This window comes from Mycobacterium sp. URHB0021, assembly GCF_054057895.1.
In genome coordinates this window covers 7371629-7597904 of sequence record NZ_JBSRZT010000002.1, presented here as the reverse complement: position 1 = coordinate 7597904, position 226276 = coordinate 7371629, and the positions used below count along the sequence as shown (strand labels likewise).

Sequence of the window (226276 nt, the reverse complement as noted above, 5' to 3'; positions counted from 1 at the left end):
CCGGGGGCGGCGTGTTCGGCGAAGGCGCTCGACGCGGCGATCCGCAGCAGGCGCCGGCCATGGGCGGCCTCGGTGACCTCGATCGCGGTCTGCTGCTGCAGGCCGAGGATCTCGATCGCGCGGCTTGCCAGCCGCAGCCCGCCCGGAGTGAACGCGAGCCCGGCCCCGGTTCGGGCGAACAGCGGGTCGTCGAGCTCCTTGCGCAGCTGCGCGACGTGCATGGACACCCCCGCATCGGAGACGCCCAGTTCCGCGGCCGCCGCCCGGACCGAACCCAGCCGCACCACTGCCGAGAAGGCCCGGAGCTGAGCTGGGGTCACGGATCGAGCGTACGTCCGACCTGGTTAAGCGATCACTGAACTCGATATTGACGGCCCTGCCGGCCGGGACGACACTGATGCTCCCGGCTACAGAGGTGAGGTCAGTCACATGCAGGTACCTGGCCCCTTCGAGTACGAGCGAGCCACCAGTGTGGACCATGCCGTCGGCCTGCTGGACCGCCTCGGTGACGGCGCATTACTGGTCGCAGGCGGGCACAGCCTGTTGCCGATGATGAAGCTGCGCATCGCCAACCCCGAATACCTCGTCGACATCAACGACCTGGCCGCCGAACTCGGCTACATCGCCATCGAGCCGACACTGGTCCGGATCGGGGCCATGGCGCGGCATCGCCAGGTGCTCGAGAGCGACGAGCTGGCCGCGGTGTGCCCGATTTTCCGCGACGCCGAACGGGTGATCGCCGACCCGGTGGTGCGCAATCGCGGCACCCTGGGCGGGTCGCTGTGCCAGGCGGATCCCGCAGAGGACCTGACAACGGTGAACACGGTGCTGAATGCGGTCTGTCTGGCGCGTGGTCCGTCGGGCGAGCGCGAGATCCCGATCGACGACTTCCTCGACGGACCCTACGAGACGTCGCTGGCCTACAACGAGATGCTCGTCGAGGTACGGATTCCGTTGCGGCTCAACAGCTCCAGTGCGTACGCCAAGGTCGAACGCAGGGTCGGGGACTGGGCAGTCGCCGCGGCGGCTGCGGCGGTGACGCTCGACGGCGGCACCATCGCCGCGGCACGCATCGGATTGACGGCGGTGAACACCGACGCGGACGAACTCGCCGGGGTGCCGGGTGTTCTGGTGGGCGAGGCGCCGACGGAGGAGTTGTTCGCCGAGGCGGGCAGGCGTGCCGCGGCGGCTTGCGCACCGGTGAGCGATATGCGGGGCAGCGCGGAGTACAAGCGCCACCTCGCCGGCGAATTGACCGTCCGGACCCTGCGCACCGCGGTCGCGCGAATACGCAATACCCCGGCCCTGGAAGGGAACTGACATGCAGGTGAACATGACCGTCAACGGCGAGGTCGTGACGGCCGAGGTGGAGCCGCGGATTCTGCTCGTGCACTTCCTGCGGGACCACCTGGGGCTGACGGGAACCCATTGGGGTTGTGACACCAGCAATTGCGGCACCTGTGTGGTCGAGGTCGACGGTGAACCCGTCAAGTCCTGCACGATGCTCACCGCGATGGCCTCCGGGCACAGCGTCCGCACCGTCGAGGGGCTGGAGACCGACGGCAGACTCGACCCCGTCCAGGAGGGCTTCATGCAGTGCCACGGCCTGCAGTGCGGGTTCTGCACGCCCGGCATGATGATCACCGCCCGCGCGCTTCTGGACCGCAATCCCGATCCGACCGAGGACGAGATCCGCGAGGCGATCTCCGGGCAGATCTGCCGGTGCACCGGATACACGACCATCGTCCGGTCCGTGCAGTGGGCGGCCCGCAACGCCAAGCAGGGGGCCGGACTAGAGGTCACCGCGTGACGACCATCGAGGAGCGGCCCCCGTCACCGGATGACCTGGCGGACAACGACCAGAAGCCGTGCGGGCACGGCCGGATGCTGCGCAAGGAGGATCCGCGGTTCATCCGGGGCCGCGGCAACTACGTCGACGACATCTCGCTCAAGGGCATGCTGCATCTGGCCATCCTGCGCTCGCCGTACGCCCACGCCCGCATTGCCGGTATCGATGTCTCTGCGGCGCAGGCACACCCCAAGGTGAAGGCCGTCGTCACCGGCGCGGACCTCGCCGAGAAGGGGCTGGCGTGGATGCCCACGCTGTCCAATGACGTGCAGGCTGTGTTGGCCACCGACAAGGTGCGGTTCCAGGGCCAGGAGGTCGCGTTCGTCGTCGCCGAGGACCGCTATTCGGCGCGGGACGCACTGGAACTCATCGATGTCGACTACGAACCCCTCGACCCCGTCGTCGACGCGAGGCGCGCGCTGGATCCCGACGCCGAGGTGATTCGCACCGACCTCGAGGGCAAGGCGGACAACCACTGCTTCGACTGGGAGACCGGTGATGCCGCGGCCACCGAAGCCGCGTTCGCCAAAGCCGATGTGATCGTCAAGCAGGAGATCGTCTATCCGCGTGTGCATCCCGCGCCGATGGAAACCTGCGGAGCGGTCGCCGACCTGGACCCGGTGACCGGGAAGCTCACGCTGTGGTCGACGTCGCAGGCACCGCATGCCCATCGCACGCTGTACGCGTTGGTCGCAGGCCTGCCCGAGCACAAGATCCGGGTCATCTCGCCCGATATCGGCGGCGGCTTCGGCAACAAGGTGCCGATCTACCCGGGCTACGTGTGCGCGATCGTCGGCTCGCTGTTGCTCGGCAGGCCGGTCAAGTGGATGGAAGACCGCAGCGAAAACCTCACCAGCACAGGGTTCGCCCGCGATTACATCATGGTCGGCGAGATCGCCGCCACGGCCGACGGCAGGATCCTGGCCATCCGGTCCAACGTGCTCGCCGACCACGGCGCCTTCAACGGGACGGCCGCACCGGTGAAGTATCCCGCGGGCTTCTTCGGTGTGTTCACGGGTAGCTACGACATCGAGGCGGCCTACTGCCACATGACGGCGGTCTACACCAACAAGGCTCCCGGCGGCGTGGCATACGCGTGTTCCTTCCGCATCACCGAGGCCGTGTATTTCGTCGAGCGCCTGGTGGACTGCCTGGCGTTCGAGCTGAAGACGGACCCGGCGCAGCTGCGGCTGCAAAACCTGTTGAGACCGGACCAGTTCCCGTACAAGTCCAAGACGGGCTGGGTGTACGACTCGGGCGACTACGAGACGACCATGCGACTGGCGATGGACATGATCGGCTACGACGCGCTGCGCGCCGAGCAGGCCGAGAAGCGCGAGCGCGGCGAGCTGATGGGCATCGGGATGGCGTTCTTCACCGAGGCCGTCGGGGCCGGGCCGCGCAAGGACATGGACATCTTGGGTCTCGGTATGGCGGACGGGTGCGAGCTGCGGGTTCATCCAACGGGCAAAGCCGTTGTCCGGCTGTCGGTCCAGACCCAGGGTCAGGGACACGAAACGACGTTCGCGCAGATCGTCGCGGAGGAGCTGGGCATCCCGCCCGACGACATCGACGTCGTGCACGGTGATACCGACCAGACACCGTTCGGCCTGGGGACCTACGGCAGCCGGTCGACCCCGGTGTCGGGCGCCGCGGCGGCGCTGGTCGCACGGAAGGTCAGGGAAAAGGCCAAGATCATCGCATCGGGCATGCTCGAGGCATCCGTTGCCGACCTGGAGTGGGAAAAGGGAACGTTCAGGGTCAAGGGCGATCCGTCAGCATCGGTGACCATCCAGGACATCGCGATGCGCGCGCACGGTGCGGGAGACCTGCCCGAGGGTCTGGAAGGCGGACTCGACGCCCAGATCTGTTACAACCCCGAGAATCTCACCTACCCGTACGGGGCGTACTTCTGCGTGGTCGACATCGATCCGGGGACGGCGGTGGTCAAGGTGCGGCGGTTCCTCGCCGTCGATGACTGCGGCACCCGCATCAATCCGATGATCATCGAAGGTCAGGTGCACGGCGGCCTGGTCGACGGGATCGGCATGGCGTTGATGGAGATGATCGCGTTCGACGAGGAGGGCAACTGCCTGGGCGGATCGCTGATGGATTACCTGATTCCCACCGCCATGGAAGTGCCGCACTTCGAGACCGGGTACACGGTCACCCCGTCGCCACACCATCCCATCGGCGCCAAGGGCATCGGCGAGTCCGCGACGGTCGGCTCGCCGCCGGCCGTCGTCAATGCGGTGGTGGATGCGTTGGCACCCTACGGGGTGCGCCACGCCGACATGCCGCTGACACCGTCGCGGGTGTGGGAGGCCATGCAGGGCAACGCGACGCCGCCGATCTAGAGGAACTGATGCGAACTGCGATACGGATGGACGAGCGTGCACGGCAGCTGGTGCGCGCGCGGACGCCGTTCGTCCACGCGACCGTGGTGCGTGCGGCGCCGCCCACCTCCGCGCATGCGGGCGACGAGGCGATCCTGCTGCCCGACGGGACGATCGAGGGCTTCGTCGGCGGTCACTGCGCGCAGAACTCGGTGCGCAAGGCGGCGATGGGCGCGCTCCAGACTCAGGAGAGCGTGCTGTTGCGGGTATTGCCCGACGGCGACGTGCATTTCCCGGAAGCATCCGGCGCGTGCGTGGTGGTCAACCCATGCCTGTCCGGCGGCGCCCTGGAGATCTTCCTGGTTCCGCAGGTGCCGTCCCCGCTCGTGCGGGTCTTTGGTGCGACCCCGATCGCCGACGCTCTCGTCGATCTGTGCGGTGCCATGGGTTACGACGCCCGCTGCGGTGACGCAGACGATCTGGCGGGCACCACCGCGGTGGTGATCGCCAGCCTCGGCGGTCCGGAAGCCGAGGCGATCCGGGCGGCGCTCGATGCGGGTGTCGGATACATCGGCCTGGTCGCCAGTCGCGTCCGGGGCGCCTCTGTCCTCGAGCGCCTTGACCTCTCCGAGGCAGAGCGAGGCCGGGTTCACACGCCCGTCGGACTGCCGATCGGGGCAAAGACGCCGTTCGAGATCGCCGTGTCGATCGTGGCCGAGGTGATCAAGTTCATCCGGGTCGACGGGCTGAAAGCCGACGCATGACCAACCCGTTCGACGACGTCGATGACGTCATCCGCAGGTTCGACGCGCAGGATTACCTCCTCGACATCGGCACCGCATCCGCGATCTATCTGGCGGTCACCCTCGGCCGGCCGCTGTTGCTGGAGGGCGAGGCGGGAGTCGGTAAGACAACCGCCGCGAAAACGCTTGCAGCCGTGCTGGGCACACCACTGCTCCGCCTCCAGTGCTACGAGGGGCTTGACAGCGGCCGAAGCGCTCTACGACTGGAACTATCAACGTCAGCTGCTGTCCATCCGGTTGGCCGAGGCACGCGGCGCCGGGATCGACGAGTCCGACCTGTACACCGAGGCATATCTGGTCGACCGCCCGATCCTGCAATGCGTGCGGTATCGGGGCGATAACGCCCCCGTGCTGCTGATCGACGAGATCGACCGTGCCGACGACGAGTTCGAGGCACTGCTGCTGGAGTTTCTCGGTGAGGCGTCGGTCACCGTCCCCGAGTTGGGGACCTTCGTCGCCGAGCGGCCGCCGATCGCGGTGCTCACCTCCAACCGCAGCCGCGATCTGCACGACGCGCTCCGGCGGCGGTGCCTCTACCACTGGATCGACTACCCGCCGCCGTCTCGCGCCGCCGCGATCGTTCGGCGCACGGTACCCGGTGCCGCCACCGCCCTCATCGAGCATGCAACTCAATTCGTCGGTGACACAAGGAGTCTCGATCTCGACAAGCCACCCGGAGTGGCGGAGATCATCGATTGGGTGGCCGCACTCGCCGCGCTCGGGGTGACCGACCTCATCTCCGCGGGCACCGAACAGGCAATGGCTGGGCTCGGTGCGCTGGCCAAGACGCCCGATGACCACGCCGCCATCAGTGACGCGTTCGCGTCCCTACAGCTCGAACTGAGAGGAAGCACCCGATGAAGATCGCCAACGAGTTCACCGTCAGTGTCCCGATCGACGATGCCTGGGACGTCCTCACCGACCTCGAACAGGTCATCCCCCTGATGCCCGGTGCCCAGATGACCGGTCGTGACGGCGACGACGTGCTGGGCAAGGTCAAGGTCAAGGTGGGGCCGGTGACAAGCGAGTTCAGCGGCAAGGTGCATTTCGTGGAACAGAACCGTGACGAGCACCGCGCCGTCATCGACGGCAAGGGCAAGGAATCCCGCGGTACCGGCAACGCGGCCGCCACCGTCACCGCGCAACTGCACGACGCCGGCGGGCACACCCGGGTGACCGTGCACACCGACGTGAAGGTCGTCGGCAAGCTGGCGCAGTTCGGAAGCGGTATGTTGCAACAGGTTTCGGAGAAGTTGCTGGGTCAGTTCGTCGACTCGCTGGAGGCGAAGCTGGCGGTGAACCAGAACCCCGCACCGCAGGCCGCGGCGCCGCCGACCCACAACGGCGCGGCGGCACCGCTGGCCCCGCCGGCGCAGGCCCCGCCGGAGACGGAGCCGATCGACCTGCTCCAGCTCGCCGGTGGCGGGGCGCTGAAGAAGTACGGCCCGCCGGTCCTGGGTGCTTTCCTCGCGGCCGCAGTGTTCTTCACCCTGGGGCGGCTGCGCATCGCGCGAAAGGCGCGGCGCCGGACTCGATGACAATGCCTCTGGTGTTTCGCGGCGTCGACCTGTCGGCGTTCGCCGTGGCGCTGGTCGCCAAGCTACGCGCGGGCACGGTGACGGTGTCGGCCGATGGGCCCGCGACGTTGGTGCAGGCGATGCGCCTGCTGGCGCCGCATACCCGGACCGAGCTGTACTGGACCGCCCGGTTGACCCTACTGAACCGGGCCGAGGACCTGGCCGCCTTCGATGCGGTCTTCGACGTCGTCTTCGCCGACTCGGTGGCCGCCCGGGGGATCCAACCGGAGGACCGCGGCCTCCAGGCACAGGCAGCCCCGGCGCCGGGTGGCGGCGGAACCGACAGCAGCAACGAGGGCGAGGGCCTGCCGTGGACGACGCTGCCGGCGTCGATGCGGGCGGCCGAGTTCACCGACGGTGGGGTCGCGGTGCCCGATGCCCTCGCCAGCAGACTTGTTGCCAGGCCCGACGATCCGTTCGAGCGCTTCGGCGAAGAGGATCTGCGCCTCATCGGCACGTGGTTGGAGCAGGCGTTCATGCGGTGGCCGCAGCGCCGCAGCATGCGGCGGGAGCTCCACCCGCATGGCAAGCGAATCGACTTGCGGGAGACGATGAAACGGTCACGTGCGACGGGCTGGGAGGCGATGCGGGTCGCGCACACCCGCAACCGCGAGCACCCGCGTCGCATCGTGTTGCTCTGTGACGTCAGCCGTTCGATGCAGCCCTACACCACCATGTACCTGCACCTGATGCGCGCCACGGCGCTGCGCCGGCGGGGGATCCGTCCGGAAGTCTTCGCGTTTTCGACGTCGCTGACCCGGCTCACCGCGGCGTTGTCGCACCGGTCCGCGGAGGTCGCGCTGGCCAGAGCCAATGCGAAGGTCGTCGACCGCTACGGCGGGACACGACTTGGTCGGAGCGTCGGGGATCTGCTGGCGGCGCCGCACGGGAACGCGCTGCGCGGCGCGGTGGTGATCATCGCCTCCGACGGATGGGACAGCGATCCGCCCGAAGTGCTCCAACGGGCGATGCCACGGGTGCGTCGCAGGGCTCACACGCTGGTCTGGCTCAACCCACGGGCGGCGCATCCGGATTTCCGTCCGCTCGCCGGGTCGATGGCCGCGGCGCTGCCGTACTGCGATCTTTTCCTGCCCGCGCATTCACTCGACGGCTTGAAGGTGCTCTTCGCCGCGCTGTCGCGGACTTAGCCCGTCGGGTCGGTGGCCTGCTCGGGAGTTCCGCCCGCCGCCCGTTTGGCCGCCTTGCGCCGCTTGTACCACTCGATCAACATCGGCGTGATCGACGCGACCACGATCAGGATGAAGATCGGCTCGAGCAGCTTCTGGATCACCTCGAACTGGCCCAGTCCGTAGCCGAGCAGGGTCAGTCCGATGCCCCACACGACGGCGCCGATGACGTTGAACAGCGTGAACGCGCCGTAGCCCATCCGGGCGGCGCCCGCGGTGATCGGCGCCAGCGTCCGCACGATGGGCACAAACCGGGCGATCACGATCGCGAACGGGCCCCGCTGCTCGAAAAACGCATGAGCCTCGTCCAGATAGCGCTGTTTGAGAAACCGGGCGTTCGGCTTGAACATCGCGGTGCCGACGTTGCGCCCGATCCAGTACCCGACCTGTCCGCCGAGGATGGCGGCAATGGGAATGAACACCAGCAGCTGCCACAGCTGGAAATCGGCGTGCGGGGCGCCGTCCGCGGCCGCGGCGGCGGTACCCGCGGCGAGCATGCCCGCCACGAACAACAGGGTGTCGCCCGGCAGCACCGGGAACAGCACGCCCGACTCGATGAAGATGACCACCAGCAGTCCGACCATCGCCCAGGTGCCGAAGTAGCCGATCAGCTTGATCGGATCCAGGAAATCCGGCATGAGTGCCAGATTGGTGGATGCGGCGGAGACGGCGGTGGCGATCACGGGTCTCAAGGCTACCGGCGACCCTCTGAGAACAGCCTGAAGCGGGCGGCCGACGGCGATATGGTCCCGTTATGCCCACCCACAGAGCCGCTCAGATAACGTCCGCAAACCAGCCACTCACCCTCGTCGACGTGGAGACTTCGCCGCCGGGCCCCGGCCATGTGCGCATCGCGGTTGCCGCCTGCGGCGTGTGCGGCACCGACCACGGCTTCGCCAGCGGGGGATTCCCCGGAATGACGTGGCCGCTGACGCTCGGCCACGAGATCGCGGGGACCATCGCCGAGATCGGCGACGGCGTCGAGCACTTCGCCGTCGGTGACCGGGTGGCGGTCGGCTGGTTCGGCGGCAACTGCAAGGGCTGCACACCCTGCCGCAAGGGACAGTTCATGCAGTGCGAGTACCTCGAGGTGCCGAGTTGGCACTATCCGGGCGGCTACGCCGAATCGGTGACGTCGCCGGCCTCCGCGCTGGCCCGCATCCCGGACGGGTTGTCGTTCGCCGAGGCCGCGCCGCTTGGCTGTGCCGGGGTGACGACGTACAACGCGTTGCGCCAGTCCAAAGCGGTGACGGGGGACCGGGTCGCGGTGCTGGGTATCGGTGGCCTCGGGCACCTCGGCGTGCAGTGGGCACGGACGATGGGCTTCGAGACGATCGCGATCGCGCGTGGGGCCGACAAGGAAGCCGACGCGTGAACTCGGCGCTCATCACTACATCGATTCCACCGCCGGCGACGTCGCCGCCGCACTGCAGAAACTGGGCGGTGCCCAGGTGGTGCTGGCCACCGCGGCCAACTCCGCGGCAATGGCTGCGACGGTCGGCGGACTGGCCGCCCAGGGCGAGCTCGTCACGGTCGGCGTGACCACCGAACCGCTGCCCATCTCACCTGCCGATCTGATCACTCCCAATCTGTCCGTAGTCGGTCATCCGTCCGGCACGTCGCGCGACGTGGAGGAGACGATGCACTTCGCCGTGCTCTCCGGTGTCCGGGCCCGCATCGAGGAGCGTCCGCTGGCCGAGGCGGCCGAGGCGTTCGCGGCGATGCAGGAAGGGCGGGCCCGCTACCGCATGGTGCTGGCGGTCTAGCTTCTTGAGATACTCGGGTCCTGACACGCAGATCGGCCGAGAGGAACTGCCATGCCCATCGCAACGCCCGAGGTCTATGCCGAGATGCTCGGCCGCGCCAAGGAGCATTCGTTCGCGTTCCCGGCCATCAACTGCGTCGGCTCGGAGTCGGTCAATGCCGCCATCAAGGGTTTCGCCGACGCGGGCAGCGACGGCATCATCCAGTTCTCCACCGGTGGGGCCGAGTTCGCCTCCGGCCTCGGCGTCAAGGAGATGGTGACCGGGGCCGCCGCGCTGGCGGAATTCGCCCACGTCATCGCGGCCAAATACCCGATCACCGTCGCCCTGCACACCGACCACTGTCCCAAGGACAAGCTCGACACCTACGTGCGTCCGCTGTTGGCCATCTCGGCGGAGCGCGTCGCCAAGGGCGGCGATCCGCTGTTCCAATCGCACATGTGGGACGGCTCGGCAGTGCCGATCGACGAGAACCTCGACATCGCCAAGGAACTGCTGAAGGCCGCGTCCGAGGCCAAGATCATCCTCGAGATCGAGATCGGTGTGGTCGGCGGTGAGGAGGACGGCGTCGAGGCCGAGATCAACGAGAAGCTCTACACCTCGGCCGACGATTTCGAGAAGACCATCGACGCCCTCGGCGCGGGCGAGCATGGCAGGTACCTGCTGGCCGCGACATTCGGCAACGTACACGGCGTATACAAGCCGGGCAACGTCAAGCTGCGCCCGGAGGTTCTCGAGCAGGGACAGAAGGTGGCGGCGAAGAAGCTCGGATTAAGCGACGACGCAAAGCCTTTCGACTTCGTGTTCCACGGCGGCTCCGGTTCGTTGAAGTCGGAGATCGAGGACTCGCTGAAGTTCGGCGTGGTCAAGATGAACGTCGACACCGACACCCAGTACGCGTTCACCCGACCGCTCGCCGCGCACATGTTCACCAACTACGACGGTGTGCTCAAGGTCGACGGCGAGGTCGGCAACAAGAAGGTCTACGACCCGCGCAGTTATCTGAAGAAGGCCGAGGCCGGCATGAGTGAGCGGGTCGTCGAGGCGTGCACCGACCTGCACAGCGCGGGCCGGTCGGTTACCGCCGGCTGAAGCGGCAATTGGACACCGCCGGCTGAGCCGGCAATTGGACACCGCCGGTTAACCGGTCGCGGCCTGGCAGATCTTCCACTGGTCGTCGCGGAACTGCAGGTCGAAGCTGCGCGTCGAACGGGTCTGTGGCGCGTAGGCCATGAACGTGGTGACGTTGGCCTCGGCGTGGTCGCCGTTGATCACCACCTGGTCAATGCTCGCGACGACGGGGTACTGCTTGGCCGCGGCCACCCGGGAGTGCGTCTCGGTCCAGGAGCTCTCGTCGTAGTTGACGTAGCTGTCACGCGTGGTGCCGCAGGTGATGCTGCGCAGCGTCGCGAGGTCGCCGTTCTGGATCGCGATGTCGAAGTTCTGGATCGTCGCGCGGACACTGTCCGCCTGCGACGCCTTCGGATCGGAGTCCCGGGTCAACAGCACCGCGCCGAGAATGGCGAGCGCGACCAACGCCGCGATGACCAGGATCACCGCCACCACCCAGCCCCAGCTGCGACGGGTGCGTGGCGGCTTGGGCGCCTCGCCGCGGGGTGGAATCACTTGCGGCGAAACATTTTTCTGCGACGCCGTCTTCTCGGTCGGTACCGAGAAGATCTCGGTGGCGGGTTCCGGGGGCGTGTCGATCTTCTGTGTTGATCCGTCGAATCCTGACGGCGCGGTGAAGCGGCGCTCCGGCGCCTGCGGCTCGGCCGGAGCGAAGATCTCCGTGGCCGGCTCGTGCCCCGCAGCGAGCGGGTACGGGGCGGTCTCGGACTGGTCCCCGGCCGCATCGGACGCGGTGCCGTGGGCCGGCGCGGCGTCGTCGGGTCCGGCGCCCTCGTCAGTGCGTTTGTCCGGTTGGTCCGGCCCTGATGGCTTAGACATCCCTGACATCCCTGACACCCCTGCTCTGGTCCTCCCGTACGACGCTACGCGGGAAGCTTAGTCATCCGGTCCGCCCGATGCTCGAAGCCATGCGTGGTTCAGTGCGATTGCCCGCCACGGCACAATGGGGCCATGACGAGCATGGGTGATCTCCTCGGACCGGAACCAGTACTGCTGCCCGGCGACCCCGCCGCAGAGGCCGAACTGGCCGCCGCGGAGAATCCGGCGATCGTGGCCGCCGCGCACCCGTCGGCATCGGTGGCATGGGCCGCGCTCGCCGAGGACGCGCTGGCCGACGACAAGGCCGTCACCGCGTATGCGTATGCGCGCACCGGCTATCACCGCGGCCTGGATCAGTTGCGCCGCAGTGGCTGGAAGGGTTTCGGACCCGTGCCGTATCGCCACGAGCCGAACCGCGGGTTCCTGCGCTGTGTCGCGGCGCTCGCGCGCGCCGCCGACTCGATCGGTGAGACCGACGAGAATCAGCGTTGCCTGGATCTGCTCGACGACTGCGATCCCGGGGCCCGCGCCGCACTCGGTCTGGGCTGATGCTCTTCGCGCAAGCGGCTCATCGGCGATAGCCGTTCATTCGGCGTCGCATTTGCAGTCGGCGGCGCCGGTTGGCGGCTCCACCTGGACCGTGGCGTGGTCGAGGCCCCGCGCGGTCAGGATCGCGCGGGCGGCGTCGAGCACCGTGGCCGAATCCCGTTCGCTGGTCAGGTGTGCGGTGACCATGTCCTTGCCCGGTACCAGGGTCCACACGTGCAGGTCGTGCACCTCTGTGACACCTTCGACGGCGCACAGCGCGGACCGAAGTTCGTTGACGTCGATGTGGTTGGGGGAGGATTCGGACAGGATCCGCAACGCGGCGCGCGCCAGCGCGATCGCCCGCGGCAGCACCCACAGCGCGACGAATACCGCGACCACCACATCCGCATAGGGCCAGCTGGTCGTCACGGTGACGATGCCTGCGAGCAGCACGCCGATGCTGCCGACGGTGTCGGCCACCACCTCCATGTAGGCGCCCTTGACGGCCAGGCTGTCCTCGGAATGCGATCGCAGCATCAGGACCACCACGGCGTTGGCGACCAGCCCGGCCAGCGCGACGACGATCATCGGCACACCGGGGACGTCCGGCGCCCGGCCGAGCCGCTCGAACGCCTCGAAGAGGATGAACGCCGCGACCCCGATCAGCAGCACGGCGTTGGCGACCGCGGTGAAGACCTCGGCCCGATGCCAGCCGTAGGTGCGGGCGGGCGAGGTGCTGCCGCGGCGGGCGAGCAGCACCGCGGTCAGTCCCATGAACATGGCCACCAGATCGGTGAGCATGTGGCCGGCGTCGGCGAGCAGCGCGATCGAGTTGATCAGCAGCGCGGTCGTCAGCTCGAGCACGAAGAACGCCGTCAGGATTCCCGCCGCGATGAGCATCCGGCTGACACGGGTGTCGGCGTTGCTGTGATCGTGCCCGGCGCCCATTCCTGCAATATATGCGCAAAGTCGCATATGTCGCAAGCGGCCGGCTCAGACCCAGGCGGACCAGAACCGGGTCAGCCGACCGCCCAGCTGCCAGAGGCCTTCGGGAATCCCGGACAGGCCGATGATCCAGTCGATCACCGCGAAGAACCACTGATTGAGGCCGGGCGCGAGCAGCAGGACCAGCAGGATCAGGAAGCCGAATTGCTTTGCCGGTGCCACTGCGCGCTGGGTTTCGGGGCTCAGGTGTGGTTCCAGGGCGCCGTAGCCGTCCAGACCGGGAATGGGCAGCAGGTTGAGCACGGCCGCGGTGATCTGCAGGAAAGCCAGGAACGCCATGGCTCCCCAGAACGCCAGGTGGTCGAAATCGCCGAACGCGCGGATGGCGATCAGGAGCACCACCCCCAGCACCACGTTGGCGACCGGGCCGGCCATGCTGACCAGGGACTTCTGCCGTGGGGTCATGAACGACGTCCGCAGGTACACCGCGCCGCCGGGGAATCCGATGCCGCCGAGCGCGATGAACAGCACGGGCAGCCCCAGCGACAGCATCGGATGGGAATATTTCAACGGGTTCAGCGTCAGGTATCCATAGGCCTCGACGCCGCGATCGCCGAAGCGCCAGGCCGTGTAGGCGTGGCCGAATTCGTGCAGGCACAGCGATACCAGCCAGCCGAACACCACGAAGACGAACACACCGACATAGGCCAGTGGCGCCCTGATGTCGTCCCCGACGAACCAGGCCAGTCCGCCTCCGGCGGCGGTGATGGCCACGACGGCCAGGAAGATCGGGCTCGGCCGCACCGATTGACGCAGCGGGCGGATGTTCACCTCACGAAGCTACCTGCAGCCAGCCCTCGGTATGGCGGTAGAAGGTGGAGCGGCGCACGGGCCGCGGTCCGTGCAGTCCGTCGCGGATCACCAGCGCGGAGTCGCTGCCGAGCTGCGCGGCGCGGCCGGTGATCCAGCGCTTGGGCCGCATGCGAGTCGTCAGGACGCTGGCGCGCAGGCCGGGCATGGCCGGGATCGGCTCGATCCGGACGCCGGTCACCTCGCCGTCGAACAACGGGGTGTCGTCGACGGTCGCCTCGCCGTGAATCGCCTGCCGACCCTCGGTGGCCAGCCAGAACGCGGCCCGGGTGATGACGGTGCCTGTCTCGTCGCGGATCAGCGGCATCCGGGTGGCCGGGGCAGTGAGAGCGCGGCGCCCACCCCACGGCCGGTGCACGTGCGCGACCTCGATGTCGAGCCGATCCGCCCGCATCAACCGGGTCAGCACCGTCGCGAGATCGGTATGGGATCCGACAACGATCACTCGTCGATGCGAGGTCAGGTTGTCCAGATCCGTGGTCGGCAGATTCCGAAGCGCGCGCGGGGTCCGTCGGCCCTCGAAGCGCAACACCACAACGTCGGTGGTGGTCAAAGCAGCTCCTCGCAAACGGCTGGGATAGGGTAGCTCACCGGCTGCACAGAGTATTGAGGCAGATAAAGCGGGAGACAAATGCCATGCCGGCAATAGTGCTCATCGGCGCACAGTGGGGCGACGAGGGCAAAGGGAAAGCCACCGATCTGCTCGGTGGCCGTGTCCAGTGGGTCGTGCGGTACCAGGGCGGCAACAACGCCGGGCACACGGTGGTGCTGCCGACGGGCGAGAACTTCGCGCTGCACCTGATCCCGTCGGGAATCCTGACCCCCGGCGTCACCAACGTCATCGGCAACGGCGTGGTGGTCGATCCCGGTGTGCTGCTCACCGAGCTCAGGGGGCTCGAGGATCGCGGCGTCGACACCGAACGGCTGTTGATCTCCGCCGACGCGCACCTGTTGATGCCGTATCACGTGGCGATGGACAAGGTCGTGGAGCGGTACGCGGGCAACAAGAAGATCGGCACCACCGGGCGCGGTATCGGTCCGTGCTACCAGGACAAGATCTCACGGATCGGGATCCGGGTCGCCGACGTGCTCGACCAGGCCCTGCTCGCCGACAAGATCGGTGCCGCACTGGAATTGAAGAACCAGGTGCTGGTCAAGGTCTACAACCGGAAGGCGCTCGAGCCCGCCGAGGTGCTGGAGAACTTGCTGACCCAGGCCGAGGGTTTCACGCACCGCATCGCCGATACCCGGTACCTGCTCAACGCCGCGCTCGAGAACGGCGAAGCGGTGCTCCTGGAAGGCTCGCAGGGGACACTGCTCGACGTCGATCACGGCACGTATCCCTTTGTCACATCGTCGAATCCGACCGCGGGTGGGGCGGCGGTCGGTTCCGGCATCGGTCCCACCCGGATCACCACAGTGCTGGGCATCCTGAAGGCGTACACCACCAGGGTCGGCTCGGGCCCGTTCCCCACCGAACTGTTCGACGAGAACGGCGAGTACCTGGCCAAGACCGGCGGCGAGGTCGGGGTGACGACGGGCAGGCGCCGCCGATGTGGCTGGTTCGACGCCGTCATCGCCCGCTACGCGACCCGGGTCAACGGCATCACCGATTACTTCCTGACCAAGCTCGACGTGCTTTCCAGCCTCGACACCGTGCCGGTCTGTGTCGGCTACCGTGTCAACGGCAAGCGCCTCGACGACATGCCGATGACCCAGAGTGACATCGCCAGAGCCGAACCGATCTACGAAGAACTGCCGGGCTGGTGGGAGAACATCTCCACCGCGCGGGAGTTCGACGATCTGCCCGCCAAGGCGCGCGACTATGTGCTGCGGCTGGAAGAGCTTGCCGGCGCCCATGTTTCGTGCATCGGCGTGGGCCCCGGGCGGGACCAGACGATCGTGCGCCGCGACGTCCTGGCAGCGCGACCGTGACGGAAGATCCCCGGCTGGTCGACCCCGACTATGACAGGCACGGCGGATTTCCGAATTTCCAAGCGGCAGAACCGGGCCCGGGTTTCGGCAGGTTCCTCACCGCGATGCGGCGCGCGCAGGATCTCGCCGTGTCGGCCGATCCCGACAGCGACACCTGGGAGCAGGCGGCCGACCGCGCCGAGGAGCTGGTGAAACTGCTCGACCCCTTCGAGGCGCCCGAAGGCGTGGGCCCGGCCAACCGCGTGCCGTCTCTGCCCGGCGCCGGGAGCCTGTTGATGGTGCCGTTCCGGGTGACCAAATTCGATTCCGAGGCCGTGGAGCTCGACGTGCAGTTCAGTCGCTTCCACGTGGGCGGCAATTACGCGGTGCACGGCGGGGTGCTGCCGCTCATGTTCGACTCGGTGTTCGGCATGGTCATCCACGCGACCGGCCGCCCGATCAGCCGGACGGGGTTCCTGCACGTCGACTACCGCAGGGTCACCCCGATCGACACACAGTTGACGGTGCGTGGCTGGGTGCGGGAAGCCGAGGGCCGCAAGGCATTCATCAACGCCGAACTGCGCGGGCCCGACGGCAACCTGCTCGCCGAGGCGAACGGGCTGATGATCAGATTGCTCCCCGGGCAGCCGTGACCGTGTCACCATGACGGCGTGACGCAGAAATCAGCAGCCACCCGTCATGTGCGTCGCCTGGCCACCCCGCGCGCGGCCGGACTGGCCGGTGTGCTGTTCGCCCTGCTGTTCGCGACGGCGCTGGTCCTCATCCGCACCGCGTTGCCCGAAGGCGACCAGCCAGGTTCGCAGTGGGTGATCGAGGGCAGCACCAACCTCAGGATCTCGGCGATGATCATGCCGTTCGCCGGGATCATGTTCCTGTGGTTCATCGGCGTCGTCCGGGACGGGTTCGCCGGTTTCGAAGACAAGTTCTTCTCGACGGTGTTCATCGGCAGCGGACTGCTGTTCCTGGCGATGATGTTCGTGGCGTCCGGCGTCGCCGCTGGGCTGGAGGCCAGTAGCGCGCAGATCGCGGGCACCGAGGTGGCCACCTTCGGTCAGATGGTGCTGCTCGCGATATCGAAGACCTACGCGCTGCGGATGGCGGCGGTGTTCATGATCTCGCTCGCCACCATCTGGCTGAAGACGGGACTGATGCCGCGCGGGCTGGTCGCGGTGACTTACCTTGTGGCCGTGGGACTTCTGCTCGCCAGCGATATCACGATGTGGCTGACGCTGGCGTTCCCGACCTGGGTCCTGGTGGTCAGCCTGTTGCTGTTGGCGCGGGCCGGCGTCATCGACCTCGACCGCCACGACGGCGATTAGTCGGTCAGCTGCAAAGCCTGTGAGGGGCACATCTTCACGGCCTCCCGGGCGTGGTCTTCTTCGCCTTCGGGCACTTCGTCGACCAGCACCACCACGATGCCGTCGTCGTCCTGATCGAACAGATCGTCGGAGATCATGACGCAGTTACCGGACTGGATACAGACATCGCGATCGGCCTGAACCTTCACCAACTCACCTCCAGTGCTTTCAGACCGTAGATGAAGTGGAACGACCGAAAGGCCACATCGGCGAAGTCTTCGGCGAGCGCCAGGTTCGGGAATCGGCGTAGCAGTGCCGGGAAGGCGATCCGCATCTCCATCCGGGCCAGCGGCGCGCCCAGGCAGTGATGGACCCCGTGGCCGAAGGCCAGGTGTCCGATCGCCCCGCGATGGATGTCCAAGACTTCCGCCGACTCGATGAAGCCCGGATCCCGGTTGCCCGACGGCAGCGACGCGAACACCAGCTGTCCGGCCGGGATCGGCACCCCGGCGATCTCGACGTCGGTGGTGGTGATGCGCGGAATCGCGGTCTGCACGATCGACAACCACCGCAGCAGCTCCTCGACGGCGGGCGCGACCGCGTAGGGATCGTCGCGGACCGCGGCGAGCTGGTCGGGATGCCGCAACAGGGCCAGCGTGCCCAGCCCGAGCATGTTCGACGTGGTCTCGTGACCCGCCAGCAGCAGCAGGCCGGCCACGCCGATCAGCTGGTCGTCGGTGAGTTCGGCGCCGTGGTCGCGCACCAGCATGCCGAGGATGTCATCACCGGGGTCGAGGCGCGATCGCGCGACGAGACCGGCCATGTATTCGCGGCCCTGCCGCTGCAACTCCATCCGCTCGGCGATCGGTAGCGACAGATCGAGCTGGCGGGCGCTGCGCCGCTGAAAGTCGTCACGGTCGTCGTACGGAACACCCAGCAGCTCACAGATCACCAGCGACGGGATGGGCAGCGCGAAGTGCTCGACCAGATCGGTGGGCGGGCCGGCCGTCTCCATCGCGTCGAGCTGTTGGTCGACGATCTCGGCGATGCGTGGCTCCAGACGCTTCATCCGTCGGATCGTGAACTCGGGTGTGAGCATGCGCCGCAGCTGCTGATGCTCGGGCGGGTCGAGCCCGAGGAGATTGCCTGACCGCGTGCTGGCCTGCTCCTCGGCCGAGACAGGAGGCGCGCCAGGAAGGACGAATCCCGGTGGTCGGCCGTTGGAGAACCGCTGGTGGTCCGACAGCACCTCCTTGATGTCGTCGTAGCGGGTGACGAGGTAGACCGTCATGCCGAACGAGTTGGTGACCGTCCGAACGCCGATGGACTCGCGGATCTCGCGAAGCTCCGGGACAGGATCGAAGGCGATGCGCCGCATGTGCAACGGTGGCAACTCCGGAGCTTGGGTCATGACTTCGAAGCTACCCGCGCAAGACGAACTCCTCGATCAGCTTGTTGACCCTTGGTGGGTCCTCGAGCCCCGCCAGGTGCGCGACGCCGTCCAGCACTCTGATGTCGGCACCGGGGATGGCTTGCGCCATCGCGGTCGTCTCGGCCACCGGGAACGTGGCGTCTTCCGCGCCGGCGATCACCAGCACCGGCGTCTTCACCGCCGACAACAGCTGCCGCTGATCGGGCCGGGCCGGCACCACGCTCTTGACCGCCCAGGAGCCGGACCGCGAATCGACGGCCTGCACCGTCTCGCGCACGAAGCTGACGACGTCGGGGCGCGTGGCAAAAGTCGTGGGCCCGAGGAATGCCTTCAGCACCGACCGGGTCAGCGGCTGCCGGATCCCGCCGAGCAGCTTGGCCGTCTGCAACAGCGAACCGTATTCGATCTTCTGCCGGGCTCCGGCCGCCGACGCGGTGCAGTTCATCAACACCGCGCTGCCGATTCGGTCGGGGCGGGTGGCCGCGAAGGTGCCGCCGATCATCCCGCCCCACGAGTTGCCGACGAAATGCGTCCGCTGCACGCCGAGGCCGTCGAGGATGTCGACGACGCATTGCACGCAATCGGCGAAACTGAAGGGGGCGGTGAGCTTCTCACTGCCGCCATGCCCTGGCGGGTCGACCAGGATCACGTGATGGTCGGTGCCGAAATGGTCGGCCTGTGCCGTCCACATGTCGCCCGTCATCAGGAGACTGGGCCAGAACATGATCGCCTCACCGCTACCGCGGGTACGTAGATGTATCCGTCCCAGCGCGGTGTCGACCCGGTGTTCCTCTACGGTCCGGACGGTACCCGTCCGAGCCGAGTGCAGGCCACCAGATCCGGGGGCCGATGAGCGTGAACAGAGTAGGGACGATCACCGTACGCACCACGAAAGTGTCCAGCAGAATGCCGAGGCCAACGATGATGCCCACCTGGGTGAGCACGATCAGCGGCAGCACCCCGAGCACGCAGAACACCGCCGCCAGCACGATGCCCGCGCTGGTGATGACCGCACCGGTCGCCGATACCGCGCGGACGATCCCGGTCCTGGTGCCGTGCCCGGGTGTCTCCTCACGCGCCCGGGTGACCAGGAAGATCGTGTAATCCACCCCGAGGGCCACCAGGAACAGGAAGGCGAACAGCGGGGCGGTGTTGTCCAGTGCCCGAAAACCGAGGAGGTGCACACTCACCCAGCCGCCGAGGCCGATTGCGGCCAATGCGCTCAGCACGGTCACCGCGACCAGGATCAGCGGTGCGAGGACGGCGCGCAGCAACGCATAAAGCACGATGAGCACCACGGCCAGGATGGCCGGAACCACCACCAGCCGGTCCCGCGCCGCCGCCGCACTGGCGTCGCGCGCCTGGGCATCGGATCCACCCACCAGTGCGTCCGGATCCACCGCATGCACCGAATTGCGTAGAGCGTCAATGATTTCGAATGCCTCATCGGATGCCGGCTCGGCATCGAGCACCACCGACCACTGCATCGGATCGGTCGGGGATGAACCGGCCGGGGAGGCAGACACGACGCCGGGGGTGCCGGTGATGGCCTGCTGTGTCGCGCCGGCGTGCTGAGTCGACCCGATGACACGCGTGGGGTCGGTCAGCCCGCTGGGGAAGTGGGCCGACAGCGTCCGGTAGCCGTTGACCGATTCGGCCTGAACCCGGAACTGCTCGGTCTGGGAGAGCCCGATCGGCGTCGTGAGGAGCCCGGTGCACAGCAGCGCAAGTCCGGCGATGGCGATTACCGCCACCCGGCCGGGCCGGTGCGCCACACCGTCGGCGATGCGATGCCAAATGCCGCTGTCGGTCAGCGGTTTCGTGCCGACGCGCGGGATGAACGGCCAGAACAGTCGACGGCCGAACACTCCCAGTGCAGGGGGCAGCACCAGCAGCACGAACACTGCCGCGACCACCAGGCCCGAAGCGGCCTGCACGCCGAGGCTGCGGGTGCTCGGTGACGAGGCCAACACCAGCGTCAGCAGGGCAAGCACCACGGTCGCGTTGCTCGCCACGATGGCCGGGCCGGCCCGGCGCACCGCGGTGGCCAGTGCTTCACCATGACTCTCGCTGCGGCCCAATTCTTCTCGATAGCGGGAGATCAGTAGCAGCGCATAGTTCGTGCCTGCCCCGAAGACGAGCACGCTGGTGATGCCCGATGTCGAGCCGTCCGGGTCCATGCCGACCGCGTCGGCGATCGCGGTGCCCATCACCGCGGCGACCCGGTCGGCGAACCCGATGACCGCCAGTGGCACCAGCCAGAGCACCGGTGATCGGTAGGTGACGATCAACAGCAGCGCCACCACCCCCGCGGTAACTGCCAGCAGCGTGATGTTGGCGCCCGAGAACGAGTTTGCGATATCGGCGCCAAATGCCGGCCCGCCGGTCACCTCGGCCCGCAGGCCGGTCGGCATTCCGTCGGTCGCGGCCTTGCGCAGGGCCTTGATGGCGTCGTTGAGTGCGAAACCGGACAAGTCGGCGTCGAGCGCGACGGTGGTCACCGCGGCCTGTCCGTCGGTGGAGACCTGAACCGGTGGTGGGTGCGGTTCCGTGTGCGCGGCCTCGAGCATGCGTTGTCGGGCGATTCCGGCCGCGTCGAGGTCGGCCGGCGTGAGCGGGTTTCCGTCGGTACGGGTGACCACGAGGATGACGGGCACGCGGTCACCGCCGGGCAGGTGGGCGCGGGCGGTGTCTGCGCGGGCCGACTCGGCGTTCGCCGGCACCGGTACCGGCGACCGTTGGGTGGAATCGTCGGCGCCGATCAGGGCCATCACTGCGCCGGCGGCCGCGATCACGACGAGTGCGAGCACCCAGGACAGCCGGCGGGACATGACACGAATATTTCAGATTCTTAACAGTTAATCAAATGAACATGATCGGACTATGCTGGTTTCGTGCCGAAGGCCGACAACCGTGCGCAGCTGGAATCGCGCATCGCCGCCGACGTGCGCGCGCTGACCGCCGAGTCCGATCAGATCGGTGGCCACTTTGCTCGACGACATGACCTGGCCGCCAACGACTTTCGCGCGTTGCTGCATGTCATGGTGGCGGAGACGGCCGGATCGCCGATGACGGCGGGCGAACTGCGCAAACGGATGGGCATGTCCGGTGCGGCGATCACCTATCTGGTGGAGCGGATGATCGCGTCCGGGCATCTGAACCGTGACTCCGACCCGACCGATCGTCGCAAGGTCATCCTGCGTGTCGCCGAAGACGGAACGGAGGTGGCGCGAGGGTTTTTCACACCGCTGGCCGAGCACAACACGCGGGCCCTCGCCGACTTGTCCGATGACGACCTGGCCGCCGCGCATCGGACGTTCGCCGCTCTCGTGGAGGCCATGCGCAGGTTCCGTTCGCAGCTCGACGGCTAGTTCCGGTTGAGCGTGGCCTCCTCGAGGTCCAGTCCCCGGAGCATCTCGCGCAGCACCTCGTCGTCGATCCGGCCCTGGTCGCGCTCGTCGATGAATGTCTGACGTTCGGCCGCCAGCATTCCCAGTCGCAGCCGGCGGAACGCCGCCGCCGGGCTCTCGCCGATATCGTCGTCGTCGCGGCCCAGCCGCTCCCATGCAGCGTTGCGGCGCCGGGTGTTCCAGCCCCTCAGCACCTCGGCCGCCCGCTCGTGCACATCGGTGGTACCGCCCTCGGTGAGTATCTGGTCGAGCCGGTCCGCCGCCGCGCGCGCCGCCTTGTCCTGTGCGGCGGCCGCCGCCACGGCGTCGCTCCGCGCATCGTCGCCCTCGACGCCGAGCCTGTGGATCAGCCAGGGCAGCGTGAGGCCGTGCAGGAGCAGGGTGCCGATCACGACGACGAACGTCAGGAACACGATGTGCGCCCGGCCGGGGAACGGGGCACCCGACAGCGTCGTCAGCGGCACACCGAACGCGGCGGCCAGCGACACCACGCCGCGCATACCGGCCCAGGCGAGGATGAATACCTGTGCGGCCGTGGGCTTGCGCTCACGGCCGCGGATCCGCGCGAACAGCGTCCGCGGTAGGTAGGCGAACGTGAACACCCACACGATCCGCACGCCGATCACCGTCGCCAGCACCGCCACCGACGAGATCGCGATCACCGGTCCGGAGATGCCCCGCATCTCCCCGATGACCATCGGCAGCTGCAGGCCGATCAGCAGGAACGCGAACGACTCCAGGATGAGCTGGAGGGCCTGCCACACCGCGCTGTCCTGCAACCGGGTGGCGTAGCTGGCCTGTGTGGAGCGCTGCCCGAGGATCAACGCCGCGACCACCACCGCGAGCACGCCGGAGCCGTGGATGCCCTCGGCGATCAAATAGATGACGAACGGCGCGATCAGGCCGACGGCGCTCTCCACCACCGGATCGTTCAGCCGCGACCGGATGAACGCGATCACCGATCCCAGCGCCACCCCCACCACCACGCCACCGACCGCGGCCAGCGCGAAGGTGCCCGCCGCGCTGCTCCAGGTCGCGGCCGCGCCAATCGCGGCGGCCAGCGACACCTTGTACGCGGTCAGTGCGGTGGCGTCGTTGAGCAGGCTCTCTCCACCGAGCAGCGTCATGAGGCGTCGCGGCAACCCGAGCCTGCGGCCGACCGCCGTCGCCGAGACCGCATCCGGGGGCGCGACGATGGCGCCGAGGGTGACGGCGGCGGCCAGGGTCAGTTCGGGCACCGTCAGGTACGCGACGAAGCCCGCGGCGAACGTCGTCGCCAACGGCAGCCCGACAGCGAGCAGGCCGATCGACCGGAAGTTGGTGCGAAGGGCCACGGCGCTGCTCTCCAGGCCGGCCGACCACAACAGCGGCGGCAGCACCACGTACAACACCAGCTCGGGGTCGAGGTCGACGTTGAAACCAGCGCCGCGCAGTCCGGGAATCAGCCCGAGCGCGAGTCCCGCCAGCACGAGGGCCAGCGGGACCGACACGTCGTAGCGCCGGGCCAGCGCGGCCAGCAGGATCGACACCACCAGAACACCCAGCAACGAGGCACCCACGTCGCAAAACCTCCTTGGTAGCCCGTCCGTATCCTTGATCAGCATGCTGAGGAGATCACGCCGGCGCGAGCCGGAGGCCGCCGCCGTCAGCGAAACATGTGAGCACCTCGCGCCAGGCGGGGTCGGCTCGGGACCGGATCCGGCAGCGCTGACGCCCGGGCACTGCGAGGAATGCGGTGAACTCGGCGAGAGTTCGTGGGCGCACCTGCGGATGTGCCTGACCTGCGGCCATGTCGGTTGCTGCGATTCGAGCCCGCTCCAGCACGCGTACGGGCACTTCCACGAGACCGGGCATCCGGTGATGCGCTCGGCCGAGCCGGGCGAGGACTGGCGGTGGTGCTACATCGACGTCCGAGTGGGTTGACGATCTGGCAGGCTGGACTCGCGATGAGTGAAACGACTGACGGCGACACCAAGACCGACCCGGCCCCGCAGACCGATCCCGAGCCCACCAGCCCGACCGCGGAGCCGCCGGCGGCGGTCACCGGATCCACGGTCATGCTGCTCGGCTCGGGCGAGTTGAGTCGCGAGCTGGTGCTCGCGTTCCAGCGGCTCGGCGCCGACGTCATCGCCGTCGACCGCTATGCCGACGCACCCGCCCACGGCGTGGCGGACCGGGCGGCCGTGGTGAAGATGAACGACGCCGAGGAGCTCACGGCTCTGATCGCCAAGGAAAGCCCGAGGTACGTCGTGGCCGAGGCGGGCATCATCGCCGCCGACGCGTTGATCGCCGTCGCCGAGGCCGGCAACGTCGAGGTGTTCCCGACGCCGCGCAGTACCCGCCTGTCGATCGACCGCGAAGGCCTGCGCCGGCTGGCCGCCGACGAACTCGGGCTGCCCACGGCGCCGTTCTGGTTCGCCGGCTCCGTCGAGGAACTCACGGCGGTGGCCGAGCACGCCGGGTTCCCGCTCGTGGTCAAGCCCGTCTCGGCCGCCCCCGGCGACGGACAGTCGGTGCTGCTGCGCGAAGACGACATCGAGCCGGCCTGGCAGCGCGCGGTCGCGGCCGGCCGTATCGCGCACAACAGGGTGATGGCGGAGACCGTCGTCGATGTCGATTTCGAGGTCACGCTGCTGACCATTCGCACGACCGGTCCGGCGGGCCCGGCCGTGCACTTCTGCGAACCGATCGGACACCACCTGTCCGGCGGAGACGTGCTGGAGTCCTGGCAGCCCCAGCAGATGGCACCCGCCGCGTTGGACGCCGCGAAGTCGATCGCGGCGCGGATCGTCGGCTCGCTCGGCGGGCGCGGCGTGTTCGGCGTCGAATTGCTGGTGCGCGGGGACGAGGTGTACTTCTCCGACGTGCGGCCGCGCCCGTACGACAGTGGGCTGGTGACGCTTCGCTCACAACGGCTTTCGGAGTTCGAGTTGCACGCCAGGGCGATCCTGGGCCTGCCCGTGGACACCATCATGATCTCGCCGGCGGCCGCCGAAGTCAGCTATGCCGGTGCCGAGTCGGGCGTCGTCAAAACCGACGGCGGTCAGTTGAGCGGGGTGCTTGCCGAAGCGCTCGCCGTCGCCGAGAGCGACGTGCGGTTGTTCGACCGGCCCGATGAGACCGACGGACGCAGGCGGCTCGGCGTCGCGCTGGCCACCGCTCCCGATCCGATCGTCGCCAGGGACAGGGCCAGGCGGGTGTCCACCGCACTGCGCAAACTCTGGTAGCCGGTGAACCAGCCGACAGGCCCCGAGGAGGATCGGCCGACGATGGCGCCGTTTCTCGGCGCGCTGGTGATCATCGTCCTCGTCATCATCGGCGTCGGCCTGTTCAGCGTCTTCCGCGGCGACGGGCTCTCCGAGGAGCAGCGGGTCGGCCGCGCCGCCGTCGGCCAGAATGACGCCCTCCAGCGCGAGAACTACGCCGACTTCCGCGCGTACACGTGCCGGGCGCAGCAGGCGAACGAGGGCGAGGTACTCGGCCGCCAACGGCGTTCGGTGGGGGAGCGGGGACACCGCTCCGTGGAGGATGTCACCAACGTGATGATCGACGGCGACAAGGCCACGGCGATCGTGATGTACCAGTTCGACAAGGTGCCGGACACCTCATCGGGCTCCGAGATAGCCTTCGCGCGAGAGGACGGGGCATGGAAGGTGTGTACGAAGAGCCCGTGATCACCAAGCAGGGCCGGACGCCGCGCGGATCATGCCCTTCGACATGTCCGGGGTGGCGCGCGGCGACGACGGTGTGCTGCGCTACACCAACCTTCACCCGTCGCTGCTGGACATGCTGCGGGCCTGGGCCGAGCAGTTTCCCGACCGCGAGAGCGTGGTCGTGTTGGGCGGCGAACGGGTCAGCTACCGCGACTTGTGGGACCGCGCCGAACGCGTCGCCGGTGGGCTGGCCGCGGCCGGGGTGCGCGCAGGCGACCGCGTCGCGAACCGCCACGGCAACGGCCTCGACTGGGTCCTGGGTTTCTGGGGAACACTCATGGCCGGCGGTGTGGTCGTGCCCGTCAACTCCCGGTTCTCCGCCCAGGAGATCGACTACGTGGTCTCCGACTCGGGCGCCGAGGTCATGCTCGAACCCGGCGGGGCGCTGCCAGACGGCGACCCGCTCGTGGTCGAGGGCTCACGCCCAGAGACGCAGGCCGGGATCTTTTACACCAGCGGCACCACCGGGTGTCCCAAGGGCGCGATGATGACGCACGAGAACTTCTGTCGAACAGCGAGACCTGCCGGCGGGCGATCGACTTTCCCGACGACCATCCCATCCGGAACCTGATCTCGGTGCCGCTGTTCCACGTGACGGGCTGCAACAGCCAGTTGATCGTGACCGCCGATGTGGGTGGGACGACGGTGATCATGCCGCAGTTCGAGCCGCAGGCGTTTCTTCACGCGATCGTCGAGGAACGGATCGACACCCTGGTTTCGGCGCCGGCGATCTACTGGCGCGCGATGAGCCAGAAGAACTTCGGCGAGTTCGACATGAGCGGTGTCCGGTAGCTCACCTACGGCGGCGACCCCACACCGCCGGAGATGATCGCTGCGCTTCGCGCATCGTTTCCGAACGCGAAGCTGGGCAACGGCTTCGGACTCACCGAGACCGCGTCGCATGTTCCTGCCGGATCAGTACACCGACTCGCGCCCTGAGACGGTGGGCTTCACCGTGCCCGTCGTAGAGGTGGACCTCGCCGACGTCGACCCGTCAGGCGTCGGAGAACTGCTGACCGCGGTCAGAACGTCGTGGCAGGCTACTGGGGCAAACCGGACAAGACCGCGGAAACGTTCGTCGACGGCTGGCTTCGCACCGGAGACCTGGCCCGCGTCGACGACGATGGGTTCGTCCAGATCGTGGACCGGTTGAAGGACATGATCAACCGGGGCGGCGAGAACGTGTACTGCGTCGAGGTCGAGAACGCCCTGGTGGAGCATCCCGCCGTGTTCGAGGCGGCGGTGGTCGGGGTGCCCGACCCGATGATGGGGGAAAAGGTCGCCGCGGTGATCGTCGTGCGGCCCGGCGCCGAACTCGACCCCGGCGATTTCCGGAGTTTCGCCGCCACGAGGATCGCCGACTTCAAGGTGCCGCAGTACATCGCGCTGCGCTCCGAGTCGCTGCGGCGCAACCCTGCGGGGAAGGTGGTCAAGTCGGTTCTACGCACCGAGACGACATGGGGTGACCAGCACAGGTGATCGGCCCCGGGCAGCTGTGGAAGACTCACGACCGTGAGTTATGCCGGAGACATGACGCCTGAGGAGGCCTGGAAGCTGCTGGTCGACAACCCCGAGGCAGTGCTGGTCGATTGTCGTACCGCCGCCGAGTGGCGGTTTGTCGGGGTGCCTGATCTGACGTCGCTCGAGCGCGACGTGGTGTACGTCGAGTGGAACACCGCCGACGGAAAACACAACGACAGCTTCATCGACGATTTGAGGGCGGCGGGCGTCACGTCCGGTGACCGCCCGGTGATCTTCCTCTGTCGCTCCGGCAATCGTTCGATCGGCGCCGCCGAGGCCGCCACCGAGGCGGGTATCGCCCCGTCCTACAACATCCTGGACGGATTCGAGGGGAACCTCGACGAGCAGCGGCATCGCGGCGGAAGTGGATGGAAAGCTGTCGGCCTGCCTTGGAAACAATCATGAGTGAAAAATCATCGACCCCGTCTGTCCGTAAGCCCGCTGCGCTGCCCGACGGCGTCAGCCAGGCCACCATCGGTGTCCGCGGCGGCCTGCTGAGATCGGGATTCGACGAGACTGCCGAAGCGATGTACCTCACGTCGGGCTATGTCTACGAGACGGCCGCCGATGCCGAGAAGGCGTTCACCGGTGAGATCGACCGGTACGTCTACTCCCGTTACGGCAACCCGACGATCTCGATGTTCGAGGAGCGGCTTCGGCTGATCGAAGGTGCGCCCGCCTGCTTCGCGACCGCGACCGGGATGGCGGCGGTGTTCACCTCGTTGGGTGCGCTGTTGGGCGCCGGAGACCGGCTGGTGGCCGCCCGCAGCCTGTTCGGGTCGTGCTTCATGGTGTGCAACGAGATCCTGCCGCGCTGGGGGGTCCAGACGGTGTTCGTCGACGGCGATGACCTCGCGCAGTGGGAGGAGGCGCTTTCGGTGCCCACCCAGGCGGTGTTCTTCGAGACCCCCTCCAACCCGATGCAGTCGTTGGTCGATATCGCGGCGGTATGCGAGATGGCGCACGGCGCGGGCGCAAAGGTGGTGCTCGACAACGTATTCGCCACACCCATCCTGCAGCAGGGTTTCCCCCTGGGGGTCGACGTCGTGGTGTACTCGGCCACCAAACACATCGACGGGCAGGGCCGGGTCCTCGGCGGGGCGATTCTCGGCGACGAACAGTACATCAATGAACCGGTGCAGAAACTGATGCGGCACACCGGGCCCGCGATGAGCCCCTTCAACGCGTGGACGCTGCTCAAGGGTCTGGAGACGCTGGCGGTCCGCGTGGAACATCAGAACACGTCGGCGCACCGGGTCGCCGAATTCCTGGAAGGCCATCGGGCGGTGGAGTGGGTCCGCTACCCGTTCCTGGAGTCGCACCCGCAGTACGACCTCGCGAAGCGCCAGATGACCGGTGGCGGAACGGTCATCACGTTCGAACTCGCGGACGGCGGCAAGGAGCGCGCCTTCGAGGTGCTCGACAAGCTCGAGCTGATCGACATATCCAACAACCTCGGCGACTCCAAGTCGCTGATCACCCACCCGGCCACCACGACCCATCGTGCGATGGGTCCGGAAGGCCGTGCCGCGATCGGTCTCGGTGACGGGCTGGTGCGGATCTCGGTGGGGCTGGAGGGAACCGACGATCTGATCAATGACCTCGACCGGGCACTGAGCTAGGGTGTCGCGTCGCGGACCCGCGCACGCGAGGAGCAAAAAGGTAACAGCGAAGCAGGCCCGCCGGAAGAAGCGGCGGGCGGCCCGGGACGCGCGATGGATACCCGGGACGGTGTTCGAGGGGCTCTCGGACGAGATCGAGTTCGCCGCGGTACTCGAACGCATCGACGAACGGATCACCGAGCGCGGCTGGGTCTTCGACGAAGAACTGTCCGACGACGACTCCGCGCTCTGGTTTTTCCCGCCGTCGCGGGCCGAAGTCACCGACGAGGAAGTCGTGCCGGCGACGACAATCGTCTTGGCGGCCGACGACGGCAGCGAGGTCGCGCACGTGGTGTTCGTCGGCACCGCCGATGACTACCAGTTCGGCCTCGATGAGTTGTTCGATCACCTCGACGTGATCGAGTCCCACCGACACGGCCAGCCGCGGCCGGATTTCAGCTAGCCGGCTCGAAATCTGCCGACAGCGCGGTCTCCCGCCACGCCTCCTGATCGCGGGCGGTGCGGGCCAGCTTCTCCTCGATTCGCTGGAAGGCGTTGGCGCCGAGTTGGATTCGCTGGGGAATGTCGTCACGGTCGGCGAGGTCGACGATGATCTTCGCGGCCTTGACGGGGTCGCCGTCCTGGCCGTAGTTGGTTTCGGTGGCCCACTGCCTGGTCTTGCCGACCGTCGCTGCGTAGTCGTCGATTTCGGTGGAGACGACGCCGAGGCTGCTGCCGTCGAGGAAGTTGGTGCGGAACGGGCCCGGCTCGATGGCCACCACGCGGATGCCAAGCGGGCCAAGCTCCTGAGCCATCGCCTCGGAAAGGGCCTCCACCGCGAATTTCGTCGACGCGTACACGCCCCAGCCGGCGCTCGCCACGAAACCGGCCACCGAGGACAGGTTGACGACGAGACCGGATCGCTGCCCGCGCAGGTGCGGCAGCACGGCGCGGGTCACGGCGAGTAGACCGAACACGTTGACGTCGAAGACCGCTCGCACGTCCTCGTCGGTGGCTTCCTCGACCGCGCCGAGCAGGCCGCGGCCCGCGTTGTTCACCAATGCGTCGATGCGTCCGAACTTCTCGATACCCGCGTCGACGGCGATGATGATCTGGTCGGGTTGATGGACGTCGAGGGGGACGGCCAGCAGGCGATCGGCGTCGGCGGGGAACACATCGAGCACCGCCTGCGGATTGCGCGCCGTGGCGATGACGCTGTCGCCGCGGGACAGCGCCTCCTTGGTGATCTCCAAGCCGAAACCGCGCGATGCCCCTGTGATGAACCAGACCGTCATGGACGAAGGCTATGACTCCGGTGGCCCTTCAACAACTCCCTGCGCGGCCCGCGCACGCCGTTCGTAGTCGCTGCGCGCGGTCTGGTCGAAGTCGAGGAACACGCGGTCCAGGCCGAGGCGCTTGTTCAGCCATCGACGTCCGCGGGGACCGAGCATCTGGGCGGCCTGCGCGGTGAACCGCAACGGCGCCGGAACGGCGACGTGGGTCTTGGGCTTCTCGAGCGTCTTGATGACGGCCGCCGCGACGTCCTCAGGCTCGACCGGCTTGATGGCGCCGCCGGTCTTGGTTCCGGAGATCAGCTCGGTGTTGGTGAACGGCGGCATGACGACCGAGACGTCGACGCCGTGCGGCGCGACCTCATCGGCCAGCGCGGCCGTCAACCCGACGACGCCGAACTTGGCGCCGACGTAGGCCACCTGCCCCGGCACGGGCATCAAACCGGACAGCGACGCGATGTTGATGATGTGGCCGCTGCGGCGGGCGATCATGCCCGGCAGCACCAGTTGGCATCCGGTGAGCACACCGTAGAGATTGACCTCGATCGACGACCGAATCGACTGTTCGGACTGCTCGAGGAACGGGCCGATCGGCATCACGCCGGCGTTGTTGATCAATACGTCGACGTGGCCGCCACCGTCGGTGCGGGCTTTGTCGAGGAAGGTCGCGAACGACTCCCGGTCGGTGACGTCGAGCGGATACCCCGAGACCGGGCCCAGCTTGGTGAGGTCCGCGACGGCCGACTCCTGGAGTGCGACGTCGCGGTCGCCGATCACCACCCGGGCGCCCTCGGCCAGCAGGGCCTTGGCGGTGGCGTAGCCGATGCCGCGGGCGGCGCCCGTGATCGCGATGGTTCTGCCCCTGATGCGGTCCATGCGGCCAGACTTTACACGTGTCAAGTTTTGGTCGAAGGCGGTCGATGCGTGATGGTCGGCGCGCCCTACCCTCTCAGGTGGCCGCCAGTACGGTTACCGCTACCGAGATCATGCGAGGAGATCACCATGAATACCGGCTCCGGAGCGCGGAACATCGTTCTCGTCCACGGCGCGTTCGTGGACGGATCCAGCTGGCGGGCAGTTTACGACCTTCTCACCAGCGACGGCTACCACGTCGCCGTGGTGCAAAATCCGACCATATCGCTGCCCGGCGACGCCGAAGCGACGCGGCTGACCATCGACGCGCAAGACGGGCCGGTCGTCCTGGTGGGGCACTCCTACGGCGGCGCGGTGATCACCGAGGCCGGCACCCACGACAAGGTGACGGCCCTGGTCTACATCGCGGCATTCGCGCCGGACAGGGGCGAATCGGTGAAAGTGCTGGGCGGCGACCCGGATACGCCGGGGTTGCCGATCGTCCGCGCGCCAGGCGGGGTCTTGTTCCAAGACCGGGCGAAGTTCCACGCGTCGTTCGGTGCCGACTTGTCCGCCGCCGACGCCGTATTCCTGGCCGACTCCCAGGTCCCGTGGGCGGTGAACGCGATGGCCGGGCCGGTCACCGAGCCAGCCTGGCGTGACAAGCCAAGCTGGTACTTGGTTGCCACCGAAGACCGGATGATCTCGCCGTCCGCCCAGCGGGCCATGGCGCAGCGGGCCGGCGCCACCACGGGCGAGGTGGCCGCCAGCCATGCTGTCTACATGTCACAGCCGCGCGCCGTCGCCGCCTTCATTCGACAGGCCTGCGACTAGGCGGTCGCGTGCCTCCCGCCGGCCGGCCGGACGCCTGACGCCGACCCGCCGGTTTGGCGAACTGTGCGTATTTGCGCTCACGTTGATCGAATCGGCGGCTCAGGAATGCGGTTTGGCGACTTGCGTTAGACAGTTAGGTGATGGGTGTGTCTGCGGTGAACGATCTGCGCTTCGTTACGGTCGGCCAGGAGGATCCGCTGGCCGAGCCGCTGCTGGCTGAGCTCACAGTCGAGTACGCCAGCCGATACGGCGCGACCGAGGACATGGTGTCGAAGTGGCTGCGCGAATATCCGGCGCAGGAGTTCGCGCCACCCCAGGGCGGACTGTTGATCGGGCTGTTGGACGCCCAACCCGTCACCGGTGGGGCGTTCTGCCGGTTCGACGACGACACCGCCGAGCTCAAACGCATCTGGACCGACAGCGGGCACCGTCGGCGGGGACACGCAAGGGCGCTGCTGATCGAACTGGAGACGGCTATCGCCGCACGCGGCTATCGGCGCGTGTACCTGACGACGGGCGACCGCCAACCCGAAGCGGAGGCGCTGTATCTCGCGACCGGCTACACGCGGCTGGACGAACCCCTGCCCGCGGAGGGTGACGTCTTTCCGGTCGCCTTCGTCAAGGAGCTGCCGTGACCGGGCAGGTGCACGTCGGCGTCGCGCTGGACGGCCACGGGTGGCATCCGGAGGCCTGGCGGCACGGTCCGGACAGTGGACCGGTGACCAGTGGCCGGTACTGGTCGGAGCTCGCCGCCACCGCCGAGCGCGGACTGCTGGACTTCGTGACGTTCGACGACGCCCTCACCCCGCAGCGCCGTCGCCGTCCGGAGATCGAACCGCGGTGGCTCGCGGGCAGGCCGGACGCCGTGCTGGTCGCCTCCCGAGTCGCGCCCGTGACCCGCCACATCGGGCTCATCCCGGTCGCCACCGTGACTCATACGGAACCCTTCCACGTCTCCAAAGCCATTGCCACACTAGACTTCATCTCTCACGGCCGGGCCGGCTGGCAGGTCAGGGTCAGCGGAACCCAGCACGAGGCCGAGCTGTTCGGCAGGCGCGACGTCCAGGGCGCCGACCTGTTCGACGAGGCGTCCGACGCGGTCGAGGTCGCCCGCCGACTGTGGGACAGCTGGGAGGACGATGCCGTCATCCGCGATTCCGCCACGGGACGCTTCGTGGACCGGGACAAGCTGCACTACATCGACTTCGCCGGAGAGTACTTCTCGGTCAAGGGTCCGTCCATCACCCCACGACCGCCGCAGGGGCAACCCGTGGTGACGGCCCTCGCCCACGCCCTTCGCGTCTACGAATTCGCAGCGCGCAGCGCGGATATCGTGTTCGTCACCCCGCAGGACGACGAGTCGGTACGGGCCATTCTGGCTCAGGTCGCGCGGGCCGGCGGCACCGACCTCAAGACCTACGCCGACATCTACGTGACCTTCGGTGACCTCGCCGACTCTCGCTCGGATGCGTATGTATTCGACCGGACCCCAAGCGAACTGGTGGACCTCGTGCTGCGCTGGCAACGCCTTGGCATCGACGGAGTCAGGCTCCGGCCTGCCGTACACGCCACCGACCTCTCCGTGATCGTCGAGAACGTGGTGCCGCTGCTGCAACAGGCCGGGGTGTTCCGCGTCGGGTACCGCGACGGCGAGACGCTACGCGAGCGCCTCGGGTTGGCCACGGCCGACAACCGCTACACCAAGGTGGAGTCATCATGAGCGTTCCCCTGTCGATCCTGGACCTGTCGCCGATCAGCGAGGGCAGCGACGCCGCCTCCGCGCTGCGCAACACCGTCGACCTCGCACAGCACGCCGAGCAGTGGGGATACCGCCGCTACTGGGTCGCCGAACATCACTTTGTCTCGGTCGCGAGCGCGGCGCCGGCCGTGCTGATCGGCCAGATCGCCGCCGCTACCTGCCGGATTCGCGTCGGCGCGGCTGCCGTGCAACTCGGCCAGACCACCGCGATCGCAACGGTGGAAAGCTTCGGCATGCTCGAGGCGTTCCACCCCGGCCGTATCGATCTCGGCGTCGGACGATCCGGGCAGAGGCGCCAGGAGGTCCTCAAGGAGGGCCAGTCCAAGCCGAAGCGCCAACCGCGTACGGAATGGCTGGACGTCCAGGGCGTCGTCGTCCCGCCGCCGTTCGACATGAGCGTGCTCATGCGCAACCCCCGCCTGCGCGCCAAGCAGTCGGTGTTGCAGCAGCCCGAGGCCGTCACTCCCGACTTCGCCGAGCAGGTGAGCGACATCCTGGCAATGGTCGACGGCAGCTACGAGATCGACGGCGTCGAGGCACACGCCACGCCTGGTGAGCGGTCCGGCCTGGTGCCGTGGGTTTTCGGCAGTAGCAAGGGCCAGAGCGCGCGAGTCGCCGGTGCCCGCGGCCTGCCGTTCGTCGCGAGCTACCACATCACCCCGGCCACCGCCCTGGACGCGATCGAGGTATACCGCAACGAGTTCCAGCCGTCGGCTGCGCTGCCCCAGCCCTACGTCGTGGTGTCGGCTGATGTCGTGGTGGCCGACGACACCGACACCGCCAAGCGCCTGGCGTCGACCTACGGCCACTGGGTGTATTCGATCCGCGCCGGCGACGGGGCCATTCCCTACCCGGACCCCGACACCGCCGATCCCTTGAGCGACGAGCAGCTCGCCGTGGTGAGAGACCGCACCGCAACGCAATTCGTGGGCAATGCCGACGAGGTCGCTGACCAGCTGGACACCCTGCAGCGGGCCACCGGGGCCGACGAACTGGTCATCACCTCCGTCACCCACCGGCATGCGGATCGGCTGCGTTCGCATGAATTGATCGCCAAGCGCTGGGGGCTGACGGGATGACCGCAGTTCGCGAGGGTGCGCAGCGCAAGCCCATTCACCTGGCCGCACACTTCCCCGGGGTCAACAACACCACGGTGTGGATGGATCAGGATTCGGGCAGCCAGATCGAATTCGACTCGTTCGTCCACCTCGCCCGCACCGCGGAGCGCGGCCTGTTCGACTTCTTCTTCCTCGCCGAGGGTCTGCGCCTGCGCGAGCACCGCGGCCGCATCCATGACCTCGATGTCGTGGGGCGTCCCGACACCTTCACGGTGCTCGCCGCGCTGGCCGGCGTCACCGAGCGGCTCGGACTGGCGGGCACCATCAACACCACGTTCAACGAACCGTTCGAGGTCGCAAGGCAATTCGCGACCCTGGACCACCTGTCCGACGGTCGTGCCGGCTGGAACATGGTCACGTCATCGGATGCCTTCACCGGCGGGAACTTCCGCCGGGGCGGCTTTCTCGATCACGCCGATCGTTATCACCGCGCCGAAGAATTCATCACCGTGGCGCGGGAGTTCTGGGACAGCTGGGCGGCCGACGCGGTGCGCGCCGACCGCGACGCCGGAATATATGTCGATCCCGACAAGATTCGCGGGGTCGAGCACCACGGACCCCAGTTCGATGTCCGCGGCGTCGCCACGTTGCCGGCATCGCCGCAGCGCCATCCCGTGCTGCTGCAAGCCGGTGACTCGGCCGACGGACGCGCCTTCGGCGCCGAGCACGCCGACGCCCTGTTCACCCTGCACTCCGCACTGGAAGCCGGTCAGCGCTACTACGCGGATGTCAAGGGCCGGGCGGAATCATACGGCCGAGACCCGGACGGGCTCAAGGTCTTTCCCGCCGCGACGTTCGTCCTCGGCGACACCGCGCAGGAGGCCGCCGAGCGGGCCCGGCATATCCGACACCAGCAGGTGAGCCCGCAAACCGCGATCGCCATGCTGGAGCAGGTCTGGCAGCGCGATCTGTCGGCGTATGACCCCGACGGTCCGCTTCCCGATGTCGAGCCGACCGAGGACCCGACAGTCACGCAGGGCCGCGTCCGCCATGGTGACCCGAAGGCCGTCGCCGCCGCGTGGCGCGAGCGCGCGCAGGCCGAGAAGCTCAGCATTCGCGAACTGGTCATCGCCGTCACCAGCCGCCAGCAGTTCGTCGGCACACCGGCCCAGGTCGCCGACGAGATCGACCTTCACGTCCAGTCCGACGCCTGCGACGGCTTCATCCTCGTGCCTCACCTGACACCGCGCGGCCTCGACGAGTTCGTCGACCGCGTGGTGCCGATGTTGCAGGAGCGCGGCGCCTTCCGGACCGGGTACACCGGCCATACCCTGCGGGATCACCTTGGCCTATAGGCTGGGCCGTGTCGATTTCCCAGACGACGGTCGGGTGGCTGCTTCTGCTATGCGCCACACTGACGTTCGTGGTCGGGTCGGCATCCCGGGTGCTCGTCGGCCGCAAGCGCCACACGAAGGCGGTGCGTGGCCTGATCCGCACCTTCCGTAAGACGGGCCGTGGCGCGCGTCCTGTTCGGCCGGTTCGAGGGCGAGATTCTCGACGACGACGAACTCGACAGCATGATCCTGATGCCCACCGTCGTCGTGGGCTGCGGACTGTGCCTGACCGCGGTGTTCCTGCTGGGTTACGAGACTCTCGCGTAGTCGTTCCCACTGCGGGGGGAAGCAACGCTGCAGCAGATCGAGCATGATCGGGACCGCAGTCGACGCGCCCGGGGACGCGCCGAGGAGGCCGGCGATGCTGCCGTCGGCGGCGACGACAAGCTCGGTTCCCGAACGGAGCGCACCCGTGTGCTCGGCGTCGGGGGTGACCAGTTGTGCCCGTTGCCCGGCGGAGATCAGCTCCCACTGGGCAGGGTCGGCGAAGGGGTAGTACCTCGTCAGCGCCGCGAACTTCTTGCGACGCGATGCCAACAGTTGGGCGATCAGGTACCGCACCAGGGGCAGGTTCTGCCGGCCCGCCGCCGCGAGCACCCGGACGTTGTGCCATCGCAGCGTGGTGAAGAAGTCGGTGAGCTTGCCGTGCTTGAGCAGTTTCGTGCTGAAGGTCGCGTACGGGCCGAACAGTAGATGCCCCGTGCCGTCGACGACTCGTTTGTCCAAGTGCGGCACCGACATCGGGGGTGCGCCCATGGGAGCCTGGCCGTAGACCTTGGCGTCGTGCCTGGCCACCACCTGCGGGTCCGAGCAGCGCAGGAAGGCCGCACCGACCGGCAGCACCCCGTACCCGCGCACCTCGGACAGTCCCGCGCGTTGCAGCAGCCGGAGTGCGAACCCGCCGGCGCCGACGAAGACGTACGAGGCCCGCAATCGAAAGCGGGCACCCGTATCGGTGCGCCGTCCGCCGACCACCCAACCGGTATCCGAGGCTCGGTTCAACGTGCGGACATCGTGGCGCAGCAGTAGTCGGCCGCCGTTGTTCGTCACGATCCGGAGGAGGCTGTTGGTCAGTGCGCCGAAGTCCACGTCAGTTCCTCCGCTGTGGCGTGTCGCCGCAACGGGTTCGCCCGGGTCGCGGCCCTCCATCACCAGCGGTGCCCACTGCCCGATGCGCGCCGTGTCGTCAGTGAACTCCAGGTCTGCGAACTGCGGATCGGCGGTCAGCGTCTGGAACCGGCGACGCAGGTACGCGGTGTCCCGGTCACCGAACACCAGATCCATGTGCGGGGTGGCGTGGACGAACATCGCCGGATCGAGCAGTCCCTGCTCGACCAGGCCGGCCCACCACTGCCGGGTGATCTGGAACTGCCGCGCTATCTCGGCCGCCTTCCCGCCATCGGAGGGGTCGGGCATGTAGTTGAGTTCGCAGTAGCCGGAGTGGCCGGTGCCAGCGTTGTTCCATGCCTGGCTGCTCTCCGTCCCCGCCTCGGTAGCCCGTTCGACCACCACGATCCGCCACTGGGGTTCGAGCTGGGTGAGCATCGCGCCCAACGTTGCCGACATGATGCCGCCGCCGATCAGCACGACGTCGACGGTGTCCTCGGCGGTGTCGATTGAGGTAAGAGCCATGACCTCAGGATCCCTCGGCACCTTCAATCCGTCCAATGAATGATTGGGCGATTACCATCCATTTATGGATCATTGGATGGTTCAGCTCTCCCCGCAGCTGAGGGCGCTGGAGGAGCTGGCCAATCACGACGGGCATATGACGCGCGCCGCCGACGCGCTCGCGATTCCCCAGTCGTCGATGAGCCGGCGCATTCACGCCCTCGAAAAGACTCTCCGCCTGCGCCTGATCATCCAGGAGGGCAGAACGGTGCGGCTGACCCCGGCCGCACTGCGGCTCGCCGAGCGCGCCCGCGAACCGTTGCGCGAACTCGAGGCGACCGTCGACGCGATCGCCGGTGAGGCCGACCCTGAACACGGCACCGTGCGCTTCGGATTTCCGTTGACCATGGGGTCGGGCCGGTTACCCACCCTGATCGCCGAATTCTTCCGTCACGCGCCCGGCATCCGGCTGCAGATCAAACAGGCGCACGGCTCCGAACTCGCCGCGGATCTCAAGGCAGGCGACCTCGACGTGGCCGTCGTCATCCCGCCGCCGACGGAGGTGCGTCACACACTCATCGGTGTGCAGACCGTTCGCGCCGTGCTTCCGGCACCTCACCGACTGGCGTCGCGGCGGCGGCTGCGACTCGAAGACCTGCGTGGCGAGACCTTCATCGCCAACCCGACCAGCTACAACCTGCGCCAGTTGACCGAGAGCTGGTGTCGGAACGCGGGATACAGTCCGCATATCGCCCTGGAGATCACCGAGTTCGTCACGATCCGCGAGCTGATCGGCCGCGGGCTCGGGATCGCGCTGCTACCCCACGACGACCGGGGCGCCACCGACACCGCCGAGGTCACGTTGACCCCCGACACCTACCGCCGCGACATCTCGCTGGCCTGGGGGCCCACCGCGGTCACCCCGGCCAGCCGGCGGCTGGTGACCTTCATTCGCGATCACTTCGCATAGCGGACCGCGCGGTACACCACCCGAACCCGGCCCGCCTGGAGCGGGACGGACTCGACGTGTGGTGCTCGTGGCCGACCGCACCGACCGTGCGGGCGCCGCCGACACGTAGATCACCCCGCCGTCGCCTGTTCGACGGCCTCGCGGATCGGCCCCCGCCACACCGGCCCGTGGCCCGGCAGCAGCACATCGGTGTTCAGCATTCCCAGCGCCGCCAGGCTGCGCAGGCAGCCCTCCTGATCGTGGTTGAACAACGACGGCAGCAGCTGCGGGCCCCTCCGCGGTGCGACGGGGTGCCCGGTCACCAGGGCGTCGCCGCTGACCAGGACGCCGTCGACGATGTATGAACAGTGCCCGCCGGTGTGTCCGGGCGTGGGGACGGAATGCGGGGCCCCCGGCAACGCCGCCGCCACGTCCTCGGTGAGCGCCTGCGTGGTCGGGATGCCGTCGCGGACCATGCCGCCCTTGCGGCTGATCGCCAGCGACCACTTCAGCCAGCGCGGCTGCCACGCATGGGTGACGATGTCGACCACCGACGCCTGCTCCAGATATTCGCGCTTGGAGTGGCCAACCTCCGAGGCATGGCAATACACTGGTGTGCCATGGGTTTTCGCGAACCAGATGGCCGAGCCGAAATGATCGATATGGGCATGGGTCAGCAGGATCGCGCGCAGGTCCTCGACGCCGTGACCGAGGTCGCGCAGCGACACGAGCACCTCGTCGCGGCTGCCGGGGTACCCGGCGTCGATGAGCGTCACGCCGCCGTCGGAGTCGGTGACGAGTGTCCAGTTGACCAGGTCGGTCTGGGCGAAGTGCACACGGTCGGTGATGGCCGTGAGAGCGGGTGCCATGCCCTGAGTTTATTGGTGGAGTAGAAACGAACATGTGGCTGAACTCAAACTCGGATACAAGGCGTCGGCGGAGCAATTCGCCCCCCGCGAACTCGTCGAACTCGGCGTGTCCGCCGAAGAGCACGGGATGGACAGCGCAACGGTCAGCGACCACTTCCAGCCGTGGCGCCACGAGGGCGGTCACGCACCTTTCTCGCTGGCCTGGATGACGGCCGTCGGCGAGCGGACCAAACGCCTCATCCTGGGCACGTCGGTGCTGACCCCGACGTTCCGCTACAACCCCGCGGTCATCGCGCAGGCGTTCGCGACCATGGGCTGCCTGTACCCGGACCGCATCTTCCTCGGCGTCGGCACCGGCGAGTCGCTCAACGAGATCGCCACCGGCTACGAGGGCGACTGGCCCGAGTTCAAGGAGCGCTATGCGCGGCTTCGCGAGTCGGTGCGGCTGATGCGCGAGCTGTGGCTCGGCGATCGCGTCGACTTCGACGGTGAGTACTACCACACCAAGGGCGCTTCCATCTACGACGTGCCCGAGGGCGGCATTCCCATCTACATCGCCGCAGGCGGACCGCAGGTGGCCAAGTACGCCGGCCGGGCCGGCGAAGGTTTCATCTGCACCTCTGGCAAGGGCGAGGAGCTGTACAAGGACAAGCTCATCCCCGCCATGAAGGAAGGCGCGGAGGCGGCGGGAAAGAACCCCGACGACGTCGACCGGATGATCGAGATCAAGATCTCCTACGACACCGATCCCGAGCTGGCGTTGGAGAACACCCGGTTCTGGGCGCCGCTGTCGCTGACGGCCGAGCAGAAGACCAGCATCCACGACCCCCTCGAGATGGAGAAGGCCGCCGACGAGCTGCCCATCGAGCAGGTCGCCAAGCGCTGGATCGTGGCCTCCGACCCGGATGAGGCCGTCGAGAAGGTGGGCCAGTACGTGAAGTGGGGCCTGAACCACTTGGTCTTCCACGCGCCAGGACACGACCAGCGCCGCTTCCTCGAACTGTTCGGCAAGGACTTGGAGCCGCGGCTGCGCCGGCTCGCCTGATACCTTTGCGGCGTGCCAACCGGCTCAGGGTCTTCGCGCGCGATTTACATCGCGTCGCCTGAAGGTGACACCGGAAAATCGACGATCGCGCTGGGCATCCTGCACCGCCTGGCGGCGACCGTGGCCCGGGTCGGCGTCTTCCGTCCGATCACCCGCCTCGGTGACGAGCGCGACTACATCCTCGAGCTCCTGCTCGCACACACCACCGCGGGCCTGCCCTACGAGGAGTGTGTCGGCGTCAGCTACCAGCGGTTGCACGAGGATCCCGACACCGCGTTGGCCGACATCGTCGATCGATACCACCTGGTCGCCGATCGGTGCGACGCGGTGCTGATCGTCGGAAGCGACTACACCGACGTCACCGCGCCCAGCGAGCTGTCGACGAATGCCCGTATCGCGGCCAATCTCGGTGCACCCGTGGTGCTCGCGGTGAAAGCCAGGGGCCGCATCCCCGATCAGGTGGTTCAGGTGGTCGAGGTCTGCCTTGCCGAGATCGCGGCCCAACACGCGCACACGGCTGCCGTGGTGGCCAACCGCTGCGACCCCGGTCACCTGGCCGAGGTGGCAGGCGCGTTGAAGCGGTTCGAGCCGCCACGCACCTACGTGCTGCCCGAGGAGCCCCTGCTGGTCGCGCCGTCGGTGGCCGAACTGCAGACCGCGGTCGAGGGCAGCCTGCTCCGTGGCGACCCCGCGCTGTTGACCCGAGAAGTGATGGATGTGCTGGTGGCCGGCATGACGGCTGAGCACGTGCTGGAGCGCCTGACCGACAGCGTCGCGGTGATCACCCCGGGAGACCGATCGGACGTTCTGCTGGCGGTGGTGAGCGCCCATGCGGCGGAGGGATTTCCGTCGCTGTCGTGCGTGATTCTCAACGGTGGACTCGAGCTGCATCAGGCGATCGCCTCGTTGGTGTCGGGTCTCGGACTCCGGTTGCCGATCATCGCGACCCGATTCGGCACCTTCGAGACCGCCAGCCGGGTGGCCGCCGCAAGGGGGAGGGTGACCGCGAGGTCGCAGCGAAAGATCGACACCGCGCTGGCGCTGATGGACAGCCACGTCGACGTCGCGGATCTGCTTGCGCAGTTGGCGATTCCCATCCCGTCGGTGGTGACCCCGCAGATGTTCACACACCAGTTGCAGGACCAGGCCTGCTCGGACCGCAAGCGCATCGTGCTGCCCGAGGGCGACGACGACCGCATTCTGCGGGCGGCGGGGCGGTTGTTGCAGCGCGGCGTGGCCGACCTGACGATCCTCGGCGAGGAGGGCCGGGTCCGATCCCGCGCCGCCGAGCTGGCCGTCGACCTGTCGGCCGCCGTGGTGCTCGACCCGCGCACCAGCGAGCTGTGTGACACGTTCGCCGAGCAGTATGCGCAGCTGCGCAGGCACAAGGGCGTCACCGTCGAGCAGGCCCGCGAAATCATCCACGATGTCTCGTATTTCGGCACGATGCTGGTGCACAACGACATGGTCGACGGGATGGTGTCCGGGGCGACGCACACCACCGCCCACACCGTCCGGCCCGCGTTCGAGATCATCAAGACGCTGCCGGACGTCTCCACGGTGTCGAGCATCTTCCTGATGTGCCTGGCCGACCGGGTGCTGGCATACGGCGACTGCGCGATCGTGCCGGACCCCACTGCCGAGCAACTGGCCGATATCGCGATCTCGTCGGCGCGCACCGCCGCGCAGTTCGGCATTGACCCGCGGGTGGCCATGCTGTCATATTCGACCGGCACGTCGGGTACCGGCGCCGACGTCGACAAGGTCAGGGCGGCAACCGAATTGGTGCGCTCCCGGGAACCGGGCCTGCTGGTCGAGGGGCCCATCCAGTACGACGCCGCCGTGGAGCCGACGGTGGCGGCCACGAAGATGCCCGATTCGAAGGTCGCCGGCCGGGCGACCGTGCTCATCTTCCCGGACCTCAACACCGGCAACAACACCTACAAGGCGGTGCAGCGCAGCGCAGGCGCGATCGCGATCGGTCCCGTGCTGCAGGGCCTGAACAAGCCGGTCAACGATCTGTCGCGTGGCGCGCTCGTCGAGGATATCGTGAACACCGTGGCGATCACGGCGATCCAGGCGCAGGGCCGGCCGTCGTGAGCCGCACTGTCCTGGTGCTCAACTCGGGCTCGTCGTCGGTGAAATTTCAACTGGTGGCTCCCGATTCGGGCGCCTCGCTGGCCGACGGGATCGTCGAGCGGGTCGGCGAGGACTCGTCGGCTGCGAGCCTGACCGTCGCCGACAGGGAAGTCGCCCGCGACGAGCGGGTCGCCGACCACGAGGCGGCGTTGCGGACCGCGTTCGAATTGTTCGACGAGGCGGGCGCGCACCTGGACACCGTCGGTCTGGTCGCGGTCGGACACCGGGTGGTGCACGGCGGCCCCGATCTGTACCGGCCGACGGTGGTCGACGATGCGTTGATCGCCACGCTGGAGGAGTTGGCTCCGCTTGCGCCGCTGCACAATCCGCCTGCGGTGCTCGGCATCCGGGTGGCGCGCAAGGTGTTGCCCGGGCTGCCGCACATCGCGGTGTTCGACACGGCGTTCTTCCACGACCTCCCTCCCGCGGCAGCGACATACGCGATCGATCGGGACCTCGCCGCGCAGTGGCACATCCGGCGGTACGGGTTTCACGGTACCTCTCACCAGTACGTCAGCGAGGAGGCGGCGGTGTTTCTCGACGTGCCGCTGTCATCACTGAACCAGATCGTGCTGCATCTGGGAAACGGCGCATCGGCCTCGGCGATCGTCGGTGGGCGGCCGGTGGACACGTCCATGGGCCTGACGCCGATGGAAGGCCTGGTGATGGGCACCCGGTCGGGTGACATCGATCCCGGCGTGATCACGTATCTGTGGCGCGCGGCGAAGATGAGCGTCGAGGACATCGAGGTGATGCTCAACCGGCGGGCGGGCATGCTGGGCCTCGGCGGCGAGATCGACTTCAGGGTGGTGCACCAGCGGATCGAGTCCGGCGCCGGGCCGGATCGGGAGGCCGCGCAACTGGCCTACGAGGTGTACCTCCACCGGCTGCGCAAGTACATCGGCGCCTACCTTGCCGTGCTCGGCTCCGCCGACGTCATCACCTTCACCGCCGGTGTCGGGGAGAACGACCCGGCAGTGCGCCGCGATGTGCTGTCCGGGATGGCGGCGTTGGGGATCGAGCTCGACGAGCACCTGAACGCCAGCCCGGCCCGCGCCGCGCGGCGGATCTCCGCCGATAGTTCGCCGACGACGGTACTAGTGATTCCCACCAACGAGGAACTCGCGATCGCCCGCGGATGCGTTCGGGTCCTCGACGAATGACCGCTCGCCGATCGGCAGGGTGCCGTCCGGATCGCAGATCCGAAGGACGCGACGTACCTGCGGGCCGACCAGCAGCTCCCATGAGGCGCCGTAGCGCGAGCAGATCACGTTGATGTTATGCAAAGAAGCGAAGCCGGCAGTCCCGAAGAACTCGACGTTGGCGAGGTCGAGGACGAGCCGCGTGGCACCGGCGGCCTGGCTCTCGACATAGCGGGCCAGCGCGCGGTGATTTGCGGCGTCGATCTCGCCTTCGACGGTGACCAGCACGGTCGACGACGGGAAATGGCACGAGGAGAACCGTCCCCGGTGGTGGGTTTCCCTCGCGTCGCGGGTTTCGGGGGCGGCTCGGAATACGCGGCAGGTGGCAGTGGTCACGTGTGGGGCTCCCTCAGTACAAGAGCAATTCAAAGCGATTCACACTGTGGCTTTACGTCAGGATCTGGCCCTTTTGTCTGAAAGCCGCCGTGCCCTGGAGTCGGGCGCTGGGCGTCGATGACGTCACCGTGGGCTGTGGTTTCAACCTGACCAGAATCTACTACTGATTTCGTCGTCTGACCATGGTCTTAGCATGGCAAAACTATGTGGGTCTACCAGGGTTTCTGGCCCTGCGACGACCGTGCGACGGGCTGTGCAGTGAACCCCCGGCGGGGTCAACAACGAGATCCGTAGTTTGCTAGAAGGTGCTCGTCGGCCGGACGCTGTTGGCCAGGTCGACCAGGGCGTAGCGGTGCGCCTGGGTCGGCGCCACCCGGGCCAGGCTCCGCAACGAGGCCTCGACGCCGAGTTGGAGGCCGTGCTCGGTGAACGGGAAGCCGAGGATGTGGTTGGTGCTCGCGGTGTTGTCGGCTAGCCAGTCCATCGCGGTGCCGAGTACCAGGGCGCGGATCTGCAACACTCTCGGCTCCGTGTCGGGCAGCGCCTCGACCCGTCGGGCCGCGTCGCGGATGTGTTGTTCGGTGACCTCGGTCATCGAGCGGCCCGACAGCAAGGTGACCGCGCTCGTCAACCGGGCGGTGGTGAAATGCCTTGATGTGGCCGGCACTTCGTCGAGCGTGCGCACCGCGGCGTCGCGCTCGCCCGCCGCGGACTGCGCCCGCGCCAACCCGAAACCGGCCGAGATCACGCCGTTGTCGGTGCTCCACACCGTGTTGTAGAACTTGCGCTCGCAGGCTTCTGCGATGCCCGAGCCGGCGAGTTCGGCCGTCGCGGCCAGCGCGAGTTTGGGCGCCAGTTCCCCCGGCAGCGTGTCGAGCACCTCGGTGAAATGCTTTGTCGCCGAGTCGTAGTCGGCGGTGAGCATCTCCGATACCGCCCGGAACCACACCAGCCGCCACCGCCAGCCGACGCGCTCGGCCAGGTCGTCGAGCTTGCGGGTGGCCTTGGCGACATCGCCGAGGTCGAGCAGCGCGCGGACCTCCATCAGCGGCAGTTCCACCGACTCGGAAAGGTCGATGCCTTCGGAGTCCAGCGTTCCGTGCCGCGCTGCCCGCAACGAATCCAAGGTCTGCACGGGCTGGCTGAGCAGGGTCGCCGACAACACCGTCGCGCCGACGTCGGTGGGATCGACCAGCGGCACCTGCAGCGCCTTGACGATGTCCTGCGCGGTGAGCTTCTCGGAGTGCACCTGCCCGTCGAGATAGACGTCGGTGTGGGCGACCAACAGATCGACGCCGAACGTCGAGCGCGACGGGCTGAACACCGTCGACAGACCGGGCCGGGCGGTGCCGGTGTCCTTGGCGACCACCTCACGCAGCACGCCCATCAGCTGGCTCGACATTTCCTCGGCGCTGACGAACCGCCGCCGCGGATCCGGGTCGATGGCGCGGCGCAGCAACCGCCCGAACGAGTCGTATTCGGTCAGGACCGGGTCGTCTTCCGGCAGCCCCTCGACGTAGCGGCCCTTGCGGGTGCGCAGATTCAGCGTCAGCGCGGCCAGCGTGCGTCCCACCGTGTAGATGTCGGTCGCCACCGTCGGACCGGTCTTGACGATCTCCGGGGCCTGGTAACCGGGTGTGCCGTACAGATACCCGAAGGAGTTGATGCGCGAAACGGCCCCGAGGTCGATCAGCTTGAGCTGCTCCTCGGTGATCATGATGTTCTCCGGCTTGAGATCGTTGTAGACCAGGCCGATGGAGTGCAGATACCCCAGCGCGGGCAGGATCTCGAGCATGAAACCGATGGCCTCGGCTACCGGAAGCCGGTCGCCCCTGGCCTGTTTGAGCGAGGTCCCGCCGACGTACTCCATGACGATGTAACCGACCGGGTTGCCGTGCTTGTCGTCGTGTTCGACGAAGTTGTAGATCTTGACGATCCCCGGATGGGTGACTTCGGCAAGGAACTGGCGTTCGGCCATCGCGATGGCCTGCGCCTCGGCGTCCCCGGAGTGCACCAGGCCCTTGAGCACCACCGGGCGGTCGTTGACGTTCTGGTCGAAGGCCAGGTACACCCAGCCCAGCCCGCCGTGGGCGATGCAGCCCTTGATCTGGTACTGCTCGTTGACCGTATCGCCCGGACTCAATTGTGGCAGAAACGAATACGCGCTGCCGCAATGCGGGCACCAGCCCTCTGACAGGGCACGGCCGTCGGGTGAGGAGCGGCCCACCGGGCGGCCGCAGTTCCAGCAGAACCGCTTCGACTCCGCCACTACGGGGTTGGTCATCAGCGCAGCGAGCGGGTCGGTGGCCGGCACCCGGGGAATCTCCACCAGCCCGCCACCGAGCCGTCGCGTCGGCGACAACGCGCGGGTCATGGTCGTCGAATGGTCCTCCGGTTCCGTCTCGGCGGTGCCGACCGACGGATGCTCGTCGTCGTCATCGAAGTGCGGCCGGAACACCGCCTGCGTCGCCATCGGGCGCAGCGTCGAGCCGGAGTCCATTCCAAGATCGTCGAAGCTGGCCGGTTGGGTCCCCGGGTCTTCGTCGAATTCTTCTTGACGTGCTTCGGCCATCAGTCGACATACCTCGCGACCGGGGGTGCGGGTGCCGGGCCCAGCACCGTCAACCACTTGCGGTACAACGTGTTCCACGTGCCGTCGCGCCGCACCCGCTCGAGCGTTCCGTTGACGAAGCGCACCAGCCCGGTGTTCTGCAGGTTGATCCCGATGCCGTAGGGCTCCTGGTTGAGGCTCGGCCCCACGATGTGCAGATACGGGTCCTGCGATACCAGCCCTGCCAGGATGGAGTCGTCGGTGCTGACGGCGTCGACCTGTCGCTGTTGCAGGGCCACCAGGCAGTCGGCCCATGTCACGACTTCGACGATGATCGGCGGCGGGGTGATCTGCTGGATCCGGTTGAGTGAGGTGGTGCCCTTCGCGACGCACACCCGCCTGCCGGACAGGTCGGACGGCTGCGTGATCGGCGAGTCGCGCGGCGCCAGGATGCGCTGGTTGGCCGAGAAGTAGACCGTGGAGAAGTTGACCAGCTTCTTGCGCTCGCACGTGATGGTCATGGTCTTGACGACGACGTCGACCTGATTGTTCTGCAGCGCCGCGATCCGATCGGCGGACGACAGGATGCGGTATTCCACCTGGGACGGCGTGCCGAAGATGTCGCGCGCGATCTCACCGGCGATGTCGACGTCGAAGCCGGTGATCTCGCCGGTGATCGGGTCGCGAAAGCTGAACAGGTTGCTGCCGATGTCCAGCCCCACGATGAGCCGGCCGCGGTTGCGGATGTTGGCGACCGCCGCGTCCGCATCGGCCTTGTTGGGAAACGGGCGCAGGCTCGCGGTCCGGTCGCAGTCGTCGTTGTCGGCCGGGGGTTTCGGCGGCGACGGGGGCAGCTCGTCCATGCCCGCCGGGGTCGGCGGCGTGAGCGTGACGCCCGGGTTGGGCACCACCGAGCCGGCCTGCCCGCAGCCGGCCGACAACGCCGCCACCGCAACCACGGTCCAGAGCTTCTTCATCACCAGCTGACTGTTCTTCGCGCGAGCGCTCATCACCAGCTGTCTGTTCTTCGCGCGAGCGCTCATCACCGATACTCGCTGAGTCGTGGCCACAGCCCGAGCGCCACCGCGACCGCGGCGACCACGGACAGCACGGCGGCGCCGACGGTCGCCCCCGACAACACCCGGCGCGCGTTGAGGATGTCGTTGCGCAACTGGTTGCGGCTCTCCTCGATGCCCTTGCTCAGTGCATCGTCGAGCTTGGTGAACGCCGGGGTGGAGTCGTCCTCGCCGGTGCCGAGCGCCACCTGAGTCGCGGCCTGATAGTTACCGACGCCGATGTAGGAATTGATCCGGTCGTCCGCGGCCCGCCACCGCTTCAACAGCGCCTCGGCATCCTCGAGATCGGCCTTGTCGATCGCGTCGGCGCGCGACAGGTAGTCCGACAGCTGTTGCTGCATCGAGTCGATGCGCTGGTAGTAGGACTGCTTGCGGACGTCCTCGTCGCCGCGCCGGATCAGCGACAGCGTCTCATCGGCGCGCGCCTGCTGCGCGGTGATCGCGAGATTCGTGACGGTCTTGAGGGATTCCGCCGCAGTGTCTTTCGCGCTGCGGCTGTCGACCGTCGAGATCACCAGCGCCGTCCCCACCCATATCAACATAATCAGCACCGCAACGCCGCCTGCGACGAAACCGATGTTCACCCGCCTGCGGGTTCGCCGGGCCAGCCATCGGTTGGCGAATGTGCCGAACAACAGCGTCCCGAGCACCACCAGGATGACGGGCCCGGGAATCCTTGTCGACGCGGTGGTCTCGGCGTCGACCCGCGCGGACGTCTCCTCGTAGAGCCGTTGCGCGTCAGGCAGGATCTGCGTCTGCATCAACGACGACGCCTCGGACAGATACGACGATCCGACCGGGTTGCCCGCTCGGTTGTTGGTGCGCGCCGTCTCCACCAGCCCGGTGTAGACGGCGAGTTCCGCGTTGACCCGGCCGAGCAGTCGGACCATCGGTTCGTCGGTCAGACCGCTCGACGCGCGGGTGACGGCTACCGACGCGTCGGTGATCGCCTGCTCGTAACGCTGCCGGACATCCTGCGGTTCGGCGCCCGCGATGAACGCGGTGGCGGCTGCGGCGTCGGCCACCGACAACGTCGTGTAAAGCTGGCCGGCGGCAAATGACAGCGGTTCGGTGTGGTTGAGAACGGTGGTCAGCGCTTCCTGACGGTCGTTGATCGTCGTCGAGGTGGCGAAGGCGCTGGCGATGACGAGCGCGGACAGCACGAACCCGATGGTCAGAATCCGCCCGGGGGTGGTCCAGAGGAACCACCAGCGCGGGTGCGCTGGGGTGGTCGGCGACCGTGACGCCAGTGGTTCGGTCGAAGGGTGCGCCAACTCCACAGTCACGTGTGCGCGGACCTCGTCTTTCCGGCTACTTTCTGGACTGTCCCCAACTGTATAAAAGAATTCTAAGAGTTTCAGCGGTGACGCGTGGGGATTCGACACGGCAGCCGTTCCCTAAGCTGAACGCGTGCGCGGCGACGGTGACGGTTGGGTGATCTCCGAGAGCGGCGCGCATTTCTGGGGCAGGCACGGTGCGGCCGGTCTGCTGCTCCGCGCGCCGGGCACCACCGGAACGGCGGCGGTATTGCTCCAACACCGCGCGCCGTGGAGCCATCAGGGCGGCACCTGGGGTCTTCCCGGCGGGGCCCGCGACAGCCACGAAACTCCGGAACAGGCCGCCGTTCGCGAAGCCAACGAGGAGGCCGGGCTGACCGCCGAACAGCTGACCGTGCGGACCACCGTCGTCACCGCCGAGATCTCCGGCTCGAGCGGGGGCCGCTGGACCTACACGACCGTGATCGCCGACGCCCCCGAACAATTGGAGACGGTTCCCAACCGGGAGAGTTCCGAGCTTCGCTGGGTTGCTGAGGAGGACGTGGCCGGACTGCCGCTGCATCCGGGCTTCGCCGCCAGCTGGGAGCGGCTGCGGGTGGTGACCGCGTCGATCCCGCTGTTGGTCAACCCGCCGCGCTGAGAGCAGCCTTCAGCCGCCGCGCGGCCGCACCCGGGTCGCCGGCCGCGGTGATGGCCCGCACCACGACGATCCGGCGGGCACCCGCGGCGAGCACCTCGGGCAGCCGCTGCTCGTCGATGCCGCCGATCGCGAACCATGGCTTGTCCGTTCCGATGTCGCCGGTGGCGCGGACGAGGTCCAGACCCGGCGCGTGACGTCCCGGCTTCGTCGGGGTGGGCCAGCACGGGCCGACACAGAAATAGTCGGTCGCCTCGGCCACCGCGGCGTCGACCTGTGCTCTGTCGTGGGTGGATCGGCCGATCACCGGTCCCGGGCCGATGATGTCCCGTGCGACCGGCAACGGCAGATCGTCCTGGCCGAGGTGCAGCACGTCGGCGCGCGCGGCACGCGCGATGTCGGCGCGGTCGTTGACGGCGAGCAGCGCGTTGTGCCGCCGTGCCGCGTCGGCCAGCACCTCCAGCGCAGCGAGTTCGTCGCGCGCCTCCAGCGGCCCGAACTTCTGCTCGCCCGGCGACCCCTTGTCCCGCAGCTGGATGAGATCAACACCGCCGGCCAGCGCGGCATCGGCGAATTCGGCGAGATCGCCGCGCTCGCGGCGGGCGTCGGTGCACAGGTACAGCGACGCGGTCGTGAGTCGGTCACGTGGATTACACACACGGCGACGCTAGCCGTCGTGTCCGAATTCGAGTAGTCACATACTCTAGGCGCCCACCCGATCCCGCGAAACCATGTCACTACCAGGGATAAGGGGAGTAGGTGGTGTCGTGGCGAAGGTCGGCGAGCACGCGATCGTGCTGGGGGCGAGCATGGGGGGCTTGGTAGCCGCGCGTGTGCTCGCCGACCACTTCGAGTCCGTCACGGTGGTGGAGCGCGACCTCTTGCCCCACGACGCCGCCAATCGGCGGGGCGTGCCGCAGGGTCGCCACGTGCACGCGCTCCTCGGCCGCGGGTGCCAGGTCCTCCGCGAACTCTTCCCGGGCTTCACCGAGGAACTCACCGCAGCCGGTGCGCCCAGCTTCGACTACACCGACCTGTCCGAGGTGTACTTCAACTTTGCCGGTCACGAATTTCCGCAGACCGGCGGGTTCACGGGACTGCCACCGGTAATCACCCCGAGCCGGCCGCTGCTGGAAAACCTGGTTCGGCGTCGGGTGCGCGCGATACCGAACGTCACCCTGTTCGAAGGTTATGACGTCGTCGGTCTGACGGCGAGCCCGGGCGGTGACAGGGTCACCGGAGCGCGGATCCGCCCGCACAACGGCGACGGCGAACAGGCGTTGAGTGCGGATCTGGTGGTCGATGCCACCGGCCGCGGCGCGCGCACGCCCGGATTTCTGGACTCCCTCGGTTACGGCCGGCCCCCCGAGGACCGGGTGAGGGTCCGACTGTCCTACTCGAGCCAGCTGCTGCGGATTCCGCCGGGCACGCTGCGCGAGGTGACGACCATCGTCAGCCCCACTGCGCAGCGGTCGACGGGCATGGTGTTGCTCGGCTACGAGAACGACACCTGGATGTTCACGGTGTTCGGCATGGCGGGCTGCGAACCGCCGAGCGGGCTGGCCGAGATGGTCGCCTTCGCCGAGGGCTTGGCGCCGCCGCACATACTCGCGGCCGTCGCCGCCGGGGAGGCCGTGGTCGACGGCTGCCGGTTCCATTACCCCGAAAGCCGGTGGCGCAGATACGACAAGATGCGCCGGTTCCCTGACGGCCTGCTGGTGCTCGGCGACGCGATGTGCAGTTTCAACCCGATCTACGGCCAGGGCATGTCGGTGGCCGCCCTGCAGGCACAGGCACTGGCGCAGTGCCTCGAGCGCGGTCGGGACGATCTGGCGCGGCGTTATTTCCGGGCCGCGGCCAAGCCGATCGGCGTGGCCTGGCGGTTCGCCGTGGGCGGTGATCTCAGCCTGCCCCAGGTCGAGGGACGCCGGCCGTTGTCGGTGCGCGTGTCCAACTCCTACGTCGAGCGGCTTCAGACCGCGGCCGAAACCGACTCCGTCGTCTCCGAACAGCTCACGCGGGTGATCGCCTTCCTCGACCCGCCGTCGCGCCTGCTGAGTCCCAGGATCGCGCTGCGCATGCTGCGCGGCGGCCGACGGGCCCCGTCCCGCCCGGTCGAGCCGGTGCCGACCGGGTAGTACGCTAGACCTGCAATACACGGGAGTCCCTGGACCGGGGGCTGAGAGTGGACGCGCCGTCCTTACCGTCACACCTGATCCGGGTCATGCCGGCGAAGGGAGGAAAAGATGCTGGACCGGTTGGCCGTCGTCGGCGGCGGTGTCATCGGCCTCTCCATCGCGCGACGCGCGGCACTCGACGGCTGGTCCGTCCGTGTGCACAGGAGCTCCGAACACGGCGCCTCCTGGGTGGCGGGTGGCATGCTCGCCCCGCACAGCGAGGGCTGGCCCGGTGAGGAACGGTTGCTGCGGCTCGGGCTGGCGTCCTTGGCGATGTGGCACGGCGGCTTCCTCGACGGCCTGCCCGCCGAGGTCGTCACCGCCCGCGGATCGCTTGTGGTGGCCGTCGACCGCGCCGACGCCGCCGACCTGAAGACGGTCGGTGAGTGGCTCGCGTCGCAGGGCCATCCGGTGTCTCCCACGACATCGGCGCGCGACATCGAGCCGTTGCTGGCGCAGGGCATCCGGCACGGGTTCACCGCGGAAACCGAGCTGGCAGTGGACAATCGGGCCGTCGTGGCGGCGCTGGCGGCACACTGCGACCGGCTTGGCGTGCGCTGGGCGCCGGCCGTGGCCGATCTGGCCGCCGTGCAGGCCGACGCGGTGGTGATCGCCAACGGCATCGACGCGCCCGGGCTGTGGCCCGGCCTGCCGATCAGACCGGTGAAGGGCGAGGTGCTCCGGTTGCGCTGGCGCCGCGGATGTATGCCGTTGCCGCAGCAGGTGATCCGCGCCCGGGTGCACGGTCGTCAGGTCTACCTGGTGCCGCGCGCGGACGGGGTGGTCGTCGGCGCCACGCAATACGAGCACGGCCGCGACACGTCGCCGGCCGTGACCGGTGTGCGGGAACTGCTCGACGACGCATGCGCGGTGATGCCGGCCCTCGGCGAGTACGAATTCGCCGAATGCGCGGCTGGTCTGCGTCCGATGACGGCCGACAATCTGCCCATCGTCGGCCGGCTGGACGAGCGCACGCTGGTCGCCGCCGGCCACGGGAGGTCGGGATTTCTGCTGGCACCGTGGACCGCCGAAGCGATCATCGCCGAATTGCGCGGTGCCCCGCTTCCCGAAGCTGGTTTAGTGGGGGCGCGATGAAGGTCACGGTGAACGACGAAGCGGTCGAGGTCGACGAGCGGACGACGGTGGCCGCCCTGCTGGTGCGCCTCGGATTTCCGGAGAAGGGGATTGCGGTGGCGGTCGACTGGTCGGTCGTGCCCAGATCGGAGTGGGAGACGATGCTGTCCGATGGCGCACGTGTGGAAGTGATGACGGCGGTGCAGGGTGGCTGACTCCAAGCTCACGATCGCGGGCCGGGAGTTCGGTTCCCGGCTCATCCTCGGCACCGGCGGTGCCGCCAATCTCGCGGTGCTGGAGGAGGCGCTGGTCGCGTCGGGCACCGAGCTGACCACGGTCGCGATGCGCCGGGTCGACGCCGAGGGCGGCACCGGGGTGCTCGACCTGCTGAACCGGCTCGGGATCACGCCGCTACCCAACACCGCCGGATGCCGCGGCGCCGCCGAGGCGGTGCTCACCGCACAGCTGGCCCGCGAGGCGTTGCAGACCGACTGGGTCAAGCTCGAGGTGATCGCCGACGAGCGGACCCTGCTGCCCGACGCCGTGGAATTGGTCCGCGCGGCAGAACAATTGGTCGACGCGGGGTTCGTCGTGCTGCCCTACGCCAACGACGACCCGGTGCTGGCCCGTCGGCTCGAGGACATCGGCTGCGCCGTGGTGATGCCGCTGGGCTCGCCGATCGGCACCGGCCTGGGCATCGCCAATCCGCACAACATCGAGATGATCGTCGAGGCGGCCGGGGTGCCGGTGGTGCTCGACGCGGGGATCGGCACCGCCAGCGACGCTGCGCTGGCGATGGAGCTGGGCTGTGATGCGGTGCTACTGGCCACCGCGGTCACGCGGGCGGCCGATCCGCCGACGATGGCCGCGGCGATGGCATCCGCCGTCACCGCCGGCCACCTGGCCCGCCAGGCCGGCCGCATCCCGAAGCGATTCTGGGCACAGGCCTCCAGTCCCGCCTTGTGAGCCGCCATGTGGCGCTGGGCAGCTCGATGGCGGCGGGCCCGGAATTCGGCTGGCCTACCGGGACGGCCCGCCCCGTTGCCCCCGAACCTCGAGAAAGTCGTCGAGAGATTCATGACACGTTGCCGACAGGTTGGCCTGACATCATGGGCCGATGATCGAGCTCGCGGGACTGACCAAGGTGTTCGACAGCACCCGCGCCGTCGACGACCTGACCTGCTCGATCGAACCCGGGATGGTGACCGGGTTTCTCGGCCCGAACGGTGCGGGCAAGACCACGACGATGCGGCTCATCCTCGGTCTGGACCGTCCGACCTCGGGCACGGCGACGATCGACGGCAAGACCTATAAGGAGATCCCCAACCCGCTGCGCAAGGTCGGCGCCCTGCTGGACGCCAGGCAGATGCACCCGAACCGGTCGGCGGTCAACCATCTGCGATGGATCGCGGCGAGCAACCGGATACGCACGAAACGGGTCGACGAGGTGCTGGAGATGGTCGGCCTCGCCGCGCTGGCAGGACAGAACGCGGGTTCGCTGTCGCTGGGGATGAGCCAACGCCTCGGCATCGCCGCCGCTTTGCTCGGCGATCCACCCGTGGTGCTGTTCGACGAGCCGGTCAACGGTCTGGATCCCGAGGGCATCCGCTGGGTCCGCACGCTGATGCGCACACTCGCGGCGCAGGGCCGCACCGTATTCGTCTCGAGCCACCTGCTGGCGGAGATGGCCAATACCGCGGACCGGCTGGTGGTCATCGGCAGGGGCCGGCTGATCGCGTCCACCACGGTGCACGAGTTCGTCAGCCGCTCCGGCGGCGACACCGTCCGGGTGCGCAGCCCCCAGCTGGACGCGTTGCGCCGGCTGCTGGGTGACGCGGGCCTGACGGTCGACGCGGAACCCGACGGCGCGGCGGTGGTGCGCGGCGCCGCCATCGAAGTGGTGGGTGACCTCGCCGCCCGCAACGCGATCACCCTGCACGAACTGAGCACCCAGCGGGCCTCGCTGGAGGAGGCGTACATGAAGCTCACCGACGAGGCCGTCGACTTCCGCGCGGTGAGCCGATGAGCGCTGTTGCGGTGCTCGACGCCGAACGGATCAAACTGTCGACGACGAAATCGCCGCTGTGGACGGGTGGGGTGGTTGCCGTCCTCAGCCTGGGGCTGGCGGCGCTGCAGGGCGCCACCGCCTACGACTACACCGCGCTGCCACCCGAGAAGGCGGCGATCGGGGTGGCGGTGTTCGGCGTGCCGGTGCTGATGATCCTGGCATCGATGTCGGTGACGAGCGAGTACCGCACCTCGACGATCCGCACCACGTTCATGGCCACTCCGAGTCGGGCGCTGGTGCTGGCCGCCAAAGCCGTTGTGGCGGCCATCAGTTCGGGTGTGTACACAGCGCTGATGGTGATCACCTCGATCATCGTCGCGCGGATGTTCGCCGAACCGTTCGTCGGCGGTGAGCTGTCGCTGTCACAGGCATCCAGCTGGCGCGCGGTCGGCGCCATCTCGCTGTATGCCGCGCTGGCCGCCGTGCTCGGGGTCGGGGTCGGCGCACTGGTGCGGCATGCGGCGGCGTCCGTGGCGGTGCTGTTGCTCTGGCCGCTGCTGGTGGAACCGGTGATCGGCAACCTGCCGAACGCCGGCACGGAGGTCGGGCCCTACCTGCCGTTCGTGAATGTCTTCCTGTTCCTCGGGGTGCCGTGGCTGTATCCGTCATACGTGATGCACTGGGGTGTGCTCGGCTCGCTGGTGTACTTCACCGTGATCGTCGCCCTCGCCTTCGTCGCGGCGATCGTCGTGGTGAACCGCCGCGATGCGTGACTCGGCTAACGTGGGCGCGATGGGGCGTAGATGGCTGGCGGCGTTCGCCATTCTGATGGCGACTGTCACGACCTGGGCGCTGGGCGGTTGCGGACGTGAGATGCGACCGCAGCCGCAGCCGTCGTCGACCTCGGGCGCGCCGGCCGGTCCGGCCAGCGACTTCGCCGCCGCGCTGCAGAAAAAGGTCACCGCGGACGCGATGATGGCGCATCTGCAGAAGCTGCAGGACATCGCCGATGCCAACAAGGGCACCCGCGCCCTCGGCACTCCCGGTTACGACGCCAGCGTGGACTACGTCGCGGACACGCTACGGGACAAGGGTTTCGACGTACAGACGCCCGAGTTCGAGGTGCGGCTGCCGTTCGCCGACGAGCCCGACCTGAGCGTGGCACGTGAGAAGATCACGGCACGGCCCCTGAACTTCACCATCGGTACTCCGCCCGCCGGCGCGTCGGGGCCCCTGGTGCCCGCAGAGGCCGAGGACACGCCCGGGTGTACCGCATCGGACTACGACGGTTTGCCCGTCGCCGGCGGGGTGGTGCTGGTGGACCGTGGCGCATGCCCGTTCGGGGCGAAGCAGGCGGTGGCCGCGGAGCGCGGCGCGGTGGCGCTGATCATCGCCAACAACGAGGACGGCGACGAAATGGGCGGGACCCTGGGGGAGACGACCGACGTGAAGGTCCCGGTCATCAGCGTTACCAAGGCCACCGGACAGCGACTGCGTGGCATGGGAGGCGAGCCCACCGCCATCAAGCTGCACGCGGGCGTGCGGGTCGAGCACACGCGCAACGTCATTGCGCAGACCAGGACCGGTTCGGGCGCCGACGTCGTGATGGTCGGCGCCCACCTCGACAGTGTGCCCGATGGGCCGGGGATCAACGACAACGGCTCCGGGGTGGCGGCGACCCTGGAAACCGCGCTGCAGCTGGGGAGTTCGCCAAAGATCAACAACGCAGTGAGGTTCGGCTTCTGGGGCGCCGAGGAAGAGGGACTTCTCGGTTCGACCAACTACGTCGAGTCGCTGGACATCGACAAGCTCAAGGACATCGCGCTCTATCTCAACTTCGATATGCTCGGCTCGCCCAACCCCGGATACTTCACCTACGACGGCGATCAGTCGGCTCCGCCCGACCCGAAGGGCGGTTTCCCGCGGGTCCCCGAGGGTTCGGCGGGCATCGAACGGCTGCTGGTGGCCTATCTCGACGGAGCGGGAAAAACAGCCCGGGACACGTCGTTCGACGGCCGGTCCGATTACGACGGCTTCACCCAATCGGGAGTTCCCGCAGGCGGCCTCTTCTCGGGCGCCGAGGAGAAGAAGTCCGACGAGCTGGCCAGGTTGTGGGGCGGTCAGGCGAATGAGCCGTTCGATCCGAACTACCACAAGGCGACCGACACGCTCGACCATATCGACCGCGGCGCGTTGGGAATCCACGGTGGCGGAGTCGCTTACGCGGTGGGACTCTATGCGCAGGACCAGAGCGGACGAAATGGCGTGCCGGTCCGCGACGACCGCACCCGGCATGCGCTGACGACATCGTGAGGCCGGTGGCCTGGGCGAGCCTGGTGGTCGTGGTCGCGATGGCCCTGACGTCGTGTTCGTCGAAGGAGACCTCGACGCCGCCCGACTTGGCGCGCGAGCTGGCGGGCAAGGTGAGCGTCGACGGGATGTACGCGCACCTGCGCAAGCTGCAGGAGGTCGCCGACGCCAACGGCTCCACCCGCGCCGACGGAACGCCCGGCTATGACGGCAGCCTGGACTACGTCGCGCAGACGCTGAAAGACAAGGGATTCGACGTCCAGACACCGGAGTTCGAGCGGCTGGCGCGGACACAGGGCGGCAAACCCAGGCTCACCGTCGCAGGCCGTGACCACCAGGTGGACCAGGCGTCGCTGATGGTCACCACTCCGCCGGGTGGGTTGACCGCGCTCACGGTGCGACCGCAGAAGTCGCCCGGTTGCGTCGGTGCCGACTACGGTTCGGTGTCGGTCGAGCGCGCGATCGCCGTGGTCGACGACGCCGGTTGTTCGGTCGTCGTCAAGCAGAAGACCGCCGTGTCGATGGGTGCGGTCGGCGTGCTCGTCGTGAGCGCACCCGGTTCGGCCGGCAGCCCGGCCGGGCTGTTCACGCCGGGTTACTACCAGGAACTCACCGTTCCGGTCGGGGTCATCGACACGGCCGCGGACGCGGCGCTGCGGCGCACGAACAACCCGGTGCGGCTGGTGCTGGACAGCAGGCCGGTGATGGTCAAGTCGCGAAACGTGGTGGCTCAGACCAAGTCCGGTGACATCAAGAACGTCGTCATGGTGGGCGCACATCTCGACAGCTCGGCCCGCAGCCCCGGTATCAACGACGACGGCTCGGGTGTCGCGGCGATTCTGGAGGCCGCCGCGGCGCTCGGCTCGGCGCCGCAGATCACCAACGCGGTCCGGTTCGCCTTCTGGGCATCCGAGGAGAACGGCCTCGGCGGGGCGGCGAACTATCTTCGCGGCCTGAACGCCGACCAACGCGAGGACATCGCGCTCTACGTCAACGCCGACATGCTCGGATCGCCCAATGCCGGCTACTTCACCTACGACGGTGACCAGTCCGCCCAGCCCAATCCGGAGATCCCGTCGCGCACCGTGCCCGACGGATCGGCGGGCATCGAACGCAATCTCGCCGGTTACCTCAACCTTGCGGGTGTGCGTCCGGCGGATCTGCCACTGGCCAAGAACACCGACTACACCGCATTCCTGTTGGCCGGCATCCCGATCGGCGGGATAACCACGGGATCATCTCAACGGAAGACCGAAGTGCAGGCACGGCTTTGGGGTGGACGGGCCGGTGTAGCGTTCGACCCGAACTACCACACCGCCGGCGACACCATCGACAACATCGACCGGCGCGCGCTGTCGCTCACCGGACCCGCCGTCGCCTACGCGGTGGGTGCGTACGCGCAGTCGACCGACGGTGTCAATGGAGTCCCGCCGCGGGACCGGCGGCACCGGAATACGCCTTAGCCACCCGGGTGACGAACTGGTAGACGCCGTCTTCGTCGGGGGCCAGCGGACCTGGTCGCGCATGCGGTGAGGAAAGGCCGCGCTGTACCGACTCACACGCGGCCCAGTCCTGCCGGTTGGTCAGGTCCCAGAAGTCAACGGCATACGAAGGATCGAAATCCGCTTGGGCCGCAACATCTTTCGGGAACGCCCAGGCGCACTCGACATGCGTCCGGTCCACCGCAATTGGAGTCATCAGGTGGGTCATCACATAGTCGGGGTGCAGGCTCACCAGCAGGTTGGGATAGCCGACCAGATACATGACGCTGTGCAGCTCCTGCTCCGACAGGCCCTGGATGGCGACGCCGCCACTCTTGCCCGACAGCGACATCGTCTCGGCGCCCTCGATGATCGACATCCAGCCGCCCATCCACGAGCCTGCCAGTTCGAGGTTCTCGCCGCTGGTCGGCGGGCTGATCCGGGACAGCTCCGGATGGATGGTCGAGCAGTGGTAGCACTCCTGGTAGTTCTCGGCGATCACCTTCCAGTTGGTGGCGAGCTCGTAGGAGTGGCGGTCCACGATCGTCAGGTCTTCCGGACGATACGGCCCGATGACGTCCTCTAAACCGGCGACATGCTGTTCGAATTCGGCGTCCTGGCCACTGGGATCCACGAACAGCCAGCCGTGCCAGTCGACCAGCCGCAGCTCGGCCAGCCCGAACTGATCAGGGTCGAAGCTTTCGAGGGTGCGGAAGCCGGGTGCGTTGCGCAACCGGCCGTCCAGCCGGTACGACCACGAATGGTACGGACAGACGATTGCGCGGCCCTTGGTGGTGGCGTTGCAGGCGAGAAGTTCGTGTCCCCGGTGCCTGCAGGTGTTCGCGAACGCGCGGACCACGTCGTCGTCGCCACGCACCAACAGGATCGAGTTCGGCCCGGATCCCACCGCCCGCTGCGCGCCGACGGCCGCCAGGTCCGAGGCATGGCCGACGCACGTCCAGCCCGAGAAGATGGCCGTCTGCTCCCATTCGAACACCGCTGGATCCACGTAGGCCTCCCGCGGCAGCATCCGCGACTGGCCGAACGGGGCCAGCGCCGCGGCGAGGTCAGCTGCGGGAACCGGTGCCGGACCCTGCTGTTTGAACATACAGTCAGCCTAGCGGGCCCGGCTCGGCAGGTCCACAGTTCAACCCGCTCCCGCCGGAGACTACAGCAGTTTCTCCAGCGTGATGGGGAGCTCAGTGACCCGCTTTCCGGTCGCGTTGAACACCGCATTGGCTATCGCGGCGGGCACTCCGACGATGACGAGTTCGCCGAGGCCCTTGACTCCGAGGGGATCGGCGATGGTGTCCTCGGCGGTGAGGAAGGTGGCGTCCAGGGCGGGCACGTCCGCGTTGACCGGCACGAGGTAGTCGGACATGTTGGCGTTCACCACCCGCCCGTCGCGGTAGTCCAGGTTCGCGCCTTCCAGCAGTGCCATCCCGATGCCACCTACCATCCCGCCGATGGCCTGACTGTGCGCGAGCTTCGGATTGATGATCCGGCCGGCGTCGTAGCACGCGTGAATGCGGCGGATCCGGACCGTGGAGAGCGCCTCGTCGACCGCGACCTCGGCGAACACGGCCCCGTAGGCGTTCATCGAGAACCGTTGATCGGCGTCATCAGGGGACCAGGTCTGATGCGTGTCCAGGTTGTGCCAGCCCTTGCGCCGGAGGAGGTCCTGGTAGCTCTCGGTCCGGGCCGGGTCGGCGGTGCGGAACATCCGCCCGTCCGTCACCGAGACGTCCGCGGGCCGAAGTCCGTTCAGCGGTGAGCCGGGGTCGACCACCGCGGTGCGCACGAAGCGGTCGCGCAGCATGGTCGCCGTGGTGAGGATCGCAGAGCCGACACTGGCCATGGTCCTGGACCCGGAATGCGATGGAGCGGGCGGAAAGTTGCTGTCGCCCAGTACGAATCGCACGCGACCGAAGGGCAGACCGAGTGCGTCCGCGGCCACCTGGGTCATCGATGTGTAGGTCCCCGGCCCCATATCGCTGGTGCCGCACTCGACGTCGGCCGTGCCGTCGGCGTTGACGCGGACCGTCGCCGAGCATTCGCTTCGCGCGGTGTGGTAGACGGATGCCGCCATGCCGATGCCGATCAGCTGATCGCCGTCGGACACCGCCCGGGGTTTGGGGTTTCGGCGCGACCAGCCGAACTCGGCGCCGCCCTGGCGTAGGCAGTCGGTGAGCCGTCGGGTCGAGAACGGCAGGCCATCCGATTCATCGCGCTGTGGTTCGTTGCGCAACCGCAGTTCGATCGGGTCCAGTCCGAGCCGGGCCGCCAGATCGTCCATCGCGGACTCCATCGCGAACTCACCCGATGTCGCCCCGGGCCCACGCATGGGGCATGGCGGGTTCACGTCGAGCGGCACAATCCGATACGTCGAGCGCATATTCGGCGAGCTGTACATGAACCTCGGGTTGGCCATCAGGCTGTCCTCGAAAGCGTTGTACCGCGACGTCTCGTGGCGTCCTTCGTGCACGATCGCGCTGATCCGGCCGGAGCGGTCCGCGCCGATCGCCAAACGCTGACGGCTGGTGGGGCGGTACCCGATGCCGCTGTACATTTGCTTTCGGCTCAGCACCAGCTTGACCGGGCGCCGCAGTTGGCGGGCCGCGTAGGCCGCGAGCAGCTGGTGTGGCCAGGTGGTGCCCGCGCTGCCGAACGCTCCGCCGACGAACGGCGAGATCACCCTGACCTGGTCGGCGGGAATCGCGAAGGCGCCGGCGTAGGTCTGCTGTGCGCCGCTGATGCTCTGCACCTTGTCCCACACGGTCAGCCGGTCGCCGTCCCAGCTGGCCACGGTCGACGGCAACTCCATCGGGTTGTGGTTGTTGCGCTCGATGGAGTACTCCAGGTCGGTCACCACCGCGGCACCCCGCAACGCGTCGTCGGCGTTCCCGCGCGCGTAGTCCTTCGTCCGCTTGGCCTCCACCTGCTTGGCCTCGGGCGCGTCGATGTTGGTCACTTGCGCACCGGGCCGGTACCGCACCTCGACCACCGAGGCCCCGTGCATCGCGGCCTCCAGCGTGGTGGCGACCACGACGGCCACGGGCTGGCCGAAGCAGGACACCTGCCGGATGTCGTAGGGCAGCTTGACGCCGCCGAACTCGGTGAGAACGCGCAACACATCGTGGTCGCGCAGCGCCGGAGCGGGGTCGATGCGCTCGACGCTGCCGCGCGCGACCGTGCTGCATACAAGTGCGGCGTACGCCAGGTTCTTGGTCGGGTTGTCGGCGGCGTAGAGCGCCTTCCCGGTGACCTTGAGCCGACCGTCTATCCGCGTCAGGGGCTGGCCGGAGATCAGGGCCGCCGGCACGGGGCGGGTCACGGCAGCCCCGCCACGGCCGCGAGCTGACGTTCGACCGTCCGCTTGATCAGTTCCACCTTGAATCCGTTCTCCGCCAACGGCCTGGCGTCATCGGCGGCGTGTGTAGCGGCCGAGCGCCACAGATCGGGACCCGCAGGCCGGTTCGTCAGCGCCTGCTCGACGCCGGGCAGCCGCCACGGCACCGTTCCGACGCCGCCGACCGCGACCCGCGCCGTTCGCACGGTGCCCGCTGTGACGTCCATGGCGACGGCAGCCGACGCGAGCGCGAACTCGAAGGACTCACGATCACGCACCTTGAGGTAGCCCGACCGCCGTGACTCGGGCACGACCGGCACCTCGACGGCCGTGATCAGGGCGCCGGGACGCAGATCGTGTTCCTGATCGGGCGTGGTGCCGGGCTGGCGGAAGAATTGCGCGGCCCGAATCGACTTCTCCCCGTCACGGTCCCGGGTGACGACCATCGCGTCGAGCGCAACGAGTGCCACCGCCAGATCGGAGGGATGGGTGGCCACACATGAGTCGCTGGTGCCGAGGATCGCGTGGGTGCGGTTGCGGCCCCCGATCGCCGCGCAGCCGGTGCCGGGTGTGCGGCGGTTGCACGCGGCCGAGACGTCGCGAAAGTACAGGCAACGCGGCCGCTGCATCAAGTTGCCTCCGATCGACGCCATGTTGCGGATCTGGGCCGACGCAGACAGCTCCAGCGCCTGCGCGATCACCGGGAACTGCTGCCGCACACCGGGGTGGGCGGCGAGGTCGGACATCCGCACCAACGCACCGACCCGCAGCTTCGAGGGCTGCAGGTCGATGTCGCGATAGGGCAGGGCGTTGATGTCGACGACGGCGGACGGCCGCTCGACCGTCTCGCGCATCAGGTCGACCAATGTGGTGCCGCCCGCGATGTAGCGGGCGCCGGTGGCGGCCGCCGCCAACGCGGACTCCTCGTCGCGCGCCTTGCTGAACTCGAACGGGAACACGGCCGTCAGACCTTGCGTGCCGCGGTGATGACCGCGTTGACGATGTTGGTGTACGCGCCGCAGCGACAGATGTTGCCGCTCATCCACTCGCGGATCTCGGCGGGCGAGCCGGTGTGGCCTTCGTTGATGCAGCCGACGCCGGAGATGATCTGTCCCGCTGTGCAATATCCGCACTGGAATGCGTCTTCGTCGATGAACGCCTGCTGTAGCGGGTGCAGCCGGCCGTTCTCTTCGAGGCCTTCGATCGTGGTGATCTCCGCGCCGTCGTGCATCACCGCCAGGGTCAGGCACGAGTTGACCCGCTGCCCGTTCACCAGAATCGTGCACGCGCCACACGCGCCCTGGTCGCAGCCCTTCTTGGTGCCGGTCAGACCGGCCCGTTCACGCAACATGTCCAGCAGCGACGTGCGGTTGTCCACGGTGACCCGACGTTGCTCCCCGTTGATCCGCATGTGCACTTCGGACGATGCCGCGGCCTGCTGATTGTCGGTGTCTCCGCACCCGGCGATGAGGGGAGTGGCCGCCACCACCCCACCGACCGCCACGGACGCACCGACGAATGTTCTCCGGTTGATGTCCACCACTGGTCCCAGGGTAGGCATGAACCCTGTGAGCGCCAGCCGGTGAGATCACGCCTCTCCGGTGAAGCCACCGATCCCGCGGTCGGCGGTGGTGTCGGCCCGGGTCATGAACCGATACACCAGGAACCCGATCACCACGGCCGTCAGCGCGGCCAGCAGCAGAAGGGTGGCCAGCGCATTCAGGGCAGGCGTCGGCGCGGCGCGCGCGGTGTTGTAGATCTTCACCGAGACCGGCTCGGTGGAGGCGTTGCCCGACAGGTAGCGCACCAGGACGAAATCGTCGATCACGTCGGCGAAGACGAGCACGGTGCTGGCGAACATCGCGGGCAGCAGCATCGGCATGATGATCCGCCGCAGCGCGCCGAGCGGTGACGCGCCGAGATCCATTGCAGCTTCCTCGTATTGCGGGCCGATGGTGGCCAGCCGGGCCCGCACCAGCACGGCCGGGTAGGACACCTGGAAGGTGACCAGGCCGACGACCTGCGCGGCGGTGCCGAGCTGAATGGGAACGGCCACCGTGGTGATCACGAACAGCAGCGCGACCGCGAGCAGCACCTCGGGCAGCACGAACGAGAGCAGCATCAGGAAGTTCGCCCCGGCGGGGAGTTTGCCCCGCCAGCGGTCGATGCCGATGGCGAACAGGGTTCCGAGCGGGACGGTGATCAACGTCGCGATAACCCCGAGCTTGATGGTCTGCAGCAGCGCGGTGTGCAGGGCATCGTTGTGCCAGACCGACAGCGTCTGGTCGCCCCAGTACCAGCGGAACGAAAAGCCCTGCCACGAGGTGCGGGACCGGCCGTTGTTGAACGAGTACGCCACCGCGATGAGCACCGGCAGCAACGACCACGCCAGATACCCGGCGGTGATGGCGACCAGGAATCGCGGCGGCCGCCACGGGTCGTTCCACCACGCGACCGGGCCCCTCATGTCGACACCTCGTCGCGTCGGGAGGTGACCCGGATGTAGTAGAGCATCGGCAGCAGGGCCGCCAGGAACACCAACATGACGAATGCGCCCGCCTGCCCGGTCTGGCCGGGCGACTGGACACTGTCGTTGATCAGGTTGCCGACCATCGCGGTCTTCGGGGATGCCGAAAGCATGTCGCTGGTGAAGTAGTCGCCGAGCATCGGCAGGCAGGTCAGCAGGACGGCGGCGACAATCGTCGGCCGGCACAGGGGCAGCGTCACCCGCCAAAACGATGAAAACCGGTCGGCGCCAAGATCACGCGACGCTTCGAGCATCGGCTGCGACAGCCGGTCGAGACCCGCATAGAGGGGCAGGATCATGTACGGCACGTATCCGTACACCAGCCCGAGAATCACCACCACGGGCTGCCCGGTCAACCACTTGACGTCGGGAGTGAACAGTCCACCGAAGCTCACCATCTTGTTGAACAGACCGTCGTCCTGCAGGAGATTCACCCAGGCGAACATGCGCATCATGTAGCTGATCCAGAACGGCGCGATCAACAGCGCCAGCAGCAGTCCCTTGCGCTTACCGGAAAGCCGGGCCACGTAGTAGGAGACGGGGAACGCGATCAGCAGACAGAGGGCGCTGGCGGCGAGCACGAAGATGAAGGTGCGAAGGATCGCGGCCCCGAAGACGCCGCTGGTGCCGACGATGTGGGTCAGCACATAGGTGAATTGCGTGGGGTCCCACTGCAGTGGGTTCCACACCGGCACCGGGGTGCGGAAGATCGGATCGACCTGGCCGAATACGATGCACAGCACGACGTACAGCGGAAAGATGAAAAAGGCCGACAGCCAGATGATTCCGGGCGCGGCCAACGCCGACCAGAGCCTGCTGCGGCGCTCGCGGGGCGGCGGTGCCGCCCGCGGTGGTGCGGTGACTACCGGGACCGCCACTGCGCCACCTCCCTGCCCCCGGTCGCTTCGTCCCCTGCCCTGCGGGCGTGGGCCCACCTGCCCGCCGGACCGTCAGGCCCCGCCTCCGGCTTTGAATGCCCGCCAGACATTGTGCCAGGCAGCGTCATTGGCCGGGTCGAGTTCCAGCAGGCGGTAGCCCGCGTCGAAATACTCTGGCCTGACCACCGCGGACTTCAGGTTCGGCGGGATGAATCCGCTGGACACCAGCGAGTCCGGGTTGATGTTGTTCTGCGGCGGCTGGTAGCCGGTCTGCGCGAAGTTCTGCTGGGCCACGTCGGACTCGAGCAGGTGGTTGATGAACAGATGGGACAGCACCGGGTTCTTGCCGCCGCGAAGCATGATCAGAAGGTCGTTGTCCACCAACCCTTTTCCATTCTGCGGGAACCAGTACTGCAGGATCTCGGGGCTCGTTCCCTCCGGCATGTAGCTCAGTGCGCTGTTGATGATGTCGCCAGACCACATCTGGGCCAGCCCCATCTGGCCGGCAGGCAGGTCGCTGTACATCGTGATGGTGACCTTCGGCGAGGTCGCGGCCACCAGGGCGTTGAGCTGATCACCGATCAGCTTGAGGTCGTCGGGGGAAGACGTGTTGACGTCGGTCTTGCCCGCGCGCAGTAGCACCATCGCCATCGCGGTGTGCCAGTCGTCGATCACGGCGGTCTTGTTCTTGTACTGCGGATCCCACAGCGCGTCATAAGGATTGGGCAGCGCCCCGATGTCGGCGGGCACCTGGTCGTTGCGCCATCCGATGCCGGTGGTGTAGATGAAGTTCGGCACCGAGTAGCGCCATTCCTGGTCGTACCAGGGGTTGGTGAAGGTGGGCCACACGTTCTTGATGTTCGGGATGTAGCTGTGGTTCACCGGACGGGCCAGGCCTCCGGAGACCAGTTTGCTGATCTGGTCGTAACTCGGGAAGTAGATGTCGTAATCGACGTTGCCGCCGCGGATCTTCGTGAGCGCTTCGTCGGTGTCGTTGAACGTCGAGATCTGGATCTTGGTCTGGTATTTCTCCTCGAACGACTTGACCGCGTCCGGGCTGAGGTAATCGGCGTAGTTGTACAGCTGCAGGGTGGCGTCCTTCTCCGGCGCCAGGCCGTCGGCGATCGGCTTGTTGTCGTCCGGGATGTCCCACTTGACGGGTTTGTCCGGCGCCGCGATCGTCAGCGTCGGCGCCGACGAAGAGGGGCCCGACTTCGAGCACGCCTGCAGGAACGCGCCAAGCGTCGGCGCAGCGGCAGCGACAAGTGCTGCGCGCGCCAGGAACTCTCGTCGGGTCGGACGTGTTGACATTGGTGCCTCCCCGTTGCTTTCGCGTCTTGTTGCTGGTAGGACTCTCGCATAGACTGAATGCTCAGTCAACCGTTCGCGAGCGGAGGTTTCCCGTGTCTTCGTCGGTGGTTGAAAGCCCTGTGGCCGAGACCGTTGACCAGCTGATTGCCGACCAGGAGACGATATTCCTCCGTCGGCAGCCGCGCAGCACCGAGCTGATCGCGGAGGCGGGTGAGCACCTCGCCGGCGCCGCCACCTCCAACTGGCAGATTGCCGAGCCGCAGGCGGTCTGGATGAGCCACGGCAAGGGTTCGAAGGTCTACGACGTCGACGGCAACGAGTACGTCGACATGCATGGCGGCTACGGCGCCGCGATCGCCGGGCACGCTCATCCGGCGATCGTCACGGCGGTCAGCGACCGGGTCAGGCGGGGAACACATTTCGCGCAGCCGACCGAAGACGCGATCTGGATCGCCGGCGAGCTGTCCCGTCGCTTCGACCTTCCGCTGTGGCGGTTCGCCAATTCCGGCACCGAAGCCACGATGGACGCCGTCCATCTCGCCCGCGCGCTGACCGGACGCGATCTCATCATCAAGGTCGAGGGCTGCTATCACGGCCACCACGACTCGGTGCAGGTCTCGGTGTTGCCCGAGGCCGACGAGGTCGGGCCGCGTGACGCGCCGAACCCGGTGCCGGGCAACACCGGCATCCCCGCCGCGATCCGCGATCTCGTCATCGTCGTGCCGTTCAACGACGCCGGCGCGGTGGCGAGGGCGCTGGCCGAGTACCGCGGGCAGGTCGCGGCGATGATCCTCGAACCGGTGATGATGAACGCGGGCATCATCGCGCCCGAGGACGGATACCTGGAAGTCATCCGCGATCTGGCGCACGGTGAAGGTGCACTGCTGATCTATGACGAGGTGAAGACCGGATTCACCACCGGCCCGGGCGGAATCACCGGCCGCAGCGGCGTGGTGCCCGACATGGTGTGCCTGGCCAAGGCTCTCGGCGGCGGTATCGCGGTCGCCGCGATCGGCGGAACCACCACCGTGATGTCGGCGATCGCCGACGGCCGCTACGAGCAGGTGGGCACCTTCAACGGCAACCCGCTGGCGATGGCCGCCACCAGGGCCACCCTCACCGAGGTGCTCACGCCGGAGTCGTACGCGCACCTCGACGAGCTGGCGACCCGGCTGCGTACCGCACTGGAGGCGACCATCACGCGGCACGGCTTCGGATGGCACGTTGTCACCGCGGGGGCAAAGGGATGCGTCACCTTCCGGAGCGAACCCGTACGGGAATTTCGTGACTTCCTGAAGATCGATGCCAGACTCGGCCATTTGCACTGGCTCATGCAGCACAATGGCGGAGTATTTCTCCCGCCGTGGGGGAAGGTGGAGCAATGGCTGTTGTCGGTTCAGCACAACTCGGACGATGTCGACCGGTTCGCCACCAACTTCGCGCGTTTCGCGGAGGCTCTGTCGCGGCTCCCCGCGGAGCCGGCGAGCTGAACGGCAAATTCCCGTGAAGGGCGGCGCGATCCGGCTCCAGCGGCTGGTCAAGTCGTTCGCCGGGGTGCCCGCCGTCACGGGTATCGACCTGGATATCCCCGCCGGCCAGTTCTATTCGCTGTTGGGTGCGTCCGGCTGCGGCAAGACGACGACCCTGCGGATGATCGCCGGGTTCGAAAAGCCGGATTCCGGCCGCATCGAACTCGACGGCCAGGATGTCGCGGGCGAGCCGCCGCACAAGCGTCCGGTGAACACCGTCTTCCAGACCTATGCGCTGTTTCCGTTCATGACGGTGTGGGACAACGTGGCGTTCGGGCTCAGGTATCAGAAGGCATCCCGCGGGGAGACCAAGCGCCGCGTCGACGAGGCACTGGACCTGGTCCGCATGACCGACTTCGCAAAACGGCGCCCGGCGCAGCTGTCCGGGGGCCAGCAGCAACGCGTCGCGCTGGCACGGGCGTTGGTGCTGCGCCCGCGGGTGCTCCTACTCGACGAGCCGCTGGGCGCACTGGACGCGAAACTGCGCAAACAACTTCAGCTCGAACTGCGCGCGGTACAACGCGAGGTGGGCATCACGTTCGTCTACGTGACCCATGACCAAGAGGAAGCGCTCACCATGAGCGACCAGATCGCCGTGCTGGCCGAGGGCCGGGTGGAGCAGGTGGGGCCGCCGCAGGAGATCTACTCGGCTCCGGCCACCACCTTCGTCGCCGGATTCCTCGGTGCTGCCAACATCTTCGACGCTGATGTGCTCGAGGCCGGTGGTGGGTCGGCCACCTGCTCGGCGCTGGCTACGCGCCTCGGCGCGGCCGTCGACGACTCACCGCAGAAAGGCGCTGCCGCGGCGATCGTGATCCGGCCGGAGCGCATCACGCTGCAGAATCCCGGCGAGCCGGTCGGGCCTGGGCGCAACGTCATCACGGGAGTCGTCTCCGAAGTGGTTTATCTGGGCCACTGCACCCAGGTCCACGTGGACGTCGGCGCGCCCGCGGCTCTGATCGTCGAGGTGCCCAACCATGCCGGGCCCGGTTCGGTGTCCCATGCCCCTGGCGCGACGGTCAACTGTGTCTGCACGCACGATGCGGTGCGGGTACTCCAGCGCAGTTCCGCGGTGCCCATCGCCGATCCGGTGGCCGAACCACTCGGCGTGCTCAGCCCTTCTTGAGCGACTTGGCCTTACCGTTGACCTTCTTCTTGGCAGGCGGCAGGTTCAGCTCACGCTCGGCGAACCCCATGGCGATCTCGTAGGCCAGATCGGAGTCCACCTCGGGGTCTTCGAGCGCAACCTGAATGGACAGACCGTCGAGGAGGGCGGAGAACTCCAACGCGAACATGCGGGCGTTGACCTTGATGTCGAGTTCGTCGGACGCTTCCGCGGACTTGATGGCGTCGACGATCATCCTGCGCCAGCGCGAATCGAGTTCCGCCCGGCCCGCCTTGATCTCGTCGTGCCGGAACGCCTGTGCCCACAGGTCGAACCAGAGTCCCCATGCGCCGGGGATCTCTTCGTTGACCTCCGGCACGCAGGTCCACTTGGTGAGCAGCGACAGCCGTTCCCGCAGCGAGGACACCTCGCCCAGCATCTGCTCGGCCGCTTCGTAGAAGGACTCCTCCGAATAGCGCAGCGCGTCGACCAACAGGCGGTCACGGGTGCCGAAGTAGTAGATGACGAGAGCCGAGCTGACTCCGGCCCGCTTGGCGACGTCGGCGATGCGGGTGTCGCCGAATCCCCGCTCGCAGATCAGCTCTGCTGCGGCGCGGAGCATTTCGACCCGACGTGCCTCATTCTGTTCGGTTGCCGGTGCCGGTTCTGCCATGGTCTCGCTCGCCCCTCCGAGTGCCGCGTTGCCCCTTGTCTGAAGCGTAACACTTGATTAGATTGAACAGTCAGTCAGGATCGCGCACATGGCGCGGACGAAAGTGGGTCTTCGATGTCGAACGGTAACCACACCGGCGGGAACAACTACGACGCGATCGTGGTCGGCGGTGGCCACAACGGATTGGTCTCGGCGGCCTATCTCGCGCGCTCAGGGGCACGAACGCTGGTGCTGGAATCGCGCAACTCGCTCGGGGGTGCGGCCACCACGGAAGCCCCGTGGGAGAACGCGCCGCACCTGCGGGTGACCCGACTGTCCTATGTGATGAGCCTCATGCCACCCACCATCGTGCGGGACCTTCAACTGGAGCGGCACGGCTATAAGGTGCACCCGATGGGCCCCTCCTATCAGGCGTTTCCCGAGGGCGGGTCGCTGATCATCTACGAAGACGACCCCCAGCGGACCCACGAGCAACTCGCAAAGTTCTCGAAAAAGGACGCGGACGCCCTGCCGAAGTACAACGAGTGGATCGAGGGCATCGCGGCGGTGATGGGCCCGCTGCTCACCCAGGTGCCCCCGAACATCGGGTCGAAGCGACCGTCGGATCTGCTGGACCTGGCGAAGCTGGCCTGGGGTCAGCGCGGCATCACGCCGCGCCTCACCGCCGACGTGACCCGGCTGCTGACGATGAGCATCGCGGACCTGCTCGACGACTGGTTCGAGTCACCACAGGTCAAAGGCCTGATGGCCGTCAACGGCATCATCGGTACCTGGGCCGGCCCGTACGAACCCGGTACCGCGTACGTCATGGCCCACCATTCGATCGGCGACGTCGGCGACGGTCAACTCGGCAGCTGGGGCTACCCCGAGGGCGGCATGGGCGGCGTATCGGAGGCCATCGCGCGATCGGCGCGGAGCTTCGGCGCCGAGATCCGTACCAACGCCAGGGTTTCCCGGGTGCTGACGCGTGGCGGGCAGGTCCGCGGTGTGGTGCTCGACAACGGTGACGAGATCACGGCACCCGCTGTGGTCACCACGTTGCACCCGAAGATCGCCTTCCTCGACCACCTTTCGCGGAACGAACTGCCCGAAGAGTTCGTCGGCGACATCGAGCACTGGAAGACCCGCAGCGGCGTGGTCAAGATCAACATCGCGCTGGCCGAGCTGCCCAGTTTCACCGCGGACCCGAGCTCGGGGATGGCCGAGCACCTCACCGGCTCGATCGAGATGGCGCCGACGATGGACTACATCGAGGCCGCCTTCCAGGACGCCCGCGTCGGCCAGCCGGCGCTGCTGCCGTTCAGCGACGGTGTCATCCCCACCACATTGGACAAGACACTCAATCCCGATGGCACGCACATCATGTCGCTGTTCACCCAATGGGTGCCCGCCGAATGGGCGAACGAGCCGCACGCCGAGGAACTCGACGCGTACGCCGACCGGGTGATCGACACCTACGATCAGGTCGCCCCCGGGTTCAAGGCGTCGATCACCCATCGTGATGTCGTGGGCCCGCATGAGATGGAGCGGGAATACGGCTTGATCGGCGGCAACATCTTCCACGGTGAGCTGTCCCTAGAGCAGCTGTTCCACATGCGCCCGGCACCCGGCTTCGCCGACTACCGCACACCGATCGCCGGTCTGTACAACGGCAGTTCGGCCACGCACGCCGGCGGAGGCGTGTGCGGGATCCCCGGCTGGCAGGCGGCCCGCGCGGCGCTCACCGACAAGAAACGGAGTCGGCGGTTCCGCCGTTCGCGATGAACCAGTCGCGGCGGGCGGCGGTCGCCGCGATGCTCGGTGCGCGATCGATGGCCCTGGTGGGGGCCAGTCCACGGCCCGGTAGCTTCGGCGCCCGGATGGTCCTGGAGGCCCAACGCGGTTCCGCGCGCGTACATCTGGTGAATCCACGGTACGACCGCATCGGCGAGCTGCCCTGTAAGCCGTCGCTGGCGGACCTCGACGAGGCCGTCGATGTCGTCCTGCTCGGGGTGCCGGATGTGGCGTTGGTGGAGCAGCTGGAGGCCGCCGCACTGACGGGCGCGCGCTCGGCGGTGTTGTTCGGTTCCGCGCACCGCATCCGCGGGGAGATCACCGCGACGGCGGCGGGTGCGGGGATGGCACTGTGCGGGGCCGGTTGCATGGGCTTTGTGAACAACGCGCTCGGCGTGCGGGCGCTGGGCTACCAGGAGCCCGATCCATTGCCTGCCGGTGGAGTCAGCCTCGTCACCCACTCCGGTTCGGCGTTCTCGACGCTGCTGCGGGCAAGGCGCGGCTTCGGCTTCCGGCTCGCGGTGTCCTCGGGTCAGGAACTCGTCACCGACACCGCCGACTATGTGGAGTATGCGCTCGACGATCCCGAGACCCGGATCATCGCGCTGTTGATGGAGACACCGCGCTCGGTCCCGAGGCTGCGTCAGGCACTGCTGCGAGCCGCCGGCCAGAACGTGCCGGTGGTGATCCTCACCGTCGGCGGCTCACCACACGGCCGATCCATGGTGACCGCACACTCGGGTGCGCTCGCCGGTGAGCATGCCGCATGGCGGGCGTTCTGCGACGGCACCGGCGCCGTCCGGGTGAGCGACCTCGCCGAGCTCGCCGACACCGTCGAGCTGTTCTCCGCGGGACGGCGGTGTAGCGCCGGCGGCATTGCGACAGTGCATGATTCGGGTGCCGAACGCGCGCTGGTGACCGATCTGGCGCACGAACTGGATGTCGAGTTCGCCGATCTGGCCGACGCCACACTGAGTACTGTCGGCGCGCTACTGGACGACGGTCTGGCGCCCACCAATCCGCTGGATGTGTGGGGTACGGGCACGGACACCCGCAACCTGTTCGGCGCGTGCCTGCGGGCGATGGCCGACGATCCGTCGGTCGGCGTCACCGCGCTCGCGGTCGACCTGGTCACCGAGTATGACGGCGACACCGCCTACGCCGATGCGATGCTGGACGTCGCCTCGGCCACCGACGCGCCGTTGGCGATCCTGGCATCGGTGCCGTCGGCGATCGACCGGCCCACCGCAGCACGGCTGCGTGACAATGGGATTCCGGTATTGGAGGGATTCCGCAGCGGGCTGGCGGCGCTGGGGCATCTGGCCTGCTGGCCGCGCCCGGTGGACGCCGGCCCGGTGGCGGTACGGCACGACAGGCGGGAGCGGTGGGGCGGCCATGCGATCGGCGATGTGCCTGCCTTCGAGTTGCTGGCGGACTATGGGGTGCCGGTCGTCGAATCGCGGGCCGCGACGTCGGCCGACGATGCGCTCGCTGTGGCCGACGCCCTTGGCTATCCGGTGGTCCTGAAAACGGCTGGTGTTCTTCACAAGAGCGACGTCGGCGGCGTGGTGCTGGGCTTGACCGACGCCGATGCGCTGCGCACCGCCTACTCCGATCTGGCGCGGCGGCTGGGACCTGCGGTGGACATCCAGCCGATGGCCGCGGACGGCGTCGAGGTCTCCGTCGGCTTCGTGCGTGACGAGGCCTTCGGCCCGCTGGTGGTCGTCGCCGCCGGCGGAACACTGGTGGAACTTCTTGCCGACCGGGCGGTGGCATGCCCGCCGGTGTCGCGTGTCATGGCGCGACGGTTGATCGACGATCTGCGGATCCGGCCGATGCTGTCCGGCTGGCGCGGTGCCGCCGCGGTGGACGTCGAGGCCTTGGTGGATGTGGTATTGCGGTTCTCGGACATGGCGATCGAGCTCGGCGACGTGCTGGATGCGGTGGAGGCCAATCCGGTGATCGCCTCATCCCGTGGTGTCGTCGCGGTCGACGCCTTGCTGATAGTGCGCGGCGGGATCGGCGAGTAAAGCTGGACCACCGGCGATCCAGCGGCTATGGACGTGACATCGGTCACGCTATATGTTGTCCGAAACAACAAATCTCTGAGTCCGGCAAGAAAAAGGCGGAGGCGATCTCTATGAAGCGACTGAGCGGTCTGGTGTGCGCCGTGGTCATCGGAGCGGGTCTGTCCCTCACGGCGTGCGGCGGCAGCGGCGGCGGGGGAGGAGGCGACCAGGCCCAGACGGGCAAGGTCGGCGTGATCCTGCCGGACACCAAGTCGTCGGTCCGGTGGGAGACCAAAGACCGCCCGGCTCTCGAGGCCGCCTTCAAGGCCGCCGGCGTGCCGTACACGATCCAGAACGCCGAGGGATCCGCCGACACCATGGCGACGATTGCCGACGCCATGATTGCCGACGGAGTCACCGTGCTCGCGATCGTCAACCTCGATTCCGACAGCGGCGCGGCCATCCAACAGAAGGCGGCCGGCCAAGGGGTCAAGACCATCGACTACGACCGGCTCACGCTCGGCGGATCGGCCGACGCCTATGTATCGTTCGACAACACCAAGGTGGGCGAGCTACAAGGGCAGGGGCTGGTGGACTGCCTGGCCGGCAAGCCGTCGAATGTGGTGTTCCTCAACGGTTCCCCCACCGATAACAACGCCACCCTGTTCACCGGCGGTGCGCACTCGGTGGTCGACAAGACGCCCACGATGAAAATCGTCGGCGAGCAGGCGGTGCCCGACTGGGACAACGACAAGGCTGTCACCATCTTCGAACAGATGTACACCGCTGCGGACGGGAAGATCGACGGCGTCTATGCCGCCAATGACGGCCTTGCCGGATCCGTGATCTCCATTCTGGAGAAGAACGGCCGGGCCGGTCAGGTGCCCGTTACCGGGCAGGACGCCACTGTCGAGGGGCTGCAGAACATCCTCGCCGGCACGCAATGTATGTCCGTGTACAAGTCCGCCAAGGAGGAAGCCGGCGCGCTCGCCGACGCCGCGATCGCGCTCGCCAAGGGGGAGCAGCCCAAGACCAACAGCACCTCTCGCGACGACAAGGGCAATCGGGACGTGCCCTCGGTGTTGCTGACCCCCAAGTCGATCACCAAGGACACCGTCGACGTGGTGTTCAGTGATGGCGGCCAGTCCAAAGAAGAGGTGTGCGCCGGGCAGTTCGCCCCGATGTGCACGGCCGCGGGGCTGTGACCCATGACGTCAACGGCCCAGCCCATCCTCGAACTGCGCGGCGTGAACAAGAGTTTCGGGGTCGTGCACGTGTTGCACGACGTCGACTTTCAGGTGTATCCGGGTGAAGTCACCGCATTGGTCGGCGACAACGGTGCGGGCAAGTCGACTCTGGTCAAAGCGATCGCCGGGATTCATCCGATCGACAGCGGCACATACACATTCGAGGGCAAGACCGTCTCGGTGCACGGACCCAATGATGCCGCGGCCCTGGGCATCGAGGTCGTCTATCAGGATCTGGCGCTGTGCGACAACCTGGACATCGTCTCGAACATGTTCCTCGGCCGGGAGGTGAGGCGACGCGGTGTGCTCGACGAGGCCACGATGGAATCCCTTGCCCGCGAGGCGCTTACGTCCCTGTCGGTGCGCACGGTGAAGTCCGTGCGGCAGATGGTGTCCAGCCTGTCCGGCGGTCAGCGCCAGACGGTGGCCATCGCCAAGTCGGTGCTGTGGAAGTCCAAGGTCGTCCTGCTCGACGAGCCGACGGCCGCACTCGGCGTCGCGCAGACCCGTCAGGTGATCGACCTGGTCCGGCGGCTGGCCGATCAGGGTGTCGGCGTCGTGCTGATCAGCCACAACATGGTCGACGTATTCGACGTCGCCGACCGCGTCTGCGCGCTGTACCTCGGCCGGGTTGCCGCAGAAGTCAAGGCGGCCGACGTCACTCACAGCCAGGTCGTCGAGTTGATCACCGCGGGCCGCTCGGGCGGCCTGGGCCTGGCGCCGGCCGATGCCGCGCAGTCGACATGAGGGAATCGGAAATGACAGCTGTCAGCCCGAAGTTCAACGGCCAGCGCGCCGATGCGGATTTCGCCGCGGACAACCGTTCCGATGACACGTTCCTCGACGCCGCGCGTTCCTACCTGCAGCGGGTGCGTGGCGGGGACATGGGTGCGCTGCCGGCGATCCTCGGTCTCGTGGTGCTGTTCGTGGTGTTCGGGCTCGCCAATGATCGGTTCATGTCAGCGCTGAATCTGGCCAATCTCGTCACCCAGGCCGGCTCGATCTGTGTGTTGGCACTGGGGTTGGTATTCGTCCTGCTGCTCGGCGATATCGACTTGTCGGCCGGGGTGGCCGGCGGGGTCTCGGCGTGCGCGACGGCGCTCACGATCGTCGACTACGGCTGGCCGTGGTGGGCCGCGGTGGCCGCGGGCGTGTTGTGCGGAGCGCTCATCGGCGTGGCCATCGGCATGTTGCGCGCCAAGCTGGGCATCCCGTCGTTTGTGGTGACGCTGGCGTTCTTCCTCGGGCTGCAGGGCGTCACGCTCAAGCTCATCGGCGAAGGCGGCTCGGTGCGAGTGGACGATCCGGTCATCCGGGGCATCACCATCGACAACCTGTCCGTCACGACGGGTTGGATCTGCGCGCTGCTGATCGTCGCGGGCATCGCCGGTCTGGAGTCCTACCGGCACCGCCGAAAGGTCGTGCTCGGATTGCATCACGCCCCGCTGGGTGTGGTGGCCGCACGCATCGTCGGGGTCGCGGTGGTGACACTCGGCGTCACATATGTGATGAACCTCAATCGGAGCGTCAATCCGCGTATCGAGATCCGCGGCGTGCCTTACGTTCTGCCGATTGTGGCGGTGCTGTTGATCGTGCTGACGCTGGTGTTGACCCGGACGTCCTACGGGCGGCACGTCTACGCGGTTGGTGGCAACCCGGAGGCGGCGCGGCGAGCGGGCATCAACGTCAGCCGAATCCGGATGTCGGTGTTCGTCGTGTGCTCCTCGCTGGCCGCGCTGAGCGGAATCATCGCGGCCTCGTACGGCGGCAAGGTATCCGCATCGTCGGGAGCCGGCAACGTGCTGCTGTACGCAGTGGGTGCGGCCGTGATCGGAGGCACCAGCCTGTTCGGCGGCAAGGGCCGCGCGGTCGACGCGGTCATCGGCGGAGTGGTGGTGGCGACGATTGCGAACGGGCTTGGGCTACTGAACCAGTCGTCGTACATCAACTTTCTGGTCACCGGCGGTGTGCTGCTCCTCGCGGCGAGCGTCGACGCGATCTCCCGCAGGCGCCGGTCGGCGACGGGCCTGGGCTGAGTGCACACGTCAGGTGCGGGCGTCGGAACCAATCAGGAGAACGTGCGACGGCACAACCTGAGCACGCTGCTGCGACACCTTCATCTCGAGGGTCCGTCGTCGCGGTCGTCACTGACGACGTTGATGGGTCTGAATCGCAGCACGATCGCCGACCTCGTCTCCGAGGTCGAATTGCTGGGGCTGGCCGAACAACAGGTCCCGAACGCCCGCGGTCATCCGGCGGCGGGCAGGCCGTCGGTCGGCGTCACCGCCACCGACCACGCGTACGTGCTTGCGGTGGATGTGCGGGTGTCAGGATTGGCGGTGGCCCGGGTCGGCCTCGGCGGGCGGGTGCTGTCCGTGGCTACCGGCCCGTCGCCGAAGGGACATCACCCGCAGGCCACCGTGGACGCGATCGCCGACCTGGTCGGGATGGTGGTGCGCGACGGCGACCCCGAATCGGTGTTGGTCGGGATCGGGGTCAGTGTGCCCGGCATAGCCGCACAGGACAGCGGAATCGTCCGGCTTGCACCAAATCTCGAATGGCGTGACGTTCCTTTCGCGGCGATGCTGACGATCCGGCTCGGCACACCGCTCGACGCGGTTCTGGGTAACGAAGCCGACCACGGCGCGCTCGCGGAACACCTGCGCGGCGTGGGCCGCGACGTCGACGACCTAGTCTACGTTTCAGGAGAGGTCGGCGTCGGCGCCGGACTGATTGCGGGCGGCACACCTGTCAACGGGGCGGCTGGCTTCGCAGGCGAGGTCGGGCACCTCCCGTTCGGTGACGGTGTCCGGCAATGTCATTGCGGGGCAACGGGATGCTGGGAGACCGAGATCGGCGCGGCAGCGATGGCGGAGGCGGTCGGCTGCCCACCCGACCGCTTGACCGATCTCGGCGGCTACCTCGACAGGTTGGACTCGGCGCCCGCCGAACTGGCGACGATCGGCCGTCACCTCGGGCGTGGGCTTGCCGGGTTGGCGAATCTGCTCAATCCCGAGATCATCGTGCTGGGCGGCTATCTGCGTTCCCTGTACCGCTGGGTCGAGGACGACATCCACGCCGAGATGGCTTCGCGCGCGCTGCAGATTCCGGGCCTGCTGCCGCGCATCGTGTTGCCCAGGCTGGGCGACGAGTCGGTACTCGTCGGTGCTTCTGAGGTCGCCTTCCGGAAATTGCTCGACGATCCGGTCGGCGCACTGACGTTGGCACAGCCCACGCGGTTGCTTCAAAAGATCGAATAGACCTTACGCACGGTCTCGTGGATGTCCCAGGTGCCCTTCCAGCCCACCGGGAACACTGCGATATCGCCGGTGCCGACTTCGGCGGGCTGGCCCCCGTCGGGTGTCACGGTCATCCGGCCCGACAGCAGGTAGATCACCTCGTTCTGTTCCTGAACCCAGTACGACGGGCCGGGTGTGCACTGCCAGATCCCGGCGGACTTGTCACCGTCCACCCACATCTCGATGCCGTGGGTCGCCATCGGACCGCCGGTCGCCTCTTCCAGCGGCCCCCAGTCCTCCAGTTCCGCATCGGCGGCGCCGGCCAGGATGGAGGTGATCACGGCTTGGGTCATCGGGAGATCCTTTCGACGGCAACGCGCTCGGGGAAGGGCAGGGAGATCGGCTCGGGCGCCACCCGGCTGTTGCCGTCGGCATCGAAGCGGTCGAGACCGAGGTCGGTCAGGTCGAGCCAGTCACACCCGCCCGTCGTCGTCAGGTCCGCGGCCACCTGGGCGACCGCAGGTCCCCACATCATGCCGTGGCCGGCGGGACTGGCCACCACCGCGCCGTCGACGGGCCCGTCGTCGGTGAGCAGTGGCCCGAGGATGGGCAGGTGATCCGGGGTGTAGTCGATGGTTGCCGCCCAGGCCCGCTTGAGGCCCAGGCCGGCAACCGCGGGGAAGAGCTCTTCGATCCGGTCACGTGCCTTGCGGTAATACACCGTGTCGAAGTCGGTGGCGACCCCCGGCGGCTCGGCGGGATTGCTCATACCCCACAGCACTCCGCCGGATTCACCGGGCCGCCAATAGATTCCGGAGGTCACGTCGAAGACCATCGGCAGCCGGTTGATGTCGAGATCGCGCAGCGGTGCGGTGACCACGACCTGGTGGCGGGTGCCCCCCGCGGGAATCCGCGCCCCCGCAGTCGCGCCGACGTCGGCCAGCTGTGGGCCGCCGGTCAGCACGACGTGCCCGGTGTCGATCGGGCCGTCCGAGGTGTCGACGCCGACGACACGACCACCCGTGACCCGAAGGCCCGTGAAGGCGCAGTGTTCCCGGACGTCGACCCCGGATACGGCGAGCGCGGCGGTGTAGGCCAGCACGTTGCGCGGCGCGTCGATGTAGCCGTCACCGGCGGCATAGGAGGCGCCGAGCGTCACGCCGGGCGCCAGGCCGGTGCCTCGGGCGTCGAGATCGGCTCCCGACAGCCACTCCACCTCCAGGCCGAGCGTGCGTTGCAATGCGATCCGGTGGTGCGCCTGCGCCACCTCGGTGTCATTGAAACACGGCATCAGATATCCCTGCGCCACGAATCCGCAATCGAGCGGGAAGCGCTCTCCGCTCGATTGGTAGAACTCCTGGCTGCGCAGCCCCAACCGGATGGCGGTCTCCGTGCCGCCCTGGGCGCGGACCATGCCGGCGGCCCGGCTGCTGGCGCCGTCGCCCAGCGTTCTTGCTTCGAGTAGCACGACAATTCGGACGCCGCTCTCGGCGAGCAGCACGGCCGTCCACGCACCGACCGTTCCACCGCCGACCACCACGACATCCGCGCTGCGGAGACTGGTCATACTAAGGAACGCTGGCATAGACTGAACGCTCAGTCAAGAGGGAGGTGGCCGCTTGTACGGTCTGACGGACGAGGATCGACGGATCCGGGCTACGGCCCGCGCATTCGTCGAGACGCTGATGCCGTACGAGGTGGAGGCGGAGCTGGCCGGCGGGTGGCTGCCGAAGGAGCTGACCGCCGAGCATCAGGCTCGCGCAATCGAATTGGGCCTGTACGCCACCAACATGCCCACCTCGGTGGGCGGTCCGGGTTGCACGGCGTTGCAGCAGGTGCTGGTGCAGGAGCAGTGCGGACGGGTGACCAACGGGCTGGCCTGGGTGATGGCGACACCGCCGCAGTGGTGGGCCGAGGTGGCCTCCGAGTACCAACTGCAGCGGTGGTTGCAGCCGGCGGTGCGGGGTGAGAAGCACGAGGCCTACGCGATCACTGAGGAGTTCGCCGGCTCCGATGTGTCGGCACTGGCGGCCACCGCGCGGCGGGTCGGTGACGAGTATGTGGTCAACGGCGTCAAGTGGCATGTCACGTCGTTCAACCTGGCCGACTACCTCTTCGTCGAGGCCGTGCTGTCCGACGGTGAGCACGCGGGCGATCACGTGCTGCTGGTGCTGGACCTGCCGTGGCCCGGCGTGGAAGTCGTTCGCACCCCGCAGTATTCGCATCACATTGCCGACGAGCATCCGATCGTGTCGTTCACCGATGTGCGGGTGCCCGCAGCCCATCTCGTCGGGGTAGAGGGCGGTCCGATGACCTTCACCCAGGACTGGTTCCGGTTCGAACGGATGATGGTCGCCGCCAGGTGCGTGGGTGCGGCGCAGCGCCTGCTCGACGAGATGACGGCGTTCGCGCAGACCAGAGTGGTCGACGGCCGGCCGCTCGGCGAGCACCAGCTGGTGGCGGCCATGCTGGCCGACAGTGCCACCGAGCTGTTCGCCGCCAGAACCATGCTGTACGAGGCGGCCCGGTCCATCGATGCCGGCCGCGACCGCAAGACCCTGCACGGGCAGGCGTCGATGGCCAAGCTGTACTGCTCGGAGATGGCGGGACGAGTCGCCGACCGCGCGGTTCAGGTGTTCGGTGGCCGCGGCTACATGCGGGAGAACGTCGCGGAACGGATGTTCCGCGAGCTTCGGGTGGAACGCATCTGGGAGGGCGCCAGCGAGATCCAGCGGATCATCGTGGGACGACAGCTGATGACGCGCGGTCCGTCGGCGTTGCTCGATCCCGCCTGAGTCCCAGCAGTCGCATGCCGTGGTACACCACCAGGGCTGCGATTGCTCCGAGCGCGATGCCGGTGAACGTCAGATTACCTGCCTGCCAGGTGAAGTCGGCGATACCGATGATCAGCGGGATGGCAGCGGTCATCTGGTTCAGCGGCTTGCCGAAGTCGACGTGGTTCGTCAGCCAGATGCGCACGCCGAGCACACCGACCAGACCGTAGAGAACGACCGTTGCACCGCCGAGCACGCCGGGCGGAATGGCCGAGATCGTGGCTCCGACCTTCGGACACAGTGACAGGACGATGGCCACGGCGGCGGCCACCCAGTACGCCGCTGTCGAGTAGACCCGGGTCGCCGCCATCACGCCGATGTTCTCGGCGTACGTGGTGGTCGCGGTGCCGCCACCGAAACCGGCCAGCGTGGTGGCCACCCCGTCGGCGGCGAGCGCGCGGCCGATCAGCGGGTCGACGTCGGTGTCGGTCATCTGCCCGACCGACTTCACATGCCCGATGTTCTCGGCGATCAGCGCGATCACCGCGGGCAGGAACATTGGCAGCACCGCGGGCGTGAACGTCGGGGTCTGGAATTCCGGCAGGCCGATCCAGGAAGCCGCGGCGATGCTCGACGTGTCGACATCGCCGAGGACCAGCGCCAGCAGATAACCGGCGACGACGGCCAGGAAGATCGCCAGGCGGCCGATGATGCCCCGGAAGAACGCGAGCGCCCCGACCAGCAACACCAACGTGACCAGGCCGACGAGCGGGCCCTTCTCGAAATTCGCCTTGGCGGCCGGCGCGAGGTTGAACCCGATCAGGGCGACGATCGCGCCCGTCACCACCGGGGGCAGCGTGGCGTCCAGCCAGCGCGTGCCGACAAGGTGCACGATCGCGCCGATGATGATCAGCACGACCCCCACGGCCACCAAACCGCCCAGCGCGCTTCCGGTTTCGTGCGCGGCCGTGGCCGCGGTCACCGGCGCGATCACCGAAAAGCTCGACCCCAGGTAACTCGGCAGCCGGTTGCCGGTGATCAGCAGGAACAGCACCGTGCCGACGCCGGAGAACAACAGCGTGGTGGCGGGCGGGAATCCGGTGAGCACCGGCACCAGGAAGGTGGCACCGAACATTGCCACCACGTGCTGGGCGCCGATGCCGAGGGTGCGGGGCCAGCTCAGGCGTTCGTCGGGGGCGACGACGAAGTCACTGTCGGACCTCGACTCGACGGGTTTCCATGTCAGAGGGATCACGGGAGCTCATTCTGCTGGCTCCCGCCCCGATCCCGTCAGTGAATGTGGCTGCCGCCGTTGATGTCGATGGTGGTGCCCGTCAGGTAACTGGCATCGTCGCTCGACAGGAAGGTGATGACCGCGGCGACCTCGTCGGTGGTCGCGGTACGCCCGACCGGAATGTCGGCGGCGAGCTTGGCTTCCTGCTCGTCGGTGGAGCCGACGCGGATGTTGGTGTCGACCGCGCCCGGGGTGACGGCGTTGACCGTGACCCCCGTACCGCCGATCTCGCGGGCCAGGGCCTTGGTGAAGCCCAGGATCGCGGCCTTGGCCGACGAATACGGAACCTTGCCGAACACACCGCCGCCGCGCTGCGCGGACACCGACGACATGTTGACGATGCGGCCCCATCCGTTTTCGATCATCGCCGGCAGGAACGCCTTCGTGACGAGGTAGGTCCCGGTGGCGTTGACCGCCATCACGGTGTTCCACAGTTCCAGCGTGGTTTCGAGGAACGGGACAGGGGAGGTGATTCCGGCGATGTTGGCCACGGCGCCCACGGGTGGCAGCGCACCCGACCGCACCTCGGCGGCGACCGCGGCTTCTGCGGCGGCCACCGACTCCTCCGATGTCACGTCGACGGCGTGACCGAATGCCGGAACGGCGAAACGGTTACCGATCTCTGCGGCCACCTTCGCCGACTTCTCACCGTCGAGATCAAGGACGACTACCGCCCAGCCCTCGCCGGCATACCGGTGGGCGACGGCCATGCCGATGCCGCGGTCTGAGGTTGCACCGGTGACCACCGCGGTGCGTTGTGTATTGGACATCGATCTTCTCCTGTTAGATGAGTTCGGAAATCAGTTGAGCGGCTTGGGCGGTGGCCCTCGGCCGCTGGTCGTCGGTGATGTCGCGGGTTTCCAGCTCCAGCGCGAAGTGGCCGGTATAACCCGCATCGGCCAACGTCTTGAGCCCGCCGGCGAAGTCGACCTCACCATTGCCGACGGACAGGTTGATGTTGCCCGGCACCGCGTCGCGGATGTGGACATGTGAGATCCGGGCGGCGAAGCGCTCGACGAACTCCTGCGGATCGCCGCCGGATGCCACGACGTGGCTGAAGTCCATGACGATGCGCACCGCACTGTCGGCCAGTCGGGTGGTGAGTTGTTGTGCGCGTTCGAGGCTGCAGCACAGCCGGTAGAAGTGCAGGGATTCGGTCCAGATCTCGACACCGTAGTGCTCGGCACGATCCGCGGCGCGGATCAGTTCACCGGCCACCCGGTCCAGGTCGGCATCCATCGAGGTCACCGGTTGGTGGTCCAGCGCGCCGCACGGCAGCACCAGGGCACGGGCGTCGGTCGCCGCGGCGAGGGTGAGCAGCAGGTCCAGATGGCTGTCACGACCGGCGCGCGCGACCGCGTCGAGCGGCTTGTTGAGATCGCCGATGTCGCCGTTGACGGAGCGCACCCGCAGCCCTGAGTCCGTCAACGTGCGCGCGACGGCCTCGACGGCCGGTCCGTCGAGTTCGTAGGGGACGTGGTCGCAGACTCCCGGCAGCGCACCGAGGTCGATCTCGGCGAATCCGATCGCCCGAATCGAGGTCAACGCTTCCTCGAGTCCGAGGTACCGGAAGCTGATGGTCGAGCAGCCCAGCCGGCTGTGAATCATTTGCCACGTCCTTGGTCCACGGTTGTGATGACCACCACAATAGTTCAGTCGACTGTCAACAGTCAACCGGCAACAAAAATGTCTGTTGACTGTTGACACCAGCGTATGCGCGGAGTCACACTGGGTGACGTAACGCACTGTCGACTGTCAACAGTGATTTCCGTCTAGCCCTTCACTTGGGCTTTTGAAAGGATCAGCTCATGAGCGACGCCGCTCTATCCATGCGGGGGCCGGTACTCGGCACCAAAGACGCCAAGAAGGTCGCCATCGGCTCAGGCGTCGGCGCGGTCATCGAGACCTACGACTTCATCGGGTTCGGCACCGCCGCCGCCCTCTACTTCGGCCACGCGTTCTTCCCCGGCGCCAGCCCGATAGCGGGCACGCTGGCCTCGTTCGCCACCCTCGGCGTCGGATTCGCCGCACGTCCGCTCGGCGGCATCATCGGTGGCCATCTCGGCGACAAGCTCGGCCGCAAGCCGGTGCTCGTCGCCTCGTTGATCGTCATGGTGTTGGCGACGTTCGTCATCGGCCTGCTGCCCACCTATGCCGCGGTCGGCGTCCTGGCGCCGATCCTGCTGGTGACGGTGCGCATCATCCAGGGCATCGCCTTCGGCGCCGAGTGGGGCGGGGCGATCCTGATGAGCTACGAGCACGCGCCGTGGAGAGAGAAGGGCCGCTACACGGGCATGGTTCAGGCCGGCTTCCCCGTTGGTCTGCTGCTGGCCAACCTGGTGTTCCTTGTCAGCGTGCACCTGCCCGGCGACTGGGCCTGGCGATTGCCGTTCCTCGCCAGCATCATCCTGGTCATCGTCGGCCTGATCATCCGCGCCAAGGTGCCCGAGTCGCCGGTGTTCGAGGACGTCAAGGAGCACGGCGACATCGTCAAGTCCCCGATCGTCGCCGTGATCAAGACCGACTGGCGAAACATCCTGCGCGGCATCGGCCTTCGCATCGCCGAGACCGCCGGCTACGCAGTGTCGATCACCTACATGATCTCGTATCTGAAGGGTGCCGAACTGGCCACCAAGTCCGAGACTCTCACCGCGCTGTGCGTGGCGTCGGCGATCGGCATCGTCGCCACCATGGCGTGGGCCCGCCTGACCGACAAGATCGGTCGGCGCACCGTCTACGTGTGGAGCTGCGCGTTCGCCATCCCGTTCGGGGTGCTGATGTTCATGCTGGTGAACACGGGAATCTTCCTGTTGATCATCGCGACCTTCGTGTTGGCATACGGGGTGGTTCAGAACTCGCTGGCCGGTGCCCAGGGCGCGTGGTTCCCCGAGCTGTTCACGGCGAACACCCGCGCGTCAGGAGCGTCATTGGCCTACCAGATCTCGGCGATGGTGTCGGGCTTCACGCCCTTTATCACCACGCTGCTGTTCGTCTCCTTCGGGTGGATCGGGCCGGCCCTGCTGTTCAGCACCTACGCAGCGATCGGTCTGGTGGCGGCACTCATCACCCGCGAGACCTGGGGGCCACACGAGCGCCAGTTGGCTGATGAGGCTGCGGCACAAGCGAATCGGTCCGACGTCACCCTGAGCGCATCGGGCGACATCCGATGACACTCACGATCGAGACCGGCCGCCGGCAGAAGGTGGCGGCGGCCGCCTACCGCATGCGTCACCACGTGTTGAACATGGGCGAGGCCCAGGGCCAGGGTTACGTCGGCCAGGCACTCGATGCCGCCGACATGCTGGCGTGCGTCTACGCCGACCAGCTTCGCTATCGGGCCGATGAACCCGAATGGCAGGAGCGCGACCGGTTCTTGTTGTCCACCGGGCACTATGCGATCGGGCTCTACGCGGCCCTGGCCGAGGCCGGGATCATCGAGGTCGACGAACTGGACACCTACGGCTGCGATGATTCGCGGCTGCCGATGTCGGGGATGGCGTCCTACACCCCGGGGATGGAGATCTCCGGCGGATCGCTGGGACACGGTCTGACCGTCGCGGTCGGGATGGCGTTGGGTCTGCGTCATCAGGGTTCCATGTCGAAAGTCATCAACTTCCTGTCGGACGGGGAGTTGGACGAGGGGTCGACGTGGGAAGCCGCGATGGGCGCAAGCCATCACCGGCTCGGCCACCTGACTGCGCTGGTGGACATCAACGCGCTTCAGGCCGACGGTCCCACCGCGGGCGTGCTGCGCACCGAACCGGTTGCCGAGAAATGGGCGGCGTGCGGGTGGTTCGTACAACGCGTGGACGGCAACGACGTCGAGGCTCTGCTCGCCGCGTTCGACGCCGTCGGCGAACGGTCCGAACCGACGGGCACACCCGCAGTGATTCTGTGCGACACCAGGATCGGATGTGGCGTGCCGATGCTCGAGACGAGAGAAAAGGCGCACTTCATGCGCATCGAGACCGACGAGTGGCAGGTGTGCCGGGAACAGCTGGCCGCCGGATATGTGGAGACGACACAATGACAACCAGTTCACCGCTTCGCACCTCGGCGATGATCGCATCGTTCGCCGATCCCGGCCAGCGCACCAGCCCCGCACCGTTCGGGCATGCGCTCGTCGCCGCGGCGGAGGCCGACAACCGGATCGTCGGTCTCACCGCCGACCTGGGCAAGTACACCGACATGCACATCTTCGCCAAGGCGTTTCCCAACCGGTACTTCCAGATGGGGATGGCCGAACAGCTGCTCTTCGGGGCCGCCGCGGGAATGGCGGAAACGGGCCTGTTGCCGTTCGCGTCCACCTACTCGGTGTTCGCCGCGCGGCGGGCATACGACTTCATCTGTCTCGACATCGCCGAGCCGGGTCTGAACGTCAACATCATCGGTGGCCTGCCGGGGCTCACCACCGGCTACGGGCCGTCGCACCAGGCCACCGAGGACGTCGCGATCTTCCGCGGCATACCCGGGCTCACCATCGTCGACCCGTGTGACTCCGTCGACATCGCCCAGGCCGTACCGCAACTGGCCGCGCACGTCGGCCCGACCTATCTACGGCTGCTGCGGGGACAGGTGCCCACCGTGCTCGACGAATATGACTACACCTTCGAACTCGGCAAGGCCAAGGTACTGCGGGACGGTGCCGACGTGGTGTTCGTGTCCAGTGGGCTGATGACGATGCGGGCCCTGCTCGCCGCCGAGGAACTGTCGGGACACCATGTCGACGCCGCGGTGGTCCACACACCGACTCTGAAGCCGTTCGACGCGGATACCGTGCTGGCGCAGATCGATTCGGACCGGCTGGCGATCACGCTGGAGAACCACACGCGGGTGGGCGGGCTGTTCGAGACGGTCGCGGCCGAGGCCGTGCGCCGGGGTGTGCGGCGCCAGATCACCCCGATCGCGCTGCCGGACGAGTTCCTCGCCGCCGGGGCGTTGCCCACCCTGCACGATCGCTACGGCCTGTCGACCGCGCGCGTCGTCGCGTCGGTGCTCGAGCGTCTGTAGCATGACTGTTGACAGCCGATTGTTGACACTAAAGGAGCCGCCCGATGTCGGTGGAGGCCTCGCCGCTGCTACGGCTGGAGAAAACCAGCCTTCGCCAACAGGCGCTCACGGCGTTGCGACGGGCGATCACCACAGGGCAACTGACGCCGGGGACCCACCTGGTGGAGACGGAGCTGTCCGAAGCCTTGCAGATCAGCCGCGGCACGCTCCGCGAAGCGATGCGGCAGCTCCAGCAGGAGGGCCTGATCTCCGCCGGTGCGCGCGGCAGGCTGTCGGTCCGCCACCTCGACGCCAAGGAGATCAAGGACATCTTCAACGTGCGGGCTGCGCTGGAGGCGCTGGCCGCCCAGACGCTGGCTGGCCGTCCCGACCGCGCAAGCGCCGTCGCCGAGCTTCGCGCCGCGGTGGCCGACATGGAGCGCTGGGCGGCGTCCAACCTGGAGGACCGGATCGAGGCAGACCTCAAGTTTCACCGCACCATGTGCTATCTGTCGGGTAACGAGACCCTCATGCACTCGTGGTCGTCGCTCGAAGGCAGCATCCGGATGTCGATCATGTTCGCCGGGGTGGAGCGGGCGCTGAAGAACATGGATGCCAAACGGCACTTCGAGATCGTCGACGCGATCGACTCCGGCGACGCAGACACGGCTGCTGCGGCCGTCCGTGAGCACATGGCCGGTGCCGCAACAGTCTTGGTCGACGGAGCGGCCTGACGGGCGGCGACTACTGCCTGATCTTCCTGACCCCGTAGGTGAGCGTACCGATCAGCACCACCGCCGCACCGGTCAGCACCGAGCTCAGCGGTAGCAGGACCGCCAGGAGCAGGCACCCGACCAGGCCGGTCGCCGGGATGAGGCGGCGGCCGAGCGTCCATGCCGATGCGTTGGCGATCGCGTAGTACAGCAACACGGCGAACGACGAGAAGCCGATCGCTCCACGCACGTCGACCACCGCGGCGACGGCCGCCACCACGACACCCACCACCACCTCGGCGCGGTATGGGCTGCCGAATCGCGGATGCACGGCCGCCAGGGCATAGGGCAGATGACGGTCGCGGGCCATCGCCAGTGTGGTCCGCGATACGCCGAGAATCAGTGCCAGCAAGGAACCGAGCGCGGCGACGGCGGCGCCGGCGCGGACCACCACCTCGAACCCCGGCCGACCCGCAGCGCGTACCGCCTCGGCCAGCGGGGCGTCGGCCGACGCCAGTGTGGCGCTGCCCAATTCGCCCAGCACCGCGGCCGCCACCACCGCGTAGACCACCAGCGTGATGCCGAGTGCGATCGGGATGGCGCGGGGGATGGTGCGGGCGGGATCACGCACCTCTTCGCCGAGCGTGGCGATGCGCGCGTAGCCCGCGAAGGCGAAGAACAGCAACCCGCCGGCCTGCAGCACACCACGAACGCCGGCATCGTGGCCCCAGGCCAGCCGTGAGGCATCGACGTGACCCGAGCCGACGATGATCACCACCACGGCGGTCAGCACGGCCAGCACCAAGGCCACGATGACCCGGGTCAACATGGCGGATTTCTGGACGCCTGCATAGTTCAACACTGTCAGCGCCACCACGGCGGCCACCGCCACCGCATGCGCATGGGCCGGCCACGCATAGAACCCGACCGTCAGTGCCATCGCCGCACACGACGCGGTCTTGCCGACCACGAAGCTGAATCCGGCTGTGTATCCCCAGAATGCGCCGAGCCGCTCTCGGCCGTACACATAGGTGCCGCCGGATTGCGGATAGCGGGCGGCCAGCCGTGCCGACGACGTTGCGTTGCAGTAGGCGACGACGGCTGCGACCGCGAGTCCGATCATCAGGCCCGAACCGGCCGCGGCGGCGGCGGGCGCGAGGGCGACGAAGACGCCCGCGCCGATCATCGAGCCGAGCCCGATCGTGACGGCGTCGAAGGTGCCGAGCCGTCGCTTCAACGCAGAACCGTCCGGCGTGCTCACGCCGCGATGCTACGTCAGGCGGATTCGTGGTGAACCGGCAGCGATACGGTGGCGATGATGCCCGCTGATGCACGCACCCATGTAAGTCCCCGGTCCGTATGGTGTTGACCATGGCGCGCACCGGTCCGACCAGCGATGGCCGCGACATCCGGCGTCGGCCGAAGGACCGGAAGCGCCAGATCGCCCGCGCGTCGGCCGAAGCGTTCAGCGCCCTCGGCTAACACGGTGTCAGCATGGAGGCGATCGCCGCACGCGTCGGCATCTCCGCCGCCGCGCTGTACCGCGTGGAGCGCGTGACGTTGTTGGACCGCTCCCGGCTTCGGGCTCCATTGCCCGCCAGACAGGCGCCGTACCCGATGAAGCCGCCGATCGACGCCGCGCGGGTCCGGCGTGCGCTCAGCCCGAGTCACGCAATCTGGTAGTCGCTCATCGGGAATTGCTCGGCCTCTTTGATCGCCATCTTCGTCGACATGGGCCGCAGCAGCGTCGGCTCACCCTGCGGATTGAAATAGTAAGACCGCGACGTCGCGCAATTTCCGATCGTCCACAGCGAATTGCCCATCATTTCGGTCATCCGGTCGCGGTAACGGGTATTGGCGTCCTCCGTCACCTCAAAGGTGCTGGCCCCGCGCCGCTTCATCTCGGCGAACAGCCGGTCCATGTGCCGCATCTGGTATTCCATGGTGTTGAAGAAGTTCAACCCGAGGAATGCGAAGGGGCTGGCCAGACTCAGGTAGTTGGGGAAGTAGGGCATCGTCATGCCCTGGTACGCCTGGAATCTGGTTTCGCGCCACCACTTTCCGAGATTGCGTCCTCGTCGGCCGATGATCTCGACGGCGGGGAAGTTGGCGTCCCACAGGTCGAATCCGGTGGCCAGCACCAGGGTGTCGACGACGGTCTTGGTGCCGTCGGCGTTGACGATGCCGTCAGTCTCGATGCGCTCGATCCCGTCGGCCTGCAGATGCACGTTCGGTTTCGTGAACGCGCGGTAGTAGCCGTTGGAGAACGTCGGCCGCTTGCACCCGAAGTCGTAGTCCGGGGTCAGCTTGCGGCGCAGTTCCTTATCGCGGATCGATGCGAACCGGTGCATCTTCGACAGGTCCGCGGCGGCGATGTTCAGCCGGCGGAAATACCGGTGGTGAATCACCCCGGTGTTGATCATGACTTCGTAGATGGAGTCGGTCAGCCAGCGAATCGCCCGCTGAGTCGACGGGATTCGCGCGAAGAGCTTCTTGGCCCGTTCGCCGAAGCGTAGGTCGATCTTGGGTACCACCCAGATCGGGGTGCGCTGGTAGACGGTCAGATCCGCCGTCGTCCTGGCCAGTTCGGGAATCAACTGCACCGCGGTGGCACCGGTTCCGATGATCGCGACGCGCCGCCCGGCCGGGTCGTAGCTGTCGTCCCAGTCGGTGGTGTGAATGACCTTGCCCGCGAAGTTGGCCACTCCCGGGATGTCGGGCACCTTGGGCTGGGACAAGAAACCCGTCGCGGTGATCAGGTAGCGCGCGGTCAGCGTCGCACCACCGGAAACGGCAACCTGCCAGACGCCGGCCTCCTCGTCCCAGCGGGCGCCCTCGACGACGGTGTTGAACCGCATGTGCTTGCGGACGTCGAACTTGTCCGCGACGTCGTCGGCGTACTGCTTGATCTCGGGGCCGGGGGTGAACAGCCGCGACCAGTTCGGGTTTGGCTCGAAGAAGTAGGAATATGTCGTGGTGGGAACGTCGACGGCCAGGCCCGGGTAGTGGTTGACGTACCACGTCCCGCCAAGGTCGTCCTCGCGATCCAGGATCACGAAGTTCTGGTAGTCCATCCGCTTGAGCTGGATCGCAGCGCCGATCCCTCCGAAACCGGCCCCTACGATGACCGCGTCGTAAAGCTCCGAAGTCATGGACCAGACGGTACCTGAGGTACTGCTTATCTCCGCCATCGGCTCAACCTTTGATGGATCCCGTCCGCGGCGGATCGAGGGTGGCGACGCAGGTCACCGCGCGGTCACCCTGCTGCCAGGTCTCCGCGGTCGGATACAGGACATAGAGCTGCACCGAGTCGTCGGTGATCGCGGCCGGCGAATAGGAGGCCAGCGCCGGCTCGCACCTGCTCTGGTACTTCTCGATCGCCGAAGGACCCGGGAAGTCGCCCTCGGGCATCAACAGCACCGCGAACACCTCGCCCGCGTGCGACTCCTCGCATTCGACGGTCTCGACCGTCAACACCCGGGTGCCATCGGGGATCTCCTTCAGACAGTCGCCGACCTTGACGTCCGTCGCGGTCACCGTGCCCTTGCCGACGATGAAATAGATGGCGACGGCCGCGATCGCCACCAGCACCCACAGGCCGGACAGGACCAGCCCGGCGATCGCCATCCCGCGTCCGCCCCGGCCCTGTTTGGCCTTGTTGAGACCGACGATGCCGCAGATGACGCTGATCAGGACCCCGCCGATGACGCCGAAGATCAGCGAGACGACAGCCCACCAGTTCGTGGTCTTCGGGGCGTTCGGAGGTGGCGGGTAGAACCCGGGCGGCGGCCCCTGAAACGGCATCGGCGGCGGAGGCGGCGGATACGGCATGGGCTGTGGTTGGCCGGCCGGCCCCGGCGGTTGCTGTCCGTACGGCGGAGGTGGCTGTCCGTAGGGCGGGGGATTGCTCGGCGGCATGGTCACCCGCTGACGATAGCGTCAGCCGCGAACTCTCGCTGTCAGACCAGCAACCGTAGCGCGCTGTCCACGGCCAGGGCCGGAACATCGAGTGTCTTGGAGCCGAGATCGTGGCGAGCGCCGGTGACTTCCACGATTTCGGTAGGCGCGGAGATGAGCGCGGCGGCGGGCCGCAGCTCGTCGATGGATCCGAAGGGATCGGCGGTGCCGTGAGTGAAGACGGTCGGCACGGTGATCCGGAGCAGGTGTTCGGTGCGGGCCCGTTCCGGCTTCCCCGGTGGATGCAGGGGATAGGAGAACAGCGTCAGCACATCGACGTCGGCGGCCTTCTCGGCGAGCACCATCGATGTCATCCGGCCACCGTATGAGTGGCCGCCCGCGATAACGGGTCCGCCAGGTCCGCCGGGTCCGGCGGCCAGGGTGCGGGCCACCTCGATCGCCTCGACGACGCCTGCCTGATCGCTGGCCGCCGATCCGGACGGTGGCCCCTTCGGCCGGCGTCGGCGGTAGGGCAGGTTGTACCGCACCGCGAGCCAGCCGCGGGCGGCCCATTCGTCGCAGATCTTCACCAGCAGCGGCGATTCGCGGCTGCCCCCGGCACCGTGGGTCAGCACCACGACGCCGTTGGCGGTGCCGTCGGGACGGTGCGCGATCCCCGCGATCTGCTCGAGGCTCACGAGCCCAGCCTGAACAGGGCCGAGACGGGTCCGTGGCCGTGGCCCAGCGGGTAGGCGGCGCGCAGGCATTCGGTCACCCAGCGCTTCCCGAAGGCCACCGCGTCCGGCACGGCGTAGCCGTGCGCCAGTGCGCTGGCGACCGCGGCGGCCAGGGTGTCACCCGCGCCGTGGTCGTCTGCGGTGTCGATGCGGGTGGTGTCGAACTCATGGAAGTCGGTGCCGTCGAACAACAGATCGGGACTGTTCGGCGAGGACCGCAGGTGGCCGCCCTTGACCAGCGCCCACTGCGGGCCCAGCGCGTGCAGGGCGCGGGCCGCATTCCGCTGCGATTCGTCGTCGACGACATCGATGTCTACCAGCAGCCGAACCTCGTCGAGGTTGGGAGTCACCAGCGTGGCCAACGGAAAGAGCTGGTGCTTAAGCGAATCCAGTGCGGACGGATGCAGCAGCGGGTCGCCGTGCATCGATGCGCACACCGGGTCGACGACCAGTGGCACCGTGCCCGCAAGGCCCTGGTCACACCAGGTTCCGGCGATGGTGTCGATGATCGCCGACGACGCCAGCATGCCGGTCTTGGCGGCCTGGATGCCGATGTCCGAGGCCACCGCCGCGATCTGGCCGCCGATGACATCGACGGGAATTTCGTGAAAACCTTTGACACCGAGCGAGTTCTGCACCGTCACCGCGGTAACCGCGACGAGCCCGTGCATGCCGAGTAACGCAAATGTGCGCAGATCGGCCTGGATACCCGCCCCGCCGCCGGAATCGGATCCGGCGATCGTCAACACCCGCAGCGGCGTCTCACCGGGCGGTGTGAGTGGCAGGAAACTCATTCCGCTAAGGGTAGGTAAACCCGGTTGCCGTGGTCGGCGAACTCCTGGGATTTCTCCGCCATCGCCGCCCGAATGTCCTGGGTGATGCGCATCGAGCAGAACTTGGGCCCGCACATCGAGCAGAAGTGTGCGGTCTTGGCGGGCTCGGCGGGCAGCGTCTCGTCGTGAAACTCGCGCGCCGTGTCGGGGTCGAGCGACAGCGCGAACTGGTCATTCCAGCGGAACTCGAACCGCGCCCGCGACAGGGCGTCGTCACGCATCTGGGCCCGTGGATGTCCTTTGGCGAGATCCGCTGCGTGGGCGGCGATCTTGTACGCGATGACGCCGTCCTTCACATCTTTTCGATCCGGCAGGCCGAGGTGCTCCTTGGGCGTGACGTAGCACAGCATCGCGGTGCCGGCCTGGGCGATGATAGCCGCGCCGATCGCGCTGGTGATGTGGTCGTAGGCGGGAGCGATGTCGGTCGCCAGCGGGCCGAGCGTGTAGAACGGCGCCTCCTCGCAGAGCTCCTCTTCCAGCCGCACGTTCTCGACGATCTTGTGCATCGGGATATGCCCCGGTCCCTCGATCATGACCTGCACGCCATGGGATTTCGCGATCTTCGTCAACTCGCCGAGGGTACGCAGTTCGGCGAACTGGGCGGCGTCATTGGCGTCGGCGATCGAGCCCGGTCGCAGACCGTCACCGAGCGAGAAGGTCACGTCGTAGCGGGCCAGGATGTCGCACAGCTCTTCGAAGTGCGTGTAGAGGAAAGACTCGGTGTGATGGGCCAGACACCACGCCGCCATGATCGATCCGCCGCGGCTGACGATGCCGGTGACCCGGTTGGCGGTCAGCGGGATGTAGCGCAGCAGCACCCCGGCGTGCACCGTCATATAGTCGACACCCTGTTCGCATTGTTCGATCACGGTGTCGCGATAGCACTCCCACGTCAGCGCGGTGGGGTCGCCGTTGATCTTCTCCAGGGCCTGATAGATGGGCACGGTGCCGACCGGCACCGGTGAGTTCCGCAGGATCCACTCGCGAGTCAGGTGGATGTCGCGTCCGGTGGAGAGGTCCATGATGGTGTCGGCACCCCAGCGGGTGGCCCACACCATCTTGTCGACCTCTTCGGCGATCGAGCTGGTGACCGCCGAATTGCCGATATTCGCATTGATTTTCACCCCGAACGCCTTGCCGATGATCATCGGCTCGCTCTCGGGATGATTGTGGTTGGCGGGAATCACGGCGCGGCCCCGGGCCACCTCGTCGCGGACCAGTTCGGCCGGGACGTCCTCACGTGCGGCGATGAACGCCATCTCCGCGGTGATCTCCCCGGCCCGGGCCCGCTGCAGCTGGGTGCCGCGGTCACGGACCATGCCGGCGCGCGGCGTAAGACCGGAGTGCAGGTCGATGGCCGCCTCGGGATCCGTATACGGCCCCGAGGTGTCATACAGGTCGAGGTGCTCGCCATTGGACAGCTTCACCCGGCGATACGGCACGCGCGCGCCGCTCACTCCGGGCAGGTCCTGGTAGACCTTGGTGCTGCCCGCGATAGGGCCGGTGGTCACAGACGGGTCGACGACAACAGACTGCGGCATTTTCGAACATCTCCCTACGCCGGCATTACCCGGTCAGGTTCGTACGGTCGACAGCCCCAGCTGTCCTCTCAGCGCACTGGGTGTGCGCTCCCGCGTGGTGTGGACGACTGACACGCTAGCGCAGGCAGGCGGCCGGTGGGAATAGGAATTGTCCAACGATGTTTTATATAGCTAACATATGTGTTTTGTAGCTAAGAACTCGATGGATACGAAGCGAAGTAGATGGCGACTGAGATTGAGATGACGAAACATCCGGTTGTGGCCGACGCCGATACGGCCCTTGTCGAGACGGCGCGCCGTCGGCGGCGCATGGACCACGACCATCCCTTCTATAAGTGGATCGCGCTGTCCAACACGACCCTGGGCACGTTGCTGGCGACGATCAACGCGTCGATCGTGCTGATCTCGCTGCCCGCGATCTTCCGCGGGATCGGCCTGAATCCGTTGGCCCCGGGCAACGTCAGCTATCTGCTGTGGATGCTGATGGGCTACCTGGTGGTGACCGCGGTTCTCGTGGTCATGTTCGGACGACTCGGGGACATGTTCGGTCGGGTGCGCATCTACAACCTCGGATTCGTCGTCTTCACCGTGGCCGCCGTCGCGCTGTCGTTCGATCCGTTCCATCTGGGTGGCGGCGCGCTGTGGTTGATCGGATGGCGGGTCGTCCAGGGTGTCGGTGGCGCCATGTTGATGGCCTCGTCGTCGGCGATCCTGACCGACGCGTTCCCGGCCAACCAGCGCGGCATGGCGCTTGGGGTGAACATGGTCGCCGCGGTGGCCGGCTCGTTCCTCGGCCTGCTGATCGGCGGTGTGCTCTCCGAATGGCACTGGAAGGCCGTGTTCTGGGTCGGTGTGCCGGTGGGCATCATCGGGACGATCTGGAGTTTGCGGTCGCTGAGGGAACTCGGGGTGCGCACGCCGGGGCGGCTGGACTGGGCCGGTTGTGTGACCTTCGGGGTCGGGTTGACGGTACTGCTGACCGGCATCACGTACGGCATCCAGCCCTATGGGGGCGCGACGACCGGATGGACCAGCCCGTGGGTGCTGACCGCGATCGGCTCCGGGCTGCTGCTGTTGGTGGCGTTCTGTCTCATCGAATTGCACGTCGAGCAGCCGATGATGAACATCCGGCTGTTCCGTTCGACGTCCTTCGGGATGGGTAACCTGGCCGGGCTGATGTCGTCGGTGGGCCGCGGCGGGCTGCAGTTCATGCTGATCATCTGGCTGCAGGGCATCTGGCTTCCGTTGCACGGCTATAGCTTTGAGTCGACACCGCTGTGGGCAGGCATCTACATGCTGCCGATGACCGCGGGCTTCCTGATCGCCGGTCCGCTCGCGGGGTCGCTGTCAGATCGGTACGGAGCGCGGCCGTTCACGGTGTCGGGGATGGCCCTGATGGCGGCGTCGTTCATCGCGCTGGTGATGATCCCGGTGGACTTCAACTACTGGGTGTTCGCGCTGCTGGTGTTCCTCAACGGGCTCGGCGGCGGCATCTTCACCGCACCGAACACCGCCGCGATCATGTCGAGCGTTCCGGCCGCCGAGCGCGGTGCGGCATCCGGTGTGCGCGCGACATTCTTCAACGCGGGGTCGTCGCTGTCGATCGGCATCTTCTTCTCGCTGATGATCGTCGGGCTGGCCAACTCGCTGCCCGGTGCGATGAGCGGTGGTCTGCAGGAGCAGGGAGTGTCCGCGTCGGTGGCGCACGACGTGGCCAACCTGCCGCCGGTCGGGAGCCTGTTTGCGGCGTTCCTGGGCTACAACCCGATCGCCGAGCTGTTGGGTCCGTCGGGCGCGTTGCAGCAGCCCGGTGTGCATGCGGATGTGCTGACCGGCAAGACGTTCTTCCCGCACCTGATCACCGAGCCGTTCCATTCCGGCTTGGTCGTGGTGTTCATCGCCGCTGCGGTGATGATGGTGATCGGCCTGATCGCCTCGCTGTTCAACCCGGGCCGCTACGCCGATGCGCCCGGTGCCGACAATGTGGCCTGACGCCACATCCGGGGTACCCGCCCTGGATGAGCGACACCGGCGACGCCAGACCCTCAGATATCCGCGAGCAGGCGCAGCAGCACGCCGAGCGGGAGCGCAACCGGATGGACGCCCGGCGCAGCGAGAATGACGAGGGACTCACCGGCTGGCTGAACAGGCGTGCCGGGGAGTGGGAGCTCAGCACCGCCGACGAAGCGACGATGCAGCGCCAGAAGTACTTCTGGAACACCCTCGTCGACCACTGGTTCCGGATGGAGTTCGACGGGTGGGAGAACCTGCCCGAGCCGCCCGTGCTGTTGGTCGGCATTCACTCCGGAGCACCGTTCGTATGGGATGCCTGGACCGTCGGCGTGCAATGGTGGCGCCGGTTCGGTCAGGATCGGCTGCTGCACGGCACCGCCCACGACGCCCTGATGGCCATCCCGCTGATCGGACGCTACTTCCGCGCCATGGGTGTGCTGCCGGCGGCGCCGGACTCGATGGCCGCCGCTCTGGCCGAGGGACGAGACGTCGCGGTCTGGCCCGGTGGCGAGGTCGACTCGCTGCGGCCGTGGAGCGAGCGCGACCGCGCAAACCTGGCCGGACGCAAGGGATTTGTGAAGATGGCCATTCGCGCCGGGGTCCCCATCGTGCCGATCGCGACCGTCGGCGGCGCCGACGCCATGCCGGTACTCATTCGAGGAGACCGTCTCTCGCAGTTGTTGCGTCTCGACAAGTTGTTGCGGCTCAAGGTGTTTCCGATCGCGGTGTCGTTGCCGTGGGGTATCGCTCCCGCCGCCCTGCCGCAGTTGCCCCTGCCGGCCAAGATCCGGACCCGGCTGATGCCCGCCGTCGATGTGGAGCACAACCCCGACCGCGCCGACGACGACGCGTACGTGGACGCGAAGTACCGCGAGGTGCAGGAGAGCATTCAGCGAGGCATGGATGCCTTGGCGCGCAAGCGAACGCTACCGTTGTTCGGCTGACTTCGCGCCGGCCTGATAGCCGTCCGAAGTAACCGCGCGGACGCGTCTGCCACCCGCCGACTCCTCACGCCGGCCGGCCTCGATTGCCGACAGCAACGCATCCGCCGACAGAGTCAGAAGTTTGTCCTCAGGTCTTAACCGACTTCGACGAGAACCGGCGCGTGGTCGCTCGCGCCCTTGCCCTTGCGCTCCTGACGCACGATCTCGGCGTGGGCCACCCGGGCGGCCAGCGACGGTGAACCGAGGATGAAGTCGATGCGCATCCCGCGGTTCTTCGGGAACCTCAGCTGCGTGTAATCCCAGTAGGTGAAGACTGCCGGCCCCGGCGTGAAGGGCCGGACCACGTCGGTGAATTGAGCGTCGACGATCGCGTTGAAGGCGGCGCGCTCGGGCGGTGTGACGTGGGTGCTGTTCTTATAGAACTCGACGCTCCAGACGTCATCGTCGGTGGGCGCGATGTTCCAGTCGCCCACGAGCGCGATCTGTGCCGACGGATCATCGTCGAGCCACCGGCGGGCCGTATTCCGCAGTGCGGCAAGCCATTGCAGCTTATAGACGTAGTGCGGCGATTCGACGAAGCGCCCGTTGGGCACATACAGGCTCCACACCCGGACACCGTTGCACGTCGCACCGAGCGCCCGGGCTTCCGCCGCCGCTTCGACCTCGGGCTTGTCGCTCCACGTCGGCTGACCTTCGAACCCAACCTGGATGTCTTCGATCCCGACGCGCGATGCGATGGCCACGCCGTTCCACTGGTTGAACCCGCAGTGCGCGACGTCGTAGCCCGCCGCGATGAACGGCATGGTGGGGAACTGGTCGTCGGAGCACTTGGTCTCCTGCATCGCCAGCACGTCGACGTCGGCACGTTCGAGCCAGTCGGTCACCCGGTCGACGCGCGCGCGGATCGAGTTGACGTTCCAGGTGGCTATTCGCACCTGTTTCAGCTTACGTCCCGGCGCGCCAATTCATCGGCTCGCACGTAGCGGGAGCGGTGGTGGACGCCGAACCCCATCGACTCATAGAGCCCTGTCGCGACGGCGTTGTCCGTGAGCACCTGGACGTATGCGCGCGTCGCCGAACGCCCGGCCCCCCACGACAAAAGAAAACTGCACAACGCGCGGGCCAGCCCGCGTCCGCGGGCTTGCTCCATCACATGCACCGCCGACAAGCCGACCCAGGATGTGCCGTCGGGCGCCGTGGTGAGGGCGGCCCGCCCCACCGCGGCACCGGCCATCGTCGCGAACGCCAACTCGCCGTCGATGACGGCGGTCAAGACGCCGGGCGGCACCTCACGCCGGTAGAGCCGTAGCCATTCGTCATCGGGCCGGGCGGCCAGCGTCACGTCCGACGTCGACGGAGTCGCGGTGCCGAGCTCGCTGGTCATCACCAGGTTTTCGCCATCGACCGGAACCCCGGGTGGTATGCGGAACAACCGATCGGGCACGGCCAGCAGCGGCGGTGTCCCACGGCCCGCGTACCAGTCGACGATCGCATCCAGCTGGTCCACCGCTGAAACCGCGAGCGGGACTGCTGAATTCGCCCGCCGAGTGCTGCCGTTGCCATACCTCAACAACCAGCCGTCGATCCACTCGTGCTCGATGCCGGGCCACGCCAGCGCCGCGGCATGCTCGAGATTGCGGATATCACCCGTGCGGACGGGCACTGCGGCCAACGCCTTGATCGCCACCACGTCCTCCGCCGCGACGTCGACGAGTTCGTCGCGCTTGGTGCGCACCCGAAGCGTCGCGCCGACCGCCTCCAGGTGGCCGACCACATCGGTCATCGGCGGCATGGAGCCGGACGGCAGCCGGTACCGCAGACTGACCCGGGTCCCGACGGCGGGCAGTTGAGCCATGACTAGTGGCCGAACGGATCGGGATCCTTGCCCGGGTTCCAACTGAGCCCGGGCACACCCCAGCCATGTGACTTGACCGCCCGCTTGGCGCTGCGTGCGTTCCTGCCCACAAGCCGGTCCAGGTAGAGGAATCCATCCAGATGGCCGGTCTCGTGTTGCAGCATCCGCGCAAACAGATCGTCGCCCTCGATGGTGATCGCATTGCCGTCGGCGTCAAGGCCTGTCACCCGCGCCCAGTCGGCGCGGCCCGTCGGAAAGGACTCGCCGGGCACCGACAGGCAGCCCTCGTCGTCGTTGTCGGGGTCCGGCATGGTCTCGGGAACCTCGGAGGTTTCCAGCACCGGGTTGACCACGACGCCCCGGCGCCGGGGCGTACGGCCGCGTACGTCGGCGCAGTCGTAGACGAACACCCGCTTGGAAACGCCGATCTGATTCGCCGCCAACCCGACACCGTTCGCGGCGTCCATCGTGTCGTAGAGATCCTTGATCAAGTCGGCGAGATCGGGCGGCAGAGAACCGTCGTCGCCAACGGGTACCGGCTCGGCGGCGGTGTGTAAGACGGGATCTCCTACGATGCGGATAGGTACGACGGCCATGGTCGGAAGCTTAATGAGCCGACTCGCGGGCTTGGGTGACGCCTCAGCTTGCAAACCCGTGTTTGAATGTTGGCCGAAACACAGGGATGTCATTTCTAGTGTCGGAAGGGTCCAAGAGCGATATGGACGGCGCCATCGCGCGGACTGACCAATCGGGGGACGACGCTGCTCTCACCGATGGGCTGACCCGTCGGGAACACGACATCCTGGCGTTCGAACGTCAGTGGTGGAAATACGCGGGCTCCAAGGAAGACGCCATCAAGGAGTTGTTCTCGATGTCGGCAACCCGGTACTACCAGGTGCTCAACGCGCTGGTAGACCGCCCGGAGGCGCTTGCTGCGGACCCGATGCTGGTCAAGCGGCTGCGGCGGCTGCGGGCCAGCCGGCAAAAGGCCAGAGCGGCACGTCGCCTGGGCTTCGACGTCACCTGAGCGTTTTAGGGCGGGGCGGTCCTCCTCGATACAGTGGGCGGTGATGAACCAGCGAGAATCCTCCGGGCTGCCTTTGCGCGCCATGGTGATGGTGCTGCTCTTCCTGGGCGTGGTGTTCCTGTTGGTCGGATTTCAGGCAATGGGTTCCGGCGACGACGACAGTGATCAGTCGTCACTCGGAACCGCGACCGTCACCACCACGCCGTCGGCAACGACGACCACACCTCCGGCGCCCGCCAAGGCCGAAGTCCGGGTCTACAACACGTCCTCGGTCGACGGCGCCGCCGAAGGCACCGCGAACCGGTTGCGGGAGGCCGGCTGGAATGTGACCGAGACGGGCAACCTGTCGTTACCGGACCTGACCGAGACCACGGTGTACTTCGGTGAGGCTCCGGGTGAGCGGGAAGCCGCCGACGAGGTGGGCAAGCTCCTCGAGGCGCCGGTGGCGCCGCGGGTCCCCGAGGTGGTAGATCAACCGCCGGGCGTGGTCGTGGCGGTCACCGGTTAGGCTCTTGCACATGCTGAGGACCGCTGCCGCTGCCGCCATGTTCGCCGTCCCCGCGCTCGCGTTGTGCGCCTGCAGTCCGAACGAACCCGTGGCCACGCAGCCGGGAACCACCCCGTCGGTCTGGACCGGCTCGACGTCGCCGTCCGCGTCTCCCGAACAAGGCGGGGGCGGAGGAGGGGGGACGGGCCAGGCGGCGGCCAGCGGCGAGAAGCTAACCGCCCAGCTGAAGCTGGCCGACGGCACGACGGTGGCCACCGCCGACATCGAATTCACCGACGGCTACGCCACCGTCACCGTCCAGACCACCGCGCCGGGTGAACTGACCCCCGGCTTTCACGGACTGCACATCCACTCGGTGGGCAAGTGCGAGGCCAGCTCCGTCGCTCCGACCGGCGGTGCACCCGGTGACTTCAACTCCGCGGGTGGGCATTTTCAGAAAGCCGGCCACACCATGCACCCCGCCAGCGGTGACCTGACCTCGCTGCAGGTGCGTGGGGACGGTACCGCGAAGCTGGTGACGACGACCGACGCGTTCACGGCCGAGGATCTGCTCGGCGGCGCGAAGACGGCGATCATCATCCACGAGAAGGCGGACAACTTCGCCAACATCCCGCCGGAGCGCTACCAGCAGGTGAACGGCGGCAACCCGCCGCCTGACGAGACCACCCTGTCCACCGGTGACGCCGGAAAACGCGTGGCCTGCGGTGTTATCGGAACCGGTTAGCCGCCGCATCGACTTCGCCGGTTCATACCGGCCGACCGTTGGTGTCGAGTGGGAATTCGCGCTCGTCGACGCCATCACCCGCGACCTGAGCAACGAGGCCGCGACGGTGATCGCCGAGATCGGCGAAAACCCGCGCGTGCACAAGGAATTGCTGCGCAACACCGTTGAGATCGTCACCGGCATCTGCGACAACGCCGGGCAGGCCATGGATGACCTCCGCTCGACGCTGATTCCCGCACGACGGATCGTTCACGACCGGGGCATGGAACTGTTCTGCGCGGGAACGCATCCGTTCGCGAAATGGTCGGCTCAGAAGCTCACCGATGCACCGCGGTATGCCGAGCTGATCAAGCGCACGCAGTGGTGGGGCAGGCAGATGCTGATCTGGGGTGTGCATGTTCACGTCGGCATCTCGTCGGCCCAGAAGGTGATGCCGATCATCACGTCGCTGCTGAACCAGTACCCACACCTGCTGGCGCTGTCCGCGTCCTCCCCGTTCTGGGACGGCGAGGACACCGGCTACGCGAGCAACCGCGCGATGATGTTCCAGCAGCTGCCGACCGCCGGTCTGCCGTTCCACTTCCAGACCTGGACCGAGTTCGAAGGCTTCGTCCACGACCAGAAGAAGACCGGCATCATCGACCATATGAACGAGATCCGTTGGGATATCCGTCCTTCGCCGCATCTCGGCACGATCGAGGTCCGGATCTTCGACGGAGTTTCCAACCTGCGCGAGCTGGCCGCGCTCGTCGCGCTGACGCACTGCCTCATCGTGGACCTCGACCGGCGCCTGGACGCCGGCGATCAATTGCCTGCGATGCCGCCGTGGCACGTGCAGGAGAACAAGTGGCGCGCCGCGCGCTACGGTCTGGACGCGGTGATCATCCTGGACGCCGACAGCAACGAGCGCTTGGTCACCGAGGATCTCGACGAGCTGCTGAACCGGCTTGCGCCCGTGGCCAAGTCGCTGCACTGTGAGGACGAACTGGCGTGGGTGGCCGATATCTACACCTCCGGCGCGTCGTATCAACGTCAGCGCAGGGAGGCCGAGGAGCACGACGGCGACCTGCGGGCGGTGGTCGACGCGCTGGTCGCCGAGCTGGATATCTAGGGCGCCGTGCCGATCACCCCGATGTTCCCGCTCGAAGTGGCGATGCTCCCGGGTGAGGAGTTGCCCCTGCGGATCTTCGAGCCGCGCTACTCAGCGCTGGTGCGGCATTGTCTGGCGACCGACGACCCGGCCTTCGGCGTGGTGCTGATCTCCGCGGGCCGGGAGGTCGGCGGCGGTGATGCGCGCAGCGATGTCGGCGCGATGGCGCGCATCGCCGAGTGCGTCGATGATGGCGACGGACGCTACCGGCTCAGATGCGTGATGGCCGAACGACTGCGCGTGCTGGAGTGGCTGCCCGACGATCCGTACCCACGCGCTTCGGTCGAACCATGGCCGGACGAGCCGGGTGGTCCCGTGGACATCGACGCGATCCGCGACATCGAGGACCGCATGATCGCACTGTTCGAGCGGATCGCCGCCGCACGTGGCGCCGAGGTCAACGGGCGCGACATCGTGCTCGGCGCCGACGAGTCCGGTGATGCCGCAATGTGGTTGTACACGTTGACAACCCGGCTCCCATTCGGCCAAGCAGACCGGTATGCGGTGCTGGCCGCGCCGACGGTGGCCGCGCGGACGGCGGCGTTGAGCGAAGCCGTGGACACAGCCGCCGCGATGGTGGAGTTCCAGTTGTCAGGGGAATGAGCGGACCGCTACGACGGCGCTCCGGTGAGATCGCGCTGAAGGGGTCGATGCCACCGCGTCGACGAGTTCGTCGACGCGCATCGAATGCGGCGGTTCGGTGCGCACCGCGTAGCGCGTGATGCCGCTGCCGACTGCACTCGCGGGGAACGGTCCGCCGTCGGCGAGGTCCCAGGTCGTGATGAGGAGCTGAAGCGTCCGGCGTCCTGACCGGAGACGCTTGGCGGCCCAGCGCTGTCCATGGTTCAGGCCAACCTTCCCTCGATGAAAACGGTTCGGGGCGTGGTGTCCTCGGTCGCCGGGGGGGCGCAGCGGTCGAACCGCTGCATCAGGTCGGCCGCCTCGACTGCCGTGACCACCCAGCCGCGTTGCATGAGCCAGTCGGCGACGTCGGCCCGTTCCTCGATGAACCAGAGATCCTGAACGTCCGGCCGGGTCCCCTCATCCTCTCCGGCCTCCTCGCGCAGCCGACGTATCTGTTCACGACGGCCGGCCAGATAGTCGGAATCGAAGAAGCCCGCGCCGAAGGACTCCACCGCGACGCGACTGCCCGCAGCGCTGAGTTCGGCGATCCGCTCGAACAGGACATCCTGCGCGTCCGCGGGCAAGTAGGGCAGCAGCCCCTCCGCCGCCCATGCGGTCGGCGCCTCGGCATCGAATCCGGCCTCGCACAAGGCTTTCGGCCAATCCTGACGAAGGTCGATGGGTACCGCGGCGTAGCGGGTGGCAGGTGTGGCAGCGTGGGCGCGCAGCGTCTCGGACTTGAACTGCAGCACCTTCGGCTGGTCGATCTCATAGACCACGCTGCCGTCCACCCACGGCAGCCGCCACGCCCGGGCATCCAGACCCGCGGCCAGAATGACCGACTGCTCAATTCCGTTGGCGCCCGCAGTGATGAAGAAGTCGTCGAAGAACTTCGTGCGTGATGCGGCGTAGCCCGAGATGGACCGGATCCGCTCGACCATGTGTTTCGGCGGCAGCCGCCACCCGCGTTCGAGCGCCGCATCGATGAAGAGCTGGGCGAATGAATCGATGAACAGGGGGCAGCTGCAGTGCGCCTCCTGAGCGCGCGCCCACGCCACCCCGAGCGCGGTTGCGCCGACGCCCTCGGTGATGTCCCAGCTGTCGTCGTCAGTCCTGGACATTGCCGCCGGATTCCCGTTCTCGAGCGAACTCACGCATCTCGTCCGTGGTCAGGAGATCGTCACGGATGTTCTGTTCCCGGTAGGCCAGTTGGCCGACGCGGTTGGCCACCACCGGCGCCGTGATGACGGTGAACAGGCCGGTGAGAATGACCATGCCGACGTCGACGTTGCCGCGCAGGCGGATCGCCGCGCCGACCAACACCAGCAACAGACCGAGCACCTGAGGCTTGGACGCCGCGTGCATCCGCGTCAACGTGTCGGGAAAGCGGACCACGCCGATCGCGGCGGTCAGCGCGAGCGTCGAACCGCCCAGTATCAACACGCTGGTGACGATGTCAAGGACGGTCATCGCGACTTCCTCGCCGAGCGCGGGCTCCGGATGTCGGGCACGCGGAAGCGCGCCACGCTGACCGAACCGACGAAACTGATCAGCGCCAGCGCCGTCAGCCCGTAGGTGGCCGTGGTATCGAGGCTGAACGCCGCCCATGTGCCGATCGCGCACATCGTCACCGCGACGAAGGTGTCCAGCGCCACCAGCCGGTCCAGCGTGGTCGGGCCGGCGAGAAGCCGGACCATGGTGACGACGGCGGCCGCGGTCAGCATCACCGCCGCGATGATCCAAACGATTGTCATGCGCGATCCGCCTTCGCTACTCGCTCGCAAGTCATGCGCGATCCGCCTTCGCTACTCGCTCGCAAGTCATGCGCGATCCGCCTTCGCTACTCGCTCGCAAGTCATGCGCGATCCTCTCGATCCTCGAGTTTTGCGGGTCGCCAGTCGGCCTCGCGCTCGAATGCCGCCACCAACTGCCGCTCCACCACGGCCACCTGACGGTAGAAGCTGGCCATCGCGCGGTCGGAACCGACATTGATGACGTGCATGTAGAGCATGCGGCGGGCCTGGTCGATCTCCAGCACGATCGAGCCGGGGATGAGGTTGAAGATGTTGACGGCAAGCGCCAACACCAGATCCGACTTGACCGCGAGGTGAATCCTCAGCACCGCCGACAGCGGCGGAGGGCCCGGCTTGACCGCGAGCCAGGCCACCTGCCCCGACGACAGCACCAGATACCACCCGACCGTGATCCCGAGCCGCATCAGCGAGAGCGGATGAACCCTGCCCTCGATCGGCACCACCGGCAACGGCAGCAGCGTGATGATCAACGCGATCAGCAGCCCGGAAATCACGTTGGCCGCAGAGAACGTGCCCCACAATAGAATCCACACGAGGACCAACCAGCACAGCACCCATGTCCGCAGCGCCGCCCGCCTCATCGGTGCCCTCGGCTCTTCGCGCGAGCGCTCATCGGTGTCCTCGGCTCTTCGCGCAAGCGCTCATCGGTGTCCTCGGCTCTTCGCGCGAGCGCTCATCGCGAACCCACCACGGCCGTGATGTACTGCCCGCGGTCCAACACCTCGCCGGCCGCCCGGCCGCTGTAGGCGAAGATCGGGCCGGCCAGCACGGTGAGCGCCAAGGTCACCGCGATGAGCGCTCCGGTCGGCACCAACATGCCGACCGGCATCCGTCCGACATCGTCGCGGTCGATGAACTCGACGTCCTCCGAGTGGTCGAGGAGCACCGCGGGTGCCGCCGCGGCCAGGTGTCCTTCGGGCGCGTCCTCGCGCGAGCGCCAGAACGCCTTGGTCCACACCCTGGCGATCACGTACAACGTCAACAGGCTGGTGACCACGCCCCCGCCGACCAGCAGCCACGCCAGCACGGAACCGTTCTGGGCGCCGGCCTCCAGCAGCGCCACCTTGCCGATGAATCCGGAAAACGGTGGAATGCCGCCCAGGTTGAGCGCGGGGACCACGAAAACGAACGCCAGGATCGGGCTGGCGGCGGCCAGCCCGCCCAGCCGCTGCAACGTCGAGGCGCCCGCCTGGCGCTCGATCAGTCCGACGACCAGAAACAGCGTTGTCTGGACCAGAATATGATGCGCCACATAGTAAATCGCTCCGGACATGCCCAGCTCGCTCGACAGTGCGATGCCGAACACCATGTAACCGATGTGGCTGACCAGGGTGAAGGACAGCAGTCGTTTGATGTCGCTCTGGGCGATGGCGCCGAGGATGCCGATCACCATCGTGAGCAGCGCCGCGACCAGAAGCAGCGGGTCCAGTCCACCGGTCGGGAACAGCAGCGAATGTGCGCGGATGATCGCGTACACACCGACTTTCGTCAGCAAGCCGGCGAACACGGCGGTGACGGGCGCAGGTGCGGTGGGATACGAGTCGGGCAACCACGTCGAGAGCGGGAACACCGCTGCCTTGATGCCGAAGGCGACCAGCAGCACCGCGAACAGCGCCGTGCGCGTGCCTGCTGTCACGTGGTCGAGCCGCAGGGCGAGGTCGGCCATGTTCAACGTTCCGGTCGCGGCGTAGACGAGCGCGATGCCGAGCAGGAACACCAGCGACGACACCATCGACACCAGCACGTAGGCGATTCCGGCGCGGACCCGGTCCTTGCTGGCGCCGATGGTCAGCAGCACGAAGCTCGCCGACAACAGCACTTCGAACCCGACGAACAGATTGAACAGATCGCCCGCCAGGAACGCCGTACAGACTCCGGCCGACAACACCAGATAGGTGGGCAGGAAGATCGACACCGGCTGGCGTTCGTCGCCGTCCCGGATGCCCTGCCCGATCGCGTAGAACACCACCGCGAGCAGGACGATCGACGACACCACGAGCATCAGCGCCGACAGCCGATCCACCACCAGCGTGATGCCCAGCGGGCCCATGCCCGGCACCGACTGGCCCCAGCCGCCGACATTGAGCGCGAGCGTGCCGTCGCGGTCGGTGAGGTGGAGCAGCGCCGCACACACCACGACCACCGTCGACAGCGCGGCGAGCGTGATGGCCCGCTGCAGGCGCGGTCTGCGGCCGGCGAACATCGTCATGGCCGCGCCCAGCAGCGGGATCAACACGGGTAGCGGCGTCAACGCCGCCGCCAGCGTCATCGTGACCCCTCGAATCCCGGCAGCGCGTCCAGTTCGTCGGGCTGGTCGGTGTCCCTGGCCTTTTCCGGCTGCGGTCGGTCCTCTTCGAACGCGGCGCCGTCGATCTCCGCCATCCGCGATACCCGGGTGTCCTCGGGGTCGTCGGTAACCTCCTCCTCCGTGGTCAACCGGAACGAGCGGTACGTCAGGGCCAGCACGAACGCCGCGATGCCCATGCTGATGACGATGGCCGTCAGAATCATCCCCTGCGCCAACGGATCCGCCGTGGTGGTCTCGCCGTCGCTGATGCGTCCCCGCACCGGGGGATTGCCGGACGGACCGCCGACCATCAGGATGAGCAGATTGATCGCGTTGCCGATCAGCAACAGGCCCAACAGCATCCGGGTCAGATTGCGTTCAAGCAGCAGATAGACGCCTGCGCTGGTGAGGCCGCCGATCAGGACGAGGGGGATCAGGTAGGTGATCATCGCGTCGCTCCCGCGGCCGACCGGCTCATGTCGATGTCGACGCGGGCGCCAAGGCTGCGCAGCACGTCCAGCACCAGGCCGACCACGATGAGATACACGCCGAGATCGAAGAACAACGCGGTGACGAATTTGACCGTGCCGAGAACCGGAAGGTCGATCTGGATCAACGCCGACGACAGCACCGGTGCGTCCAGCAGCAGCGAGGCGACCGCGGTGCCTGCGGAGAGACCGAGACCGACGCCGAGGATCTTGCCCGCGTCCAAGGGCAGCGTTTCGCCGAGTTCGTAGCGGCCGCCCGCCAGGTAGCGCAGCACCAGCGCAAGTCCTGCGGTCAGACCTCCAGCGAAACCGCCGCCCGGCGTGTTGTGCCCGGCGAAGAAGAAGTACGCCGACAGCACCATGATGAGCGGGAAGATCATCCGGGTGGCAACCTCCAGGACCAGTGACCGGTGCCGCGGGTCGCGCAGTTCGCTGCCGCGCAACCAGGTGACATCGCCGGCCGCGGGGCTGTTGACGACGGATGACGCCAGCCTGCCGATATCGGGCTGGCCCGCATCGGCGACCCGCGGTGCGGCGCCAAAACGCCTGTGCCGGAAGACAAGCGACGCCACGCCCGTCGCGGCGACGAGCAGTACCGACACTTCACCGAGGGTGTCCCAGGCGCGGATGTCCACCAGCAGAACGTTGACCGTGTTGGCCCCGTGGCCGCGGTAATACGCCGCGTCCGGCAGCAGGTCGGCGATCGGCGTGCCGGTGCGGGCCGCCATCGCATACACGGCCAGCGTCGTGACGGTGGCGCCGACGGCCAGCGCCAGTACGGCGCGCGGCAGCCGATACCGTTTGAGGTTCGCCCGGTCGGTCTCGGCGGGCAGGGTGCGCAGCACCAGCACGAAGATCACCAGCGTGAGCGTCTCGACCAGGAACTGTGTCAACGCCAGATCCGGTGCGCCGTGGAAGACGAAGATCGTGCCGCAGCCGTAACCGACCACACCCACCAGCAGCACCGCCGCCAGCCGATTGCGCATCGTCGTCGCGGCGACCGCGGCGGCCAGGATCAGCAGGCCGACGACGACCTGCAGCGGCGAGTCCCACAGCTCGAAGTGGGGTCGGTCGCGCGCGCCGAGCGCCAGCACCACGATGGGCACCAGCACCAGGGTGGACAGGATCACCGACTGCGTGGCCGGGATCGATCCGCGCTGGGTGACCCCGGTGAGCTTCACCGACAACAGGTCGAGGCCGTGGACGGCGGCGTCGTAGATGCGGTCCGCGTTGCCCAGCGGCTCGCGGGTAGTGCGTAGCCGCCGCAGCCGGGCGCGGCCGAAGTAGGCCGCGGTGCCGGTCGCGAGCACGATCACCGACAACACCAGAGGCAGGCCGACACCGTGCCACAGGGCCAGGTCGTAATCCTCGCCGCCGGGCACCGAGTCGGCGTAATCGTCCAATGCGGTGTCGAGCCTGGCCGGCCAGATCCCGAACAGCAGACCGGTGAACGCGAGGATCGCCGGCGGAATGAGGAAGGTCGTTTCGGGGCGGTGCATTTCGGCGACCCGCGCGCTGGGTTGTGGTAACCCCTTGCGGCCGAAGGCCCCCAGCAGGAATCGCAGACTGTAGATGGTGGTGAACACGGAGCCCACCGCGATGCCGGCCAGCACGAAGGGTGCCGCCCCGCCGAGCGACGCGGAGTGGGCGACGGTCTCGAAGTCGGCCTCCTTGGCGACGAAGCCGAGGAACGGCGGCAGCGCGGCCATGCTGGCTGTCGCACCGATCGCGATGATGAGCAACGGCCGGCTGCGCTGACCGAGCCAGGCCAGCCGGCGGATGTCCCGGGTGCCGGTGGCGTGGTCGATGACGCCGACGACCATGAACAGGCAGGCCTTGAACATCGCGTGTGCGCACAACATCGCCAGCCCGGCGAGCATCAAATCCCCGCCGCCCGCGCCGACCATCAGGGTGATCAGGCCGAGCTGGCTGACCGTGCCGAACGCCAGGATCAGCTTGAGGTCGTACTCGCGGGCCGCGCGCCAACCGGCCAGAAGCATGGTCAACACCCCGAGCACGACGACCGTCGGCCGCCACGGCGGCGAGTCCGCGAACCCGGGCGTCATCCGCGCCACGAGGTAGACGCCGGCCTTGACCATCGCGGCGGCGTGCAGATACGCGCTCACCGGCGTGGGAGCGGCCATCGCGCCGGGAAGCCAGAAGTGCATCGGCACGATCGCCGACTTGGCCAGCGCGCCGACGAGGATCAACACCACCGCGACCGACGCCGCGAGGCCGCTCGGCGGCGCCGCGATCAGCTCGGAGAGCAGGTATGTCCCGGACATGTTGCCCAGCACGATGATGCCGACCAGCATCGCCAGCCCGCCGAACGTCGTCACCAGCAGCGCCTGGGTCGCGGCGCGTCTGCTGGTGGCGCGCTCGGCGTAGTGGCCCACCAACAGAAACGACAGCACGGTGGTGAGCTCCCAGAACACGTAGAGCACCAGCATGTTGTCGCTGGCGACAAGCCCGAACATCGCGCCCGAGAACGCGACCAGTTCGGCGGCGAAGCTGGGCAGTCGCTTCTCAGTGCGGCCGTCGGGATGGTGGAAGTAGTCGGCGCAGTAGAAGAGGACAAGCGCGCCGATGCCCAGCACCAGCACGCTCATGATCGCCGCGAGCGCGTCGAAGCGCAGCGTGATGTCCATCGAAAGCCCGGGCACCCACTGCACGTCCGCGGTGGTGTCACCGCGGGCCCCCGGCCAGTTCAGCACCACCCAGACCAGCGAACCGAGCGGAACCAGTGCCAGCGGATAGAACGCCATCCGGCCCCACCGGTACACCAGCAGGGGTGCCAGCGCGGTTGCGACCGCGTGGGCAGCAAGGATGGCGAGCATGGCACTCCGGTCTCGTCGGGATGGTCGGCGAATTGCGGACAGCGGGGTGTCAGCCGGTCGGTGTTATTCGATGGCTTTGGTGTAACGGCAGTCTACGTGGGCGGATATGGCTACTATCCCGCGTCGTGGGCACTGCCGATGTCGTGGTGGTCGGGGCCGGGCCGACCGGCCTGATGCTGGCCTGTGAACTCGCGCTGGGTGGCGTGAAGCCGACGCTGCTCGAGGCGCGTGTGGAGAAGCCGAACATCACCAGGGCCTTCGCGGTGCACGCCCGCACCTTGGAACTGCTCGATGCGCGCGGGCTGGCCGACGACCTCCTCTCCCGGGGCGTGCCGGTGCACGAGATCGCTCCGCCGGGCGGTGCGGTGATGAACCTGCGCGCGCTGCCGACCCGCTATGGAATGTTGCTGGTCGTCCCGCAGAGTGGCACGGAACAGGTGCTGGCCGCGCGGGCCGCCGAGCTCGGCATCGAGGTCGTGCGCGGCGCCGAGGTGACCGGGCTGACGCAGGACCGCGACGGGGTGACCATCGAGTGTGCCGGCGGCGACACCGTTCGCACCCGATATGTGGCCGGCTGCGACGGGGCGCACAGCGCGGTGCGCCGCTTGGTCGGCATCGACTTCGTCGGCAAACAGTACGAGACGCACATCCTGCTGGCCGACGTGCGTCTCTCGACGCCACCGACCGACACGCTGACCGGTGTCACCAACGAGAAGGGCGCGGTGATCGTCATCCCGTTCGGGGACGGCTGGTTCCGCGCCATCGCGTGGGATCGACTGCGTGAGCAGGCGCCGATGAAGGAGCCGGTCACCGTCGACGAGATGCGCGACTCCTTCGGCCGGATCGCGGGCCAGGATTTCGGCATGACGGAGATGCGGTGGAGCTCGCGGTTCCTGTCCGAGCGCAAGCAGGCCAGGCACTACCGCTCCGGACGGGTGTTCATCGGGGGCGACGCCGCCCACGTGCATTCCCCGCTCGGCGGGCAGGGCATGAACACCGGTATCGGCGACGCGATGAATCTCGGCTGGAAACTGGCTGCCGCCCTCGCCGGGACCGCGCCATCGTGGCTGTTGGACAGCTATGAGAACGAGCGGCATCCGGTCGGCGCCAGCGTCTTACGCCTGACCGACGCGTTCAACCAGCTGGTGCTCGGCCGCACCAAGGCCCAGCGCCTCGTCCAGACCATCGCGATCGGCGCGGTGACGCGGATACCCCGCACGAAACGCATGATGGCCGAGCGGCTGACCGGGATCGGCATCGGCTATCAGCACGAGCGCGGCGAAGACCGGATGGTCGGGCGCCGGATGCCGGACATCGAATGCGACGGCAAGCGGCTGTACGAGCGGCTGCGCGAGGGAAAGTTCGTCCTGGTGACCGCGACGCCGGTGACCTTGGATCGGTCGCACGTCGTGCACACCGTCGACAAGCATCCCGAACTGCCGGACGCCATGCTGGTCCGCCCGGACGGCTATGTCGCCTGGGCCAGCGAACGCATGCCGAGTGCGGTCGAACTGTCAGCAGCGATCGATCGCTGGAGTCCTCCGGCTCGGAAGTAGCGCAGCCACACATACAGCCACGCCAGCACACTGCTGAGTAGGGTGACGACGATGCCGTACCGGGTGAACCGCCAGAAGCTGATGGCGTGGCCGGCCCGTGCAGCGATTCCGATGGCGACGACGTTGGCGCTCGCGGCGATCGCCGTACCGTTGCCGCTGAAACATGCCCCGAGGGCGAACGCCCACCACAGCGCGCGGCCGGTTTCGGCGTCGGGTGCCTGGGCGGCCATTCCCTCTACGACCGGGGTCATGGTCGCGGTGTAGGGAATGTTGTCGACGAACGCTCCGACGATGGACGACCCGAAGATCAGTGCTGTCGCCGCGACGAAGTAGTTGTCGCCGAAGGCCGATTCGGCCACCGAGTCGAGCGCGCCGATCACGCCGGTGTGCACGAGGCCGCCGACCATGGCGAACAGGCCCATGAAGAACACCAGCGTCGACCACTCCACCTCCGGAAGGATGTCTGCCACATCGACGTCAGTGACCAACAGCATGGCGCCTGCCCCCACGAGCGCGACGACCGACGGCGCGACGTGCAGGACGGAATGCAGCGCGAAGCCGGCGATGACCACGGAGAGCACCGCCATGGACCGGACCAGAAGCCGGGCATCTTTGATAGCGCGACGTTCCTGGAGCACCAGCACCTCATCGATATGCACGGTGTCGGCGCGTAGGTCGGCGCGGAACAGCACCCTCGTGAACGCGACGAAGAGCGCGAATATCACCACAACGGCGGGCGCTGGCCGCGCTCGAACAAACTCCAGCGGACCTGGCGATCCTCGACATCGCCATGCCCCGGATGACCGGTCTGCAGGCGGCCAGGGAGATGAGCCGCGCCCATCCGCACGTGCGGATCCTGATCCTGTCGATGTACGACAACGAGCAGTACTTCTTCGAGGCTCTCAAGGCCGGCGCGTCGGGCTACGTCCTCAAATCGGTCGTCGACCGTGACCTGCTCGAGGCGTGCCGTGCGACGCTGCGCGGCGAGCCATTCCTCTACGCCGGCGCGATGAACGCGCTGATCCGCGACTATCTGCACCGGGCGCGGCAGGGTGATGCGCTGCCGGAGACCATCCTCACCCCGCGCGAGGAGGAGGTGCTCAAGCTGATCGCCGAGGGATATTCGGCCCGGGAGATCGCTGCGACACTGGGAATCAGCGTCAAGACCGTCGACCGGCATCGGACGAACACACTGGCCAAACTCGGCCTGCGCGACCGTCTCGCGTTGACCCGCTACGCGATCCGGGCCGGTCTGATCGAGCCGTGACGCTGGTGACAGGACGCCGGCATCGCGAACCGGATCGGCAGGGCGTGGCCGATGACCCCGATGCCTGCGCCGAGGATCGGCCAGATCGGCCAGAAGTACCAGGCGCCGGCGCCGAATCCGACGGCCAGCCACACCGAGAGCACGATGACGACCATCGTAAGGTAACCGGCGAGGTGGATCTGAACTCCCCGCCGCGCGGCCCTGCGCCGGGCCTCGCAGCGCCGAGGATCATTGCGTCGCAGCTGGGCCAGGGGCAGGTCGGCGACGAGGTGGCGTAGCTCAGCGGTGGTGTTACTGGTGAACGCCGCCTGCAGGCGAGATTCGTACTCGTCCATCGCGAGGTAGCCCTGCGTCAGCGCCTGAGCCAGCTGGTTCGCGGTCTCTTCGCGGTCGTGATCGCCGGCCCGGACGGTCGGTGCGGTGCGAACGGTCATGATCCCTCCGGAATTATCTAGACAGTGACTAGTTGTGTGACCGACTATGCCTCCTTAACTTGTCACTGTCAAGATATCTTGGGCGACCGCAGCACCGCGTAGCCGCCACCGTCGTCGACGACGAGGATCTTCTTCTTGTCGCCCGAAGAAAATGTCGTGAGTCCCTCGGGCTTCATCGACCGGTGGAAACTGACAGCAAGTGGTCTCACCGTGTCACTGCCGCGGTTCCAGGTGCAGAGCTGAAAGGGTTCGTCGCCTCGACTGAGCGAACGCCCGAGCACGATCAGGAAGCGGCCGCTGTCCACGTCGTAGGAGTTGTCGTAGGAGATGTCCCGGATCCCGAGCGTCGCGCTCGAGTGCGGTATCGCGGCGTGGACGACAGCCGGAGTCGCCAACGACGCGGTCGTCCACGCGGCCCCGGCCGCATCGACGGACACAACGATGACCGTGATTCGCCCGGGATCCGCAGGCCCGCGCTGGCCGAACAGGAGCTCCCCGGCCGCGGGATCCCACGCCAGGCCCTCGATGTTCAGCCCGCCCGCATCCGGCTCCCGTTCGCCGGCTTCCACCAGCGACGGCTCGTGCGCGAGCAGCCACGCGCGGAATCCGGCCATCGCCTCGGCGGGCAGGTCACCCTCGGGTGTGTAGCGAGCGCGCACCAACCCGTCACTGACTCGCCGTCGGCCCGACCGGTCGGCGCCGGTGGCGCACAGGGAGGACGCGGCAATGAGGTAGATTTCGCCGTTCTCGTCGACCCGGCAGAGGCCCTCGGGGTCGCTGAACTGGCCGTCGGCGATGCCGGCCAGTGGCCGCCGCCGGATCCATTCGACCTCTTCGTCTTTCGCGTCGAGTTTGATTTCGAAGAAGGCCCCGGGATCATGGTTGTCGATGAAGACGAATCGGCGCTGACCCACCTGCACGACACCCGAGGCGTTGAACGTCGCACCGCGGTTCTTCTCCGGCAATGGTGTCGGCTTGACCTTTCGCCGGGTGATCCGGTTCGCTGCACTTTCGAGTGAGTGAACGGCGGAAGCGAATTTCGCGGTCCAGGTGGTCACCGTGCCCTCCCATCCGACGGTGCTCAGCGCGCGGCGGAGAACGCCCTCAGCGACTCGACCTGCGCCGGGTCCAGCGACGGCCGAACCGTTTCCTTGGCCTTGGCGACGTCGGCGGCCGTCACGTCGGCGGCGTCGATGGACCGCCGCATCGCCGTCAGTGCGGCCTCCCGCAGCAACGCCACGCAATCCGCCGCGCTGTAGCCGTCGAGTTCGTCGGCCACCCTGTCGAGATCGACGTCGTTGCTCAGAGGCACGGATTTACCTGCGGTGCGCAGGATTTCGCGGCGGGCCTCGGCGTCGGGCGGTTCGACGAACACCAGCTTCTCCAGTCGGCCGGGCCGCAACAGCGCGGGATCGATGAGATCGGGCCGGTTCGTCGCACCGAGGACCACGACGTCACGCAGTGGGTCGATGCCGTCGAGTTCGGTGAGTAGCGCCGCCACCACGCGATCGGTCACGCCGGAGTCGAAGCTCTGGCCCCGCCTCGGCGCCAGCGCGTCGATCTCGTCCAGAAACACCAGGGATGGAGCCGAGTCGCGGGCCCGGCGGAACAGCTCGCGTACCGCCTTCTCCGACGCGCCGACCCATTTGTCCATCAACTCAGCGCCTTTGACGGCATGTACCGACAGCCGCCCCGAGCTGGCCAGCGCCCGTACGATGAACGTCTTGCCGCAGCCCGGCGGCCCGTACAGCAGCACACCTCGTGGCGGTGCGACCCCGAGGCGCTGGAAGGTGTCGGGGTGCTGCAGTGGCCACAGCACCGCCTCGGTGAGCGCCTGTTTGGTGGCCGCCATGTCGCCGACGTCGTCCAGGGTCACCGACCCGACCGAGACCTCCTCGGTGGCCGACCGCGACAGAGGGCGGATGACGCTGAGCGCGCCGGTCAGGTCGTCCTGGGTCAGCACCGGTGCCTTGCCGTCACTGCTGGCCCGTGCAGCCGCCCTCAGCGCCGCCTCGCGAACCAGTGCGGCCAGATCTGCGACTACGAAACCCGGTGTGCGCTCGCCGATTTCGTCAAGGCTGAGATCTTCTGATGGCACCCCGCGCAGCAGTACTTCCAGCAGTTGTTTGCGCACCCCGCCGTCGGGCAGGCTGAGGCCCAGTTCCCGGTCGCATAGATCGGGCGCGCGCAGTCGCGGGTCCACGTTGTCGGGGACCGCTGAGGTGGCGATGAACGCGATGCCCGGGGTGGCCACCGCGTTACGCAGTTCGGTCAGGATGAGCGTGGCCACCGGGTCGGCCGGTCGGTCCGGGGTGCCCGCGGGCAACAGCGCATCGATGTCGGTGATCAGCAGGACGCCGCCACCGTCCCGCACGGTCGCGACGGCCGACGCCACGCGCGCCAGTCTGTCGTCGGCGCGCAGCGCACCCACCTCAGGGCCGTCCAGTTCGACGAGTCGCCGGTTCGCGCACACGGCACGGACCAGCGCAGCCTTCCCCACCCCGGCGGGGCCGGACACCAGGACGCCCAGATTGGCGGTGGCACCAAGGGTTTGGAGTAGTTCGGGTTGGTCGAGGGCGAGTTTTAGCCATTCGGTCAGCCGGCCGGCCTGGGCGTGTGCACCCTTCAGGTCGTCGATGTTGACCGACTCCCTGGCCTGAGTCTGTGTCGGTGTGGTCACCACGTGCCTGCCTGCGGTGGGGTGCATGGTCGGAGCCACCCCGTTGCCCCAGGTCACCACCGAATTGGGTTGCACGCTCACCGTTCCGGCGGGGTCGACGCCGGTCACCGTCAGCAACTCCGACGTCCAGGTGATGCCGACCGAGGAGGCCAGCGCACTGGCAGCCGTGGATGTCGACGTGCCGGGGCCCAGGTCGCGCGGAAGCAATGAGACGGTGTCGCCCACCGTCATCACCTTGCCCAGCAACGCCTGCCGCAAGGTGGCGGACGAGATCGACTGGGTGGCCAGATTCGAGCCGCTGACCGTCACCGAACGGGCACCGTAGACCGTCACCGGCGCGACGATCACGGTGGTGTTCTCGGGCAGTCCGGCGTTGGACAAGGTGACGTCGTCGAGCAGGGCGGTGCCGACCGGGGTGCCGGGCGGCGCAATTCCCGCCACCGAGGCGGTGGTGCGCGAACCCGTCAGTGAAACCGCATCCCATTCCCGGATGCTCAGTGCTGCAATGGCTTCCGGGTGAAGGCGGACAACTCCACGGCGCGAATCCAAGGCCGACGTGTTCAGCCGTGCCGTCAGCCTGAGATGGTTGAGCCCACTTTCCTCGGCAGTGCCGGTCTCCGTCACGTCACTAACCCGGCCTGCGCAGTCCCAGGCGCGACACCGACCGGCGGTGCGGTTGAGATCGCCGGATCGCCCGTCGCGCCGCCCGCTGTTGGCGTGGCTTGTCGCCCCACACCTCGGGATGAGCCGCGAGGAACCGCCTGGTGCGGATGGCGAACGGGATGTGGATGACATAGGCGAGGATGATCACCAGGATGGTGATGTACCCGTAGAGAATTGACGCCGCCACCAGGATGGCGGTCGCGGCCAGCAGCGGGGCGACCATGTTCGGCGACACCGAGAAGGTGTGGATCTTGCGCATCGGCAGGGTGCTGACGACGAGCAGCGAGACTCCGATCATCCAGATCACCACGGCCGGTTCCGACGTCCACCAGCCGTCGCCGAACTGCATCTTGGCAGCCAGCGGCCCGATGGCGCCGATCGCGCCCGCGGGCGCGGGCATGCCGACGAAGTACTCCTTCTGGTAGGCGGGCTGGTCCACGTCGAGCAGCGCGTTGAACCTGGCCAGCCGCAGCACGATGCAGACCGAGTACAGCAGCACCACTATCCAGCCGATCCGCGAATGCGACAGCAGGGTGCCGTAGACGATGAACGCCGGTGCCACACCGAAGTTCACCGCGTCGGCCAGCGAGTCGATCTCCTCCCCCATCCGCGAGGTCGCCTTGAGGATCCGGGCGATGCGCCCGTCGAGCGCGTCGAGGATCGCGGCGAGGGCGAGGAACGCCATCGACTCCGTCGGCCTGTTGTCGAGCGCCATCTTCACCGCGCTCAGGCCGAAGCAGATGGCCGCGACGGTCATGGCGCTGGGCAGTATTCGCAGGCTGACGACGGGCGCCTTGATGCGCGGTTTGATCATGGCAGCTCGGCCAATACCGTTTCGCCTGCCAGCGCGCGCTGTCCCGTGGTGACCAGGATGTTGGCACCCTCAGGAAGGTACGTGTCCAGTCGCGAGCCGTATCGGATCAGGCCGTAGGTATCGCCGATCGACAACTTGTCACCTGCCTTGACGTCGCAGACGATGCGGCGCGCCACGAGTCCGGCGATCTGGACGGCGATCACCTCGGTGCCGTCCGGTGTGCGGATGAGGACGCTGTTGCGTTCGTTGTCGGCACTGGCCGCTTCCAGGTCCGCGGACAGGAACAACCCGGGCTGATGTACGGCGGCGACCACTTCGCCGCCGATCGGCGCCCGCTGCACGTGGGCGTCCAGGATCGACAGGAAAATGCTGATGCGCGGCAACGGCGTTGCGGGCAGGCCGAGTTCGGCAGGGGGCAGTTCCTCGCCGATCAGGCAGATGAGTCCGTCGGCGGGCGCGACGACCAGACCGGGCCGGGTGGGTGGCACCCGGGGCGGGTGCCGGAAGAACGCGGCGTTGGCGGCCGCCGACGTCAGCCCGGCGCCGCGCAGCCAGCGGTTCTTGCGTCCCGCGGCGGCCACCACCAGGCTCGCGCCGACGAAGGGCAGGCCGGCGCGATGCATCGGCGGTACGGAGGTTCGCACCAGCGCCACGAGTCGCGCGGGGCCTGATCGGAGGTCGGGGCGTCTGGCCATCGTGCAGCGATTCTACGGGTGGCGGGCTTCGGAAACGTCAGGCCAGGTCCCAGACGTGCACCTGTGACCCGGCCGCCACCTCAGCGACATCTTCGTCGATCTCGAGCAGGCAATTGGCCGACGCCAGCCACCGCAAGTGATGCGACGCGGGCGGTCCGTAACTGGTGACCGTTCCGGCCGCCGCGTCGAGCACGCCGCGACGGAACTGTCGCTTGCCCGCGGGGGACGTGAGATGCTCCGTCAGCACCGCCTCCAGCCGCGGCCGGTCGGGCGCGGGCAGCCCCATCGCCGTGCGCAGCGGAGAACGGATGAACACCTCGAACGACACCAGGGCGCTGACCGGGTTTCCGGGCAGGGTGATGATCGGTGTGCCGTCGATGGTGCCCGCGCCCTGCGGCATGCCGGGCTGCATCGCCACCTTGACGAAGTCGACGTGGTCGCCGAGTGAGTCCTTCACCACCTCGTAGGCGCCCGCGCTGACGCCGCCGGTGGTGATGATCAGGTCGGCCTGGCCGGTGTAGCGGTCGAGCGCGTCGCGGAAGGTGGCGACGTCGTCACCGGTCATCGGAGACGCCACCACCTGGGCACCGGCGTCCCGGACGGCGGCGGCCAGCATCACCGCGTTGGATTCGTAGATCTGGCCGGGCTGCAGCGGCGTCCCCGGGGCCACCAGTTCCGTGCCGGTGGACATCACGAGCACGCGCTGGCGGGGAACGACCGTCAGCTCGCCCAGGCCGAGCGCGGCGGCCAGGCCCAACGTAGCGGGGGTGATGACGTGTCCGCCATGCAACACGGTGGTGCCCGCGGAGACGTCCTCGCCCGCCCGGCGGACGTGCTGGCCGGGCGCGACACCCGCGGCGATCGCGACGTTGTCGGTGCCGCCGTCGGTCGACTCGACCGGCACTACGGCGGTCGCCCCGGCCGGAAGCGGGGCACCGGTCATGATGCGGTGTGCGGTACCCGGTTTCAGCGTGAGCGAATCGGTACGCCCCGCAGGGATGTCCTCGGCGACCGGAAGGACCACCGGCTGACCGGGCGTCGCGGCGGCCACCTCCTCGGCGATGACCGCGTAGCCGTCCATCGCCGAGTTGTCGAAGCCGGGCAGTGCCAACGGGGCGACGACATCCTCGGCCAGCACCAGCCCGAGAGTGTCGGCGATCGGCAGCGTCACCGGCGGCTTGCGGGTGATCAGGCCGGCGACAACACGCCGGTGGTCATCGACTGAGCGCATCACACCGGGAAGGTAACACCCGTCAGCTCCTCGGACACCGTCCAGAGCCGGCGCTGGATGCCCACGTTGTGCGATTGTGCACTCGACTCAACGACTTTCGGGTGGCCGCGCTGTTGCCCGATGCCGTCGGGGCCGTAATACTGCCCACTTTGGGCGGTGGGATCGACGGCCGCACGCAGCGTCGGGAGCGCGCCCATGTCGGCGGGCTGCGCGATGAAATTCCAGAAGAACTCGCTGACCGGCTTGATGATCGGTGGCATGTTGCGCAGCAGCTCGGTCTGCGCGCCGCCGGGGTGGGCGGCGAGCGCGGCGGTCGGTGCGGCCTTGGCCTTCAGGCGGCGCGCCAGCTCGTAGGTGAACAGCAGGTTCGCCAGCTTGGACTGGCCGTAGGCGACGACCCGGTTGTAGTTGCAGTCCAATTGCAGGTCGTCGAAGTGGATCTTGGCGCGGATTCGATGCCCGACACTGCTCACCGTGACCACCCGGGAGCCGTCGACCGGCAGGATGTTGTCGAGCAGGAGGCCCGTGAGCGCGAAGTGGCCGAGGTGGTTGGTGCCGAACTGAGACTCGAAACCGTCCTTGGTCACCCCCTTGTCGGTGTACATCACGCCGGCGTTGTTGATCAGCAGGTCGATGCGCGGGTACCTGGCGCGCAGCTCGCCGGCGGCCGTGCGGATGTCGTCGAGCGACGTCAGATCGAGCTTCGCAACGGTGACATCGGCGCCGGGGTGCGTGGCGGTGATGCGCTCGGCCGCCTGCTTGCCCTTGTCCGGGTTGCGCACCGCCAGCACCACGTGCGCACCCTTGCCCGCCAGGACGGCGGCGGTCTCGTAGCCGAGGCCGGTGTTGGCGCCGGTGATGACGGCCACCCGGCCGGATTGATCTGGCACGTCAGCCGCCGTCCACTTGCTGCCCATGGCCTCAACATACTCAGTGCCCGGTGGCTTGCGCGGCCCGTTAGTTTCGTGCCATGGGTAAGCGAGTTTTCGCAAGGCTTCTCGACGCGCCGAGTGTCCGGCAGGTGAACCGGTCGGTGACGGCCGGTGTGCGCCGGTGCCTGCGTCTCGAGACATCATGAATCTGGTCGACCCCGCCCATCCGCCGAGCACGAAGGCGCCGTTGGTCTGGGCGATCGGCGCAGCCATCCCGTGGCTGTTGCTGGTGGTCGCCCAGGTGGTGTGGTTCGTACTCGACGCGCGCCTTGGCTGGGTGCACGCGCTCGCCGCCGGGGTCACGGTGCTCGGGGTGACCGTGTTCGTCATCGTGGTGCCGCTGTGGCGCTATCGCGTGCACCGTTGGGACGTCGACGCCAAGGCCGTCTACACCCGATCGGGTTGGCTGGTGCAGGAGCGCCGGATAGCGCCGATCTCGCGGGTGCAGACCGTGGACACCGAGCGGGGTCCGGTGGATCGGTTGTTCGGGCTGGCGAACGTCACCGTGACGACGGCGTCATCGGCGGGCGCAGTCCGCATCGCCGCCCTGGATTCCGACGTCGCCGACCGCGTCGTCGCGCAGCTGACCGACATCGCGGCCATCGGCGCCGAGGACGCCACATGACGGCCGAGACGGGTGAGGTGTGGCAGCGGCTCAGCCCGCGCATGCTGTTGGTGCACCCGGTGCACGAGGTGCTGCGGCAGATTCCGCTCCTGATCGGGTCCGTGGTGCTTGGCTCGGCGACCGGTAACCCGATGTGGACGCTGTTCGGTCTGGCGCTCATCGTCTGCTACGGCGTGGCGCGCTGGTTCACCACCACCTACCGGATCGACTCCCAGGAAGTGCAGCTGCGCAGCGGTGTGCTGCAACGCAAGGTTTTGTCCTTGCCACGCAACAGGATCCGATCGGTGTCTACCGACGCTCGGCTGCTGCACCGGCTGCTCGGGCTGACGGTGTTGCAGGTGAGCACCGGCCAGGAGGCCAGGGGCGATGCCGCATTCGCCCTCGACGCGGTCGAGGCCGAACAGGTGCCGCGGCTGCGGGCGATCCTGCTGGCGGACTCGCTGGCACCCGCCGGCGAAGACGGCGAGCCGACCGGGCAGGTGCTGGCCCATTGGCAGCCGTCGTGGCTGAGGTACAGCCCGCTGAGCTTCACCGGACTCGCGATGATCGTGGCCGCGGTCGGTCTGGCCTATCAGGCGGGTGCCGCTGCGCTGCTGCGGAATTCGCAGCTGGCGCGGTCGGGGCTGGACGCCGCCGAACGATTCGGTCTGTTCGCGAGTGTGGTGGTCGGCGCGGTCGCGGTGCTGGTGGCCTCGGCAGTGCTGTCGGTGCTGAGATCGCTGTTGACGTACGGCAACCTCTCGCTGACCCGGCGGGACTCCGGCGGCAAGGACGGCGCTCTGCACCTCGAGCACGGGCTGCTGCGCGTGCGGGAGCACACGTTCGACATGCGACGCCTGCGCGGCGGGACGCTGCGAGAAGCTTTGTTGGTCAGGGTATTCGGCGGTGCGCGGCTGGACGCGGTGATGACCGGTGTCGCCGGCGCGGGCGAGGCGTCGCTGCTGCTTCCGCCGTGCCCGAGGCCGACCGCCGAGGCGGTTCTCACCGGCTTGATCAACAGGCCCGACCTGGTCACGGGCCCGTTGCGGGCCCACGGCCGGACCGCGACCCGCAGACGTTGGACCCGCGCCATGACCCTGCCCGTCGTCGTGGCGGCGCTGATGGTGATTCTGGCGGTCGCGGCGACTGTGCCGCCGTGGTTCTGGGTCGTGCCGGCGGTACTGGCGGTGTGCTGCGCGCTGCTGGCGGTGGACCGGTCGCGGTCGCTGGGACATCTGGCCGGGGACGGGTGGCTGGTGGCGCGGGCCGGCAGCCTGGAACGCAGGCGCGACTGCATCGCCGCGCCCGGCATCGTCGGCTGGACGGTGCGCCAGACGCTGTTGCAGCGCCGGGCCGGGGTGGCGACGCTGGTCGCAGCGACCGCGGCCGGGGAGAAGCGTTACCGGGTGATCGACGTGCCCGCGGAGGACGCCTGGTCGATCGCCGCGGCGGCATCGCCCTGGATCGCCGACAACCGGTGGTGGCGTACTCGGGCGTAGGCCGAGTTGCGCGCAAAGGTTTGCCGTTTACTGTCGCACCATGGCTATCGGTGGAGTGCTCTTCGACATCGATGGCGTCCTGGTGACCTCATGGAAGCCGATCGGGGGTGCATCGCAGACTCTGCGGACGCTGTCGTCCCACCAGGTGGCGTGCTCGTATCTGACCAACACGACCACGCGGACCAGGGCCCAGATCGCCGGATTGCTCACCGAGGCCGGGATGGACGTGCGTGCCGACGAAGTCATCACCGCGGCGGTGCTCACTGCGGAGTACGTGCGCAACCGCTATCCGGACGCCCGATGTTTTCTGGTCAACAGCGGTCAGATCGCGGAGGACATGACCGGGATCGACATCGTCTACTCCAGTGAGTTCGCCGGGCCCGAGACGCCGGAGACACCCGATGTGGTGCTTCTCGGCGGGGCAGGACCCGAATACAGCCATCTGACGCTGTCCTGGGTGTACGACTGGATGGCGCAGGGCGTGCCCGTCGTCGCGATGCACCGCAGCACCGCGTGGACCACCACCGACGGTCTGCGCGTCGACACCGGCATGTACCTGATCGGAATGGAAGAGACCTCGGGGCGCAAGGCGACCGCTGTCGGCAAGCCGGCGCCGGCCGGATTCCTCGCTGCGGCAAGCCGACTCGGCGTCGACCCCGACGAGATGTACATGGTCGGCGACGACCTCAACAACGACGTGCTGGCCGCACAGGTGGTCGGGATGACGGGCGTGCTGGTGCGCACCGGCAAGTTCCGTCAGGACACTCTCGACCGTTGGTCCGCCGACGAATTCGCGATGCAGCCCAACCATGTGATCGACTCGGTCGCCGATCTTCCGGAGCTGCTGGGGCTATGAGATCCGGGTGGTGTCGAGCCGGTTCTCTACGGCGCGGCCGTCTTCGGCGGCTACGAAATACGCGGCAGCGCCGTCCCGTTCGCTGAGCGCCCCGACGAACTCGGCGCCGCGGTAGAGCACGCCCGCGCCGCCGTCGGTGGCGTATGCCGGGGGCAGTGTGCCGTCCGCGACCAACCGCTGCAGCAGCGGACGTCGCTGGTCCTCCGAGTCGTAGTGCACCCCGTTGGCGTAGGGCACCAGCGCCAGGCCATCGGTCACCGGCCGTAGGTCGGGGCCGAACGAGTCCGTGGTGCCCCCGACGTGCCAGCAGATCGATCCGGCGGAGATGCCGGTCAGGACGACGCCGGCGCGCCAGGCGGCGCGCATCGCCGCGTCGACGCCGTGCAGCCGCCACATCGCCAGCAGTCCCGCCACACTTCCGCCGTACACCCACACCACGTCGTGGGCGAGCAGATGTGCCGTGATGTCCTCGACGTTCGGCATCGGGAAGAGCGCGAGATGAGATGCGCTGAACCCACGAACCTGTGCCGCCTCGTAGAGGTGGTGCAGCACCGCCGAGTCGTCACCGTACGCCGTGTTCAGCAGGCACACCCGTGGTGCCCGCCCGTCCACCCCGGCGAGGTCGACCGCGTACTCGGTCAGCACGCTGAACTCCCAGCGGGTGCGGCGCCCTTCCCGGATGCCACCGCTGGTCGCGAGGATGGTCGGGGCGTCGGCGGGCACGAGACCAACGTAGACGGATATTTGTGATCTGGCGATGAGTCTTCCGTTGCGCACGAGTCAGTTTGGTGAAGGCAACTATTGGAGGAGTCGTTATGTCCGATGAGAAAGTGTGTGCACACATCACCGTCGACGCGCCGGCCGACGCGGTGTTCGACGTGCTGGCCGACCCGTCGACACATGAGGCGATCGACGGCACGGGCTGGGTGCGCGAGTCGCTCGACGGTGCGACGCTGAGCGGGACAGGTCAGATATTCCGGATGGCGATGTACCACGACAACCATCCGAACAAGGACTACGAAATAGCCAATCGGGTCGAGGTATTCGAGCCGTCGCGAGCGATCGCGTGGCAGCCGGGCCAGTTCGGCGACAACGGGGCGCCGGAATTCGGCGGCTGGATCTGGCACTACGACCTGAGGCCGGCCGGCCGGGACCGGACCGACGTCACGCTGACCTACGACTGGTCGGCGGTGCCGCCGCCCACGCGGGAGCACATCGAGTTTCCACCGTTCGACGTCGTGCACCTCGACAACTCATTGCGGCATCTGGCGGAGCTGGCACGGGGCCGCTCTAGCACTCCGGCGGGGTGACCGTCTAAGCCTGTAGTGAGCGTACTGCTTCGATGCGCGCCTTGAGCTGATCGGTGGTCGCGGCCGCGATCGGCGGACCACCGCACACCCGGCGCAGCTCGTTGTGGATCCAGCCGTGCGGCTTGCCGGTGCGATGGTGGGCGATCGAGACGAGCGCATTGAGTTCGCGACGCAGCTCACGTAGCTGTCCATGCGTCGACACGCGGGGCACCTCACCGCTGGCCGTTCTTCTGGTGATCTGCTCTTCTTGCCTGCGCCGCAACAAGTCCCGCATCTGGTCGGCATCGAGCAACCCGGGGATGCCGAGGTAGTCGGCCTCCTCCTCGCTGCCTGCAGGCGTAGCGGTGCCGAAGAAGGATCCGTCGAAGATGACCTGGTCGAGTTCGGCATCGGCGCCCAGTGATTCGAAGCCGTTGTCCTCGTCGGTCGGCTCGCTGCGGCGGCGTTCGACCAGTTCCTCGTCGCCGAGCGACTCGCGGTGCGGCTTGCCGAGCACGTGATCGCGTTGCGCCTCCATCTGGCTGGCCAGATCGAGCAGCGTCGGCACCGACGGCAGGAAGATGCTCGCGGTCTCGCCGGGCCGGCGGGACCGGACGTAGCGGCCGATCGCCTGCGCGAAGAACAGCGGGGTGGAGGCGCTCGTGGCATAGACCCCCACCGCCAGCCGCGGCACGTCGACGCCTTCGGACACCATCCGGACCGCGACCATCCAGCGGGTGGTGCCCGCCGAGTACTCGGCGATCCGCTTCGACGAGCCCGGGTCGTCGGACAGCACCACCGTCGGCGCCTCGCCGGTCAACCTGGTCAGCACATCGGCGTAGGCGCGGGCGGCCTTCTGGTCGGTGGCAATCAACAGGGCGCCGGCATCGGGCACACCGCCGTTGCGCTTCTGGGTGAGGCGGGTGTCGGCCGCCTGCAGAACCGCCGGAATCCACTCGCCCTTCGGGTCGAGCACCGTGCGCCAGGCGCGGGCGGTCTGCTCGGCGTTCAGCGGCTCACCCAGCCGGGCCGCGTGCTCCTCGCCGGCGCTGGTGCGCCAGCGGGCCTCACCGGAATAGGCGAGGAAGACGACCGGCCGGACCACGCCGTCGGCCAGCGCTTCCGAGTAGCCGTAGCTGTGGTCCGCCTGCGAGCGCAGCAACCCCTCGCCGTCGCGTTCGTAGTTGACGAACGGGATCGGGCTGTCGTCGCTGCGGAACGGAGTGCCCGTCAGAGCCAGCCGGCGGGTGGCGTCGCCGAACGCCTCGCGGATCGCATCACCCCAACTCTTGGCGTCGCCGCCGTGGTGAATCTCGTCGAACACGACCAGCGTGCGGTGGTTCTCGGTGCGCACCCGGTGCCGGGTCGGGTGACTGGCCACCTGGGCATAGGTGACGACGACGCCGTGGTACTCCGACGACGTCTGGGCGTTGGAGTTGGTGAACTTCGGGTCGAGGGAGATCCCGACGTTCGCCGCCGCCAATGCCCACTGGATCTTGAGGTGCTCGGTGGGGACGACGACCGTGATCTGCTCGACGGTGCCATCGGCCAGCAGCTCGCCGGCCACCCGGAGGGCAAACGCCGTCTTTCCGGATCCCGGGGTCGCCACGGCCAGGAAGTCGCGCGGCCGCGCGCCAAGATACCGCACCAATGCCCGACGCTGCCAGCCACGCAAGGCCTGGGTGTCGGGCGCTGAATAAGCCCGCACCCAAGGACTCCTCACTGATCGAAGAGCAGCCTAGCGCAAGCGATTACGGGCGCGCATCTCTCCAGGACGACGTGTCGGCTCGCGGCGCGTTCGCTGGGCGGAACCGCTGCGGCCGGTGGCGTGCGGCCGCGCCGCGGCAAGGCAGACGCCGGCCCGCTTCGTGCTCCGCCTATGTATTGCTACAGCAAACACGGTGCTGGCAGGGCCGCCGGGTGGGTACTGTTCTGCCCACGATGACAGCAACGCCCTATCCGCAAAACGACGGCATCGACCGGTACGTGCGCGTGTTCGGCACCCGGGTTCACAACTTAAAGGGCGTCGACGTTGCCGCCCCGCGCGACGCGCTGGTGGCGTTCACCGGGATTTCCGGGTCCGGCAAGTCGTCGTTGGCGTTCGGCACCATCTACGCCGAGGCGCAACGCCGCTACTTCGAATCCGTCGCCCCCTACGCCCGGCGCCTGCTGCTGCCCACCGGAGCGCCGAAGGTGGACGACATCACGGGTTTGCCGCCAGCGGTGGCCCTTCAGCAGCGCAGGGGATCGGCGACATCGCGGTCGACGGTCGGCACCGTGACGACGTTGTCGAACCTGCTGAGGATGTTGTTCTCCCGCGCCGGGACGTATCCGCGGGGTGCCGAAGAGCGGCTCGACTCCGACGCGTTCTCGCCGAACACGGCCGTGGGCGCGTGTCCGGAATGCCACGGCCTCGGTCGAATTCACCAGGTCACCGAGGACACCCTGGTTCCCGACACGTCGCTGACGATCAGGCAGGGAGCGGTCGCCGCCTGGCCGGGCGCCTGGCAGGGTCAGAACCTGCGTGACATCCTCATCACGTTGGGCTACGACATCGACAAGCCGTGGCGCAAACTGCCCAAGCGGCAGCGTGATTGGATCCTGTTCACCGACGAGCAGCCGACGGTGGAGATCGATCCGAGCCAGCATCCTGTGACCGCGGATTACTACTACAACGGCACGTTCTCGAGTGCCGAGCGGCATGTCCGCCATACGTTGGCCAACTCGCAGAGCGCGATGATGCGTCGTCGGGTGTTGCGGTTCGTCGACAGCGTCGAGTGCTCGGTGTGCGGGGGGTCGGGGCTGCGGCCCGAGGCGCTGGAGGTGACCTTCGCCGGCCGGACGATCGCTGACTACGTCGGGATGCCGCTGGCCGCGCTCGCCGATGCGCTGCGCCCGACGGCCGCGCGCACGGATGCTGCCGCGGCGTTCGAGTCGACGGAGTCCGGTGAGCTCACCGAGGTCGCGACGATGATCGCCGCCGACCTGGTCGCCCGCATCCAGGTGCTCGTCGACCTCGGTCTCGGATATCTGACGCTGAACCGCAGGACGCCTACTGTCTCGCCGGGGGAGTTGCAGCGGCTGCGGCTGGCCACTCAGCTGCGCGCCGGCCTGTTCGGCGTGCTCTACGTGCTGGACGAGCCGTCGGCCGGTTTGCATCCGGCCGATGCCGAACCGCTGCTCGAGGTGTTGGATCGCCTTCGGCGGGCCGGGAATTCGCTGTTCGTCGTCGAGCACGACATGGACGTGGTGCGCCGCGCCGAGTGGATCGTCGACGTCGGACCGGGAGCCGGTGAGTTCGGTGGCGAGGTCCTCTACAGCGGACCGGTGTCGGGCCTCGCCGATGTCGAGGGGTCGGTCACCCGCCGGTATCTGTTCGGCGACGGGCCGCGCCCGACTCGGTCGCCCCGGAAGCCGTCCGGCAGGCTGCGGCTTCGGGGCGTCTGTTTCCACAACCTGCGTGACCTGGATGTGGACCTGCCGCTGGGGGTCTACACAGCGGTCACCGGCGTATCCGGCTCGGGAAAGTCGACGTTGGTGGTCAAGGTGCTCGGTGACGTCGTTAACCGCCATCTGGGCCGCATGACCGAGCCGGGAGAGGCTGAGCTCGACGACGGCGATTCCGACGCCGAGATCGTCGACCTGGATCACGACGCCAGCGCGGGCGTGACCGCCGACGGCCTGGACCTCATTCACCGGATCGTCGCGGTGGACCAGCGCCCCATCGGGCGCACCCCCCGCTCGACGCTGGCCACCTACACCGGGCTTTTCGACACCGTACGGCGGGAGTTCGCGGCGACACCGGAGGCCCGACGTCGGGGCTGGACCCCGGGGCGGTTCTCCTTCAATGTCGCTGAGGGGCGCTGCCCGACCTGTCAGGGTGAGGGCTTCGTATCCGTCGAACTGCTGTTCCTGCCCGGCACCTACGCCACCTGCCCGACATGCCGTGGCGCCCGCTACTCGGACGAGACGCTGCAGGTCCGCTACCGCGAGCGGACCATCGCCGAGGTGCTCACGATGACGGTCGACGAGGCGTTCGCCTTCTTCGGCGGGGTGCCGGGCGCGGCCCGCAGCCTGACGACCCTTCGCGAGGTCGGGTTGGGGTATCTGCGCCTCGGGCAGCCGGCCACTGAGCTGTCCGGCGGTGAGGCCCAGCGGATCAAGCTGGCATCCGAGCTGCAGCGGCCCCGCCGCGGGCACACGCTGTACGTCCTCGACGAGCCGACCACCGGACTGCATCCGGCCGACGTCGATCTGCTCGACGCGCAGCTTCACCGCCTCGTGGACTCCGACAACACCGTGGTGGTGGCCGAGCACGACATGCGAATGGTGGCGGGAGCGGACTGGGTGATCGATCTGGGACCCGGCGCGGGCAACGACGGCGGGCGGGTCGTGGCGCAGGGGACACCGGACAAGGTCGCCGGCTCGACGCGCAGCAGGACGGCGCCCTACCTCGCCGCGCGGCTGACTACTCGATGAAGAAGTTGTCGTTGCGGATGAACCACTCGCGGCGTTCGTCGTCGGTCATGTCGGCCAGGTGCGCGAATCCTTCGAAGTAGGCCTCCCGCGGCGCGCCCGGGGCGAACAGCATCAGGATCGAGGTCGGTTCGTCGGCGTCGTTGCTGAAACCGTGGATGCCCCCCGGTGGGACGTAAAGGAAATCGTTCGGACGCGCGTCGATCCAGTCCTTGCCGTCGAAGAGCCGGATCGTCCCGGACAACACGAAGAACGCCTCGGACATCGCTCGGTGGAAGTGCGGGCCCGGGCCGCCGCCCCGCGGGCCGATGTCGACCCGGTACAGGCCGTAATCACCGTTGGTGGCCGCCTGGTTGGCCAGATAGTGGTATTTCACCCGACCGAATGAGTCGTGGTCCGGTGCTTCGTCGCCGCGCCGTAGCCAGGCGCTGACTTCCGGCTCGTCCTCGGTGTAGCGCGGCGGCGGGTAGGGAGGCACGACGAGTGACATCGATTCCCACCCTAGCCACAGGCCCGGTACAGGTCGGCGCCGCATAGTACGGGCATGGATCCGGCGAGTGCGCCGCTGATGTGGTCGAGCGCGCTCACCAGCTGGCGGTGGGACAGCGTGGCGGCCGTGTTGGCCGTCGCGCTCACGGGCGCCTACGGCTGGGCGTGGCGTCGTGCCGCGCGATGCGACGACACCGTCGCGCGCAAGCACGCGTGGTCGTTCGCGATCGGGGTCGTGTTGTTGATCGCCGCGACCATGAGCGTGATCGGCGTCTACGACCGGGTGCTGTTCTGGGTACGCGCGCTTCAGGTGCTGCTGCTGCTGATGGTTGTGCCGTTCTTCCTCGCGGCCGGCCGGCCCGCCACGGTCTTGCGCGCCGCATCGGGAACCGTAGGCCGGTCGCGGCTGGACCGGGTGCTGGCCTCCCGGGCGGCGCGCATGGTGGCTCATCCCGCGGCGACGTCGGTGGCGATGCTCGCGACGCCGTGGCTGCTGTACGTGACGCCCTGGTATCTCGGCGCATTGCGGTATCCGGTGGTGGCATCGATCACGAGGGCGGTGTTGCTGCTCGTGGGTTTCGCGTACTTCTACGCCCGGTTGCAGACCGACCCCGTGCCGCGCCGCTACTCCCAGCTGATCTCACTCGTGATCAGCATCGTCGAGTCGCTGGGCGACGGGCTGCTCGGCATCGTGTTGTGGCTCGGGCCGTTGATCGCCGTCTCCTACTACCAAGGCATCGACCGGCATTGGGGGCCGAGCCCACGTGTCGATCAGTCGATCGGCGCGGGCGTCCTTTGGATTGTCGGCGATGTGCTCGGCGTGGGATTCAGCATCGTCTTGATGCGCTTCTTCTCAGCGGACGAACACGCCAGGGCGGTCACCGTCGACGCCGAACTCGACCGCGCCCAACGCGAGGTCGTCGTTGACCGCGACGGGATCTCGGCAGCCACGTCAGGACTGTGGTGGGAAAACGATCCTCAGCTGCGTGACCGGATGGTTCGGCGTCGACGGTGATGAGGCCTCAGTGCGACAGTAAGCCGACGGGATACGTCACGCCGGTCAGTTCCTCCGACACCGTCCACAGCCGCTTCTGCGCGGCGACGTCGTGCGAGGCGGTGCTGGAGGCGACCACCCGCGGATAGCCGCGTTGCTCGGCGAAACCGTCGGGCCCGTAGTACTGGCCGCCGAGAACGTTCGGGTCGGTGGCGGCGCGCAGGGTCGGGAGCGCTCCCATGTCGGCGTCCTGGAAGAGCGGTTCCACCAGCCTCGTCACGGCACCGACCAGCGGCGGCAGATTGCGGGTCAGTTCGGTGCGCGACCCGCCGGGGTGCGCGGCCGCGGCAAGGGTGGTCGTGCCGGTCAGGCGCCGCTGCAGTTCGTAGGTGAAGAGCAGGTTGGCCAACTTGGCCTGCCCGTAGGCACCGGTCCGGCTGTAACTGCGCTCCCATTGGAGATCCTCGAAACGGATTCCGTTGCGGGCGAAGCGATGGCCGACGCTGCTGACCGTCACCACGCGTGAACCGGGGGCCGCCACCACGCGGTCGAGCAGCAGGCCCGTGAACGCGAAGTGGCCCAAATGGTTGGTGCCGAACTGCAATTCAAAACCGTCCTTGGTGGTGGACCTCGGCGTGAACATCACGCCCGCGTTGTTGATCAGCAGATCGATGGTGTCGTGCCGGGAGCGCAGTTGGTCTGCCGCTGCCCGGATGGACTCCAGCGAAGTGAGGTCGAGTTCCTGCAGCGTCACGGTGGCGCCGGGGGCGCCGGCGGCGATGCGGGTGGCGGCGTCCTTGCCCTTGTCGAGGTTGCGGACGGCGAGTACGACGTGCGCGCCCTTGGCCGCGAGCGCGGCGGCCGTCTCATACCCGAGGCCCGTGTTGGCGCCCGTGATGATGGCGGTGCGCCCGGTCTGGTCGGGAATGTCGGCGGTGGTCCACTTGGTCATGGGATTCTCCTACAATCGGTTAAACGGGGCGGAAGCTCCGTTTGATCACGACTATACGGAACGTGCGCCCCGCTTTTCTATTCCCGCCGACTCCTAGGTGGTGTGAGATGGCTCAGTCCGCTCGGCCGTTGCGCGCCGACGCGGCGCGCAATCGCGCCCGCGTGCTGGAGATCGCCTACCAGACGTTCGCCGCCGAGGGGCTTTCCGTGCCCATCGACGAGATCGCCCGACGGGCGGGCGTCGGCGCAGGCACCGTCTACCGTCATTTCCCCACCAAGGAAGATCTGTTCCGCGCGGTGGTCGAGGAGCGGATCAGCAGCATCGTCGACGACGGCCGCGCGCTGTTGTCCTCTCAGAACCCGGGTGGGGCGCTGTTCACCTTCATCCGGTCGATGGTGCTGCAGTGGGGAGCGGCGGATCACGGCCTCGTCGACGCGCTGGCCGGGGTCGGGATCGATATCAACGAAGCGGTGCCCGATGCCGAAGCGGCCTTCCTGGGGCTGGTCGGCGACCTGTTGGCGGCCGCTCAGAAGGCGGGCTCCGTGCGGGCGGATGTCGACGTCCGCGACGTCAAGGCCATCGTGGTGGGGTGTCAGGCGATGCAGGCCTACACGCCCGAGGCGGCGCACCGGCTGCTGGAGGTGATCCTGGACGGCCTGCGGCCGCGATGATTCAGCCGGGCTAACCTAACAGATATCCGAGAAGACTCCCGCCGCCGTCAGGAGGGCACATGCGCACGCTTCTCTCACGGGAGGTCGGCGACGCCATCCGGGACTTCATCGTCGATCGGGGTCTGCAACCGGGCGATGCACTTCCCTCCGAGGGCGAACTGGCCGCGTTGCTCGATGTCGGCAAGACCTCGGTGCGGGAGGCGCTCCGCCGGCTCGAGGCGCACGGAGTGGTCGAGGTGCGTCGGGGCAAAGGCCTGTTCGTCGGGGCGTTCGGGTTCGGCCCGCTGATCGAACATCTGCCCTACGGCCTCCAGGCCAGCAATGTCCCGCTGCGCCAACTCCTGCAGGCGCGGCGGGCGCTGGAAGAAGGGCTCGTCTGCGAGTTGGCCAAGGTCGTCACCGAGACGGACCTCGAGCGCCTGGACGACCTGGTCGACCAGATGCGCGCGCGTGCCGAGAACGGACGCGTGCCGGCCGACGTCGACCAGGCGTTTCACCAGGCGCTCTTCGAACCGCTCGCCAATCCCTTTGTGCTGCAACTGATCGACGTGTTCTGGACCATCTTCAGCCGGGCGTCCGACCACATCGTCCTCGACCTGCGCCGACCCACCGCGGAGGATCATGCGGCGATTGTCGCTGCCCTGCGTTCGGGCGATCGCACCGCGATGACCGATGCGGTGGCCCGGCACTTCGAGGATCTTCAGCGCAGCCTCGACGCCGACGCGTCGTCGTCGGCCCCTTGATGTGACATCCGTCATGTTGTAACGTCGGCCTGACCTCACATATCTGATATCTCATAGGTCCTGGGAGTCGACATGACCACATCGCCAGCTGCCGAGGAACGCTCGCTGACCCGTACGCAGTGGAAACAGTTGTTCGCCGCGTGGCTCGGGTACTTGCTCGACGGTTTCGACTTTCTGCTGATCACGCTGGTGTTGACCGAGGTGGCCGACGAATTCGGCCTCAGCCTGGTCGAGGCCACCACGTTGGTCAGCGCGGCGTTCGTGTCCCGGTGGTTCGGCGGTCTGCTGCTCGGCGCCATCGGGGACCGGTTCGGCCGCCGGTCCGCGATGGTCATCAGCATCCTGTGCTTCTCGGTCGGCAGCCTTCTGTGCGGCATCGCGTGGGGCTACTGGCCGCTGTTCATCTTCCGCGCGATCGTGGGCATCGGCATGGCCGGTGAATACGCCGCCAGCGTGACCTACGCGATGGAGTCGTGGCCGAAGCGGTTCCGGAACCGGGCCAGTGGCGCGCTACTGTCCGCGTACCCGATCGGCGTGGTGCTCGCCAGCCAGTTGTATCCGCTGGTTGTGCCGCATCTCGGATGGCGATGGATGTTCTTCATCGGGTTGTTCCCCGCCGCGGTCGCGTGGTGGATGCGGCGCTCCCTGCCGGAAGCGCAGGAATGGCAGGACAACAAGAGCGAAGCGGTCACCGAGCGCACCGCCATCCAACTGTTGTTCACTCCTGAACGACGGCTGGTGAACATCGCGATCACCGTCGTCGCGATCGCCGACCTGGTGCTGATCTTCGGCCGGGTGATCACCGGGCCGTGGGTGTGGGCGTTGGCCGTCATCGCAGCCGCCTGCTTCTACGCGCTGACCCGTCAGATCGCGGGAAAGCTGACGCCGATGTTCGTCATGCTCATGGTCACCGTGCTCTCGGCGTTCCTGTACTCCTGGCCGACCCAGTCGCTGCTGCCCACCTATCTGAAGACCGAACTGCACTTCGATCCGGCGCAGGTCGCTCACGTGCTGCTGTGGGCGGGGCTCGGCTATGCGGCGGGGTCGGTGGTTTCGGGTGTCGTCGCCGACAGGCTGGGCACCCAGCGCACCTACGTGCTGGGTCTGGTCATCTCGCTGTTGTTCGTCGTCCCCGTGTTCGCGATGACCGGAGCGCACGCCGTGTGGCTGTGGGTCCTGCTGTTCGGTCTGCAGTTCACCAGCCAGGGCATCTCCGGGTTGCTGCCGAAGTTCTTGTCGGACCACTTCCCGATCAACCTGCGCGCGAGCAGCCTTGGCTTCTGCTACAACATCGGTGCGCTGGGTGGCGCGATCGCCCCGATCGCCGGCGCCTCCATCGCCTCCTCGATCGGGCTGGGCAACGCGCTGATGGTGTTGACGCTGGGCTTCACCGCGCTGGTCGCGATTCTCGTCGGGTTCGACATTCCGCGCCGGTTCGCCCCCCGGCACTCTGACGCCATGACAGGAGCCGCATGACCACCACGGAATCCATCGCCGGGTTGATCCCGCCGCTCACCACACCGCTGACCCCCGGAGGTGACGTCGACGAGCGCTCGCTCGATCGGCTGTGCGCGTTCCTGCTCGAGGCGGGCGTCGACGGACTGTTCGTCTGCGGTTCCTCCGGCGAGGTGGCGTTGTTGTCAGATACCCAGCGCACCAAGGTGATCAGGGTGGCCGCCGCGGCTGCGGCCGGCCAAGTTCCAGTGCTGGCCGGCGTCATCGACACGGGCACCTGGCGCGTCATCGACCACGCACGCGAGGCGGTGAAGGCGGGTGCGGTCGCCGTGGTGTCGACGCCGCCCTTCTACGTCGCACCCCACCCCGACGAAGTGGTCCGGCACTTCCGGTTACTCCGCGACGCGGTCGATGTGCCGGTGATCGCCTACGACATTCCCAGCGCCACGCACTCCCCGCTGCCGCTGGTCGCCGTCGAACAACTCGCGCGGGAGGCGACCATCGCCGCGCTGAAGGACTCCAGCGGGGACGTCGACGGGTTCCGGGCCTTGCTGTCGGCGACCTCGGCCACCGGGCTCCGGGTGTTCACCGGATCCGAGACGGTCACCGATCTCGCTCTGCACCTGGGCGCCCACGGCGCCGTGCCGGGACTGGCGAACGTCGACCCCGCGGGCTACGTGCGGATCGGCAAGGCGGCCGGCGCAGGGGACTGGACCGGCGCCGCCGCCGAGCAGGAGCGGCTGCGGCGGGTCTTCACGATCATCGACGTCGCGGATCGGTCCCGGATCGGCTTCACCGCCGGAGCGCTGGGCGCCTTCAAGGCCGCCCAATACCTGCGCGGAGTGATCGACACACCACGCTGCGCCGACCCGTTGTCGCCGCTGGACGACGCTGAAATCGACGCGATCCGCGCCATTCTGATCCGCGAAGGGGTCGCGGTCACGCGGTAGTCAGCTCGACCTTGCACTCGCCCTGGTCGAGTGCTAGAAAGGCAGTTGGCACTCTCGATCAGTGAGTGCTAGGTCGGGACGGTGAGGCAAGGGGCCGCACTGCGGAGCACACCCACAGCCGTCCGTCGCGGGCACTGCACCCGACCAATAAGACGTGCATCCCCAAATCCGGAGGAAACACTTCGCAATGGCCAAGACAATTGCGTATGACGAAGAGGCCCGTCGCGGCCTCGAGCGGGGCCTGAACAGCCTCGCCGACGCGGTAAAGGTGACGTTGGGACCCAAGGGCCGCAACGTCGTCCTGGAGAAGAAGTGGGGCGCTCCCACGATCACCAACGATGGCGTGTCCATCGCCAAGGAGATCGAGCTGGAGGACCCGTACGAGAAGATCGGCGCTGAGCTGGTCAAGGAAGTCGCCAAGAAGACCGACGACGTCGCGGGCGACGGCACCACCACCGCCACCGTGCTGGCCCAGGCGCTCGTGCGCGAGGGTCTGCGCAACGTCGCGGCGGGTGCCAACCCGCTCGGCCTGAAGCGTGGCATCGAGAAGGCCGTCGAGAAGATCACCGAGACGCTGCTGAAGTCGGCCAAAGAGGTCGAGACCAAGGAGCAGATCGCTGCCACCGCCGCGATCTCGGCCGGCGACACCCAGATCGGCGAGCTGATCGCCGAGGCCATGGACAAGGTCGGCAACGAGGGTGTCATCACCGTCGAGGAGTCCAACACCTTCGGTCTGCAGCTCGAGCTGACCGAGGGCATGCGCTTCGACAAGGGCTACATCTCGGGTTACTTCGTCACCGACCCGGAGCGTCAGGAAGCGGTCCTCGAGGATCCCTACATCCTGCTCGTCTCTTCGAAGGTGTCGACCGTCAAGGATCTGCTTCCGCTGCTGGAGAAGGTCATCCAGTCCGGCAAGCCGCTGCTGATCATCGCTGAGGACGTCGAGGGCGAGGCGCTGTCCACGCTCGTCGTCAACAAGATCCGCGGCACCTTCAAGTCCGTCGCCGTCAAGGCCCCGGGCTTCGGTGACCGCCGCAAGGCGATGCTGCAGGACATCGCGATCCTCACCGGTGGCCAGGTCATCAGCGAAGAGGTCGGCCTCTCGCTGGAGACCGCGGATGTCTCGCTGCTCGGTCAGGCCCGCAAGGTCGTCGTGACCAAGGACGAGACCACTCTCGTCGAGGGCGCCGGCGACTCCGATGCGATCTCGGGCCGGGTGGCCCAGATCCGCGCCGAGATCGAGAACAGCGACTCCGACTACGACCGCGAGAAGCTGCAGGAGCGCCTGGCCAAGCTGGCCGGCGGTGTTGCGGTGATCAAGGCCGGAGCCGCCACCGAGGTGGAGCTCAAGGAGCGCAAGCACCGCATCGAGGACGCCGTTCGCAACGCGAAGGCCGCCGTCGAGGAGGGCATCGTCGCCGGTGGTGGCGTCGCCCTGCTGCAGTCGGCTCCGTCGCTCGAGGAGCTGAAGCTCACCGGTGACGAGGCGACCGGCGCGAACATCGTGCGCGTCGCGCTCGAGGCCCCGCTGAAGCAGATCGCCTTCAACGGTGGTCTGGAGCCGGGTGTGGTGGCCGAGAAGGTCCGCAACTCGCCCGCCGGAACCGGCCTGAACGCCGCAACCGGTGAGTACGAGGACCTGCTCAAGGCCGGCGTTGCCGACCCGGTGAAGGTGACGCGTTCGGCGCTGCAGAACGCGGCGTCCATCGCGGCGCTGTTCCTGACCACCGAGGCCGTCGTCGCCGACAAGCCGGAGAAGGCGTCCGCACCCGCGGGCGACCCGACCGGTGGCATGGGCGGCATGGACTTCTAAGTCTGTCCAACGGGAAGGCCCGGTCTGCTTCGGCAGGCCGGGCTTTTTCGTGTCTCTGCGGCGAAATGTAATTCGGGGTTGCTGACTGCGGGCTCAGCGGCCGCGAGTTCCTTGTCGGCGATGAGGTTTCCCATTATTGATTCATGCGTCAAAAGGAGTCCTATACTTCGCTTTCGGTAGGGGACCGCTGGATTCCAAGGGGAATCATATGAACGCTTTTTCTGTTCGTCCGCGGACAAAGTTCGCCGCCGCGTTGATGGCTGCCGGCGTGGTCTCGGCGGCCTCGCTGGTCGGGGTGGCGGAGAATCGCGACCTTCCGGTGCTAGACATCGACGTGGCGAGTGCGTCGGTGATCACCGACGCACTCTACGGACTGGGTGATGCCATCAACGGCGTCGCCTCCGGCGTGGCACTCGCGAACGATGCCTCGTCGTCGCTGCCGTTCGATGCCCTGACCGCCTTTACCGTCGCCGCGCAGAACGCGTCGCTGGGCCCGACCCTGCTGTCCTGGTTGGTACAGCGGTACGCCAACCCGTCCGACAACTACCCGTGGTACTCGTATCCGAAGGAAATCAAGAACTTCTCGATTGAGCCGCTGGCGGCCCTGCTGCCGTACCCGCTTGGGCCGAACGGGGTGGACAGCGGCTCGATCATCAACACCGTCAACCAGATCGCCGACGCGATCAACAACGCCCTCGCCGGGCTGCCCGACCCGGGACTCGGAGAGCTGGGTGCGCTGGAGTTCTGGGCCACCGACATCGGCCGCACGGTCGTTGCCGTCAACTCCGCCGTGATCGCCCCCGTGTGGATGCTGTACAGCACCACGTACTACCTGGGTTATCTGCCTGCAGATGTGGAGGCGACGTTCGAGTCGGCGCTGCAGAATCCTAACGACATTCCCGGCCTGGTGAGCAATCTGGCGTACGGGCTGCTGTCGCCGGACATTCCGGACGGTGGCCTGTTCGGGGACCTGCTGCATTACGCTTCCCAACCATTCACCACCCTTCCGGGGCCGATCGGCGAGCAGGCGACCAACATCGTCGCGGCCATCTCCAACAACATCAACAACCTGCTAGCGCAGCTCCCGACGCCGATCTCGCCGACCCCATTCCCGTCGGCCACCCCGGGTGCGCAGGTCGCCGGTGCCAGCACGTTGTCGAGCGCTGATCCCGTCGAGAAGAAGTTCGAGGAACTGGACTCGACGGAGCACACACCTTCGGGCACGCCAAAGGACTCTGCTCCGGCCGTCGCCGGTGACGTCGATCCCGATGCGACGCCCGCAGCCGACACGGACGTCTCCGAGCTCAAGGCGGATGAGCCGGTGAGGAACACGGTGAAGTCGGGCAACAAGGTCCACCCGGGCGACAAGTTCGGCAGCGAGGTCAAGGGTCACAAGGCCGAGAACGCCGATGCCGCCGAGGACAAGGACGGCGGCAATGGCAATGGGAATGGCACGAGTGTGACGACTCCGGGCAGCAACGACCAATCGGCAGGCGGCACCACTGATCCGACCGGGTCGCCGGCCGGTGAAACCGGCGGTGCGGACAACTCGGATTCGAGCGACGCGTCAGGCGCCGCATAGCGTGCGAAATGGAATTCGAGGTTGCTGATTGGCGCGCTCAGCACCCTGGGCTTCCCTCTCGGCGAGACGGTTGGGTGTGAAGCTCAGCTCGCTTCGATGGGTACGCAGTCGTGCAGGCAGCCGGTGGCGTGTGCGGGGGAATCAGCCTCCGCCTTGCGGTGCAACACCGCGCGCCTCGGCACGATGTGCAGCGCGGAATCGCCGGGCTCGCCGCGGCCGTCCACGATCAGCGTGTAGCCGCCGGGTTCGCGCGGTGGCCAGACCAGGGTGACGTCGACGTGGTCGGAGACGTTCCTGCGGGTGCTGTTGCCGATGGGTCCGACGTCGATCACCCCCTCGGCAAGCACCGGTTCGACCGCGACCGTGTGCGCATGAAAGTCGTCGTCGACAGTGATCAGATAGGCGAATGTGAAATCGTCCAGCGCGCCGGCCAGCTGGTCCAGATCCACTCTCACGCTCATGAGTCGAGGATAGGCCCCTGTGAAATCAGGGCCCCGCACGCCCGGATGTGGTCCTGCGGCACCGGGCCTGAATGCTGAGACCGGGTGATTACAAGGACCTGCGGGGGCCACGCGCGGCCGCCGTGACAGGCGACATGGAATTTCCAGGTTCGGGATTTTCGTGTGTGGCCGCTACCCGGCAGGGCGGTTGCTGCGCAGATGTGTGCACCTTGAGGTTGGTGCGGGCACAGCGTTTCCCGCTTGCCTGGTCGGCTCCGTCGTGAATAACGAAATGCGGGTTCGCCGAAAGATATTTGCCGACGAACTCGCCTCATCGGAGCTCGCGGCTTCTCCGCCACCGACCGCGTCCACCCGGCAATCATTCTTGTGTAACAGCGCATCTCGACGATGGGTCTGGACTGCTCCGGTTGGGTGATCACTTCGTAGGTCAGCGATGGGGGCAGGGCCCCTCGGTAGCTTGCGGGTGCGAATCCATACGACTGCCGAGGGGCCCTGTCTGCTGAGTGTGAAGTTTCCCAGGGACTGACGTCGCCGTCTGCAACCCGCAACCGATCAGGTTGGTGCGGGCCCACGCCTGCGCCAGATACAACAGCGGATGTCAGCCCGCCGCAGGCTCGTCGGCCACGATGCGGGCGCGAACCCCGGGTTGCTCAACTCGGCGACAGGTTCTGCCAGCGGCAGGTCGGCGATGTCCTGACAGCCCGGGTAGAACACGAATCGATTGCCGGTCAGCTCAAGCCCGGAGACCAAACTATTGGGCGCAGGATTGTTTTGGCGGTGAGCGGTGTCACCAGTGGCGACCGTGCGGGTGATCGGCAGACCGGGTCCAGCGCGCCGCCCAGCTGGTCCGGATCGACTCTGACACTCATGCCGCGAGGATCGAACGTCTCGTGCGCTACGTTCGAGCGATATCGCACCCGGTGACCGCGCCGGCATAGGAGTGCAGGCAGGCCTTCACCTCATCTCGGGTCTGACGCCGGCGCAGATCTGAGACTCCCGATGTACGGATCGGCCATCAACACGCCTCCGTGGTATCCGGCCGATCGGCGAGCGGATTGTTGTCGAGCGTGATCGGCAGACCGTGCGGCGTCGCGTGGGCGGCGCGGCCCCAGGCGGCGCGGCGGCCGTCGAGGTGGGCGGTGGTGGACACGCCCTTGTCGACGATCAGTCGCTCGAGGGCGGCGAGCCAGTGCCGGTAGTACGTGGAGCCGTCGTCGGGATCGCCGCCGGCCTGCGCCCGCTTGATCTCGGCACCCAGCGCCACAGCCCACTCGGACGACGAGAACAGGCCGCGGTCCTGCAGACTCTCCTTCATCGCGAATGCCTGGGCCTGCCATGGCGCCTCGAATACCGGCTCTGCGTCGTCAGGCCGGTTCAAGGTAGCTCTCCCAGGCGTCGATCGACGATACGAGCGTGGGGTCGGCGTCCTCGCCCCACAGTTCGGTTCCGGTGAAGACCACGGTGTACAGCCACTGCGGTGACTCGCCGTCGCCGTGGGCATTCGAATCCGGCAGCACGTGTGCACCGTGGATACGTTCCACCACACCGCGTTTCGCACGCGCGTAGCGCGGCAGCCGGGTATGGCCCGTCGGGTTGATGTTCCGGGTCAGCACGGCGTCGCCGACAGCGAAACGCGCGGCGGTGTCGATCGCGCGACTGAAGGGGGAACCGGTCGCCAACACCGATGGCACCTCATCGGCCGCCAGCACACGCGCAACCGGCTTGGCGGCCTCCAGTGCCCGGCCGGCGGCGAGCTCATCCGCGGTGACGAGGCCCGTCTGCAGGAGCAGCCTCTGTAGTCCCTCGAACCAGATCTCGTAGTAGCTCGACGACAGGTAGCGGGCCGGCGGGATCGATTCGCGCGCGAATCGGCCTCCGTCACCGGTCCATTCGCGGGTGGCGCCCATGGCGACGACAATGCCGAACGCACGTCTCTCCCAGTCGGCATGGAAGGGCGGCTCGTTCGGCTCCTCGTCGACGGGACCGAAATTCATCAGGCCGCCCATATCGTGCACACCGTTCATGGGGAGGCCACCTGATCGGGTTCGAGGGCGAATCCGGTACCGATCATGGAGTCCCGGGTGACCAGTTCGGCCAGCTGTTGCTCCGTCCAGCCGTCGGTGCCGGCGGGCCGCATGGGCACCACCAGATAGCGCATCTCCGACGTCGAATCCCAGACCCGGATGCGGGTGTCGGGGGCAAGTGTCACACCGAAGTCGGCCAGCACGCCGCGCGGGTCGATGACCACCCGCGACCGGTACGGGGCGGATTTGTACCACACCGGCGGCAGGCCGAGCAGGGGCCACGGATAGCAGGAGCACAGGGTGCACACCACCACGTTGTGCTCGGTCGGCGTATTCGCCACGGCGCGAACGTGTTCGCCACCGCGGCCATGGAAGCCGAGCGACCGCACGGCCGCGGTGCTGTCGGTTCGCAGCCATTCGGCGAAGCCGTCGTCCAGCCACGCCTTGGCAACCACCGTGGCGCCGTTGCGCGGCCCGATCCGCGTCTCGTAGGTCTCGGTGATGGCGTCGACCGCCGCCGGATCGAGGTATCCCTTCTCGGTCAGGATCGATTCCAGTGCCCTGACCCTCATCTCAATCTCCGAGAGTTCACTGTGGTCGGTCACGATGCTCCTCTAGGCCGGCGTGGGTTGGCGGCCGCGGATCAGCTTGCCCGGACGCGCGTCGGTGGGTGTGCCGTTCTCGGAGATCACCTGGCCGGACACCACCGTGGCGACGTAGCCGTCCGCGGTCTGGTCCAGTCGGCGCCCGCCCGCGGGCAGGTCGTAGGCCACCGTCGGCTTGTGCAGTCGCAGCGCCCCATGGTCGATCACGTTCAGATCGGCCTTGTAGCCCACCGCAATTCTGCCGCGGTCAGCCAGCCCCGCCACCCGCGCGGGTACCGACGTCAGTTCGCGCACCGCCTCTGCGACGCCGAGCCGTCCGGTCGCCCTGTCGCGCACCCAGTGCGTCAGCATGTAGGTGGGAAAGCTTGCGTCACAGATCATTCCGTAGTGAGCCCCGCCGTCGCCGAGGCCGAGCACGACATCGTCGCGGCGCACCAGTTCGGCCACCGTGTCCAGTGAGCCATCGCGGAAGTTGGCCAGTGTGACGAGCAGCATGGCGTGGCCGTCGTCGTCGAGCAGTCGGTCGTAGGCCTCTTCCAGTGCGCTCACGCCGCGCGCCTCGGCGCGCGCCGCGATGCTGTCCGACCGATCGGGTTCGTAGTCGGGCGGATCGCCCAGGGGGAAGATCCAGTTGAACGCCTGCACCGCGAACATCAGCGGATGGCCGTCCGATGCCGGTTTGTCGTTCAGGATACGTTGGCGCACTTCGATTTTGCGCATCTCGGCGACCCGCTCGGCCAGCGGCAGATGGGCGATCTCGCGATAGCTCGGATACATCACGAACGGGTTGCCCGACAGCTCGAGGCCGATCACCAGACCGATCGGCCGCGGGAAGATCTGCGCCGTGACCGACGGACCGTCCGCGCCGGCATTGTCATTCGCCGTCTCCACCATCTTCATCGCGTCTTCGAAGAACGCCGGGCCCGCGTTGCCGATCGCCAGCGTGAAGGTGACCGGCAGCCCGACCTCGGCGGCCACGTCGAACACCGTCTGCAGCGCGGGTTCGTAGTCCCCGGCGACGAGGTCGGGCACGAACTGGATCAGCCCACCGCCGGCGTCCTGGACACCTCGGGCGATGGCTCCGATTTCGTCGTGGCCCGCGTCGTAACTCGGTATCGGCCGGCCGCTCTCGGTCTTGTGGATGGTCAGCCGCGACGACGCGAACCCGAGTGCGCCCGCCTGCACCGCCTCGGCGGCCAGCTTGCGCATGTGCGACAGGTCCTCGGGTGTGGCGGGTTCGCGGTCGACGCCGCGCCGGCCCATCACGTAGACCCGCAGCGGGGAGTGCGGCAGGAACGCGGCCACGTCAATGTCGCGCTTGCCTGCGTCGAGCACGTCGAGGAATTCGGGGAAGGTCTCCCAGTTCCACGGCAGCCCGTCGACCATCACCACGCCGGGGATGTCCTCCACACCGGCCATCACGTCGACGAGCACGTCGTGATCCGCGGCGCGGCACGGCGCGAAACCGACACCGCAGTTGCCCATCACCGCCGTGGTGACGCCGTGCGCCGAGGACGGCGTCATGCGCTCGGACCAGATGGCCTGCCCGTCGTAGTGGGTGTGAAGGTCGACGAAGCCCGGCGTGACCAGCAGTCCCGTCGCGTCGATCTCGCGCGTCGCCGACCCGTCGACCGCGTCACCGGCGGTGACCTTGCTGACCACCCCGTCCGACACCGCGACATCGCCGACGAAGGGCTCGCCGCCGAGGCCGTCGACGATGATGCCGTTGCGGATGATCAACTCGTACGCCATCAGCTGAATGTACGACGGTGGCTCCGGCCCATGCCAGGATGAGCCCGTGATCGCCCACCTGGGAATCAACTGTGCGGACTGGGACAGATCGAAGACGTTCTACGACACCGTGCTCGGGGTGCTCGGCTATACCCGGCAGCTGGATTACCGGGTCGCCATCGGATACGGGAGAGACGGCAAACCCGACTTCTGGATCGCCGACATGAGCGCGGGTGACGCGGCGGGGCCCAACCGGGAGGTCCACGTGGCGTTCGACGCCGCCGACACCGACGCCGTCCGTGCCTTCTACGACGCCGCAGTGGAACTGGGCGCCGAGTCGCTGCACGCGCCGCGGCTGTGGCCGGAATACCACCCCGGCTACTTCGGCGCCTTCGTCCGCGATCCCGACGGAAACAACATCGAGGCGGTCTACCACCGCGCGCAGCCGGAGGGCTGAACCGCCACAGGTAGCGTCGAGGCATGGCTGATACCGATGCTGCAGCGGTCCGTGAGCTGCTCCGCGACTCGTTCACCAGGCTCATCGAGCATGTCGAGGAGTTGACCGACGGCTTGACCGACGAGGTCGCGTTCTTCCGCCCCACCGCCGCCGCCAACAGCATCGGTTGGCTGGTCTGGCACAGCGCCCGCGTCCAGGATCTCCAGCTCAGCGATATTGCCGGCGTCGAGCAAGTCTGGTCGCGCGACGGCTGGGTGGACCGGTTCGGGCTCGATCTCCCGAGCAATGACAGCGGCTACGGCCACGACGCCAACGACGTGGGCAAGGTCCGCGCGTCGGCCGATCTGTTGGCCGGCTACTACCACGCCGTGCACAAGGCGACGCTGGAGTACATCGCATCCGTCACCCCCGACGAACTGAGCCGCGTCGTCGACACCCGCTGGACCCCGGCGGTCACCGCGAGCGCACGGCTGGTGAGCATCATCGACGACTGCGCCCAGCACCTGGGGCAGGCCGCTTATGTGCGGGGTATCGCGGGCTGACCGTGGCGGACCCGATCGGGGGCCGGGCGATCCTTCTGTGGCCGCCGGTCGCGTTGGCCGTGATGGCGCTGCTCGGATGGGTGGTCGGTAAGCGCTCGACCCCGATCGACGACTGGTTTCATCGGTTCGGACACGGCCCCGCGAAGTGGCTGCTGTTCGTCACCGACCCACACGTGCAAGCCATCGTGTGGGCGGGGTGCGTAGCGGTCGCGGCGTATCGGCGGCGGTGGCGCCTCACGCTGGTCGCGGCCGCCACGCCGGTGATCGCCGTCGCGCTGGTGCAATTGGTGAAGCGGCTGTTCGGCCGGCGCAGCGGCGGTGTGCTCGCTTATCCGAGCGGTCACACCACGGCGCTGGTCGTGATCATGGGGCTGGTGGTGTTGGGTGCCGGAGGCGCGCTGTGGGTGGTGCTCGTCGCCGCCGCGGTGTGCGCGCTCGGCATGGTCGGGCAAGGGGTCACCTACCACTACTTCACCGACACCGTCGGGGCCCTGCTGCTCGGCACCGCGCTACTGTGCGGCGCGGCCCTCGCATCAGGACGCGCACCGCAACGAACTTGACAGGTGTCAACCCGGGGCGATCTGCGTCACACCGAGTGGTTACCATGGCCACATGACAGCGTCGCCAGAAGTTGCCTCGCCCGACACCACGATCACCAACCCGGCGACGGGCGCAGCGGCTGGCCACGTGCGGTGGACCGACCCCGCCGACGTACCCCGCATCGTGGCGGGCTTGAGGGAGGCCCAGCGCGGTTGGGAGGCGCGCGGCGCCAAGGGCCGGGCCAAGGTGCTGGCCCGTTACGCGGTGTGGATGGGTGAGCATCGCGACGAGATCGAGGCGTTGCTGGTCAAGGAGACCGGCAAGTCCGCCACCGACGCGGCGCAGGAGGTGCCGCTGCTGATCATGATCGCCTCGTACTACATCAAGACGATGGAGCAGGCGCTCGCCCCCGAATCGCGTCCGGCGTCGTTGCCGTTCCTGGCGATCAAGAAGGTCGAGGTGCACTACCGGCCGCGTCCTGTGGTCGGCATCATCGCGCCGTGGAACTACCCGGTCGCCAATCTGTTGATGGACGGCATCCCCGCGCTGGCCGCCGGCTGCGCGGTGCTGCTCAAACCGTCCGAGCGCACGCCGCTGACCGCCGAACTCCTGCTTCGCGGTTGGCAGGATTCGGGCGCGCCCGATGTGATGGCGGTCGTCCAGGGCGCCCGCGAGGCCGTCGAGGCCGTGGTGGACAACTCGGATTACATCCAGTTCACCGGCTCGAGCGCGACCGGTGCGAAGGTCATGGAACGGGCCGCGCGCCGGCTCACCCCGATCAGCCTGGAACTCGGCGGCAAGGACCCGATGATCGTGCTGGACGACGCCGACGTCGATCAGGCCGCGCACGCCGCGGTGTGGGGTGCGATGTTCAACGCCGGGCAGACGTGTGTGTCGGTCGAACGGGTGTATGCGCTGGAGGCCGTCTACGACCGGTTCGTCGCGGCCGTGGTCCGCGACGTCGAGAAGCTCAAGATGGGGGCCGGCGACGGCTACGACTTCGGTGCGTTGATCGACGAGAGTCAGGTCGCGGTGACGGAACGCCATGTCCGCGAGGCGCTGGCCGCCGGCGCGCGGGCGCTGACGGGCGGACAGCGCACCACCGGCACCGGCAGCTTCTATCCGCCGACGGTGCTCGTCGACGTCGACCACTCGATGGACTGCATGACGGAGGAGACCTTCGGCCCCACTCTGCCGATCATGAAGGTGTCCAGCGTCGACGAGGCCATCCGGCTGGCCAACGACAGCCCGTACGGGCTGTCGGCATCGGTGTTCTCCAAGGACATCGAGCGCGCCAAAGCCGTTGCAGTGCAGCTGGATTGCGGTGCGGTGAACATCAACGACGTGATCTCCAATCTGATGTGCACCACGGCGCCCATGGGCGGCTGGAAGACCTCGGGTATCGGCGCGCGGTTCGGCGGTGCCGAGGGGCTGCGCAAGTTCTGCCGCCAGGAGGCGGTGGTGGCTCCACGCACCCACGTGGGCGCCGGCGGCAACTACTACAACAACTCGCTCAAGGCGCTCAAGCGGATGAACAAGCTGATGACCAAATTGGCGCTGGTCACGCCGCGTCGCGCCGCCAAGTAACGTACCCGCCGTTCACCGTCCCGTCACCCGCACGTACACCCGCGTCGATACCTTTTGTCGGTGACGATGCTTGACGGAGCCGAGGGCTACACAGTTCGCGATGACGATGACGACGACCCGGTCCTGGTATGTCAACCGGACGGCACCGAAGTCGACACGTGGCGCGAAAGCTACCCGTACGACGAACGCATGAAGCGCAGTGAGTACGAGGAGCAGAAGCGGCTGCTGCAGATCGAACTGCTGAAGCTGCAGAAGTGGAGCCAGGCCAACGGGCGCCGGCATGTCATCGTCTTCGAGGGCCGTGATGCCGCGGGCAAGGGCGGAACGATCAAGCGGTTCATGGAACACCTCAATCCGCGCGGGGCACGCGTCGTTGCGTTGGAGAAGCCGACCGAGCGCGAACGCACCCAGTGGTACTTCCAGCGCTACGTCAACCATCTGCCCGCGGCGGGCGAGATGGTGCTGTTCGACCGCTCCTGGTACAACCGTGCAGGCGTCGAGCGGGTGATGGGCTTCTGCAATGCCAAACAGCATGCCGAGTTCATCCGGCAGGTCCCGCTGTTCGAGCAGATGCTGGTCAACGACGGCATCAGCCTGACCAAGCTGTGGTTCTCGGTGACTCAGTCCGAGCAGCGCACCCGGTTCACCATCCGGCAGGTCGATCCGGTGCGGCAGTGGAAGCTCTCGCCCACCGACCTCGCCTCGCTGGACAAGTGGGAGGACTACACCGCGGCCAAGGAGGACATGTTCGCCTGGACCGACACCGAAATCGCACCGTGGACCGTGGTCAAGAGCAACGACAAGAAGCGCGCCCGAGTCAACGCGATGCGCCACGTGCTGAGTAAGTTCGACTACGACAACAAGGACCATGAGGTGGTCGGCCGACCCGATCCCCTCATCGTCGGACGCGCGCTGGCCGACTGATCGCCGCGGCGTTCAGGCAAGGAGGACGCGCGTGCGCTTTGTGGCGACCCTGTTCCTGTGGCTCGTCACGACGGTCCTCCTGGCGGTGGCGGTCCCGGCCATCTGGGCCCAGCGAAACGTGGTGGACGCAGGCGGGTACGCGGCGTTCGCCGCGTCGGCGGCCAAGGACCCCGCGCTGCAGCAGGCGATGGCCGAAGAGCTCGCCACGCAGGTATCGGCAATGCTGTCCGATCAGGGGTACGACGTCGACCCCGGTCTGGTCGGCGGTGTCGCCGCCGCCTACACCGCCAGCGCGGCGTTCCCCGGCCAATTCGCGCGGGCCAACGATGTCGTGCACCGGTGGATGTTCACCGACACCACCTCGCAGGACTCGCAGGGGCGGTGGATGGTCGACCTCGCGCCGATGCTGTCGGACACATCGTTCAAGCAGACGCTGGCCAACTTCAACGTCGAGGTGCCGGACTCGTTGACGGTTCCCGTGACCGTCTCGGAGTCGATGCGCCCCGGCCAGCTGCGTCAGGTGGCGACGTGGGGACCCTGGGCCAGTATCGGTGCCGGCATCCTCACCGGGGTATTCGCGTTGCTGATGCTGGCTGCTGCCCGGGCTCGCGGCAAAGCGCTTGCGGCGCTTGGTGTGTCGGCGCTGCTGGTCGGCGCCGCGGGATGGGCCGGGCTCGAGGTGGCGCGGCGCTACATCGACACTGCACTGGACCGGACGCAGGGCGACATCCGGCAGGTCGCCGATGTGATGGCCAACCAGGCGGAGGGCAGTCTGCATCAGTGGCTGAACCTCACGCTCGCGGCGGGCGGCGGCTTGGTGGTGTTCGGCATCCTGGTGTCGATGTTGGGTGGTCTGCGCCGGCGGGAGTGATACGTCCCGGCTCGGTGAACAAAGGAGTCGCTATGCCGAAGCGAGGATTTGCCCGCGCCGCGGCCGCGTGCGTGTTGGCCGCCGTTCTTTTCATCACGGCGCCCTTCACCGCGTGGGCGGCCGGTTCGATCACCTTGACGTTTGTCCGCCACGGGGAATCGCAGGCCAACGCGGACGGCGCGATCGACACGCGGGTGTCTGGTCCCGATCTGACCGCGATCGGCCGGCAGAAGGCGCTGGACGTGGCCGACGCACTCACCACGACCGGGACTCCGTATGACGGGATCTACGTGTCGACCATGATCCGGACCCGGCAGACGGCGGACCCGTTCGTCACCGCGACCGGGCTTCCGGTAGATGTGCTGCCCGGCCTTCGGGAGATCAATGCGGGCAGCTACGAAGGGGCACCTCAGAATTCGGGTCTTCAGCGGATCCTCTATGCCTTCCCGCGATCGCCTGGACGCTGGGGTTGCGCTTCGTGCCGATCCCCGGCTCCACCGATTACGACGGCAGCGAGTTCGAGGCGCGGACCGACACCGCCATCCAGACGATCCATGACAGCGGCGACATCAACCCGGTGGCGTTCTCGCACGGCCTGACCATCTCGACCTGGACGATGATGAACGTGAACAACCCGGATCCGCTGCTGATCCTCATCCATCCGCTGGGGAACACGGCGGTCGCGGTCGTCACCGGCAACCCGACAGACGGTTGGACGCTGCGGAGCTGGGACGGGATCGCGGTGAATCCGAATCCGGCACTGCCGACCGAGCTGTTCGTCGATTTCCGAAACTTGGTGGCGCCGCAAACTGCGATCTTCAACCTGCGCCAGGCCCTGGCCACGGGGGACCCGGCGAGGATCGCCGGCGCAGTCCGGGAGGGCATCGTCGACGTCACCAAGGCGGCCGTCACGTTCCCGGTCGCGGTGACCCGCGATGTCGTCGACGCCGTGCGCGGCGTGATCCCGAACCAGGTCACTCCGATTGCGCCGGCGGTGAGGGCGGCCGACACGACGATCAAGGCCGATGAGACCGTTGACGACGCCGTCCGGCCCCATGCGACGACGTCACCGACGAAGCCCTGGAGACGGGCGACGAAGCCGCCCGGAAAGCCGGCCGCGACGCAGCGGGTCGCGCGCAAAGAAGGAGTCCGGGACAACGTGAGCGCGCACCCCGAGGCACGCACCGGGGCGGCCGGCACGCCGCCACCGGGTCACATCGCGAGGCGGCCTGAGCCAACCGCCATGGTTACGGCTCGATGATGTGCTCGGGGTTCGGCCGTCTGTCGGCCGGCGCCTGGCTGTAGTCGCCCCGGTCCGTCGCGGCGCTCGATCGCTGCGCGTACCCCGTCGTCGGCGGCCGTGTCGATGAACTCGAGTGCCTCCGGGGTGTTGCGCATCAGTCCGTCGAGGATGCCGCCGAGTGTCTGCGTGGAGGACAGGCCCATGTTCTCGTACGCCTGGTTCACGATGAGTTTCTGCGCCTGCAGTTGGGACAGCGGAATCTCGGCGAGCTTCGCGGCGACTTCCCCGACCCGGGCCTGCAGGTTCTCGAACGGGACGGACTCGTTGATGAGTTCGACTGCGGCGGCTTCCTTTCCGGTCAGCGGTTCGCCGGTCAACGAATGCCACTTCACCTTGGCCAGGGACAGCCGGTAGAGCCACATGCCGGTCAGGTAAGCCCCCCACATCCGGGCGTACGGCGTGCCGATGACCGCGTCGTCACTGGCAATCACCAGATCTGCGCACAGCGCGTAATCGCTTGCGCCGCCGACACACCAGCCGTGCACCTGGGCGATGACGGGCTTGGACGCACGCCAGATCGCCATGAACTTCTGGGTCGGGCCGGTCTCCCTGGCACTGACCATCGCGAAGTCCTTGCCGGGATCCCAGCGTCCGCCGGTGTTCATCGAGTCGCCCCAGTGCTGGAAGCCGCCGCCGAAGTCGTAGCCCCCCGAGAAGGACCGGCCCGCACCGCGCAGCACGATCACCTTGATGGCCGGATCGCGTTCGGCCAGCCCGATCGCGGCCTCGATCTCGTCGGGCATCGGCGGCACGATGGTGTTGAGGTGCTCCGGCCGGTTCAGGGTGATGGTGGCAACGGGCGGTTCGGTGGTGTAGAGCAGCGTCTCGAACGTTGTCGGCATGGATTCCAGTCTGCCCGGTGTGGCGGCCGCGACCACCGGCGCACCGATCCGCCCAATGATCGGCGTGCTTACCGACATCGCGTTGAGATAGGCGGCGAAGTTACACGTCGCGTCACCCGTCGAGGGTGCGGTGCAGGAACTCGTAGATCAACGCGGACCGGAACGCGGTCTGGGCGTTGTCGGCCGCCCCGGCGTGGCCACCCTCGATGTTCTCGTAGTACTGAACCGGTTGGTTCGCCTCCTCCAGCGCCGCGGTCATCTTGCGGGCGTGGCCCGGATGCACCCGGTCGTCCCGGGTCGAGGTGGTGACCAGCACCGGCGGATACTTGCGGTCCGCTGAAACATTCTGGTACGGCGAGTATTTGGAGATGAACTCCCAGTCCTCCGGGTCGTCCGGGTCGCCGTACTCGGCAACCCACGACGCGCCGGCCAGCAGCAGATGGAACCGGCGCATGTCCAGCAGCGGCACACTGCACACCAGCGCGCCGAACAACTCCGGGTACTGCGTCAGCATGATGCCCATCAGCAGGCCGCCGTTGCTGCCGCCCTGTGCGCCCAGTTGCTCGACGGTGGTGATGCCGCGTTTCACCAGATCCTGTGCCACAGCGGCGAAGTCCTCGGCAACCAGGTGCCTGCCCTCGCGCATCGCCTGGGTATGCCACGTCGGCCCGTACTCGCCGCCTCCCCGGATATTGGCCAACACGTACGTGCCGCCGCGGGCCAGCCACAGCCGACCGAGCACACCTTCGTATCCCGGTGTGCGGGCCACCTCGAAACCGCCGTACCCGCCCAGCAACGTCGGCCCGGGTGACATGTTGTGGCGGTGGCCGACGACGAAGTAGGGAATCGCGGTGCCGTCGTCCGACGTGGCGAAATGCTGAACGACCGCCAGATCGGCCGCGTCGAAAAACGACGGCGCCCGCTTGATCTCGGTGAGTTCGCCGCCGGCCTTGCCGTGGAGCAGCCGTGACGGGGTGTCGAAACCGCTGGAATCCAGGAAGATCTCGTCGCCCAGATGATCGGTGGCGACGATCACCGTGTTGGTGTTCTCCGGCACGGCCGCAATCGGTTCGGCCTCCCAGGTGCCCGGCGTCAGCACCTGCACGCGGCTGGCGACATCGGCCAGCGTGACGAGCATCAGCCTGTCGCGAGTCCAGGCGTAGTGGTTCAGGCAGGTGTGCTCGTCGGGCCGGAAGACGACCTGCAGTCGCGCTGTTCCGGCGAGGAACTCGTCGTAGTCGGCGGCCAGCAATGCGCCGGCGGGGAACTCGACGCCGCCGGTGAACCAGTCGGTGCGCAGTTCGATCAGCAGCCAGTTGCGGTGGACGGAGACCGTAGCGTCGGTCGGCGCGTCGATGCGGATCAACTCGCCGCCGCGCAGTTCGTAGCTCTCGTCGTTGAAGAAGTCGACGGCGCGAGTCACTGTGGTGCGTTCGAATCCGGGTGTGCGGTCCACCCCTGCGGCCACGATGACGTCCGTCGGCGCGCCGCTGAACAGCGTCTCGGCCGCCTCGAGCGGCTGTCCGCGCCGCCAGCGCTTGACCAACCGTGGATAGCCGGAGTCGGTCAGCGAACCTTCCCCGAAGTCGGTTCCCACCAGGACGGTGTTCCGGTCTTCCCAGGTGATCTGCGTCTTGGCCTCGGGCAACTCGAAGCCGTCGATCACGAATTCGCGTGTGCGCATGTCGAATTCGCGGACAACGGCGGCGTCCGAGCCGCCCCGCGACAGGCTGATCAACGCCAGGTCGAGATCGGGCTCGATGACATCGGCGCCGGCCCACACCCAGTTCGTATCGTCCGCGCGCGCCAGTTCGTCGATGTCGATGACGACGTCCCAGTCCGGTTGTTCAGACCGGTAGCTCGCCAGCGTCGTGCGCCGCCACAGCCCGCGCGGGTTGGCCGCGTCCCGCCAGAAGTTGTACAGATACTCGCCCCGCCGCCGCACGTAAGGGATCCTGGCGTCGGTGTCGAGCACCTCGAGCGCTTCGGTGCGCATCTGCTCGAATCGGTCGCCCGCCAGCTCCGAGACGGTCGGTTCGTTGTGCCTGCGGACCCACTCCAGTGCGTCGTCGCCGGTGACATCCTCGAGCCAGAGATACGGATCTGTGCCAGTCTGCTCTTCGCGCGAGCGCTCATCGTCCACGCCAGCCATTCTGGCCGTAGACGCTGCGCTCAACTCAGGTGGTGTACCTCGCCGAGGCCGTAGACCGGAGTGGGCAGGCCCTCGGCGCGTGCCTTGATCTGCAACGCCAGATACAGCGAGTAGTGCCGCGACTGATGCAGGTTGCCGCCGTGGAACCACAGATTCTCCTGCTGGGTGGGCTTCCACATGTTGCGCTGTTCGCCCTCCCACGGCCCGGGGTCCTTGGTGGTACCGGAGCCGAGGCCCCACACCTTGCCCACCTTGTCGGCGACGTCCTGGCCGATCAGATCGGCGGCCCAGCCGTTCATCGACCCGTAGCCCGTCGCGTACACCACCAGGTCGGCGGGCAGCTCTGTGCCGTCGGCGAGCACCACCGAGTCCTCGGTCAGCCGGTCGACCTGCCCGTGCGCGAGCTTGATCCTGCCGTCGGCGACGAGGTCACAAGCCCCGACGTCGATGTAGTAGCCCGACCCGCGGCGTAGGTACTTCATGAACAGTCCCGACTCGTCATCACCCCAGTCCAGCTCGAAGCCGGCCGCGGTGAGCCGCTCGTAGAAGTCCTTGTCGCGTTCCCGGATGGCGTTGTAGATCGGGGTCTGGAACTCGTGCATGATGCGGTACGGCAACGAGGCGAACGTCAGGTCGGCCTTCTCCGTCGTCATCCCCGCCGCCACCGCGCGTTCGGAATAGAGATCACCCAGTCCCAGATCCATCAGCGAATCCGATCTGACGATGTGGGTTGATGACCGCTGCACCATCGTCACGTCGACGCCGTTCTCCTGCAGCGCCTTGCAGATATCGTGCGCCGAGTTGTTGGACCCGATCACCACGGCCCGCTTGCCGGCGTAGCGATCGGGACCGGGATGTGCCGACGAGTGATGCTGGTCGCCGGCGAAGATATCCTGCCCAGGCAAAGTGGGCACACTCGGCTTGCCCGACATGCCGGTGGCCAGGATCAGCTGGGTCGGGTGCAGGGTGAGTTGCTCGCCGTCCCGGTCCAGCTCGACGGTCCACCGCTTCTCGGCCTCGTCGAACGACGCCGACAGGCAGGTGGTCCTCGACCAGTACGGGATCTCCATCACCTTGGTGTAGAACTCCAGCCAGTCGCCGATCTTGTCCTTCGGCGCGAACACCGGCCAGTTCTGCGGGAACGGCATGTACGGCAGGTGGTCATACCAGACCGGGTCGTGCAGGCAGAGCGACTTGTAGCGCTTGCGCCACTGGTCTCCCGGCCGCTCGTGCCGGTCGACGACGATGGCGGGCACACCGAGTTGGCGCAGCCGGGCGCCCAGTGCGATGCCGCCCTGGCCGCCGCCGACCACCAGCGCGTACGGCTGCGTGGTGCGACCGAGCGCGGCCTCCTCGTCGGCGCGCTTCTCGGCCCACGACCGGGTGTCGGGATCGTCGCCGTGGACCGCGCCGAGCACTCGGGTCGCGCCTTTGGGCTCCTCGTGTCCCTTCAGTTCCTGCATCGCCGTCAACAGCGTCCAGGCCTCGTCTTTTTGTGCGTTTTCCTGAGCTCCGTCCGCAGTGCCCTTCAGACGCAGGTGGCCGATGCCGCGGCCGACGGCCGTCTCGAACTCGATGAACGCCGATACCACCCCGCCGCCGTCATCGGTCGGTGTCTCCCGGGTCCGGAACCCGGACGGGTCGGTCTCGGCCAGCCGGGCGGTCAGCATGTCGGCGATGTCGTCGCGGCCCTCGAGTGTCTTGATGTTCCACGTGAAGGAGACGAGGTCACGCCAGAAGCTGTCGACGGCGAACTTGGCGATGACCCGCTCGATATCACGCACAGCCAGGGCGGCCTCGAAGTCGGCGAGCCACGCGTCGATGCGTTCCGCCGGCGACGGGGTGGTGGTGGTGGATTGCAGCGTCTGCGTCATGTGACACAGCACACACCTGTTCCGCCCCGATCGGCAAGGGTTGCAACCCGTTGCAACTCTTCCGCCTGTGGCGACGGTCACACCATGCTGAGGCGATGAGAGCAGCTGTCTACTACGGACCGAACAAACTCGAGGTCGAAGACGTCGCCGAGCCCGCGCCGGCGCCAGGGACCGTCAAGGTCAAGGTCGGCTTCAACGGAATCTGCGGCACCGACCTGCACGAGTACTACGCGGGCCCGATCTTCATCCCGACCGAACCCCATCCGCTGACACACCAGCAGATGCCGCTGGTGGTCGGGCACGAGTTCTCCGGCGTCATCACCGACGTCGGCGAGGGAGTCACCGGTTGGGCCGAGGGTGACCGGGTGGCGATCGAGCCGGTCTACAAGTGCGGTCACTGCCCCTCGTGTCGGGCGGGTAACTACAACATCTGCGCGCAGATCGGCTTTCACGGGTTGATGTCCGACGGCGGCATGGCCGAATACACCGTTGTGCCGACCGACATGCTGCACAAGTTGCCCGACAACGTGTCGCTGCAACTGGGTGCTCTGGTCGAGCCGATGTCGGTGGCGTATCACGCCGTCACGCTGAGCGACGTGAAAAGCGGTGACACCGCGGTGGTCTTCGGCGCGGGACCGATCGGGATAGGGCTGTGGTTCGCGCTGCGCGGCAGGGGTGTGGACGACGTCTTCGTCGTCGAACCGTCGCCGACGAGACGGGCGTCGATCGAGGCGCTTGGCGCGGCGACGCTGGACCCGACGGGCGTGGACGTGCCGGCGTTCATCGCCGATCACACCGATGGCGGCGGCGCCGGTGCGGTGTTCGACGCGGCGGGTGTGGCGCCCGCCGTCGAAGTGGCGCTGGCGTGTGTCGGGGCCCGCCGGCCGATGGTCAGCGTCGCCATTTACGAAAAGCCGCTCACCACACCGCTGTTGAATCTCGTCATGAACGAATCCCGCATCCAGGGATCACTGTGTTACACCGCGGCGGATTTCGAGGCCGTCATCGCCCTGATGGCGCAGGATGCGTACGACACCACCGGCTGGGTGACCGAGATCGGCATCGACGACGTGGTCGACCAGGGCTTCGAGGCGCTGCACCTCGGAACGAAAATGAAGGTTCTCGTCGATCCGTCGATGCAAGGAGCGCAGGCGTCGTGACATCACCACTGACAGGCAAGGTTGCCCTCGTCACCGGCGGCGGCCGCGGAATCGGGCGCGGCATCGCGCTGCGGCTGGCACGCGATGGCGCGGATATCGCGTTGGTCGACATCGGGGCGGACGGGATTGACGCCGTGGCGGACGAGATCGCCAGGATAGGCTCGAAGGCAACGACATTCGTCGCGGATGTGAGCGATCGCGAGCAGGTGTTCGCGGCTGTCGATCACGCCGCGACCGCGCTGGGCGGCTTCGACATCATGGTGAACAACGCCGGCATCGCGCTGGTCGGACCGATCGTCGACGTCACGCCGACGGAGGTCGCCCGGATCTGGTCGATCAACGTGGACGGCGTGCTCTGGGGGATCCAGGCCGCGGTCGCGAAGCTGAAGGCACTTGGAAGTGCCAAAGGAAAGATCAGCGGGAAAATTATCAATGCGTCGTCGATCGCCGGCCACGACGGCTTCGCCATGCTGGGCGTCTACAGCGCCACCAAGTTCGCAGTGCGCGCGCTCACCCAGGCGGCGGCCAAGGAGCACGCCCAAGACGGCATCACGGTCAACGCATACTGCCCGGGCGTGGTCGGCACCGACATGTGGGTGGAGATAGACAAGCGGTTCGCCGAACTGACCGGCGCCGCGCAGGGCGAGACCTACGACAAGTTCGTCGGCGGCATCGCCCTCGGGCGCGCCGAGACACCCGATGACGTCGCCGGGTTCGTGTCGTACCTGGCCGGTCCCGACGCCGACTACATGACCGGCCAGTCCGGACTCATCGACGGCGGCTTGGTCTACCGGTGACCGCCCGTTGTGGCGGATGGATGTGATGGGGAGCACAATCACCAGTGATGCCTCGTCCGCCTGTACCTGAACCTGCTGTCGCAGTGGGCGAGGATCCACGCCGTTACGCCCAGCTGATGTCGGTGGTCTACGAAGCCACGATGGCGGGCGTCCGGGCGCCCGCGCGACCGCGCAAGGTCATCGAGGACTCGTGGCACCGCTTGATGGCGAAGGGTATCGACCCCGACGGGCTGCCGGCGCCCGACGTCGAGGACAACGCGCTCGAGACGCTGCGTCAGTCGTCCGGGCTGACAGCCGTGCTGGACGAACTCTCCCGCGGTCTCGAATCGCTGATCGCCGAGGGCGACAACATCCTCGTCGTGGCGGACGCGCAGGGCCGGGTGCTGTGGCGCGCGGGGTCGAGGTCGGTGCTCGGCGCCGCCGACCGGCTCGGCTTCGTCGAAGGCGCCCACTGGGGTGAGAACGCCGTCGGAACCAACGGCATCGGCACCGCATTGATGTCGAACCACGCGGTGCAGGTGTTCTCCGCCGAGCACTACTCGCGCAGCCATCACACGTGGACGTGTGCCGGTGCTCCGATCAAGGACCCGAGAACGGGCCACGTCATCGGTGTGGTCGACGTGTCCGGCCCCGCCGCGACCGTGCACCCGACGACGGTCGCGCTCGTCGATGCAGTGGCGCGACTCGCCGAATCGCATTTGCGTGAGCTGCACGACCGCACGCTGAACAGCCTCAGGAGCGTGGCCGCGCCAATCCTCGCCCGAATTGCCAGCCCGGCGCTCGCCGTCGACCCGGATGGATGGGTGGCGGCGGTCGACTCACTGCCGCCGCACAACAGGATCGCGCTGCCGCAGGAGATCGCACCGGGGCGGCTGCTGTTCCCGACGCTCGGCCCGTGCGATGTCGAACCGTTGCCCGGTGGGTGGCTGGTCCGGCTCGCCGAACAGGAATCCCTCGACATCGTGTCGCGGGCAACGCTCGACCTGCGCGACACCGACGCGCCGTCGCTGAGGATGCTCGGCCAATTCGGCGGCTGGCGGCACGATCTCACGCTGAGGCATGCGGAAATCCTTCTGGCGCTTGCACTTTCACCTGCCGGTCGATCCGCGCCCGAGCTGGCCGCCGATCTGTACGGCGATCCCTCCCGCGTGGTCACTGTGCGTGCCGAGTTGTCGCGGCTACGTAAGCAGTACATCGGGTTGCTCGCCGCCCAGCCGTACCGGATCGCTGCCTCGGTGCAGGTCGAGGTCGAGTACCCGAGGGACGTGGCGACACTCCTGCCGACATCGACGGCACCGTTCGTCCGTGCCGCCCGCACCGAACTCTTGAAATCGAAATCCAATTAAGGAGGACAGCTATGACCACGTACAGCCGCCCAGGTGCTGCGGACGCCCTGATGGCTTACGAATCGCGGTACGCCAATTTCATCGGCGGTGAGTGGGTCGCACCGGCCGGAGGTGAGTACTTCGAGAACCCGACGCCGGTGACGGGGCAGACGTTCTGCGAGATTCCCCGGTCGACGGACGCCGATATCGACAAGGCCCTCGACGCGGCCCACGGCGCGGCGACCGCGTGGGGCAAGACGTCGGCCGCCGAGCGAGCGGGCATCCTCAACAAGATCGCCGACCGCGTCGAGGCCAACCTCGAGTCGATCGCGCTGGCCGAGGCGTGGGACAACGGCAAGCCGATCCGGGAGACGCTGAACGCCGATATCCCCTTGGCCATCGACCATTTCCGCTACTTCGCCGGCGCCATCCGCGCGCAGGAGGGGTCGCTGTCCCAGATCGACGACGACACTGTCGCGTATCACTTCCACGAACCGCTCGGTGTGGTCGGGCAGATCATCCCGTGGAACTTCCCGATCCTGATGGCCACCTGGAAGCTGGCGCCCGCGCTGGCGGCAGGCAACGCCGTGGTGATCAAGCCGGCCGAACAGACCCCGGCATCGATCCTGTATCTGATGAGCCTGATCGGTGACCTGCTGCCCGCGGGCGTGGTGAACGTGGTCAACGGATTCGGGTTCGAGGCGGGCAAGCCGCTGGCGTCGAGCAATCGGATCGCCAAGATCGCCTTCACCGGTGAGACCACGACCGGCCGGCTGATCATGCAGTACGCCAGCCAGAACCTGATCCCGGTCACGCTGGAACTCGGCGGCAAGAGCCCCAACATCTTCTTCTCCGACGTGATGGCCGCCGGCGACGACTTCCAGGACAAGGCGCTGGAGGGCTTCACCATGTTCGCCCTCAACCAGGGTGAGGTTTGCACCTGCCCGTCGCGGTCGCTGATCCAGGCCGACATCTACGACGAGTTCCTGGAACTCGCGGCGATCCGCACCAAGGCCGTGCGCCAGGGCGATCCGCTGGACACCGAGACCATGATCGGCAGCCAGGCGTCCAACGACCAGCTGGAAAAGGTGTTGTCCTACATCGAGGTCGGCAAGGACGAGGGCGCGCGTGTCGTCACCGGTGGTGAGCGCGCCGACCTCGGCGGCGATCTCGCAGGTGGGTTCTATGTGCAGCCGACCATCTTCGAGGGCAACAACAAGATGCGGATCTTCCAGGAGGAGATCTTCGGGCCCGTCGTCGCCGTGACATCGTTCAAGGACTACGACGATGCGATCGACATCGCCAACGACACCCTCTACGGATTGGGGGCAGGCGTGTGGAGCCGTGACGGCAACACCGCCTACCGCGCCGGGCGTGACATCAAGGCCGGCCGGGTGTGGACGAACTGCTACCACGCGTACCCGGCGCACGCGGCGTTCGGTGGCTACAAGCAGTCCGGCGTCGGCCGCGAGAACCACAAGATGATGCTGGACCATTACCAGCAGACCAAGAACCTGCTGGTGTCGTACAGCAACAAGGCCCAGGGATTCTTCTGACGGGCGCTTGCGCGTGGAGGTACCGCCCTGTCCGAAGGACCAGGGGGAGAGGCGAAGATTCTGATGCACAGGGCACTGGTCACTGCCGCCGCCGCCGACTTGTTGCGGCGGCTGCAGGACCGCCACGGCGACCTGATGTTCCACCAGTCCGGCGGCTGCTGTGACGGATCCTCGCCGATGTGCTACCCCGACGGTGAGTTCATCGTCGGCGACCGCGACATCCTGCTCGCCGTCCTCGATGTCGGGGGCGGTGTGCCGGTGTGGATCTCCGGACCGCAGTTCGACGCCTGGAAGCACACCCAGCTGGTGATCGACGTGGTGCCCGGACGGGGCGGCGGGTTCAGCCTCGAAGCCCCCGAGGGCGTGCGGTTCCTGAGCCGAGGCCGCGCCTTCACGGAGGCCGAGAATGCACAGCTGGCAGAGACGCCGCTGGTCACCGGGGCCGACTACGAGCGCGGAGTACGTCCTCGAGATGGCGGCACGCACATCGTCGCCGAGGCCGTCGATGCCTGTCCCATACCCGGAGGCGCGCGGCGCGTGTAACGACTAGCAAACATCGACCGACGTCATCTGTGACACCTGTGCCTGCTGGTACTCGCGGGGCACATGATGGGAGGTCGGGGAATGGCGCGACAGAGTAATCATCAGACGTCGTTCGCGCGCACGCAGTGCCTACGGCTGCCGCCCGCCACCGAATCTGCGTGGAGCTGGCAGCTGCTGGGTAGCTGTCTGGGGCAGCCGCTGGATGTGTTCTTTCCCGACGACCACGCCGGCCGGAACCGTCGTCGGCGCGAAGATGCTGCGAAACTCATCTGCCGCGAATGTCCCGTGCTGGCGCAGTGCCGCGAGCATGCGTTGCGAACGCCCGAGCCGCACGGAATCTGGGGGGCGATGACGGCACAGGAGCGCGCGAGAGAGCTGCTGGGTCGTCAGATGCAGTCGTCGCAGATCAGCTGACCGCCCTGCTGCAGCGCCAACCGATTGCGATGCTGCACCAGAAAACAGCTCGAGCAGGTGAACTCGTTGGCCTGCTTGGGAATCACCCGGACCGCGAGCTCCTCACCGGCAATCTCGGCATCGGGTAACTCGAACGCATCGGCGGCATCGCCGTCGTCGACGTCGAGCACCGCCGTCGCGGCATCCGAGCGCCGCGTGACGGCCAGTTCCTGCAGTGGCTCGTCCGCGGTTTCATCGGTTTCCCTGACGCGCGGCGCGTCGTAGTCCGTGGGCATGGAGGCTCCTCTCTGAGGCTCGGTAACCTGGCAAACGCCGCGGGGCAGCCCTTTGTTCCCCTGTTGCTAAGGTTGGTAACCCTGCAAGTGGCTCAACATATTTGACCGGATTGACCACGTGTTTCTGGATGGCATCGAACGGGTTGCGCGTTTTCCCGGATCGAGTGGCCGCAGGAAGGACGACGTCGTGACGGCGCGGCTGTCGAGTTGATGTCGGCCCGCCGGCCTCGACCGCCGCGGCGGCCGCCCGCTACGGAGCCCACTTCTTGGATGGATCGCGCGTCAGCGCCCGAACGTCGGCTACTAGGGTGGGGGCGTGACCCACTATGACGTCGTTGTTCTCGGAGCAGGTCCCGGCGGATATGTCGCTGCCATTCGCGCCGCTCAACTCGGCCTGAACACTGCAGTCGTCGAACCCAAGTACTGGGGTGGCGTGTGCCTGAACGTCGGCTGCATCCCGTCCAAGGCCCTGCTGCGCAACGCCGAACTGGCGCACATCTTCACCAAGGAGGCCAAGCAGTTCGGCATCAGCGGCGAGGCGACGTTCGACTACGGGATCGCCTTCGACCGCAGCCGCAAGGTCGCCGAGGGCCGGGTCGCCGGCGTGCACTTCCTGATGAAGAAGAACAAGATCACCGAGATCCACGGGTACGGCAAATTCGCCGACGACCACACCCTCGACGTCGAGCTCAACGAGGGTGGCACCGAAAAGGTGACGTTCGACAACATCATCATCGCCACCGGCAGCAGCACCCGGTTGGTGCCCGGCACCTCGTTGTCGGAGAACGTGGTCACCTACGAGAAGCTGATCCTGACCCGCGAGCTGCCCAAGTCCGTCGTGATTGCGGGCGCCGGCGCGATCGGCATGGAGTTCGGCTACGTGCTCAAGAACTACGGCGTCGACGTGACCATCGTCGAGTTCCTGCCGCGTGCGCTGCCCAACGAGGACGCCGAGGTCTCCAAGGAGATCGAAAAGCAGTTCAAGAAGTTGGGCGTCAAGGTGCTCACCGGCACCAAGGTCGAGTCGATCTCGGATGAGGGGGGCAACGGCTCCGTTCGGGTCACCGTCAGCAAGGACGGCAAGAAGGATGAGCTCGAGGCCGAGAAGGTGCTGCAGGCAATCGGTTTCGCCCCGAACATCGAGGGCTACGGCCTGGACAAGGCCGGCGTGCAGGTCACCGAGCGCAAGGCGATCGGCATCGACGACTACATGCGCACGAACGTGCCGCACATCTACGCCATCGGTGACGTCACCGGGCTGCTGCAGCTCGCCCACGTGGCCGAGGCGCAGGGCGTGGTTGCGGCCGAAACCATCGGCGGCGCAGAGACTTTGCCGCTCGGCGACTACCGGATGCTGCCGCGCGCGACGTTCTGCCAGCCCCAGGTGGCCAGCTTCGGCCTCACCGAGGAGCAGGCGCGCGACGAAGGCTACGACGTGAAGGTCGCCAAGTTCCCGTTCACCGCCAACGCCAAGGCGCACGGTGTCGGTGATCCGAGCGGCTTCGTCAAGTTGATCGCCGACGCCAAGTACGGCGAGCTGATCGGTGGACACCTCATCGGCCACGACGTGTCGGAGCTGCTGCCCGAACTGACCCTGGCCCAGAAGTGGGATCTGACCGCCACCGAGCTGGCCCGCAACGTGCACACCCACCCGACGATGTCGGAGGCCCTGCAGGAATGCTTCCACGGGCTCATCGGCCACATGATCAACTTTTGAGAGCGATCTGGGTCGCCGGAATCGGCGGATTGGTGGTCGGCCACATTCTGTGGTTGGCCGGCATCTCCATCGCCATCGCCACCAAGTCGGTCAACACCTGGGTGCTCGTCGTCGCGGCGGTCTCCTTCGTCGCGGGAGCTGTCGCGGTCGCCATCGGCTGGCGGTCCTACCAGCGCAAGTCGGAGGGCCTTGCGGCGTTTCTCTGGTGCCTGCCGGTGTCACCGGTGCTGTTGTCGCTGACCGTGCTTGGAGTCACGTACCTATAGTCAGACGATGACGGCTCTCGCCGGCCCGATCGAGCGCACCTATGACCGGTTCGCCGAATATCTGGCGCCTGCGCAGCTATGGGTGTCCGCAGTGCGGTCCGGAATGGTCGGCCGAGGACATCCGGTCGGCGCCGTTGCGGTCGCTAAACCTTGCGCAGCTGGTCGCCATCCACCTGATGTCCCTCGACGACGACTCGCTGCGGCACTTCTTCCCGCCGTATGCCCGGATGGCCGCCGGTGGAGTCGGCCGCCGTCGGGCAGCTGGCCGACGCCGTCTGGTCCGCACTGCCGACCGACTACCCGGCCGACCTCCGTTACTTCCCCGACTGTCCGTCCGCGCTGGATCTCCTGGACTGGTGCGAATTGCCGTTGACGGCCATTCTCGAGGACTCGCTCATCGTCGAGACGGTGCCCGCCGCGAGGCACCTCGCCGATCTTGTCGACGCTGTCCTCACCACCGGCCGGCCGTTCCGATCCGCTTCCAGGACAACGGTGCTCGAGTGCTGCGGACACCGAGGATCGGGGACCGGCTGCAGGAGGCCTCCTTCGCGGCCGGCACCGACGTCGCGGCGCGGCAGCTCTCCGCCGCCCACGAGTTGTGGACGGTGTGCCGGCCCTGACCGGTTGGCCCCGCCGACTTCAGTCCGGGAAGTCCAGCGGCACGTTGAGCGTGGTGATCGTCGCCGCCAGACCGTCGTATTGCGCTGCCAGCATGCAGAATTCGATGAGTTGGGCCTTGGTCAGATGCGCGGACAACGTCGCCCAGGTCTCGGACGACACACCGCGGGTGACGACGAACTCGTCGGTGGCGGTGATGAGGGCGCGCTGCCGGTCGGTGAGTCCTTCGGCGTCGGGCCCCTCGAAGATCTTCGCCTGCACCTTGGGCCCGATGCCGCGGCTTCGCGCCAGGCGGCGGTGCTGCTGCAGTTCGTACTCACAGCCGCGCAGGTGGCCGACCCGAAGGATGACCGTCTCGGCGTCCTTGACGGGCAGCTTGCTCAGGATGCCCAGCAGCATTCCGCTGTAAGGCAGCCAAGCCAGGAACAGCAGCCGGTGCTGGCCGAGAACATTGAACAGACTGAACCTCGGCGCCCTGATGGTCCTCGCGCCGATCCTGGCGATGGCCCAGTTGACCGGCCCCAGTTCACGGAATCCACCCGGTGGGATGCGCGGCGGGGTGGACGGCTGGTCGCGCGAGAGTTCGTCGCGCGCGCTCACGATTGCCTCACCAGGTACGGCGACACCGTGCTGCGGTGCTCGTCGATGTCCAGCGCCCGGCCCAGCGCGGGGAACGCCCGCTGCGGGCAGGTATCCCGCTCGCAGACGCGGCAGCCGGCGCCGATCGGCGTCGCGTTGTCACCTGACAAGTCCAGCCCCTCCGAGTAGACCAGCCGGTGTGCGTGGCGGAGTTCGCAGCCCAGGCCGATCGCGAACGTCTTACCCGGCTGACCATAGCGCGACGCGCGACGCTCCACCGTCCGCGCCACCCACATGTAGCTGCGGCCGTCGGGCATCTGCGCGACCTGCACCAGAATCTTGCCCGGGTTCGCAAACGTCTCGTAGACGTTCCACAGCGGGCAGGTGCCGCCGCTGGACGAGAAGTGAAAACCCGTCGCCGACTGTCGTTTCGACATGTTGCCCGCCCGGTCGACGCGGACGAACGAGAACGGCACGCCACGCATCGACGGACGCTGCAGGGTGGAGAGCCGGTGCGCGACCGTCTCGTAGCTGACGGAGTAGAAGGCCGACAGCCGCTCGACGTCGTAGCGGAACTTCTCGGCGACGTCGTGAAACTGGCCGTACGGCAGCACCGTCGCCGCCGCGAAGTAGTTGGCCAGCCCCAGGCGCGCCAGCGTCCTGGACTCGTCGCTGGTGAACTTTCCCTCGTCGACGAGCTTGTCGATCAGGTCACCGAACTCCAGGTACGCCAACTCGGCGGCCATCTTGAACACCGTCTGACCCGACGACAAGTGCCCGCTGATCTCCAGCCGCTTCAACACCGGGTCGTAGCGGTGCAACACGTTATGGCCGAGATCGATGCGACGGATGATGGTCACGCCGTGCACGATCCGCAGCCGGTCGCCCAGATCGCGGGCCAGGTCGCCTCGGTGCATGCGCATGCTGGACGTGAGTTCCTCTGCCGCGGCGTCAAGTTCGTGCAGATAATTCTGTCGCTGATAGAAGTAGTCGCGGACCTCTTCGTGGGGCATGGTGATGGATCCCGACCCAGAGCTGTAGCCGCCGCCGTCGGAGAATCGGTCCTCGGTGGCGGCGGCCAACTGCGTGGTGGTGAGTCGATAGCGACTGTGCAGGTTGACCATCGCCCGAGCCAGCGCCGGGTGGGTGTTGACGATGTCGGCGATCTCGGTGAGGTCGATGTCGATGTCGAGGTCGCGGTCCATCGTGACTTCCCGGAGTTCGGCCACCAACCGGGTGTCGTCCTGCGACGCGAAGAACGTCGCGTCGACGCCGAAGACCTCGGTGATGCGCAACAGCACCGCCACCGTCAGCGGACGGACGTCATGTTCGATCTGGTTGAGGTAGCTCGGCGAGATCTCCAGCATCTGGGCCAGCGCCGCCTGGCTGAAACCTCGCTCGCCGCGAAGCTGCCGAACACGCGAACCGACAAAGGTTTTCGCCACGTCGGATAGCCTAACAACGCTGCGAAGGTGACCTTCACATTGTTGGCAGATCGACGGCTGTGGCAGGATCGGGCCGGTTGAGGTAACAGGGGAGATCGACATGGCGGGAATCGCTGGCAACACCGGACTGGGCAAGGTGATGATGCCCGTGCCCGATCCGCACCCCGACGTGTTCAACGTGCACTGGCCCTTGCGCGTCGCCGACATCGACCGGGAGGGACGGCTGAAGTTCGACGCGGCCACCAGGCACATCCAGGACATCGGCACGGACCATCTGCGCGAGCTCGGCTTCGAGGAGACCCATCCGCTGTGGATTGTCCGGCGCACCATGATCGACCTCATCAAGCCCATCGAGTTCCAGGACATGCTGCGGCTGCGCCGGTGGTGTTCAGGAACGTCCAACCGGTGGTGTGAGATGCGGGTCCGCATCGACGGGCGCAAGGGCGGTCTCATGGAGTCCGAGGCGTTCTGGATCAACATCAACCGCGAGACGCAGGGACCGGCGCGCATCGCCGACGACTTCATCGCGGGCCTGCAGCGCACCACCGACGTCAACCGGTTGCGGTGGAAGGCCTATCTGAAGGCCGGCAGCCGCGAGGACGCGACCGAGATCCGCGACTATCCGGTCCGGGTCTCCGACATCGACATCTTCGATCACATGAACAACTCGGTGTACTGGAGCGTGATCGAGGATTATCTCTTCGGCACGCCGGACCTGCTGCGCAAGCCGATCCGGGTGACCATCGAGCACGATGCCGCGGTCGCGCTGGGCGACAAGCTCGAAATCATTACGCATGTGCATCCGCCGGGATCGACGGACCAGTTCGGCGTCGAACTCGCGGATCGCACTGTTACAACGCTCACATATGCGGTCGGCGAAGAAACCAAAGCCGTCGCCGCGATCTTCGCGCTGTGACTCGCGCAGTTCTCACAGTACGGGCGTACTGACCAGCGGAAATTCGCTACCGGCGAGTAGCTACTGAACCGGTACAGCTGGTTGAAGCCTTCGCAACCTTCGCAATTAGCCGATGGCCGTTGGCGAAAATTTGCAGTTAGAACCAGTGGACCTGCGGATATGAGTTGGTGCATGCTCGCATTAGCACAGTAAGTGAAGCCGCTAAGGCGTTAACAACCCGTCCGGGAACCGGCGCCCCAGCGACTTGCAATCCGAAGGAGCACCAATGTCAACCGTTGGCACGCCGAAGTCGCCCGAACAGATCCAGCACGACTGGGACACCAATCCGCGGTGGAACGGCACCGAGCGCAGCTACACCGCTGCCGATGTGGTGGCCCTGCAGGGATCTGTTGTCGAGGAGTCGACGCTGGCCCGCCGCGGCGCCGAGGTGCTGTGGGAGCAGCTCCACGACATGGAGTGGGTGAATTCGCTCGGTGCGCTCACCGGCAATCAAGCCGTGCAGCAGGTGCGCGCCGGCCTGAAGGCCATCTACCTGTCTGGCTGGCAGGTCGCAGGCGATGCGAACCTGTCCGGTCACACCTACCCCGACCAGAGCCTGTACCCGGCCAACTCGGTGCCGCAGGTTATCCGTCGCATCAACAACGCGCTGCTGCGCGCCGACGAGATCGCGAAGGTCGAGGGCGACCGGTCGGTGGAGAACTGGCTGGTGCCGATCGTGGCCGACGGTGAGGCCGGCTTCGGTGGCGCGCTGAATGTCTACGAGCTGCAAAAGGCGATGATCGCCGCGGGCGTCGCGGGCTCGCACTGGGAAGACCAGCTGGCCTCGGAGAAGAAGTGCGGCCACCTCGGCGGCAAGGTGCTGATCCCGACCCAGCAGCACATCCGCACGCTGACCTCGGCCCGCCTGGCCTCCGACGTCGCGGACGTGCCGACGGTCGTGATCGCCCGCACCGACGCCGAGGCGGCCACGCTGATCACCTCCGACGTCGACGAGCGCGACCAACCGTTCATCACCGGCGAGCGGACCAAGGAAGGCTTCTACCGGGTCCGCAACGGCCTCGAGCCGTGCATCGCCCGCGCCAAGGCCTACGCGCCCTACTCGGATCTGATCTGGATGGAGACCGGCACCCCGGACCTCGACCTGGCCAAGCAGTTCGCCGAGGGCGTGAAGAGTGAGTTCCCCGACCAGATGCTGGCCTACAACTGCTCGCCGTCGTTCAACTGGAAGCAGCACCTCGACGATGCGACCATCGCGAAGTTCCAGAAGGAGCTCGCGTCGATGGGCTTCAAGTTCCAGTTCATCACGCTGGCCGGCTTCCACGCGCTGAACTACTCGATGTTCGATCTGGCCTACGGCTACGCCCGCAACCAGATGAGCGCGTACGTCGAGCTGCAGGAGCGCGAGTTCGCCGCCGAGGAGCGCGGTTACACCGCGACGAAGCACCAGCGCGAGGTCGGCGCCGGCTACTTCGACCGGATCGCCACCACGGTGGACCCGACGTCGTCGACGACCGCGCTGACGGGTTCGACCGAAGAGGGCCAGTTCCACTGACCATGCGTGGCCCACGAGGAAATTGACAGCGCAGGCCCCGCCCACGAATGTTGGGCGGGGCTTGTCGCTATCTGGACGGAGTAGAAATCTTGAGCAATGCAATCGAACGGGTAGGAGTCATCGGCGCGGGGCAGATGGGCTCGGGGATCGCCGAGGTGTCGCTGCGCGCCGGGGTGGACGTGGTCGTCTTCGAGCCCACCGACGATCTGGCCACGGCCGGCCGTGACCGCATCACCAAGTCCCTGGAGCGCGGCGTCCACAGGGGCAAGCTGACCGAGTCCGATCGCGACGCGGCGCTCGCCAAGCTGACCGTGACCACGAAGCTGGCCGACCTGTCCGACCGCCAGCTGGTGATGGAGGCGGTCGTCGAGGACGAGACCGTCAAGGCCAAGATCTTCGCCGAACTCGACGAGCTGATCGCCGATCCCGATGCGGTGCTCGCGTCGAACACGTCCAGCATCCCGATCATGAAAATCGCTGCGGCGACGAAAAATCCGGGCCGCGTCCTCGGTCTGCACTTCTTCAACCCGGTGCCGGTGCTGCCGCTCGTCGAGCTCGTCAGCACGCTCGTCACCTGCGATGCGGCGGCCGCGCGGGTGGAGAACTTCGCAAGCACCGTGCTGGGCAAGCAGGTGGTGCGCTGCGGGGACAGGTCCGGCTTCATCGTCAACGCTCTGCTGGTGCCGTACCTGCTGGCCGCGATCAGGATGGTCGAGGCGGGCTTCGCGACGGTCGAGGACGTCGACGCGGCGGTCGTCGCCGGGCTGTCGCACCCGATGGGCCCGCTGCGGTTGTCCGATCTGATCGGTCTCGACACGATGAAGCTGATCGCCGACTCGATGTATGACGAGCTGAAGGACCCGAACTACGCGCCGCCGCCGCTGCTGCTGCGGATGGTGGAGGCCGGCCAGCTGGGGAAGAAATCGGGCCGGGGCTTCTATACATATTGAGCGAGCGCTCGGCGGACTCGCGCCACGATGCCGGGGCGATCGAGGCGACGTTCTAACCTGATCGACCCGAAGTGGTCGGTCGCTACACCACCGCGAGCCGGAGCCTACGATCGGGTCTTATGTCGACTGTTGGCGGCGGTGGGTCGGCTGGCGGAGTTCAGGTGACCGCCGAGAACTGGCAGTTGCCGCAGTTTAGTCGCTGGGCGTATTGGCACGTCCGGGAGATCCTGCCGACACTGCTGATTCCGCGCCAAAGCGGGCCGTCCCGAGAGTTGATCCAGGCAAATACCCCCATCGTTGCCACCGACGTCACGCTGACGAGTGTGGACGGATCAGCGGTGACGGCTGGGCAAGTGATGACCAACACCTACACCGACGCCTACGTCGTGTTGCAGGACGGCGCACTGGTGGCCGAGTGGTACGCCCCTGAGGGGGCCCCCGACCGAACGCATGCCGTGATGTCGATAACGAAGGCGGTGGTCGGATGTGTCGCGGCCGCATTGGTCGAGCGCAACCTGCTGGATACCGACGTGCTGGTCACCGAATATGTTCCAGAGCTGGCAGTCAGCGGCTATGCCGGCGCGACGGTGCGGCATGTGCTCGACATGCGCAGCGGCGTGCGATTCCGCGAGGATTACCTTGACCCGGACGCCGAGGTGAGGGTGCTGGCGCGGTGGCTCAGCCAGGCGCCGCCGTCGGACCAGGCATCGCCGTGGGGTATGTATCGGTATCTCATCGGGCTGTCGGTCGAGGCGCCGCATGGCCAACGCTTCCTATACCGTTCTGCGGAAACCGACGTGTTGGGCTGGGTTTGTGAACGAGCGGCTGGCAAGCCGATGGCTGAGTTGATGGCGACGCTGATCTGGCAGCCGCTCGGCGCAGAGTTCGATGCCGAGATCCTTTGCGACGGGCTGGGCACTGCGGTGCACGACGGAGGCATGTGCGCTACCGCGAGGGATCTAGCGCGGTTCGGTCAGATGCTGCTTGACGGCGGCTCGGTACCAGACGGGCGCGACGGCACGCGAACGGTGATCGGATCGCGGTGGTTGCGCGACGCGTGGGCGGTCGATGCCGATGCGCGGTCCGTATTCATCCGCTCTCCCGCCGAGGTGTCACTGCCCGGGGGGTGGTATCGCAATCAATTCTGGTTCCGCCCAGGACCGTACGGTGACGTGCTGCTGTGCCAAGGCATCTACGGTCAACTGGTCCACGTGACCCGCCGCACGCGCACGGTGTGCGTGAAATTGTCGAGCTGGCCAGATCCGCAAAATCCCGGTTACCTGCAAGACACGCTGCGCGCGTTCGATGCGATTGCGGGGGCGCTCGCGGGCCGGCCGTCCGCCGGAGAGAACCCGAGGCAACCGGGCGTTATCGCGGGCCGGAGTCGCCACGGCAAGTCCGATCGATCGGGAAAATGAGGTATGCACGTGGGTTTCGCACCATTTGACTGAAGGTCCGCAGGCTTTGGCCTACGCTCGACTCACGCTCGACGTGCGCCGCGACGACGCCGGGGAGGTCGAAGCCGCAGGAGGCGATAATGGCCGAACAAAAGACCCACACCACCCGTCGCCGGAAGTCGGCAACCCCTCCGAAGCGCACGCCTAAACGAACCTTGTCGCGGCTGTTCGGTAGTGGCGGCTCGCTGAATGGGATCGCCGAGATACGAACGTTTTTCCGCACCAATATGCAGCCGGTCTACTTCATGGGCCCGACAGCGTTCAATTTGCTCGGCATCGACCGCTGGGTGCGCAATTTCCAGTACGTCGCTTACTACGACTCATGGGACGGCGCGCATCCGCGGGTGTTCAGTCCGAAGAACAAGCCGTACGTCGAATTCGAGTCAAGCGAGCACATCAACAACTATCTGCTGCGCGACGCGGAAGTGCGCGCTTACCTGGAACGCCGTGGTGGCACGCCGATGGTGGCGATGGTCTTCTTCGACGAGGAAACCGAGGAGATCTGCCGTGAACAGGGCTACAAGCTGATTCTGCCGCCCGACGCGCTACGGCGGCGGCTTGATTCGAAGATCGTCACCACCCAACTGGGCAACGAGGCAGGCGCCCCTTCTGTGCCAAATGTGATCGGCAGGGCCGATACTCACGCCGAGCTGCAGGCGCTAGCCGACTCGGCCAAGCTGGGCGGCGATCTTGTGGTCCAGACACCCTACGGTGATTCGGGCAAGACCACCTTCTTCGTCAAGTCAGAGGCGGATTGGGACGTCAACGCCGAGGACATGAGGGGACAAGAACTGAAGGTGATGAAGCGGATCAACAACAAGGCCGCGGCGGTGGAGGCCTGCATCACCCGGCATGGCACCGTTGTCGGACCCTTCATGACCGATCTGACGGGCTATCCCGAACTGACCCCGTATAAGGGCGGCTGGTGTGGAAACGACCTTTTCCCCGAAGCGCTTTCAGACAGTCACCGCGCCGCCGCGATCAGCCACGTGCGCAAGATGGGTGATCGGCTCGCGCAAGAAGGCTATCTAGGGTTCCTCGAGGTCGACGTGTTAATCGACCTCGACACCGACGAGGTATACCTCGGCGAAATCAATCCGCGCATTTCCGGCGCGTCGTCGATGACGAACGTGACCGCGGGCGCCTACGCAGACGTACCGCTGTTCTTGTTCCATCTCTTGGAATTCATGGACGTGGATTACACGGTAAACGTCGAAGAGATCAACGACCGCTGGCGTGACCTTGCCGCCGTTGACGTCTGGTCGCAGTTGATCATGAAGGAGACCACCGTGGAGTCGGTCGAGCGGCTTCTTGCCGCACCTCGGACAGGCACATGGCATCTCAGCGAGGACGGCGAACTCGAGTTCGCACGGGTGAGCAACGACTGGCACGAAATCACCGGCGAGGACGAGGCGTTCTTCCTGCGGGTCTACGGCCCTGGAGATTTTCGGTTCTGTGGGGCCGATTTGGGCATCCTGGTCACCAAGGGACGGATGCAGACGGCGGACGGCCTCACACCGCGCTGTCAGCACTACATCGAGGGCATCCGCAACAATTACCGATCAGAGCTGCTGCCGAATCCCCCCGCCTTGACCCCACTCGCCTACGTCAAGTAGCTCGCGCCCGGCGCGTTCGCCTGGCCTCCAATTCGACTGTGCTGCAACGAACGGCCCCGACTTTCCATTTCCCTTCGACGACTGGATCACCCACCTGGCCGGACTCGGTTCGATCCCCGAGGAGCGTGTCGGCGAGGAGGTCGCGATCGTGGGGGCCGGGATGTCCGGCATGGTCACGGCATACGAACTGATGAAACTGGGCCTGCGGCCCGTGTGTACGAGGCCTCCCACATGGGTGGCCGGTTGCGCTCACAGCAATTCGAGGGCGGAGGGCGCGGTGCAGACCGCGTTGAAGGCGGTCTGGGGTATCCAGCGGCATTTCGGTGGTCGTACCCATCCGGACAATCCGGGTCCCGGGGACGTGTTCGGTGAGATCGGCCCGAATGAACGGCCCGACTGATGCGTACGCCGGAAATATCCTGTTTGCGCCGTTCAGCGCTGCTTCGGCAGGGTATGGTGCCCTCCATCAGTAACGGTCGTCCACGCTCGGCGGGAGGCCCGGGCTCGACCCCAAGCGGGTCACCCATGTCGGCCGTCGGGCCGGGGGTTTGGAAGGGCGGCCGGTGATGGCATCGCACCCGCTGGAGCCACTGAGTGCGGACGAGTTCAAACGAACAGCCGACATACTGCGCCGCGATGGGCACGTCACTGACACCTTCCGTTTCGCGGCGATCGAGCTGTTGGAACCGCCTAAGCAGAAGGTGTTGGCCTGGCGTGCCGGAGACGCGATGCCGCGGCACTCGTTCGCGGTGGTCTGGAACCGTTTGGACAACAAGACATATGAAGCAACGGTCGATCTGACCGACGATGCCCTTCTTTCGATCAAGCATATTCCCGACGTCACGCCGAACTTCACCGTCGACGAGTTCCACGAGATCAACGACGCGCTTCGCGAGCACCCGGACCTCATCGCCAAACTGCGCGAGCGCGGCATCACCGACACACGCCTTCTCATCGTCGATGTCTGGACCTACGGCAAAGTGCTGATGCCCGAGAAGTACCGTGACCGACGGCTGGGCTGGTGTGACTTGTGGATCCGCGAGACCCCGGACGGGAACCCGTACGCCCATCCGGTTCCGGGCCTGAAAGTCCTTGTGGACATGAACACGCGCGAACTCCTCGAGATCGAGGACGAATACGACATCGGAATGCCGGCTGTGGCTGGCGAATACGTGCCCGGAGCGTGGAACGGTGGGCAGCGCACCGATCTGAAGCCGCTGCACATCACCCAGCCGGAGGGCGCGTCCTTCACGCTGGATGGCACCGAATTGCGTTGGCAGAATTGGTCGCTGCGCCTCGGTTTCAACTATCGCGAGGGCCCGGTGATCTATCAGGTCGCTTATGACGATCACGGGGTACGGCGCGACATCGCCTACCGCATGTCATTCGCCGAGATGGTGGTGCCCTACCGTGACCCCACGTTTGAGCACTACCGCAGGACCGCCTACGACATCGGCGAGTGGGGGCTCGGCTTCATGACCACCTCGCTAGAGCTCGGCTGCGATTGCCTCGGCGAGATCCGTTACCTCGACGCGGTGCTGCACGACTCCATGGGCGCACCGTACGAGATAAAGGACGCGATCTGTCTACACGAAGAGGACAACGCCGTGCTGTGGAAGCACGTCGATTTGGTAACCGGTGCCGAGGTACGCCGCCAGCGTCGCATGGTGATCTCCTGCCACGTGACCGTCGCGAACTACGAGTACCTCATCTACTGGCGCTTCTACCAGGACGGCAACATCGAGTGCGAGGTCCGCGCGACCGGCATCATGGTCACCACCCCCTTTGCCGAGGGTGAGGCCGCGCCGCCCTATGGCACCGTCGTCGACAACCGCACCTACGCACCGATCCACCAGCACTTCCTCGTCGCTCGCCTCGACCTGGACGTCGACGGTTCGGCGAATACTGTCGTCGAAGTCGACTCGGTCGCACCCCCGGTATCCGACGAAAACCCCTACGGGCTCGCAGTGGTCACCACGTCCACCCCGATCACCTCCGAGAGGACTGGCGCGCGCGACTACGACTGGAACACCCAGCGCGGCTGGAAGGTGGTGAACCCGGACAAGCTGAACCGGCACGGTACCCCGGTCGCCTACAAACTGGTTCCCGGCGCCGCGTTGCCTGCGCTGATGGATCCGTCTACGCCGCAATATCTTCGGGCGCCCGTGATCGGCCACACTCTGTGGATCACACGGCACGACGACGACCAGCGCTGGCCGTGCGGCAAGTATCCGACGCAATCCACCGTTGACACCGGTCTGACGGAATGGATCAAGGACGACGCACCGCTTGAAAACGTCGACGTCGTGCTCTGGTACGTCTTTGGCATCCACCACATCCCTCGTGTCGAGGAGTGGCCGATCATGCCGGTCGACACGATTTCGTTCTGGTTGAAGCCGTCCGGATTCTTTGACCAGAACCCGTCGATCGATGTCGCCCCCACGCCGAAGGGCGAGCGTGGGACCTGCCACACCGGCACGGCCGACCACCTTGCCGACGAAGATGCGGCGCACATGCACTGAGCACAGGGCCGACCGCGATTCAGGCCGCCATCTTGGCGGTGATGGCGCAGCACGCCCGCACGGTGTTTGCCAGATAGTCGGGGTTCTGAGCATCTGGCCAGGATGACAGCTTGACGATCACGGTGCGGGAGGCTCGGTCGACGAATACCAGCTGCCCGTGAATCCCCAGGCACAGCAGGATCGGACCCGCCTCGGTACGAAAAAACCAGAACTGGTTGCGGTACCAGCCGCCGGGCAACATCGCCTCGTTTTCGGTGTGGGCGAACGCCTCCCGCACGCCCGGTGGTGGGTCGAAGGCATCGGCCAGCCATCCCGCGGGTGCCACCTGTCTCCCGTCGACGAGTCCGTCGTTGAGAATCATTTGACCGAGCCGTGCGAGGTCGCGAAGCGTCGCCGAGATGCCCCCGTCGTGAACCGCGGTCCCAACCGGATCGCATGTGATCTCGGCGTCGAATTCTGCGCCCATCGGCTGCCAGATCAGCGTCGAGATCAGATCGGCCATCCGCTCGCCGGCGGCACGTTCACACACCCAACCCAGCATGTCGGTGTCGGCCGACCGGTAGGTGAACGCACCGCTGTGTGGTCCATCGGACCGGATGGTTGCCAGGTAGGCATAGGCCCCCCGAGGGTCGTCAACCAGCGCCGAGGCCCAACCCATCGACCGCTCCATGCTCCGAACCTCGGAATCGCGGGCGGTGTATGTTTCCCGGAACGCCACGCCGGTGCGCATGTCAAGGACATCACGCACGCTCGCCCCCCGGTATCCCGAGCCGGCTACCTCGGGAACGTATGCGGTCACGGCCGCCTGCGGGTCGAGGCGTCCCTGTGCCACCAGGACTCCAGCTACACATCCGACAATGGACTTGGACACCGACATCAGCAGATGCCTGGTCGTTTCGGTCATTTCCTCGAAGTAGCGCTCGTCAACCACAGCGCCATCGCGCACCACCATCACGGCATCGGTGAATGTACCGGCGAAGATCTCCTCGACCGTCGACGAGCTTCCGTCAACCCGCAGGACGACCGGATTGCCAAACTCGATTCCCGTCGCCGGCAGCGGACATGGACTGCCGATTCCGGCCGAGATCAGTTGCGTCGGGATGATTTCACGCATGTGCCGGAAGGCCCAACGCACATTACGTGGTTGCTGCCAGTTCGACACGTTGACCTGTTGGTGGGGCAGCGCGGGGAAGCCGGCCGTCAGGCCGGCGCCAATATCAGTCCCAGCCTCGGTGGCCGCGGGATCGGCGGGCATGGCACGTATCGTATCCGGCCAGGGCTTCTACACGTACTGAGGCAGGGCTCGCCGGATTCGCCCCAGAATGCCGCGACGGTCGTAGCGGAGCTGCCGTGCGCTGACCCGAATTATCGTCCAGCCCTGTGCTGCAAGGTATTCCAGCCGCTCGATGTCGTTGGCGTAGTCATCAGGGTTGACGAAATGGTGTTCGCCGTCGTACTCCACGCCGACTTTCCATTGCGGCCACCCCATATCGACGCGACGCCTGCCGACCGGGACTTGAGTGACCGGCCGAGGCAGTCCGTCGCGCACGATGAGAAGTCGAAGTTCGGTCTCCTTCGGAGATTCCGCGCCGCCGTCGGCGAGATCCAGAGCCTTGCGTAGCGCACGCATCCCGCGAGCACCGGCGTGGCGGTCGGCGATGCGTTCGATCTCATCGACCGAGCACCTCGTGGCGTTGAGAAGTGCGTCGATCCGGATGATGGCCGTATCGCCTGGCACGCGGCGGCCGATGTCGTAGGCGGTTCTCGCCGGGGTCGTGCAGAAGATGCTCTGTCTCAGGCAGATCTCGTCGTCTGCGATGGTGCCGCGGTGGACCAGAATTGCCGGCGGCGCCGGCCGCCGGCCATATGCAAGCTCGGCCGGAGCATCGATCGGCAGCCACCGCGTGCCATGCATGGCTGCCGCCGAGCTTCCGACCAGCGTCGCCCTGCGGCTCGACCACAACCACGCCGCCCTCGCCCTGTCGGCGGCGTCGAGCTGGAGACCGGCGCGCGCATAAACGTTGTAATGGAGTTTGACGTATTTGGTGCGCAGGGTCTGGCGGGTGACAAGTCCCGCCGCGAGCGCCTCGCTGCCGACAATGAGATCGTCCACGGGGATAAGGCGCGCAGCACCGCCGACAGGTTCCCGACAGTACGGGATGTGACGCGAATCGGCCGGAATCTGTCATATGCCGCACTCTCGGCACGGTGCGAGCGGCGCTAAGCCTCGGCGAGCCGCTTCTTCTCCGCCTCGACATCGAAATCGGCTGGAGGCCAACTCAAGTCGAGACCTTCGAGCGCTTCGATCAGCAGCTCGAGGATGGCCAGCCTGCTGTACCACTTGCGATCGCACGGCACGACGTGCCAGGGCGCGTATTCGGTCGAGGTCCGCTCCAGCATGGCCTGATAGGCCTCCTGGTATGCCGGCCACTTCAGTCGTTCGTCCACGTCTGCCGGGTTGTACTTCCAGAACTTGTCCGGTCGCTCGAGCCGCTCGGACAGCCGCTTCTTCTGCTCGTCGAGGGAGACGAACATCGCCACCTTGATGATCGTCGTGCCGGTCTCGACGAGCTTCTGCTCGAAGCTGTTGATCTCGTCGTAGCGCTTTTCCCACACCTCGGGCGGGACGAGATCGTGCACGCGCACCACCAGCACGTCCTCGTAGTGCGAGCGGTCGAATACGCCGATGTCGCCTGCCGGCGGCAGCGCCCGGCGAATCCGCCACAGGTAGTTGTGCTTGCGCTCCTCCTCCGTCGGCACGCCAAACGCGGTGTAGTGAATGCCCTGCGGATTAGCCGCTCCCACAACGTGTTTGACGATGCCGCCCTTACCCGCGGTATCCATACCCTGCAGCACCAGGAGTAGCGAGCGACTGTCGCCCGCCGCTTGGCTGTTCGCGTAGAGCATCTCCTGCAGCGCCGCGAACCGCTCGTTACGCTCGGTCTGCAGCCCGGCGGCGTCGGCCTTCTTACCCTTGAATCCCGGGGTGGCGCTGGTGTCGATGTTCGCCACCTTGTCGCCCTTGCGGAACACCAGGTAGTCGTGCGGTTGGCGCGTCCAGAGTTTGGGCAGGTCTTCTGCTTTAGTCATCAGCCAACAATGGCGGTAAGACCGGCGACGGATGTGGGCCTTGGCGGAACTTTTCCAGCGATCCGCCGACTTCCACGATTCCGCACAACGCGTTCCACGACAGCATCGTGAGGTAGTCGATCAGCTCATCGGAGCTCATCCGCCGGTGCTGCATCCACGAGTGAGTGGCCAACTGGACACCGCCGACGGTGTGGTAAGCCCAGGGTTCGACACCGCCGGTGACCATGCCGGCCTCGACCATGCGGCGGCGCAGCATCACCGCGAGCATCCGGGCGATGATCTGCTCCGAATTCGCGACCGCCTTGCTCTTGCTGGCCGAGTTATTGACCATGACGAACTGGTAGGGCTCGGGTTCGGAGGCCACGGTTTCGACATATACCCGGATGATCTCGCGGGTCAGGTCGAAACCGTCGAGGTTCGACGAAAGGGCCGCGGCCATGTTGGGGATCAAGGTGGTCTGTGCGAACCGCATCATCACCGCGGTCGTCAGATCGTTCTTGTCGACGAAGTACCGGTACAGAACCGTCTTCGACACTCCGATCTCGGCGGCGATCTCGTCCATGCTGACGTTGCTGCCGCGCCGGCGGATGGCCTCGAGTGTGCCGTCTACCAGCTCATTGCGGCGCTCCACCTTGTGTTGGTGCCAGCGCCGCTTGCGTCCATCGGTCTTGACCGCTACGGGTGGGGTCTGCTGTGCCACTATCGCCGTGATCCGTTCCCTAGTTCTTCTTGATAGTACGGCCGAAGTCGGTCGGGGGCCCGCTGTAGCGGACCCACCTCGGCGACTTAGCGGATGATGGAGAAGTGGCACACAGACCGAACGTCGGCAAAGGCGTCATGACGCCATCAACGCCGGCTACCCGGACCAGCTTCGCTGAGTCCCTGGCGGGTGCCGATTCCGCCGCCGACGCGGAGCGACTCCGGGCGTTGCGACGGATGAAAGTCGTGGCCCTGAGCTTCCTGCTCGGCGCCACTGTCGTCTTCCTGTTGTGCACCTGGGCGCAGGCCGACGGCGCGGCCGCATGGGTCGGCTATGTGCGTGCGGCGGCGGAGGCCGGCATGGTCGGCGCACTGGCCGACTGGTTCGCGGTCACCGCACTGTTCAAGCATCCGCTGGGCATCCCGATCCCCCATACCGCGATCATCAAACGCAAGAAAGACCAGCTGGGCGAGGGTCTCGGCAGCTTCGTGCGGGAAAACTTCATGTCGGCCGAGGTGGTGGAGACCAAGCTGCGCGACGCGCAGGTGGCGGGCCGGCTCGGCAAGTGGCTCTCGGAGCCGGCACACTCCGAGCGGGTGGCCGGTGAGGCCGCCACCGTGCTGCGGGTGCTGGTCGAGATGCTGCGCGACGAGGACGTCCAGGCCGTGCTGGATCGGATGATCGTCAAGCGGGTCGCCGAACCGCAGTGGGGGCCACCCATCGGGCGGGTGCTGGCAACGTTGCTCGAGGAGGGCAGGCAGGAGGCGCTGCTGCAATTGCTCGCCGATCGAGCGTTCCAGTGGTCGTTGAATTCCGGCGACATCATCGAGCGTGTCGTCGAGCGTGATTCGCCCACCTGGTCGCCGCGCTGGGTCGACCATCTGGTGGGCGAGCGCATCCATCGCGAGCTGATGGACTTCACCGACAAGGTGCGCCGTAATCCCGAGCACGAGTTGCGGCGCTCGGCCACCCGCTTCCTTTTCGAGTTCGCCGACGATCTGCAGCACGATGAGTCGACGATCGGCAAGGCCGAGAACGTCAAGAAGCAGATCATGGCGCGCGAGGAGGTGGCCAGGGCGGCGGAGACGGCCTGGAACACCGCGAAGCGGATTTTCCTCGAGTCCATCGACGACCCGTCGTCGGCGCTGCGCACCCGCATCGCCGACTCCGCGGTGCACATCGGCGAGTCCCTGCGCGACGACGCCGAACTGCGCGACAAGGTCGACAGCTGGATCGTCCGGGCGGCCCAGCACCTGGTCGAGCAATATGGGGCGGAAATCACAACGATCATCACCGACACCATCGAGCGGTGGGACGCCGACGAGGCCAGCCGACGCATCGAATTGCATGTGGGCCGTGACCTGCAATTCATCCGGATCAACGGCACTGTGGTGGGCGCCCTCGCGGGGCTTGTGATCTATTCGGTCGCGCAGCTGATCTTCTGACCTGCGCTAACTAGTGCTTGCAAAAGTTAGCACCCCGTCGTACGGTTGTGTTGTCACCAATCGGATACCCGACGCAACGAGGGGGCTGAGCACGATGTCGCAGGATGAAAATCTTGCCGCGGTCGTTTCGAACGCCGCCCAGGACATCGGCACCTTCATTCGCAGTCAGCGCGAAGCTGCGCAGGTGTCGGTGCGGCAGTTGGCGGAAAAGGCAGGCGTCAGCAATCCCTACCTCAGCCAGATCGAGCGGGGGCTGCGTAAACCCTCGGCTGATGTGCTCAGCCAGATCGCCAAGGCGTTGCGCGTCTCGGCGGAAGTGCTCTACATCCGCGCCGGGATTCTCGAACCCGGCGAGGCGAGCGAGGTCCGCGACGCCATCGTCACCGACGTGGCGATCACCGAGCGGCAGAAGCAAGTGCTGCTCGACATCTACACGTCGTTTTGCCAACAGAACGAGGCCGCTGGTATCCAGCCGACAAACGAGGAGCCGACGACTGACGAAGACCAGATCATCCGCTCATTAGCCCTCCGGGAACCGAGACCTCTGGACGATCTCGGGAATCTCGAAAATCGCTGAAAGGAACACAAAATGGCCAGCAAGACTCAGAAGAACCAGCCGACGGTCGACGACCTGAAGGCTCCGCTGCTCGCCGCCGTCGGCGCCGCCGATCTCGCCCTCGAGCGGGTCAACGAGATCGTTGCCACGCTGCGTGAGCGCGCAGGCGACGCTCGCACCGACGCCGAGGCGCGCGTCGGGGAGACCCGCGCACGCGTGAACAAGCTGCAGGAAGAACTGCCCAGCCAGTTCGGCGACCTGCGGGAGAAGCTGAACAGCGATGAGCTGCGCAAGTTCGCCGAGACCTATGCGGAAACCGCGCAGAGCACCTACAACAAGCTCATCGAGCGTGGCGAGGCCGCGCTGGAGCGGATCCGCAACACCCCCGCGCTCGAGGAGGGCCGTGAGCGGGTGGAGAGCTATCGCGAGCTGACCGAGGAGGCGCTGGGCAACGTCGCGACGCAGACCCGTGCGGTCGGCGAGCGCGCCGCCAAGCTGGTCGGTGTCGAGCTGCCGGGTAAGGCTGCGGCCAAGAAGGCCCCGGCCAAGAAGGCTCCGGCCAAGAAGGCCCCGGCCAAGAAGGCTCCGGCCAAGAAGGCCGCCGCCACGAAGGTCACCCAGAAGTAAGAAGTAGTCGTTCGATAGCCGGGTCCAATACCCGGAGTCGACCAAGGGGGCGTAACCCGCCTAGGCTTGAGCCGTGCAGCTTCAAGGCCTCGTGGGTTACGTCCTCTTCGTATTGCAGGTCGCTGTCTGGGTGGTGACCGTCTACGCACTCGTGCATGCGGCGTTGCAGCGGCCGGATGCGTACACCGCAGCCGAGAAGCTGACCAAGCCGGTCTGGCTGGTGATCCTCGGCGCCGGACTCCTGCTGTCATTCGTCCTGGGCATCACCGGCGTGGCGATCGCGGCGGTGGCCACCGGCGTCTACCTCGTCGACGTCAGGCCCAAGATCCTGGAGATCCAAGGAAAGTCCCGATAGACACAGATGGCCGACGCCCGTTTCGTCGCCGCCGCGACCATGGCGGCGATGTCCCTGCCCCTGGTATTCACCGTGTTCGCCCCGGCCGCATCGGCCGACCCCTTCCCGGCGGGGCCGCCGTTCGTCGACCATGTCGCGTGGGCGAAGTGGGGTGATCTGTCGAGCCTGCGCGTGTACCCGACCGTCTCCGGACGGGCGGCGGCCGGTGCGCTCGGTACCAACGCCCAGGCCGACGAGGCGTGGGGCGAGGTGCTGAGGCTGTCGCCGGACGCCGACATCCCCGGGATGAAGGCCCAGTTCCTGTGCCACTGGCATTACGCCGAATTCGCGCAGCCGGGCAAGACTAGCTGGAACCTCGAACCCTGGCGACCCGAGGTCGGCGGCGACGCAATGGCGGCGGCCGGGTGTAACCCGGGCGGCACCGAAGAACCGTTCTGATGGGCCGCTACAGCCGCAAGGATGTCGCGGGCGCTGGTGGACCACACCTTGCTCAAGCCGGAGGCCGGCGAAGCCGACATCGCGGTGTTGGCCTCCGAGGCCGCCGAACTCGACGTGTTCGCGATATGCGTGTCGCCGTCGATGGTGGCCGCTGCCAAGCGGTCTCACTCATTGGGTCAGGCGATCGCCGCTGTGGTCGGATTCCCGTCGGGTAAGCATCTTTCGGCGATCAAGGCAGAGGAGGCCAGGCTCGCCGTCGCCGCGGGGGCCGACGAGGTCGACATGGTCATCGACGTCGGCGCCGCGCTGTTCGGCGATTTCGATGCGGTGCGAGCCGATGTCGCTGCGGTGCGGGCCGCCGTTCCCGACGGCGTCATCCTCAAGGTGATCGTCGAATCGGCGGTGCTACTGAGCCGCCGTGGCGAGCAGACGTTGATGGACGCGTGCCGTGCCGCCGATACCGGCGGCGCCGATTTCGTCAAGACCTCCACCGGTTTTCACCCCGGCGGGGGAGCGTCCGTACAGGCCGTGGAGCTGATGGTGGCCACCATGGCGCCGCGGGTGCAGGTCAAGGCCAGCGGAGGCATCCGCACCGCGGCCGACGCGATCGCGATGCTGGACGCCGGAGCGACCCGGCTGGGGCTGTCGGGTACCCGGGCGGTGCTCGACGGGCTCGACTAGAGCCCCGCGAAGCATGGATCGTCGCCACCCTTGGGGATCGAGGCGTTCTGGGTCGAAAACCGGCTCTGCACACCGCTATCCGTGACCTGAACACTGTCGGCATGGATGCCCAGCGGGTAGTTCTTCGTCAGCTGCGACGTGAACGCATCGAGCGCGGGTTGCACCGTCTCGCGCGGCAAGGTGAAACCGAGACCGGTCAGGCTCACGACCTGAAGCTGAATCCCGTTGTCGACGACGGCCGGCTTGGCGGTGATGCTGCCCAGCGCGCCCTGCAGTTCGATGGTGCCGTCGTTCGGGTTGGTCGTGACGCCGGTGACGAAACTGCCGACGAGGGGAATCGCGCCCTGGAGAGTCTGCTTGATGCCGTCGGCGGACCAGGTGATGTCGGCGGTCAATGACCCGATCGAACCGCTGGAGTCGCCGGTGTCCTCCAGCCGGACGTCCTCGATGTGCAGGTCGACTTTCATGCCCTTGGCTTGCCGGATCTGGTTGCCTGCGGTGGTGATGTTGATGTTCGTGTAGTGGCCCGTCATGTGCTGTACCAGGAAGGGCGGCATGACACCGAAGGACGCCGAAACCCCATCCTGCACCACGCATTGGGTGGCCTTGGCGACGACGCTGTCCGCACGGTGGCGTGCGTAGAGCTCGCCGCCGAGCACTCCGGCCACCACCAGCGCCAGAAAAATCACGACGACCAGCACGATGGACAGCGGATCCTTGAACAGCCTGGTCAGTCTCGACCCGCGCGACGAGCCGTCCGGTGGCGGACCGGCGGGCGGCTGCGGCGGCGGGCCGCCGTAACCCGGAGGTGGGCCTTGGGGCGGACCGTGAAGTGGGCCTTGGGGTGGCCCCTGCGGCGGGCCGTGCGGGAACTGTGGCTGCGGTCGGGCGGGCGGGGCCTGATTGGCCGGCCGGGCCCAGGGATCGGTCACCCCAGCGATTGTGCCTTACCGACGCGGATGAACTCGGAGCGATTCCGCAACACGGCGACCGTTTCGCGGGCTTTCCGGGCCGCGTCCAGGTCGATGTCGGTGACAAGTAGCTGCGGGTCGGTTCCCGCCGACGCAGTCACCTCGCCCAACGCAGAGGCCACCAGGCTGCCCCCTACCCCGGTCGGGCCGACGGCGGCGAGCTCCTCACCCGGATAGGCCTGGCCGACGGCGGCGATCACACCGGTGGTGTCGATCGCGCGGGCACGCGCCAGCAAGGTCCACTGTTCGAGCTTGCCCGGGCCGGTTCCCCAGGACGCGTGCACGGTGATCACCTCGGCGCCGCGCTCGGCGAGGTCGACGTACAGCTCGGGGAAGCGGATGTCGTAGCAGAGTGTGATGCCGACGCTTACCCCGCCGACGTCGATGAGCACGGGCTCCCGGCCGGGGGCGACGGTGTCCGACTCGGCGAAGCCGTACGCGTCGTAGAGATGGATCTTGTCGTAGTGCGCTTCGACACCCGGGCCGGTCGCGACGAGCGTGTTGGTCACTCGCCCGTCGTCGGCGGGTACGAACATGCCGGCGACCACCACGATGTTCGACCGCTCGGCGATGGCGCGCACCCCCGATGCCCACGGCCCGTCCAGCGGTTCGGCGATCGGCGCGAGTCGCACGCCGAAGCGGCACATCGTCGCCTCGGGGAACAGCACCAGCTCGGCGCCGGCGTCGGCCGCGCGGCGGGTGTAGTCCTCGACCGTGCCGAGGTTGGCAGAAGGGTCTGTGCCGCTGAGGATCTGCGCCAGGGCGATACGCATGCCCATCAGCTTAATCGCCGGGCTAGTCTGTGCTGGATCGGAGCGCCCCCTTGGAGGCCGCATGATTCGCTGATGGTCGTTGCTCGGTGCCGCGGCGGTGTTTGCCGGGTCAGGGCTGGTGGGCCTGAGCGCTCCTGGAATCGCTACGGCGTGCGCCTGTGGGGGCGTGCTCAGCCATGACGCCACCACCCGGGTCGCCGACGAGATGGCACGGGGGACGACCGACGGCACCACCGAGACCGTCGTCATGCGGTTGGACCTCGAGTCGACGGCCGACAACGCCGCCCTCGTGCCGACGCCGACGCCGGCGAAGGTCGGCTCGGCGAGTGAGACACTCTTCGACGAACTGCAGGAGTTATCCGCTTCACGGGTGGAGACGGTCAGGGACTGGAGGTTCGGCCCGGGTACTTCACCGCCGGAAGGCGTCGCCGCCACGCCGGGGTCCCTGCCGTACTGGACCAGGTGCATCTGGGGCCGTTGGAGGCGACCCCGCTCTCGGGCACCGTTCCAGCGGGTGGTGTACCGACACGAGACGTACGACATCACGATTCCCGTGCTTGGCGGCGCCGCGGCAGCGGTGTTCCTCGCGGTGCTGGCCGCTGCGGTGGTCGTGGTGCGGCGCCGCTCAGCCTGACGGCGCCACGGTGTCCCATGGCACCGAGAGCACACCGTCGCGCATCCGGCGGCGCGGCGGCTCGACCGCGTAACCCTCGTCGCGCATCCGTTCGAGCATCGCCCGCCAGCGCACCCGGGGACCGAACACCCCGTGTCCCGCGACACTGGCCCAGGCCCGGTCGGCGGCGGTCAGCAGAGTGTTGACCGGCCGGCCGGTGACGTTGTGGTGGATCAGCACCTTGGGCAGCCGTTCGGCGAGGTCGGACGGACGTTCGATGGCGAACGGGTCGCAGGCCAGCGTGAGGCTGCGCGGCCGCTCGGCGTCCAGTAGTACCCAGCAACACCGGCGGCCGAGTTCGTCGCAGGTGCCATCGACGATCAGCCCGCCGGGCGCCAGCTGTTTCTGCATCGCCGACCAGGCCCCGGCCACCGCCTCGACCGGGTATTGGCGCAGCACGTTGAACGCTCGCACCAGAACTGGCCGCCGGCCGGCCAATTCGAAGCCGCCGAGGCCGAATTCGACCCCATCGCGGGCGGGCACCACACGTTCGGGGTGGATTTCCAAACCCATCACCCGAATGTCGGCGCGCACCGCCCGCAGCCGCGCGGCCAGCTCCAGGGTTGTGACCGGCAACGCCCCGTAGCCGAGGTCGATCACCAGCGGGTCTGCGGCGGCCTGCAGGGCGGCGCGAACCCGCCGCGAATGCACCAGCCAACGGTCGCTGCGGCGCAGCCGGTTGTGGCCCGTCGTACCGCGCGTGAGCTGACCGATGGGGGCGCCCATGTGCTGAGTTTATGGCGGCCGGGGTCGGTCACGCTGTTCCGCCGCGCATGCCGCGGCGGTCAGTGGTGCCGGGCGATCCAATCGGCCGTGAACGCCTCCTCAGACCTGAACACGTCGACCATGCCATCGAGGATCAGCGTCTCCAGCTTGCCGCCGACGAACGGGATCCACACCTTGCATTCGCTGGCCAGCCGCAGCGTGCTGCCGGTATCGGTCTCGGTGAGGACGTACCGGCCGCCGAAGTGCCCTGGCCCGGCGGTGACCGTCGCGGTGTAATCGCCCTGTGCCCGGTTCCGGTCGTGGTCATACGGGTCGAAGCGCTGGGTGCGGGTGATCACCATGTCGACCGGCATCACGGACCGGGCGATGGGCGGCAGGTATTCGCGCGGCACGACGTGGATGAAGACGATCTCGGTGCCGCGGTCGTCGGAGCGAAACGACGTCACCTCCGAACGGGGGACTCCCTGCGCCCGGTAGGCTCCCATCAACGTTTGCCAGTACTCGCGGCTGGTGAAGTCCCGGTAGATCTTCTCCGGCGGCGCATCGAACGCGATCGCGTACTCCAGTCGGCGGGACATCGAAGACAATGTTAGGCGTTTTCGGTGATCCACACCGTGGTGAAGCGTTGCTCGGCGATCAGCAGGTCGACCAGCTGGCTGCCGACGAAGGTCTCGATCTTCCCGCCGACGAGGGGGACCTTGACCTCGACGGTCGCCTTGAACTCCAGCCGTGAGCCCGCCCGGGATGTTGCCGGCGCCAGGGCCGCGGTACCGGTCAAGGTCGCGGGGGCGCCGGTGATCGAGCCCTTGATGGCCGCGGTGGCCTGCCCGTCGCGCACCGGCGTCCACGTCTCCGCGCGCACGAAGCTCAGATCGCCGCGATGAAACTGCGTCACCACGGCCGGCAACCGGTCCGTGCGCAGCGTCTGCGTGGTCACCACATCGATCGACCCGTCCTCGCCGATGTCCATCGAATCCAGCGTGGCGTCGTCGGCGCCCGAGTCCGCCAACCGCACCAGCCAGTACTGCTCATCGCTGAAAGCCCGGTGGACCTGTTCGACGGTGGCCTCGTACTCGGCGGCCATGTCGAATGAACGCGGCATAGCAGGCCAGGCTACCGTTACGGGCCGTGGTCACTTCGTCGACAGGGGATGCCGGGAAGCCCCAAGTCGCCGAATCGGTACCGCTTTCGCCGCTGACCACGCTGCGGATCGGGCCGATTGCCCGTCGCGTGATCACCTGCGACACCACCGAGAAGGTCATCGACGTGATCCGCTCGCGGGAGGCCGATGATGCGTTGATCCTCGCAGGCGGATCCAACGTGGTGCTGGCCGACGACATGACCGACCTGACCGTCGTGTTGCTCGCCAACACCGAGATCACGGTCGAGGACAACGTCGTGCGGGCAGAGGCCGGGGCGATATGGGACGACGTCGTCGTGACGTCGCTGGCACATGGGCTCGGCGGGCTCGAGTGCCTGTCCGGAATCCCCGGCTCGGCGGGGGCGACGCCGGTGCAGAACGTCGGGGCCTACGGAGCCGAGGTCGCCGACACCATCAGGCGGGTGCGACTGCTGGACCGCCGCAGCGGTGAGGTTCGCTGGGTGCCGCCCGACGCACTTCGATTCGGTTATCGGACAAGTATTCTCAGGCATTCACCGCATGCGGTCGTGCTCGAGGTGGAGTTCGCCCTCGACTCGGAGGGCCGTAGCGCGCCGCTGCGCTACGGCGAGCTGGCCGGTGTACTCGGCGCGCGACCCGGCGACAGCGCGGACCTGACCCGGGTGCGCGAGGCGGTGTTGTCGTTGCGCGCGGGCAAGGGGATGGTCCTCGATGCCGACGACCATGACACCTGGAGCGTGGGCTCGTTCTTCACCAACCCGGTCGTCCCTGCCGAGGTATTCGACCGGCTCAGCGAAACCGTCGGGGGACCGGTGCCGAACTATCCTTCCCCGGACGGGGTGAAGCTGGCCGCCGGGTGGCTGGTCGAACGGGCGGGGTTCGCCAAAGGCTATCCCGGTGAGGGTGCTCCGGTGCGGCTGTCCACCAAGCACGCACTGGCCCTGACCAACCGGGGCGACGCCCGGACTGCGGACGTGATCGCGCTGGCCAGGGCGGTACGGGACGGTGTCCGGACGGCATTCGGGATCGAACTCACACCCGAGCCGATTCTGATTGGCTGCTCTTTCTAGGTACCCTGGGTCCACGTGAGCCCAGCCAAGCCAGTGCCGTCGGTCAGCCGACGGCGAGCGCTGACCGCACTCGCGGTCGGTGTCGTCGCGCCCGGTGTCCTTGCCGCGTGCGCCGGCAGGACGAGCAAACCCACCGAGCAGGAGCAGGCAGCGCCGGCGGCCGCGGACATCTCGTACAAGCCCGCCAACGCCGCCAAGGACGTATCACCCGTGGCGCCCGTCGGCGTCGAGGTGAAGAACGGCTGGTTCCAGCGGGTCACCCTGACCAACGCCGACGACGGCAAGGTCGTCGCGGGCGCGCTCAACCGCGACCGCACCGCGTTCACGGCCACCGAACCGCTGGGCTACGGCGTCTCCTACACCTGGGGCGGCTCGGTGGTCGGCCATGACGGCAAGGCCGTGCCGGTGGCGGGCAAGTTCACCACCATCGACCCCGATACTCAGGTCAACGGCCAGTTCCAGCTCGCCGACGGCCAGGTCGTCGGGGTCGCGGTGCCGGTCATACTCCAGTTCGACGCGGCCATCGACGACGCCAACCGGCCCGCGGTGGAGAAGGCGCTCAAGGTGACCACCGATCCTCCTGTCGAGGGCGGCTGGGCCTGGCTGCCCGACGAGGCCGGCGGTTCCCGGGTGCATTACCGGTCCAAGGAGTACTACCCGGCGGGCACCAAGGTCTCCGTCGACGCGAAGCTCTACGGGGTGAAGTTCGGCGACGGCGCCTACGGCGGCCAGGACATCACGCTGAACATCGAGATCGGCCGCCGCCAGGTGGTCAAGGCCGAGGCGTCCTCGCACCGCATCCAGGTGATCACCGACGAGGGCGTGATCATGGACTTCCCCTGCAGCTACGGCGAGGCCGACCTGCCGCGCAACATCACCCGCAGCGGCGTCCACGTGGTCAGCGAGAAGTACGAGGACTTCTACATGTCCAACCCGGCGGCGGGATACACCAACGCCCACGAGCGGTTCGCGGTGCGGATCTCCAACAACGGCGAGTTCATCCACGCCAACCCGGCCAGCTCGGGAGCGCAGGGCAACACCAACGTGACCAACGGCTGCATCAACCTGTCGACGGGTGACGCGCAGCAATACTTCAACAGCGCGATCTACGGTGACCCCGTCGAGGTCACCGGGACCTCGATCGAGCTGTCGTACGCCGACGGCGACATCTGGGACTGGGCCGTGCCGTGGGACGAGTGGGTGGCGATGTCGGCGCTGTCGCCGCAGAGTCCGCCGTCGCAGATTCCGAGCACCGCCCCGGTGACGCCCACCGACGCGCCCCAGCCGGTCAACCAGCGGCCCGGCGGCTAAGGCGCTACTTCCGGTTGTAGCGCGATGCGCTGGCCTGATCGCGCGGCCGGATCACGATGGTGTCCAGGTCGACGTGCGACGGTCGGGACGCGACGAAGCCGATCACCTCGGCGACGTCCTCGGCCACCAGCGGCGTGACGCCGGCATAGACCTTCTCGGCTCGCTCCTGATCTCCCTCGAACCTGCGCAGGGAGAAGTCGGTCTTGACCATTCCCGGGGCAATCTCGGTGAGCCGCACGGGTTTTCCCAGCAATTCGCCGCGCAGCGTGCGGTGCAGCGCGCCCTGGGCGTGCTTGGCGGAGGTGTAGCCGGAGCCGTTGTCGTAAATCTCCATCGCGGCAATCGAGGTGACCGTGACGATCAGCCCGTCGCCGGAGTCGATGAGTTTGGGCAGCAGCGCGCGGGTCACGCGGAGCGTGCCGAGCACGTTGGCCTCCCACATCCAGCGCCAGTTGTCGAGGTCCGCCTCCAGCACGGGCTCCAGGCCGCGCGCGCCGCCGGCGTTGTTGACCAGCACATCGACCCGGTCCAGGGCGCCGGCCAGCGCCGCCACCGCCTCGTCGGATGTGACGTCCGCCACAATCGCGGTACCGCCGATATCGGTCGCCAGCTGCTTGATCGGTGCTTCCCGGCGTGCCACGCAGACGACATGGAAGCCTTGGGCGGCAAGGGTTCTCGCGGTCGCCTCGCCGATCCCTGCGCTTGCTCCGGTGACCACTGCGACGCGATTCGTTCCTGACGGTGTCGACATCTGCCCGATTTTAGTTGCCGTGCTAAGTTCTCCGTATGTCCCGGAGCTGTCAGGTCTTCCGTTGTGCGTGTTGTTGTGGCGCACATCGCCGCGCCTGACCGAAGCCCGGACACTTCCGCTGTCCCGCACGAGTCGCCAGGTGTGGCCCGAAGCCCCCACCCGACTTCTCGAAGGACAAGCCAGTGCGTACTTCCTCCTCCACCACCGCTCTTCGTCAGCCGGCGACGTCGATCACGGCGACCCGCAGCGCTGACCACGCCAAGCGCGCGCTGCTCGCTCGTCACCACATCGTCGCCCCGTCGCTGAAGGTCGCCGACGCGGCCGCGGCGTCGGTATTCGGCGCCGCGCGGCTGCGCGGCCCGATCGCTCGCGATGTCATCGCGCAGGTCACGCAGCTGAGCATCGCCACGGTCAACCGTCAGGTGACGGCGCTGCTGGAGGCGGGGATCCTGCGCGAGCGCGCCGACCTGGCGGTCTCCGGTGCGATCGGACGGCCGCGGGTACCGGTCGAGGTCAACCACGAGCCGTACCTGACGCTCGGCGTGCACATCGGTGCGCGCACCACCAGCATCGTGGCCACCGACCTGTTCGGCCGCACACTCGATGTGGTCGAGACACCGACGCCGCGCGGGGATCAGGGCACCGCGCTCGCCTCGCTGGCCGCCAGCGCGCGCCGCTACCTGAGCCGGTGGCATCGCCGCCGCCCGCTGTGGGTCGGGGTGGCCGCCGGTGGCGTCGTCGACAGCACCACCGGCTACCTCGACCACGCCCGCCTGGGCTGGTCGGATGCCCCGGTCGGCCCGGTCCTGGCGGAAACCCTTGGCCTGCCGGTTTCGGTGGCGTCACACGTCGACGCGATGGCCGGGGCCGAGCTGCTGCTCGGTGTGCGCCGGCCGCCGACGGCCGCCACCACCAGCCTCTACGTCTACGCCCGCGAGACCGTCGGCTACGCGCTGTCGATCGGCGGCCGGGTGCACTCGCCGGCCAGCGGGCCGGGCACCATCGCCGCGCTGCCCGCGCAGTCGGACCTCCTCGGCGGCAGCGGCCAGCTGGAGTCGACGGTCAGCGACGAGGCCGTGCTCGTCGCCGCCCGCAAGGCCCGGGTGATCCCGGCCGGAGGTCCGGCATCGACGGTGACGGCCGTGCTGAAGGCGGCCCGCAACGGCAACCAGCAGGCGCAGACGCTGCTGGCCGAGCGGGCGCGGGTGCTCGGCGAGGCCGTTGCCCTGCTGCGCGACATGCTCAACCCCGATGACCTGGTGGTCGGGGGACAGGCGTTCACGGAGTATCCGGAGGGCATGAACCTCGTCGAGGCCGCATTCGCCGAGCGGTCGGTGCTGCCGTCCCGCGACATCCGGATGACGGCATTCGGTAACCGCGTGCAGGAGGCGGGCGCGGGTGTCGTATCCCTGGGCGGCCTGTATGCCGACCCGATCGGCGCGATGCGCCGCTCGGCGAGCCGTCGCCCCGAAGCGACCGCCTGACAAGTCGACCCTGTCCGGTCAGGTGTAGACATGTCTACGTGCGCCTAGCCACGGATCTGAAACGGGTAGCCGTGCTCTCGGTGCACACCTCCCCGCTCGCCCAGCCCGGCACCGGCGACGCCGGCGGCATGAATGTCTACGTCTTGCAGACCGCGCTGCAGATGGCGCGGCGCGGTGTCGAGGTGGAGATCTTCACCAGGGCCACCTCCTCGGCCGATCAGCCGGTGGTCAACGTCGCGCCCGGCGTGCTGGTGCGCAACGTCGTGGCCGGCCCGTTCGAGGGCCTCGACAAATACGACCTGCCGACCCAGTTGTGCGCGTTCACCGCGGGCGTGCTGCGCGCGGAGGCCACCCACGAGCCCGGGTACTACGACATCGTGCACTCGCACTACTGGCTGTCCGGTCAGGTCGGCTGGCTGGCCTCCGACCGGTGGGCAGTGCCGCTGGTACACACCGCCCACACGCTGGCCGCCGTCAAAAACGCCGCGCTGGCCGACGGCGATGCCCCCGAGCCGCCGTTGCGCGCGGTCGGGGAGCAGCAGGTGGTCGACGAGGCCGACCGGTTGATCGTCAACACCGAACACGAAGCGCACCAACTAGTTTCGTTGCACCATGCCGACCCGGCACGTATCGACGTGGTACACCCCGGCGTGGATCTGGAGATGTTCACGCCAGGGGACAAGCGCGCCGCCCGCGCTGCGCTGGGACTCGACGCCGACGAACAGGTGCTCGCGTTCGTCGGGCGCATCCAGCCGCTCAAGGCGCCCGACGTGCTGCTGCGGGCCGCGGCGAAGCTGCCCGACGTCCGCGTACTGATCGCCGGCGGACCATCCGGCAGCGGGCTGGCCGCGCCCGACGGCCTGGTTCGGCTCGCCGGCGAACTGGGTATGAGCGACCGGGTGACGTTCCTGCCGCCGCAGTCCCGCGATCAGCTGGTGCACGTCTACCGTGCGGCCGATCTGGTGGCGGTGCCGAGCTATTCGGAGTCGTTCGGGCTCGTCGCGGTCGAGGCGCAGGCCTGCGGTACGCCGGTGGTGGCCGCATCGGTCGGCGGGCTGCCGGTCGCCGTGCGCGACGGCGTCACCGGAAGCCTGGTCGACGGCCACGACGTGGACGACTGGGCGAAGGCGATCCACGCGCTGCTGGAGCGAGGACCCGAGACCATGGGTGCCGCGGCCGTCGAGCATGCGGCCACGTTCTCCTGGGCGCACACCGTGGACGCGCTGCTGGACAGCTACGGGCGGGCGATCGCCGACTACACCGCGCGTCATCCGCGCCGCGACGCCACCGCGCGACGTACCGGCCGCCGTTTCTCGATGCGGCGAGGCGTGCGGGCGTGACAGAAGCCCATCCCGTCCAGCAGCTCATCGAGGACACACTCACGGAGCACGATCTCGTCTACACCCGTCACGAAGGCGCGCGCGGCGGGCTGCCCGGGCTGGTCGTCGAGTTGCCCGGCGAGCGCAGGCTCAAGACCAACACGATCCTGACCATCGGAGAGCACTCGGTGCGCGTGGAGGCGTTCGTCTGCCGTAAGCCCGACGAGAACCACGAAGGTGTCTACCGGTTTCTGCTCAAGCGCAACCGCAGGCTCTACGGCGTCGCCTACACCCTCGACAACGTCGGCGACATCTATCTGGTGGGCCGGATGGCGTTGACATCGGTCAGCGCCGACGAGATCGACGCGGTGCTGGGTCAGGTGCTCGAGGCCGTCGACTCGGACTTCAACACCTTGCTGGAGTTGGGTTTTCGCTCATCGATCCAGAAGGAATGGGAATGGCGGGTATCGCGCGGAGAGTCGCTGAAGAACCTGCAGGCGTTCGCGCACCTGATCGATGACGGTTGGGATGGCGGGAAGGTCCGAGACGACTAGAGACGACTCGAGCGCCACATGAGAGGATTCCGCCATGGCTGAGCCGACCTTGATCCTGTTGCGCCACGGTGAGAGCGAGTGGAACGCATTGAACCTGTTCACCGGCTGGGTGGACGTCGACCTCACCGACAAGGGACGCGCCGAAGCGCTCCGCGCCGGTGAGCTCATCGCCGAGCAGGACCGCCAGCCCGACGTGCTGTACACCTCGCTGCTGCGGCGTGCGATCACGACCGCGAATGTGGCCTTGGACAAGGCCGGCCGGCATTGGATCCCGGTGCACCGCGACTGGCGACTCAACGAGCGCCACTACGGCGCCCTGCAGGGGCTCAACAAGGCCGAGACGAAGGACAAGTACGGCGAAGAGCAGTTCATGGCGTGGCGGCGCAGTTACGACACGCCACCGCCGCCGATCGAGCCGGGCAGCAAGTACAGCGAGCACGGCGATCCGCGCTACGCCGACATCGCGGGCGGCCCGCCGCGCACCGAATGCCTCAAGGATGTGGTGGAGCGCTTCGTGCCGTATTACACCGGGTCCATCGAGCCCGACCTAAGGGCCGGTAAGACCGTGCTGATCGCCGCGCACGGCAACTCGTTGCGCGCGCTCGTGAAGTACCTCGACGGCATGTCTGACGACGACGTGGTCGGTCTGAACATCCCGACCGGCATCCCGCTCCGCTATGACCTGGACGAGAACCTCAAGCCGAAGATGATCGGTGGCGCATACCTGGACCCGGAGGCCGCCGCGGCCGGTGCGGCGGCGGTGGCGGCGCAGGGCCAGAAGTAGCGCGTTTCCGGGGTTCCGGACGGCAAACAGCGGGTGAACGCAGGTAAACAGGAACCGAACTCCTCCGCTGCGCTGTGTGACATGGCCCGTTTTGGCCGCACGCTGCTGGGATGACGTTCACCGGGTGCGTACGATTTTCGCGTGAGTGTGGTATCGGCGCTGCTTCTGGTGGCAGTGGTGGCGCTGTCGGCGGCGGTGATCGGCGTCGGTGTCGGCGCCGGACTCGCTCCGCGCATCCTGGAGCGAAAGCGCCGCAGGGCCGCCGAGCAGGCCGGCATGACCGTTTCGCAGATGCTCGACCACATCGTCTCGCACTCGCCGGTGGGGATCGTCGTGGTCGACACCTACCGTGACGTCGTCTACACCAACGAGCGGGCCCGCGAACTCGGCCTGGTGCGTGACCGGCTGCTCGACGACCGCGCCTGGCTGGCCGCCGAGCGCACGCTGGCCTCGGGCGAGGACGGCGAGGTCGACCTGTCACCGCGCAAGCGTGCCAATCCCGGCCGCTCGGGCCTGTCGGTGCGCGGACATGTCCGGCTGCTGACCGACGACGACCGCCGGTTCGCGGTCGTGTACGTCGACGATCAGTCCGAGCACGCGCGGATGGAGGCCACCCGCCGCGACTTCGTGGCCAACGTCAGCCACGAGCTGAAGACACCGGTAGGGGCGATGGGGGTGCTGGCCGAGGCGCTGCTGGCGTCGGCCGACGACCCCGCCAATGTGCGCCGGTTCGCCGAGAAGATGCTGGCCGAATCCCATCGACTGGCCAACATGGTCGGCGAGCTGATCGAATTGTCCAGGCTGCAGGGCGCCGAGCGGCTGCCCGACCTGGACGCCGTCGACGTCGACACCGTTGTCGCCGAGGCGTTGTCGCGGTACAAGGTGGCCGCCGACAATGCCGACATCGCGATCACCACCGATGCGCCGACCGGCTACCGCGTACACGGTGACCAGTCGCTGTTGGCGACCGCGATTGCCAACCTGGTATCCAACGCAATCGCCTACTCGCCCAATGGATCTCCGGTGTCGATCAGCCGTCGTCGCCGGGGCAACAACGTCGAGATCGCGGTCACCGACCGCGGAATCGGCATCGCCCGCGCCGATCAGGAGCGGGTGTTCGAGCGGTTCTTCCGCGTGGACAAGGCGCGGTCGCGGGCCACTGGCGGCACCGGGCTGGGTCTGGCGATCGTCAAGCACGTCGCCGCCAATCACAACGGTTCGATCCGGCTGTGGAGTCAGCCGGGAACGGGATCGACGTTCACCCTGTCGATTCCGGCCTACCCCTATGGTGACGATGACCCTGAAATGCAAGCCGAGCGAGAGGACTAGCGAGACAATGACCAGTGTGTTGATCGTGGAGGACGAGGAGTCCTTGGCTGATCCCCTGGCCTTTCTGCTTCGCAAGGAGGGCTTCGAGGCCACCGTGGTGGCCGACGGGCCGTCGGCGCTGGCCGAATTCGAGCGGGCCGGTGCCGACATCGTGCTGTTGGACCTCATGCTGCCCGGAATGAGCGGGACGGACGTCTGCAAGCAGTTGCGTTCGCGGTCAAGCGTTCCCGTCATCATGGTGACTGCCCGAGACAGCGAGATCGACAAAGTGGTCGGGCTGGAACTCGGTGCCGACGACTATGTCACCAAGCCCTACTCGGCGCGTGAGCTCATCGCGCGCATCCGTGCCGTGCTGCGCCGTGGCAGCGACAGCGAGGACCCGGGCATCGGCGACGGGGTGCTGGAGTCGGGCCCGGTCCGGATGGATGTGGAGCGTCACGTCGTCAGCGTCAACGGCGAGCAGATCACGTTGCCGCTCAAGGAGTTCGACCTACTCGAGTACCTGATGCGCAACAGCGGCCGGGTGCTCACCCGTGGGCAGCTCATCGACCGGGTGTGGGGTGCGGACTACGTCGGCGACACCAAGACGCTCGACGTGCACGTCAAACGGCTGCGGTCGAAGATCGAGACCGATCCGGCGAACCCGGTGCATCTGGTGACGGTGCGCGGCCTCGGGTACAAGCTCGAGGGCTGACGTTTCTCCGGCGATCAGCCGGTGCGGCCGCCGGGGATCTCCAGCACCTCGAACGTGTTGATCCCGGCGGTGACTGACGGGTCCCGCTCGCCGATGGCCAGCGCATCGGCGCGCCCGGCGACGCGAAGGATGCCCAGCCCCCACATTCCTTCTGGGTCGGCGACCGGCCCGTAGACCACGACTCGCCCCGCCGTGAGCAACTCCTGCCAGTAGCCCGTGTGCAGCGTCATGGCGTGGCGCTCTTCGTGCGTCATGGTCTGAGCGAAGTCGGCGCGCGGTGGCACCAGACGAAACAGGAAGAGCGACTCGCTCATTCGGCCGCACGGGTCGCGGGGTGCACAGCCACCAGGCCCAGCGCGCTGCGGCGCTTACACATTGCGGCAAGCTCGGAATACGCCTTCTCGCCGAGCAATTCGGTGAGTTCGGGAGCGTAGGACTGCCATACCTGCTTGCTGCCGACGTGCGCGGCGGGATCGCCCGTGCAGTACCAGTGCAGGTCTTCTCCGCCTTCGCCCCAGCCGCGCCGGTCGTATTCGGTGATCCAGGTCTTGAGGATCTCGGAGCCGTCCGGCCGGGTCACCCACTCCTGGGTCCGGCGAATGGGTAGCTGCCAGCACACATCAGGCTTCATGGTCAGCGGCTCGACGCCAAGCTTCAGCGCCTTGCTGTGCAATGCGCAGCCGATGCCGCCGGGGAACCCGGGTCGGTTCAGAAAGATGCAGGCGCCCTTGTATTTTCGGGTTCGAAGGTTGGGCTTGCCGTCGTATTCGTCCATCTCGAGATAGCCCTTTTTAGCCAGGCCCTTGTCACGGAACTGCCAGTCCTGGTCGGTCAACTGCTTGACGGCATCGTCGAGGCGGGCGCGGTCGTCGTCGTCGGACAGGAACGCTCCGTGCGAACAGCAGCCGTCGTCGGGCCGGCCCTTGACCGTGCCCTGACAGGCAGGCGTGCCGAACACGCACGTCCACCGCGACAGCAGCCACGTCAGGTCCGCGGCGATCAAATGCTCGGGATTGTCAGGGTCATAGAACTCCACCCACTCACGGGCGAAGTCGAGTTCAACTTCTCCGGGATGCGATCCGCTCACGGTTTTCCACGGTAGACCCATTAAGTTGGGAGAGTGCGATTAGGCGTGCTCGACGTGGGCAGCAATACCGTCCACCTGTTGGTTGTCGATGCCCGCCGCGGCGGGCACCCGACGCCGATGAGCTCGACCAAGGCGTCGTTGCGGCTCGCCGAGTCCATCGACAACTCGGGCAAGCTGACCCGCAGGGGCGCCGACAAACTCATCAGCACGCTCGACGAGTTCGCCAAGATCGCCACCAGTTCGGGCTGTGCCGAGGTGATGGCGTTCGCCACCTCCGCGGTGCGCGACGCCACCAATTCCGACGACGTGCTCGCGCGTGTGCACGCCGAGACAGGTGTCGCGCTGCGGGTGCTCAGCGGAGTCGACGAGTCGCGGCTGACGTTCCTGGCGGTGCGCCGCTGGTACGGCTGGAGCGCGGGCCGGATCATCAACATCGACATCGGCGGCGGCTCGTTGGAACTGTCCAACGGCGTGGACGAGGAACCGGAGGTGGCGCTCTCGTTACCATTCGGCGCCGGACGGCTGACCCGTGAGTGGCTACCCGACGACCCGCCGGGGCGGCGTCGCGTCGCCATGCTGCGCGACTGGCTGGCCACCGAGCTGGCCGACGCCGGCGCCGAGATGCTCAAGGACGGCAACCCCGACCTCACGGTGGCGACATCGAAGACGTTCCGCTCGCTGGCCCGGCTCACCGGCGCCGCACCATCCGGCGCGGGACCGCGGGTGAAACGGACGCTGACAGCCACCGGGCTCCGGCAGCTCATAGCTTTCATCTCTAGGATGACCGCGGCTGACCGTGCCGAGTTGGAAGGAGTGAGTGCCGAGCGGGCGCCACAGATAGTGGCTGGAGCCTTGGTAGCTGAGGCGAGCATGAAGGCTCTCGCGGTCGAGAGCGTGGATATTTGCCCTTGGGCATTGCGAGAAGGGCTTATTCTGCGGAAACTCGACAGCGAAGCTGACGGGAGCGGCTTCGTCGGCGGCGCCGGCGACGCCCGCAAGCCAGCCTCGGTGGACATGTCGGTGCGCAACGCTCGACGTGAGGTAGCGAGGCCCAGAGGCAACACACGATGACAGGACCAGAAGACCACAGCAACACGCGACCCATCTCGGTCGCCGAACTGCTGGCCAAGAACGGAACGATCGGCGCACCGCCCGCCGGCGGTCGGCGCCGCCGGCGCCGCGGGAACACCGATTCCGTCACCGTGGCCGAGCTGACCGGCGAGATCCCCATCGTCACGGCTCACGATGTCGCGCCCACCCGCGAGGCCGAGACCGACATCCATAGCGCCGTCACCGACGAGCAGTTGGACGCGCACGTGGCGGCCAACGGCGTCGTCGAGAATGCCGAGCCCGCCGACGACGTCGATGCGCAGGAGAAGCCCGGGTCCCCCGTCGACCTCGACGGCGGCGCCGAAGACGCCGAAGAGGCCGAAGAGGCGGACGCCGCCGAAGACGCCGAGAGCACCGATTCCGCCCACCGGGATGCCGACACCGCCGCCCGCGACGCCGACGAGGCCGATGAGCCGGCCGACGAGGCCGATGAGCCCGCCGACGAGCATGACGACGACTACGCCGACGCCGTCGCCGATTACGCGGCCCACATCGAACAGCGCGAAGCCGACCCCGACCCGCTCGACTTCTTCGCCCCGCCGCCCCGCCGACCGCAGTTCGGCCGCGCGGCGCGGAGCTTCGTGGCGCCCGCGGGCTCGGATGCGGAGCAGATGAGCCCGGATCCCGTCGACGACGGGGACCTGGACGAGACCCCGCTCGACATCGACGAGGCGCCGGATATCGAGGACATCGACACCGAGGCCGCGCTCAAGACCGACGGCGATGAGCCGCCGCGGTCGTACCTGCGCTCCACCCAGGGCCCGCTGTTCGGGGGTCAGACCGTCGCCGACGACATCGCCCGCCGCGGTGCCCCACCCCGCCCCGAGGATCTCGACCTTGACGAGGACGAGACCGACGTGGCCGAACCACGCTCGGCGATGTCGTCGTTCGTGCGCGGTACCTGGGTCGTGGTGCAGTGCGTGATCGCCGTGGGCTTCGGCGCCGGCCTGTTCGTGGCTTTCGATCAGCTGTGGAAGTGGAACAACATCGTCGCGCTGGTGCTGTCCGTGCTGGTGATCCTTGGCCTCGTGGTCGGCGTTCGGGTGGTGCGCAAGACCGAGGACATCGGCAGCACGCTGATCGCGGTGGCGGTCGGGGCGCTGGTCACCTTGGGCCCGCTGGCGCTGCTGCAGTCGGGCTAGGCACGCATTCACCGTGCGCCCCGCCATCAAGGTCGGTCTTTCGACGGCCTCGGTATACCCGTTGAGGACCGAGGCTGCCTTCGAGTACGCGGCCCGGCTGGGCTACGACGGGGTCGAGCTGATGGTGTGGGCCGAAACGGTCAGCCAGGACATCGATGCCGTCGAGCGGCTCGCGGAGCGGTATCAGATGCCGGTGCTCTCCGTGCACGCGCCATGTCTGCTGATCTCGCAGCGGGTGTGGGGCGCCAATCCGATCACCAAACTCGACCGCAGCGTGCGCGCCGCCGAACAACTCGGCGCCCAGACGGTCGTCGTGCATCCACCGTTCCGCTGGCAGCGCCGCTACGCCGAAGGGTTCTCCGAACAGGTCGCCGAACTCGAGGCGGCGAGCGACGTGATGGTGGCGGTGGAGAACATGTTCCCGTTCCGGGCCGACCGGTTCTTCGGCGCGGGCCAGACGTCGATCGAGCGCATGCGTAAGCGCGGCGGTAAGCCCGGACCGGGCATCTCGGCGTTCGCGCCGTCCTATGACCCGCTGGACGGCAAACACGCCCATTACACGCTGGACCTGTCGCACACCGCGACCGCAGGTACCGACGCGCTCGACATGGCCCACCGAATGGGCATTGACGGTCCGGATGGCCTCGTGCACCTGCACCTGTGCGACGGCAGCGGCGCCTCCGCCGACGAACACCTGGTCCCGGGCCGCGGTACCCAGCCCACCGTCGAGGTATGCGAGATGCTGGCCGCAGGGGACTTCGCCGGCCACGTGATCCTCGAGGTGACCACGTCGGGTGTGCGCAATGCCGGTGAGCGCGAAGCGCTGCTGGCCGAGTCGCTGCAGTTCGCCCGGGCACATCTGCTGCGCTGAAGCAGGTCCGGACACCACGACATGGCCCCATCGTCGTGCACAGCCGTCGACTCGCGATGGTGCCCGCCGCGCAGTAACGCTCGCGTGCAATGCTTTCCCGCATGGCCAGAATCGCGATCGTCGGCGGTGGAAGTATCGGCGAGGCACTGCTGTCGGGGCTGCTGCGCGCCGGGCGGCACGTCAAGGACATGGTGGTCGCGGAGAAGGATCCCGCCCGCGCGAAGTACCTGTCCGACAAGTACTCGGTTCTGGTGACCACAGTGGCGGACGCGGTCGACAGCGCGACGTACATCATCGTCGCGGTCAAGCCTGCCGACGTGGAGGCGATCGTCAGCGGTATCGCCGACGCCGCCGCCAAGGCCGAGAGCGACGCCGCCGAACAGGTTTTCGTGACAGTCGCGGCGGGCGTCAACACCGCCTACTACGAGAACAAGCTGCCCGCGGGCGCCCCGGTCATTCGGGTGATGCCCAACGCGCCGGTCGTTGTCGGCGGCGGGGTCAGCGCGCTGTCCAGCGGCCGCTTCGCCACTGCAGAACACCTCAAGGAGGTTTCGGCGATCTTCGACGCGGTCGGCGGCGTGCTGACCGTGCCCGAGTCGCAGCTCGACGCCGTCACCGCGGTATCGGGCTCCGGACCTGCGTACTTCTTCCTGCTTGTCGAGGCCCTCGTCGACGCCGGCGTCGCGGCGGGGCTGTCGCGCTCGGTGGCCACCGATCTGGTCGTGCAAACCATGGCCGGATCGGCCGCGATGTTGCTGGAGCGCCTCGACGAAGCTCAGCCTGCCGGAGACGTCGCGATGGGCACGGCGATCGACACCACCGCGGCCCAGCTGCGGGCCACGGTTACCTCGCCCGGCGGCACCACCGCCGCTGGTCTGCGCGAACTCGAGCGGGGCGGTTTGCGGGCAGCCGTGGCGAACGCCGTCGAAGCGGCAAAAAAGCGCTCTGAGCAGCTAGGAATCACATCAGGGTAATTAATGAATTTGCAAAGAATTACCCCACACCCGTCGCAGTAACCCCATTGGCCACGCTATTCTCCTCGTGTATGCATGGGTCGGTGCCAGCGGTGGGGAAGCCGCTGGAACTGCCCATGCCTGATGGATTGGGTTGCGATGACGTCTATGAACGGGCCATCGGCGCGAGACTCGGCTAGTGGGAAGGCGGCGCGAGACGCCGGCGCAGGCGGTGCCGGCGACGGACAACCGCCACGCGCTCAATTCCTCACCGTCGCCGAGGTGGCGAGCCTGATGCGGGTCAGCAAGATGACGGTGTACCGGCTGGTGCACAACGGCGAGCTGCCTGCCGTCCGTGTCGGCCGCTCGTTCCGGGTGCACGCCAAGGCCGTTCACGACATGTTGGAGAGCTCGTACTTCGATGCGGGCTAGCACGTCAGGCGCCTCACGCGTTTTTCGTTAACCCAGCCGACCCAGGTAAGGTAGCCGGGTCGGTGCCACGTGGCAGCCGAAATCGGCTTGGAAAGACTTAGGTAGCGGAGTAAATGGGTTCTGTCATCAAGAAGCGGCGTAAGCGCATGTCGAAGAAGAAGCACCGCAAGCTGCTTCGTCGCACTCGGGTGCAGCGCAGAAAACTCGGCAAGTAGTTTCCACGCCGCGCCGCTAGGATGACGCGATGGATTCCGGGGGTCTGTCGAACGATGACACCGTGCACTATCCGAAGGTGGTTCTGGTCACCGGTGCGTGCCGGTTCCTCGGCGGTTACCTGACCGCACGGCTGGCGCAGAATCCTCTGATCAATCACGTCATCGCCGTCGACGCGATCGCCCCGAGCAAGGATCTGCTGCGCCGGATGGGTCGTGCCGAATTCGTCCGGGCCGACATCCGGAACCCTTTCATCGCCAAGGTGATCCGCAACGGCGATGTCGACACCGTGGTGCATGCCGCCGCGGCGTCCTATGCCCCCCGCTCGGGCGGCCGCGCGGCGCTCAAGGAGTTCAACGTGATGGGCGCCATCCAGTTGTTCGCGGCGTGTCAGAAGGCCACGACGGTGCGCCGCGTCGTCCTCAAGTCCACCTCCGAGGTGTACGGCTCGAGCGCGCGGGATCCCGTGATGTTCACCGAGGACAGCAGCGCCCGGCGGCCACCGGGTGAGGGCTTCGCCCGCGACAGCATCGACATCGAGGGTTACGCGCGTGGCCTGGGGAGGCGCAGGCCCGACATCGCCGTCACCATCCTGCGGCTGGCCAACATGATCGGGCCCGCGATGGACACCGCGTTGTCGCGATACCTGGCCGGTCCGGTGGTGCCCACCGTCGTCGGGCACGACGCCCGCCTGCAGCTGTTGCACGAGCAGGACGCGCTGGGCGCACTGGAGCGCGCCACGATGTCGGGCAGGGCGGGCACGTACAACATCGGCGCCCCCGGAATCATCATGATGAGTCAGGCGATCCGACGGTCGGGCCGGCTGCCCCTGCCGGTGCCGCGATCGGCGCTGTGGGCTGTCGATTCGCTGAGGCGCGCCACTCGCTACACTGAACTCGATCGCGAGCAACTCGACTACTTGAGTTATGGCCGGGTCATGGACACCTCGCGAATGCGAAACGACCTAGGCTATAGCCCAAAGTGGACAACTGCGGAAGCCTTTGACGATTACGTCCGTGGCCGTGGATTGACTCCGATCATCGATCCACGATGGGTACGCTCAATGGAGAGTCGCGCGGTGTCGGCGGCCCAACGCTGGGGACGTTAGAAAACTGACGAATCGGGTGGGGTGAAGGTAGTGGCTGGGGAGCCGAAAGCGAAAGTAATTCCGCTGCATTCTAATTCGAGCCGCGGTGCGGCTCAGCGGCGGACGGCCGCGCAGCGCAGCGAAAGTTCGCGTCGGCATCCGTCGCTCATGACCGACACCGGCGGCCGGGCTTCGGCCGAACAGATCGCCGCCGTGGTCCGCGAGATCGATCAGCATCGCGGCGCGGTATCGGGTGCGCCGACGATCGACGAGGGCCCGTCGGAAGCGGCGAAGCGAATCGCCGCGATCGCGGAGTTCACCCGCAAGCGGATGATGGGCGATTACACCGTCGACGAGTTCGGGTTCGACCAGCATCTCAACGACGCTATCTTTTTGGCCTTTGCTGCGAGCGCTTTTCAAGTCCTGGTTCCGGGTTGAGGTCAGCGGGATTGAAAATCTGCCCGAGTCCGGGGCGGCACTGATCGTCGCCAACCATGCGGGTGTGTTGCCGTTCGACGGGTTGATGACCTCGGTGGCCGTGCACGACAAGCATCCCGCACATCGCGACCTGCGACTGCTGGCGGCGGACATGGTGTTCGACATGCCGATGATCGGCCAGGCCGCGCGCAAGGCCGGCCACACCATGGCGTGCACCGCCGACGCGCACCGACTGCTGGCCGCCGGCGAACTCACCGCGGTCTTCCCCGAGGGCTACAAGGGGCTGGGCAAGCACTTCCAGGACCGCTACAAGTTGCAGCGCTTCGGTCGGGGTGGATTCGTCTCGGCTGCCATCCGGACCCACGCCCCGATTGTTCCGTGCTCGATCGTCGGCTCGGAGGAGATCTATCCGATGGTCGCCGACCTGAAGCTGCTGGCGCGACTCCTCGGCCTGCCGTACTTCCCGATCACCCCGCTCTTCCCGCTGGCTGGACCCGTGGGGTTGGTGCCGCTGCCGTCGAAGTGGCACATCCAATTCGGGGAACCGATCTCGACCGTGGAGCACGACGAGGCCGCCGCCGAGGACCCGATGGTCACCTTCGAGCTGACCGACCAGGTCCGCGAGACCATCCAGCAGACGCTGTATCAACTCTTGGCCAACAGGCGGAACACCTTCTTCGGCTGAGGATCAGCTCGGGTTCGACCTTTGCCCAGCAACCATTTTCGCGATCGCCGCATCGCGCGCGGCGGCGATCTGCGCCGTGACCGCGTCGGCCTCTTCCGGTGTCTCGGCCTCACCGAGCAGGGTGACGATGCTGGTGATCACCGGCTTGCCGTCGGCGTCGGTCACCTCGCCGCGGATCTCGGTGAGGATGGCGCCGTGTGACTCGATCACCGAATCCAGGTACGAGTCGAAGTACAGTTTGTCGCCCGCCAGGATCGGCCGGTGATAGACCAGCTTCTGATCGCGGTGCAGCACCCGCTCCATGTTGACCGGCACGTCGAAGTGCTCGAAGATCTCCAGCTGCACGCGACGGGCCGCCACCGCCAGAAAGGTCAGGGACGCCACCAGCGCGTCGTAACCGTACTCTTTGGCGGCTTCCTCGCTGTAGTGCGCCGGGTGATCGTCCTTGACGGCCCGCGCGAACTCGCGAATCTTCTCCCGGTTGACCTCGAAGTAGTCGGGATACCGGTAGTGGGTCCCGATGATGTCCTGGGCGATGCTCATTCTGAACGAGTCTTTCGGTCGCGTGTCGGCGGCGCCGAGCCTATCAGCGCGCTCGAGCCCTAATTGTCTCGGCGCGAGACGACGGCGGCCAGCGCGCCGCCGATGGCGCCCAGTGCCAGCGCCGAGGGCACCCCGATGCGGGCGGCCTTGCGGGCCGTCCGGAAATCCCGAATCTCCCACCCGCGCTCGCGGGCCACATCGCGCAGATCGGAGTCGGGGTTGATGGCCACGGCGGTGCCGACCAGAGACAACATCGGGACATCGTTGAAGCTGTCGGAGTATGCGGTGCAGCGACGCAGGTTCAACCCCTCGCGGATGGCCAGCGAACGGACCGCATGGGCCTTGCCGGTCCCGTGCAGGATGTCGCCGACCAGCCGGCCGGTGAACACCCCGTCGATCGACTCGGCCACGGTGCCGAGCGCTCCGGTCAGCCCCAGCCGCTTGGCGATCGTGGCGGCCAACTCATAGGGCGTCGCGGTGACCAGCCACACCTGCTGGCCGGCGTCGAGGTGCATCTGCGCCAGCGCGCGTGTGCCCGGCCAGATTTTGTCCGCGATGATCTCGTCGTAGATCTCTTCGCCCACCGCCATCAGCTCGGCCGTCGATCGGCCCTCGATGAAGGCCAGCGCCTTGCGCCGGCCGGCCGCCACGTCGTCGCTGTTCTCCCGGCCGGTCAGCTGAAACTTGGCCTGGGCATAGATGAATCGGCCCAGATCGCCGTAGGTGAAGAATTTGCGGGCAGCCAGACCGCGGGCGAAGTGCACCAGCGACGAGCCGTGCACCAAGGTGTTGTCGACATCGAAGAAAGCCGCAGCCGTCAGATCGGGCGGCGGGGGCGGCGGGATGGTGACGGTCTCACTGGACATGTCCATGACGGCCGCCTCGGCGGAGGCCTCTCCGGCGAGCTGTTGCTCCTCCACAATGTCGCCGGATTCGGACACGGTTCAACAGTAGGTCACCGGGTGGCGATACTGACGACATGGACCGACAGGTGGAGTTGTTGACGCGCGCGGGATGCACGCTCTGTTCGGGCGCCGCGACGCGGCTGGCCCAGCTGGCCGGCGAGCTCGGCTTCCAGCTGAAAGTGACCGACGTCGACCGGGCGGCGGCCGCGGGGGACACCGGCCTGCGCGCCGAATTCGGCGACCGGCTTCCGGTGGTGCTCCTCGACGGCAGCGAGCACAGCTACTGGGAGATCGACGAACCGAGGCTGCGGGCCGATCTCTCGGGTGGCTGACCCCTCCGCCCGGGTAGACGTGTCACGGAATACATTTTCACGTGAGGACCTGGGCAAATTGGTGCCCCAGCTGCTCAACAAGTACCTTGGTTGACGTGGTGATGAAGCCGTGAGCGTCCTGCTTTTCGGGGTTTCGCACCGTTCCGCGCCGGTATCCGTACTGGAGCAATTGAGCACCGATGAGTCCGATCAGGCCAAGATCGTCGACCAGGTGCTGCAATCCCCGTTGGTGACCGAGGCGATGGTGCTGTCCACCTGTAACCGGGTCGAGGTGTACGCCGTCGTCGAGGCCTTCCACGGCGGGCTTTCGATTATCGGCCAGTTGCTGTCCGAGCACTCCGGCATGTCGCTCAACGACCTCACCAAATACGCCTACGTGCGCTACGCCGAGGCGGCCGTCGAGCACCTCTTCTCTGTGGCCAGCGGACTCGACTCCGCGGTCATCGGCGAGGCGCAGGTGCTCGGCCAGGTCCGCCGCGCCTATGCGGCCGCCGAAGCCAACCACACCGTCGGGCGCACGTTGCACGAGCTGTCGCAGCGCGCGCTGTCGGTCGGTAAGCGGGTGCACTCCGAGACCGGTATCGACGCCGCGGGCGCGTCCGTGGTGTCGGTGGCGCTCGGCATGGCCGACACGAAGCTGGACGGGCTCACCGGCCGCCGGGCCGCCGTCGTCGGAGCGGGTGCGATGGGCGCGCTGTCGGCCAAGCATCTGATCCGTGCCGGGGTCGAGCGCATCCACGTCGTCAACAGGTCGCTTCCCCGCGCGAAGAAACTCGCCGAGAGCATCCGCGAGATGGGCGTCGCGGCCGATGCCTTTCCGTTCGATCACCTGACGCCCGTGCTCACCGGCGCCGACGTCGTCGTCTGCTGCACGGGTGCGGTGCGGCCGGTGGTCTCGCTGGCCGACGTCCACCGCGGCCTGGCCCACGGGGGAGAGCCCAAGCGGCTGGTGATCTGCGACCTGGGCATGCCGCGTGACGTCGACCCGGCGGTGACCGGCCTGCCCGGCGTGTTCGTCGTCGACATGGACCGTATCCAGCGGGAGCCGTCGTCCCGGGCCGCCGCCTCCGACGCGGAGGCCGCCCGCGCGATCGTCGCCGCGGAGGTTGCCAACTACCTGGCGGGGCAGCGGATGGCCGAGGTGACCCCGACCGTCACGGCGCTGCGCCAGCGCGCCGCCGACGTGGTCGAGGCCGAGTTGCTGCGACTGGACAACCGGCTGCCCGGGCTGGACGCGGCGCACCGCGACGAGGTCGCCAAGACCGTCCGGCGGGTCGTGGACAAGCTGCTGCACGCACCGACGGTGCGAGTGAAACAGCTCGCGAGCGCACCGGGCGGCGACAGCTACGCCGAGGCGCTGCGTGAGCTCTTCGAACTCGATCAGCAAGCCGTCGATGCCGTGGCCGCAGGCGAATTCCCTTTAATAGCAACCGATTTCGACAAGTCTGAGTAACGCTTGAGTCAAAGCCGCGCGATAATCCGGATAGGCACCCGGGGCAGCCTGTTGGCGACGACCCAGGCAGGTGTCATCAAAGACGCTCTGGTGGCAGCGGGTCATCAGGCCGAACTGGTGATCATCTCCACCCATGGCGACCGCTCGGCCGCGCCGATTGCCGAGATCGGCGTCGGGGTGTTCACGGCCGCCCTGCGCGAAGCCATCCACGACGGGGTCGTGGACATGGCCGTGCATTCCTACAAAGATTTGCCCACGGCGCCGGACCCGCGGTTGACCATCGCCGCCATACCCCGTCGCGAAGACGCCAGGGATGCGCTGGTGGCCCGCGACGGGATGGTGCTCGGAGAGTTGCCCGCGGGCTCGGTGATCGGCACCTCGAGTCCGCGCCGGGCTGCACAGCTTAGAGCACTGGGTCTCGGTTTGGAAATTCGCCCCCTAAGAGGCAACCTTGATACCAGGTTGAACAGGGTTAGCAACGGTGATCTCGACGGCATCGTGGTCGCCCGGGCGGGATTGGCCCGCATCGGACGACTCGCCGATGTCACCGAGACTCTGGAGCCGGTGCAGATGTTGCCAGCGCCGGCTCAAGGTGCGCTCGCGGTGGAGTGCCGCGCGGACGACACCGAGCTTGCCGCGCTGCTGGAGGTGATGGACGACGCCGACACACGCGCAGCAGTCACCGCTGAACGAGTCCTGCTCGCCGAACTGGAGGCGGGTTGTTCCGCACCGGTGGGCGCGATCGCGGAAGTGGTCGAGTCCATCGATGAGGACGGCCGTGTCTTCGTGGAGCTGTCGTTGCGCGGATGTGTGGCGACGCTGGACGGATCCAACGTGATCCGTGCGTCCGGCATCGGGACTCCCGACCGGGCCCGAGACCTCGGGGTCTCGGTGGCCGGTGAGTTGTTCGAGTTGGGGGCGCGCGAGCTCATGGCGGATCGATAGAACAGCAGTAACAGCTGCGATGAGCGTCAGTGAAGAGCATGAAGGTGAGTGATAGATGACTGGCCAAGGGAGCGGTCGAGGGCGTAAGCCGAAGCCGGGCCGCATCACGTTCGTCGGCTCGGGGCCTGGTGACCCCGGTCTGCTGACGACGCGGGCCCGGACCGTGCTGGCCAACGCGGCGCTGGTGTTCACCGATCCCGACGTGCCCGAGGCGGTGCTGGCCCTGGCAGGGTCCGAGCTGCCGCCGCCGTCCGGACCCGAACCCGCAGCGACCGTCACGGCGGCCGATGGGACCACGGACGGCGAGGCGCTGATTTCCGATGCCGTCGATCGGGTGGCGCCTGCGGCTCCCAGGCTTCCCGGCGGCCCCGACGTCCGGCCCGCTCTCGGTGATCCCGCCGAGGTCGCCAAGACCCTGGCCCACGAAGCCCGCGCGGGAGTCGACGTGGTCCGTCTGGTGGCGGGCGATCCGCTCTCGGTGGATGCCGTGATCACCGAGGTGAACGCCCTGGCGAAGACCCATCTGAATTTCGAGATCGTGCCGGGTCTGCCCGACACCACCGCGGTGCCCACCTACGCGGGCCTGCCGTTGGGTTCGGCGCACACCGTGGCCGACGTTCGCGGCGATGTGGACTGGGCGGCGCTGGCCGCCGCGCCGGGTCCGCTGATCCTGCACGCCACCGCATCCCATCTGCCCGAGGCTGCGCGCACGCTCGTCGAGTACGGACTCGCGGATTCCACACCGACCGTGGTGACCGAGAAGGGCACGACGTGTCAGCAGCGTTCGGTGGAGACGACGCTGGCCGGTCTGCTCGACAAGGCCGTGCTCGAAAAGCCCGCGGGCTCAGAGCTTTCCGGCCCGCTGACGGGTCCGCTTGTGGTGACGATCGGTAAGACGGTCGCCAACCGGGCGAAGCTGAACTGGTGGGAAAGCCGCGCTCTGTACGGCTGGACCGTGCTGGTGCCGCGCACCAAGGACCAGGCCGGCGAGATGAGCGAAAAGCTGCGGAGCCACGGCGCATTGCCGGTGGAGGTGCCGACCATTGCCGTCGAGCCGCCGCGCAGTCCCGCGCAGATGGTGCGCGCGGTCAAGGGTCTGGTCGACGGCCGGTTCCAGTGGGTCGTCTTCACCTCCACCAACGCGGTGCGCGCGGTGTGGGAGAAGTTCAACGAGTTCGGCTTGGATGCCCGCGCCTTCTCCGGCGTGAAGATCGCCTGCGTCGGTCAGGCGACCGCCGATCGGGTGCGTGCCTTCGGCATCAATCCCGAGCTGGTGCCGTCCGGCGAGCAGTCTTCACTCGGCCTGCTCGATGAATTCCCGCCCTACGACGATGTTTTCGATCCGGTGAACAGGGTGCTGCTGCCGCGTGCGGATATCGCGACCGAGACGCTGGCCGAGGGCCTACGGGAACGCGGCTGGGAAATCGAGGATGTCACCGCCTACCGCACTGTGCGGGCGGCCCCGCCGCCGGCCCAGACGCGCGAGATGATCAAGACGGGTGGATTCGACGCGGTCTGCTTCACCTCGAGTTCGACGGTGCGCAACCTCGTCGGCATCGCTGGCAAGCCGCATGCCCGGACGATCGTCGCGTGCATCGGCCCCAAGACGGCCGAAACCGCAGCCGAATTCGGGTTGCGCGTCGACGTGCAACCCGAGGTCGCCGCGGTCGGTCCGCTTGTCGAGGCGCTCGCCGAACATGCCGCGCGGTTGCGCGCGGAGGGTGCCTTGCCGCCACCGCGTAAGAAGAGCCGTCGCCGCTAGGCGCACAACAGCCACGGAGGGATGGCTTTACATGCCCTATCCGAGTCACCGTCCCCGCAGACTGCGAGCCACCCCGGCGATGCGCCGTCTGGTGGCGCAGACGTCGCTGGAAACCAGGCATCTGGTGCTGCCGATGTTCGTCGCCGACGGCATCGACGAGCCGCAGCCGATCGCGTCGATGCCCGGGGTGCTGCAGCACACCCGTGACTCGCTGCGCCGGGCGGCCGCTGACGCGGTGACCGCCGGAGTCGGCGGGCTGATGCTGTTCGGGGTGCCGCGCGACGAGGACAAGGACCCGACCGGTTCGGCCGGCGTTGCCGAGGACGGCATCCTCAACCTCGCGCTGCGGGATCTGGCCAAGGATCTCGGCGACGAGACCGTGTTGATGGCCGACACCTGCCTCGACGAGTTCACCGATCACGGTCACTGTGGCGTGCTCGACGACCGCGGCCGGGTCGACAACGACGCGACAAACCTGCGCTATGTCGAACTGGCTGTGGCGCAAGCGGAATCGGGTGCCCACGTGGTGGGGCCGAGCGGCATGATGGACGGCCAGGTCGCCGCGATCCGCGAGGGGCTCGACACCGCCGGGTATACCGACACCGTGATCATGGCGTATGCGGCCAAGTTCGCGTCGGGCTTCTACGGCCCGTTCCGCGAGGCGGTCTCCTCCAGCCTCAGCGGGGACCGGCGCACCTACCAACAGGACGCGGGCAACGCGCGGGAGGCGCTGCACGAGGTCCGGCTCGACATCGACGAGGGCGCCGACATCGTGATGGTCAAGCCGGCGATGTCCTATCTGGACGTGGTACGGGCCGCCTCCGACATCTCGCCCGTCCCGGTGGCCGCCTATCAGGTGTCCGGTGAGTTCTCGATGATCACCGCGGCGGCTGCCAACGGCTGGATCGATCTGCGGACCGTCGCCCTGGAAACACTGACCAGCATCCGTCGCGCCGGCGCCGATTTCGTGCTGACGTACTGGGCGGTCGACGTGGCCGAATGGCTGGCGTGAGCGGCCAGTCGCCCGCACCGGACACGTCGGCCAGGCCGCTGGACGTCGACACCGGGTTCTGGCTGTGGCTGGCGGCACTGCCGCTTCTGACGATCGGGTACCTGGTCGACCTGGTGGGCACGCGGGCGGACCATCCACCGGTGCTGTTGTACGCCGTCTCGATCGTGTTCGTGATCGTGGTGGCCGCGGTGGTGGTGACCTTCCTGATCCTGATGCGACACGGCTACCGGTGGACCCGCACGGTGCTGACCGGAGGCGGGATCGCGGCGGTGGTCTACACGGCGACCAGGCTGTTCACCGTCGATCGGCCCACCCCGGTGGCGATCACCTACGCGGCCACCGCGATCGTCGGTTCCGTGCTGATCGTGGGCGGAGTGTTCCTGTTGCACCGCAAGGATGCGCACGCATTCTTCACGCGGTGACGTCCGCTAGGCTTTGCCGACAATGACAGCTCCCCCGCCGCGACCGCGGGCCGTCACCGCCGCATTCTGGTGTTGGGTGGTCGCGTCCATTCTGCTGATCATCGGCGGTCTGATCGCTGCCTCGGTCGGTCTGCCGCCCGTCTACCGCGGTGCCGGCGTGCTCACGGCGACCGGGGGCGCCGCGATGGCTTTCCTGGCGGGCCGCGCGCGCAGCGGTGACCCGCGATTCCGCCGGGCCGCCGTCGCGCTGTCACTGGCCATCGTCGTGCTCGTCGCGCTGTTCGCGGTGTTCGGCGTGGTGCACATGCTCACCCTGGTGGCCGTCATCCCGCTGATTGCCGGCACCGTCCTGATCAGGCGGTCCGCGACGGACACCCCGGGCGGGAAGGAACAGCCGTGATGCAACGCGACGCGCCTGCGCAGTCGACGCCCGAGGTGCTGTTCCACGAACCCGGTGCGAGCTGGCTGTGGATTCTGGCCGGGCCCGCCGCGGCGATGGCGATGGCATTGATCCAGGTGTCCGCCGGTATGGGGTTCCAGTGGCTGGTGCCCACGATCTTTCTGCTGCTCGTCACGGGTTTCATCGCGATTCAGGTCAAGGCGGCCCGGATCCACACATCGGTCGAGCTGACGCCGGACTACCTTCGGCAGGGCACCGAGAAAACCGACATCGAGGACATCGTGGCTATCTACCCGGAGGCCACCGGCGCGGAGGCGCCCAAATGGCAGTCGTCGCGGGCACTTGGCGAACTCACCGGAGTGCCGCGCGGTCGCACCGGCATCGGCCTCAAGCTGAGCGACGACCGTGGCGCGCAGGCGTGGGCGCGCAGACACCAGCAGTTGCGGGCCGAGTTGACCCGGCTGGTGGAGGAACGTATCCCTCCCGGGCCCGCGTCATGAGGCGGCGCGCGATCATCGAACTGCTGGTGGCCGTGGCCGCGGCGATCGGTTGCGTGCTGAGTTGGCTGGCGGCCCGCTCGACGGTCGACGTCGCCCCGCTGCTCGAGGGCGAACCCATGACGACATCGGTGGCGTACAGCGCGCCCCTGGTGGTGTTGTCGTTGTTCCTCGCAGCCGTGGCCGGAGCGCTGGCGGTGATGGCGATCGCACGATTGCGGCGCGGCTAGCCCGACCGACGTTGCTACTGCTGCACTCACGCTCCCAGCTTCAACCGGTGTTGTACATACGCACTCAACTTTGTACAGTGTCACTCAACATGCCGTGAGCGCGCTCACACCGAGCGCCAGCTCTTCCAGCGGCTTCACGGTTGAAGCGCGAAAGTGAGGGCTAACCGGTGTCAGGTGAGACTGAACGGCGGAGTGTCTTCCGCGCCGCATCCCGTACCGCCGCGTCCAGAGGACTGGTGACCGTCGGTGTCGCGACCGTGCTGTTGTTCGTGGTCAGCGCACTGATCGACTCCGCCAGCGTCTCGGCGACCTCGATGGCCGGGATGCTGCCGGTGGCCGCCGTCTCGCCATTGCCGGGCTCGGCCAGATGCTGGTCATCCAGCAGGCGGGTATCGATCTGTCGGTGGCGGGCGGTGTCTCGCTGGCGCTGGTGACGGTCACGCACTTTCCCGATGGGGACAACTCCAGGCTGGCGCCGGCGATCGCCCTGGCGATCGGGTTCGCCGTCGCCGCAGGTCTGCTGAACGGATTGTTGATCGGCGGCCTCGGGCTGAATCCGATCATCGCGACGTTGGGCACCAACGCCGTACTCTACGGCGTCAACCTCGGGATCTCCGGCGGTCGCCCGCGCACCACCACCGATCGGTTGGCCGCTGTCGCGGGTGGTTCCACCTCGGGCATCCCCCACTCGGTGTTCATCGCCGTCATCGCGTTGATCATGGTGGCGGCCGTGGTCAAACGCACGGTGGGCGGGCGGCGGTTCGAGGCGATCGGTGCGAATCCCGCCGCGGCGCGCACGGCCGGGTTGCGCGTCAAACGCCACCAATCGCTGTGCTACGTATGGGCACAACTGCTGTACTGCCTGGCCGGCATCCTGATCGCGGGTATCACCGCGCAGCCGACCGCCTTCGCCGGTGACGCCTACCTGCTGCCGTCGATCGCCGTGGTCGTGCTCGGTGGCACGTCGCTGCTGGGCGGGCGTGGGTTTCCGCTTCCCACGGTCATCGCCGCCGTCTTCCTGCAGCAGTTGATCACCCTGGTCAGTGTGCTGGGGGTGTCGCCCGCCATCTCGCCACTGGTGCAAGCCGCCGCGCTGGCGGTGGGGGTTTCGCTCTACACCCTGAACTGGACTGCGATTCTGCCTGTCCGCCAACGCCGCCGGGCAACCGCGGCGGTGGCCGGTTAGTGCCGCCGGCGAAAGCAGAGGAGAGACGACCGATGAGGACTGGTAGCCGGACAGCGTTGATGTGCGCACTGGTCACGACCGTGAGTTCGGTGCTGGCCGGCTGCACTTCGGCGAGTCCGCGGCGCGACGTACCGACCGGTCCGGTCACCCATGCGCAGGGCGCTCCGTCGTGGTGCGGCACCCGGCCGATCGAACTCGGTCTGCTCGACGGATATGGCGGCAACAGTTGGCGGTTGGTCACCACCGCGTCCGGCAAGGAAGAGGCGGCCAAGTGTCCGAGCGTGACCCGGTTGCGCTACGCCGACGGCCAGGGCAACACGCTGAAGGCGATTTCGGACATCAAGGCGATGGCGTCGGCGGTGGACGCGATGGTGGTCTTTCCGGACGCGGGTAAGGCGGTGCTGCCGGCGTTGACCGCCGCCTACCGCACGGGCGTGGTGACCGTGCCCTACCGCATCGACCCGGGCGGCGCACCGGGTGTCAACTACGACGCCTGGATCGGCGACGACTTCGCCAACGACGGCAGGAACTGGGCGGGCTGGATCAACAAGAACGTGCCCGGCGGCGGCAACATCCTGTTCCTCGGCGGGCCGCCCGGCAACAGCCAGAGCATCGCGGAGTATCAAGCGATGCGCCAGAACCTGCCGGAGACTTACACATTCATCGGTCAAACCCCGTTCCAGCCGACGAACTGGGACCCCACGCTGACCCAGCAGTTGCTGTCGGCGGACATCGCCAAGTACCCCAAGATCGACGTGATCGTCTCCGACTTCGGGCCGACTCTGGTCAGCTCGCTGCCGCTGTTTGCCAGGAGTGGGCGCCCGATTCCCGCGCTGGCGACCACCGACGGCAACTCGCTGAGCTGTTTCTGGGCGGACAGTCAGGCCGGCAGTCCGTTCAAGATGGTGACCGTCGCCACCGGAAACGACAACGTCCGACTGGCCGTGCAGCACGCCGTCGCGCGTGCCACCGGCGGACAGGTCCCCACGGCCGACGCGTTCAGGGGCCCGGTCTTCGAGGACTCGGTCAGCAGCCGGCCCAACGGCGTGCAGTGCCGCCGCGACCTGCCCGACGACACCTATCTGTCCGCCGAGATCTCCGGTGAACAGCAGGCCGAAATCGACAAGTAGATGACTATCGAGGGACCGCAGGGGAGCACCGTGACACAACCGAACGCCGAAGTGCTCATTGCCGAGGAAACACATTCGGCGACAATAGAATTGGCCCATATCGCCAAGCGCTACGCCGGCGTCGCCGCGCTGACCGACGTCTCGCTGCGGGTACTTCCGGGCGAGGTGCATGCGGTTCTCGGCGAGAACGGCGCAGGCAAGTCGACGCTGATGAACATCGCCACCGGCACCGCCCAGCCCGATGAGGGCACCATCACGGTGCGGGGTGAGTTGGTCGCCGCCCTCAACCCACGCTCGGCAGCCGCGCTCGGCATCGCGATCGTGCATCAACACCCAGCCGTGCTTCCCGACCTGACCGTGCAGGAGAACCTGCAGGTGGCGCTGCCGGCATCGGTCTTCGTGGGGGCGCCGGCGGCCACGGTCGCACGCCGGATGCTGGACGACGTCGGGCTGCGGGTCCACCTCAATGACCGGGTCGAGTCGCTGACGCTGGCCGAAAAACACCTGCTCGAGATCGCGAAAGCCTTTGCGATCAAACCGAAGTTACTCGTCCTCGACGAGCCGACCGCCCCGCTCGGCGCCGACGCGGTCGCCCTGCTGTTCCGCCGGGTCCGGGAGGTGGTGGCCCAGGGCACGTCCGTGGTGTACATCACCCACCGTCTCGCCGAGGTGCGTCAGCTGGCCGGCCGGGTCACGGTGCTGCGCGACGGACGCGTGCGCGGCACCGTGGCGGTCGCCGACATCACCGACGCCGAACTCCTGGCGCTGATCGTGGGCCGGCGGCTGGACTCGACGTTCCCCGACAAGCATGTGCCGGCGGACAGCCCACCCAACTTCGTCCTCGACAACCTCACCGGGCCGGGCTTCTCGGCGGTGTCGGCGTCGTCGACGCGCGGCGAGATCGTCGGTATCGCCGGTGTCGTCGGTAACGGTCAGAGCGAGCTGATGCGCGCGCTGGCGGGCTTGGAGCCGTCGACCGGAACCATCAGCGTCGGGGGCGAGAGCTTGAGCCAGGCCGAACTGTTGCGCCGTGGCGGCTACATTCCCGCCGACCGGCACACCGAGGGTCTGATGATGCGGTTGTCGGTACGGGAGAATGCCGCGCTGTCGGCGTTGCGCAGCTTCACTTCCGGGCTGTTCCTCAACCGCGGCCGCGAGATTCGGGGTGTGCGGACATCATTGGAGTCGCTCTCGGTCAAGACGCCTTCGCTGGAGGCCGGGGTATCCGCATTGTCCGGCGGTAACCAGCAGAAGGTGGTCATCTCCCGCGCGCTGCTCTCCGAGCCACCACTGCTGGTGGCTGACGAGCCCACCCAGGGCGTCGACGTCGGTGCACGCGCCGAGATCTACGCGATCCTGCGGGAGACGTCGATGCGGGGGGTGCCCGTGGTGGTGTGTTCCTCGGACGCCGCCGAACTGGAGGGCCTGTGCGATCAGGTGCTGGTGATGTCGCGCGGCCATGTCGTCGAGACGCTGGTCGGCAGCGATGTCACCGAGCAGAAGATCGTCTCCGCGGCCGTCACCTCGACCGCCGAGGCGGTATCGGTGGCCGCCGCGCGACGGGCGGCAGGGGCCACCTGGCGGCGGTTCCTGACCGGCGACTACACCCCGAGCGTCCTGCTGCTCGCGGTGATCGTCCTGCTCGCCGCGGTCATCGCCTCCGGTAACGGCCGCTACCTGTCGGCATTCAACATCTCCACAATCCTGACCGCGGCGACGGCGGTCGGACTGATCGCCATGGGTCAGAACGTCGCGCTGCTGACCGGGGGCATCGATCTGTCCGTCGGGCCCCTCGCCGGGTTCTTGGTCGTGGTGGCCTCCTTTTACGTGGGCGACGGCGCTCCGCCGACCATGGTCATCGCCGGGATGGTGATGATGATCGCGATCGCGGCGGTGGTCGGTGCGATCAACGGCTCGTTGATCCGGTTCGGACGCTTCACCCCCATCGCCGCGACGCTGACGCTCTACATCGCGCTGGGCGGGCTGGCTTTCCTGTTGCGCCCCACCCAGGACGGCTACATCGCCGGGTTCTTTCAGGAGGCGGTGAACTTCAGCGTCGGCCCGTTGCCGCTCGCGTTCGTCCTGATCGTGATCCTTGCCGTCGCCATGGAATTCGCGTTGCGCAAATGCCGATGGGGTTGGCGGCTGCGGGCGGTGGGCTCCGACCAGGACGCGGCGCGACGCATCGGGGTCGGCGTCAACGCCACCGTCATCGGCGCGTACATCGGCACGGCACTGTTTGTCTTCCTCGGTGCGTTGATGTTCATGGGGCAGTACGGCATCGGTGACCCGGCCCAGGGCCCGGCCTTCACTCTGACCAGTGTCGCCGCGGTGGTGCTGGGCGGCACCAGCCTGCTCGGTGGACGTGGCACCTTCATCGGACCGGTCATCGGGGCGGTGCTGTTGCAGCAACTTCTCAACGCCAGCACCTTCCTCGGTCTGGGGTCCACTGTGCAGTACTACTTCCAGGGTGTGCTGATTCTGGCTGCCGCCGTCATCTACACCCTCGTCCGTTCCCGTCGGCAGCGGATATAGAGATCAAGAAAGGCACGACATCACCATGAGCACAGCGACATTCGGCACCAATGCGGTCGACTGGGAGGAGCGGATCTCCTTCGACCGGCTGCGCACGGAGCGTCTGGCCCGGCTGAAGGCCGAGCTCGAGAAATCCGATCTCGGCGCGATCCTGGCCTTCGACTTCTCCAACATCCGGTACATGTCGGCGACGCACATCGGCACCTGGGCGATGGACAAGATGATCCGCTTCGCCCTGCTCACCCGTAACTCCGACCCGATCGTCTGGGACTTCGGCTCGGCGGCCCGTCACCACCAGCTCTACAACCCGTGGCTGGCGACCACCACTGCCGAGTTGGATGCCGATCCCCATGCGCCTCACCACAACGCCGTCCGGCCGCGGACCGAATCGGGCGCGCGGGCCGGGATCTCCACCCTGCGAGGTGCTTTCAACCCCGATGCGGGCGTCGCCGAGGAGGTGGCGCGCAAGATCAAGCGCGAACTGGAGCGCTTCGAACTGCTCGGTGAACCGCTGGGCGTCGACGTCATCGAACTGCCGGTGCTGTTCGCGCTGCAGCAGACGGGCATCGACGTCGTCGACGGCCAGCAGGTGTTCCTGCGGGCCCGTACGATCAAGACGCCAGACGAGATCTCGCTGCTGACCCAGGCCGCCTCGATGGTCGACGCCGCCTACGATCAGCTCTACGAGTTCCTGCGGCCCGGAGTGCGGGAGAACGAGACGGTCGGGCTGGTCGCCAAGACGCTCTACGACCTCGGTTCCGAGTATGTCGAAGGCGTGAACGCGATTTCGGGGGAGCGCTGCTCACCGCACCCACACGTCTACTCCGACCGCATCATCCGCCCGGGCGACCCCGCGTTCTTCGACATCCTGCACAGCTACAACGGGTACCGGACCTGCTATTACCGCACCTTCGCGGTGGGTTCGGCGAGCTCCGCGCAGCACGACGCGTACACCCGGGCCCGGCAATACATGGATCGGGCCATCGCGCTGGTTCGGCCCGGTGCGACAACCGCCGACATCGTCTCGGTGTGGCCGACGGCCCAGGAGTTCGGCTTCCCGGACGAGGAAGCGGCCTTCGCGCTCCAGTACGGGCACGGCGTCGGCCTGTCGATCTGGGAGAAGCCGATCTTCTCGCGGCTTGTCTCCCTTGATCATCCCGAGGTGCTCGAGGAAGGCATGTTCTTCGCCCTCGAGACGTACTGGCCGTCGGCCGACGGCATCGGCGCGGCGCGCATCGAAGAGGAGATCGTGGTCACCGCGACGGGTTGCGAGGTGGTCACCAAGTTCCCCGCCGAGGAACTGCTGGTGGCCGGCCGGCGGTACTACTCGGTCAGCGGCCGGCTCCCGGTGGTGCGCAGTTCGCAGTCCCACCTGAACACCGCGGCGGGCCGCGGCGAAGAAACCGCGGCGGGCCGCGGCGAAGAAACCGCGGCGGGCCGCGGCGAAGAAACCGCGGCGGGCGACGCCTGATGCGGGCCGCGGTCTACTACGGGGCGCGCGACGTCCGGGTCGAGGACAGACCGCCGCCGTCGCCCGGTGAGGGCGAAGTGCTGCTGCAGGTGCTCCGCAGCGGGGTGTGCGGCACCGATGCCACGGAATGGTCTAGCGGACCAAAGACATTTCCGATCACCACCCGCCACCCGGTGACCGCGCACAACGGGCCGATGATCCTCGGCCACGAGTTCATCGGTAGAGTCGTCGAGCCCGCCGACGGCGGCCGGTTCGAGACCGGCACTCTCGTCGCGTCCGGCGCCGGCGTGTCATGCGGTACGTGTCAGCGCTGTCGGCAGGGTCGCACCAACCTGTGCGAGCGCTACTACACGCTGGGCCTGAACACCGCGGGCGGGATGGCCGAACTGGTGGCCGTCCCGGAAACCGTGCTGGTCGGCGTCCCGCCGTCGATGCCGGTCGACCGCGCCGGGCTGGCCCAACCGATGGCGGTGGGTCTGCACGCCGCGCGGCGGTCCGGGGTGCGCCAAGGGGACCGTGTCGTGCTGATCGGGGCCGGCGCGATCGGATCGTTCGTGCTGGCCGGACTGCGGTCGTTGGCCGATGCCGACATCACCGTGATCGACTTCCCCGGGTCGCGGCTGCAGCGCGCCCAGCGCCTCGGTGCCACCCGGACCATCGAGGCCGGCCCCGACGTGGTCGCGCGGGTACGCGAAAGCTTCGGCGGCAGTGGCGCGGACGTGGTCGTCGAGGCCAGCGGAGCACCAGGGCAGCTGGACACCGCCACGGAGCTGGTCCGTCCCGGCGGCACCATCCTGCAGGTCGGATTGCCGTCCAAACCGCAGCAGGTGGATGTGCACTCGCTGGTGATGCGCGAGGTCTCCGTGCTCACCACGCTGGCCCACGTGTGCGGAGACGACCTCGCCGCCGCACTGGACATCCTGGACAGCAGCAGGTTGGCCGACGAAGTGCTCGAGTCCGTGCATCCGCTGGAGGACCTGCCCACTCAGCTCGAGCTGCTGGCCACCGGCCGGCTGGACGGCAAGGTGCTGTTCGACCCCGCGCTTGTGCCCGGCTGACCTGCGCGCCAACCCCTACCTGCCATCGATTGCGAAGGAGCTCCCGATGAAAGCGGCGGTGTTCTACGGTGACCACGACATCCGCATCGAAGACGTTGCCGGGCCGGGCAAACCGGGCCCCGGCGAGGTGCTGCTGCGGCCCAGCTGGTGCGGCATCTGCGGCACCGATCTGCACGAGTACGCGATGGGGCCCATCGTCATCCCGTCCACGCCGCACCCACTGAACCAGTCGAAGCTGCCGCAGATCCTCGGCCACGAATTCTCGGCAGAGATCGTCGAACTCGGCGCGAGTGTGACGACTATCGCTGTGGGACAGCGTGTCTCGGTGATGCCGCTGCTGTTCTGTGGCCGGTGCTACTACTGCAGGCGCGGACTCAACCACCTCTGTGTCTCGATGGCGTGTATCGGACTCAGCTTCGGTTGGGGCGGCATTGCCGAGCTGGCCGTGGTACCCGCCACCCACGTCAGCGCCCTGCCCGATGACGTGTCCGACCTACAGGGCGCGCTTGTCGAACCCGCGGCGGTCGCGGCCTACGGCGTCGACACCGCACAGGTGGTGCCCGGAGACACCGTGCTGGTCACCGGTGCCGGGCCGATCGGTGCCCTGGCGGCGCTGTACGCATCGGCGGTCGGGGCGGACGTGGTCATCTCCGAGGTGAACCCGGTGCGGCTGGCGTTGGCCCGGAACCTCGACATCGGTGAGGTGCTCGACCCGTCCGAGGTCGACGTGGCCGCGTGGATCAAGGACCGAAACGCCGGGATCGGGTTCGACGCCGTGATCGAATGTTCCGGCAACGAACGCGCTCTGCAGACGGCGCTGGCGGCGGTACGTTCGGCCGGCCGGGTTTCGCAGACCGGTCTGCACACCAAGGCGGCCTCGATCGATCCGATGCTGCTGTCCGAACACGACATCACCCTGGCCGGAACGTGGTGCTACCCGGTGTACGACTGGCCGCGCATCATCGGGCTCATCGCCGGCGGCCGCTATCCGGTGGAGAAGGTCGTCACGGCGCAGATCTCGATGGTCGACATCGTCTCATCGGGTTTCGAAACGCTGCTCTCACCCTCGGGCGACCAGGTCAAGGTCCTGGTCCAGGCCCGCTGACACAGGAGGACACATGAAGGCACTGCAGTACCGGGAGCGCGGCGTCGCCCGGGTGGCCGAGCTGCCCACTCCACAGATCGCCGATGACGAGGTGCTGGTCGCCGCGCGCTCGGTGGGCGTGTGCCACTCGGACATCGACCTGCTCGAGGGCCGCTACATCATCCCGTTCTCCTATCCGCTGATTCCCGGTCATGAATGGTCCGGCGAGGTGGTCGCGGTCGGTGACAAGGTGGCCCGCTTCACCCCTGGTGACCGTGTGGTCGGCGAATGTGTCCTCGGCACCGACCATTTCGGTTTCTCGATCAGTGGGGCGGCCGCCGAATTCTTCGTGGCCCGGCCGGAGTGGCTGCATCGGCTGCCCGATGGGTTGTCCTACACCATGGGTGCGCTGGTCGAACCGTTCAGCGTCGCGTATTACGCGCTGGTGCGTGCCGGTGGCGTGGACGCCAGCGACACACTCGCGGTGCTCGGTGCGGGTCCGGTCGGGCTCGCCGTCGTCGCCGCGGCCCAGGCGATGGGCGCGGTGGTGCTGGTGGTGGAGCCGTCCGCGGACCGCCGAACGGCAGCCGCGGCGATGGGCGCCCGGCACACCACACATCCCGACGATGCCGCGGACGTGCTCGCCGAACTGACCGCTGGACGTGGCGCGGATCTGGTGGTGGAGGCCAGCGGCCGCCCCGCCGTGATGGCCCACGCCCTGGAACTCGTTGCCTTCCAGGGGCGCGTCCCGTACATCGGCATCGATGTCGGGGCGGAGGCGCCGGCCAAACTGGGCCTCATCCAGTCCAAGGAGCTGCGCATCACCGGGTCGATCGGCTCACCCGGGGTCTGGCCGGAGACGCTGCGGTTCCTCGCCAACAGCGGCATCGATCTGTCCCCGATCGTCACGCAGCGGTTCGCCATCGACGATGCGGTGTCGGCGGTCGACGCTGCCCATCACCCCGAATCGACCATCAAGGCGCACATCGAGCTGACCGCGGCGCTCACGGGATGATGCGGGCCCGGCGGTAGCGCTCGGCGTAGTCGAAGAAACTGTTCCGGGTGTCGCGGGTAGCGGTGAAGCCCGCCGTGCGGCTCTTGTTCATATCGGTCAGCACTTCGATGTCACGGCCGAGGTCTCCGTCGGTGTGCCACCACGACGCCACCCGGGCCAATTCCGGTTCGGCCAGTTGGTGTTTGGCGGCGATGTCCGCCCAGATGCCGTCCATATCCGCCATCGCCTGCTCCAGCGGCCGGGGCGCGGTGGCGAACCCCTCCCACTCGAGGCCGAAGTGGGCGGCGATCTGCGGCCACAGCCATCGCCACCGGAACACATCGCCGTTGGCGATGTTGAACGCCTCGTTCTGGCCGTTCTCATCGGTTGCGGCCCAGAGGATCTGCTCGGCGAGCAGCTCGGCGTCGGTGACGTCGGTGACACTGTTCCATTGCGTGGCCGAACCGGGGAAGACGAACGGCAGCCCACGCTCCTGGCATATCGTGGCGTAGGCGCACAGCGTGGCGACCATGTTCATCGCGTTACCGGTGGCGAAGCCGAAGACCGTGTGCGCGCGGTGCACGCTCCACGTGAAGCCGTTGCGCTCGGCGGACGAGAACAACTCGTCCTCCTGGGCGTAATAAAAGTTCGGCGTCGCCAGTCGTGGCTCCTCCTCGCGGAACGGAGTGTCGGGCATCGTGCCGGTGGCATACGCCTCGAACGGTCCGAGATAGTGCTTGAGCCCGGTCATCAGCGCCACGTGCCGCACCGACCGCGCCGGCTGGAGGGCGGCGAGCAGGTGGCGCACCGCCGCACCGTTGACGGCGATGTTCTCGGCCTCGGTGTCCTTGCGGGTCCACGCGGTGATGGCCACCACCTCGGCACCCACGCCGTCCAGTGCGGCGGCCAACCCGGCCGGATCGGCCCGCACCGGCGTCACACCGTCGACGGCACTGCCGCCGCTACGCGACATCCCGAACGTGTCCCACCCGTCGGTGAGCAGCGCCCGCGCCACGGCCTGTCCGACGATGCCGGTCACACCCACCACCAGGGCGCGGCCCTTCGCTGTTGCGGTCACTGACGTCCTCCACTCGTACCGGGTGTCGACGCAAACCCTACTGTTTAGTGAGAGTGAACAGCAAGTCCTCTTCTGCGCTGACCCGACACGACGAAGTCGGCTTTCGGCAGGGGGCGTGCAGTGCTGCTAATCTTTTGCCTACGACTTCGACCGGTAGGGACGCTGATGGATCACATGGGTCAACGACTCAGGAGCGTCCGGGTGCGGGCCGGGATGACGGTGCGCGAACTCGCCAGGCAGGCGGCCGTATCCCCGTCGCTGATCTCTCAGATCGAGAACGGCAAATCGCAGCCGTCCGTCGCCACCCTTTACGCGTTTTCCCGACTGCTCAACGTCTCGGTCGACGAACTGTTCTCCGATGCGGACGGGCCGCCGGCCCGTAACGGCGTGTCCGCGGCCCCGATGGTGAACGGCCGGCCGGACGGCAGCGGACGCCTCGACCCCATCCACGCGTGGCGGCCGTCGGAGTACTCCAATCGGGTGTCGGTCGTGCACCCGTCGCACCGACCGCACCTCGAGATGGCCGACGGCGTGGTCTGGGAGCGGTTGGCCGCGACACCCGAGCACGGCGTGAGCTTCATGAAGATCTCCTACGCACCCGGCGCCGCCTCGGGCACCGGCGGCGACCCGAACATCCACGACGGCTACGAATACGGCTACGTGCTGGCCGGCAAGGTCGAGGTCACCGTCGGCGAGGAGGTCTTCGTGTTGAATACCGGCGAATCGCTCGGCTTCGACTCGTCCATCCCGCACATCCTGCGCAATCCGGGACCCGAAGTTTTCGAAGGCATCTGGTTTGTGCACGGCGACTCGCATTGAGTCGCATCAGGTTTGCTCTGTTGCTGCGAAAACCTCTGGATGAGAACGTAGTTCGATGCGAGTGCGGCGGATGTGCAGCTCGAGGATGCGTTCGGCCTCGTCGGCGTCACCGTCGTGTAGAGACTGGATCAGCAGCCGGTGCTCCGCGTTGATGACCCACCCCCGCGCCCCGAGCGTCAGGTGGCTGAACGCCCGCCGGTAGTGCTGGGTGGTGTCCCACAGCCGACCGATGATGGTCCGCAGCTCGCCCGGGTCGCCGTGGCGGTACGTCAACCAGTGCAGCTGACGGTCCAGCACCAGGAATTCCTCGACGTCGCTGGTGCTTTCGATGCGGTCCTGGATGTCGTCCAGCTCGGCGAGGTCCGCTGCGGTCAGCCCTGGCATGCTCTCCCGCAGCAGTAGCGGCTCGAGCCGCTCGCGAATCTGGTAGCTGCGCTCGCAGTCCCGCTGGTCCAGGCTGGTGACCCAGGCGCCCTTGTTGGACCGCAGCGTCACCAGGCCGGCCGACTGCAGGATGCGCAACGCCTCGCGCACCGGCAGCCGGCTGGCGCTGAATTCCTCGGCGAGCTCGTCCTGGCGAATTCGGGTGCCCGGCGTGAGTCGGCCGGACAGGATCTGGTCGCGGAGGTGGTCAGCGATCCGCTGGCTGGCGACCGTCGAGGCGGGTTCCACGACGATCTCGCTCACCTGTGCACCTGTCCGCGCTTGTCGAAGGCTTTGCCGTTCGGGTAGGAGACTAGCTCGAACTGCATGCCCCACGGCGACAGGAAGTAGAGCCAGCGCTGACCGGCGCTGGGGCCGGTGCTGACGGTCAGCTCGCCGAGCACCCGCAGGCCGAGGGTGTGTAGCCGAGCCACCGCGGCGTCCAGGTCGTCGACGTACAACGCCACGTGGTGGCCGCCGATGTCGCTGTTGCGCGGCGGGGCCATGCGCTGGTCGGCGGCCTGGTACTCGAAAACCTCGAAGATGGCCTGGCCGCCGAGCCGGTAGAAGTGCAGCCGGCGCATCACGGTGTCATCAGCGACGTTCAGGTGTTCGCTCATCCAGGTGTCGTCGTGCGCGAACGGTCCGAGCGTGTACATGTACTCGCAGCCCAGCACGTCGGTGAAGAAGGCGTGCGCCTGATCCAGGTCCGGAACGGTGACGCCGACATGGTCGACACGGGTGATGCCCGGGATGGGCCCTACTGCGGACATCTCTGGTCCTCCAAACGGTCGTAGACGGTTGTAATGGATCCATTACTGCCATACATTGGCACTGGGATCACACTTTGAGCCGCGTTTCACCTGATAAGTGCGAATCTACGTCATCACGATGGATCCAAAGAGGGAGGCGCGATGCCGAATA

The 226276-nt window shown here is 67.5% G+C and carries 222 protein-coding genes, 10 pseudogenes and 2 riboswitches (2 of these 234 cut by a window edge); of the genes and pseudogenes, 141 read left to right on the top strand and 91 right to left on the bottom strand.

What is annotated here, in order from left to right; genetic code table 11:
* Window positions 1–320: the beginning of a LysR family transcriptional regulator gene (locus ACVWWN_RS39360; RefSeq protein WP_457148710.1), read on the bottom strand. 640 nt of this gene lie to the left of the window's left edge; 320 of the gene's 960 nt are visible here — the first part of the coding sequence; the start codon lies at window positions 318–320; its stop codon lies beyond the left edge, outside the window.
* Window positions 321–429: 109 nt separating this feature from the next.
* Between ACVWWN_RS39360 and ACVWWN_RS39355 the strand changes: the two genes are divergently transcribed.
* The 7 genes and pseudogenes from ACVWWN_RS39355 to ACVWWN_RS39325 all read left to right on the top strand — a co-directional run bounded on the left by ACVWWN_RS39355 (window position 430) and on the right by ACVWWN_RS39325 (window position 7713).
* On the top strand, window positions 430–1320 hold the full coding sequence (locus ACVWWN_RS39355; protein ID WP_457148709.1) for an FAD binding domain-containing protein: 891 nt from the start codon (window positions 430–432) through the stop codon (window positions 1318–1320).
* 1 nt (window position 1321) lies between these two features.
* Entirely contained in the window at window positions 1322–1810 is a 489-nt protein-coding gene (locus ACVWWN_RS39350) for a (2Fe-2S)-binding protein (RefSeq protein WP_457148708.1), read from the top strand.
* Window positions 1807–4206, top strand: a complete 2400-nt coding sequence (locus ACVWWN_RS39345; protein WP_457148707.1) for an aerobic carbon-monoxide dehydrogenase large subunit — start codon at window positions 1807–1809, stop codon at window positions 4204–4206. The genes ACVWWN_RS39350 and ACVWWN_RS39345 overlap by 4 nt, the downstream gene beginning before the upstream one ends.
* A 26-nt stretch (window positions 4207–4232) precedes the next feature.
* Entirely contained in the window at window positions 4233–4949 is a 717-nt protein-coding gene (locus ACVWWN_RS39340; protein ID WP_457149451.1) for an XdhC family protein, read from the top strand.
* Window positions 4946–5849, top strand: a pseudogene (locus tag ACVWWN_RS39335) (AAA family ATPase). Before ACVWWN_RS39340 ends, ACVWWN_RS39335 begins: the two are co-directional and overlap by 4 nt.
* Window positions 5846–6526 carry an SRPBCC family protein gene (locus tag ACVWWN_RS39330; RefSeq protein ID WP_457148706.1) on the top strand — a complete coding sequence of 227 codons (681 nt, stop codon included), beginning with the start codon at window positions 5846–5848 and terminating at the stop codon, window positions 6524–6526. The pseudogene ACVWWN_RS39335 and the gene ACVWWN_RS39330 overlap by 4 nt, the downstream one beginning before the upstream one ends.
* The gene (locus ACVWWN_RS39325; protein ID WP_457148705.1) at window positions 6523–7713 is read left to right on the top strand and encodes a vWA domain-containing protein; all 1191 of its coding nucleotides are present in this window, start codon (window positions 6523–6525) and stop codon (window positions 7711–7713) included. Before ACVWWN_RS39330 ends, ACVWWN_RS39325 begins: the two co-directional genes overlap by 4 nt.
* Here the strand turns inward: ACVWWN_RS39325 and ACVWWN_RS39320 are convergent.
* Window positions 7710–8390 (bottom strand): VTT domain-containing protein, encoded by a 681-nt coding sequence (locus tag ACVWWN_RS39320; RefSeq protein WP_457149450.1) that lies wholly within the window; start codon window positions 8388–8390, stop codon window positions 7710–7712. The two genes, ACVWWN_RS39325 and ACVWWN_RS39320, sit on opposite strands and share 4 nt — an antisense overlap.
* A 116-nt stretch (window positions 8391–8506) precedes the next feature.
* Between ACVWWN_RS39320 and ACVWWN_RS39315 the strand changes: the two are divergent.
* A pseudogene (locus tag ACVWWN_RS39315) lies at window positions 8507–9518 on the top strand (alcohol dehydrogenase catalytic domain-containing protein).
* Window positions 9519–9569: 51 nt separating this feature from the next.
* Window positions 9570–10607: a class II fructose-bisphosphate aldolase gene (fbaA, locus tag ACVWWN_RS39310; RefSeq protein ID WP_457148704.1), complete on the top strand. Its 1038-nt coding sequence runs from the start codon at window positions 9570–9572 to the stop codon at window positions 10605–10607.
* A 48-nt stretch (window positions 10608–10655) separates the two neighbouring features.
* On the opposite strand, the gene ACVWWN_RS39305 is transcribed toward fbaA, so the two are convergent.
* Complete coding sequence (locus ACVWWN_RS39305; protein WP_457148703.1) at window positions 10656–11465, bottom strand: Rv0361 family membrane protein; 810 nt, start codon at window positions 11463–11465, stop codon at window positions 10656–10658.
* A 132-nt stretch (window positions 11466–11597) separates the two neighbouring features.
* Between ACVWWN_RS39305 and ACVWWN_RS39300 the strand changes: the two genes are divergently transcribed.
* The gene (locus ACVWWN_RS39300) at window positions 11598–12014 is read left to right on the top strand and encodes a DUF3151 domain-containing protein (protein ID WP_457148702.1); all 417 of its coding nucleotides are present in this window, start codon (window positions 11598–11600) and stop codon (window positions 12012–12014) included.
* 36 nt (window positions 12015–12050) lie between these two features.
* On the opposite strand, the gene ACVWWN_RS39295 is transcribed toward ACVWWN_RS39300, so the two are convergent.
* The 3 genes from ACVWWN_RS39295 to ACVWWN_RS39285 are packed head-to-tail and all read right to left on the bottom strand — an operon-like array spanning window position 12051 to window position 14361.
* Window positions 12051–12941: a cation diffusion facilitator family transporter gene (locus tag ACVWWN_RS39295; protein WP_457148701.1), complete on the bottom strand. Its 891-nt coding sequence runs from the start codon at window positions 12939–12941 to the stop codon at window positions 12051–12053.
* Between the two features lie 45 nt (window positions 12942–12986).
* Complete coding sequence (locus ACVWWN_RS39290; RefSeq protein WP_457148700.1) at window positions 12987–13769, bottom strand: site-2 protease family protein; 783 nt, start codon at window positions 13767–13769, stop codon at window positions 12987–12989.
* 1 nt (window position 13770) lies between these two features.
* On the bottom strand, window positions 13771–14361 hold the full coding sequence (locus tag ACVWWN_RS39285; RefSeq protein WP_457148699.1) for a peptidase M50: 591 nt from the start codon (window positions 14359–14361) through the stop codon (window positions 13771–13773).
* 83 nt (window positions 14362–14444) lie between these two features.
* Here ACVWWN_RS39285 and ACVWWN_RS39280 point away from each other — a divergent pair, with 83 nt between their 5' ends.
* From ACVWWN_RS39280 to ACVWWN_RS39270, 3 genes are read left to right on the top strand one after another with little or no spacing between them, the layout of a single operon-like run.
* A complete protein-coding gene (locus tag ACVWWN_RS39280) occupies window positions 14445–15743 on the top strand; it encodes an adenylosuccinate synthase (RefSeq protein WP_457148698.1) in 1299 nt (432 codons plus the stop codon).
* Window positions 15740–16375 carry a PaaI family thioesterase gene (locus ACVWWN_RS39275; protein WP_457148697.1) on the top strand — a complete coding sequence of 212 codons (636 nt, stop codon included), beginning with the start codon at window positions 15740–15742 and terminating at the stop codon, window positions 16373–16375. Before ACVWWN_RS39280 ends, ACVWWN_RS39275 begins: the two co-directional genes overlap by 4 nt.
* Window positions 16376–16432: 57 nt before the next feature.
* A complete protein-coding gene (locus ACVWWN_RS39270) occupies window positions 16433–17062 on the top strand; it encodes a hypothetical protein (protein WP_457149449.1) in 630 nt (209 codons plus the stop codon).
* Here ACVWWN_RS39270 and ACVWWN_RS39265 read toward each other — a convergent pair.
* From ACVWWN_RS39265 to ACVWWN_RS39250, 4 genes are read right to left on the bottom strand one after another with little or no spacing between them, the layout of a single operon-like run.
* Window positions 17059–17250 carry a ferredoxin gene (locus ACVWWN_RS39265; protein ID WP_457148696.1) on the bottom strand — a complete coding sequence of 64 codons (192 nt, stop codon included), beginning with the start codon at window positions 17248–17250 and terminating at the stop codon, window positions 17059–17061. The two genes, ACVWWN_RS39270 and ACVWWN_RS39265, sit on opposite strands and share 4 nt — an antisense overlap.
* Window positions 17247–18452, bottom strand: coding sequence for a cytochrome P450 (locus ACVWWN_RS39260; protein ID WP_457148695.1), 1206 nt, complete (start codon window positions 18450–18452; stop codon window positions 17247–17249). The genes ACVWWN_RS39265 and ACVWWN_RS39260 overlap by 4 nt, the downstream gene beginning before the upstream one ends.
* A 10-nt stretch (window positions 18453–18462) precedes the next feature.
* Window positions 18463–19197, bottom strand: coding sequence for an alpha/beta fold hydrolase (locus tag ACVWWN_RS39255; RefSeq protein WP_457148694.1), 735 nt, complete (start codon window positions 19195–19197; stop codon window positions 18463–18465).
* Between the two features lie 13 nt (window positions 19198–19210).
* Window positions 19211–21304 carry an MMPL family transporter gene (locus tag ACVWWN_RS39250; RefSeq protein WP_457148693.1) on the bottom strand — a complete coding sequence of 698 codons (2094 nt, stop codon included), beginning with the start codon at window positions 21302–21304 and terminating at the stop codon, window positions 19211–19213.
* A gap of 63 nt (window positions 21305–21367) precedes the next feature.
* Between ACVWWN_RS39250 and ACVWWN_RS39245 the strand changes: the two genes are divergently transcribed.
* Complete coding sequence (locus ACVWWN_RS39245; RefSeq protein WP_457148692.1) at window positions 21368–21844, top strand: MarR family winged helix-turn-helix transcriptional regulator; 477 nt, start codon at window positions 21368–21370, stop codon at window positions 21842–21844.
* On the opposite strand, the gene ACVWWN_RS39240 is transcribed toward ACVWWN_RS39245, so the two are convergent.
* A complete protein-coding gene (locus tag ACVWWN_RS39240) occupies window positions 21841–23442 on the bottom strand; it encodes a Na+/H+ antiporter (protein ID WP_457148691.1) in 1602 nt (533 codons plus the stop codon). The genes ACVWWN_RS39245 and ACVWWN_RS39240 overlap by 4 nt on opposite strands.
* A 43-nt stretch (window positions 23443–23485) precedes the next feature.
* On the opposite strand from ACVWWN_RS39240, the gene ACVWWN_RS39235 reads away from it, so the two are divergent.
* From ACVWWN_RS39235 to ACVWWN_RS39195, 9 genes are all read left to right on the top strand, one after another.
* Window positions 23486–23806 (top strand): UBP-type zinc finger domain-containing protein, encoded by a 321-nt coding sequence (locus tag ACVWWN_RS39235; RefSeq protein WP_457148690.1) that lies wholly within the window; start codon window positions 23486–23488, stop codon window positions 23804–23806.
* Window positions 23807–23829: 23 nt separating this feature from the next.
* A complete protein-coding gene (gene purT, locus ACVWWN_RS39230) occupies window positions 23830–25110 on the top strand; it encodes a formate-dependent phosphoribosylglycinamide formyltransferase (RefSeq protein ID WP_457148689.1) in 1281 nt (426 codons plus the stop codon).
* Between the two features lie 42 nt (window positions 25111–25152).
* Window positions 25153–25557 carry an Rv0361 family membrane protein gene (locus ACVWWN_RS39225; RefSeq protein WP_457149448.1) on the top strand — a complete coding sequence of 135 codons (405 nt, stop codon included), beginning with the start codon at window positions 25153–25155 and terminating at the stop codon, window positions 25555–25557.
* A gap of 43 nt (window positions 25558–25600) precedes the next feature.
* Window positions 25601–26167, top strand: coding sequence for an AMP-binding protein (locus ACVWWN_RS39220; RefSeq protein ID WP_457148688.1), 567 nt, complete (start codon window positions 25601–25603; stop codon window positions 26165–26167).
* Between the two features lie 5 nt (window positions 26168–26172).
* Window positions 26173–26388 carry an AMP-binding protein gene (locus ACVWWN_RS39215; RefSeq protein WP_457148687.1) on the top strand — a complete coding sequence of 72 codons (216 nt, stop codon included), beginning with the start codon at window positions 26173–26175 and terminating at the stop codon, window positions 26386–26388.
* A gap of 240 nt (window positions 26389–26628) precedes the next feature.
* Entirely contained in the window at window positions 26629–27075 is a 447-nt protein-coding gene (locus ACVWWN_RS39210; RefSeq protein WP_457148686.1) for a class I adenylate-forming enzyme family protein, read from the top strand.
* Between the two features lie 33 nt (window positions 27076–27108).
* A complete protein-coding gene (locus ACVWWN_RS39205) occupies window positions 27109–27522 on the top strand; it encodes a rhodanese-like domain-containing protein (protein ID WP_457148685.1) in 414 nt (137 codons plus the stop codon).
* Entirely contained in the window at window positions 27519–28739 is a 1221-nt protein-coding gene (locus tag ACVWWN_RS39200; protein ID WP_457148684.1) for an O-succinylhomoserine sulfhydrylase, read from the top strand. The genes ACVWWN_RS39205 and ACVWWN_RS39200 overlap by 4 nt, the downstream gene beginning before the upstream one ends.
* A gap of 1 nt (window position 28740) precedes the next feature.
* Window positions 28741–29181: a hypothetical protein gene (locus ACVWWN_RS39195; protein ID WP_457148683.1), complete on the top strand. Its 441-nt coding sequence runs from the start codon at window positions 28741–28743 to the stop codon at window positions 29179–29181.
* Here the strand turns inward: ACVWWN_RS39195 and ACVWWN_RS39190 are convergent.
* Both ACVWWN_RS39190 and ACVWWN_RS39185 read right to left on the bottom strand, forming a co-directional pair.
* Complete coding sequence (locus ACVWWN_RS39190; protein ID WP_457148682.1) at window positions 29174–30013, bottom strand: oxidoreductase; 840 nt, start codon at window positions 30011–30013, stop codon at window positions 29174–29176. The two genes, ACVWWN_RS39195 and ACVWWN_RS39190, sit on opposite strands and share 8 nt — an antisense overlap.
* Before the next feature lie 9 nt (window positions 30014–30022).
* Window positions 30023–30886, bottom strand: a complete 864-nt coding sequence (locus tag ACVWWN_RS39185) for an SDR family oxidoreductase (protein WP_457148681.1) — start codon at window positions 30884–30886, stop codon at window positions 30023–30025.
* A gap of 126 nt (window positions 30887–31012) precedes the next feature.
* Here ACVWWN_RS39185 and ACVWWN_RS39180 point away from each other — a divergent pair, with 126 nt between their 5' ends.
* The 5 genes from ACVWWN_RS39180 (at window position 31013) to ACVWWN_RS39160 (ending at window position 35868) form a co-directional block, all read left to right on the top strand.
* Window positions 31013–31696 (top strand): alpha/beta fold hydrolase, encoded by a 684-nt coding sequence (locus tag ACVWWN_RS39180; RefSeq protein ID WP_457148680.1) that lies wholly within the window; start codon window positions 31013–31015, stop codon window positions 31694–31696.
* A gap of 140 nt (window positions 31697–31836) precedes the next feature.
* Window positions 31837–32331 (top strand): GNAT family N-acetyltransferase, encoded by a 495-nt coding sequence (locus ACVWWN_RS39175; protein ID WP_457148679.1) that lies wholly within the window; start codon window positions 31837–31839, stop codon window positions 32329–32331.
* Window positions 32328–33416: an LLM class flavin-dependent oxidoreductase gene (locus tag ACVWWN_RS39170; RefSeq protein ID WP_457148678.1), complete on the top strand. Its 1089-nt coding sequence runs from the start codon at window positions 32328–32330 to the stop codon at window positions 33414–33416. The genes ACVWWN_RS39175 and ACVWWN_RS39170 overlap by 4 nt, the downstream gene beginning before the upstream one ends.
* Window positions 33413–34534 (top strand): LLM class flavin-dependent oxidoreductase, encoded by a 1122-nt coding sequence (locus tag ACVWWN_RS39165; protein ID WP_457148677.1) that lies wholly within the window; start codon window positions 33413–33415, stop codon window positions 34532–34534. The genes ACVWWN_RS39170 and ACVWWN_RS39165 overlap by 4 nt, the downstream gene beginning before the upstream one ends.
* The gene (locus ACVWWN_RS39160) at window positions 34531–35868 is read left to right on the top strand and encodes an NtaA/DmoA family FMN-dependent monooxygenase (protein ID WP_457148676.1); all 1338 of its coding nucleotides are present in this window, start codon (window positions 34531–34533) and stop codon (window positions 35866–35868) included. Before ACVWWN_RS39165 ends, ACVWWN_RS39160 begins: the two co-directional genes overlap by 4 nt.
* On the opposite strand, the gene mqo is transcribed toward ACVWWN_RS39160, so the two are convergent.
* Entirely contained in the window at window positions 35863–37539 is a 1677-nt protein-coding gene (gene mqo / locus ACVWWN_RS39155; RefSeq protein WP_457148675.1) for a malate dehydrogenase (quinone), read from the bottom strand. The genes ACVWWN_RS39160 and mqo overlap by 6 nt on opposite strands.
* Window positions 37540–37603: 64 nt before the next feature.
* Here mqo and ACVWWN_RS39150 point away from each other — a divergent pair, with 64 nt between their 5' ends.
* Entirely contained in the window at window positions 37604–38488 is an 885-nt protein-coding gene (locus tag ACVWWN_RS39150; protein ID WP_457148674.1) for a LysR family transcriptional regulator, read from the top strand.
* A 110-nt stretch (window positions 38489–38598) separates the two neighbouring features.
* Here ACVWWN_RS39150 and ACVWWN_RS39145 read toward each other — a convergent pair whose 3' ends face one another.
* On the bottom strand, window positions 38599–39336 hold the full coding sequence (locus ACVWWN_RS39145) for an MBL fold metallo-hydrolase (RefSeq protein ID WP_457148673.1): 738 nt from the start codon (window positions 39334–39336) through the stop codon (window positions 38599–38601).
* Window positions 39337–39370: 34 nt separating this feature from the next.
* Here ACVWWN_RS39145 and fgd point away from each other — a divergent pair, with 34 nt between their 5' ends.
* From fgd to ACVWWN_RS39130, 3 genes are read left to right on the top strand one after another with little or no spacing between them, the layout of a single operon-like run.
* On the top strand, window positions 39371–40381 hold the full coding sequence (fgd, locus tag ACVWWN_RS39140; RefSeq protein WP_457148672.1) for a glucose-6-phosphate dehydrogenase (coenzyme-F420): 1011 nt from the start codon (window positions 39371–39373) through the stop codon (window positions 40379–40381).
* Window positions 40382–40393: 12 nt separating this feature from the next.
* Window positions 40394–42481, top strand: a complete 2088-nt coding sequence (pta, locus tag ACVWWN_RS39135; protein ID WP_457148671.1) for a phosphate acetyltransferase — start codon at window positions 40394–40396, stop codon at window positions 42479–42481.
* A complete protein-coding gene (locus ACVWWN_RS39130) occupies window positions 42478–43683 on the top strand; it encodes an acetate kinase (protein ID WP_457148670.1) in 1206 nt (401 codons plus the stop codon). The genes pta and ACVWWN_RS39130 overlap by 4 nt, the downstream gene beginning before the upstream one ends.
* Here the strand turns inward: ACVWWN_RS39130 and ACVWWN_RS39125 are convergent.
* The 4 genes from ACVWWN_RS39125 to glnX all read right to left on the bottom strand — a co-directional run bounded on the left by ACVWWN_RS39125 (window position 43618) and on the right by glnX (window position 48971).
* Window positions 43618–43950, bottom strand: a complete 333-nt coding sequence (locus tag ACVWWN_RS39125; protein WP_457148669.1) for an STAS domain-containing protein — start codon at window positions 43948–43950, stop codon at window positions 43618–43620. The two genes, ACVWWN_RS39130 and ACVWWN_RS39125, sit on opposite strands and share 66 nt — an antisense overlap.
* A 406-nt stretch (window positions 43951–44356) precedes the next feature.
* Entirely contained in the window at window positions 44357–46630 is a 2274-nt protein-coding gene (locus tag ACVWWN_RS39120) for a serine/threonine-protein kinase PknG (RefSeq protein ID WP_457148668.1), read from the bottom strand.
* Window positions 46630–47619: a glutamate ABC transporter substrate-binding protein gene (locus ACVWWN_RS39115; RefSeq protein WP_457149447.1), complete on the bottom strand. Its 990-nt coding sequence runs from the start codon at window positions 47617–47619 to the stop codon at window positions 46630–46632. The genes ACVWWN_RS39120 and ACVWWN_RS39115 overlap by 1 nt, the downstream gene beginning before the upstream one ends.
* Window positions 47620–47651: 32 nt before the next feature.
* On the bottom strand, window positions 47652–48971 hold the full coding sequence (gene glnX, locus ACVWWN_RS39110) for a protein kinase G-activating protein GlnX (protein ID WP_457148667.1): 1320 nt from the start codon (window positions 48969–48971) through the stop codon (window positions 47652–47654).
* A gap of 124 nt (window positions 48972–49095) precedes the next feature.
* Between glnX and ACVWWN_RS39105 the strand changes: the two genes are divergently transcribed.
* A complete protein-coding gene (locus ACVWWN_RS39105) occupies window positions 49096–49602 on the top strand; it encodes an NUDIX hydrolase (RefSeq protein WP_457148666.1) in 507 nt (168 codons plus the stop codon).
* On the opposite strand, the gene thiE is transcribed toward ACVWWN_RS39105, so the two are convergent.
* A complete protein-coding gene (thiE, locus tag ACVWWN_RS39100) occupies window positions 49586–50257 on the bottom strand; it encodes a thiamine phosphate synthase (protein ID WP_457148665.1) in 672 nt (223 codons plus the stop codon). The two genes, ACVWWN_RS39105 and thiE, sit on opposite strands and share 17 nt — an antisense overlap.
* Before the next feature lie 73 nt (window positions 50258–50330).
* Between thiE and ACVWWN_RS39095 the strand changes: the two genes are divergently transcribed.
* The 8 genes from ACVWWN_RS39095 to ACVWWN_RS39060 all read left to right on the top strand — a co-directional run bounded on the left by ACVWWN_RS39095 (window position 50331) and on the right by ACVWWN_RS39060 (window position 58631).
* A complete protein-coding gene (locus ACVWWN_RS39095) occupies window positions 50331–51737 on the top strand; it encodes an FAD-dependent oxidoreductase (protein WP_457148664.1) in 1407 nt (468 codons plus the stop codon).
* A gap of 9 nt (window positions 51738–51746) precedes the next feature.
* A riboswitch (TPP riboswitch) is annotated at window positions 51747–51855 on the top strand.
* On the top strand, window positions 51846–52871 hold the full coding sequence (thiO, locus tag ACVWWN_RS39090) for a glycine oxidase ThiO (protein WP_457148663.1): 1026 nt from the start codon (window positions 51846–51848) through the stop codon (window positions 52869–52871). It overlaps the preceding riboswitch by 10 nt.
* Window positions 52868–53065: a sulfur carrier protein ThiS gene (thiS, locus tag ACVWWN_RS39085; RefSeq protein WP_457148662.1), complete on the top strand. Its 198-nt coding sequence runs from the start codon at window positions 52868–52870 to the stop codon at window positions 53063–53065. Before thiO ends, thiS begins: the two co-directional genes overlap by 4 nt.
* Window positions 53058–53816, top strand: coding sequence for a thiazole synthase (gene thiG, locus ACVWWN_RS39080; protein ID WP_457148661.1), 759 nt, complete (start codon window positions 53058–53060; stop codon window positions 53814–53816). Before thiS ends, thiG begins: the two co-directional genes overlap by 8 nt.
* A gap of 151 nt (window positions 53817–53967) precedes the next feature.
* Window positions 53968–54876 carry an ABC transporter ATP-binding protein gene (locus ACVWWN_RS39075; RefSeq protein ID WP_457148660.1) on the top strand — a complete coding sequence of 303 codons (909 nt, stop codon included), beginning with the start codon at window positions 53968–53970 and terminating at the stop codon, window positions 54874–54876.
* A complete protein-coding gene (locus ACVWWN_RS39070; RefSeq protein WP_457148659.1) occupies window positions 54873–55631 on the top strand; it encodes an ABC transporter permease in 759 nt (252 codons plus the stop codon). The genes ACVWWN_RS39075 and ACVWWN_RS39070 overlap by 4 nt, the downstream gene beginning before the upstream one ends.
* A gap of 19 nt (window positions 55632–55650) precedes the next feature.
* Complete coding sequence (locus tag ACVWWN_RS39065) at window positions 55651–57171, top strand: M28 family metallopeptidase (protein WP_457148658.1); 1521 nt, start codon at window positions 55651–55653, stop codon at window positions 57169–57171.
* Between the two features lie 38 nt (window positions 57172–57209).
* Entirely contained in the window at window positions 57210–58631 is a 1422-nt protein-coding gene (locus ACVWWN_RS39060) for a M20/M25/M40 family metallo-hydrolase (RefSeq protein WP_457149446.1), read from the top strand.
* Here the strand turns inward: ACVWWN_RS39060 and ACVWWN_RS39055 are convergent.
* The 7 genes from ACVWWN_RS39055 to ACVWWN_RS39025 form a co-directional block, all read right to left on the bottom strand.
* Window positions 58585–59757 carry an aromatic ring-hydroxylating oxygenase subunit alpha gene (locus ACVWWN_RS39055; protein ID WP_457148657.1) on the bottom strand — a complete coding sequence of 391 codons (1173 nt, stop codon included), beginning with the start codon at window positions 59755–59757 and terminating at the stop codon, window positions 58585–58587. The two genes, ACVWWN_RS39060 and ACVWWN_RS39055, sit on opposite strands and share 47 nt — an antisense overlap.
* A 60-nt stretch (window positions 59758–59817) precedes the next feature.
* Complete coding sequence (locus ACVWWN_RS39050) at window positions 59818–61983, bottom strand: xanthine dehydrogenase family protein molybdopterin-binding subunit (RefSeq protein WP_457148656.1); 2166 nt, start codon at window positions 61981–61983, stop codon at window positions 59818–59820.
* Entirely contained in the window at window positions 61980–62957 is a 978-nt protein-coding gene (locus ACVWWN_RS39045; protein WP_457148655.1) for an FAD binding domain-containing protein, read from the bottom strand. The genes ACVWWN_RS39050 and ACVWWN_RS39045 overlap by 4 nt, the downstream gene beginning before the upstream one ends.
* Window positions 62958–62962: 5 nt before the next feature.
* Complete coding sequence (locus ACVWWN_RS39040; RefSeq protein WP_457148654.1) at window positions 62963–63559, bottom strand: (2Fe-2S)-binding protein; 597 nt, start codon at window positions 63557–63559, stop codon at window positions 62963–62965.
* A gap of 27 nt (window positions 63560–63586) precedes the next feature.
* Window positions 63587–64465 (bottom strand): ABC transporter permease, encoded by an 879-nt coding sequence (locus ACVWWN_RS39035; RefSeq protein ID WP_457148653.1) that lies wholly within the window; start codon window positions 64463–64465, stop codon window positions 63587–63589.
* Window positions 64462–65403 (bottom strand): ABC transporter permease, encoded by a 942-nt coding sequence (locus tag ACVWWN_RS39030; protein ID WP_457148652.1) that lies wholly within the window; start codon window positions 65401–65403, stop codon window positions 64462–64464. The genes ACVWWN_RS39035 and ACVWWN_RS39030 overlap by 4 nt, the downstream gene beginning before the upstream one ends.
* 72 nt (window positions 65404–65475) lie before the next feature.
* On the bottom strand, window positions 65476–66714 hold the full coding sequence (locus ACVWWN_RS39025; protein ID WP_457148651.1) for a polyamine ABC transporter substrate-binding protein: 1239 nt from the start codon (window positions 66712–66714) through the stop codon (window positions 65476–65478).
* Between the two features lie 119 nt (window positions 66715–66833).
* Here ACVWWN_RS39025 and ACVWWN_RS39020 point away from each other — a divergent pair, with 119 nt between their 5' ends.
* Together ACVWWN_RS39020 and ACVWWN_RS39015 are read left to right on the top strand one after the other, a co-directional pair.
* Window positions 66834–68204 carry an aspartate aminotransferase family protein gene (locus ACVWWN_RS39020; protein ID WP_457148650.1) on the top strand — a complete coding sequence of 457 codons (1371 nt, stop codon included), beginning with the start codon at window positions 66834–66836 and terminating at the stop codon, window positions 68202–68204.
* Between the two features lie 13 nt (window positions 68205–68217).
* Window positions 68218–69369, top strand: a complete 1152-nt coding sequence (locus ACVWWN_RS39015; protein ID WP_457148649.1) for an ABC transporter ATP-binding protein — start codon at window positions 68218–68220, stop codon at window positions 69367–69369.
* Here the strand turns inward: ACVWWN_RS39015 and ACVWWN_RS39010 are convergent.
* Window positions 69356–70021, bottom strand: a complete 666-nt coding sequence (locus ACVWWN_RS39010; protein WP_457148648.1) for a TetR/AcrR family transcriptional regulator — start codon at window positions 70019–70021, stop codon at window positions 69356–69358. The genes ACVWWN_RS39015 and ACVWWN_RS39010 overlap by 14 nt on opposite strands.
* Before the next feature lie 114 nt (window positions 70022–70135).
* Between ACVWWN_RS39010 and ACVWWN_RS39005 the strand changes: the two genes are divergently transcribed.
* The 6 genes from ACVWWN_RS39005 to ACVWWN_RS38980 all read left to right on the top strand — a co-directional run bounded on the left by ACVWWN_RS39005 (window position 70136) and on the right by ACVWWN_RS38980 (window position 78310).
* Complete coding sequence (locus tag ACVWWN_RS39005) at window positions 70136–71785, top strand: phytoene desaturase family protein (RefSeq protein WP_457148647.1); 1650 nt, start codon at window positions 70136–70138, stop codon at window positions 71783–71785.
* Window positions 71782–73824 (top strand): acetate--CoA ligase family protein, encoded by a 2043-nt coding sequence (locus ACVWWN_RS39000; protein ID WP_457148646.1) that lies wholly within the window; start codon window positions 71782–71784, stop codon window positions 73822–73824. Before ACVWWN_RS39005 ends, ACVWWN_RS39000 begins: the two co-directional genes overlap by 4 nt.
* Before the next feature lie 110 nt (window positions 73825–73934).
* Window positions 73935–75008, top strand: a complete 1074-nt coding sequence (locus ACVWWN_RS38995; RefSeq protein ID WP_457148645.1) for a sugar ABC transporter substrate-binding protein — start codon at window positions 73935–73937, stop codon at window positions 75006–75008.
* A 3-nt stretch (window positions 75009–75011) separates the two neighbouring features.
* A complete protein-coding gene (locus tag ACVWWN_RS38990) occupies window positions 75012–75797 on the top strand; it encodes an ATP-binding cassette domain-containing protein (protein ID WP_457148644.1) in 786 nt (261 codons plus the stop codon).
* A gap of 11 nt (window positions 75798–75808) precedes the next feature.
* Window positions 75809–77086 carry a sugar ABC transporter permease gene (locus ACVWWN_RS38985; RefSeq protein ID WP_457148643.1) on the top strand — a complete coding sequence of 426 codons (1278 nt, stop codon included), beginning with the start codon at window positions 75809–75811 and terminating at the stop codon, window positions 77084–77086.
* Window positions 77087–77128: 42 nt separating this feature from the next.
* Window positions 77129–78310, top strand: coding sequence for an ROK family protein (locus tag ACVWWN_RS38980; RefSeq protein WP_457148642.1), 1182 nt, complete (start codon window positions 77129–77131; stop codon window positions 78308–78310).
* Here ACVWWN_RS38980 and ACVWWN_RS38975 read toward each other — a convergent pair.
* Window positions 78295–78642 carry a cupin domain-containing protein gene (locus tag ACVWWN_RS38975; RefSeq protein ID WP_457148641.1) on the bottom strand — a complete coding sequence of 116 codons (348 nt, stop codon included), beginning with the start codon at window positions 78640–78642 and terminating at the stop codon, window positions 78295–78297. The two genes, ACVWWN_RS38980 and ACVWWN_RS38975, sit on opposite strands and share 16 nt — an antisense overlap.
* The gene (locus tag ACVWWN_RS38970; protein ID WP_457148640.1) at window positions 78639–79856 is read right to left on the bottom strand and encodes an NAD(P)/FAD-dependent oxidoreductase; all 1218 of its coding nucleotides are present in this window, start codon (window positions 79854–79856) and stop codon (window positions 78639–78641) included. Before ACVWWN_RS38970 ends, ACVWWN_RS38975 begins: the two co-directional genes overlap by 4 nt.
* Before the next feature lie 52 nt (window positions 79857–79908).
* On the opposite strand from ACVWWN_RS38970, the gene ACVWWN_RS38965 reads away from it, so the two are divergent.
* On the top strand, window positions 79909–81084 hold the full coding sequence (locus tag ACVWWN_RS38965) for an acyl-CoA dehydrogenase family protein (protein ID WP_457148639.1): 1176 nt from the start codon (window positions 79909–79911) through the stop codon (window positions 81082–81084).
* Here ACVWWN_RS38965 and ACVWWN_RS38960 read toward each other — a convergent pair.
* The 3 genes from ACVWWN_RS38960 to ACVWWN_RS38950 are packed head-to-tail and all read right to left on the bottom strand — an operon-like array spanning window position 81026 to window position 83965.
* Window positions 81026–82318 carry a uracil-xanthine permease family protein gene (locus ACVWWN_RS38960; RefSeq protein WP_457148638.1) on the bottom strand — a complete coding sequence of 431 codons (1293 nt, stop codon included), beginning with the start codon at window positions 82316–82318 and terminating at the stop codon, window positions 81026–81028. The two genes, ACVWWN_RS38965 and ACVWWN_RS38960, sit on opposite strands and share 59 nt — an antisense overlap.
* Window positions 82319–82353: 35 nt before the next feature.
* A complete protein-coding gene (locus ACVWWN_RS38955) occupies window positions 82354–83127 on the bottom strand; it encodes an SDR family NAD(P)-dependent oxidoreductase (RefSeq protein WP_457148637.1) in 774 nt (257 codons plus the stop codon).
* 13 nt (window positions 83128–83140) lie between these two features.
* Entirely contained in the window at window positions 83141–83965 is an 825-nt protein-coding gene (locus ACVWWN_RS38950; protein ID WP_457148636.1) for a sugar phosphate isomerase/epimerase family protein, read from the bottom strand.
* A 200-nt stretch (window positions 83966–84165) separates the two neighbouring features.
* Here ACVWWN_RS38950 and ACVWWN_RS38945 point away from each other — a divergent pair, with 200 nt between their 5' ends.
* Genes ACVWWN_RS38945 through ACVWWN_RS38930 form a run of 4 tightly spaced genes read left to right on the top strand, consistent with a single transcriptional unit; the run spans window position 84166 to window position 88080 of the window.
* Entirely contained in the window at window positions 84166–85527 is a 1362-nt protein-coding gene (locus ACVWWN_RS38945; protein WP_457148635.1) for an MFS transporter, read from the top strand.
* Window positions 85524–86387: a transketolase gene (locus tag ACVWWN_RS38940; RefSeq protein ID WP_457148634.1), complete on the top strand. Its 864-nt coding sequence runs from the start codon at window positions 85524–85526 to the stop codon at window positions 86385–86387. The genes ACVWWN_RS38945 and ACVWWN_RS38940 overlap by 4 nt, the downstream gene beginning before the upstream one ends.
* Window positions 86384–87367, top strand: a complete 984-nt coding sequence (locus ACVWWN_RS38935; RefSeq protein WP_457148633.1) for a transketolase family protein — start codon at window positions 86384–86386, stop codon at window positions 87365–87367. The genes ACVWWN_RS38940 and ACVWWN_RS38935 overlap by 4 nt, the downstream gene beginning before the upstream one ends.
* A 44-nt stretch (window positions 87368–87411) precedes the next feature.
* Window positions 87412–88080 carry a GntR family transcriptional regulator gene (locus tag ACVWWN_RS38930; RefSeq protein ID WP_457148632.1) on the top strand — a complete coding sequence of 223 codons (669 nt, stop codon included), beginning with the start codon at window positions 87412–87414 and terminating at the stop codon, window positions 88078–88080.
* Window positions 88081–88090: 10 nt separating this feature from the next.
* On the opposite strand, the gene ACVWWN_RS38925 is transcribed toward ACVWWN_RS38930, so the two are convergent.
* Complete coding sequence (locus tag ACVWWN_RS38925; RefSeq protein ID WP_457148631.1) at window positions 88091–89320, bottom strand: APC family permease; 1230 nt, start codon at window positions 89318–89320, stop codon at window positions 88091–88093.
* A 110-nt stretch (window positions 89321–89430) separates the two neighbouring features.
* Here ACVWWN_RS38925 and ACVWWN_RS38920 point away from each other — a divergent pair.
* Window positions 89431–89604, top strand: a pseudogene (locus tag ACVWWN_RS38920) (TetR family transcriptional regulator); the annotation flags it as partial.
* Window positions 89605–89726: 122 nt separating this feature from the next.
* Here the strand turns inward: ACVWWN_RS38920 and ACVWWN_RS38915 are convergent.
* The 5 genes from ACVWWN_RS38915 to thiC all read right to left on the bottom strand — a co-directional run bounded on the left by ACVWWN_RS38915 (window position 89727) and on the right by thiC (window position 95067).
* On the bottom strand, window positions 89727–91211 hold the full coding sequence (locus tag ACVWWN_RS38915) for a flavin-containing monooxygenase (RefSeq protein WP_457148630.1): 1485 nt from the start codon (window positions 91209–91211) through the stop codon (window positions 89727–89729).
* 43 nt (window positions 91212–91254) lie between these two features.
* Window positions 91255–91983 (bottom strand): septum formation family protein, encoded by a 729-nt coding sequence (locus ACVWWN_RS38910; protein ID WP_457148629.1) that lies wholly within the window; start codon window positions 91981–91983, stop codon window positions 91255–91257.
* A gap of 35 nt (window positions 91984–92018) precedes the next feature.
* Window positions 92019–92654: an alpha/beta hydrolase family protein gene (locus tag ACVWWN_RS38905; RefSeq protein WP_457148628.1), complete on the bottom strand. Its 636-nt coding sequence runs from the start codon at window positions 92652–92654 to the stop codon at window positions 92019–92021.
* A complete protein-coding gene (gene thiD, locus ACVWWN_RS38900) occupies window positions 92651–93487 on the bottom strand; it encodes a bifunctional hydroxymethylpyrimidine kinase/phosphomethylpyrimidine kinase (RefSeq protein ID WP_457148627.1) in 837 nt (278 codons plus the stop codon). Before thiD ends, ACVWWN_RS38905 begins: the two co-directional genes overlap by 4 nt.
* Window positions 93484–95067 (bottom strand): phosphomethylpyrimidine synthase ThiC, encoded by a 1584-nt coding sequence (gene thiC / locus ACVWWN_RS38895; protein ID WP_457148626.1) that lies wholly within the window; start codon window positions 95065–95067, stop codon window positions 93484–93486. Before thiC ends, thiD begins: the two co-directional genes overlap by 4 nt.
* Window positions 95062–95171: riboswitch (TPP riboswitch) on the bottom strand. Its footprint overlaps the gene before it by 6 nt.
* Before the next feature lie 118 nt (window positions 95172–95289).
* Here thiC and ACVWWN_RS38890 point away from each other — a divergent pair.
* Entirely contained in the window at window positions 95290–97059 is a 1770-nt protein-coding gene (locus ACVWWN_RS38890) for an MFS transporter (protein ID WP_457148625.1), read from the top strand.
* Between the two features lie 26 nt (window positions 97060–97085).
* A complete protein-coding gene (locus tag ACVWWN_RS38885) occupies window positions 97086–98024 on the top strand; it encodes a lysophospholipid acyltransferase family protein (RefSeq protein WP_457148624.1) in 939 nt (312 codons plus the stop codon).
* A gap of 134 nt (window positions 98025–98158) precedes the next feature.
* Here the strand turns inward: ACVWWN_RS38885 and ACVWWN_RS38880 are convergent, their stop codons facing one another.
* From ACVWWN_RS38880 to ACVWWN_RS38870, 3 genes are read right to left on the bottom strand one after another with little or no spacing between them, the layout of a single operon-like run.
* A complete protein-coding gene (locus ACVWWN_RS38880; RefSeq protein WP_457148623.1) occupies window positions 98159–98959 on the bottom strand; it encodes an exodeoxyribonuclease III in 801 nt (266 codons plus the stop codon).
* 5 nt (window positions 98960–98964) lie between these two features.
* A complete protein-coding gene (locus ACVWWN_RS38875; protein WP_457148622.1) occupies window positions 98965–99879 on the bottom strand; it encodes an N-acetylglutamate synthase, CG3035 family in 915 nt (304 codons plus the stop codon).
* A 2-nt stretch (window positions 99880–99881) separates the two neighbouring features.
* Complete coding sequence (locus tag ACVWWN_RS38870) at window positions 99882–100475, bottom strand: peptide deformylase (RefSeq protein WP_457148621.1); 594 nt, start codon at window positions 100473–100475, stop codon at window positions 99882–99884.
* A gap of 122 nt (window positions 100476–100597) precedes the next feature.
* Here ACVWWN_RS38870 and ACVWWN_RS38865 point away from each other — a divergent pair, with 122 nt between their 5' ends.
* The 5 genes from ACVWWN_RS38865 to ACVWWN_RS38845 are packed head-to-tail and all read left to right on the top strand — an operon-like array spanning window position 100598 to window position 103891.
* Window positions 100598–100906, top strand: a complete 309-nt coding sequence (locus ACVWWN_RS38865) for a DUF3263 domain-containing protein (protein WP_457149445.1) — start codon at window positions 100598–100600, stop codon at window positions 100904–100906.
* 43 nt (window positions 100907–100949) lie between these two features.
* The gene (locus ACVWWN_RS38860; protein WP_457148620.1) at window positions 100950–101414 is read left to right on the top strand and encodes a LytR C-terminal domain-containing protein; all 465 of its coding nucleotides are present in this window, start codon (window positions 100950–100952) and stop codon (window positions 101412–101414) included.
* A 10-nt stretch (window positions 101415–101424) separates the two neighbouring features.
* Entirely contained in the window at window positions 101425–102138 is a 714-nt protein-coding gene (gene sodC / locus ACVWWN_RS38855) for a superoxide dismutase[Cu-Zn] (protein WP_457148619.1), read from the top strand.
* Window positions 102119–103249 carry a glutamate--cysteine ligase gene (locus tag ACVWWN_RS38850; RefSeq protein ID WP_457149444.1) on the top strand — a complete coding sequence of 377 codons (1131 nt, stop codon included), beginning with the start codon at window positions 102119–102121 and terminating at the stop codon, window positions 103247–103249. Before sodC ends, ACVWWN_RS38850 begins: the two co-directional genes overlap by 20 nt.
* 6 nt (window positions 103250–103255) lie before the next feature.
* On the top strand, window positions 103256–103891 hold the full coding sequence (locus ACVWWN_RS38845; protein ID WP_457148618.1) for an LON peptidase substrate-binding domain-containing protein: 636 nt from the start codon (window positions 103256–103258) through the stop codon (window positions 103889–103891).
* Here ACVWWN_RS38845 and ACVWWN_RS38840 read toward each other — a convergent pair.
* From ACVWWN_RS38840 to ACVWWN_RS38805, 8 genes and pseudogenes are all read right to left on the bottom strand, one after another.
* A pseudogene (locus ACVWWN_RS38840) lies at window positions 103880–104095 on the bottom strand (hypothetical protein); the annotation flags it as partial. The gene ACVWWN_RS38845 and the pseudogene ACVWWN_RS38840 sit on opposite strands and share 12 nt — an antisense overlap.
* A gap of 38 nt (window positions 104096–104133) precedes the next feature.
* Complete coding sequence (locus tag ACVWWN_RS38835) at window positions 104134–105033, bottom strand: SAM-dependent methyltransferase (RefSeq protein ID WP_457148617.1); 900 nt, start codon at window positions 105031–105033, stop codon at window positions 104134–104136.
* Window positions 105020–105382 carry a monovalent cation/H(+) antiporter subunit G gene (gene mnhG / locus ACVWWN_RS38830; protein ID WP_457148616.1) on the bottom strand — a complete coding sequence of 121 codons (363 nt, stop codon included), beginning with the start codon at window positions 105380–105382 and terminating at the stop codon, window positions 105020–105022. Before mnhG ends, ACVWWN_RS38835 begins: the two co-directional genes overlap by 14 nt.
* A complete protein-coding gene (locus ACVWWN_RS38825) occupies window positions 105379–105666 on the bottom strand; it encodes a monovalent cation/H+ antiporter complex subunit F (RefSeq protein WP_457148615.1) in 288 nt (95 codons plus the stop codon). Before ACVWWN_RS38825 ends, mnhG begins: the two co-directional genes overlap by 4 nt.
* A gap of 101 nt (window positions 105667–105767) precedes the next feature.
* Window positions 105768–106307, bottom strand: a complete 540-nt coding sequence (locus ACVWWN_RS38820; protein ID WP_457148614.1) for a Na+/H+ antiporter subunit E — start codon at window positions 106305–106307, stop codon at window positions 105768–105770.
* A gap of 92 nt (window positions 106308–106399) precedes the next feature.
* Window positions 106400–107995: a Na+/H+ antiporter subunit D gene (locus ACVWWN_RS38815; RefSeq protein ID WP_457148613.1), complete on the bottom strand. Its 1596-nt coding sequence runs from the start codon at window positions 107993–107995 to the stop codon at window positions 106400–106402.
* The gene (locus ACVWWN_RS38810; RefSeq protein WP_457148612.1) at window positions 107992–108462 is read right to left on the bottom strand and encodes a Na(+)/H(+) antiporter subunit C; all 471 of its coding nucleotides are present in this window, start codon (window positions 108460–108462) and stop codon (window positions 107992–107994) included. Before ACVWWN_RS38810 ends, ACVWWN_RS38815 begins: the two co-directional genes overlap by 4 nt.
* Window positions 108459–111338, bottom strand: a complete 2880-nt coding sequence (locus tag ACVWWN_RS38805; RefSeq protein WP_457148611.1) for a Na+/H+ antiporter subunit A — start codon at window positions 111336–111338, stop codon at window positions 108459–108461. Before ACVWWN_RS38805 ends, ACVWWN_RS38810 begins: the two co-directional genes overlap by 4 nt.
* A 125-nt stretch (window positions 111339–111463) precedes the next feature.
* On the opposite strand from ACVWWN_RS38805, the gene ACVWWN_RS38800 reads away from it, so the two are divergent.
* Window positions 111464–112894 (top strand): FAD-dependent monooxygenase, encoded by a 1431-nt coding sequence (locus ACVWWN_RS38800; RefSeq protein ID WP_457148610.1) that lies wholly within the window; start codon window positions 111464–111466, stop codon window positions 112892–112894.
* On the opposite strand, the pseudogene ACVWWN_RS38795 reads toward ACVWWN_RS38800, so the two are convergent.
* Window positions 112888–113634, bottom strand: a pseudogene (locus ACVWWN_RS38795) (SLC13 family permease); the annotation flags it as partial. The gene ACVWWN_RS38800 and the pseudogene ACVWWN_RS38795 sit on opposite strands and share 7 nt — an antisense overlap.
* Between ACVWWN_RS38795 and ACVWWN_RS38790 the strand changes: the two are divergent.
* Window positions 113631–114161, top strand: a pseudogene (locus ACVWWN_RS38790) (response regulator); the annotation flags it as partial. The pseudogenes ACVWWN_RS38795 and ACVWWN_RS38790 sit on opposite strands and share 4 nt — an antisense overlap.
* Here ACVWWN_RS38790 and ACVWWN_RS38785 read toward each other — a convergent pair.
* From ACVWWN_RS38785 to ACVWWN_RS38755, 7 genes are all read right to left on the bottom strand, one after another.
* Window positions 114128–114595, bottom strand: a complete 468-nt coding sequence (locus ACVWWN_RS38785) for a DUF1707 domain-containing protein (protein WP_457148609.1) — start codon at window positions 114593–114595, stop codon at window positions 114128–114130. The pseudogene ACVWWN_RS38790 and the gene ACVWWN_RS38785 overlap by 34 nt on opposite strands.
* Window positions 114596–114663: 68 nt before the next feature.
* Window positions 114664–115653 carry a hypothetical protein gene (locus ACVWWN_RS38780; protein ID WP_457148608.1) on the bottom strand — a complete coding sequence of 330 codons (990 nt, stop codon included), beginning with the start codon at window positions 115651–115653 and terminating at the stop codon, window positions 114664–114666.
* A 23-nt stretch (window positions 115654–115676) separates the two neighbouring features.
* Window positions 115677–117899 (bottom strand): AAA family ATPase, encoded by a 2223-nt coding sequence (locus tag ACVWWN_RS38775; protein WP_457148607.1) that lies wholly within the window; start codon window positions 117897–117899, stop codon window positions 115677–115679.
* Window positions 117900–117903: 4 nt separating this feature from the next.
* Window positions 117904–118752 carry a CDP-diacylglycerol--serine O-phosphatidyltransferase gene (pssA, locus tag ACVWWN_RS38770; RefSeq protein ID WP_457148606.1) on the bottom strand — a complete coding sequence of 283 codons (849 nt, stop codon included), beginning with the start codon at window positions 118750–118752 and terminating at the stop codon, window positions 117904–117906.
* Complete coding sequence (locus ACVWWN_RS38765; RefSeq protein WP_457148605.1) at window positions 118749–119447, bottom strand: phosphatidylserine decarboxylase; 699 nt, start codon at window positions 119445–119447, stop codon at window positions 118749–118751. The genes pssA and ACVWWN_RS38765 overlap by 4 nt, the downstream gene beginning before the upstream one ends.
* A 37-nt stretch (window positions 119448–119484) precedes the next feature.
* Window positions 119485–120678, bottom strand: coding sequence for a molybdopterin molybdotransferase MoeA (gene moeA, locus ACVWWN_RS38760; RefSeq protein ID WP_457149443.1), 1194 nt, complete (start codon window positions 120676–120678; stop codon window positions 119485–119487).
* The gene (locus tag ACVWWN_RS38755; RefSeq protein ID WP_457148604.1) at window positions 120678–121595 is read right to left on the bottom strand and encodes an SDR family NAD(P)-dependent oxidoreductase; all 918 of its coding nucleotides are present in this window, start codon (window positions 121593–121595) and stop codon (window positions 120678–120680) included. Before ACVWWN_RS38755 ends, moeA begins: the two co-directional genes overlap by 1 nt.
* 157 nt (window positions 121596–121752) lie before the next feature.
* On the opposite strand from ACVWWN_RS38755, the gene ACVWWN_RS38750 reads away from it, so the two are divergent.
* Genes ACVWWN_RS38750 through ACVWWN_RS38740 form a run of 3 tightly spaced genes read left to right on the top strand, consistent with a single transcriptional unit; the run spans window position 121753 to window position 124569 of the window.
* Window positions 121753–122235 (top strand): PH domain-containing protein, encoded by a 483-nt coding sequence (locus ACVWWN_RS38750; protein WP_457148603.1) that lies wholly within the window; start codon window positions 121753–121755, stop codon window positions 122233–122235.
* Entirely contained in the window at window positions 122232–123713 is a 1482-nt protein-coding gene (locus tag ACVWWN_RS38745) for a PH domain-containing protein (protein WP_457148602.1), read from the top strand. The genes ACVWWN_RS38750 and ACVWWN_RS38745 overlap by 4 nt, the downstream gene beginning before the upstream one ends.
* 40 nt (window positions 123714–123753) lie before the next feature.
* Window positions 123754–124569, top strand: a complete 816-nt coding sequence (locus tag ACVWWN_RS38740) for an HAD-IIA family hydrolase (protein WP_457148601.1) — start codon at window positions 123754–123756, stop codon at window positions 124567–124569.
* Here ACVWWN_RS38740 and ACVWWN_RS38735 read toward each other — a convergent pair.
* A complete protein-coding gene (locus ACVWWN_RS38735; RefSeq protein ID WP_457148600.1) occupies window positions 124564–125292 on the bottom strand; it encodes a Type 1 glutamine amidotransferase-like domain-containing protein in 729 nt (242 codons plus the stop codon). The two genes, ACVWWN_RS38740 and ACVWWN_RS38735, sit on opposite strands and share 6 nt — an antisense overlap.
* Before the next feature lie 92 nt (window positions 125293–125384).
* Between ACVWWN_RS38735 and ACVWWN_RS38730 the strand changes: the two genes are divergently transcribed.
* Window positions 125385–125879 (top strand): SRPBCC family protein, encoded by a 495-nt coding sequence (locus ACVWWN_RS38730; protein WP_457148599.1) that lies wholly within the window; start codon window positions 125385–125387, stop codon window positions 125877–125879.
* A gap of 4 nt (window positions 125880–125883) precedes the next feature.
* Here ACVWWN_RS38730 and ACVWWN_RS38725 read toward each other — a convergent pair whose 3' ends face one another.
* Window positions 125884–127566 (bottom strand): DEAD/DEAH box helicase, encoded by a 1683-nt coding sequence (locus tag ACVWWN_RS38725; RefSeq protein ID WP_457148598.1) that lies wholly within the window; start codon window positions 127564–127566, stop codon window positions 125884–125886.
* Window positions 127567–127799: 233 nt separating this feature from the next.
* On the opposite strand from ACVWWN_RS38725, the gene ACVWWN_RS38720 reads away from it, so the two are divergent.
* Window positions 127800–130337, top strand: a complete 2538-nt coding sequence (locus tag ACVWWN_RS38720) for an ABC transporter (protein WP_457148597.1) — start codon at window positions 127800–127802, stop codon at window positions 130335–130337.
* Here ACVWWN_RS38720 and ACVWWN_RS38715 read toward each other — a convergent pair.
* Window positions 130327–130824, bottom strand: coding sequence for a cupin domain-containing protein (locus tag ACVWWN_RS38715; RefSeq protein ID WP_457148596.1), 498 nt, complete (start codon window positions 130822–130824; stop codon window positions 130327–130329). The two genes, ACVWWN_RS38720 and ACVWWN_RS38715, sit on opposite strands and share 11 nt — an antisense overlap.
* 54 nt (window positions 130825–130878) lie before the next feature.
* On the opposite strand from ACVWWN_RS38715, the gene ACVWWN_RS38710 reads away from it, so the two are divergent.
* Window positions 130879–131838 carry a cytochrome c oxidase assembly protein gene (locus ACVWWN_RS38710; RefSeq protein ID WP_457148595.1) on the top strand — a complete coding sequence of 320 codons (960 nt, stop codon included), beginning with the start codon at window positions 130879–130881 and terminating at the stop codon, window positions 131836–131838.
* Window positions 131839–131845: 7 nt separating this feature from the next.
* Here the strand turns inward: ACVWWN_RS38710 and ACVWWN_RS38705 are convergent, their stop codons facing one another.
* Complete coding sequence (locus ACVWWN_RS38705) at window positions 131846–132769, bottom strand: SDR family NAD(P)-dependent oxidoreductase (RefSeq protein ID WP_457148594.1); 924 nt, start codon at window positions 132767–132769, stop codon at window positions 131846–131848.
* 107 nt (window positions 132770–132876) lie between these two features.
* Here ACVWWN_RS38705 and ACVWWN_RS38700 point away from each other — a divergent pair, with 107 nt between their 5' ends.
* The 6 genes from ACVWWN_RS38700 (at window position 132877) to ACVWWN_RS38675 (ending at window position 139983) form a co-directional block, all read left to right on the top strand.
* Window positions 132877–133440, top strand: coding sequence for a TetR/AcrR family transcriptional regulator (locus ACVWWN_RS38700; protein ID WP_457148593.1), 564 nt, complete (start codon window positions 132877–132879; stop codon window positions 133438–133440).
* A 59-nt stretch (window positions 133441–133499) separates the two neighbouring features.
* Complete coding sequence (locus ACVWWN_RS38695) at window positions 133500–134183, top strand: FadR/GntR family transcriptional regulator (protein ID WP_457148592.1); 684 nt, start codon at window positions 133500–133502, stop codon at window positions 134181–134183.
* A gap of 72 nt (window positions 134184–134255) precedes the next feature.
* Window positions 134256–135659, top strand: a complete 1404-nt coding sequence (locus tag ACVWWN_RS38690) for a sialate:H+ symport family MFS transporter (protein WP_457148591.1) — start codon at window positions 134256–134258, stop codon at window positions 135657–135659.
* Window positions 135656–136588 carry a dihydrodipicolinate synthase family protein gene (locus ACVWWN_RS38685; protein WP_457148590.1) on the top strand — a complete coding sequence of 311 codons (933 nt, stop codon included), beginning with the start codon at window positions 135656–135658 and terminating at the stop codon, window positions 136586–136588. The genes ACVWWN_RS38690 and ACVWWN_RS38685 overlap by 4 nt, the downstream gene beginning before the upstream one ends.
* 187 nt (window positions 136589–136775) lie before the next feature.
* Window positions 136776–138401, top strand: coding sequence for a chaperonin GroEL (groL, locus tag ACVWWN_RS38680; protein ID WP_457148589.1), 1626 nt, complete (start codon window positions 136776–136778; stop codon window positions 138399–138401).
* Between the two features lie 208 nt (window positions 138402–138609).
* Window positions 138610–139983: a hypothetical protein gene (locus ACVWWN_RS38675; RefSeq protein ID WP_457148588.1), complete on the top strand. Its 1374-nt coding sequence runs from the start codon at window positions 138610–138612 to the stop codon at window positions 139981–139983.
* Window positions 139984–140066: 83 nt separating this feature from the next.
* Here the strand turns inward: ACVWWN_RS38675 and ACVWWN_RS38670 are convergent, their stop codons facing one another.
* The 5 genes from ACVWWN_RS38670 to ACVWWN_RS38650 all read right to left on the bottom strand — a co-directional run bounded on the left by ACVWWN_RS38670 (window position 140067) and on the right by ACVWWN_RS38650 (window position 144825).
* The gene (locus ACVWWN_RS38670; protein ID WP_457148587.1) at window positions 140067–140444 is read right to left on the bottom strand and encodes a pyridoxamine 5'-phosphate oxidase family protein; all 378 of its coding nucleotides are present in this window, start codon (window positions 140442–140444) and stop codon (window positions 140067–140069) included.
* 1015 nt (window positions 140445–141459) lie between these two features.
* A complete protein-coding gene (locus ACVWWN_RS38665) occupies window positions 141460–141822 on the bottom strand; it encodes a nitrile hydratase accessory protein (RefSeq protein WP_457148586.1) in 363 nt (120 codons plus the stop codon).
* On the bottom strand, window positions 141809–142468 hold the full coding sequence (nthB, locus tag ACVWWN_RS38660; protein WP_457148585.1) for a nitrile hydratase subunit beta: 660 nt from the start codon (window positions 142466–142468) through the stop codon (window positions 141809–141811). Before nthB ends, ACVWWN_RS38665 begins: the two co-directional genes overlap by 14 nt.
* Entirely contained in the window at window positions 142465–143073 is a 609-nt protein-coding gene (gene nthA, locus ACVWWN_RS38655) for a nitrile hydratase subunit alpha (RefSeq protein WP_457148584.1), read from the bottom strand. The genes nthB and nthA overlap by 4 nt, the downstream gene beginning before the upstream one ends.
* 9 nt (window positions 143074–143082) lie before the next feature.
* Window positions 143083–144825 carry an N-acyl-D-amino-acid deacylase family protein gene (locus ACVWWN_RS38650; RefSeq protein ID WP_457148583.1) on the bottom strand — a complete coding sequence of 581 codons (1743 nt, stop codon included), beginning with the start codon at window positions 144823–144825 and terminating at the stop codon, window positions 143083–143085.
* A 46-nt stretch (window positions 144826–144871) separates the two neighbouring features.
* Here ACVWWN_RS38650 and ACVWWN_RS38645 point away from each other — a divergent pair, with 46 nt between their 5' ends.
* The 7 genes from ACVWWN_RS38645 (at window position 144872) to ACVWWN_RS38615 (ending at window position 150324) form a co-directional block, all read left to right on the top strand.
* Window positions 144872–145261: a VOC family protein gene (locus ACVWWN_RS38645; RefSeq protein WP_457148582.1), complete on the top strand. Its 390-nt coding sequence runs from the start codon at window positions 144872–144874 to the stop codon at window positions 145259–145261.
* Between the two features lie 23 nt (window positions 145262–145284).
* Window positions 145285–145803 carry a mycothiol transferase gene (locus ACVWWN_RS38640; RefSeq protein WP_457148581.1) on the top strand — a complete coding sequence of 173 codons (519 nt, stop codon included), beginning with the start codon at window positions 145285–145287 and terminating at the stop codon, window positions 145801–145803.
* A 2-nt stretch (window positions 145804–145805) separates the two neighbouring features.
* Window positions 145806–146363 carry a PA-phosphatase gene (locus ACVWWN_RS38635; protein ID WP_457148580.1) on the top strand — a complete coding sequence of 186 codons (558 nt, stop codon included), beginning with the start codon at window positions 145806–145808 and terminating at the stop codon, window positions 146361–146363.
* 52 nt (window positions 146364–146415) lie between these two features.
* Window positions 146416–147930, top strand: coding sequence for an aldehyde dehydrogenase family protein (locus ACVWWN_RS38630; protein ID WP_457148579.1), 1515 nt, complete (start codon window positions 146416–146418; stop codon window positions 147928–147930).
* Between the two features lie 66 nt (window positions 147931–147996).
* Window positions 147997–148854, top strand: coding sequence for a polyphosphate kinase 2 (ppk2, locus tag ACVWWN_RS38625; protein ID WP_457149442.1), 858 nt, complete (start codon window positions 147997–147999; stop codon window positions 148852–148854).
* Window positions 148855–148885: 31 nt separating this feature from the next.
* On the top strand, window positions 148886–149725 hold the full coding sequence (locus tag ACVWWN_RS38620; RefSeq protein ID WP_457148578.1) for a hypothetical protein: 840 nt from the start codon (window positions 148886–148888) through the stop codon (window positions 149723–149725).
* Between the two features lie 32 nt (window positions 149726–149757).
* Window positions 149758–150324: a histidine phosphatase family protein gene (locus ACVWWN_RS38615; protein WP_457148577.1), complete on the top strand. Its 567-nt coding sequence runs from the start codon at window positions 149758–149760 to the stop codon at window positions 150322–150324.
* Window positions 150325–150972: 648 nt separating this feature from the next.
* On the opposite strand, the pseudogene ACVWWN_RS38610 reads toward ACVWWN_RS38615, so the two are convergent.
* The 3 genes and pseudogenes from ACVWWN_RS38610 to ACVWWN_RS38600 form a co-directional block, all read right to left on the bottom strand.
* A pseudogene (locus ACVWWN_RS38610) lies at window positions 150973–151870 on the bottom strand (crotonase/enoyl-CoA hydratase family protein).
* 112 nt (window positions 151871–151982) lie between these two features.
* Window positions 151983–154022, bottom strand: a complete 2040-nt coding sequence (locus ACVWWN_RS38605; protein ID WP_457148576.1) for a prolyl oligopeptidase family serine peptidase — start codon at window positions 154020–154022, stop codon at window positions 151983–151985.
* Between the two features lie 20 nt (window positions 154023–154042).
* A complete protein-coding gene (locus tag ACVWWN_RS38600; RefSeq protein ID WP_457148575.1) occupies window positions 154043–155896 on the bottom strand; it encodes a flavin-containing monooxygenase in 1854 nt (617 codons plus the stop codon).
* 95 nt (window positions 155897–155991) lie between these two features.
* On the opposite strand from ACVWWN_RS38600, the gene ACVWWN_RS38595 reads away from it, so the two are divergent.
* The 6 genes from ACVWWN_RS38595 (at window position 155992) to ACVWWN_RS38570 (ending at window position 161691) form a co-directional block, all read left to right on the top strand.
* Complete coding sequence (locus tag ACVWWN_RS38595; protein ID WP_457148574.1) at window positions 155992–157056, top strand: 2,3-butanediol dehydrogenase; 1065 nt, start codon at window positions 155992–155994, stop codon at window positions 157054–157056.
* A complete protein-coding gene (locus tag ACVWWN_RS38590; protein WP_457148573.1) occupies window positions 157053–157853 on the top strand; it encodes an acetoin reductase in 801 nt (266 codons plus the stop codon). Before ACVWWN_RS38595 ends, ACVWWN_RS38590 begins: the two co-directional genes overlap by 4 nt.
* Before the next feature lie 47 nt (window positions 157854–157900).
* Window positions 157901–159199 carry a GAF domain-containing protein gene (locus ACVWWN_RS38585; RefSeq protein WP_457148572.1) on the top strand — a complete coding sequence of 433 codons (1299 nt, stop codon included), beginning with the start codon at window positions 157901–157903 and terminating at the stop codon, window positions 159197–159199.
* A gap of 11 nt (window positions 159200–159210) precedes the next feature.
* A complete protein-coding gene (gene adh / locus ACVWWN_RS38580; protein WP_457148571.1) occupies window positions 159211–160734 on the top strand; it encodes an aldehyde dehydrogenase in 1524 nt (507 codons plus the stop codon).
* 63 nt (window positions 160735–160797) lie between these two features.
* A complete protein-coding gene (locus ACVWWN_RS38575) occupies window positions 160798–161277 on the top strand; it encodes a DUF779 domain-containing protein (protein ID WP_457148570.1) in 480 nt (159 codons plus the stop codon).
* An 81-nt stretch (window positions 161278–161358) separates the two neighbouring features.
* The gene (locus tag ACVWWN_RS38570) at window positions 161359–161691 is read left to right on the top strand and encodes a WhiB family transcriptional regulator (protein WP_457148569.1); all 333 of its coding nucleotides are present in this window, start codon (window positions 161359–161361) and stop codon (window positions 161689–161691) included.
* On the opposite strand, the gene ACVWWN_RS38565 is transcribed toward ACVWWN_RS38570, so the two are convergent.
* Window positions 161664–161966, bottom strand: coding sequence for a DUF4193 domain-containing protein (locus ACVWWN_RS38565; protein ID WP_457148568.1), 303 nt, complete (start codon window positions 161964–161966; stop codon window positions 161664–161666). The two genes, ACVWWN_RS38570 and ACVWWN_RS38565, sit on opposite strands and share 28 nt — an antisense overlap.
* A 316-nt stretch (window positions 161967–162282) precedes the next feature.
* Here ACVWWN_RS38565 and lpdA point away from each other — a divergent pair, with 316 nt between their 5' ends.
* From lpdA to ACVWWN_RS38550, 3 genes are read left to right on the top strand one after another with little or no spacing between them, the layout of a single operon-like run.
* Window positions 162283–163683 (top strand): dihydrolipoyl dehydrogenase, encoded by a 1401-nt coding sequence (gene lpdA, locus ACVWWN_RS38560; protein ID WP_457148567.1) that lies wholly within the window; start codon window positions 162283–162285, stop codon window positions 163681–163683.
* Window positions 163680–163949, top strand: coding sequence for a hypothetical protein (locus ACVWWN_RS38555; RefSeq protein WP_457148566.1), 270 nt, complete (start codon window positions 163680–163682; stop codon window positions 163947–163949). Before lpdA ends, ACVWWN_RS38555 begins: the two co-directional genes overlap by 4 nt.
* Window positions 163950–163990: 41 nt before the next feature.
* Complete coding sequence (locus tag ACVWWN_RS38550; protein WP_457148565.1) at window positions 163991–164569, top strand: hypothetical protein; 579 nt, start codon at window positions 163991–163993, stop codon at window positions 164567–164569.
* 19 nt (window positions 164570–164588) lie between these two features.
* Here ACVWWN_RS38550 and ACVWWN_RS38545 read toward each other — a convergent pair whose 3' ends face one another.
* Entirely contained in the window at window positions 164589–165167 is a 579-nt protein-coding gene (locus ACVWWN_RS38545; RefSeq protein ID WP_457148564.1) for a carboxymuconolactone decarboxylase family protein, read from the bottom strand.
* Entirely contained in the window at window positions 165164–166591 is a 1428-nt protein-coding gene (gene ramB / locus ACVWWN_RS38540; protein ID WP_457148563.1) for an acetate metabolism transcriptional regulator RamB, read from the bottom strand. Before ramB ends, ACVWWN_RS38545 begins: the two co-directional genes overlap by 4 nt.
* Window positions 166592–166691: 100 nt before the next feature.
* Here ramB and ACVWWN_RS38535 point away from each other — a divergent pair, with 100 nt between their 5' ends.
* The 8 genes and pseudogenes from ACVWWN_RS38535 (at window position 166692) to ACVWWN_RS38500 (ending at window position 175604) form a co-directional block, all read left to right on the top strand.
* Window positions 166692–167507 (top strand): acyl-ACP thioesterase domain-containing protein, encoded by an 816-nt coding sequence (locus ACVWWN_RS38535; RefSeq protein ID WP_457148562.1) that lies wholly within the window; start codon window positions 166692–166694, stop codon window positions 167505–167507.
* Window positions 167508–167772: 265 nt separating this feature from the next.
* Window positions 167773–169059, top strand: a complete 1287-nt coding sequence (gene aceA / locus ACVWWN_RS38530; RefSeq protein WP_457148561.1) for an isocitrate lyase — start codon at window positions 167773–167775, stop codon at window positions 169057–169059.
* An 89-nt stretch (window positions 169060–169148) separates the two neighbouring features.
* Window positions 169149–170009, top strand: coding sequence for a 3-hydroxybutyryl-CoA dehydrogenase (locus ACVWWN_RS38525; protein ID WP_457148560.1), 861 nt, complete (start codon window positions 169149–169151; stop codon window positions 170007–170009).
* Between the two features lie 119 nt (window positions 170010–170128).
* Window positions 170129–171427, top strand: a complete 1299-nt coding sequence (locus tag ACVWWN_RS38520; RefSeq protein WP_457148559.1) for a serine hydrolase domain-containing protein — start codon at window positions 170129–170131, stop codon at window positions 171425–171427.
* A 266-nt stretch (window positions 171428–171693) separates the two neighbouring features.
* On the top strand, window positions 171694–173082 hold the full coding sequence (locus tag ACVWWN_RS38515; RefSeq protein ID WP_457149441.1) for a biotin carboxylase: 1389 nt from the start codon (window positions 171694–171696) through the stop codon (window positions 173080–173082).
* Between the two features lie 52 nt (window positions 173083–173134).
* Window positions 173135–173400: pseudogene (locus tag ACVWWN_RS38510) on the top strand (NAD(P)-binding protein); the annotation flags it as partial.
* Window positions 173360–173482: a hypothetical protein gene (locus ACVWWN_RS38505; RefSeq protein ID WP_457148558.1), complete on the top strand. Its 123-nt coding sequence runs from the start codon at window positions 173360–173362 to the stop codon at window positions 173480–173482. The pseudogene ACVWWN_RS38510 and the gene ACVWWN_RS38505, both read left to right, overlap by 41 nt.
* Before the next feature lie 166 nt (window positions 173483–173648).
* Entirely contained in the window at window positions 173649–175604 is a 1956-nt protein-coding gene (locus ACVWWN_RS38500; RefSeq protein ID WP_457148557.1) for a primary-amine oxidase, read from the top strand.
* Window positions 175605–175623: 19 nt separating this feature from the next.
* Here the strand turns inward: ACVWWN_RS38500 and ACVWWN_RS38495 are convergent, their stop codons facing one another.
* From ACVWWN_RS38495 to ACVWWN_RS38480, 4 genes are all read right to left on the bottom strand, one after another.
* Window positions 175624–176859 carry a serine hydrolase domain-containing protein gene (locus ACVWWN_RS38495; RefSeq protein WP_457148556.1) on the bottom strand — a complete coding sequence of 412 codons (1236 nt, stop codon included), beginning with the start codon at window positions 176857–176859 and terminating at the stop codon, window positions 175624–175626.
* Window positions 176860–176886: 27 nt separating this feature from the next.
* The gene (locus tag ACVWWN_RS38490) at window positions 176887–177717 is read right to left on the bottom strand and encodes an endonuclease domain-containing protein (protein WP_457148555.1); all 831 of its coding nucleotides are present in this window, start codon (window positions 177715–177717) and stop codon (window positions 176887–176889) included.
* A gap of 107 nt (window positions 177718–177824) precedes the next feature.
* Complete coding sequence (locus tag ACVWWN_RS38485; RefSeq protein ID WP_457148554.1) at window positions 177825–178694, bottom strand: polyphosphate kinase 2 family protein; 870 nt, start codon at window positions 178692–178694, stop codon at window positions 177825–177827.
* Window positions 178687–179394 (bottom strand): TetR/AcrR family transcriptional regulator, encoded by a 708-nt coding sequence (locus tag ACVWWN_RS38480; protein WP_457148553.1) that lies wholly within the window; start codon window positions 179392–179394, stop codon window positions 178687–178689. Before ACVWWN_RS38480 ends, ACVWWN_RS38485 begins: the two co-directional genes overlap by 8 nt.
* Window positions 179395–179531: 137 nt before the next feature.
* Here ACVWWN_RS38480 and ACVWWN_RS38475 point away from each other — a divergent pair, with 137 nt between their 5' ends.
* From ACVWWN_RS38475 to deoC, 6 genes and pseudogenes are all read left to right on the top strand, one after another.
* Window positions 179532–180839 (top strand): DUF445 domain-containing protein, encoded by a 1308-nt coding sequence (locus tag ACVWWN_RS38475; RefSeq protein WP_457149440.1) that lies wholly within the window; start codon window positions 179532–179534, stop codon window positions 180837–180839.
* A 94-nt stretch (window positions 180840–180933) separates the two neighbouring features.
* Window positions 180934–181416 carry a helix-turn-helix domain-containing protein gene (locus tag ACVWWN_RS38470; protein ID WP_457148552.1) on the top strand — a complete coding sequence of 161 codons (483 nt, stop codon included), beginning with the start codon at window positions 180934–180936 and terminating at the stop codon, window positions 181414–181416.
* Window positions 181417–181902: 486 nt separating this feature from the next.
* Window positions 181903–181995 (top strand): annotated as a pseudogene (locus ACVWWN_RS38465) (hypothetical protein); the annotation flags it as partial.
* Between the two features lie 100 nt (window positions 181996–182095).
* Window positions 182096–182377, top strand: coding sequence for a DUF2516 family protein (locus ACVWWN_RS38460; RefSeq protein WP_457148551.1), 282 nt, complete (start codon window positions 182096–182098; stop codon window positions 182375–182377).
* Between the two features lie 6 nt (window positions 182378–182383).
* The gene (locus tag ACVWWN_RS38455; RefSeq protein WP_457148550.1) at window positions 182384–182815 is read left to right on the top strand and encodes a DUF2599 domain-containing protein; all 432 of its coding nucleotides are present in this window, start codon (window positions 182384–182386) and stop codon (window positions 182813–182815) included.
* A 21-nt stretch (window positions 182816–182836) separates the two neighbouring features.
* A complete protein-coding gene (gene deoC / locus ACVWWN_RS38450; RefSeq protein ID WP_457148549.1) occupies window positions 182837–183496 on the top strand; it encodes a deoxyribose-phosphate aldolase in 660 nt (219 codons plus the stop codon).
* Here deoC and ACVWWN_RS38445 read toward each other — a convergent pair.
* Complete coding sequence (locus ACVWWN_RS38445; RefSeq protein WP_457148548.1) at window positions 183493–184428, bottom strand: LmeA family phospholipid-binding protein; 936 nt, start codon at window positions 184426–184428, stop codon at window positions 183493–183495. The genes deoC and ACVWWN_RS38445 overlap by 4 nt on opposite strands.
* On the bottom strand, window positions 184425–185240 hold the full coding sequence (locus tag ACVWWN_RS38440) for a carbon-nitrogen hydrolase family protein (protein ID WP_457148547.1): 816 nt from the start codon (window positions 185238–185240) through the stop codon (window positions 184425–184427). The genes ACVWWN_RS38445 and ACVWWN_RS38440 overlap by 4 nt, the downstream gene beginning before the upstream one ends.
* Before the next feature lie 97 nt (window positions 185241–185337).
* On the opposite strand from ACVWWN_RS38440, the gene ACVWWN_RS38435 reads away from it, so the two are divergent.
* Window positions 185338–185874 (top strand): DUF2330 domain-containing protein, encoded by a 537-nt coding sequence (locus ACVWWN_RS38435; RefSeq protein ID WP_457148546.1) that lies wholly within the window; start codon window positions 185338–185340, stop codon window positions 185872–185874.
* Here ACVWWN_RS38435 and ACVWWN_RS38430 read toward each other — a convergent pair.
* The 3 genes from ACVWWN_RS38430 to ACVWWN_RS38420 are packed head-to-tail and all read right to left on the bottom strand — an operon-like array spanning window position 185866 to window position 187741.
* Window positions 185866–186639 carry a class I SAM-dependent methyltransferase gene (locus ACVWWN_RS38430; RefSeq protein WP_457148545.1) on the bottom strand — a complete coding sequence of 258 codons (774 nt, stop codon included), beginning with the start codon at window positions 186637–186639 and terminating at the stop codon, window positions 185866–185868. The genes ACVWWN_RS38435 and ACVWWN_RS38430 overlap by 9 nt on opposite strands.
* 59 nt (window positions 186640–186698) lie before the next feature.
* The gene (locus ACVWWN_RS38425) at window positions 186699–187217 is read right to left on the bottom strand and encodes a DUF2505 domain-containing protein (protein WP_457148544.1); all 519 of its coding nucleotides are present in this window, start codon (window positions 187215–187217) and stop codon (window positions 186699–186701) included.
* Between the two features lie 11 nt (window positions 187218–187228).
* Window positions 187229–187741: a DUF2505 domain-containing protein gene (locus tag ACVWWN_RS38420; RefSeq protein ID WP_457148543.1), complete on the bottom strand. Its 513-nt coding sequence runs from the start codon at window positions 187739–187741 to the stop codon at window positions 187229–187231.
* 26 nt (window positions 187742–187767) lie between these two features.
* Between ACVWWN_RS38420 and ACVWWN_RS38415 the strand changes: the two genes are divergently transcribed.
* Together ACVWWN_RS38415 and ACVWWN_RS38410 are read left to right on the top strand one after the other, a co-directional pair.
* Window positions 187768–188829 carry a UDP-N-acetylmuramate dehydrogenase gene (locus tag ACVWWN_RS38415; protein WP_457148542.1) on the top strand — a complete coding sequence of 354 codons (1062 nt, stop codon included), beginning with the start codon at window positions 187768–187770 and terminating at the stop codon, window positions 188827–188829.
* 15 nt (window positions 188830–188844) lie between these two features.
* Entirely contained in the window at window positions 188845–190140 is a 1296-nt protein-coding gene (locus tag ACVWWN_RS38410; RefSeq protein WP_457148541.1) for a L,D-transpeptidase, read from the top strand.
* A 4-nt stretch (window positions 190141–190144) separates the two neighbouring features.
* Here ACVWWN_RS38410 and ACVWWN_RS38405 read toward each other — a convergent pair whose 3' ends face one another.
* Window positions 190145–190891 (bottom strand): SDR family oxidoreductase, encoded by a 747-nt coding sequence (locus ACVWWN_RS38405; RefSeq protein ID WP_457148540.1) that lies wholly within the window; start codon window positions 190889–190891, stop codon window positions 190145–190147.
* A 230-nt stretch (window positions 190892–191121) separates the two neighbouring features.
* Between ACVWWN_RS38405 and ACVWWN_RS38400 the strand changes: the two genes are divergently transcribed.
* The 6 genes from ACVWWN_RS38400 (at window position 191122) to regX (ending at window position 197055) form a co-directional block, all read left to right on the top strand.
* Window positions 191122–192375 (top strand): ROK family protein, encoded by a 1254-nt coding sequence (locus ACVWWN_RS38400; protein ID WP_457149439.1) that lies wholly within the window; start codon window positions 191122–191124, stop codon window positions 192373–192375.
* Between the two features lie 38 nt (window positions 192376–192413).
* The gene (gene mshA / locus ACVWWN_RS38395; protein WP_457148539.1) at window positions 192414–193715 is read left to right on the top strand and encodes a D-inositol-3-phosphate glycosyltransferase; all 1302 of its coding nucleotides are present in this window, start codon (window positions 192414–192416) and stop codon (window positions 193713–193715) included.
* Window positions 193712–194248 (top strand): YbjN domain-containing protein, encoded by a 537-nt coding sequence (locus tag ACVWWN_RS38390; protein WP_457148538.1) that lies wholly within the window; start codon window positions 193712–193714, stop codon window positions 194246–194248. The genes mshA and ACVWWN_RS38390 overlap by 4 nt, the downstream gene beginning before the upstream one ends.
* Window positions 194249–194282: 34 nt before the next feature.
* A complete protein-coding gene (locus ACVWWN_RS38385; RefSeq protein ID WP_457148537.1) occupies window positions 194283–195032 on the top strand; it encodes a phosphoglyceromutase in 750 nt (249 codons plus the stop codon).
* Between the two features lie 141 nt (window positions 195033–195173).
* The gene (locus tag ACVWWN_RS38380) at window positions 195174–196361 is read left to right on the top strand and encodes a sensor histidine kinase (protein WP_457148536.1); all 1188 of its coding nucleotides are present in this window, start codon (window positions 195174–195176) and stop codon (window positions 196359–196361) included.
* A 7-nt stretch (window positions 196362–196368) separates the two neighbouring features.
* Window positions 196369–197055: a two-component sensory transduction protein RegX gene (gene regX / locus ACVWWN_RS38375; protein WP_457148535.1), complete on the top strand. Its 687-nt coding sequence runs from the start codon at window positions 196369–196371 to the stop codon at window positions 197053–197055.
* A gap of 14 nt (window positions 197056–197069) precedes the next feature.
* Here the strand turns inward: regX and ACVWWN_RS38370 are convergent, their stop codons facing one another.
* Both ACVWWN_RS38370 and ACVWWN_RS38365 read right to left on the bottom strand, forming a co-directional pair.
* A complete protein-coding gene (locus ACVWWN_RS38370) occupies window positions 197070–197369 on the bottom strand; it encodes a YciI family protein (protein WP_457148534.1) in 300 nt (99 codons plus the stop codon).
* Window positions 197366–198142, bottom strand: a complete 777-nt coding sequence (locus ACVWWN_RS38365; protein ID WP_457148533.1) for a hypothetical protein — start codon at window positions 198140–198142, stop codon at window positions 197366–197368. The genes ACVWWN_RS38370 and ACVWWN_RS38365 overlap by 4 nt, the downstream gene beginning before the upstream one ends.
* Window positions 198143–198175: 33 nt before the next feature.
* Between ACVWWN_RS38365 and ACVWWN_RS38360 the strand changes: the two genes are divergently transcribed.
* From ACVWWN_RS38360 to ACVWWN_RS38325, 8 genes and pseudogenes are all read left to right on the top strand, one after another.
* Window positions 198176–199213 carry a Ppx/GppA phosphatase family protein gene (locus ACVWWN_RS38360; RefSeq protein WP_457148532.1) on the top strand — a complete coding sequence of 346 codons (1038 nt, stop codon included), beginning with the start codon at window positions 198176–198178 and terminating at the stop codon, window positions 199211–199213.
* Entirely contained in the window at window positions 199210–200394 is a 1185-nt protein-coding gene (locus ACVWWN_RS38355) for a hypothetical protein (RefSeq protein ID WP_457148531.1), read from the top strand. Before ACVWWN_RS38360 ends, ACVWWN_RS38355 begins: the two co-directional genes overlap by 4 nt.
* Before the next feature lie 13 nt (window positions 200395–200407).
* Window positions 200408–201265, top strand: coding sequence for a sugar phosphate isomerase/epimerase family protein (locus ACVWWN_RS38350; RefSeq protein WP_457148530.1), 858 nt, complete (start codon window positions 200408–200410; stop codon window positions 201263–201265).
* A 101-nt stretch (window positions 201266–201366) separates the two neighbouring features.
* Window positions 201367–202239, top strand: coding sequence for a pyrroline-5-carboxylate reductase (gene proC / locus ACVWWN_RS38345; RefSeq protein WP_457148529.1), 873 nt, complete (start codon window positions 201367–201369; stop codon window positions 202237–202239).
* 138 nt (window positions 202240–202377) lie between these two features.
* On the top strand, window positions 202378–202650 hold the full coding sequence (locus tag ACVWWN_RS38340) for a helix-turn-helix domain-containing protein (protein ID WP_457148528.1): 273 nt from the start codon (window positions 202378–202380) through the stop codon (window positions 202648–202650).
* A 113-nt stretch (window positions 202651–202763) separates the two neighbouring features.
* The gene (locus ACVWWN_RS38335) at window positions 202764–202865 is read left to right on the top strand and encodes a 30S ribosomal protein bS22 (RefSeq protein ID WP_003402602.1); all 102 of its coding nucleotides are present in this window, start codon (window positions 202764–202766) and stop codon (window positions 202863–202865) included.
* Between the two features lie 29 nt (window positions 202866–202894).
* Complete coding sequence (locus ACVWWN_RS38330; protein WP_457148527.1) at window positions 202895–203971, top strand: SDR family oxidoreductase; 1077 nt, start codon at window positions 202895–202897, stop codon at window positions 203969–203971.
* Between the two features lie 30 nt (window positions 203972–204001).
* A pseudogene (locus tag ACVWWN_RS38325) lies at window positions 204002–205073 on the top strand (lysophospholipid acyltransferase family protein).
* A gap of 3 nt (window positions 205074–205076) precedes the next feature.
* On the opposite strand, the gene ACVWWN_RS38320 reads toward ACVWWN_RS38325, so the two are convergent.
* Complete coding sequence (locus ACVWWN_RS38320) at window positions 205077–205616, bottom strand: FAS1-like dehydratase domain-containing protein (RefSeq protein WP_457148526.1); 540 nt, start codon at window positions 205614–205616, stop codon at window positions 205077–205079.
* A 59-nt stretch (window positions 205617–205675) separates the two neighbouring features.
* Window positions 205676–206557 (bottom strand): HAD family hydrolase, encoded by an 882-nt coding sequence (locus tag ACVWWN_RS38315; RefSeq protein WP_457148525.1) that lies wholly within the window; start codon window positions 206555–206557, stop codon window positions 205676–205678.
* Between the two features lie 38 nt (window positions 206558–206595).
* Here ACVWWN_RS38315 and ACVWWN_RS38310 point away from each other — a divergent pair, with 38 nt between their 5' ends.
* The 9 genes from ACVWWN_RS38310 to ACVWWN_RS38270 all read left to right on the top strand — a co-directional run bounded on the left by ACVWWN_RS38310 (window position 206596) and on the right by ACVWWN_RS38270 (window position 213574).
* Window positions 206596–206853: a glutaredoxin family protein gene (locus tag ACVWWN_RS38310; protein WP_457148524.1), complete on the top strand. Its 258-nt coding sequence runs from the start codon at window positions 206596–206598 to the stop codon at window positions 206851–206853.
* Window positions 206854–206962: 109 nt separating this feature from the next.
* A complete protein-coding gene (locus ACVWWN_RS38305; RefSeq protein WP_457148523.1) occupies window positions 206963–208306 on the top strand; it encodes a glutamyl-tRNA reductase in 1344 nt (447 codons plus the stop codon).
* 21 nt (window positions 208307–208327) lie between these two features.
* On the top strand, window positions 208328–209251 hold the full coding sequence (gene hemC, locus ACVWWN_RS38300) for a hydroxymethylbilane synthase (protein ID WP_457149438.1): 924 nt from the start codon (window positions 208328–208330) through the stop codon (window positions 209249–209251).
* A 55-nt stretch (window positions 209252–209306) separates the two neighbouring features.
* Window positions 209307–211013, top strand: coding sequence for a uroporphyrinogen-III synthase (locus ACVWWN_RS38295; RefSeq protein ID WP_457148522.1), 1707 nt, complete (start codon window positions 209307–209309; stop codon window positions 211011–211013).
* A 31-nt stretch (window positions 211014–211044) separates the two neighbouring features.
* A complete protein-coding gene (gene hemB / locus ACVWWN_RS38290; RefSeq protein ID WP_457148521.1) occupies window positions 211045–212025 on the top strand; it encodes a porphobilinogen synthase in 981 nt (326 codons plus the stop codon).
* The gene (locus tag ACVWWN_RS38285) at window positions 212013–212447 is read left to right on the top strand and encodes a hypothetical protein (protein ID WP_457148520.1); all 435 of its coding nucleotides are present in this window, start codon (window positions 212013–212015) and stop codon (window positions 212445–212447) included. Before hemB ends, ACVWWN_RS38285 begins: the two co-directional genes overlap by 13 nt.
* 22 nt (window positions 212448–212469) lie before the next feature.
* Window positions 212470–212847, top strand: a complete 378-nt coding sequence (locus ACVWWN_RS38280; RefSeq protein ID WP_457148519.1) for a hypothetical protein — start codon at window positions 212470–212472, stop codon at window positions 212845–212847.
* A complete protein-coding gene (locus ACVWWN_RS38275; protein ID WP_457149437.1) occupies window positions 212847–213347 on the top strand; it encodes a DUF3093 domain-containing protein in 501 nt (166 codons plus the stop codon). The genes ACVWWN_RS38280 and ACVWWN_RS38275 overlap by 1 nt, the downstream gene beginning before the upstream one ends.
* Window positions 213344–213574, top strand: a complete 231-nt coding sequence (locus tag ACVWWN_RS38270) for a hypothetical protein (RefSeq protein WP_457148518.1) — start codon at window positions 213344–213346, stop codon at window positions 213572–213574. The genes ACVWWN_RS38275 and ACVWWN_RS38270 overlap by 4 nt, the downstream gene beginning before the upstream one ends.
* Before the next feature lie 160 nt (window positions 213575–213734).
* Here the strand turns inward: ACVWWN_RS38270 and ACVWWN_RS38265 are convergent, their stop codons facing one another.
* Window positions 213735–214019: a hypothetical protein gene (locus ACVWWN_RS38265; protein WP_457149501.1), complete on the bottom strand. Its 285-nt coding sequence runs from the start codon at window positions 214017–214019 to the stop codon at window positions 213735–213737.
* On the opposite strand from ACVWWN_RS38265, the gene ACVWWN_RS38260 reads away from it, so the two are divergent.
* Genes ACVWWN_RS38260 through ACVWWN_RS38230 form a run of 7 tightly spaced genes read left to right on the top strand, consistent with a single transcriptional unit; the run spans window position 213942 to window position 223053 of the window.
* Window positions 213942–214760: an ABC transporter permease gene (locus ACVWWN_RS38260; RefSeq protein ID WP_457148517.1), complete on the top strand. Its 819-nt coding sequence runs from the start codon at window positions 213942–213944 to the stop codon at window positions 214758–214760. The genes ACVWWN_RS38265 and ACVWWN_RS38260 overlap by 78 nt on opposite strands.
* Window positions 214761–214792: 32 nt before the next feature.
* Window positions 214793–215890, top strand: a complete 1098-nt coding sequence (locus ACVWWN_RS38255) for a substrate-binding domain-containing protein (RefSeq protein WP_457148516.1) — start codon at window positions 214793–214795, stop codon at window positions 215888–215890.
* 30 nt (window positions 215891–215920) lie between these two features.
* Complete coding sequence (locus ACVWWN_RS38250; protein WP_457148515.1) at window positions 215921–218425, top strand: ATP-binding cassette domain-containing protein; 2505 nt, start codon at window positions 215921–215923, stop codon at window positions 218423–218425.
* A 25-nt stretch (window positions 218426–218450) separates the two neighbouring features.
* Window positions 218451–219896 carry a M24 family metallopeptidase gene (locus tag ACVWWN_RS38245; protein ID WP_457148514.1) on the top strand — a complete coding sequence of 482 codons (1446 nt, stop codon included), beginning with the start codon at window positions 218451–218453 and terminating at the stop codon, window positions 219894–219896.
* Entirely contained in the window at window positions 219896–220954 is a 1059-nt protein-coding gene (locus ACVWWN_RS38240; protein ID WP_457148513.1) for a zinc-dependent alcohol dehydrogenase, read from the top strand. Before ACVWWN_RS38245 ends, ACVWWN_RS38240 begins: the two co-directional genes overlap by 1 nt.
* 46 nt (window positions 220955–221000) lie before the next feature.
* Window positions 221001–222059, top strand: coding sequence for a 2,3-butanediol dehydrogenase (locus ACVWWN_RS38235; RefSeq protein WP_457148512.1), 1059 nt, complete (start codon window positions 221001–221003; stop codon window positions 222057–222059).
* A 13-nt stretch (window positions 222060–222072) separates the two neighbouring features.
* A complete protein-coding gene (locus tag ACVWWN_RS38230; protein WP_457148511.1) occupies window positions 222073–223053 on the top strand; it encodes a zinc-dependent alcohol dehydrogenase in 981 nt (326 codons plus the stop codon).
* On the opposite strand, the gene ACVWWN_RS38225 is transcribed toward ACVWWN_RS38230, so the two are convergent.
* A complete protein-coding gene (locus ACVWWN_RS38225) occupies window positions 223043–224110 on the bottom strand; it encodes an SDR family oxidoreductase (protein ID WP_457148510.1) in 1068 nt (355 codons plus the stop codon). The genes ACVWWN_RS38230 and ACVWWN_RS38225 overlap by 11 nt on opposite strands.
* Before the next feature lie 174 nt (window positions 224111–224284).
* On the opposite strand from ACVWWN_RS38225, the gene ACVWWN_RS38220 reads away from it, so the two are divergent.
* Window positions 224285–224929 carry a helix-turn-helix domain-containing protein gene (locus ACVWWN_RS38220; RefSeq protein ID WP_457148509.1) on the top strand — a complete coding sequence of 215 codons (645 nt, stop codon included), beginning with the start codon at window positions 224285–224287 and terminating at the stop codon, window positions 224927–224929.
* Window positions 224930–224935: 6 nt separating this feature from the next.
* Here the strand turns inward: ACVWWN_RS38220 and ACVWWN_RS38215 are convergent, their stop codons facing one another.
* Both ACVWWN_RS38215 and ACVWWN_RS38210 read right to left on the bottom strand, forming a co-directional pair.
* On the bottom strand, window positions 224936–225616 hold the full coding sequence (locus tag ACVWWN_RS38215; RefSeq protein WP_457148508.1) for a GntR family transcriptional regulator: 681 nt from the start codon (window positions 225614–225616) through the stop codon (window positions 224936–224938).
* The gene (locus ACVWWN_RS38210; RefSeq protein ID WP_457148507.1) at window positions 225613–226125 is read right to left on the bottom strand and encodes a VOC family protein; all 513 of its coding nucleotides are present in this window, start codon (window positions 226123–226125) and stop codon (window positions 225613–225615) included. Before ACVWWN_RS38210 ends, ACVWWN_RS38215 begins: the two co-directional genes overlap by 4 nt.
* Window positions 226126–226266: 141 nt before the next feature.
* Here ACVWWN_RS38210 and ACVWWN_RS38205 point away from each other — a divergent pair, with 141 nt between their 5' ends.
* A protein-coding gene (locus tag ACVWWN_RS38205; RefSeq protein ID WP_457148506.1) for an alpha-ketoacid dehydrogenase subunit alpha/beta crosses the window boundary here: on the top strand, window positions 226267–226276 show its 5' end (the start). 2171 nt of this gene lie beyond the right edge of the window; only the first 10 of its 2181 coding nucleotides appear in the window; it begins with the start codon at window positions 226267–226269; the stop codon falls past the right edge of the window.

Coding starts and splice junctions, on each gene's coding strand:
- ACVWWN_RS39355 (WP_457148709.1), top strand. CDS start 430: ATGCAGGTACCTGGCCCCTTCGAGTACGAGCGAGCCACCAGTGTGGAC.
- ACVWWN_RS39350 (WP_457148708.1), top strand. CDS start 1,322: ATGCAGGTGAACATGACCGTCAACGGCGAGGTCGTGACGGCCGAGGTG.
- ACVWWN_RS39340 (WP_457149451.1), top strand. CDS start 4,233: ATGGACGAGCGTGCACGGCAGCTGGTGCGCGCGCGGACGCCGTTCGTC.
- ACVWWN_RS39330 (WP_457148706.1), top strand. CDS start 5,846: ATGAAGATCGCCAACGAGTTCACCGTCAGTGTCCCGATCGACGATGCC.
- ACVWWN_RS39325 (WP_457148705.1), top strand. CDS start 6,523: ATGACAATGCCTCTGGTGTTTCGCGGCGTCGACCTGTCGGCGTTCGCC.
- ACVWWN_RS39320 (WP_457149450.1), bottom strand. CDS start 8,390: ATGCCGGATTTCCTGGATCCGATCAAGCTGATCGGCTACTTCGGCACC.
- fbaA (WP_457148704.1), top strand. CDS start 9,570: ATGCCCATCGCAACGCCCGAGGTCTATGCCGAGATGCTCGGCCGCGCC.
- ACVWWN_RS39305 (WP_457148703.1), bottom strand. CDS start 11,465: ATGTCTAAGCCATCAGGGCCGGACCAACCGGACAAACGCACTGACGAG.
- ACVWWN_RS39300 (WP_457148702.1), top strand. CDS start 11,598: ATGACGAGCATGGGTGATCTCCTCGGACCGGAACCAGTACTGCTGCCC.
- ACVWWN_RS39295 (WP_457148701.1), bottom strand. CDS start 12,941: ATGGGCGCCGGGCACGATCACAGCAACGCCGACACCCGTGTCAGCCGG.
- ACVWWN_RS39280 (WP_457148698.1), top strand. CDS start 14,445: ATGCCGGCAATAGTGCTCATCGGCGCACAGTGGGGCGACGAGGGCAAA.
- ACVWWN_RS39260 (WP_457148695.1), bottom strand. CDS start 18,452: ATGACCCAAGCTCCGGAGTTGCCACCGTTGCACATGCGGCGCATCGCC.
- ACVWWN_RS39255 (WP_457148694.1), bottom strand. CDS start 19,197: ATGTTCTGGCCCAGTCTCCTGATGACGGGCGACATGTGGACGGCACAG.
- ACVWWN_RS39250 (WP_457148693.1), bottom strand. CDS start 21,304: ATGTCCCGCCGGCTGTCCTGGGTGCTCGCACTCGTCGTGATCGCGGCC.
- ACVWWN_RS39235 (WP_457148690.1), top strand. CDS start 23,486: ATGCTGAGGAGATCACGCCGGCGCGAGCCGGAGGCCGCCGCCGTCAGC.
- purT (WP_457148689.1), top strand. CDS start 23,830: ATGAGTGAAACGACTGACGGCGACACCAAGACCGACCCGGCCCCGCAG.
- ACVWWN_RS39225 (WP_457149448.1), top strand. CDS start 25,153: ATGGCGCCGTTTCTCGGCGCGCTGGTGATCATCGTCCTCGTCATCATC.
- ACVWWN_RS39220 (WP_457148688.1), top strand. CDS start 25,601: ATGTCCGGGGTGGCGCGCGGCGACGACGGTGTGCTGCGCTACACCAAC.
- ACVWWN_RS39200 (WP_457148684.1), top strand. CDS start 27,519: ATGAGTGAAAAATCATCGACCCCGTCTGTCCGTAAGCCCGCTGCGCTG.
- ACVWWN_RS39190 (WP_457148682.1), bottom strand. CDS start 30,013: ATGACGGTCTGGTTCATCACAGGGGCATCGCGCGGTTTCGGCTTGGAG.
- ACVWWN_RS39185 (WP_457148681.1), bottom strand. CDS start 30,886: ATGGACCGCATCAGGGGCAGAACCATCGCGATCACGGGCGCCGCCCGC.
- ACVWWN_RS39180 (WP_457148680.1), top strand. CDS start 31,013: ATGAATACCGGCTCCGGAGCGCGGAACATCGTTCTCGTCCACGGCGCG.
- ACVWWN_RS39175 (WP_457148679.1), top strand. CDS start 31,837: ATGGGTGTGTCTGCGGTGAACGATCTGCGCTTCGTTACGGTCGGCCAG.
- ACVWWN_RS39165 (WP_457148677.1), top strand. CDS start 33,413: ATGAGCGTTCCCCTGTCGATCCTGGACCTGTCGCCGATCAGCGAGGGC.
- ACVWWN_RS39160 (WP_457148676.1), top strand. CDS start 34,531: ATGACCGCAGTTCGCGAGGGTGCGCAGCGCAAGCCCATTCACCTGGCC.
- mqo (WP_457148675.1), bottom strand. CDS start 37,539: ATGGCTCTTACCTCAATCGACACCGCCGAGGACACCGTCGACGTCGTG.
- ACVWWN_RS39150 (WP_457148674.1), top strand. CDS start 37,604: ATGGATCATTGGATGGTTCAGCTCTCCCCGCAGCTGAGGGCGCTGGAG.
- ACVWWN_RS39145 (WP_457148673.1), bottom strand. CDS start 39,336: ATGGCACCCGCTCTCACGGCCATCACCGACCGTGTGCACTTCGCCCAG.
- ACVWWN_RS39120 (WP_457148668.1), bottom strand. CDS start 46,630: ATGGCCGAAGCACGTCAAGAAGAATTCGACGAAGACCCGGGGACCCAA.
- ACVWWN_RS39115 (WP_457149447.1), bottom strand. CDS start 47,619: ATGAGCGCTCGCGCGAAGAACAGTCAGCTGGTGATGAAGAAGCTCTGG.
- ACVWWN_RS39095 (WP_457148664.1), top strand. CDS start 50,331: ATGTCACTACCAGGGATAAGGGGAGTAGGTGGTGTCGTGGCGAAGGTC.
- thiO (WP_457148663.1), top strand. CDS start 51,846: ATGCTGGACCGGTTGGCCGTCGTCGGCGGCGGTGTCATCGGCCTCTCC.
- thiS (WP_457148662.1), top strand. CDS start 52,868: ATGAAGGTCACGGTGAACGACGAAGCGGTCGAGGTCGACGAGCGGACG.
- ACVWWN_RS39075 (WP_457148660.1), top strand. CDS start 53,968: ATGATCGAGCTCGCGGGACTGACCAAGGTGTTCGACAGCACCCGCGCC.
- ACVWWN_RS39070 (WP_457148659.1), top strand. CDS start 54,873: ATGAGCGCTGTTGCGGTGCTCGACGCCGAACGGATCAAACTGTCGACG.
- ACVWWN_RS39065 (WP_457148658.1), top strand. CDS start 55,651: ATGGGGCGTAGATGGCTGGCGGCGTTCGCCATTCTGATGGCGACTGTC.
- ACVWWN_RS39060 (WP_457149446.1), top strand. CDS start 57,210: ATGGCCCTGACGTCGTGTTCGTCGAAGGAGACCTCGACGCCGCCCGAC.
- ACVWWN_RS39055 (WP_457148657.1), bottom strand. CDS start 59,757: ATGTTCAAACAGCAGGGTCCGGCACCGGTTCCCGCAGCTGACCTCGCC.
- ACVWWN_RS39040 (WP_457148654.1), bottom strand. CDS start 63,559: ATGCCTACCCTGGGACCAGTGGTGGACATCAACCGGAGAACATTCGTC.
- ACVWWN_RS39035 (WP_457148653.1), bottom strand. CDS start 64,465: ATGAGGGGCCCGGTCGCGTGGTGGAACGACCCGTGGCGGCCGCCGCGA.
- ACVWWN_RS39025 (WP_457148651.1), bottom strand. CDS start 66,714: ATGTCAACACGTCCGACCCGACGAGAGTTCCTGGCGCGCGCAGCACTT.
- ACVWWN_RS39010 (WP_457148648.1), bottom strand. CDS start 70,021: ATGGCAGAACCGGCACCGGCAACCGAACAGAATGAGGCACGTCGGGTC.
- ACVWWN_RS39005 (WP_457148647.1), top strand. CDS start 70,136: ATGTCGAACGGTAACCACACCGGCGGGAACAACTACGACGCGATCGTG.
- ACVWWN_RS39000 (WP_457148646.1), top strand. CDS start 71,782: ATGAACCAGTCGCGGCGGGCGGCGGTCGCCGCGATGCTCGGTGCGCGA.
- ACVWWN_RS38995 (WP_457148645.1), top strand. CDS start 73,935: ATGAAGCGACTGAGCGGTCTGGTGTGCGCCGTGGTCATCGGAGCGGGT.
- ACVWWN_RS38990 (WP_457148644.1), top strand. CDS start 75,012: ATGACGTCAACGGCCCAGCCCATCCTCGAACTGCGCGGCGTGAACAAG.
- ACVWWN_RS38985 (WP_457148643.1), top strand. CDS start 75,809: ATGACAGCTGTCAGCCCGAAGTTCAACGGCCAGCGCGCCGATGCGGAT.
- ACVWWN_RS38975 (WP_457148641.1), bottom strand. CDS start 78,642: ATGACCCAAGCCGTGATCACCTCCATCCTGGCCGGCGCCGCCGATGCG.
- ACVWWN_RS38970 (WP_457148640.1), bottom strand. CDS start 79,856: ATGACCAGTCTCCGCAGCGCGGATGTCGTGGTGGTCGGCGGTGGAACG.
- ACVWWN_RS38955 (WP_457148637.1), bottom strand. CDS start 83,127: ATGTCCAATACACAACGCACCGCGGTGGTCACCGGTGCAACCTCAGAC.
- ACVWWN_RS38950 (WP_457148636.1), bottom strand. CDS start 83,965: ATGATTCACAGCCGGCTGGGCTGCTCGACCATCAGCTTCCGGTACCTC.
- ACVWWN_RS38945 (WP_457148635.1), top strand. CDS start 84,166: ATGAGCGACGCCGCTCTATCCATGCGGGGGCCGGTACTCGGCACCAAA.
- ACVWWN_RS38940 (WP_457148634.1), top strand. CDS start 85,524: ATGACACTCACGATCGAGACCGGCCGCCGGCAGAAGGTGGCGGCGGCC.
- ACVWWN_RS38935 (WP_457148633.1), top strand. CDS start 86,384: ATGACAACCAGTTCACCGCTTCGCACCTCGGCGATGATCGCATCGTTC.
- ACVWWN_RS38930 (WP_457148632.1), top strand. CDS start 87,412: ATGTCGGTGGAGGCCTCGCCGCTGCTACGGCTGGAGAAAACCAGCCTT.
- ACVWWN_RS38915 (WP_457148630.1), bottom strand. CDS start 91,211: ATGACTTCGGAGCTTTACGACGCGGTCATCGTAGGGGCCGGTTTCGGA.
- thiD (WP_457148627.1), bottom strand. CDS start 93,487: ATGAGTTTCCTGCCACTCACACCGCCCGGTGAGACGCCGCTGCGGGTG.
- thiC (WP_457148626.1), bottom strand. CDS start 95,067: ATGCCGCAGTCTGTTGTCGTCGACCCGTCTGTGACCACCGGCCCTATC.
- ACVWWN_RS38890 (WP_457148625.1), top strand. CDS start 95,290: ATGGCGACTGAGATTGAGATGACGAAACATCCGGTTGTGGCCGACGCC.
- ACVWWN_RS38885 (WP_457148624.1), top strand. CDS start 97,086: ATGAGCGACACCGGCGACGCCAGACCCTCAGATATCCGCGAGCAGGCG.
- ACVWWN_RS38875 (WP_457148622.1), bottom strand. CDS start 99,879: ATGGCTCAACTGCCCGCCGTCGGGACCCGGGTCAGTCTGCGGTACCGG.
- ACVWWN_RS38870 (WP_457148621.1), bottom strand. CDS start 100,475: ATGGCCGTCGTACCTATCCGCATCGTAGGAGATCCCGTCTTACACACC.
- ACVWWN_RS38865 (WP_457149445.1), top strand. CDS start 100,598: ATGGACGGCGCCATCGCGCGGACTGACCAATCGGGGGACGACGCTGCT.
- ACVWWN_RS38860 (WP_457148620.1), top strand. CDS start 100,950: ATGAACCAGCGAGAATCCTCCGGGCTGCCTTTGCGCGCCATGGTGATG.
- sodC (WP_457148619.1), top strand. CDS start 101,425: ATGCTGAGGACCGCTGCCGCTGCCGCCATGTTCGCCGTCCCCGCGCTC.
- ACVWWN_RS38835 (WP_457148617.1), bottom strand. CDS start 105,033: ATGTCCAGGACTGACGACGACAGCTGGGACATCACCGAGGGCGTCGGC.
- mnhG (WP_457148616.1), bottom strand. CDS start 105,382: ATGACCGTCCTTGACATCGTCACCAGCGTGTTGATACTGGGCGGTTCG.
- ACVWWN_RS38825 (WP_457148615.1), bottom strand. CDS start 105,666: ATGACAATCGTTTGGATCATCGCGGCGGTGATGCTGACCGCGGCCGCC.
- ACVWWN_RS38820 (WP_457148614.1), bottom strand. CDS start 106,307: ATGAGGCGGGCGGCGCTGCGGACATGGGTGCTGTGCTGGTTGGTCCTC.
- ACVWWN_RS38815 (WP_457148613.1), bottom strand. CDS start 107,995: ATGACGCTGGCGGCGGCGTTGACGCCGCTACCCGTGTTGATCCCGCTG.
- ACVWWN_RS38810 (WP_457148612.1), bottom strand. CDS start 108,462: ATGATCACCTACCTGATCCCCCTCGTCCTGATCGGCGGCCTCACCAGC.
- ACVWWN_RS38805 (WP_457148611.1), bottom strand. CDS start 111,338: ATGCTCGCCATCCTTGCTGCCCACGCGGTCGCAACCGCGCTGGCACCC.
- ACVWWN_RS38785 (WP_457148609.1), bottom strand. CDS start 114,595: ATGACCGTTCGCACCGCACCGACCGTCCGGGCCGGCGATCACGACCGC.
- pssA (WP_457148606.1), bottom strand. CDS start 118,752: ATGATCAAACCGCGCATCAAGGCGCCCGTCGTCAGCCTGCGAATACTG.
- ACVWWN_RS38765 (WP_457148605.1), bottom strand. CDS start 119,447: ATGGCCAGACGCCCCGACCTCCGATCAGGCCCCGCGCGACTCGTGGCG.
- moeA (WP_457149443.1), bottom strand. CDS start 120,678: ATGCGCTCAGTCGATGACCACCGGCGTGTTGTCGCCGGCCTGATCACC.
- ACVWWN_RS38755 (WP_457148604.1), bottom strand. CDS start 121,595: ATGGGCAGCAAGTGGACGGCGGCTGACGTGCCAGATCAATCCGGCCGG.
- ACVWWN_RS38750 (WP_457148603.1), top strand. CDS start 121,753: ATGAATCTGGTCGACCCCGCCCATCCGCCGAGCACGAAGGCGCCGTTG.
- ACVWWN_RS38745 (WP_457148602.1), top strand. CDS start 122,232: ATGACGGCCGAGACGGGTGAGGTGTGGCAGCGGCTCAGCCCGCGCATG.
- ACVWWN_RS38740 (WP_457148601.1), top strand. CDS start 123,754: ATGGCTATCGGTGGAGTGCTCTTCGACATCGATGGCGTCCTGGTGACC.
- ACVWWN_RS38730 (WP_457148599.1), top strand. CDS start 125,385: ATGTCCGATGAGAAAGTGTGTGCACACATCACCGTCGACGCGCCGGCC.
- ACVWWN_RS38720 (WP_457148597.1), top strand. CDS start 127,800: ATGACAGCAACGCCCTATCCGCAAAACGACGGCATCGACCGGTACGTG.
- ACVWWN_RS38715 (WP_457148596.1), bottom strand. CDS start 130,824: ATGTCACTCGTCGTGCCTCCCTACCCGCCGCCGCGCTACACCGAGGAC.
- ACVWWN_RS38710 (WP_457148595.1), top strand. CDS start 130,879: ATGGATCCGGCGAGTGCGCCGCTGATGTGGTCGAGCGCGCTCACCAGC.
- ACVWWN_RS38705 (WP_457148594.1), bottom strand. CDS start 132,769: ATGACCAAGTGGACCACCGCCGACATTCCCGACCAGACCGGGCGCACC.
- ACVWWN_RS38700 (WP_457148593.1), top strand. CDS start 132,877: ATGGCTCAGTCCGCTCGGCCGTTGCGCGCCGACGCGGCGCGCAATCGC.
- ACVWWN_RS38695 (WP_457148592.1), top strand. CDS start 133,500: ATGCGCACGCTTCTCTCACGGGAGGTCGGCGACGCCATCCGGGACTTC.
- ACVWWN_RS38690 (WP_457148591.1), top strand. CDS start 134,256: ATGACCACATCGCCAGCTGCCGAGGAACGCTCGCTGACCCGTACGCAG.
- ACVWWN_RS38685 (WP_457148590.1), top strand. CDS start 135,656: ATGACCACCACGGAATCCATCGCCGGGTTGATCCCGCCGCTCACCACA.
- groL (WP_457148589.1), top strand. CDS start 136,776: ATGGCCAAGACAATTGCGTATGACGAAGAGGCCCGTCGCGGCCTCGAG.
- ACVWWN_RS38675 (WP_457148588.1), top strand. CDS start 138,610: ATGAACGCTTTTTCTGTTCGTCCGCGGACAAAGTTCGCCGCCGCGTTG.
- ACVWWN_RS38670 (WP_457148587.1), bottom strand. CDS start 140,444: ATGAGCGTGAGAGTGGATCTGGACCAGCTGGCCGGCGCGCTGGACGAT.
- nthB (WP_457148585.1), bottom strand. CDS start 142,468: ATGAACGGTGTGCACGATATGGGCGGCCTGATGAATTTCGGTCCCGTC.
- ACVWWN_RS38650 (WP_457148583.1), bottom strand. CDS start 144,825: ATGGCGTACGAGTTGATCATCCGCAACGGCATCATCGTCGACGGCCTC.
- ACVWWN_RS38640 (WP_457148581.1), top strand. CDS start 145,285: ATGGCTGATACCGATGCTGCAGCGGTCCGTGAGCTGCTCCGCGACTCG.
- ACVWWN_RS38630 (WP_457148579.1), top strand. CDS start 146,416: ATGACAGCGTCGCCAGAAGTTGCCTCGCCCGACACCACGATCACCAAC.
- ppk2 (WP_457149442.1), top strand. CDS start 147,997: ATGCTTGACGGAGCCGAGGGCTACACAGTTCGCGATGACGATGACGAC.
- ACVWWN_RS38615 (WP_457148577.1), top strand. CDS start 149,758: ATGCCGAAGCGAGGATTTGCCCGCGCCGCGGCCGCGTGCGTGTTGGCC.
- ACVWWN_RS38605 (WP_457148576.1), bottom strand. CDS start 154,022: ATGGCTGGCGTGGACGATGAGCGCTCGCGCGAAGAGCAGACTGGCACA.
- ACVWWN_RS38600 (WP_457148575.1), bottom strand. CDS start 155,896: ATGACGCAGACGCTGCAATCCACCACCACCACCCCGTCGCCGGCGGAA.
- ACVWWN_RS38595 (WP_457148574.1), top strand. CDS start 155,992: ATGAGAGCAGCTGTCTACTACGGACCGAACAAACTCGAGGTCGAAGAC.
- ACVWWN_RS38585 (WP_457148572.1), top strand. CDS start 157,901: ATGCCTCGTCCGCCTGTACCTGAACCTGCTGTCGCAGTGGGCGAGGAT.
- adh (WP_457148571.1), top strand. CDS start 159,211: ATGACCACGTACAGCCGCCCAGGTGCTGCGGACGCCCTGATGGCTTAC.
- ACVWWN_RS38575 (WP_457148570.1), top strand. CDS start 160,798: ATGCACAGGGCACTGGTCACTGCCGCCGCCGCCGACTTGTTGCGGCGG.
- ACVWWN_RS38570 (WP_457148569.1), top strand. CDS start 161,359: ATGGCGCGACAGAGTAATCATCAGACGTCGTTCGCGCGCACGCAGTGC.
- ACVWWN_RS38565 (WP_457148568.1), bottom strand. CDS start 161,966: ATGCCCACGGACTACGACGCGCCGCGCGTCAGGGAAACCGATGAAACC.
- ACVWWN_RS38550 (WP_457148565.1), top strand. CDS start 163,991: ATGACCGGTTCGCCGAATATCTGGCGCCTGCGCAGCTATGGGTGTCCG.
- ACVWWN_RS38535 (WP_457148562.1), top strand. CDS start 166,692: ATGGCGGGAATCGCTGGCAACACCGGACTGGGCAAGGTGATGATGCCC.
- aceA (WP_457148561.1), top strand. CDS start 167,773: ATGTCAACCGTTGGCACGCCGAAGTCGCCCGAACAGATCCAGCACGAC.
- ACVWWN_RS38520 (WP_457148559.1), top strand. CDS start 170,129: ATGTCGACTGTTGGCGGCGGTGGGTCGGCTGGCGGAGTTCAGGTGACC.
- ACVWWN_RS38515 (WP_457149441.1), top strand. CDS start 171,694: ATGCAGCCGGTCTACTTCATGGGCCCGACAGCGTTCAATTTGCTCGGC.
- ACVWWN_RS38500 (WP_457148557.1), top strand. CDS start 173,649: ATGGCATCGCACCCGCTGGAGCCACTGAGTGCGGACGAGTTCAAACGA.
- ACVWWN_RS38495 (WP_457148556.1), bottom strand. CDS start 176,859: ATGCCCGCCGATCCCGCGGCCACCGAGGCTGGGACTGATATTGGCGCC.
- ACVWWN_RS38485 (WP_457148554.1), bottom strand. CDS start 178,694: ATGACTAAAGCAGAAGACCTGCCCAAACTCTGGACGCGCCAACCGCAC.
- ACVWWN_RS38475 (WP_457149440.1), top strand. CDS start 179,532: ATGACGCCATCAACGCCGGCTACCCGGACCAGCTTCGCTGAGTCCCTG.
- ACVWWN_RS38470 (WP_457148552.1), top strand. CDS start 180,934: ATGTCGCAGGATGAAAATCTTGCCGCGGTCGTTTCGAACGCCGCCCAG.
- ACVWWN_RS38455 (WP_457148550.1), top strand. CDS start 182,384: ATGGCCGACGCCCGTTTCGTCGCCGCCGCGACCATGGCGGCGATGTCC.
- deoC (WP_457148549.1), top strand. CDS start 182,837: ATGTCGCGGGCGCTGGTGGACCACACCTTGCTCAAGCCGGAGGCCGGC.
- ACVWWN_RS38440 (WP_457148547.1), bottom strand. CDS start 185,240: ATGCGTATCGCCCTGGCGCAGATCCTCAGCGGCACAGACCCTTCTGCC.
- ACVWWN_RS38430 (WP_457148545.1), bottom strand. CDS start 186,639: ATGGGCGCCCCCATCGGTCAGCTCACGCGCGGTACGACGGGCCACAAC.
- ACVWWN_RS38425 (WP_457148544.1), bottom strand. CDS start 187,217: ATGTCCCGCCGACTGGAGTACGCGATCGCGTTCGATGCGCCGCCGGAG.
- ACVWWN_RS38420 (WP_457148543.1), bottom strand. CDS start 187,741: ATGCCGCGTTCATTCGACATGGCCGCCGAGTACGAGGCCACCGTCGAA.
- ACVWWN_RS38405 (WP_457148540.1), bottom strand. CDS start 190,891: ATGTCGACACCGTCAGGAACGAATCGCGTCGCAGTGGTCACCGGAGCA.
- ACVWWN_RS38385 (WP_457148537.1), top strand. CDS start 194,283: ATGGCTGAGCCGACCTTGATCCTGTTGCGCCACGGTGAGAGCGAGTGG.
- regX (WP_457148535.1), top strand. CDS start 196,369: ATGACCAGTGTGTTGATCGTGGAGGACGAGGAGTCCTTGGCTGATCCC.
- ACVWWN_RS38370 (WP_457148534.1), bottom strand. CDS start 197,369: ATGAGCGAGTCGCTCTTCCTGTTTCGTCTGGTGCCACCGCGCGCCGAC.
- ACVWWN_RS38355 (WP_457148531.1), top strand. CDS start 199,210: ATGACAGGACCAGAAGACCACAGCAACACGCGACCCATCTCGGTCGCC.
- proC (WP_457148529.1), top strand. CDS start 201,367: ATGGCCAGAATCGCGATCGTCGGCGGTGGAAGTATCGGCGAGGCACTG.
- ACVWWN_RS38340 (WP_457148528.1), top strand. CDS start 202,378: ATGACGTCTATGAACGGGCCATCGGCGCGAGACTCGGCTAGTGGGAAG.
- ACVWWN_RS38335 (WP_003402602.1), top strand. CDS start 202,764: ATGGGTTCTGTCATCAAGAAGCGGCGTAAGCGCATGTCGAAGAAGAAG.
- ACVWWN_RS38330 (WP_457148527.1), top strand. CDS start 202,895: ATGGATTCCGGGGGTCTGTCGAACGATGACACCGTGCACTATCCGAAG.
- ACVWWN_RS38320 (WP_457148526.1), bottom strand. CDS start 205,616: ATGAGCATCGCCCAGGACATCATCGGGACCCACTACCGGTATCCCGAC.
- ACVWWN_RS38310 (WP_457148524.1), top strand. CDS start 206,596: ATGGACCGACAGGTGGAGTTGTTGACGCGCGCGGGATGCACGCTCTGT.
- ACVWWN_RS38295 (WP_457148522.1), top strand. CDS start 209,307: ATGACTGGCCAAGGGAGCGGTCGAGGGCGTAAGCCGAAGCCGGGCCGC.
- hemB (WP_457148521.1), top strand. CDS start 211,045: ATGCCCTATCCGAGTCACCGTCCCCGCAGACTGCGAGCCACCCCGGCG.
- ACVWWN_RS38285 (WP_457148520.1), top strand. CDS start 212,013: ATGGCTGGCGTGAGCGGCCAGTCGCCCGCACCGGACACGTCGGCCAGG.
- ACVWWN_RS38280 (WP_457148519.1), top strand. CDS start 212,470: ATGACAGCTCCCCCGCCGCGACCGCGGGCCGTCACCGCCGCATTCTGG.
- ACVWWN_RS38275 (WP_457149437.1), top strand. CDS start 212,847: ATGCAACGCGACGCGCCTGCGCAGTCGACGCCCGAGGTGCTGTTCCAC.
- ACVWWN_RS38270 (WP_457148518.1), top strand. CDS start 213,344: ATGAGGCGGCGCGCGATCATCGAACTGCTGGTGGCCGTGGCCGCGGCG.
- ACVWWN_RS38260 (WP_457148517.1), top strand. CDS start 213,942: ATGCTGGTCATCCAGCAGGCGGGTATCGATCTGTCGGTGGCGGGCGGT.
- ACVWWN_RS38255 (WP_457148516.1), top strand. CDS start 214,793: ATGAGGACTGGTAGCCGGACAGCGTTGATGTGCGCACTGGTCACGACC.
- ACVWWN_RS38245 (WP_457148514.1), top strand. CDS start 218,451: ATGAGCACAGCGACATTCGGCACCAATGCGGTCGACTGGGAGGAGCGG.
- ACVWWN_RS38240 (WP_457148513.1), top strand. CDS start 219,896: ATGCGGGCCGCGGTCTACTACGGGGCGCGCGACGTCCGGGTCGAGGAC.
- ACVWWN_RS38235 (WP_457148512.1), top strand. CDS start 221,001: ATGAAAGCGGCGGTGTTCTACGGTGACCACGACATCCGCATCGAAGAC.
- ACVWWN_RS38230 (WP_457148511.1), top strand. CDS start 222,073: ATGAAGGCACTGCAGTACCGGGAGCGCGGCGTCGCCCGGGTGGCCGAG.
- ACVWWN_RS38220 (WP_457148509.1), top strand. CDS start 224,285: ATGGGTCAACGACTCAGGAGCGTCCGGGTGCGGGCCGGGATGACGGTG.
- ACVWWN_RS38210 (WP_457148507.1), bottom strand. CDS start 226,125: ATGTCCGCAGTAGGGCCCATCCCGGGCATCACCCGTGTCGACCATGTC.